This window comes from Actinoallomurus sp. NPDC050550, from assembly GCF_040655075.1.
Classification (GTDB): Bacteria; Actinomycetota; Actinomycetes; order Streptosporangiales; family Streptosporangiaceae; genus Actinoallomurus.
In genome coordinates, this window is the sequence record NZ_JBFAJC010000014.1 from 1 (window position 1) to 218,344 (window position 218,344).

Consider the following 218,344-nt stretch of genomic DNA (forward strand, 5'->3'; position numbering starts at 1 on the left):
CGCCATCGCACGCTCGATACGCCGGGTCATCAGGTACGAATACGGCGACTCACCGTAGGCGAGCCGGAACTGACGGCTGAGATGCCCGGCCGACACGTGCACGCCCCGGGCGAGCGCCTCGACGTCCAGCGGCTGCGCGTACTCCCGATCGATCCGATCACGAACACGACGCAACCGCGCGAGGTCACTGAACCGCTGCGCCGGGGCGGATGTGCTGTTCACCTGCGAAATCGTGCCACGTCGTACGGGAGTTGGCTAGCACGGCCGGTACCCCGCGGTCCCCCTCCGCGTCCGCTCTGCTCGACGCCGTGCCCACCAGCCGGCTCGCCCCGGGCAGCAATACCGGCCGCCCGCGTAGCCCACCCGACCGGTCCCACCCCTTGACGTGCGTGACCCACAGCTTCCGCTCTCGCGGGAGAGAAGACCTAGTCGCTCTTCTTCGCGATCGCTTCGCGTACGGCGGGGACGATCTCCTTGGCCCAGCGGCCGAGGGAGACGAGGTCCGGCGTTCCGCCCTCGGGTGAGAAGAGCATGAAGCCCGATGCGCCGTGTTCCAGTACGGCTCCGGTCAGTTCTTCGACCCACTGGCCGGCGGAACCGCCGATCCACCGGCCGTCGGGGTTGCGCGTTGCGGGGAGTGGCCGGTCGGTGATGCGGCCGGGGAGGTTGAAGACCGTGCGGATCTCGCGTGGATCGCGGCCGACGGCGGCCGCCGCTTCGTCGATGATCGGCCGTGAGGTCCGGTATCGGTCGCTGAGCCAGTCCGCCGCGTGACCGGGGAGCCAGCCGTCGGCGACGCGGCCGGTGGCGGCCAGGGATTTGCGGCCGACCGATCCGGTCCACACCGCGGGTGCGGCCACCGGGGCCGGCTCGATCTGGTTCACCTGATAGTGGCGGCCCTGGTAGGTGACCGGTGGACCGCCGCCCGACAGCGTCTTGACCAGGGTGATCGCTTCTTCGAAGGCGTCCACGGCGTCGGCCGGTGACAGTTGTGGCACTCCCATGTCGGCGATCCGGTCCCACAGTCCGCCCGCGCCCATGCCGAGCACGATGCGGCCGCCGGACAGCGCGGACAGCGATGTCACCGTCCGCGCCAGCATGGGCGCGGGCCGGGTCGGCAGGTTGGTGACGTTGGCGAAGCCCGCGAGGCGCTGGGTACGTCCGAGGATGAAACCGATGGAGGCGTAGGCGTCGAGGCGCCCGCCGATGTAGGGATGGTCCGACAGCGAGAAGATGTCAAGCCCGTCGCGGTCGGCCTGTTCGGCCATGCGCAGCAGTTCCGGCCCGTCGTCGATGCCGCTGTGCGCGCCGAATCCGAAGACGACGTGTTGTATGGACAATGCCCTGCCTTCCATTTGCGGGAATTACTTCAGGCGGACGCGAACTGTTCGGCGAAGCGGCCGGTGAACAGGTCGGCGCCCTTGTACTCGGCGACCGTCGCCGCGGGGAGGACGGCCGGGCCATCGGGTGTGGGCAGTTGGCCGACGCCGCCTCGCGGCCCGAGCGGGAGCAGCATCATAGGGTCGGGTGCGGGGCGATAGACCGCCGCGGGCTGTTCGCCGCGCAGCTGGGCGATGATGTTCTGCGCCACGACCTCTGCGTGCTGCATCGCGTACCCGGCTCTCTTGTCCTCGGCGACATCGGTGATGTCGCCGATCGCGTAGACGTGGTCATACCCATGGACGTTGAGGCTCTCGGTGACGGGGACCTGTCCCTGCGTCGTGAGGGTCGTGAGCCGGCCATCGGCGAGGTAGTCGCTGTTGACCTGCACGCCGTGGGCGCGGAACCAGATGTCGGCGGTGATCTCCTCGCCGCTGGTGGTGGTGACGGTGAACGCCCCGGCCCGACCGTGCCCGGTCGGCGGCGGTGTCGTCAGAGCGGTGCCCAGCCGCAGCTCGACGCCCAGCTCGTCGAGCTGGCGGTGCAGGTCCTGGCGCATCTCCGGCCGGAAGTCGGCCAGGATTCGCTCGGCCGGGTCGACGATGGTCACCTGCTTGTGCGGCCAGACCTCTTTGATCTCCCCGGCCAGTTCCAGACCGACCGGCCCGGCGCCGAGGATCAGCACGCGTTCCGCGCCGGCCAGCTCCTTGTGGGTGTCACGGAGGTCGTCCAGCGCTTCGCCGGTGGACTCGGCGCTGGGCTTGGCCGGGTAGGAATAGCTGGAGCCGGTGGCCAGGACCAGGTAGTCGGCCGCGACACGTCGGCCTGAGGCCAGAGTGACGCCATCCGGGTCCGCCGAGACGGCGCGGTCCCGGATCACCGTCCCCCGCGTGAGCAGCGTGTCGAATGCGAAGAAGATGTTCGGCGCCCAGTCGGGCTGGGTCAGCGCCCGCAGCGACCCGGCGGCGTTGACGAACGCGTCCCGTGGATCGATGAGAACGACGTCGGCCTCGGAGTCCAGCGCCTTGGCGACCGCCGATCCCCCATAACCTCCGCCGATGACCGCGACTGTACGAGTCATGAGTCCTGCTCCCAGACAAGAGTTGAGTTCGTAGTGCGAACCATATTAGTTCGTACTACGAACTGCAACCTTGGGGCAGGCGACCACCGAGGAGCTCCTGGACTCTGATCAAGCGGACGCTGCTGATCGTGGCGACGCTCGATCAGGAAGGCCCGCGCTTCGCCGACCGGCACGGCCGTGCGGTTTCTCTCACCGGCCACGGCGCCCGAGTGCTCCTCAGGAGTCGAGGACCGCCAGGAGCTGCTTGGCGAACTCCTTCGGGAATTCGACGGCTCCGACGTGCCCGCCGGGGAACTCGACGAGGTCGGTCCCGAGCGACTCGGCCAGCCGGGCGGGCGGGCCGTAGAGCGGCACCTGCGTGCGTGAGTCCCGCCCGGCCGCCGGCACGAGCTTGTGGGCGACAAGACGGAGCGCGGCCAGATCGGGCACGGACGAGGAGAAGGGGCACAGTACGTGGCCGAGGAAGACCGGCATATTGGCGTGCATCCGCGGAGCCATCTCCTGGATCTCGGGCGGTAGATCCGTGGGCTGCTCGGCCGGCCGCTCCCCCAGTCCTTCACCGAATCGGACCATCGCGGGGCCGACTCCCTCGGTGCGGAAGATCTCACGGACCTCGGCGAACAGTGCCCGGTGCGGGGCGGGATCCTCCAGGAGCTCCAGCAGCGGTGGCTCATGCGCGACCACCCGGCTCAGCCGTTCGGGATACCGGGCCAGCAGGTCGACCGCGACGATGGCGCCTGAGCTGCAACCCAGGACGAAGGCGTCCTCGTCCGGGGCGACCAGGTCCAGCAGGCGGTGGGCGTCATCGCTCCACACTTCCACCCGCTGGTCGGCGAGGGGTCCATCGAGACGGCTACGGGAAAGGCCGCGCGGATCGTAGGACACCACGGTGTACCGGGCGGCCAGGTCTGCGGCCATGCCCTCGTACAGCCCGGCGTCGGCGGCACCGCCGGGGATCAGCAGCAGGACCGGGCCACTGCCGCGCTTTTCGTAGTGAAGCGTCGCGCCGGGCACCCGGAGGGTGCCGGTCATGGGCGAGTTCATCGGTTCTTCCGATCGTGTCGGGGCCAGTTCTCCAGGAGGACGTGGAGCGCGTCGAGCGAGCGCGCCCAAGAGTCCTGGACGTCGCGGGGGTGGTTGAACCCGCCGCTGAGCTCCAGGTGGATGTAGCCGTGGAAGGTGGCGCGCAGCAGGCGTCCCGCGTCGGTCAGGTCCGGCTCGGCCAGGCCATAGGCGCGCAGCATGCCGTACGTCAACTCGACGCTGCGGCGCATCCCGGCGGAGTCGGCGTGGTCGGCGACTTCCTCCGGGGTGAACCGCATCTGGGTCGCGGCGTAGCGGCCTGGGTGGTCGAGTGCGTACTGCCGGTAGGCGTTGGCGAAGGCGACGAGCGCGTCCTTGCCGGCCCGGCCCGCCACCTCCGCGGCGATGCGGTCGGTCATCTCCTCGCCGCCGAGCAGGGCGATCCGCACGCGCAACTCCCGCAGGTTCTTGACGTGCGAGTACAGGCTGGCGTCCTTCACACCGAAGCGCCGCGCGAGCGCGGAGACGGTGACCTGGTCGAGCCCGACGTCGTCCGCCATCTCCGCGGCGGCCTCTGTCAGCTTTGCGGCACTGAGACCGGCACGCCCCATCGGCACTTCCTTTCCTAGAGCCTCTAGGAAATAGCCTAGCAGAGATAGTCGGGCGCGCGGCGGCCTGCAGGGACGCACCGGGGGCGCGTGCCGCGGTGACGCGGGTCGCGACGAGGGTGCCCGCGACCAGGCTCACGGAGAAGGGCAGGAACCCGGGCGGCTCTCCTTGGCGGGCGGTCAGGAAGGTCGGGCTGGGGCGGATCCCAGGGCCTGGATCGCGACGTCGATCGCGGTGGCCAGGTGTGCGGGGTCGTGGCCGGCGCGCTCCCGTACCCGCAGTCCGAGCACTGTGGTGAACAGCAGTTCCATGGCGGCGTCGATGTCGAGGTCGGCGGGCAGTTCGCCGCCCCGGCGGCCCTCGCGCAGCAGCGATCGCAGCGCCTGCCGGGTGACCTCGAAGGCGGCCTCGGTTCGCTGGCGGACCTGGGCGTCGGTGGTGCCGAGTTCGGTCGCGGTGTTGACCACGAAGCAGCCTCGAGCGGGCCCACCGTCGGACGGGCAGGAGACCAGCCACAGCATCCAGTCCCGTAGCACTTGGCGTACCGGACGGCCGGCGGCGTCCAGGCGCTGTTCGGCCTGAGCGGAGTCGGTGGCCCGGTAGTGGTCGAGCGCGCGAAGGAACAGCGTGTGTGCTGGTCACCGCCGAGCAACTGCCGATCGGGCTGCTGACCGCCGTGGGGTCGGCCTTGTCGGTCTCCGAAGGGACGGCAGGGCTGATGGTGACGGTGCCCAGCCTGGTCGCCGCGGTCTCCGCGCCGCTGGTTCCGGTGCTCGTCGGCGCGATGAACCGGCGGCTCCTGCTGCTCGGCTTGATGGGGCTGATGACGCTCGCCAACGCGGCCTCGGCCCTGGCACCGAGTTTCGCCGTTCTGGTGTCCTCTCGGGTGCTGGTCGGGGTGGCGATCGGCGGCTTCTGGGCCGTCGCCGGCAGCCTGGCCGTCCGGCTCGTGGCCACCGAGGACGTGCCACGGGCCACCGCGATCATCTTCGGTGGCGTCGGGGCCGCGAATGTGTTCGGCGTCCCGCTCGGCACGCTGCTCGGCGGGTTCTTCGGCTGGCGCATCGCCTTCGCGACGCTGAGCGCCCTGGCGCTCGTCGCGCTGCTCGTTCTGCTGGCCGTGCTGCCGCCGTTGGCCGCCTCCCGGCCCGTCCGCCCGCGGCTCCTGGCCGAACAGTTCGGCAATCCAGGAGTGCGCGTCGGCATCGTCGCGACATTCCTCATCGTGACCGGCCACTTCTCGGCCTACACCTTCGTGAGCCCGGCGCTTCAGAAGCTGTCGGGGATCGACGAACGATTCGTCGGTCCGTTGCTGTTCGCATTCGGCCTGGCGGGCATGGTCGGCAACTTCATCGCCGGCGCCGCGCTGGCGCGCAATCCGCACCGGACCGTGCTGGTCATCGCCGTGGACCTGGCGGCCGCACTGGCGGTATGGACCGCACGCACCAACAAGAACCTGCGATAAGCCTCCACCACCGCGTTACCCGGCGCCTGGACGAGGTCAGCGCCGACCGGATACCGCTCGGGCCGTCGTGGTCAGGCGGACAGTTCGGCGAAACGCCGGGTGTCGATGTTGCCGCCGGAGACGATCACGCCGATACGAGGCGGGACGGGGGTGATGCGGCCGGACAGGAGGGCGGCCAGCGGGGCGGCGCCGCTCGGCTCGATGACGATCTTCAGGCGTTCGAAGGCGAGCCGCATGGCTTCGCGGATCTGGTCGTCGGTGACCAGGGCGATCTCGTCCACCAGCCGTCGGTTGATGGAGAAGGTCAGCTCGCCGGGGATGTCAGCGGCCAGCCCGTCGGCGATTGTGCGGGGCACGGGAATGGAGACGCGCCGGCCGGCCTCCAGGGACCGCTTGGTGTCGTCTCCGCCCTCCGGCTCGACGCCGATCACGCGGATGCCCGAACTCAGGCCCTTCGCCGCGGTGGAGCTGCCGGCGATGAGTCCGCCGCCGCCGACCGGGGTGACGAGTGCGTCGAGGTCGCTGACCTCCTCGAGGAGTTCGAGGGCGGCGGTGCCCTGCCCGGCGATGACGTGCGGATGCTCGTACGGCGGGATCAGCGCCAGGCCACGGTCGGCGGCCAGTGCCTCACCGATGGCGACCCGGTCGCCGGTGTAGCGGTCGTAGGTGACGATCTCAGCGCTGTACCCCGCGGTCGCGTCCATCTTGGACCGGGGCGTGTCCTCCGGCATGAGGATCACCGCGGTGGTGCCGAGCTCGCGTGCGGCGAGGGCGACGGCCTGGGCGTGGTTGCCCGAGGAGTAGGCGGCGATGCCCTTGCCCACCTGCTCGGGCGCCAGGCGGGAGGCGGCGTTGTAGGCGCCACGGAACTTGAACGCGCCGATGCGCTGGAAGTTCTCGCACTTGAGGAACACCTCCGCGCCGACGAGCGCGTCGATCGTGCGTGAGCGCAGCACGGGTGTACGGTGCGCGACGCCTTTGATCCGCGCTGCCGCGTCGCGGACGTCGTCCAGTGTGACCGGCGGTGTGTTCGTCATCCTTCACCTTTTGTGGAGGGGGCGGTGCCGTCGGGTGAGGACGCGGCCCGGGCTTCGGCGAGGTAGTTGTAGGCGGAGGCGCGAGAGATGCCGAGCCGGGCCGCGACCTGCCGGGCCGCGCCGCGTACGGCGAACACGCCCCGGTCGTTCAGGTTGCGGAACAGCTCCAGGCGCTCGGCCCGGCCGAGGTCGGTCCAGGGCTTGTTCTGCCGCAGCTGGTGCTCGTCGACGATGGCGTCCAGCACGGAGCCGATGTCGTCGCCGAACGTGGTGGTCGGCACGGCGGCCGGGCCGGTGGCGCCGGCGATCTCACCGATCAGGGCGTGCGCCTGGTTGACGGCGGTGATGTCGAGGTTGACGCACAGGGCCCCGAACACCGTGCCGGTCGAGTCGCGCAGCACCATCGTGGACGACTTGATCAGCTTTCCGGTACGGGCGCGGGTGATGTAGTTCAGCTCGTCTTCGGCCTGGTCACCGCGCGCGAGGATCCCCATGCCGATCTCGCTCATCGCCCCGCCGACACCGCGCCCGGTCACCGACCCGGCGATGGCGACCACGGACTTGTCCGGGCGCCGGAAGTCATGCACGACCACCTCGCAGAACGAGCCCAGTGTGGCGGCGATGCCGTCGATCACCGGGGCGAGCGCGGCGAGGATGGCGTCCTGCTCGCGGACCTGCTCGGCCGACATCGCACCCTCCCCCGGCACCGTCGCGGCGCCCATCACCTTGCTTCGCTGACACGAAGACCATCCGCCGCCCTGGCGGCTGCTGTACGAGCGAAGCTTAGACGATTAGTCTAAGGGCTGGATATTCAGTCCAGACATAGGCCACCCTGACCCGCCGGCAGCGCGACCCGCCGCGGGCGTTCAGCGCCCCCTATACGCGTTACGGCTGACGGCCGAAGTCGTGGACGGCACGTCGCGCCGAGGCGCTGAGCAGCGGCCGCCAGTCCGCGAACCGGGCGAGCAGGGCCGGACCGTGGATCTCCCGCAGGCGGGGAGCGGAGGACAGGACGTCCAACTCGTTGGCGACCGTCAACTCGGCGAAGTCCCGGCGAAGCTCCCACGGCGGGTTGGTCACCACACCGCTGAAACGATCGACGTACGGCCCGTCCGCCGCGGTGAGGTGAGGAAGGGACCGAGCACGGTCGCAGCTCGCGTAGAAGTAGACGAGCCGTTCCGCCGCCACGCCCACGGCCTCGCCCAGCACCGCCCGGTCGGCGGGATCCCCGAGGGCGGTCGCGAATCCGTCGGTGCCGTAAAAGGCGTGGCACAGCCCTGCCAGGCGAAGGTCCGGTCGCGCGCCCCAGGCCCCGAGCATCGCCTCGACACGCTGCAGGTGCGCGAACAGCATGCCGCCCGGGTGTTCCAGCGTGTCCGCACCACGGTCGAGCAGCAATCCGATCGCCGCCGTGCGGCGGTCACCGAACCCACTGCCGGTGTGCGGTCCGGTGCCGGATGATCGCATCTCCTCCGAGCGGGCAACGGGGTCGGACATGATCTCTCCTCACGCTCGGGAGGTCGCCGGCCGCCCGCGTACGGGTCGCCGTCCGTACCGTGCGTCCCGGGGCGTCGACGGAGGACGGCACGTACGGCGGGCGGGTCGCCGCCAATGGAGAACCGGCGCCGCCGGTCCCGCCCCCAGCCTGCGACCGGCGCAGTCCTCAGTCAATCCAGGGACCTCCGGCCGGAAGCAGCGTCCGTAGCCGGCCGGGTCTTCCTTCAAGTGTGCGATCGAGAGTGGTTGAAGCTTATTCCCCTGAATCGAACGGTTGCTGCGCGATAACCTTCAACTCGTGGAGAACGTGCGCGGATCGGCGGTCCGGGAGGAGAGGGGGCTTCGCCCCGTCGACCTGGCGCGGGTGGCCGGCGTCTCGACCCAGCAGATCCGCAACTACGAGGAGGCGGGCATCCTGCCGCCCGCCGCGCGGAGCCCCGCCGGCTACCGCCGATTCGAGGAGCGGCACCGCAGCGCCCTGGTCACCTATCGGGCCCTCCTCAAGGGGTACGGCCCTCGTGCCGCGCAGGCGATCATGCACGCCGTGCATGCGGAGGACCTCCCCCGGGCGCTGACACTCGTCGACGCCGAACACGCGACGCTGCACCAGAGCCGACTGTCCCTGGAGGCGGCGAGCGAGGCCCTCGAGGCGCTCACCCGGCAGGCCCCCGACACCGAGGCCTTGCCGCGAGCCGGTTTGACCGTCGGAGAGGTGGCCGCCCGCCTGGGAGTGCGCAGCTCCGCGCTGCGGGTGTGGGAGGCCTCCGGGTTGCTCGCTCCGGGCCGCGACCCGGCCACCGGATACCGCCGCTTCGCGGCCACCGACGTACGGGACGCGCGCCTCGTCGCGGTCCTGCGCCAGAGCCACTATCCCCTGCCGCGGATCCGACCGGTCCTGGAGGGACTGCGTCGTACGGGAAGCCGCGAGGCCCTGCGCGCGGCACTCGACGAACGCCGGGACGCGCTCAACCGGCAGGCGACCGCGATGCTCGAGGGCTCCGGCCGCCTGCACGACTACATCACGACCTGAGGCCCGCGTCGGCCGGGCAGGCGACCGTCAGCGGACCAACGCCTCCTCTCCGCCGGGTCATCGCGCGCCGGACAGGAGCGGCAGCAGGACCACCAGCCAGAAGCCGGTCACGGCCGCGTACCGGAGCACGACACGGGCGGCAGCATCACGCATGCGAGCCTCGGTACGCTCACGGGCCCACGCCGCCGTCCCGGTGGGCTGCACCACGCCGGTCAGCGCTGTTCGGGCGCCGGGCCGAGGCGTTCCTCCAGCCGCTCGATGCGTGCGACGAGCGGCTGGAGTTGCTGCTGGACGGCGGTGGCCAGGACCTGGACGGGATCGGCGGCGGAGGTCTGGGCGCGCAGGTGAACGTAACCCGCCAGGGCAGCCGTCACGGCACGCCGGGTCAGCCGGGGTTCGGCTCCGTGTGCCAGCAGGACCTGGCCGGCCGTGCCGTCGGGTTCGGTCACCAGGCCCAGGAGCAGGTGCTCGCAGCCGACGTAGTTGTGCCCGAGCGCGGTCGCCTCGGTCACCGCGAGTTCGAGTGCGCCGGCGGCAGCGGTGCTGAAGTGCACCGACGAGTCGTCCTCCGCGCCGCCTTCCTCGGTGCCCGTCTGCCGTTCGAGGTCGCGCTGGATCTGGGCGGGGTCGATGTCCAGGGCTCGGAGCACGTGCAAGGCCAGATTTCCGCCTTCGGCGACCATGCCGGCGAGCAGGTGTCCGGTTCCGACGTTCGCGGAGTCACCGGCGCGAGCGCGGTCGACGGCCAGCTTGATCACGGCTCGGGTCCGAGCGGTGAAGGCGGGCAGCCGCTCGTCCAGGTCGTCGGCTGACAGCTCGCTCAGTGCGGTCTGCCGGATGGCGGTGACGCGCCGTACCGCTTGTTCCAGGGCGCGCTGGCAGACCGCCGACACCGGCACGCCGGCGTCCTTGACCGCCTCTGCCAGGTCGTCGGGCAGGTACACGTTGATCTTCGGCACGACCGGTCCTCCCTATGGGGGGATGATGGGGTTAGTTAATTTATACCCCCTTGAGGGTTATAGCAAAAGGGACAAGTCCCCCATCGGGGGTATTACGCCGCTGACGCTGCCGGTTTCGCGGGTTGAGGAACATCGGAACGAAAACCGGCCCAACACTGGAGGTTCCATGCCCAAGGGCTACTGGGTCAGCGCCTACCGCACCATTTCAGACCCTGAGAAGCTGGCTGCTTACAACAAGCTGGCCGGTCCGGCCGTCGAGGCCGGGGGCGGTCGGATCCTCGCCCGTGGCAGTCGGATCGTGGCGCATGACGCCGGAATCGCCGAGCGCACCGTCCTGATCGAGTTCGACAGCTTCGAGCAGGCCGTCGCGGCGCACGAGAGTGCGGCCTACCAGGAGGCGCTGGTCGCCCTCTCCGACGGCGTCGAGCGCGACTTCCGCATCGTCGAAGGCATCGACTGACCGAGGTCCAGTCGGATCTTCACTGAAGGACTCTGTCGGGAATCTTGAGGACGGGCAGTTAACGATCGTGACGTTGCGTCAGGCTCGTAGGATCCCGCCGCTGACCGCGCGGGTCGCCAGCGCCAGCAACCCCCACGGCACTACCGCGATGTGGATCCGAGACCGCCTCGACGGCCTGTGGAACGACGAGGACTTCACCGCCTGGTACCCGCGCGATGGCCGCCCCGGGCTCTCCCCGCCCAGCTCGCCACGGTCTGCGTGCTGCAGTACGTGCTGAACCTGTCAGACCGCCAGGCCGCCGAGGCGGTGCGCTGCCGCATCGACTTCAAGTACGCCCTCGGCCTGGAACTGGAAGACCCCGGCTTCCACCACAGCGTCCTGTCCGACTTCCGCGACCGGCTCGCCGAGGGCGACCGCGCCGACCGGCTGCTGGGCCTCGCGCTCACCCGGATCCGGCGGGACGGCTTGCTCAAGGGCGGCGGCACCCAGCGCACCGACTCCACCCACATCCTGTCCGCCGCACGGGAGCTGACCCGCCTGGAGCTGGTGACCGAGGCGGTCCGCGCCGTCTTGGAGGCCATGGCCCACCACGCGCCGCCAGGCGTGACCATCTAAGCAATCCCAACCGCAGCCCCGCCGACCAGCCCGCAGCAGGGGCTGGTCGGCGTCTCCCGATGAGCGGCGGTCACTCGCCGTCTACGGCATCCGGATCACGCAGTGGTCGCACGCCTCCGGGCAGGTCGGGGAGCTGGAAGGAGTACCGGCCGAGCATGTTGATGTGGTGCCGCACGAATGGCGAGAGGCGGGCCACGTCCTCGTCGCGGACGTCGAAGCCGTCCGCGCGCAGCTGGTTAACTGCGGCGTCCGTGTACCGCGTCGTGAACAGCACGAGGGCGTTGAGGACCAGGCCGAGCGCGCCGAGCTGGTCTTCCATGCCGTCCTGGTAGCGCTGGTAGAGCTGCCCCGAGCGGCCGTGGAAGATCTTCCGGGCGAGGGAGTGACGGCCCTCCTTGAGGTTGGCCTGCACCTTGGTCTGGCGGCGGTAGCCGGGCTCGTCGGCCAGGCGCAGGATGTGCAGGGACTTGGCGATCCGCCCGTAGTGCGCGATCGCGTCGCCGAGCGGGGTGGGGCGCCCGTCGCGCGACAGCATCCGGATCACGTCGTAAGCGCGCACCGCGCCGGTGTGGATCGAGCCGATGATCCGCAGGATGTCCTCCCGGTGCCGCTCGATGCGGGCGAGGTCGACCCGGCCGCGGGCCGTGTCCTGGAAGGCGCCGTAGTCGGCGCTGCGGTCGATGCGCCACATCTTCTGGTCGGGCAGGTCCGCGAGCTGCGGCGCGTACGCGAATCCGGCGAGGGTGAGCAGGCCGAACACGATGTCGCTGTAAGAGGCGGTGTCGGTGACGATCGTCTCGGGGCGCTTGCCGCCGTCGCGATCGTAGAGGACGTCCAGCACGTACAGGGAGTCGCGCGGGGTGCCGGCCACCACCTTCTCACCCAGCCCCGCCGCCTGGTCATTGATCATGTTGAGCCAGGTGGCGCCGCCCCGGCGGCACGGTCAGCAGGGAATCGAGCACGGCCCGCTGACCGGTGCTCAGCAGCCCGTAGAGGGTGTCCCACAGCCGCTGGTTCGCCGCCTCCCGCACCGAGGCGACCAGCCGGGCCAGCGTCGTCACACCGGGCAGCGGCACCCGCCGCTCCCGCAGCCACCCCACCGACGCATCGAACAGCGCCTTCGGGCCCTCCCCGGTCGTCCAGGCCCGCGCATCCACCCACACCCGCAGCTCCGCCTCCGCCTCGGCGAACTCCGTGTACTCCAGGACCCGCCGCAGCTCACGGACGTGATCGAGCCGAGTGTTCTCCCGATCGCCGTACGTCTTCAGCACCGACGCGTCCGCGATACCGAGCTGCTCGGCGAGATAGTCGGCCACCTCCGCCGGCACGTCGATCGGGTCGTCCAGGAACACCCCGAGATACCGCGCGGTCGTGAGCTGGGCCGCGAAGCCCAGCCGGTTGTGCGCCCGCCGCTTCGGCTCGATCAGCGCCCGGTCCGCGTCGTCCAGGAAGAAGAACCGCTCCAACTCCGTACGGGACGGTGCCCGGTCGTACGCCGCGTACGCCGCAGCCTGCGAATCCGTCAGAAACTCGACCGGCACCCCGGGCCTCCAGACAGTCAATGATCACCACGACTGCCGAAGGCCCCGCCCCCGTAGAGCCCCATGTCAAAGCGCTCTCAGGCCCGCGAAGGGCTTAGCGCCGGTTTTTGTTCCGATGTTCCTCGACCCCCGTTTCGCCACGAAGAGGTGTCCGCTCATACCGATGCGCGGACGACGGCGCCCTTGAGGAGTGCTCGTGTCGCGGTTCGCTCGCGGATGATCGGTGGTCGCGGGTGGGGCGGTGTCAGCTTTCAGGCCGTGCCTGTGCCGGCAGACCGGTCCCGGAGAGGGCGCGCAGATCGTCGAAGGCTTGGAGGAGATGCGTGTCCAAGCTCTGGGAGGAATCGTCGATCCAGGCTTGGGCCGCTTGGTGAAAGGCGGCCCAGCCGGTCTGCGCGGCCAGGCCGGCCAGCCGGTCCGCGACATCGCGCTGCCGCAGTGCCTGCGCTACCGCGTCGGTGAGCGACGCGGCCTTGGCCAGTTCGCGTTCGCGGAGCGCTGGTGTCACGGCGATGACTTCCAGCCGTGGTTCGGAGAACGGGCGGTTGTCCTCGAGGATCCGCCCGGCTTTCCGGAAGGCCCAGAGCAGTATCTCGAGCGGCTCCAGGCCATCGGGCGCCTCGGCCACCGCCTGCATCAACGCGGCGCGCAGGTCGGCTTCGCCGTCGAAGAGCACCTCGCGCTTGTCCGGGAAGTGCCGGAAGAACGTGCGCTCGTTGACGCCGGCCCGGGCGGCGATCTCAGCCGTGGTGGTCTGGTCGAACCCGCGCTCCCGGTACAGCTCCAGGGCCGCCTGTTGAAGGCGGCGGCGCGCGTCTGCTCCGCTCCGTGGCACGCCCTGAGGCTACCGGATGTGCCAGCGACCGGCGCTACCTTGCGCCAGTGACTGGCGCTACGTGTAGAGTCGGCGACTGGCGCTACTTAGCGCCAGTCGCTGGCGTTAAATCGGGAGAGTGTTCCATGCGTGTCTTCGTCACTGGTGGTTCCGGCCTGACCGGCCCCGCCGTCGTCGCCGAGCTCGTCACGGCCGGCCACACCGTCACCGGTCTGGCGCGCTCGGACGCCGCCGCCGCTCGGCTGGAGTCGCTGGGCGCCACACCACACCGCGGTTCCCTGGAAGACCTCGACAGCCTGCGGAGCGGCGCCGAAGCCGCCGACGGCGTCCTGCACATGGCCTACGGTGGCGACTTCACCGACCTCGACGACATGATGCGGCGCGACCGGACCGCGATCGAGACGCTCGGCCGACCGTTGGAACACTCGGGCAAGCCGTTCGTCAGCACCTCGGGCACGCTGGTCATGCCCGCCGGCCGGGAGAGCACCGAGAAGGACGAGCCCGACACAGCCGGCATCGCCGCCTTCCGCATCGTGGGCGAGCGAGCTTGCCTGGGCTTCGCCGCCCGGGGAGTACGCGCGAGCGTCGTCCGGCTCGCTCCTACCGTCCACGGCCCCGGGGACTACGGCTTCATCGGCATGCTCGTCGCCACCGCACGAAGGACCGGCGTGTCGGCCTACGTCGGCGACGGCGGCAACCGGTGGCCCGCAGTGCACCGGCTCGACGCGGCGACCTTGTTCCGCCTGGCCTTGGAGAAGGCTCCTGCGGGCAGCGTGCTGCACGGAGTGGCCGAAAACGGTGTCACCCTGAAGAGCATCGCGGAGACGATCGCCCAGGGCCTCGATCTGCCCACGGTCTCGCTGACCCCGGACGAGGCCGCCGCACACTTCCCGAGCCCGTTCATGGCCACCGTCTACGGCATCGACGCGCCCGTCTCCGGCTCTCACACCCAGGAGCTGCTTGGCTGGACGCCCACCCACCCGACCCTTCTCGACGACCTGGAACACGGCGATTACCTCGCCACGCCGGCCTCCTCACCACGTTAGATATGGCCCCGGACGAACTCGGACGCTCAGCCGGCGGCGCGATCGGTGAGGGAGCGGCGCCGCACGGAGATGTCGGTCAGGGCGTGCGGCTGCCAGGCGCCGTCCGAACGGTACAGGTCGGTCCCGGGAGGCGTGATCTCGTCGATCCGGTCGAGGGTCGCGTCGTCGAGGGTGAGCGAGGCGCCCTTCAGCGTCTCCTCCAGCTGCTCCATGGTCCGCGGGCCGATGATCACAGAGGTCACCGCGGGATGCGCCACCGGAAAGGCCGTCGCCAGCGCGGGCAGTGAGCAGCCGAGGTCGGCGGCCAGCTCGACGAGCGCTTCGACGGCCTCGTACTTCCTGGCGTTCTCCGGCAGCGCGGGATCGAAGCGTCCCGGCGTGAGGGAGGCGCGGCCGGTGGAAAGGTCGACGGGCCGGCCCTTGCGGTACCTGCCGGTCAGGAATCCCGACGCGAGCGGGCTCCAGGTCAGGACGCCCATGCCCAGGCGGCGGCAGGTCGGGAGCACCGAGGCCTCGATCCCCCGGGCGAGGAGCGAGTACGGCGGCTGCTCGCTGCGGAAACGCAGCAGGCCGCGGCGCTCGGCGACGTGGTGGGCCTCGACGATCTCCTCGGCGGGGAAGGTGGAACATCCGAAGGCGCGGATCTTGCCCTGGTGCACCAGGTCGCTCAGCGCGGAGAGCGTCTCCTCGATGTCGGTGGTGTGGTCGGGACGGTGGATCTGGTAGAGGTCGATCCAGTCGGTCTGGAGCCGCCGCAGGCTCTCCTCGACCTCCTTGATGATCCAGCGTCGTGAGTTGCCACCCCGGTTGCGTCCCTCCCCCATCGGGAAGTGCACCTTGGTGGCCAGCACGACGTCGTCGCGGCGGCCCTTCAGGGCCTTGCCCACGATCTCCTCCGACTCCCCTGCGGAGTACATGTCGGCGGTGTCGACGAAGTTGATCCCCTGGTCGAGGGCCGCGTGGATGATGCGGGCGCACTCGTCGTGGTCGGGGTTGCCGACGGCGCCGAACATCATGGCGCCCAGGCAGTGGACGCTCACCTCGATGCCGGTGCCGCCGAGAACGCGGTAGCGCACGATCGTTGCTCCTTGTCGGTGGTACGGGAGGGCGACCACGTCGGTGATCGCGGAGCCGTCGGCAACCCCGATCCGGCAGGCGGCCCGGCTCCGCCCGTACCTTAGGAGCTAGAGTCGGCTCTAGATCAACTCCGTGGCCCGGCATCCGGGCTGCGCGCACTGGTCGCCGGGGTGCCGGACCGTGGAGGTCAGTCCGCCGATGGCGGCGAGGAGGGGCCGCGGTAGGGCAGCGTCTGGCTGTAGACCACGTTGGTGGTGGTGCTGCCGAACTGCGCGAGCTCGTCGACGAGCCGTTCGAGGTGGGCCATCGACCCGGCGGCCACCTTGAGCGTGTAGCAGTCCTCGCCGGTGGTCCGCAGGCACTCCAGGATCTCCGAGCGCCCGGCGAGCAGCCGGCGCAGCGGCTCATGCCGGCTGCCGGGGTACTTCAGCCGCACCACCGCCAGCACGGTGAAACCGACCTTGCCCAGGTCGACGTCGGCGCGGTACCCGGCGATGACGCCCAGCGACTCCAGCCGCCGGACCCGCTCGGTCGTCGCCGAGGCGCTGAGACTGACTCTGCGCCCGAGCTCGGTGAGCGCCAGCCGGCCGTCGCGTTGCAGCTCGCTCAGGATCGCCCAGTCGGTCTCGTCGAGATCCTCGGCCATTCCCGAAATGTACCGGCAGATCAACGGCATCCCGCCCCGTACGCCGTGAACGATCTCTTCAAAGGTGGCGGAACGTCTCGCTAGCGTTGCCCTTATGCGAATCGGGGTGAACGTACCGAACTACGGGCCCGGGACCGATCCGGACGTGCTGTGCCGCTGGGCGCGGACGGTGGAGGCCCTCGGCTTCGACCTGCTGATGATCTCAGACCACGTGGCGGTGACGCCGGACGTCGCCGAGCAGTATCCGGCTCCGTTCTACGAGCCGTTCACCACGCTGTCGTGGCTGGCGGGCGTCACCGAGCGGGTCCGGCTCGGAACCTCGGTGCTCATCGCGCCGTACCGGCATCCGCTGCTCGTCGCCCGGATGGCGGCCAACCTCAACCGGATCAGCGGAGGACGGCTCGTCCTCGGAGTGGGCGTGGGCTGGGCGCGCCAGGAGTTCGCGGCGCTCGGGGTGCCCTTCGAACGGCGCGGCCGGCTGACCGACGATCACCTGCGGGCCCTGCGCGCCGCCTGGGCGGACGAGGACGACTACCGCAGCGGCTCGATCCCGATCTGGGTGGGCGGCAACAGCGAGGCGGGCATGCGCCGGGCGGTCCTGCTCGGCGACGCGTGGCACCCGCTGCGCGACCTCACCCTCCCCCGGCTGCGCGACGCGGCCGGCCGGATGAAGGACCTCGCCGACGAGCTGGACCGTCCGGCGCCCGCGCTGACGCCGCGGATCCTCCTGCGCCTCACCGACTCCCCGGTCACCGGCCCGGACCGCGTCGCCGGGGAGGGCTCCATCGAGCAGATCGTCGACGACCTCGAACAGCTGCGTCTGCTCGGCGCCGACACCGTCGTCCTCGATCCGTTCGGCGGAGACCCGGCCGAGACGCTGCACCCGCAGACGGCATGGCGGGCGCTCGCGACCGTGGCCGACCACTGGGACCTGAGCACTTCTCACGAAACGGAGAGACAGTGACATCTGACAACGAGAGATTCCTGCGCCGGGCCATCGAGCTCGCCGCCCGGTCCCGCGCGGGGGGCGACGCCCCCTACGGATCGCTGCTGGTCGGCCCGGACGGCGACGTCCTCGCCGAGGACCACAACACCGTCACGAGGGACCGCGACATCTCCGCCCACCCGGAGCTGAAGCTGGCCCGGTGGGCGGCCCGCGAACTCGACGCGGCGACTGCGGCGGCCACGACGATGTACACCAGCTGCCAGCCCTGCGGGATGTGCTACGGCGCCATCCAGCGCTCCGGCCTGGGCCGGGTGGTGTTCGCGCTGTCCACCGAGCAGCTCAATGGACTCAACCCCGGCGGCGCCTGGCCGCAGCTGCCGCAGGAGGGCCCGGCGCTGTACGACGAGGCCCGTGTGCCGATCGAGGGCTTCTACCCCTGACGGCGCCTCGACGCGGCGCATGCCGCGTCGGGGGCGTTGTTCCCGAGTCACGGCGATGCGCCATTCGGCCGAAGGGGCCTCCTAAGATCGAGTGGTGTTGAAACCCGACTACCCGATCCTCACCGAGCGTCTGCACCTGCGCCCCTACACCCTCGACGACTTCGACGCCCTCTATGACATCCACTCGCGGCCGGAGGTGGCGCGCTACCTGTACTGGGACGCCCGCGATCCCGACGAGGTCCGCGAGGCCCTGGAGAAGAAGATCCGCTCGTCGATGCTCGCCGACGAGGGCGACGCGTTGCAGCTGGCGGTGGTCCTGCCGGAGACCGGCGCGCTCCTCGGGGACGTCGTGCTGTTCTGGACCAGCCGCGAACACCGCCAGGGCGAGGTCGGCTACATCTTCCACCCCGACCACGGCGGCCGCGGCTACGCGACCGAGGCCACCGCGGTCATGCTGCGCCTGGGGTTCGAGGGCCTGGGCCTGCACCGCGTCGTGGGCCGCCTCGACGGCCGCAACGCTGCCTCGGCGCGCGTGCTCGAACGCCTCGGCCTGCGCCGCGAGGCGCACCTGGTGCAGAACGAGATGGTCAAGGGCGAGTGGACCGACGAGGTGATCTACGCGATGCTCGAAGACGAGTGGCGGGCCCGCCGGTCCGGGTAGCCCGGTCATGCGCAGGATCCCCCGGCGGCCGGGCCGCCGGGGGACGCCGGTTTCAGGCGATGCCGGGCAGGAGTGCCGCGGACCAGCTGAAGTTCGTGGAGTTCAACGGTTCCCCGGTCAGCGGGTCGTAGTTCTCCATGATCGGACGGTCGCCGAGCAGACCGTCGGCCGACCGCCACAGCCGGTCCGCGGCGGACGCGGCGTCCGTGCCGTAGCCGTACCCGCGCAGGCCCGCCAGCGCGAAGTACGCCTGGTCCAGCCACACCGGGCCGCGCCAGTACTCCTTCGCGTCGAAGTACGGTGAACTTTTGGCCACCGTCGGGAAGGGCACCTTCGTGGCGAACTCCGCGGGGTCGGTCAGCCTGGCCCGGACCCGCGCGGCCTCGGCACCGTCGGCGACCCCGGCCCACAGTGGGATCGCGCCCTCGATGCCCCGGCCCCGCTCCACCAGCCGCCGCCCGGTGGCCAGGTCGGTGTCGTAGAAGAAGCCGGTCGCCGGGTCGTACATCTTGGTCCGGATCGCCGCGGCGAGCGTCCGGGCCTGCGCGGTGTACCGGGCGGCGGCGTCCCGGTGCCCGAGCCGTGCCGCGATGGCCGCCAGGTAGCGCTTCTCGGCGACGAGGTAGGAGTTGAGGTCGACCGACTCCTGGTTCAGCGAGTAGCCGACCAGCCGACCGTCCGCGTCGCGGTTCTCCACGGCGGTGGTGCCGAGCGCGGCGTCGAAGCGCGGGGCGTTGTCCATGCCGCTCTCCCACGCCGCCGCCTGCCGCCGTTCCTCGGGGCTGTCGTTGGCCGGGTCGACCGTGGCGCCGTATTCGGCCAGGCCGTCGTGGTCATGGTCCCGGTCGCGGTACCACCAGTCGTGGTAGGCGACCAGCTTCGGATACATCTCCTTCAGGAACGCGGTGTCGCCGTTCGCCCGGTAGACCTGCCAGACCGCCCAGGCGGCCAGTGGTGGTTTGGAGTTGCGCTCGTTCCAGTTGCCGCCGCCGCGCGTCGGGTCGTTGTAGAAGAGGCAGTCGGGGATCATCCCGGCGTCCTGCGGGCGCGTGGGCGAGTCGGGGCGGACCTGGTAGTCGAACATCGACCTGATCTGCGACTCGGCCAGCGCGGGGGCGAAACGGGCGACGCCGACCGCCTGCTTCCAGGTGTCCCACGCCCAGAACCCGCCGGTGAACCACTTGTAGGAGATGGACGGGGTGATGCCGTCGTGCTTCAGCATGCCGGCCGCGCCTCGCCAGTTGGTGATCAGCGTCTCGACCGACTTGACCACCGCCCGGCGCCGTTCGGCGGGCACGCTCCGCGTCGCGGCCGTGACGTAGCCGCGCCACCGCGCGTCGTCCTGGGCGATGGCCCGCTCCGGCCGGCGCAGCAGGTCGTGGACGACCGCCGCCTCCCGGCTCCGCTCGGCGGCGGTGAAGGTGTAGGTCTCGGTCCAGGTCAGCGCGGTGGTGCCGCGTGGCGCGACGGTGCGCGGGCGGACCAGCTCGGTGACGTAGGAGTCGCCGGTGACGGTGGTGCGGACCGGCTCCGCGTGCGTGACCTCGAACCGTTCGGTGCCGTCGGTGAGGTAGTCCCACGTCTGCCGGACGCGGGCGAAGTCGACGGCGACGCCCTGACCGGTGGCGTGCAGCGACGGGGCGCTGCGCATCGGCTCGGCGTCCGGCCGCAACAGGGCGCCGGTCCAGCCGACCTCCAGCGTGCGCGCGGCGGTGCCGGTGTTCTCCAGGTACGCGCGCACGAGCGCGCTGCGGCCGCTGCCGAACCGCAGCTCCAGGGTGAGGCGCAGCCCGGGCAGGTCGTACGACTGGCGCAGCAGGCCGGGCAGGGCGGTCAGCACCGGCTTCTTGGCGGTGGCCAGGTCGATGTCCCGGCCGTTCTCCCGCAGCCGGATGCGGGAGAACGCCTTGCTCAGCCACCAGGGGTACTCCTGGGCGATGTACATCGGCCCGGAGAAGCCGCCGTAGGTGGACGGGTCCTTCGGCAGCGCGTAGGCGTGCCACGCGCCCCGGTCGGCGAACACGTTGATGGCGTTGACGTCGGCGGGCAGGGCGTTCGAGGGGACGCCGTGCAGGTCGAGCACGTCGGCGTACCCGGCCGGTGGTGGCGCGGCGTACGCGGCGGGAAGGGCGGTGACGACGAGGGCCGAGCCGAGCGAGAACCCGGCCAGGGCATGCAGCGATCGACGCATGATCACCTTTCGTGGGGAGAGGAGCGGCCGTCAGCGGGCCGTCTTGAGCACCGCCGCCCCGAGCGGGGGCAGCCGGAGCGTGCCCCGCACAGCGGTGCCGGTCAGCAGCTCGATCCCGCCGGGCACGGGCAGTTCCGTCTCCGCGCCGGCGTGGTTGAGCAGGAAGAGGTAGGAGGCGTCCGGGCCGTCGCGGCGGGTGACCTCCACGCCGTCCGGGGCCTCCAGTACGGGCCGTACGCCCGCGTCGGCGAAGGCGGCGTCGAGGACGACGCCGATGTCCTCGCCGAGATGGCAGCCGAGGTACCAGGAGCGGCCCGAGCCGTACGCGTTGCGGGTGACCGCCGGGCGACCGGCCAGCGGGCCGGAGGCGTACGCCCCGACGACCTCGGCCGTCGTCGCGGTCAGCCACTCGCTCCACAACGTCGCCGGCACGACACGGTCGCCGAGCGCGATCCCGGCCGTCTCCCCGTCGGCGATCGGCCAGAACTCCTCGACGGCCACGCCGAGCACGTCGCGCAGCGGGCCGGGGCAGCCGCCGTCGTGGATGTGGTCGTGCTCGTCGGTCACGCCGCTGAAGCAGCCGCAGACCAGCCGGCCGCCGCCCTCGACGTAGGCGGTCAGCCACCGCGCGGTCTCCTCGGTCACCAGGTAGAGGTTGGGGGCCAGGACGACGCGGTAGCCGTCCAGCGGTGCCCCCGGTGGCACGAAGCCGACGGTCACGTTGCGGGCATGGACCGGGGCGTACCACGACGCGGTCAGCTCGCGCAGCCGCAGCCGGGCCGAGGGGTGCTCGTCGAGTTCGAGCGCCCACCAGGAGTCCCAGTCCAGGACGATGGCGACGTCGGCGGTCAGCCGGGTGCCCGCGACCTCGCCGAGGCGGGACAGCTCCCGGCCGAGCCGTACGGTGCCGGCCCAGCGCGGCGACGCGACGCCCCGGTGCGGCAGCAGCGCGCTGTGGAACTTCTCCGCGCCCGCCCGCGACGCCCGCCACTGGAAGTGCAGGACGCCGTCGGCGCCGCGCGCGACCGTCTGCAGCGACCACAGGCGTTGCAGCGCCGGGGTCTTCGGGACGTTCACCGGCCGCCAGCTCACCGCCGACGGGGCCTGCTCCATCAGCAGCCACGGCCGTCCGCCCTTGAGGGAGCGCATCAGGTCGTAGTTGAGCGCCGCGCCGACGTGCGCCGCCGGGTCGGCCGGGTCCGGGTAGGCATCGTCGGACACGAGGTCCTCCTGCGCCGCCCACGCCCAGTAGTCCAGCGCCTTGAACATCGACATGAAGTTCGTGGTCACCGGTATGTCGCCGCGGACCTCGTCAAGCACCGCCTTCTCCGCCAGGTAGCAGGCGAGCAGCGCGTCGGAGCAGAACCGCCGCCAGTCCAGCACCTGGGTCGGGTTGACCGGGCCGGGCGCGGCGCGTGGCGGCTCGATCTCCTCCCACGCGCCGTACCGCTGGGACCAGAAGTCGGTGCCCCACGCGGCGTTCAGCGCCGCCAGGCCGGTGTACCGCTCCCGCAGCCAGCGACGGAAGTCGGCGGCCGAGACGGGGCAGAAGCACTCGGTCACGTGGTCGCCGTACTCGTTGTGGACGTGCCACAGCGCGAGCGCGGGATGGTCGTGGTACCGCTCGGCGATCGCCCGCGCGAGCCGTACAGCCGCCCGCCGGTAGACCGGTGAGGACGGGCAGTAGTGCTGCCGTGAGCCGAACTCCAGGCGCACGCCCTCGGCGGTGACCGGCAGCACCTCCGGGTGCGCGCGGACCAGCCAGGCGGGCGGCGACGCGGTGGCGGTGGCCAGGTCGACGCCGATGTCATGCCCGGCGAGCAGGTCGAGCAGCCGGTCGAACCAGCCGAAGTCCCAGGTGCCGAGGCCGGGCTGCAGCCGGGCCCAGGAGAACACCCCGACGGTGACGAGGTTGACCCCGGCCTCCTTCATCAGCCGGACGTCCTGCGCCCACGCCTCCTCCGGCCACTGTTCGGGGTTGTAGTCGCCGCCGTACAGCAGGCCCGGGATCCGGGTCAGGCGGTCGTTCGTCCGCGTCATCCCTTGACCGCCCCTCCGAGCAGCCCGGACACGAACTGCTTCTGGAACACGAAGAAGACGAGCATCAGCGGCAGCGTCGCCAGGAACGAGCCGAGGATCAGCCCGGAGTAGTCGACGTGGCTCTGCCCGACGAGGGTGTACAGCGCGACCGGCGCGGTGTACTTGTCCTCGGTGTTCAGCATGAGCAGCGGCCACAGGAAGGCGTTCCACTGGCTCATGAAGGTGAAGATGGCCAGGGCGCCGACCTGCGGGCGCACCACCGGCAGCACGATCCGGTAGAAGATCCGCAGGTCGCCGGCGCCGTCCATGCGGGCCGACTCGATGAGCTCGTCGGGGAAGTCCAGGAACGCCTGACGCATCAGGAAGATGCCGAAGGAGTTGGCCAGGAACGGGATGATGACGGCCTGGTAGGTGTCGATCCAGCCGAGGTTCGACATCATCTGGAACAGCGGCACGAGCAGCACCTGGAACGGGATCATCATGGTCGCCAGCACCAGGCCGAGGAGCAGCCCGCGGCCGCGGAAGCGGTACTTCGCCAGGCCGTACCCGCACATCGCGGAGATCAGCGAGCTGAGCACGGTGTAGACGACCGCGATACCCAGGCTGTTGGCCATCACGCGGGTGAAGCCGATGGAGTGCTGCAGCGACACGAGGTTGTGCAGCAGCCGTCCGCCCGGCAGGAACGGCGGCGGTGAGCGGAACAATTCGGCGTTGTCCCGGGTGGAGGCCACCACCATCCAGTAGAAGGGAATGACGCTGACCACCGCGCCGGTGGTGAGGAACAGGTAGCCGGCCACGCGGCCGAGCAGGCGCGGGCGCAGGGTTCGGGTCGGGCTGGTCATCGGCGCGACCGGTCCTTTCCGAGGAAGCGGAACTGGGCGAAGGAGATCAGCCCGATCAGCAGGACGACGACCCAGGCGATCGCGGCCGCGTAGCCGAAGTCGAGCTGCTCGAAGCCGACCTTGTACAGGTAGAGGACGGGCGTCATCGTGGCGTTGCCCGGCCCGCCCTTGGTCAGCACGTAGTTCTCGTCGAAGAGCTGCAGGGTGCCGATGCTCGAGGTGACCGAGCAGAAGAGGATCACCGGCCGCAGCTGCGGGACGATCACCCGGGTGAACGTCGTGAACGCGCCCGCGCCGTCGATGGCCGCCGCCTCGTACTGCTCGCGGCCGATGCCCTGCAGCCCCGCCAGCAGGATGATCGCGTTGTAGCCGGTCCACCGCCAGGTGATCGAGCCGATCAGCGCGACCCGGGCCCAGCCGGGGCTGTTCAGCCAGTCCGCCCCGGGCAGGCCGACGGCGTGCAGCGTCTGGTTCACCATGCCGCCGTCGGTCTTCAGCAGCACCCGGAACACCACCGAGTAGGCCACCAGCATGGTCACGGCCGGCAGGAAGTAGGCGATGCGCCACGTCGACCGGAACCGCAGCCACGACCGGTTCAGCCCGTATGCCAGCAGCAGACCCAAGCCGATCATGACGGGCACCTGCACGATGAGGATCAGCCCGGTGTTGCGCAGCGACGCCCAGAACACCGGGTCGTGCAGCATCCGCCGGTACTGGGCGAGCCCGACCCACGTCTGCACGCCGTCGCGGTCGGCGGTGAAGCTCTGGTAGACGCTCGCCAGCAGCGGATAGGCGAAGAACAGGACGAACAGCGCGGCTGCCGGCCCGGCGAAGATCCACGGAGTGATGCGTGGCAGGCCGCGCCGTCCTCGGCCCCGGCCGGGCCGTGGCCCGGCCGGGGCCGGCGCGCGCACGGCCTCTCGTGTCACGTCGACGGTCACGGCGTTACGCCACCGGGCGGCCGGTCGCGGCGGCGATCTGCCGGGCCGCCGAGTTCAGGGCCTTCTGCGGATCGTCGTGGTGCAGGACGATGCCGGAGATGGTGCCGTTGACGATGTCGGCCGCCTTCGACCCGTCCTTGGTGTACTCCACCGGCGGCACGGTCTTCTCCAGGTCGGCGAAGGTCTTGAAGACCGGCCGGCCTCCGTAGTAGTCCTGCGGGCCGCTGACGTACGGGTCGTTCAGCGCGGGCAGGAAGGCCGGGAAGAGTCCCTCGTTCTTCAGCATGGACGCCTGGTTGGCGCTGTCGGCCAGCGCGAACTCGACGAACGCCCACGCCGCCTGGGGGTTCTTGGTCTGGCCGGCGACCGCGAGGGTCGAGCCGCCGTCGTTGGACGTGCGCACGCCGCCGGGGTCGAAGGCGGGCAGCGGGACGACGCCGAACTTCCCCTTGAGCTCCTTCATCTCGTCGGTGAGGGTGCCGGACCACCACACGGCGTACGGTGTGGTGGCGACCTTGCCGGACTTGGTGGCCGCGACCAGGCCGTCCCAGCCCTTCTCGAAGTCGATCAGGCCCTTGTCGGCGAGCGTCTTCAGCAGCGTCGCGGCGCGGACGGCCTGCTGGTCGGCCACGACGACCTTGCCGTCCTTGAAGTACCGCTGGCCCTGCTGCTGGAGCATCATCGGGAACGTGCTGTCCTCGGCGGGGTCCATCACGAGCAGCTTCTTGCCGGTCTTCGCCTTGATCTGCTCGCCGGCGCGCACGTAGTCGTCCCATGTGCGGATCGAGGCCGGGTCGACGCCGGCCTGCTGGAACAGGTCCGTGCGGTAGAACAGCGCGCAGGGGCCGCTGTCCCACGGCAGCGCGAACACCCGACCTCGCTCGTCGGTGACGTTCGCCCAGGTCGCGGGGGCGAAACTCGACTTGTAGCGACCGGCCAGGGACGTCAGGTCGTACAGCCCGCGCGGGAAGTTGCCGATGTAGCTGGGCAGCTTGTCGCCCTCGACGGTGAGCACGTCCGGAAGGCCCTGCCCGGACCGCATGCCGACGGTGATCTTGTCGTAGGCGTTGTCGTAGCCGATGTCGACGACCTTGATCTTGACGCCGGGGTGACGCTGCTCGAAGGCGGGCGCGAGCCGCTTGAGCGCCTTGGCGGCGACGTCCCACGACCACACGGTGACCTCGCCCTTGAGCGCGGCGGCCGAGCCGGACGTGAGCGCGGGGCCCGGCTTGCGGGCCGTCCCTCCGGTGGCGCAACCGCTCACCGCGAGCAATGCCGACATCACGCCGGCGAACCCGGCGGTCAGCACCGACCGCCGTTTCAGGCTCGTCGCCATCTTGCCTCCCAGGGCTGGTATGAAGAATGCTGTATACAGCACACTGCATCATGTGCTTTCGTCAAGAGGGTGCGACGAGAAACTCGAAAGCGAGGGCGCCTGTGAGCGTTCATCCGTACATCCCCAACTCCGTACCGGCCATCAAAGAGCAGATGCTGGCGGCGGTCGGGGCGGCGAGCACCGAGGAGTTCTACGCGGACGTGCCGGAGAGCATCCGGCTGCGCCGCCCCCTGGACCTGCCCGCCCCGCTGCGCTCGGAGGCGGAGCTGGTTCGGCACGTCGGCGCCCTGCTCACCCGCAACACCGGCACCCACGAGGCGCTCAGCTTCCTCGGCGCCGGCTGCTACCAGCACCACGTGCCGGCGGTGGTCGACGAGGTGATCAACCGCAGTGAGTTCCTCACCGCGTACGCGGGCGAGCCGTACGAGGACCACGGCCGCTTCCAGGCGCTGTGGGAGTACCAGTCGCTGATGGGCGAGCTGCTGGAGATGGACGTCGTCAACGTGCCGGCCTACGACGGCTTCCAGGCGTCCGCGACCGCGCTGCGGATGGCCGGCCGGATCACCGGGCGCCGCCGCCTGCTGCTCGTCACCGCCATCGACCCGGACGAACTCTCCAAGATCGACGACTACGTGCGTCCCGTGCACGACGTGGTCGTCGTCCCGGTCGGCGCCGGCGGCCGGGCCGACCTGGACGCCGTGCGCGCGGAGCTGGCGGCCGGCGATGTCGCGGCGGTCTACGCCGAGGCGCCCTCTTATCTCGGCATCGTCGACCCCGCGCTGCCGGAGCTGGGCGGCCTGGCGCACGACGCCGGCGCGCTGTACGTCGTCGGATGCAACCCGATCTCCCTCGGCGTCGTCGCGCCGCCCGCCGCGTACGGCGCCGACATCGCCTGCGGTGACATCCAGCCGCTCGGGCTGCACCTGGCCTACGGCGGCCTGAACGGCGGGTTCATCGCCACGCACGACGAGGAGCGGTTCGTCGCCGAGTTCCCCTCCCGGTTGTTCGGCCTGGCGCCCACCGCCGTCGAGGGCGAGTACGGCTTCGGCGACGTGGCCTACGAGCGGACCTCCTTCGCGCTCCGCGAAGAGGGCAAGGAGTGGGTGGGCACCGCCGCCGCGCTCAACGGCATCACCGCCGGGGTGTACCTCGCGCTCATGGGCCCGCAGGGCATGCGCGAGATCGGCCAGACGATCATGGCGAACACGCGGTACGCGATCCGCCGGCTGGCCGAGGTGCCCGGCGTCGAGGTGCCGTACGCCGACGCGCCGCACTTCGCCGACTTCACCGTTCGCTTCACCGGGGCGCGGACGGCCGCCGAGGTGGGCGACGCACTGCTGGAACGCGGCATCTTCGGCGGCCGCGTCCTGTCGCCCACCGACGCCCTGTACTGCGTCACCGAGGTCCACGGCAAGGACGACATCGACCGCCTGGCCACCGCCCTGCAGGAGATCGCTAAGTGAACACCGACCGCGCCACCGTGACCCCCGCCGACGCGAAGATCGGCCCGAAGCCGCCGCTGCGTCGCTTCCACCAGGCCCGCTGGGACGAACCGCTGCTGTTCGAGCTGAGCAGCCCCGGCGAGCGGGGCGTGCTGGTCCCCGAGCCCGAGGTGCCGCTCGACGACAGCCTCCCCGAGGGGCTGCGCCGCGCGGCCCCGCCCGCCCTGCCGGAGCTGTCGCAGCTGCACGTGCTCCGGCACTATCTGCGGCTGTCGCAGGAGAACCTCGGCGTCGACCTGAACATCGACGTCGGCCAGGGCACGTGCACGATGAAGTACAGCCCGAAGGTCAACGACCGGTTCGTCCGCGACCCGAAGCTGGCCGAACTGCATCCGCTGCAGGACGAGCGGACCGTACAGGGTGTCCTGGAGATCATCTATCGGCTGGAGCGGATGCTGCGGGAGATCTCCGGCATGGACCGGGTGTCGCTGCAGCCGGGCGCCGGTTCGGCGGCGATCTACGCGAACGTGGCGATGATCCGGGCGTACTTCGCGGCACGCGGCGAGCTGGAGCAGCGGGACGAGGTGATCACCACCATCTTCTCGCATCCGTCCAACGCCGCCTGCGCCAAGACGGCCGGGTTCAAGGTGATCACGCTGTACCCGGACGCCGACGGCTACCCCGACATCGAGGCGCTGAAGGCCGCCGTCGGCCCCCGCACGGCGGCCCTCCTGATCACCAACCCGGAGGACACCGGGATCTTCAACCCGCGGATCGAGGAGTTCGTCAGGATCGTCCACGACGCGGGCGGCCTGTGCGCCTACGACCAGGCCAACGCCAACGGCATCCTCGGCATCACCCGGGCCCGCGACGCCGGCTTCGACCTGTGTCATTTCAACCTGCACAAGACGTTCTCGACGCCGCACGCCTGCGGCGGGCCGGCGGCGGGCGCCTGCGGTGTGACCGAGGCGCTGGCGCCGTTCCTGCCCACACCGACCGTGGAGTTCGACGGCACCCGCTACCACCTCGACGACGACCGGCCCGAGTCGGTCGGCAAGATCCGGCCGTTCTACGGCGTGGTCCCGAACCTGGTCCGCGCGTACGCCTGGATCATGTCGCTCGGCGCGGAGGGCCTGCGGGAGGCCGCCGAGGTCGCGGTGCTGAACAACAACTACCTGATGAAGAAGGTCCTGGAGATCCGTGGCGCGTCCGCCCCGTACGCGGCGGGCCGGCGGCGGATCGAGCAGGTTCGCTACAGCTGGGCGAAACTGGCCGAGGAGACCGGCGTGCACACCGAGGACATCGGCTACCGCGCCGCCGACTTCGGCACGCACTACTGGACCAGTCACCATCCGTTCGTGGTGCCGGAGCCGATGACACTCGAGCCCACCGAGTCGTATTCAAAGGCGGACCTGGACGAGTACGCGGCGATCCTGGCCGAGGTCGCCCGCGAGGCGTACGAGGAGCCGGAGACCGTGCGGACCGCCCCGCACAACTCGACCGTGCACCGCGTCCGGCCGGAGACGCTGGAGGACCCGGAGACCTGGGCGGTAACCTGGCGCGCCTACCAGCGGAAGATCCTGGGCGAATGAGGTTCGGGCTGGTCGTCAACCCGGTCGCCGGGCTCGGCGGCCGGGTCGGCCTCAAGGGCAGCGACGGCGTGGACGTCCAGGATCGGGCCCGCGCCCTCGGCGCGATTCCCCGGGCGGGCGAGCGCGCCGCTCTCGCGCTGGCCGAGCTGCGCTCGCGGCTCGGCGCCGGCCTGACCGTCCGGACCGCCGCGGGGGCGATGGGCGCCGACGCGGTGACCGCGGCCGGGCTTCGGCCCGAGGTCGCGTACGAGCCGGGCTCCCCCACCACGGCGGCCGACACCAATGCGGCGGCCGCCGTCCTGGCCGGCGAGGTGGACCTCCTGTTGTTCGCGGGGGGCGACGGCACGGCCCGCGACGTCCTGGACGCGGTCGGCGCGTCGGTGCCGGTCCTGGGCGTGCCGACCGGCGTGAAGATGCACTCGGCGGTGTTCGGCGTCGGCCCGCGTGCCGCCGGGGAGGCGGCCGCGCTGATGGCGGCCGGTGGCACGGCGCTTCGCGACGCCGAGGTGATGGACCTGGACGAGGACGCGGTGCGCGCGGGCCGCGTCTCGGCCCGGCTGTACGGCCACCTGCGGGTGCCGGACGTCCCGGTCCGGATCCAGCAGCGCAAGGTGGGCGGCTCGGTCACCTCGCCGGCGTCCGTCGTCGGGATCGCCGCCGAACTGCGCCGGCGGCTCGGCCCCGGCGAGCCTCTCGTCCTCGGCCCGGGCGGCACGATGCGCGCCGTCGCCGCCGCGCTGGGCGCCGACGTTCCCGTCATGGGGGTGAACGTGCTGGACCGGGACGGGCGGTTCGTCATCGCGGACGTCTCGGCGGCGAGACTGGAGGAGATCGTCCGGGCGACGCCCGCGTGGGTGGCCGTGACACCGATCGGCGGGCAGGGCTTCCTGCTCGGCCGGGGCAACCAGCAGATCTCCCCGGCCGTGCTGCGCGCCGTCGGCCCGGACCGCCTGCTGGTCGTGGCGACCGAGGCCAAGCTCGCCGCCCTGGGCGGCCGGCCCCTGCTCGTCGACACCGGCGATGAGGACCTGGATCGCGAGCTCACGGGCCACCGGCCCGTGCTGACGGGGTACGGGCGCTCCGCCATGTACCCCATCCGTTGAGGAAGGACCGAAGAATGATCTCTCTTGCGGGCAAGCGGGCCGTCGTGACCGGCGCGGCCTCGGGCATCGGCCGGGCCACGGCCGAGCTGCTGGCCGAGCTCGGCGCCGCCGTCGTGCTGGCCGACGTGGACGAGGCCGGCGGAACCGAGGCCGCGAAGGCCATCGGCGCGGCCGGCGGCCGGGCCGTGTTCGTCCGCTGCGACGTGTCCGACGCCGGCGACTGCGAGCGCGTCATCTCGACCGCCCGGGACACCTTCGGCGGCGTCGACGTGCTGTTCAACAACGCCGGGATCATCCGGCGGTCCACCGTGTGCGGGATCACCGAGGACGACTGGGACCGGGTGATGGCCGTCAACATCAAGTCGATCATGCTGCTGAGCCGGCACGCGATCCCGCTGATGGAGGCCGCCGGCGGCGGCAGCATCATCAACACGGGCTCGGGTTGGGGCATCAGGGGCGGCGCGGACGCCGTATCGTACTGCGCGTCCAAAGGCGCGGTCGTGAACATGACACGCGCGATGGCCATCGATCACGGTCCGGCGAACATCCGGGTCAACTGCGTCTGCCCGGGCGACACCGCCACCGGCATGCTCGCCGAGGAGGCGCGGCAGCTCGGCGGCTCGCTGGAGGCCTTCTATGAGGAGGCCGCCGACCGTCCGCTCGGCCGGATCGGCACGCCCGGCGACATCGCGCGGACCGTGGCGTTCCTGGCGAGCGACGCCGCGTCGTTCGTCAGCGGCGCGGTCATCGCCGTCGACGGGGCCGGAACCGCTTGACCGCTGGACCTGATCGCCGGCCGCCGGAGAAGGGATGATAACCAGATGCCGATCGAGCGCCGTCCGTTGCGCGAACAGATCAAGGACGAGATCCTCGACCGACTGGGGCGGGGTGAGTTCGACCCCGACCAGCCGATCAACGAGACCGTCCTGGCGACCGATCTGGGGGTGAGCCGCACCCCGCTGCGGGAGGCGCTGATCGGCCTGGAACGCGAGGGCATCATCGTCAGCGAACGCGGCCGCGGGTTCCGGTTCGCGCCGATGAGCGCACAGGAGTTCCGTGACCTGACCACGATCGTGGCCAGCATGGAGTCCCTGGCGCTGGAGCTGTCCGAGCCGGAGTTCCTCACCTCGATCGCGCCGCGCCTGCTGGAGGAGGCGCGGGCGTTCTCAGCGCCAGAGGCGGAGTACGCCGTGCTCGAACGCTACGACGACGCCTGGCATGATCTGATGTTGTCCGGCTGCCCCAACGAGCGCCTGATGGATCTGATCACCTCCCTCAAGCTGACCATGCGCCGGTATGAACGCGTCATCATCGGTGACCAGCAGGTGCTGGAGCGGTCGGCGGAGGAGCACGAGCGGATCGCCGAGTGCCTCCAGGCCGGCGACATCGACGGCGCGGTGGTCGCGCTGAAGGTCAACTGGCGCAGCGGCATGGAGCGCATCCTCGAACGCCTCGATCACTGATGCTCGGGGAGTCGCCCGGCCGTCCGTCCGGCCGGGCGACGGAGTCGACCGACGCGGACGGTCGGCCGCCCTGACGGTGGGCCGGTCGCTTTCCGGCCGATGAGACGTGGAAAACGAGTCGATCGGGCCGGCCCGCACACCGTACGATCACCGACCGTGAGTAGCAGATTGCGCCGGTACGCGGCGGACAACGCGCAAATCGCCGCCGATGGCCGGTACACCACAGCGGACGGCACCGTCGTGGCCGTGGGCCCGGCGCTGGAGGCGGCGATGGCGGGCACGGTGAGTCACCCCGCCGACGTGCGGATCGCGCCTCCTCCCCCGCGGGACGGTGACGGGACGTGCGTCGAGGTGACCGCCGAGGGCAGCCTGCAGGCGGCCCGGCGGCTCCACCTCACCGGCACCGGCCGGATCGCCGTGCTGAACTTCGCCTCGGCCCGCAACCCCGGCGGCGGCTACGTCGGCGGCGCCCGCGCGCAGGAGGAGGACCTCTGCCGTCACTCCCTGCTGTACCCGTGCCTGCTGCGGGCCCCGGACTACTACGACGCACACCGCGCGTCCCCCGACCTGCTCTACAGCAACCGCGTCATCTGGTCGCCCGACGTGCCGGTGCACCGCGGCGACGACGGCGAGCTGCTGGCCGAACCGTACCCGGTGTCGTTCCTGACCTGTCCCGCCCCCAACGCCGGTGAGGCGGTGCGCCGGGATCCGGCCGTACGGGACCGGCTCCCCCGGGTGCTGCACGAGCGGGCGTGGCGGGTGCTGGCCGTGGCCGCCCACCACGGCGCGCGCCGGCTGGTCCTGGGCGCGTGGGGATGCGGGGTGTTCCGCAACGATCCGCATCAGGTCGCCGCGGCGTTCCACGCGCATCTGAGCACGGGCGGGGAGTTCCACGCCGTGTTCGACCACGTCGTCTTCGCGGTCTGGGACCGTAAGCCGGACTCGGCCAACCGCGCGGCGTTCGCCGCCCGTTTCGCGGCCGAGACACCGCATCCGGGCTGAGCGCCTCGCGACGCGGTCAGCGACCGGACGGGTCGGCGATCCGCAAGGCCGGCCGCCGAGCCCGGCGCGGTCAGGGCGTCGGCCTCCCAAAGGCGTCGGGCCCTGACCCCTGGCGGCAGAGGGCGTCGGCCTGGCTCAGACCTGGGCCGGCTGCGGGTCGGCTACCCTCGCCGCGTGGAGTTGCGGCAGCTCAGATACTTCTGCGCGGTCGCCGACGAGCAGCATCTGGGGCGCGCCGCCGAGCGGCTGGGCCTGCGCTCCCCGTCGGTGAGCGAGCAGATCCGCGCGCTCGAGCGCGAGCTCGGCGCGCGCCTGTTCGACCGGACTCCGGGCGGCATGTCGCTCACTCCGGCCGGTGACGCGCTGCTGCCGGAGGCGCGCCGCACCCTCGCCGCGGCCGCGCGCGCCGCACGCGCGGTTCGCGAGGCCACGGCGCCGGTCCGCGCGTGCGTGATCGGTGTCCCGCCGGGAGTGCCGCCGGATCTGCCGCGCCGGCTCCGGGAGGCCGCTCGTGGCGCTCCGCTGCGGTTCGAGGACCTGCCCAGCGGCGACCAGCCGTCCCGCGTGCGGAACGGGGAGCTGGACTGCTGCCTGCTCACACTGCCCGCCGAGGACGCCGGCGGGCTGATCACCGCGGTGATCCACGACGAACCGCTCGGCGTGCTGATGGCCGACGCGCACCCGCTCGCCGCCCGTACGGTGGTCGACTGGGCGGATCTGGGCGGGCAGGAACTGCTGTGGTTCCGGCGGGATCTGGCGCCCGGCTATCACGACGACGTCCTGGCGGCCTGTCATCGCGCGGGATGGCGGCCGCGGCCGCGAGTCGTACGGGCCCGCCGCGCCATCGTGCTGGCCGAGCTGACCTGCGGTGACCCGGTCGTCGCGCTGCGGCCAGCCTGGGACACCGGGCCTGGGCTCGTGTGGCGGCCGCTGGCCGCCGAGCCGCCGCGGCTGCGGTACGCGCTGGCGTGGCCGGGTGACGTCCATCACTCCGGACCGGCCGGCATCGCCCGCCGCCTGGCCCGTTAGGCGCCGCCTCATCCGCGTGAGGCGGTGCCTCGTGGACGCCGCGCGACGGCGTCGGTTTACCTGGCCGCATGTTCCTGCTGATGCTCAACTACCGCGATGGGGCCCTGGACCGGCTCGACCGGGTCCTGCCCGGCCACTACGCGTACGTCGACCGGCACGTCGCGGCCGGTACCTTCCTGCTGACCGGTCGCCGGGTCCCCCGCGTCGGAGGGGTCATCCTCGCCCGCGCCGCCTCCCGTACGGAGGTCGAGCAGATCATCGCCGAGGATCCGTTCCTGGGGACCGGCGCGGTCGCCTACGAGGTGATCGAGATCGAGCCGACCCGCTGGGCGCTGCCCGGCCTCGCCCCTTCGGCGCCGCCGCGGGATGCATCGGACGGGCCGGGGCGTCACCAGGGGTAGGTGCCGCCGTTCTCGCTCAGGAACACCCCGGTCGGGCCGTCGTCGGGCAGGGTGACCTGGCGGGCGATGTGGGCTCCGCCTTCCTCGGCGCTGATGTGACCGGTGTGGTCGTTCAGGTCGGTCGCGCAGAAGCCCGGAGACAGGGCGTTGACCCTGATGCCGGTCTCGCGCAGCGTGTTGGCGTAGATCAGGGTGATCGCGTTCAGGGCGGCCTTGGAGGAGTTGTAGGCGAGCAGGTTCGCGTACTGCCACAGCGGCGAGTCCGGGTCGGTGAGGAACGCGACGGTGCCCAGCCCGCTGGAGACGTTGCCGATGACGGCGTCGGGTGACCTGCGCAGCAGCGGCAGCATCGCGTTCGTGACGGCCACGACCCCGAACACGTTGGTCTCGTAGACCTCGCGCAGCGCTGCGACGGGCATCTCGGCCGGTGGGTACGACCGGTCGCGGCTGATGCCGGCGTTGTTGATCAGGATGTCCAGCCGGTCGTGGGTGTCGGAGACGAACCGGGCCGCCGCCGCGATCGTCTCCGGGTCGGTCACGTCGAGGTGGACGAAGCGGACGTCGAGGCCCTGCCCGGCCAGTTCGTCCGCGGCCGTGGTCCCGCGCCCGTGGTCGCGGGCGCCGAGCAGGACGGTGTGCCCGGCGCGGGCGAGCTCGCGTGCGGTGGCGAAGCCGATGCCCTTGTTCGCGCCGGTGATCAGGACGATCTTCTTGGGGTTGTTCATGGCCCTCACCCTGGCCGCCGGAGAATGCGGCCGGGAGAGACTCGCTGAGGCTGGTATCGACGGTCCCATGGTCACGGCGTCGCCGGTCGGGCACCCTTGGGGGCGTGAGCGAACTCGACCGCGTGGAGCTGGCCGCGTTCCTGCGGCGCAGTCGCGCCCGGGTCCGCCCGGCCGACGTCGGGCTGGAGGGCGGGCCGCGGCGGCGCACCCCCGGCCTGCGCCGGCAGGAGGTCGCGCAGCTGGCCGGTATGTCGGTGGACTACTACATCCGCCTGGAGCAGGGCCGGGGCCCGCGGGCGTCGCGGCAGATCCTCGCCGCGATCGCCCGGGCGCTGCGCCTGTCCGACGACGAACGCGACCACCTGTACCACCTGGGCGGGGAGGTGCCCGGCCCGCCGGCGGGGCCGGCCCGCGACGTACGGCCCGGGGTGCTGCACCTGCTGGACCGGCTCGACGACACCCCGGCGCTGGTGTGCGACGCCACCTACGAGGTCCTCGCGTGGAACGCGATGGCGGTCGCCCTGCTGGGCGACTTCTCCCGCCTGCCGCCGGGCGAGCGCAACCTGATCTGGCGGTTCTTCACCGACCCGGAGGCCCGCGCCCGGCATGACGAGGAGGGCGCGCGTCGGTTCGCCCGGGAGTCGGTCGCCGATCTGCGCGCGGCGGCGGCCCGTTATCCCCACGACGCGGGCATCCGCCGCCTGGTCGGGCGGCTTCGCGCGGCCAGCCCGGATTTCGGCGAGCTGTGGGCCGAGCATGACGTCCAGGTCCGCCGCTCGGCGAGCAAGCGGCTGCGCCATCCCCTCGTCGGGTGGCTGGACCTGGACTGCGAGGGGTTGCACGACCCGCACCGCGACCAGTGGACGATCTTCTACACGGCCGCGCCGGGCACCCCGTCTCATGAGGCGTTGCGCCTGCTCAGAGTGGTCGGCACCCAGGACCTCAGCGTCCGGGAGGCTTGAGGCCCGCCGCGCCGAGGGCTGGACCACCGTCGTTCTGGAGCCGCGCGGGCGCGGATGACGGTATGGCCGGATCGAGCCGGACCCTTGCGTCGTGATCATTCTTCCTCTACAACGCGTAGTACTACTAGTTGTAGAGGACGGGTGGCATGCGTGTTCTCCACGGACGCGGCGCCGACCGGTGTGGCCACCTGGCAGGGCCTGATCCCGGCGCCCTTCGACCTCGGCTCCCGCGTCCTGCTGTTCGTCGGACGCCAGGGCGACGTCGGGCTGAACCCCGCAGGCGATGGCCTGCTGCAGTGGCTCATCGACGTCCCGTGGCGGCCCGGCAACGGCTCCGACCGCCCGGACCGCGCGCTCGCCGCACTCCGGGCGAGGTTCGGGGCGTGGGCCTCACCCGTCCCCGACCTGCTGGAGACCCTGTCGGAGAAGGACCTCGAACTCTTTCCGCACCACCGGCACCGCGTCCCGCGCCGATGGCGGCACGGCCGGTGCGCCCTGATCGGCGACGCGGTGCACACGATGCCGCCCATCCTGGCGCAGGGCGCCGGTCAAGCGCTGGAGGACGTCGGGGCGCTGCTGCGCGGCCTCGCGGACGCCGGCCGCGCGACGGGTTCTGGCGCCGGCCCGGATCCGGCCGCAGCACTGCGCTCGTACGAGAAGAGCCGCCGGCGGCAGGCCAGGCTGGCCTCGGCGGTGTCCACCCGGAGCCTCGCGACCGCCGGACCGCGGACCGCGTTCCAGAGCGAGACCGCGCTGCGCCTGACGGCCGCCATCCCCGACCGCCTGGCGACCTGGTCGTTCGGGAGGCTGATCCGAGGTGTCAGCGACCGGCTCTGAGCCGGGGGGCGGAGGGAGTCCGGTGGTCGTGGGTCAGTTGAACATGGCGACCATGCTGTTGGGTGCGTCATCGCCGAACATGACCTGGTAGATGTCGTCGTCTCCGGCTTCGGCGGCCGCGCGCGTGAACATGGCCTGTTCGTACTCGGCGAGTGCGGCCTCCATGTCGTCGGGGTGCGCGGCGATGGCCTCGCCGAGTTCGGCGCCGTCCTGCATGGCCAGGTTGGCGCCTTCCCCGTTCGGCGGCATGAGGTGGGCGGCGTCGCCGAGCAGTGTCACCCCCGGCGCACGATCCCAGCGGTGCCCGATCGGCAGTGTGAAGAGGCGGCGCAGGACCGGGGGGGTGTCGCTGTCGGTGATCAGGGCGGTGAGCTCGGGGGCCCAGCCGTCGAACTCCTCGACGACACGCGAGGTCACGGCCGCGACATCGTTGAAATCAACATCGGCGAGCCAGTCCTGTGGCTTCAGCAGTTGCGTATACGCGTGAAGGGTCCCGCCGCTCTCCCGGTGAGCCAGGATTCCCTTGCCCGGCGCGAGCGCGAAAAGCGACCCGGCGCCGACCGCCTTCGCGGCGGCGGGATGGCGGGTGTCACCGTCGAACAGGAAGGTCTCGACGACCGAGACGCCGACGTATTCGGGGGTGGCGTCGGAGAGCAACGGACGAACCCGCGACCACGCGCCGTCCGCACCGACGAGCAGGCTCGTGACGACGGAGGTGCCGTCGGCCAAGCTCACTTCATAGCGGCCCTCGTCGAGGGCCTGCGCGCCGCTGGCCTTGTGCCCCCACCGGACGATGCCGTGCGGAAGCGAATCGAGCAGTAGCCGCCGGAGCTCGCCGCGCTGCACCTCGGGACGCTCGCCGGTGCCGTCGTCGGGTCGGTCGAGCAGAACGGTCCCCTCCCGGTCGAGGATCCGGTAGGACTCGCGGCCTTCCAGGATGAGCTCGCGAAACCCCTCGGACAGGCCGGCCGCCTCGAGCGCCGGTTGGCCGTTCCAGGGGTGAATGTCGAGCATCCCGCCCTGCGTGCGCGCCGTCGGGGAGGCCTCCGCCTCGTAGACCGTGGCCGGGATTCCGTGGACGTGCAGGACTCGAGCGAGCGTGAGGCCGCCGAGTCCGGCGCCGATGATCGTGACGGGAGTGCGCATCGTGGCTCCTTCGGGATCGAGGCCGCCCGGTGAGGTCCGGCCGAGCACTCTGGTATGCCGTTCCAACATGGAACGGCGCTCCATGTTGGAACAGCGCTCCAGACATGTCAAAATGGCGGCATGGCAACGCGGACGCGCCGGTCACAGCGGCGCACAGAGGCGCTCTCCCGCGAGCGCATCGTCGAGACCGCCGTCGAGCTGCTCGACGCGGACGGCGAGGGCGGGCTGACCTTCCGGGCGCTGACCGAGCGTCTCGCGACCGGGCCCGGGGCGATCTATTGGCATGTGGCGAACAAGGGCGAGCTGCTCGGCGCCGCCACCGACGCCGTCGTCGCCGCCGCTCTGGCCATCGAGCCCGCCGAGTCTCCGGACGCGCCGCAGGAGGCGGTCCGCGCCGTCGCGCTCGGCCTGTTCGACGCGATCGACGAACACCCGTGGCTCGCCACGCAGCTCGCCGTGCAGCTCTCCCGCAGCCCCTGGGGACCGGTGACGCCGCGGATCTTCGAAAGCGTCGGCCGGCATGTCCGCGCGCTCGACGTGCCCGAGGCCGGCTGGTTCACGGCGACCTCGGCGCTGGTGCACTACATCCTCGGCGCCGCCGGCCAGAACGCCGCGAACGCCCGCCTTCCCGGGCGCGACGTGGACCGCGCCGAGTTCCTCGACGCCGTGTCTACGGCGTGGGAAGAGCTCGACCCCGACGACTACCCGTTCACCCGGGCCATCGCGGACCAGTTGCGCGAGCACGACGACCGCGAGCAGTTCCTCGCCGGGATCGATCTCGTCCTCACCGGCATCACCGCTCTCCGCCGGCCCAGTGGATAGACCTGCACCCCATCCCGGACGTTCTTCCTCCGGGCTTACGGAACCGAGTGGTGGACGCTGAACAGCGGTTCGGGGCCGTGCCGGTCGGGTTCGGAGGGCAGCGGGGCCATCGGCGCGCGGTCCTCGGCGCGCTGCTCGAACGCGAGCAGGTGCCGTTTGCGGTGCAGACCGCCGCCGTACCCGGTCAGGTCGCCGGAGGAGCCGACGACGCGGTGGCAGGGCACGATGATCCCGACGGGGTTCTTGCCGTTGGCCAGGCCGACGGCGCGAGCGGCGGTGGGCCGGCCGAGCCGCTCGGCGAGCTCGCCGTAGGAGACGGTCGCACCGAAGGGGATCTCGCACAGCGCCGCCCAGACACGCTGCTGGAACGCCGTGCCGGTCAGCGCGAGCGGCAGGTCGAAGACCGTCCGCCGGCCGTCGAAGTACTCCTCCAACTGCCGGACGGCCGCGCCGAACGGCGCGGGATCACGCTCGCCGAAGGTGTGCTCCTCGGGCCGGTACCGCTGCCGGTCCATGTACAGGCCGGTCAGGACGCCGTCGGCCGCGACCAAGGTCAGCGGGCCGACGGGACTGTCCATCACCGTGTGCGCCCGGTGCTGCATCAGTGCTCCTTCTCGAAGGTCAGGCGGGCAGCCGGTTGATCGCGTGCTGGCCGGTCGCCCACAGGTACTGCACCGCGTACGCGCGCCAGGGCCGCCAGGCCGCGGCATGCCGGGTGAGGGCCGCGGGGGTGACGGGCAGGCCCAGTTCCCGCGCCGCGGTGCGCACGCCCAGGTCGGTGGGGACGAACGCGTCCGGGTCGCCGAGCGCCCGCATCGCGATCATCTCGATGGTCCACGGTCCGAATCCCGGCAGCGCCGACAGCAGCTCCCGCGCCCGCCCCCAGTCGCTTCCCGCCCCCAGGTCGATCTCCGCGCGGGCCAGCGCGCCGATCAGCGTGGTCAGCGTCGTACGGCGGGTTCGGGGGAACGCCAGCGTCTCCGGGTCCAGCGCCGCCAGGGCGTCCATACCGGGGAACAGATGGGTCAGGCCGCCTTCGGGGTCGTCGACGGCCTCGCCGTGGGCGGTGACGAGCCGGGCGGCGTGGGTGCGGGCGGCCGCGGTCGACACCTGCTGGCCGAGCACGGCCCGCACGGCGAACTCGGCGGGGTCGACGGTGCGCGGCACGCGGCGGCCGGGGTCCTTGTCGATGTGCGGGGCCAGCAGCGGGTCGGCGCGCAGCAGGTCGTCGACGGCGATCGGGTCGGCGTCCAGGTCCAGCAGCCACCGGCAGCGGCTGATGGCGATGGACAGGTCCCGCAGGTCGGTCAGGTGCAGGCGGCAGGCGATGTGATCGGGGGCCGGCCGCAGCGAGACGACCCCGTGGCCGTGGGGCAGGCGCAGGGTGCGCCGGTACGCGCCGTCGCGCCACTCCTCGACGCCGGGCACGCCGGTCGCCGCCAGGTGCCCGAACAGGTTGTCGGGGCACAGCGGCGCACGGAACGGCAGCCGCACCGACAGGGCGCCGGAGGTCGCGGCGGGGTGCCCGCGGGCGACCCGGTCGCGCAGCTCGGTCGGCGACATCGCGAACACCTGCCGCACGGTGTCGTTGAACGCCCGGACGCTGGCGAACCCGGCGGCGAACGCGACGTCGCTCATCGGCAGGGAGCTGGTCTCGATCAGCAGCCGGGCCGTCTGGGCGCGCTGGGCGCGGGCGAGCGCGAGCGGACCGGCGCCGAGCTCGGCGCGCAGCTGGCGCTCGATCTGACGGGTGCTGTAACCGAGCCGGGCGGCCAGGCCCGGCACGCCCTCCCGGTCGATCACCCCGTCGGCGATCAGCCGCATCGCGCGGGCGACCAGGTCGGCGCGTTCGTTCCACTGCGGGGAGCCGGGGCTGGCGTCCGGGCGGCAGCGCTTGCACGCCCGGAACCCGGCCTGCTGGGCCGCCGCGGCGCTGGGGAAGAACCGCATGTTCTCCGGCTTCGGCGGCACGACCGGGCAGCTGGGGCGGCAGTAGATCCCGGTGGTGAGCACCGCGGTGAAGAACCATCCGTCGAACCGTGCGTCCTTGGACTGCACGGCGCGTACGCAGCGTTCCACGTCCTCATGCATACCGACAAGCATCGCCCGTGGCCACCGCGTTCTGCTAGCGGGAATCCGACATCACCCTGCGGGCCGCCGGGCCGGGGCCCGGCGGCACCCGGGCGGATCAGCCGGGGCGCAGGCCGTGCCCGCGGCCTTCATCCCTGGTCATCGGGGCAACACCGCCGCGTCGATCCGGGTCATCAGGGTCTTCAGCACGCGGCCGCCGCGATCGTAGGCTCGCACGGTCACCTGTCGCTCCTGCCCGGCCCCGGCCAGGGAGGCCCCGGTCCGGGCGGCCCGCCAGAGGAAGAATCCGCTCGACACTGCGGCGTCCTGGGTCCGCCCGTCGGGAAGGGTGAAGGTCACCCGGGCGACGTCGGGGGTGACACGGCCGGCGACGTGCTCCTCGATTCCCTCCGCGTCGGCCCGGCTCCGGCTCTGTTCCTTGGTGCCGAGCACGCCGCCGGCCTGATCGTCCATGACGATCGGCCCGGTGAAGGCGGGGAAACGGCCCCAGCTGTTGGCGGTCTGCCCCGGGATCCGGTCGCTCGGGCTCGGCCGTCCGGAGTTGTCGAGGCTGCATACGCGGTGCGCGACGGTGCTACCGAGGAACACCGCCTGCCCCCGGGAGTCCCGGTAGGCGACCAGGATCCGGAAGTCACGGACGTGTGTCCCCGGTCCGGTGCGCCCGGGATCGACCTCGCCGATCCTCCTCGGAAGCGATGGCGAAGGAATGTCCGGGTCACCGACCATGCACGCGCGGACCGTGGCGAGCTGCGCCGCCGTGTTGGCGGGCAACACCGCGTGCCCGTAGGTCGTCGCAGACGCGACCTCCCGTGGCCCCGCCGCGGGCCTGGACCCGCCGCCTCCGTGCCCGATCGGCACCAGCGCCACCGCGGCGACACCGCCGGCGGCCACCACGGCCCCGGCGCCGAACCGCGCGGCACGCCGCCGGGCCGCCCCGCGCAGAGCCCGGTCGGCGAGTCGCTCGGACAGCCCTTGGCCGGCCTCGGTGTGGTCGGCCATCCGCCGCAGCGTCTCCTCGAGCATCTCGTCCTGGCGTGCGGTCATCTCAGCTCCTCATCGATTCGGCCGGGGGCGCTTCGGTCAGGGCGGCGAAGTCGGGCACGAGTTCGCGCAGCCGGGCCACCGCGCGGCTGGTCTGGCTGCGGACGGTCCCGACCGAGCAGCCCATGATCCGCGCGACCTCCGCCTCGGGCAGATCCTCGAAATAGCGCAGGACGATCGCGGCCCGCCGGCGGGGCGGCAGGGCCAGCAGCGCGCGCTCGAGCGCGAGCCGCAGATCGACCTCTTCGCTCCGGTCGGCCACCGCGGGTTCGGGCAGGTCCGCGCTGACCGTCTCGCGCTTCCATCGCGGGCTGCGCCAGCGGCCCACCTGCTCGTGGTACATCGCCTTGCGCACGTACGCCTCGGGGCTGTCGCGCACGTTCCCCCAGCGGCCCGCCGTCTTGGTCAGTGCGCTCTGCAACAGGTCCTCGGCCGCGTGCCGGTCGCCGGTCAGCACGTACGCCAGCCGCAGCAGGCTCGGCGTCCGCGCGGCGACGAACTCGGTGAACTGCCTGCGCGCCTCAGCGTTCACGGGTCTCCTCTCGTCCTGTATCCCCGTAGACGCGCGTCGGGCCCGCCGCTATGCCGGGCGGCGGCCCGTCGGTGCGCCGGGGCCCGGCGCCGACGGCCTACCATCGGAGGATGTCGGTCACGGGGGGAAGCCCACAGCCCGGTCTGCCCTGGACGGGGCGGCCACGGCGCGCGGATCTGATCTGCTGGGCCGGGATCGCGCTGAGCGGCCTGTACGGCCTGGCGCTGATTCCGCTGCGCCCGCTGCTGATCGGCAAGAACCCGGTGCTGCTGGAGTTCCTGACCGGCAGCATGACCTCGATCGTCACCGCGGGCGCGTTCGCCCGGGTCGGGGAGGTGTCCCTGCCCCTGGCGGTCGCCGCCGCCGTACCCGGCATGATCATGTTCGACCCGTTCTTCTGGTGGGCGGGACGGCTGTGGGGCCGGGGGATGCTCACACTCGCGGCCGGGCGCGGCGCCCGGGGCGCGCGGCTGATCGCCCGCGCCGAGCGTCTCGGCCACCGGCTCGGCTGGGTCGGCCTCGTCCTGGCCTACTACGTGCCCGTCCCGGCGGCGCTGCTGTTCGTCATCGCCGGGTGGACGGGCATGCGCCTGGTGACGTTCGTGCTCCTGGACGCGCTCGGCGCGCTGCTGTGGATCGCCATGCTCACCGGCCTGGGCTACTACCTCGGCCAGGACGCCGTCGACGTCGCCAAGACCATCTCCCACTACGGCACCTGGATCTCGATCGGCCTGGTCGTCGCCGTCCTGGCCGTACGGAGCGTGCGCGGGCGCCGTGACGCCGGCGCCGAACCGGTCGCCGCCGAGGACACCTCGGCGCCCGCCGAGCGGTCCGAGGTCGCCGCGGACGGCTGACCTCCTCAGCCCGGCGGGGGCGGGAGGGAGTCGAGGCCGGGGGCCGGCTCGGGCCACACCAGCAGCACACGGCAGGGCGCGTGGTCGACGACGAATCGTGTCGGCGGGGCCAGGCTGCGGGGCCCCAGCCGGTCGCGGGCGCCGTCGCGTGCGCAGATGAGCAGGTCGGCGTCCTCGGCGGCCCGTACGACCTCGCGTTCGATCCGGCCGTGGCCGGCCTGCCGCGTCGCGGGACGCCCGAGCCGGGCGGCGGCGGCCTCCAGGAGGTCCGCGGCGGCGGTCTGTGACAGCGCCTCGAGCCGGGCGGCGGGGTCGCGGTCGCGGCGGCCCCGGCCGAGCAGGCCGGCGAACGCCTGGTGGGCGGCCGCGGCGATCTCGTCACCGGTCACGTGCAGCAGCGTCAGGTCGGCGTCTTCGGGGACCAGGTCGCGGGCCGCGTCGACGGCGGCCTCCCAGGTGCCCTCCGCGACCCAGATGATCACTTTTACGGCGGGTCAGCCTCCGATCGTCGCCAACACCACCCACAGTGCCACGGTCGCGGCCACCAGCGTGGCCGGTACGGTCAGCAGGCCGAGCCGGGTGAAGTCGCCCAGCCCGGGTTCGGCGTCGTGCTCGCGCAGGATCCGCCGCCACAGCAAAGTGGCCAGCGAACCGACGTAGGTCAGGTTCGGGCCGAGGTTCACTCCGATCAGCACCGCCAGCACCGGCCCGGGCCCGCCGGAGGCCACCAGCGGGAGCATCGCCAGCACGGCGGGCAGGTTGTTGATCAGGTTGGCCAGCAGCGCGGCCAGGCCTGCCACCGCCAGCAGCGCGGGCAGGCCCGACCCGTGCGGCAGCACCAGGTCCGCGCCCCGGTCCAGGCCGTTCACCACGACCGCCTTGACCACGATGCCCAGGGCGAGCACGAACAGGCAGAACAGCGGCCCGGCCGCCACCACCAGCTGCCGCGCCGTGGTCCGCCGCTGCCGCAGCGCCCGTACCGCCAGCACCAGCGCGCCGCCGAGGGCCGCCCAGGCCGGGTTCACCCCGGTGAACGACGTCACCGCGAATCCGGCGAGGGTCAGCGCCAGCACGACCACCGTGAACACCGGCACCCGCGGCCGCCCGACCGGCGGCGACCCGGCCGGCGCGACGGCCAGGTCGCCCCGGAAGTACCACCGGAACACCGCGTACTCCACGCCGATGACCGCCAGCCACGGCAGCGCCATCAGGCCGGCGAACCGCGCGAACGACAGCCCGCTGGCCGCGAACGCGAGCAGGTTCGTCAGGTTCGACACCGGCAGCAGCAGGGAGGCGGAGTTGGCCAGGTGGGTGCAGGCGTACACGTGCGGGCGGGGCCGCGCCCCGACCCGCGCGGCGGTCGCGAACACCACCGGTGTCAGCAGCACCACCGTCGCGTCCAGGCTCAGCACCGCCGTGATCAGCGATGCGACGGCGAACACCCCGGCCAGCAGCCGCACCGGCCGCCCGTGACACGCGCGCGCCACCAGGTCCCCGGCCGCGGTGAACAGTCCCTCGTCGTCGCACAGCTGCGCCAGCGCCAGCACCGCGGCCAGGAACCCGACGACCGGGAGCAGGGTGCGGGTCTGCGCCCACGCCTGTGCGGGCGACACCGCGCCGACGGCCACCAGGACACCGGCCGCCGGAACCGCCGCGACCGCCTCCGGAAGCCCGCGCGGGCGGGCGACGGCGAACACCAGCACCGCCACCAGCAGCACGACGGAGACGATCTCGGCGACGACGGTGTGCAGCGCGGCCTCCCGATAGCGAACGGTACGGCCCGCCGGCGAACCGCCTCAGTCTGGAGATATCAGCATCTCACCGCTGTTATCACCACAAGTCGCCCGCCCTGCCGTCCACTAAGGTGGCGGCCCGTGACGAGTTTCCTGGACGACCTGTTCTCCCTCGATACCCGCGTCGCGGTGGTGACCGGCGGCAGCTCCGGCATCGGCCGGGCCATCGCCACCGCCCTGGCCCGGGCCGGGGCACGGGTGGTCCTCATCGCCCGCCGCGAGGCCGAGCTGCGGGAGACGACCGCCGAACTGGAATCCCACGGCCGCCCCGCCGCGTACGTCCCGGCCGACCTGGCCGACCGCATCCAGGTGAAGCGGGCCGCCGAGGAGGCCGCCCGGCCGTTCGGCGAGCCGGACATCCTCGTCAACTGCGCCGGGATCAACCTGCGGCCCCCGATGGACGACCTGGACGAGGACGCCTGGGACCGGACGATGGCCGTCAACCTCGACGCGCCCCATCTGCTCGGCCGGCGGTTCGGCCCGGGCATGGCGCGGCGCGGCCACGGCCGCATCATCAACATCGCCTCCCAGCAGTCCTTCCGCGCCTTCAGCAACAGCGGCGCCTACGGCGCCTCCAAGGGCGGGCTGGTCGCCCTGACCCGGTCCCAGGCCGAGGCCTGGTCGCCCCACGGCGTGTGCGTCAACGCGCTCGTGCCGGGCTTCGTGGTGACGCCGCTGGCCGCGCACATCCCCGCCGACAAGCAGGGCGCGATGGCCGGGCGCACTCTGATCGGCCGCAACGGCGCGCCGGCCGACTTCGCCGGCGCGGCCGTGTTCCTCGCGAGCGCCGCGTCGGCCTACGTCACCGGTCAGGCGATCTTCGTCGACGGAGGCTTCTCCGCCCACTGACCGGGGATCGACCGAGGTCACCCGTTCACGGGGTGCGGAAGGCTCTGCGGCCGGCGTTGTCCTGACACTCGCGTTCCTGTGCGGCCGTCCACCCGAACACCGCGCGAAGCCTCTCGAACTCTCGGCCGAGGGTGGTGTTCGACACCGTGCGGGCGTCGGTGCTGACGGTGACGGGGATCCCCTGCCGCAGGAGTGTGTCGATGGGGTGGGCGGCCGGTACGCTCACCGCGCCGGTCTGCACGTTCGACGTCGGGCACATCTCCAGCACGATGTCATCCTCGCGCAGCCGGCTCAGCAGCGCCGGGTCCTCCGCGCTGCGGACGCCGTGGCCGATGCGCTGGGCGCCGAGCACGTCGAGTGCCTCCCACACGCTGTCGGCGCCGGCGGCCTCACCGGCGTGGATCGTCACGGGAAGCCCGGCGGAGTGGGCGGCGTCGAAGGCCTCCCGGTGTGGTGCTCCGGGCATCGTCTCGTCCCCTGCGAGGTCCAGTCCCGCGACGACATCGCGGCGGTCGAGGGCGAGCCGGGCGACCTCGGCGCTGATCTGGGGCGGCTGGTGCCGAAGGCAGCACAGGATCAGGCTCGTGGTCACGCCCCATCTGCGGCTCCCCTCGGCCAGGCCCTCGGCCACGGCGTCCAGGACCTCCTCGGGCCGGAGGCCGGCCCGCTGGTGCAGTTGCGGGGCGAAGCGCACCTCCCCGTGGCCGACACCGTCGCCGGCCCAGTCCTCGACCAGTTCCATCGCCACCTCGTGCAAGGCCTCTGGTCGCTGCAGCACGTCGAGGGCGACATCGATGTACCCGAGGTACTCCGGCAATGTCCTGCACGAGGGCGGGGCCACGGCGAGCGTCTCCACCGGCCCCGGCAGCGTCAGATCCTGGGCCGCGGCCAGCCGGCGGATGGTCGTCGGCCGGACCGAGCCGTCTAGGTGGCAGTGCAGTTCGATTCGCCCGGTCACCGGCCCGCCTCGCGCGCCAGGGTGTCAGCCAGGTGGGCGCCCTCCGCGCAGGCGCTGAAGAGCATCTCCTTGAACGCCGCCGAGTCGACGACGCGCACGAGGTCCACGTTGGCGGTGGGCGCGTTCGCCCGCCGGTCCACGAGAAGAGCCCCGCGTGCCTCGTCCCCGACCGCCACGGTCGCGTGCACGCGTTCGATCTGGCGCGTGATCTCCGGGCGCAGGGCGACCGCCATCGCGACGGGGTCGGGAAGGTCGTATCCCTTCAGGCCGGTCACCGTGGCCGCCCACTCCGCGACGCTCCGGTTGATCCGGTGTGCGAAGTCGGCGCGGACGGTGCCCATCGCGAGCAGCCTGGCCTGATCGTCGGCGTCCATCACGGCATACCGCCGGGACACGTCCCAGCCGACGAACGTGATGGGCCCGCCGGCGTCGAGCACGATGGCGGCGGCCTCCGGGTCCGCCCACACGTTGAACTCCGCGACCGGACTGACGTTCCCGTGAGCGTCGGCGGCCCCGGCCATGCTGTAGACATGGCGGAACCTCCGCAGGAGGTCACGGTCTCGTACCAGGGCGGCGGCGATGTTCGTCAGAGGTCCCAGCGTGACCAGTGTGAGCTCCCCAGGCCTGGAGTGGGCGAGTTCGAGGAGCCGCTCGACCGCGTGTGCGGACTGCGCCGACCGCACCGGATCGGGAAGACCCACGTCTCCCATGCCGTCGGCGCCGTGGACGTGTTGCGCGGTCTCCAGCGGACGGCGCAGGGGCCGCTCGCAGCCGGGATACACCGGCACGTCGCCTCGCCCCCCGATGTCCAGAGCGATCAGCGCGTTGCGGGTCGCCAAGTCGAGCGGCACGTTCCCGGCCACGGTCGTCACCGCTTCGATCTCCGTCATCGGCTCCGCGCACGCGAGGAGCAGGGCGACCGCGTCGTCCGACGCCGTGTCCGTGTCGATCACCAGGCGAAGAGGGCCGGCCGCCCGTCCCGGCGTCCCGTCATCAGGGTTCATCCGATCTCCTTGTCTAATCGATTAGACACGGTAGAGGAGCGAGGGGTTGAAACGGAAGGGGGCGTGGTGGCGGACGCCTGCGCGGGATGCCACGCTGGGACGTCGGAGGCCGGATGCTCGAGTGCCGAAAGTCAGGGGGAACGTTGGGTGTCACGCTGGCGGACGTCGCCCGCCGCGCGCAGACGTCGACGGCGGTGGTGAGTTACGTCATCAACAACGGCCCGCGCCCGGTGGCCGCGTCGACGCGCGAACGCGTCCTGCAGGCGATCGCGGAGCTCGGCTATCGCCCCGATCGGGTGGCGCGGGCGCTCCGGACGAAGCGCAGCGGGGTGATCGGCGTCCTCCTACCGGATACCGCCAACCCGTTCTTCGCGTCGCTGGGCCAGGCGATCGAGGCCGCCGCCTTCGACGCGGGACGGCTCGTCGTCGTGGGCAACGCCGGCTTCGACCCCGACCGCGAAGAGGCGTACGTGCACGCCTTCCTCGATTCCCGGGCGGAGGGGCTGGTGGTCGTGAGCACGCGGCACAGCCCGCGCGCCATCGACGCCCTCGCCTCGGCGCCGGTCCCGGCCGTGTACGTCCACCATGCGCCGCCAGGCACCCCCTCGGCCGCGGTCTTGGCGGACAACGACGGCGGCGGGCATCTGGCGACGACGCACCTGCTCGACCACGGTCATGAGAGCGTCGCCGTGCTCGCCGGCCCCGACGACGCCGGGCCGGTGGGCGGGCGGGTCGCCGGATGGCGGCGGGCGCTGGCCGAACACGGTGTCCCGGACGACCGGCGGATCGAATCCCGTGGCGCGTTCACCCGGGCCGGCGGCCACGCGAGCATGAGGAGACTCCTCGAGCATGAGGACAGGCCGACCGCGGTCTTCGCCGTCACGGACGAACTCGCCGTCGGTGCTCTGCACGCCGTCGCCGAAGCCGGCCTGCGCGTGCCCGCCGACATCGCGCTGGTGGGCTTCGACGGCGTACCGGAGGCCGAGTTCACCAATCCCTCGCTGACGACGATCGGCGTGCCGGCCGAGCGCATGGCGCGGTCGGCCATCGCGAGCCTCGACCGGGCATGGCAAGGTCAGGAGCGACCCGGTGGCACGGAGATCCTCCCGGTCTCGCTGATCCGGCGCGCCAGCTGCGGTTGCGCGTCGCCGATGTCGCGGTGAGGTCGCGGGCCGGAGGCGGTGGCGCGATTGGAACCTCAATCCACGATCGCCGCGACGCGGCCGGGCCGGGATCTCATCCGCGATCGCCGCGACGCTGGGCTGCCGGACGCTCGCCGAGCCAGGTCCGCAGCGCCCAGTGCCAGCGGAGCGCACCGGCCAGGGTCTCCGCCGGAGGCAGCGTCTCGCCGAACGACGTCAGCGCGGCCAGGCGGTGCAGCCGATGCTTGACGGTGTTCGGGTGGACGTGCAGTGCGGCGGCGGTCCGATCGACGCGCCCGCCGTGCTCCAGGTACGCCAGGGCCGTCTCGGCCAGGAGCCGGTGGAACTCGTCCTCGGCGTCCAGTCCCGCAAGGCGCTCCCGGGCGAGAAGCTCGCCGAGCTTGGGATGGGCGTCCAGAGCCATCGGGACCGCCAGCGCCGTCAGCTCCCACAGCCCGTCCAGCCCACGCCGCCGTGCCGACGCCAGCGCGGTACGGCACAGCCGGTACACCTCGGTCAGTTCGCCGGGTGGGACCGCCGGACCGGCCACCACGAGGATCGCGGCCTCGGCGGGCGGCCGGGTCGTCACGGCGCACAGCCGACCGTCCACCAGCCCCGCCACGCCGTCCGGCAGGCCCAGCGCCGCCTCCGTACGGTGCGCCTCCCGGGGGTCGCCGATGTCGGTGACCAGGCAGTGGTAGCGGCGCCGCACGTCCAGCCCGGCGTCGGCGGCGCCCGACACCGGGCCCCCGGCGAGCAGGTCCCGTAGCGACTGGACGCGGGCGGCGTGCGCGGAGTGCGCCAGGCTCAGCTCCGTCTCCCGGAACGCCTGGATGAGCCGGTTCTGCAGCCCGTTCGCGTACGCGTCGAGCTCCATGAGTTCCTCGATCAGCCCGTCGAGGGACACCCCGGCCGAACGCGCCTCGTTCAGCAGCCGTTTCAGGATGTACGAGCGCGCCGCCTGGAAGCCGTCCAGCAGCGCGGCGAGGGAAACCCCCTGCAGCGCCCGGTCGGTGGCCAGCCGGTCGGCGACCCGGGCGTCGTCCTCGTTCAGCCCCGACTCGTCGATGAAGGCCGCCGACACCACCGCCAGCAGCGCCGCGATGTGCCGCCGGACCTCCTGCACCGGCAGCGCCGCGATCGGCGGGGATTCGGCGCGGGCGGCCTCGACGACGGCTTCGAGGGTTCCCGGGTCGGCGCGCATCTTCTCCATGAGACGGCGGAGGACAGCGCGATCCGTCATGTACGTCTCCTGGCACTGGGCGTCACGGGAGGTCTTCCCGTGACGCCCAGTGTGGACCGGATCAGCCCGCCGGGGTCAGGGCCGCGATGGCCTCCGGGGCGGCCTGGCCGATCCGCTCCCGCTGGGGGAAGACTCCGACGGGGACGCGGGCGACCTCCGTCGCCGTCGCATAGTCGACGACCGACACGGCGTTCGCCTTGCTCAGGGACACGAAGCAGCGCTTGCCGTCGACGCTGCTGGTCCCCCAGTAGGGCAGGCTGTTCGTCGGGTAGGTGACGGTGCCCTTGGTGGACAGGTCCGCAGTGTTGACGATCGCGGTGTAGTCGTCGATCGTGCCGACGTCGCACAGTTTCGAACCGTCCCCGGACAGCGCCAGGCCGTGGTGTGCGGAGTTCTGCGGGTAGTCGTCCGGCTTGAGCGACTTGCCGTGGTCGCTGTACGGCATGGTGACCGTCGCCACGATCTTCGACTGCGCCAGGTCGTACTTGACGAAGCCGTTGAGGTAGGACTGCTGGGCGTAGAAGGTGTTGCCGTCCGGCGCGATGAGGTTCGGCCGGATCCCGTGCGGGAAGCTCCAGGTCTTGACGACCTTGAGGGTGGCGGCGTCGACCTTCGTCAGCTGGAAGGTGCCCTTGAGCCCCTCGAGCGCCTGCGGCAGCGACGTCACCCCGATGCTGGAGTTGTAGATGTACTTGCCGTCGGCGGTGTAGTCGTTCTGGTGCGGGTAGGTGCCGGTGGCGAATCTGCCGACCACCGCTCCGGTGGCGGTGTCCAGCACCTCGGCGACCTGCGCGGTCGTCGCCGAGATCACGTACCTCGTGCCGTCCGGGGACAGCGCCGCGTGGTCGGCGTGGAAGCCGTCCAGCCGGGTGTGCCACAGCTGCCGCTTCGACACCAGGTCGTAGGCCGCCGCGTCGTCGAGGTTGCCGCGCGAGACGTACAGCGTCCTGCCGTCCGGGGACAGCTGCACGTCGTCGACGAACCGGTCGCCGCCCTCGATCTGCTTGACCGTCTCGTACCCGGCCCGCTGGATCGGGTCCATCTCGTCGAGCCGCTGCTGCAGGTCGCCGATGACGTCGAACGACCCAAGATTCTGGTACGTGCGCCCGTCGATGAAGCTGACGCTGCCGGTTTGGCTGTTGCCGACCAACAACACGTCCCGCAGTCCGGCGGCGCCGGCCGGGCTCACCGGAACGGACAGCACCGCGGCCGTCGCCGCGCAGATCACCAGGGCCCTGAGTCTCCTGCCGGACATCTCGTCTCCTCACGAACCGCCGTCATCGGTACGACACCGCGTCCAGTCTGAGTACGGTGCGGGCGGCCGCACAGAGCACCGGGGCCAACGTCGCGAGGCTCCGATGTCGCCCATCGACAACGTCCGGGGATCAGGCCGGAATCGTGTCGGCGGCGTTCCTGATGTCCTCCAGACGCGTCTTGTGCTCGCAGCCCCAGTCGCCGAGCGGGCGCAGGGCCTCGATGAGGGTCGTGCCGATGGTGGTGAGGGAGTATTCGACCTTCGGCGGGACCACGTTGTGCACCTCGCGGTGCACCACCTCGTCGCGTTCGAGCTCGCGCAGGTGCTGGATCAGCATCTTCTCGCTCACTCCGTCCAGCGAGCGCTTGAGCTCACCGAACCGCTTCGGGCCGCTGCTCAGCGTCCACAGGATGAGCACCTTCCACTTGCCGCCGACCACGTCGATGGCGGCGTCCAGCCCGCCGACGAACGTCTGGCACCTGCGCCCTGACATGCTCACACACCTCCAGGTAAGTACCTGACTTAAAGGTAGGTACTTGCCGCATCGTAACCGTCGCATCGATGATCGTCACGTGCCGGACGCGCGCTTGACCGCGGCGCGGGCGGCCATCACGTGCGGCGCACTCCCCCGCCCGCCGCCTTGTCACTGATCACCTCATGCCGACAGAACGAGTTCTGCCATGCCTGTCTCCGTGTTCTCCCTCATGCTCGTGGTCTTCGGGCTCACGACCGGCGAGTTCGTGATCGCCGGGATCCTGCCCGACGTGGCCGCCGACCTGTCGGTGTCCATCCCGGCGGCCGGCCTGCTGGTCACCGCCTACGCCGCCGGCATGATCGTCGGCGGTCCGGTCGTCACCGTGCTCACGGCGCGGGCCGCCCGCAAACCGCTCATCGCCGGCCTCATCGCGGTCTCGGTGCTCGGGAACCTGGGTTCGGCGGCGGCGCCGAACCACGTCGTCCTCCTGCTGTCGCGGTTCGTCGCGGGCCTGGTCGTCGCCACGTTCTTCGCGGTCGCCATCGCCACGGTCATCTCCATGGCCCCCGCCGGCAGGCAGGCGTCCAGCGTCGCGAAGGTGGCCCTGGGGATGAACCTGGGCATCATCCTCGGCACGCCGATCGGCACGTTCATCGGACAGCACCTCGGCTGGCGGGCGACCTTCCTCGCGGTCGCGGCCTTCAGCGCGGTCGCCCTGCTGCTCGTGCTGCGGTTCGTCCCCGCGCAGCCCCCGGCCACGACCGGATCGGTCCTCGGTGAGCTCCGGGTGTTCGCGAACCGCGACCTTCAGCTCGCCATCGCGCTGACCGCGGTGGGCAACGTCGGCGTCGTGACGGTCTTCACCTACATCACGCCCCTGCTCACCGACGTCGGCGGGTTCGCCACGGACATGGTCCCGGTCCTGCTCCTCGGCTACGGCGCCGGCGCGGTCGTCGGGAACTTCGCCGGAGGCCGCCTGGCGGACCGGGCGCTGATGCCGGCACTGGCCGGGCTGCTCGCCGCGCTCGCGGCCGTCCTGACCGTGTTCTGGCTGGTCGGCGACCTCAAGGCGCCCGCCGCAGTTCTGACGTTCCTCGTCGGGGCGCTGGCCTTCGCCATCATCCCCGGGATGCAGACGCGGGTGGTGGCCGCGGCCGGCACGGCGCCGACCCTCGCGGTCGCGGTCAACGCCTCCGGCTTCCAGCTCGCCGCCGCGTTCGCCGGCTGGTTGGGCGGGCGGATCATCGACGGCGGGCCGGGGCTACGGGCGATCCCCCTCGTCGGCGCGCTCCTCACCGTGGCCGGCCTGGGCATCGCGGCGCTCCTGCTGCGCCGGGACCACCGCGCGGCCACCGCCCCGGCCGACCACGTCCCCGCCTGATTCCACCGACCTCTGATCAGGAGTTCGTCATGACCTCACGTAGCCCTTTGGAAGGCAAGGTCGCCCTCGTGACCGGCGGTTCGCGAGGGATCGGCGCCGCGACCGCCCGCGCCCTGGCGGCCGACGGCGCGGCGGTGGCGATCAGCTACGTCACCTCCGAGGAGAAGGCCGGGTCGGTGGTGGCCGATCTGGAACGCTCCGGGGTCCGCGCCGCCGCCTACCGGGCCGACCAGGCCGATCCCCGTCAGGTCGGCGACCTCGTACGGTCCGTGGCGGCCGACTTCGGACGCCTCGACGTCCTGGTGAACAACGCCGCGGCGTACGTCACCGGCCGAGTCGATGAGCCCGATCGCGACGTCGCCGCCTTCGACCGGCAGTTCGCCGTCAACGTCGGCGGCGTCATCGCGGGGATCCGGGCCGCCGCCCAGGTCATCGGGGACGGCGGGCGTATCGTCACCGTCGGGTCGCACCTCGCCGGCCGTGCCGGATTCGCGGGTGTCGCCGACTACGCCGCGACCAAGGCCGCGATCGTCGGCTACAGCAAGGCGGCGGCCCGCGACCTGGGCCCTCGGGGAATCACCGTCAACGTCGTCCAGTCCGGGTCCGTCGCCACCGACATGAACCCGGCCGACGGGCCGTTCGCGGACGTGCAGCGGGCGGCCAACGCGATGGGGCGTTTCGGGCGGCCGGAGGAGATCGCGGCGGGCATCGCGTTCCTGGCCGGTCCGGGCGCGTCCTTCGTCACCGGTGCCGTCCTCACCATCGACGGCGGCTACCTGGCCTGATCGCGCATCTGCGGGATGGAGGGCCGAGGCGGTCACGAAGGACATGTGGTTCGCCGTATCCGGCGGCTTTGGTGCGGGAGTCGGTGAAAATGATGTCGGCGCGGTCGGCCAGGGTGGACGGCACCTCGTGGCGAGAGATCGTTTTGGGTCCGAGCGTCGTGACATGGGTTCCCGCGGATATCCAGCTGACGTCCAGCACCGGCGTCGCACTGTCAGTGGCGACGATCACGACGTCCTGCTCGCGGACTGCTTCTTCGGCTGTGGCGGCCGTACGTGCCGGTATTCCCAGCTCTTGGGTGAAGCGTTCGGTGAATGTGTCAGCGTGCTCTTTCCGGCGGGAGGCGACGACCACCTGTTCCACCGGCCGTACGGCGCACAGCGCCCATAGCTGCGCCCACGCCTGCCGGCCCGATCCGATCAGGCCCACGCGCAACGGTCCGGGTCTGGCCGCGGTGTCGATGGCGACCGCGCCGATCTCTCCGGTGCGGCGGATTCCGAGTTCGTCGCCGTGGACCAGTGCCCGCAGCTCACCGGTCATGGAGTCCCAGACGGCGACCCTGCTCGGCCGAAAGACCGAGCCTTTGGTGATGCTCCTCAGGGGATCTGAAGGACCGGGAAATGCGCCGAGTGCCTATGCTGGTCAAGTGAACACATATGTCTACCTAGCGCGCGCCTTCCAAGCCGGGGGGAGTTGATGCGCGATGGTCTGGAGTTGGCCGGGCGGTATCGGCTGGAGGTGCCTCTGGGCCAGGGCGGTATGGGTGAGGTGTGGCGGGGTGTCGATCTGCGCCTGCGCCGCCCGGTCGCGGTCAAGCTCATCCGCCGTGAGCTGGCGATCGACCCCGGGTTCCGGGCCCGGTTCGCCAGCGAGATCGCCAACGCGCAGCGGGTGGCCTCGTTCTGTACGGCGAAGGTGCTGACCTATGGCGAGTCAGACGGCCGACCATACCTGGTCACCGAGTTCATCGAGGGCCCGTCACTGTCGGACTACATCGCCGAGCACGGTGCGCTGCCCGCCGAGCCGCTGCACGCGCTGGCCGTCGGGATCGCCACCGCGCTGGCCGCCATTCACATGGCCAAGCTGGTACACCGGGACCTGAAGCCGGCCAATGTGATCCTCTCGGCCAGCGGGCCCCGGGTCATCGACTTCGGTATCGCCCGCGCCCTCGACGGCGACGCCAAGCACACCCAGACCGGTTTCATCGTCGGCAGCCCCGGCTGGATCCCGCCCGAGCAGGTCTTCGAGAACCAGGTCAGTACGGCCGGGGACGTGTTCGCCTGGGGCACCCTCATCGCCTACGCCGCCACCGGCCGCCACCCGTACGGGGACGGCACCCTGATGGTGCTCGCCGTCCGGGCCCACCAGGGCGAGCACGACCTGACGGGCATACCCGACGACCTGCGCCCACTGGTCACAGCCGCGCTGGAGGCGGACCCGGCGCGGCGGCCCGGCGCCGAGCAGTTGCTCGTCGACCTCATCGGCGAGACCGACCCGGAGACCGCGGTCAGCCAGATGGTCGATGCCCAGTGGGCGTCCAAGCTGCCACCGCAGACGTTCGTCTCCCCGCTGCCACAGGGCACGCCGCGGGCCGCTGAGAGCGGGCCGCTGGGAACGGTACCGGAGTACGGGCCGGGGGCAGGCATGCCGACGCCCGGTGTTTTGACCCAGTACGCCGCGTCCGGCTACACCCCCCCGACGTTCATCCCGCCGATGGGGCCGGTGGCCCAACCGCCCGGGTTCCCCTACTCAGGCGGGTATCCGGCAGCGCCGATGGGGGCGGCCACCGCACCCGAGTATCCGGGGCAGGGCGCCGCCGGCCAGATGCCGGGACAGCCCTCGCAGGGCCGCCGCAAGGGCCGGTCGGGCCTGGTCCTCGTCTGGGTCGGCGGGCCGGTGGCGATCGTGGTCGTCGCGTTGATCGCATTGCTCGGCATGGTGTTCGCCACCAACGACGACCACCGGCACCACGCCACGCCACCGACCAGGGCGGCCTCGCCGAGCCCCGCCTCGACGGTCAGGACCGTCTCGGATCTGTCCGGGATGTGCAGCAAGATCGGTGCGGGGGTGCCGTCCGAGGCGCGCTCGATCACGATGGAGGACAAGGACTCCGTGGCCGACCATCAGCGCTGCAAGTGGGAGGACATCAACACCTCGACCGGCCGCTACCTCAGGCTGAATATCGACACCGGCAGCGGCTCCGGGGACGCTGCCGTCGCCGATGCCGGCAGCCAGTTCTCCGCCGACGAGAAGTTCCTCGAGAATCGCAAGTTCCACAGCGGCAAGGAGACCGTGTCCGGCCTCGGCGACAAGGCCCTGGCCGCACGCACCACCGACTACGTCGACATGGGCCCGGGCGAGCAGCACCGGAAAAGGTACTACATAGCGGGGGCCGAGGTCGTGGTCATGGTCCGCAACGTGGTCATCGACATCGAATGGAGTGGAGCGGACTATCCGTCCTCGGTCCGCGGCTCCGATGCCTTGCACGGCACCAACTTCACCTATGCCAAGACCAAGGCGGAAGCAATCACCATGGCCCAAGAAGTCGTCAAACAGCTCCCGGCCTGACCCGGTGACGACGGAACCAGGGACGTAGGGCGGGTGGGCGGAGACCTCCTCATCCTCGGCGGCCAGGAGCCCGGGGCGTGCCCGGCCATGAGGGGTTCGAGCCGAACCCGTGGCCGCCAGCAGGCCGGGCGCGAGGCGGGTTCACTGCACCGGGCCGGCCGACCTGTCTGCCTGAGGCTTCGGCAACCGTGCGGGCAGGGGCGGCGCGTTCGGCGGTGAAGGTGCGTTCCATCTCGGCGAACAGCGCCCTGGCCGATTTGTGTGGTGAGTTGGCCCGTGATGTCGGCCACCTCGCGAGTCGGCGGCCGGAGACGCGAAGAGGGCTGCCAGATTTCCCCCTTGGCAGCCCTCGCAGTGGCGGTCGGTCAGGTGAGCTTGAAGAAGAGCGTGTCCTGGGTGTACCAGTCGACGTTCTTCGTGGAGTACTCCCATTCTTTGTGCTCGAACTCAAGCTTCTCAATCAGCTCTTGAACGTCGTACCGGAAGTCCGGGTCCATCCGATCCAGGACGGCGCGGAGGGACCTTTTCGGGGTTACCTTGGCTGTCGCCGCTCATACACCCAGTGTTCGATCCGCGTGCGAGCACGCACCGCTCCCCCTCAGGCTGGCCGTGTCACTCGGCCGCGGTGAAGTAGCCGGCCGGATCAAGGGAGTTGAGCGCGATCCAGCGCTGCGCCGTCGCTTCGGCGGGCGCTTGGCCGCCGCCCGCCGAAGCGTGGAAGAAGCCCTGCACGTCGAGAGCGATGCGGGGATCGTCGTCGATGCGCCGCGCCATGTCGTAGTAGACGGCCAGCTCATGGGCGCACCGCAGGGTGCCGGCCGGGCAGGAGCAGTCGACGCTGTCGAGGACCGGCGCGGGCGGATGGCCCGCGTCGGCGATCGCGCGGTACAGATCGTCGGTGAGCAGGGGCTGAATGCCGCTCAGCTGACGGGAGATCTCAACCGTCGCCCCCGCGGACATCGGCGCGACCTCGATCGTGACCACCGAGGTGCCGCGGCCTCGGTGCACGACGGCCCGCACGGTCCGGCCGTCGAACGTGATCCGCACCTTCCCGTCGCGCGCCATGCGCCGCGCGCTCGGCAGCTGGGGATCGGGACGGGTCTGGCGCAACGACTCGGCGAACCGGACCCAGTCCTTGCCCCACTTCGTGTACCCGTAGTCGTGGTCGGCCATGGTCAGTTGACTCGCTTCCGGCGCAGGACCTCGATGAGACGGTCGTCGTCCAGGCGGGTCAGCTCGGCAGCGCTGGACATGTCGGCGATGTCCGACAGCGCGGACTTGCGGTTGTGCATGGCCGCGATGTGCTCCTCGACGGTGGTCCCGGTGGTCAGGGTGGTGACGGTGACCGTGCGGGTCTGACCGATCCGGTGGACCCGGTCGGACGCCTGGGCCTCCACGGCCGGGTTCCACCACCGGTCGAAGTGGATGACGTCGGCCGCGCGCGTGAGCGTGAGCCCGGTGCCCCCGGCCTTCAGGCTGAGGACGAGCACCTTCGGACCGTCGTCGGACTGGAACCGGCGGACGATGTCGGCCCGTTGCTCCTGGTTCAGGCCGCCGTGGAAGAACGGCGTACTCACCCCGAACTGTTCGGCGAAGTGCCGGACCAGCAGCTCACCGGTCTGCCGGTACTGGGTGAAGACGAGGGTCGGAGAGTCGTTCTCCAGGTTGTTGGCCACGATGTCGGTGCACAGGTCGAGCTTTCCCGACCTGCCCGACAGCTCACCGAGGTCGTCCGTGACCAGGCCCGGATGGTTGCAGACCTGCTTGAGCGAGGTCAGGACGGCGAGCACCTTGGTCTGCCGCTGGGCGCCACTGCCGAAGCCGTCGTCGATGACCTGCTCCAGCAGCCGGTCGTACAGCCTCTCCTGCTCCTCGGTGAGGTCACATATGAGATCGGCGTGGATCTTGGGCGGGAGCGACCCCGCGACCTGGGACTTCTTCCGCATCAGCACGACCGGCTCGATGGCCCCGCGCAGCCGGGCGGAAGCAGCCGGGGAGCCGTCCGCGATCTGCCGCACGAAACGACGGCGGAACTGCGTCCGGTTCCCGAACAGGTGCGGTGCGACCAGATTGAGCAGGGCCCACAGCTCGTCGAGGTGATTCTCGACGGGCGTCCCGGTCAGGGCGATCCGCGCGTCGGCCGCGATGGTCCGCGCGGCCTTCGACACCTGCGTACGGGGGTTCTTCAGGACCTGCGCCTCGTCGAAGACCGCGGTGCTCCACTGGATCCCCGCCAGGGCCGGGCTGTGCGTGCGCAGCGTGGGGTAGCCGGTGAGCACCACCGTGCCGCTGTCCACCGCGGGCAGGGGCCCGCCGCGCCAGATCGTGGTCCGCAGGTCGGGTGCGAACCGCGCGATCTCGTGTGCCCAGTTCCCCACCAACGACGTGGGACAGACCACCAGTTGCGGCCCCTTCTCGGCGCGTCCGGCGACACAGCCGATGGTCTGCAGGGTCTTGCCGAGTCCCATCTCGTCGGCCAGCACCGCGCCGCTGTGCGTGTCGATGGTCTCGCGCAGCCAGCTCACCCCGCGCACCTGATACGGGCGCAGCTTGGCGGTGAGCGCCGTGCGCATCTCGGCCCCCACCGAGGTGGTGCGGCGGAAGACGCCGCTCGCGTGTTCCGCCGTCGTGACGGCGACACCCGTGGCGTCGGGGACCGCGTGCGCAGCGATCGGCAGAGCCGGCTCGCCGCCCGCGATCCACGACCGCCAGACGTCCACCGACCAGCCGGGCGAGTCGAGGGGCACGGCCACGAGCCGGTCCGGCTCGATCAGCACGCAGTCGACGTCGGACACCTTGAGCCTGCCGAGGTCCGGCGTCGGGACGACCAGGGGGACGGTCTCGACGTCACCGACCGGCGGGGCCGCCCCCACGGCGCCGTCGGCCCAGGTCCACAGGGCGAACATATGCCGGTCGGGCAGGTACGTGGCCTGACTGCCCGACCGCGCCTCGGGGAGTTTCTGCCTGGTTCCCATGGCGTCAGCGAGTGCCCACGGCGTCGCCCGCACGGGCGGTCAGGTCCTCGGCACCGGAACACACCATGAGAACGGTAAGAATCAACTGCTCCCTGGACTTCGGCAACGTGGATGAAGTCATGAATACCTTCGAATGCGGTCTGGAAAGCTGACAAGCGGACCGTAGGCAACCATCGGGCGTGTGTCAATTCCCGGGCGGCCGGTAACGGCCGGCGATTTTTCGGCGCCTCCGAGGGCATGCCGCCAAGTGCTCTGTCAATTCTTGAAGATGTGAGCGGACCGGCGTTTTAGTGCGCTTCCATGGGCACGCCGCCAAGCGCCCTGTCAATCTCTGATCCTGTTGTTTGACCTCGCGCGAATTCCGTGCCCCACCCCGTGTTCTGCCTCTGTCCCGCCCCGCGTCTCGCGTCGTGCGCCGCACCGGCAACGGGGCACGATCGTGAGGCGCCACCGCCGTGCGGCCGCTCCTGGAGCCCGTCCTGGGGCCGCCGGGAGCGGCAGAGTACCCAGACGGTTACCCCGTGCGGGCGGTCCTTTCGGCCTGCCGGTTCAGCAGGCCGAACGTTCTTCCCGGCGTATTTTTTGAATGGCGGGATTGGAATTCACCCGGGTCAGTGGAACGGAAGTCGCCGGGGCATGCATGGGGAGGCGGTGACCCTAGGTTTTCGGTTGGTCAGGCGAAATCAGTTGGCGGGCTTGCCGAACCAGCGGGAGAGGTGGTCGTCCAGGTCCTGCTGATCGTCGCCGATCCAGGCGACGTGGCCGTCGGGGCGTAGCAGGACGCACGGAACATCCAGTACCGCAGTGGGATCCGCGAGGTAATCGACCCGGTCTGACCAGCGGCCGACGGTCAGGCGTTCGGTGCGGTCCAGCAGCAGGCCGCGGCCGCGATGCAGCAGACCATAGAGGTGGCCCTGTTTCACGTCGATGTCGCGCAGGCGGCGGCCGAGCAGGTCGGGGCCTTCGCCGAAGTCGTAGCGGATGCCGATCGCGGTGATCTTCTCGATCAGATAGCGGTTCACCTCGTTGAAGTCCATCAGTTCGGTGAGCAGCCTGCGCACGGCCTGCGGGCCCGGTTCGGTGGACAGCAGTTCCATCTGGGCGCGGGTGTTGTCCAGCACGTCCTCGGCGACCGGATGACGTTCGGCCTGATAGGTGTCCAGCAGTGTTTCCGGCGCCCAGCCACGGATCTGTGCGGCCAGTTTCCAGCCGAGGTTGAATGCGTCCTGAACGCCCAGGTTGAGGCCCTGTCCGCCGGTGGGCGGATGGACGTGTGCCGCATCGCCGGCCAGCAGCACCCGCCCGACCCGATAACGTTCGGCTAGCCGGGTGGCATCCCCGAAGCGGGACAACCAGCGCGGAGAGTGCACGCCGAAATCGGTTCCGGCGATGGTGCGCAGCTGCTGTTTGAAATCCTCGAGGGTGGGCGATTCCGCGCGCTCGCTGACTCCCGCGACGGGGACTACGACGCGATAGACCCCTTCGCCGAAAGGCCTGAGACTGAATCGCTTATCGGTCTCGTGGATTTCGGTCACCTTTGCGGCGATCTCCTCCTGCGGCACACCCACTTCCATCTCGCCCATCAGCGTCTCGTTCCGCGAGGGCTCGCCGGGGAAGCCGACGCCGAGCAGTTTGCGCACCGTACTGCGCCCGCCGTCACAGCCGACGAGATAGCGCGAACGTAGCTGTTCCCCGTCGGCCAGCTCGACGGTCACGCCCTCGTCGTCCTGCTCGAAACCGGCGACCGCGCAACCGCGCCGGACCTGCGCACCCAGCTCGATCGCATGCGCTTCAAGCAGGCGTTCGATGGCCGGCTGCGGGATGCCCAGCAGATAGGCGTGCGCGGAATCCAGGCCGTCGGGCGCGGGTTTGGCGATGGCGGCGAAGAATCCGCCGGCCGGACGCCGTCTTCCGTGTTCGAGAATGCGATCCAGCAGTCCGCGCATTGCCATCAGCTCGAGACTGCGAATATGCAGACCGACTAGGCGGACGAACGACACGGGCTCGGTTTCCTTCTCCAGAACGAGTACCCGCACATCGTGCAGCCGTAGTTCGGCGGCCAGCATCGCACCGGTCGGCCCGCACCCGGCAATGATCACGTCGAACATGAGGGGCGCGCGATCGGCGCCGGAGGCCGACGACCGGAGTCCGGGGAGGTCGCCCACGGTGAAGTCGTGCTTGACCGTATCGTTCGACGACGGCTCGGTGGCGAACTGCGAAGAGTGCATAGGTGTTGCCTTTCGGGAGTGCCTTCTTGGCGAGGCGCTCCCGGCGACACCTACGTCAACCGCCGGCCGTGACGGGAAGGGGGAGCACCCACATCGATACAGCGTTCATGGGTCTCACCTCCTCAGGCGGTGTCACGGTCAGCTGCAAGCTACAAGCCCGAGCATCACCCCGTCCAATCCTTTCCAGCCACGTGATCACGATTCCAAACGGGCCCGCGCGGTTGCAGGCCGAGCAGCTCACCGGAGAGCCGACCTGCGCAGACGACGTAGCGAGACGCATCCGAACGAAAAGGCACGCCGAGCACCGCCCGAGGCCTTGCTCAGCGCGACTTTTCGCAGCCCGTAGGCGCCAGTTCCGATGCTCGTCAACGCCCGATGTCAGCCGGCGGTGTCGATGGGCGCGCCTTCCAGCAGGTCGTTCGCCGACCGATGGATCTTGGCCAGCGCGCTCATCAGGTGGCGGCGCTCGGTCTCGGTGAGGTCCGCGGTGATCTTCTGTTCCAGGAGCCGTCGTTCGGCCTCGATCGGCTCGCGTAGCGCGTGTCCCGCCTCGGTGAGCCAGAGCCGTACGAGGCGGTTGTCCCGGTCGTCCCGGCGCCGGGTGAGCAGCCCGGCCGTGGCCATTCGGGTGGCCATCTTGACGACCGTGGGGGTGGTGACGTTGAGTGCGGCGGCGACCTCACCGGGGGTGCTGCCGTCGTGCTCCCACAGCACCGCGAGCAGGTGGTCCTGGCCGAGGTGCAGGCCGTGGCGTCGCAGGGCGGCGTCGGCCGCGGCCCGGACCAGCTTGTTCGTCCTGCCGTGCAGGTCCAGGAACTCGGGCATCGGGCCTCCAGGGGCATCGCGGAACGGGCCTGCGGACAGATCGATTGACGGCTAATCATTTCCCGGCTAACGTCTTGCGGCGTAATCGTTAGACGGCAAACGACCTTAGGGAATCCCGATGATACTGGTCACCGGCGCCACCGGAAACGTCGGCCGTGAGCTCGTCCGGGAGCTCGCCGCCATAGACGCCGAGTTCCGCATCCTCGTCCGCGACCCCGCCCGCGCCGCCGCGCTGCCCGGACGCGCCGAGCGCGTCGTCGCGGACCTGGACGACCCGGCGACCCTGACGTCCGCCTTCGCCGGAGTCGACCGGCTGTTCCTGCTCACACCCGGAATCGGGATCGAGCAGACCGCCCGCGCCGTCGCCGCCGCCCGGGCGGCCGGAGTAGGCCGCATCGTCCACCTGTCGTCCTTCAACGTCCTCGGCGATCCGATGCCGGCCATGGGCCGCTGGCACCACGAACGAGAGGAGGCGATCCGCGCCTCCGGCATCCCCGCCACCTTCCTGCGGCCCGGGGGCTTCATGACCAACGCCTTCGACTGGCTGCCCACCATCCACGAGGAGGGCTTCATCCTGGACCCGATCGGCCCCGGCCGCTACGCGCCGATCGACCCGGCCGACATCGCGGCGGTCGCGGCCCTCGCCCTCACTGCGGACGGACACCAGGGCGAGGAGTACGTCCTCACCGGGGAGGAGACCTTCACCGTCACCGAGCAGGCCCGGATCCTGGCGGAGGCGATCGGCCGTCCCCTCGAGGTCCGCGAGGTGGCCACGCCGCAGGAGGCCGTACGCGCGCGGTTCCCCCACGGCGCGCCTCCCGCACTCGCCGACGCCATCATCGAAGGGTTCACGCTCATGCGCGCCGACACCACCGGATTCCGCACCGACACCGTACGGCGGCTGCTCGGGCGCGCGCCCGGCATCTTCGCCGACTGGTGCGCCCGCAACACCGCCGCCTTCACCGCCCGATAGCGACGGAGAACTCGGCCCACACCACCGTACGGGTGCCGTCCACGCGGTAGCCCCAGCACCGGGCCAGCGCCTCGACGATCCGCATCCCCCGCCCGCTCTCGCCCCCGTTCTCCGTCTTGAGACACGGGCGGGCCCCGCCGGCGCCGTCGTCGGTGACCTCCAGCCGGTACACGCCGCCGCACGCCAGGAGAACGACCGTCACCCGCCCGCCCGCCTGTCCGGAGGCGGTGTGGGTGACGGCGTTGCAGACCGTCTCACTGCCCACGGTGACCAGGTCGTCGAGGACCGGATGGTCGTACGGCAGCAGCTCCCGCAGGAAGGCCCGGGCGTGCGCCACGGACCTGCGCACGCCCGGCAGCGTGATCTCGCCGAGGACGACGGCCTCCCCTTTCATGCCGCGACCGCCGCCGCGATCCGCCGGGCCGCCTCCGGCACCGACGCGGCGTCCAGCTCGACGCCGCGCCACAGCAGCCGCCACCGATCCGGACGCGGTACGGCCAGCACGGCCTCCTTGCGTCCGCCCCGGCCCAGCACCCACAGCACCGCCTCACCGTGACCGGGCACGACGAGCAGCGACGTCACCGGCGTCGCCCGCAACTCCCACGCCAACCGCACCAGCAGCGCGTACCGCGTCTTCGACATCTGCACCGACGGCTCCCTTCCCTTTGCCGGGAGCCACCTTCGTTACCCGCCGCGGTAGACCGCAACAGCCGCTGACCTGGGACGAATGTTCGGCGGATGAACGTTCATCCAACTTCGTTCCGCACAAGGGGCGACACGGAACGTGACATCGTGGGCGGATGCCCTCCAGGAACATCCCATCCGCGCGCCTGCGCCGAATCGGTTCGGCCCTGCGCAAGGCCCGCGAGGATCGCAGGATGACCATGGACACGGCCTGCCGGCGCTACGGCCGATCCAAGGGCTGGCTCAGTGCCCTGGAAAACGGCCTGACCTCCATCGACCGGCAGGAGCTGGCCGATCTGCTCGACTTCTACGACGTCCCGGACGGCCCCCTCCGCGAGTCCCTGCTGCACCTCGCCGCCCACGATCCCGGCAAGAACTGGGAACGCATCCGAGAGGGGCGCATTTCCGCCGCCGCCCTCGACCTGGCCGGCCTCGAGGAGGACGCGGCGCTCATCCGTAATTTCGAGCCATGCGTCGTGCCGGGTCTCCTACAGACTCCCGACTACGCCCGCGCCCTCATGGCCGTCGGACCGGTCAGGCCGGCGCGCAACACCACTGCGTTGGTGGCGTTTCGGATGGCCCGGCAGAAGGTGCTGGCACGCCCGGATCCTCCCCGCTATGTGGCCGTGATCAGCGAGTCGGTATTCCACCACCAGGTCGGAGGGCCCGGCGTCATGCAAGTCCAGCTCCGTCGTCTTCGGGATGCGGTGCAGTCGGACACTGTGGCCCTCCACGTGCTTCCCAACTCCGCCGCGGCCCATCTGTGGCTCGCGGGCCCGTTCCATCTGCTGTCCCTGCGGCCGCCCGGAGACCTCACCGTGTCGGTCGTCGAGCAGTTCACCAAGAGCCTGTTCGTCGAGGACGACAAGGAGATCGCGCTGATCGAAAAGATCTTCTCCTTACTCCTGGAGGCCTCCCTGGATCAAGAAGGTTCTCTGAAGCTCATCGAACGACTAGCGTCACGGCCATGAGCACTCCGGAGCTGACGGACGCCCTGTGGCGTAAAACCCTCCACAGCGGCGGCGACGAAGGGAACTGCGTCGAACTTGCCGCAGTCTGGCGCAAGAGCAGCCGCAGCGGCGGCGACGAAGGCGAGTGCGTAGAGGTGGCCGTCACCTCGGCTACGGACGGCGACTGAGTCGGGCCAGGTGGGGTCGGTTTGCCCCACCTGGCCCGAAGCGAAGCGGTGTCGCTATCTCACTGGCCGGGCCGGTAGTCGCCGGCGAGCTGCTGGGTGATGACGTTCAAGCGGTTCCAGCTGTTTTATCGGCCCGTTGTCCACGGCCGGAGCTTTTCGGGGTTGCGTACCGCCCAGATGTGCGTGATCCGGTCGTCTGCGATGTCGAACGCGTACACCGTGACGGTGACGCCGTCGTGCAGGGCGACCAGGCCGGGCTGACCGTTGACCGTACGCTCCAGGAACGTCATGTTGCCGGGCGCCCGGCGGGCGATTTCGACCCAGGCGTGGGCGATCTGCTCGCCGCCTTCGATGGGGTCCAGGAAGGTGGTGGCGAGGCCGCCTCCGTCGGCGGTCGCCGTGGCGTCGGGGTCGAGGAGGCCGATTAGGGCGTCGATGTCCTTGGCCTCCCACGCCTGTTTGAAGGCCCTGACGATCCCGGCGTGCTGGGCTGCCGGGGTCGGGAGAGCCTGCGCGGCGCGGATGCGGCGGCGGGCCTCGGTGGCCAGCCGGCGGCAGGCCGCCGTGGTGCGGCCGACGACGTCGGCGATTTCAGTGAAGGGGTAGCGGAAGACGTCGTGGAGGATGAACGCGACGCGCTGGGCCGGGGTCATCGACTCGAGGACGACGAGGAAGGCCATGTTGACCGACTCGTCGAGGGTTACCCGGTCGGCCGGGTCGGTGGTGGTGGCGCCCGGCCGGCCGGTGATCCATTCGGTGGGTTCGGGTATCGGCTCGGGGATCCATTCGCCGACGTAGCGCTCGCGTCGGGCCCGCGCCGATCCGAGCAGGTCCAGGCAGATGCGGCTGGTGACGGTCGTCAGCCAGGCGCCGGGTGATTCGATGGCGTCCTGTTGCTGCTGCGACATGGCGTACCAGCGGGCGTAGGCCTCTTGTACCGCGTCCTCGGCCTCGGCCAGGGAGCCGAGGAGCCGGTAGGCGAGGTTGATCAGCTGGCGCCGCTCGCTCATGATCGCGCTCAGGCCCGGGTCGGGCCGGCCGTGTCCTGGATCGGATGGCGTGGTCATGGTGTCGCCGGCTCCCTTGGTCGCAGCTGCCTTCGCCGGTTCGACGAGACAGCGCACCGGATTGTGAGGCCCCTACCCGGCCCTCACCGGCGATCACCGCCATCGAATCTCATTGGATCCGAGCCGTCATGGGACCCCGGAAAGTCCGGGTTCATTGGACGCCCGCGGCGCCTATCGTCATTCGATCTCGATTCTCAACAGTCAGCCGTTGCCGTCCTGGCTCGCTTGCCGCACGTCCCGAAGCCGTTCGGAGACCCTCTCGGTTGCCGGCAGGGCCGCGCGAGGTAGTGGAGGTACTCCTCTCCTTGTGGACCAGCCCGGATCCCGGACGTGCGATGGCCACGGCGAAGTGGATCCCCATGCGGCCGAGCGGGGCCCTGGCTCGTTCCGTTGCTTTGTTGATTTTTGCATTACGCCCAGCAGGGCACCATCACCAAACCGCACCTGACCGGCCAGACCGAGCAAGCCTGGTGCCTGACCGTACTGACCAACGCGGTGATCACCTGGTCGACCGAGTACTACTCCCTGGCGGTCGGCCAGCTGCGCGCCCAGGGCCGCGACGTCCCCGCCGAACTGCTGGCCCACATCTCCCCGGCGCACAGCGAGAACATCAACTTCTTCGGCGTCATCACCGTCGGCGTCGAAGAGGAACTCGCCAAACTCGACCCGGCCGGCGGCTGGCGCCCGCTACGCCCGCAAGACTCCGGTCTGCTGTGGACCTGAGAGTCGGCGATCTCGCAGCAGTGACCTGTCGTCCTTGTCGGGCGGAAGGCAGGTCAAGGTCATGGCGGTCCGAGCGTCCTGGCGTCGGGTGTACGTACGGGGTTCCCTTCCGTACGCAGCATCCGCTTGGCGTGGTGGTGAACCGGCACTCGGTGTGGCCTGACCGATGATTTTTCCGCGCGGTGCTGGTCTTATACGCCGAGTACCGACTCACGGGAGGCTGACGCCATGCGGAGACTGACCTTCAGCATGAACCTGAGCCTGGACGGCTACATCGCCGCGCCCGGCGACGACCTCGGCTGGAGCGTGCCGAGCGACGAGCTGTTCCAGTGGTGGTCCGACCGGGTGGGGGCGACCGGTCTGGCGCTGTACGGGCGCAAACTGTGGGAGACGATGAGCTCCCACTGGCCGATCGCCGACCAGCAACCTGGCGCCACGCCGGCGGAGATCGAGTTCGCCCGCCGCTGGCGGGACATGCCGAAGGTGGTGTTCTCCTCGACGACCAGCACCGTCGACTGGAACACCCGCCTGGTCACCGGCGACGCGGTCACCGAGATCACCCGGCTCAAGGCCGAGGACGGTGGCCCCATGGACATCGGCGGCGCCACACTCGCCGCGGTGGCCATACGGGCCGGGCTGATCGACGAGTACGTGCTGGTCACCGCACCGGTCTTGGTGGGCAGCGGCACGCCGTTCTTTACGGCCCTGGACAACTGGGTGAACCTGACCCTGGTGGAGACCCGGACGTTCCCCGACGGCGTACTCCTGACCAGGTACGAGACCAGGCGCTGAGTACCCAACCGCGCGCCTACCGCTCCACCCTGCGCGCCCTGACCGCCGAGTTCGCCCCGCCCGGGACGGCGTTCTCCGTCGCCGAGCTCGACGCCGAGGACAACGTCGAACGTCTGACGGCCTGGTTCGGTGATCGGTGGAACCACCGGGCGGCCGCGACCTTCAACCGGCACCTGGACGCCCTGCGCTCGGCCATGTCCTTCTGGATCGACCAGGGCTGGCTCAGCACCGATCCGACCCGGCGGCGACCACTTGAGCCCAAGATCGTTTGACGACAGGGCGGCCGGTCAGGAGAACCCCGGCTGGCGACGGCCTACAAGGAGACCAGCCGGAACATGCCGGAAACGTGCCGTTCGGCCTTGAGGGCGTGGCTGGGAGGTTCTGAACCTATGCCGGCTCGGGTCGTTCCGGGTTCGGGACGAAGGCGGGTAGCGCGGCGAGGCTGTGGCGCACGGCCTCGCCCCCGTACTCGAACATCTGCCGCTCGTAGCCGTCGACCGCGGAGAGAAGATCTTGACGGCCCTCGGCGGCCTCAATTAGGCAGCGGCCCAGCAGGCCGGCATCGCGAAGGGCGGTGTTCGCACCGTTGCCGCCGGTCGGGGAGGTGGCGTGGATAGCGTCACCGAGCAGCGTGACCGGACCGGGCGCCCAGCGCTCACCCGGCTCGACCACCCGGATGGACAGCAGGGTGCTGTTGTCCGAGTCGGCCTGCTCGATGAGCGCCTGCAGGTCCGGGTGCCAACCGTTCATCCTGGACAGCGCGGCCTCCTGTGCCGTCAAGGTGCCGAGAGAGCCGTTCGGCGGGAGGACCATGGCCCAGCGCACGTAGTCATGGATGTCAGGGAGCGTTACTTCGGGTGCCAGTTTCTCCGCCGCTTCCTTTGGCGGAATGGGGAACCGCATCGCCCCGAGCAGCAGACTCACTCCGCCCCCGACGATCTTCCCGCCGTAGGCCCGGGACAGGCCGGCGAACTGCTCCGTCAGCGGCGTGCGGCCGATGACGAACCGAACGCCGGTGTCGGTCGGGGTGGTCTGCGGCGTCAGCACCTGGCGAACCGCGGAGCCGACCCCGTCCGCCCCGACGAGCAGATCGGCGGTTGCCGGATCGCGTTGCGCGAACCGGGCTTCGACCCTGCCGTTGTCCAACACGTCGTAACCGGTCAGCGCGGCCCCGGTGTGCACAGTGAGTCCGGTCAGCAGCAGGTGCCGGAGTACGTGCCGGTCAACCACGATCCCGCTCCTGGCGGGGCCGAGTTCGCCGATCTTGTTCAGCTGGGCGTCCAGGGCCAGTCGCTCAACGTAGGCGTCACTGACGACCGCGTCCAGCAGCGGGTGCCAACGCTGCGGCAGACAGCTATGCAGCGCCTCGAGTCCGACCGGATCCAGTACGAGCCGGTACCCCTGAAATCGTGCGGTGATCGCTGGGTCCCGCTCGTACACGTCGACCTCGATCCCGGCGCCACGCAGGGCCTGTGCCAAGCACAGACCCCCCAGGCCGGCCCCGGCAATGGAAACTCGCATCACACGCCTCCTGAACAGACTGTCCGAACCCTGCTCAGGACCTGAGCAGGGGTACGCGAACCACGCAGATACGAACTTAGTTCTGCATGAGCGATCTAAGTTCTACTTAGCGAACTTAGTTCGTGTCAAGCTATAGTGACCGGTATGCCCTCCGATCCCCGGCAACGCCGAGCAGCTCGTCACGCCCAGCCCGCTGGGGAGCCCTCAGCGGCGTCACCACGCAAGAAGCCCATCACGGTCGACCGGATCACCGACGCCGCCCTGCAAGTCGTGGCCACCGAGGGCTACGACGCACTGACCATCCGTCGAGTCGCCGCGGTACTCGGCACCGGGCCGTCGTCGCTGTACGCGCACATCGTCAGCAAAGAGGACATCGACGATCTGCTCGTCGGCCGGCTCTGCTCCGAGGTCGTGCTGCCCGAACCGGACCCGGCCAAGTGGCGCAAGCAGATCCTCGACGTGTACGCGCAGATCCGCGACCAGTACCTGAAATACCCCGGAGTCTCCCGTGCCGCGCTGGGCGTAGTCCCGACCAACCTCTCCACGTTGCGGGTCGAGGAAGGGCTTTTGGCGATCCTGCTCGCCGGCGGAATCGAACCGCAGAAGGCCGCCTGGGTGCTCGATGCTCTGTCCCTCTACGTCAGCGCCTACGCCTTGGAGCAGTCGCTGGTCCAGCAGCGGCGCAGACACCCGGACCAGGAATGGGTCCTTGGCCGCGAGGAGCTGATCCGCCGGTTCACCGCACTGCCGGCCGACACGTTTCCGCAGACCCGACGCTATGCCGCTGAGCTGACCTCCGGCACCGGACACGACCGGTTCGAGTTCACCCTCGGACTGATAATGGACAACCTCCCCCAGCTCCCGCCGACACCGGCATCCGACACCGCCGGATGAACGCCGCAGCCCGAGGCGGGTCTGTACCGGTGTGACTCCGGATCTTGGAAGGAGCACCTGCCGGAGCCGTCCCATCTCCCGGCAACGGCCGAGCCTACGGTGGCGGCGCACCGGCAGGGGCGGCGAGACCGCGTCGATCAGCGCCTGCCAGGCGATGGCCGGAGGCGGCGTCGCTCATCGGCCACTGCCTCGCCGCGGACTCCCATGGCCTCTACACCGGCAGGCCGAGGGTCTTGGCGCGTACGCCGGCCTGGAAGCGGGATTCGGCGCCGAGCAGGGCCATCAGCTCGGCCACCCGCCGCCGGTAGGTGCGCGGTGACATGCCCGCTGCTGGCACGGTCGGCGTCCATCCTGCTGATCCCCGGCACCTCAAGTGTCGAGCATCTGGAGGAGAACATCGCGGCGGCCGGGATCAGGCTGACCGAGGAGGATCTTTCAACCCTCGAAAAGGTGGCCCGGTCGGCCTGAGCCCGACGGCGGCCGGCGCACAGCGTCGTGGCCGCCTCCTCCTGGCCGTACTGATCGGGGACATTAGTGTCGCTCGGGGGCCTCTCTCCGGGTGAGAGATCGGGCCTTGCGAAGCCTGACGGCCAGTTGGCGAAGTGCGTCGCCGAGCTCGTTGGGCTCGATGTCGTAAAGGTCGGAGTCGAAGGTGACGAACAGGCCGGCGACCGCCATCCAGGACCAGCCGCCGATGGTGAGCGTGCAACGTCGCTCGTCGATATGTTCGACCACGGAGCCGCCGGGTGCCCAGCGGGCGACGACGCCGGCGGGCAGATCGATGGTTGCGCTGCCGCGGCACGGCCACTGGGCGGTGGTGTCGCCGCGGTCGGGGTTCTGAATCACGAGCCGGGTGAGGTCCTCGCCGGTCAGGGGCAGGGGCGTGAACAGCGCGCCGGCAGGGTTGCGTGGGGCGATCCTGTCGACGCGATAGGTGCCCCATTCACGGGTCCGCCGGTCGCGGGCGATGAGGTACCAGCGGCCGGCCCACACGACGAGATGGTGGGGCTCGACCTCCCGCGGCGGTGTGAAGTCCGGTTCACCGGGGTCCGGGATCAGCCCGTCGGGTGAGCGGTAGTCGAAGCGCAGCGTGTGGCGGGTGCGGATCGCCGCCCCCACGGCCTGCAGCGTCGCGACGTCAATGGGTGGGGCGGCGAACTCCCAGTAGTTGCGTAGAGCCGTGAGCTCGAACGCCTCAGACGCGGCCCGCAGCCGGGCGGGCATCACCTGCCGCAGCGTTGTCAATGCCCGGGTGACGGCGTCGTCGATGCCGGCGACGGTCGCGGGTGCGGTCTGCAGGGCGATCGCGATGGCGATCGCCTGGTCGTCGTCGAGGACCAGAGGCGGCAGCTTCCCGCCGCTCCCGAGCCGGTAGCCACCGCCGGGACCCTTGACCGCTTCGACGGGATACCCGAGCTCGCGCAGAGTGTGGACATCCCGCCGCAGGGTGCGGGCGCTCACGCCCAGTCGCGTGGCGAGCTCGGCGCCGAGCCACTCGGTTCGCGCCTCGAGCAAGGACAGCAGTCGCAGGATCCGCGCGGACGTGTCAGCCATACCGGCAGACTGACACCGGTAGCGGCCACTCGGTGACCGCCACTGGTGTCACGGTGCGGTCATGAGCACTGAGAACTCCTCCGTGGCGCCGTTCCATGCGTCGCCGTCGAGCATGACCGGCGGGCGCGCCGCCCTGGCGCTGCTCGTGGTCCTGTTCGCCTCGTTCATGGATCTGCTGGACGTCACGATCGTCACCGTCGCGGCGCCGTCCATCGCGATGCGGGTCCTGCAGGGCCTCGCGGGCGGGTTCATGGTCCCGCAGGTGTTCGGGATCATCCGTTCCTCGTTCGACCCTGCCTCGATGGCGAAGGCCTTCGGCGCGTACGGCGCCATCCAGGGCCTTGCCTCCGTCGCGGGGCCGCTGCTGGGTGGGGCACTGGTGGTCACCGACCTGTGGGGCCTGGCCTGGCGTACGATCTTCTGGGTCAACGTGCCCGTCGCCGTCGCCGCACTGGTTCTCGGGGTGCGGATACTGCCGGAGTCCACGGCCGAACGGCGTGCCCGGCTCGACGTGGCCGGGGCCGTGCTGTCCGCCCTGGCGATCACGCTGATCCTCCTGCCGCTGGTGCAGGGCCGGGACTGGGGCTGGCCTTGGTGGGGCTGGGTCCTGCTCGCCGCCGGTGTGGGCCTGCTGGGCGTGTTCGTCGTCTATGAGCGCGGGCTCGCGTCCCGCGGCGGTCAGCCGGTGCTGGACCCCAGGCTGCTGCGCATCAAGACCTTCACCGCGGGCCTGGCCGCGTCGGTTCTCTTCTTCGGCGCTCTCGGGTCGTTCTTCCTCGTGCTGTCGCTGTATCTGCAGGCGGGCACCGGGCGGTCCGCGTGGGACACCGGGCTGGTGATCTTTCCGTACGCGATCGGGTCGATCGTCACCTCCGGGCTCGGCGTCCAGCTCGCCGCCAAGGCCGGGCGCGTCCTGCTCGTGACCGGGTCGCTGGTCCTCGCCGTCTCTCAGGCCGTGATCTGGGTTCTGGTCCGCGACGGGGGACAGCCGGGTTACTGGCCGCTGGCGGCCGCGTTGTTCCTCGGTGGGCTCGGCCTCGGGCTGGCCGCGCCGATCCTGGTGAACGTCGTCCTCGCCGGCGTCCCCGGCCGGCACGCCGGTGCCGCCGGCGGAGCCCTGTCCACGGTCAATCAGATCGGCGGCGCCGTCGGGGTCGCCGTGCTGGGCACCGTCTTCTTCACTGCGCTCGCCCCCGCTCCTTCCGCGGCGGACGTGTTCGGAAGCGCCCTCGCCACCGTCCTGCCCTGGCAGGTCGTCGCCTACCTGGCCGCGGCCCTGCTGATGCTCGCCCTGCCCAAGACCGCCGGCGTCCACCAGACCTGACCCGCGCCGATCGTCGGCATCCCCAGAAGGAACGGCCCGGCATGTCCAGAGCGGAACCGAGCGGGAGGCATCAGCCGGCCGCGCGTTCATCGGATCGCACTGGTTGCCGGGCCGTGCGACTGCGCAGGAAACGGCTCAGACGAGCATGACGCGGCGCCCGCGCGTGTGGCCGGCGTGGCTGTCGATGTGCGCCGCCGCGGCCTCGGCGAGTGTGTATGACTTCTCGACCGGGATGTGGAGCCTTCCCCGCGAGATGAGGGCGGCGGCCTCGGCGAGCGCTGCCGGCATGCTCCCGGCCACGCCGGAGAATCGGACACCGAGCTCCGGCGCGCCGAGATCGGCGATGGAGATCACCTTCTGCGGATCCCCGGTCAGCTCGACGAGCTCGCGGATCACGCCCGAGCCGGCCAGATCGAGAGCCGCGTCGACATGGCCGAGCTGCCGCACCCTCTCGACCCAGCCCTCGCCGTACGTCGTGGCGAGGGCGCCCAGGCTGCGCAGATAGTCCTGGTTCGCGGCCCCAGCCGTGCCGATCACCGTGATGCCGCGGTCGCGGGCGATCTGCAGCACCGCCGATCCGACTCCCCCGGACGCACCGCTGACCAGCAGCGTCTGCCCGGACTGCACACCGACCTGGCGGATGATGCGCAGCGCGGTCTCCACCACCGACGGGTACCCGGCCGCCTCTTCGAACGTCAGACCCTCGGGCATACGGGCCCAGGCCGACAGCACGGCGAACTCGGCGTAGGTGCTCGAGCCTTCGCCGAACACGTGGTCGCCGACCTCGACCCCTTCGACGCCTTCGCCGACCTCGTCCACCACCCCGGAGGCGTCCAGCCCGACTCCGGCGGGCAACTCGATCGGATGGGCCTTCAGGATCTGGCCTTCACGAACCCTCCAGTCGGCGGGGTTCACGCCCGCCGCCCGCACGGCGATGCGTACCTGACCGGGGCCCGCGTGGGGCTCCTCGGCGTCCACGAGTCGCAGAACGTCCGGACCGCCGAACTCGGCGAAGCTCACTTTCTTCATGCGGTGGACCGTAGCACTAACGGTTAGCGTTTAAAAACGGTTCCACCTTTGTAGCTGATAGCGTTCGGGCATGACCGTGCCGTCCGGGCGCCGTGAGCGCAAGAAGGCCGCGACCCGCCAGAAGATCGCCGATGCCGCGCTGCGGCTCTTCCTGGAACGCGGGTACGACGCGGTGGGCATCCGTGACGTGGCCGCTGAGGCCGACGTGGCCGTCACCACGCTCTTCTCCCACTTCGCCTCGAAAGAGGCCCTGGTGTTCGAGCAGGACGAGGACTTCGAGCAACGCCTCACGCAGGCGGTCACCGGCCGGGCGCCGCACGAGCCGCTCATCCCTGCGCTGCGCCGCGAGATCCAGGCCCTGGTGCGACATTGCACGGCGGACGGCGCCGACCCGATCTGGCACATGATCGACGGATCACCTGCCCTGCGGGAGTACGAGGAGTCGATGAGGCTGCGCCATGCGGAGTCGCTGGCAACGGCCATCGCCGCCGATCTCGACCTGTCACGGGCCACAACGGCCTGCCGGGCGATCGCGAGGTTCGTGATCGACGCTTTTTCGCTGGCCCGTGTGGCGGCCGATCCGGAGGCCGCCGTGGATGAGATCTTCCGGATGATCGAGGCCGCCTGGGAGGTCACCTTTCCTCCAGCCGGCCCCGCAGGACGAGGCGGATGTCGGCGGTGAGGCCGGCTGGTATGTCGTCGGCGGTCATGAGGTCACGTCGGCCGGGTTGGTGGCGAGCACACAGGCGACGGGCGGGTCGAGCTCGAGGGTTTCGACCCGGAGATGGGTGAAGCCGGCCTGGGTGAGCATGTCCTGGAGCTCCTGGGCCGCTCGGGCCGTGGTGTCCCGGGTGGCGCCGGGGCAGCGGGGCTGGCTGACGAGCGCGATGCGTCCTGTGGGGCGGAGCAGGCGGCGCAGCTCATGAAGCCGCTCCACCGGGTCGGGCCAGAACCCCACGGAGTTGACGGCGAGGATGGCATCGAGCGGATCGCCGAAGCCCGGCAACTGTTCCACGGAGGCCTGCGTGAGGTGCACGCGGTGGGCGCGGATGGCGGCGGCGTTGCGACGGGCGGCGTGCCGGACCATGGCTTGGGAGTGGTCGATGCCGAAGACGTGGCCGCGGGTGGCGCGGCCGGCGAACTCGGCGATGGCGACGCCGGGACCGAAGCCGATCTCGAGTACCCGGTCGGTGGGCTGCACGTCCAGCAACGACACTGCCCAGATGTTGCGCTGCCGGTTGGAGGGGCGAAGAGCGAACATCCAGCCGTTCGCCCACCCGACGACGCCCCGGGGGTGATGGGCCTGGCGCACCAGATATCTGATCGCGCGTTGCTTGGGAGATGTACCTGCTGCCTGCATGATCGCCAGTCAACGGCTTCAAGTGCGCTTGAAGTCAAATGATGAGCAGTTGACGATCGGTGAGCCGGCGAGCCTACCGGCGTCGCCGAACAGGTCCCGGACCGCGGTCACCGTCGCCACCGGGCCTCTCGGCTCCGCGCCGGGCGCGGAGCCGAGGGGTCGATTCAGCGTCCGTGGGCGGGGGCCGGTTCCACGTGGGCGTCCCAGTCGATCCGGTGGCGGTACACCGGGCCGGTGGTCTTCTCCGGGTTCATGACCGTCCTGGTCAGGATCGGCATGAGCAGCGGGATCATGGCCTGGGCCACCGGGCCGGGCGCCTTGGCGTGGTTGATCTTCGCGGCGCGTGCGGCGATCATCTCCACCCGGCCGCGGCGCAGGTGCTCGTAGGCGGCGAAGGCGCTCGGCGCGTCGGGCAGGTCGCGCAGGCAGCGGGCGAGTTCGACGGCGCTCTCGATGGCCAGGGACGCGCCCTGGCCGGAGCTGTTGGACGGGGCGTGCACCGCGTCGCCGACCAGGACCATCCGGCCGCGGTGCCAGTGCGGGACCTTCGGCATGATCTGCAGCGCTCCGATGACCTGCAGCCGGTCCGCGCTGGTGCGCTCGACCAGCTGCCGGCCCGGGTCGTCGTCGCCGTACGCGTCGTGGAGCCGGCGCAGCCATTCCGCCGCCGGCACCGCGCGGGCCTCGGCGATGGGCAGGGGTGTGTGCCACGGCAGGTTGGCGCCCCATTCCGCGCCGCCGCCGGGGCGGGGCCGGTAGATGTAGTACGCGCGCTTGCCGAAGGCGAAGGTGATGCTGTCGGGGCCGCCGGGCACATCGCCGTCCACGATGGACTCGAAGCCGAGCATTCCGGTGTAGTTCGGGCCGGGCGCGTCCGGGTCGATGAGCCCGCGGACGGTCGAGCGGACGCCGTCGGCGCCGATGAGGACGTCGGCGGTGGCGGTGGTGCCGTCGGCGAACCGCGCGGTCACCCCTGAGGGGACCTCCTCCGCGCCGATCAGGCGTTTGCCGTGGACGACCGGGACGCCGTGCGCGACCGCGTGGTCGTGCAGGGCCCGGTGCAGGTCGGCGCGCCACATTAGGTGCAGGGGCGCCACCATGGGCACGTCGAAGCGCCGCTTGGCGCCCATCGCCATGATCATCCGGTGTAGCGGGCGGCCGGCGGCCAGGACGGCCTCGTCGGCGCCGACGACGCGGAGCGCGGCGACACCGTTCGGCGCCAGGGCGAGTGAGCCGCCGACGCCGTCCGCGGTGCTCGGGTACGCCTCGTACACGGTGGCCTCGATGCCCGCCTTGCGCAGCGCCACCGCCGCGACCGGCCCGGCGATCCCGCCGCCGATGACCAGTGCGCTCTTGACCTTCGTCATGGTTCCTCCATGCCGGGGACCGGCCGATCCCGGCCTCCGGCTGATCGATCCGGATCTCGTGCGTCCGAACCGGCTCCCACGGAGGAACCCGACTATCCTTTCGAGTGCCACCTCGTGGCCGGGCCTTCCGTGGGTTTCGGTTCGAGGATGACGGCCCCGGCGCGGTGTTGCCGCACCTCGCCGGGGCCGTTCCTATGTCGTCGTGTCGCTCCCCTCCCCCGGCTCGAACGGCATCCCGCCGGTCTCGTGCCAGGCCCGCCACTCCGGCAGGCTCGGGAACGTTCCGGATGTCAGCTCCGCCAGCAGCGAGCGGACCCAGGCGGTCTCCGCCGCCCGTACGGCCAGCTCGTACTCCCCCTCGATCAGGAACAGCCGCGGAACCTCCCGGCCGTAACGCGCCAGGTCCTCGCGCCGCCCGGCGAGGTCCTCCTCCAGCAGCGCGAGACGGCGTTCGAGCAGACGTACGGCCTCGTCCGGCGGCAGCACCGACAGCACCGACAGGCCGGCGGTGAACCGCAGCTGCTCCGGCTCCGGGGTGGAGACCAGCTCACGCACCCAGTCGGTGAGCTCCTCCCGGCCGGCGTCGGTGATCCGGTAAACGGTGCGCTCGGGGCGGCCGCCCTGCCGTGTGCTCCCGGCGGCCTCCAGCAGACCGTGCCTGGCCAGGTTCTGGACGACCGTGTACAGCGACCCCCACTTGATCTTCATGTCCTGGTCCTTGCCCCAGGCGCGCAGAGCGGAGGCCATCTCGTACGGGTGCATCGGCCGCTGGACGACCGCCGACAGGACGGCGAGCGCCAGCAGGTTGCCGACCTTCCGTCGCTTCGCCATCGCCCTCACCTCGCATCCGAATACTCGCCTACGAGTATACAGTCCGCTGGACGGCCCTTACGTGAGTGACGGCTTGATGCTGAGGGGTGGGCGCCGGCGGGTGGTGCCGGGCTGCCCTGGTCAGGGGGCGTGGTCATATTCGGCCGGAAATTCTCGATAAGCCCTTGAGCCCGGAGATCCTCAGCGGGGTTCGTCGCGTGTGGTCCAGCCGTGTTTGGTGATGAGCTTGGCCAGGACGTGGCGGAGCTGGTTGATGCGGTCGGCGGCGTCCGGGCCGCGGATGCCGATGGTAATACTGGTTTCGGTGGCGTGGTAGGTGGTGGCTCGGCCTTCGGCGGCGGTCCGTGCGGCGGCGTGGATGCGGCCGCGTAGGCGCATCAGTTTGCGTAGGTCGGTGGGGTCGAGGTCGTCGATGGTGAGGTAGCACAGGAACGGCCCGGGCTCGGTGAGGGGACCGTCGGGAAGGCCTTCGGCGAGTGCTTGGCGGATCTTTTCGCGGTCGCTGTTGCTCATGGGCCGTCTGCCGAGCCAGTCGGGCCAGCCGTCGCCGCGGAGCGGGACGGTGTGGGCGGACGGAGGTGGCTGCTCGGCGGGTTCCGGGGGGCTGGGCTGCGCGTCGGTGTCCATGTTCGTCCTGTGCCTTGGTGGGCGGGGGTTTCAGATGGTGACGATTTCGGTGCTCTGGTTACCGGTCGATGGTGAGATGGTCGAGCGCGGTGAGTTTGTCGTCGTCGGTGGGCTGGGTGTAGATGCGCAGGGTGTCGAGGCGGGCGTGGCCGCCGATCTCGGCGGCGGTGACCAGGTCGACGCCGCCGCGGATGAGCTGGGTGAAGAAGGTGTGCCGGCCGACGTGGGCAGTGATGTCGTCCTCCAGCCCGGCGGCGGTGGCGATGGCGGTGAAGACGGTGGAGGCGGCGCGGGTGGTCAGCCTCCCGCCCCGGCGGGACAGGAACAGCGCGGGGATGGTGGCGGCGTTCTTCCATGTCGGCCGCTCGTCCAGCCAGGTGGTGAGCGGGTCACGCAGGGCCTGGTGGATGGGTACTTCGCGGACCTTGCCGCCCTTGCCCCACACCCGCAGGACTCCTTTGCGGGCCGACATCCGCACGTCGGGGACGTCGAGGGCGACGCTGTCGCCGATGCGCAGCCCGGCGTAGAAGGGAAGCTTTGCGAGGAGCCGGTCGCGGGGGTGCGGCCAGGCTTCGATCGCCCGCAGCCAGCGGATCTGGGCGTTCTTGTCCAGTGCCCGGGGTGCGGTGCGCGGCAGGTCGTCGCGGCCGACCTCGGCTTTGCCGAGGCCGAGGCGGGTGTGGAAGTCGTCCAGGGCGGCCAGGGCGTTGTTGCTGTAGCGGACCGATCGTTTGGGGATGGCGTCGCGCAGCAGGTAGAGGCGGTAGTCGCGTACGGCCCAGTCGCGGGCGCGCGGGTTGGTGAGCGGGTCGCCCTTGGACCGCCGGTTGGAGGCCGGGTCGGCCAGCCAGGCCAGGTACATCCGTACCCGGGAGATGTAGGTGCGTTTGGTGTCGTCGGCGAGCGGCACATCGTCCAGGGCGGTGGCGTAGGCGGCGAGGAACTCGGCGTATTCCGCCGGCAGCGGTGTGGGCCGGGCGCCGCGCCGCCGCGGCGGTGTCTCGGCGGTCGAAGGCTCCGTGTTCTCGGAAGTAGTTGCGGGGGTTTGTGATCTGCCTGGGATCGTGTTCTCAGAAGTAAACTCCCGGTTGCTCACACCACGGGCGTCGACGCGCGCTCAAGCGGTGTTCGTCTTGGCTGCTGAGCGTGGTCATCCCCGGAGCACGGCGCTTGCCCTGCTGGCTACTCGCCGGGACATCGTGGTTGTCACCGTGCCCAATCCTGCCAGCACCGCAGCCACGATCATGGCTCCGCGATAGCCGGAGGCGACCGCGGAGGCAGTGGCGTACCCACCGGTCGCGGTGAACGCTGCCGAGGCCACTGCGACGCCGAACGCCGCGCCCACCTGTCGGACGGTGCTGAAAAGACCCGACGCGGTGCCGATGTCGGCGGGCTTGACCGAGCCGACGACCGACTTGGTCAGTGCGGGCACGGCGAATGTGAAGCCGACGGCTACGACCGCCATGGCCACCGCCAGTATCGGGTACCACAGCCCGGGACGCGAGAACACCGCCGGGATGGTCGTGCCTGCCGTCTGCAGCGTCATGCCGGTCATGATCATCGGCCGGGTGCCCACACGGTCGGTGGATGTGCCGGACCAGGGCCCGAGGGCAAGGGGCACCAGTCCGAGCGGCAGCAGGCGGAGCCCGGCTACCAGCGGACTGTCGCCCTGAGCGTCCTGGAAGAACTGCGCGGTGAAGAACACCAGGGCTGTCAACGACGCCGACTGGAGGAAGATGCCAGCGATGCCGGACGCGAAGGCGGTCTCGGTGAACAACCGCAGCGGAATGAGCGGCTGGCTCGCTCGACGCTGCCAGGCGAGCAGGGCGACCAGGGCCACGCCGCCGAGCACGAGTGAGCCGACCACCGCCCGGTCGCCCCAGCCGTCCGCGGCGGCGCGAACCACACCCCACACCAACGTCAGCACAGACGCACCGCCGAGGACCAGCCCGAGCAGGTCTAGCGCACGCCGCCCGCCCGGCCCACCGCCCTGAACGCCGCGGATGCGCAGCAGCACGGCTACCGCGGCCGCTACACCGATGGGTACGTTGATCCAGAAGATGTACGACCAGGAGAGCATCTGGGTGATGACTCCGCCGAAGACGGGTCCGAGCACGGTGGCGAGGCCGGTGACCGCGCCGAACACACCCTGCGCCCATCCTCGTCGTTCGGTTGGGAAGGCGGCGTTGATCAGGGCGAGCGCCGTGGGCATCGTCACGGCGGCGCCGATCCCCTGCACCGCTCTGGCTCCGATGAGCACTGCGCCGTTCGGCGCGAGCGCGCAGGCGACCGACGCTACGGCGAACAGCAGCAGACCACTCGCGTACACCCGTCGCCGGCCCCAGCGGTCTCCGAGCGCCGCCGCGGTCATCAGCAGTACGGCGAAGGTGAGTGTGTAGGCGTTGATTGTCCAGTCCAGTGTGGTGATCGAGGCATGCAGCGCGACCCGTAGTGTCGGCAGGGCCGTCGTCACTGCGAACAGGTCCAGGATCACCAGGAACGAACCGACACTCGCCAGCGCGAGCGTCCACCGCTGATCGGCGGTCAGTTGATTCGAGGGCGGTGCGGTGAGTGTCGATTGGGATGACATCGGTCTCCTCGGGTTGGCCGGCAGTGACACTGCTGGGTAGACCCGCTGGACGCCGAAAACCGGGCGCGCCCGGTTTTCGGCGCGGCCGGTGTCATCACAACTGGACGATTATGCGAGTTCGGACGCAGCGAGGATGGGGTCATGGACGAGGTGTTGCTGTCGGGAGCACGCGAGGGCGACGCGGAAGCGTTCGGCAAGCTCACCGAGCCGTACCGGAGGGAGCTTCAGGTGCACTGCTATCGGCTGGTGGGTTCGGTTGCCGAGGCCGAGGATCTGGTCCAGGAGACGCTGTTCGCGGCCTGGCGCGGGATCGGCGGTTTCGCGGGGCGTTCCTCGATACGCACCTGGTTGTACCGGATCGCGACCAACCGCTGCCTGAACGCGTTGCGTGATCGCAGCCACCGGCCGTCTCCGGTCGCCGCCCCGCCTCCGGTTCCGCTGCCTGAGCCGAACCGGCTCAGCGAGGTACCGTGGCTCGAGCCCTACCCCGACACGCTGACCGGGTTCGGCGAGCCGGTCCCTGGCCCAGAAGCGCGTGTGGAGAGCCGCGAGGCCGTATCACTCGCGTTCGTCGCCGCCGTACAGACCATGCCGCCGCGCCAGCGGGCCATCCTCGTGCTGCGCGACGTGCTCGGATTCCGAGGCGCCGAAGTCGCGGAGATGCTCGACACAACCGTGGACGCCGTCGCGAGCGGCCTCAAACGGGCCCGCAGCGCATTGGCGAATCGTGAGCAGTCGGCACACCCGCCGCTACCGAACTCCCCGACCGAGCGTCGCGTCATGGACGCGTTCGTCGCCGCCTTTGAGCGGTGCGACGTGCCCGCGCTGGTTGAGCTGCTCACCGACGACGCCTGGTTCACCATGCCACCACTGCCGCAGGAATACCAAGGCCGCGACGCCATCGCTGACTTCTTCGCCGAAATCGGCTTTGTGGGCGGCACTCGGCGGTTCCGCCTCATTCCGACCAGAGCCAACGGCCAGCCCGCATTCGGCCGCTATCTGCGCGACCCCTACGCCGGCATCGCCCGCGCGCACGGACTGACCGTGCTCACTCTCGACGGCGACCGTATAAGCCAAATCACGGCCTTCCTCGACACCGGCATGCTCCCGCGATTCGGCCTGCCCCGCATCCTGGCCGACAACGGATGAGCCCGCCGGGAGCGGCTCTGGAGACCTCGCCGTCCGGCACCGGCACCGGCACGGACTACCGGTAGATCACCCGTCACGCCTCTCACTCCTCATCGGGGTCGGCGGCGGCAGGGTAACGAAGATCGCGCAGCTGTTCGCCCAACTTAGGACGGTGGAACGGGTAGAAACCGTGGAAGTTGATGTGCTCAAACACCAGGGGGCTCAGCCGAGCGCGGATGTCGTGGCCGATGCCCAGGCCGCCAGCCTCCAACTGCTTGACCGCCGCGTCGATATACAACGAGTTCCACCAGGTGATGGCATTCAACCCCAGGCCCAACGCGCCGAGCTGGTCTTCCATCCCACGCTCATATCCGCGGCGAAGCTGGCCGAGGTTGCCGAAGAACACGCGCCGGGCCAGGTTGTGGCGGGACTCGCCGATGTTGAGCTGGGCGCCGATCATCCGCCGGTACTCTCCCACATGAATCACCTGAAGTAGGTGGAGGGTCTTGAAGATTCGGCCATAGTGGGCGAATGCCGACCCCAGGCCGGTAAGGCGACCCTCGGTCATCATCATCCGGATCAGGTCGTAGGCGCGGACCTGGCCGGTAGCCAGGGATCCGGCCACCCGGACCATGTCGTCCCATTGGCCAATGATCGCCGGGAGGGAGACACGGCGCAGGCCCAGGGTGTTGAAGTCGCCCCAGGCGTTGGCGTGCTTGTGGTCGCGGGTGAGGGTGCCCTCCAGCATCGCAGTGTCGATCCACCATAGTTGGGTGTCGGTGATGTCGGCGTGGCGGGGCGCGAACTGGTACCCGCACATCGCGAACATGCCGTACACCAGGTCGGAGTAGCTGCCCTGGTCGGTGGTGATCACCTCGGGGTGTTCGATCGCGTCGAGGCGGTGGATGGCGTCCAGGATGAACAGCGAGTCCCGCAGCGTGCCGCGGATCAGTAGGCCCCCAAGACCCATCACCTTGTCCGAGACGGTGTTCAACCAGGTCGAACCCCTCGGCCGCTTCCCGATACCGAAGTACAGAGGTGACGGGCGGGCAAACAGGGAGCGGACCGGGACCACAAACCGCATCCCGTCCACCGAGGCGACCAGCCCGCCGCCCCAATCCGCGGTGATGTCGATCGGGGCCTGGGTCTCGACCAGGCGGGCCGAGGCTGCGGCGATGCCCTCGCCGTGGAAGTTGCCCTTCTCCACTCCCAGCAGCCGGTGCTCGGTGAGCGCCAGCGTCCCCGGCTTGATGACGGGGACCAGGCCGACGTTGCACGAGCGGGCCACGGTCAGCGCGGCGAGGGTGATGTCCAGGTCGTCGCGACGCAGGTGCGACCCGGAGATGTGCCCCATCTGGTCGAACATGCCGGTCCTGGCGTGCACCTCCAGCGGCAGTTCGGGGTAGTCGATACGCGGCAGCAGGTCCTGGACGGCGTCGTGGACCGCCTTGAACCCTTCCGGCAGCGGCGCGGCCTCCAGCCGCGACATGTGCAGCCTGCCGCCCTTGATGCTCACCGAGGCGTTGCCGGCCAGCCATCTTCACCGGCGCCACCATCGAGCAATCCACCACCCCGGTACCCAGCCCCAACACATACGCCGACCGGTCGAATGCCTCCACCATGCCCGTACCCGACACCTTGGTCACCGCAGTGCGCATCCACTCCAGCACCGACACTTTCTTGCCGTCCGGTACCCGCAGCGTGGCCACCAGCTCCCCACGCATGTACGGCGGAGCCGCATCCACCAGCGTCTTGTTGATCGCCGCCAGCTCGACCCGCCGTACCTCGGTCACCAGCCGCGACAGCGTGCTGATCCCCGGTAGCAACACCCGGTTCTCAATCAGCCACAGCACCGCCCGGTCGAACAGCTCCCGCTTGGAGTCACGCGTCTTGCCCACCCGGGACGCGATGAACGCGGCCACCTCGGCCTCGGCGTCACCGAACTCCCGGTACCCCAGCAGCTCCCGGATCTGCGTCGCGTGGTCGTAGGGCGTCTGCCACCGGTCGCCGTACTGCTTCACCGCCGTCCAGTCCCCGACCCCGAGCTGCTCGGCGACGTACCTGATCACCACCTCCGGTACGTCGACCGGACCGGAGTCGGTCAGGAACGTGCCGAGCATCCGCACCGTTCCCCACTGGACCGACCATCCGAGCCGGTTGTGCAGGCCACGCCGGATCCGCGCCTCCGTCAGCGCGGCCTCATCCAGGAAGAAGAACTTCTCCAACTCCTCAGGCGTCGGGTCCGCCACGAACCGGCCGTACCGGCCCACCTGCTCCACAGACAAGTACTCATGCGGCACGGAACGTCACCGTAGGAGAACAACCCGCCACTACCCGGCGGTATGCCCAAACTGAAACCGGCTCATCTCGCTACCGCCCCCAACACCCCCACCGCCTGCGGCCAGGGCTTATCGAGAATTCCCGGCCGGATATGACCACGGCCCCGGTCAGGCGCCGGCGGCGCCGTCGACCGGCAGGATCGCGCCGGTCACGTACGAGGCGCGGTCGCTGAGCAGCCAGGCGGCCGCCTCGGCGATCTCCCGGGGCTCGGCCATCCGGCCCAGCGGGATCCTTGCGGTCATCCCCTCGATGATGCCGGGAGTCGCCGCTTCCCAGTCGTCGATCATTTCGGTGGCGGTGCCGCCGGGGGTGATGCCGTTCACCCGGATGCCTGCGGGGGCCCAGTCGACCGCGGCGGTCTCGGTGAGGCTGTTGAGCGCGCGCTTCATCGCCCCATAGGCGGGCAGGGCGGGGTTGGCGCGACGGCTGCCGATGCTGGAGGTGTTGACGATGGCCCCGCCGCCGTTGCGTCGCATGAGTGCGGCCTCGGCGTTCATGGCGGTCCAGTGCGCGCGGAGGTTCACGGCGAACTGCTCGTCGATGTCCTCGTCGGTGGTCGCGTCGACCGGGCCGGGCTGCTGAATCACCGCGCCGTTGTTGAAGGCGCCGTCGAGCCGTCCGTGCAACTCCCCGACGCGGTCGACCGCCACGCGGATGCTCGCACGGTCGGCGAGGTCCAGGGTGACGGCGTCGGCGACGCCGCCGTCGGCTCGGATCTCGGTCACGATCCGCTCAAGGGCGTCGGTGCTGCGGGCGGCCAGCACGACCTTTGCGCCTTCCCGCGCAAAGAGCCGGGCCGCGGCAGCGCCGATGCCACGGCTGGCGCCGGTGATGAACACGACCTTGCCGTTCAGCAGGCCGATGGATTCCTCCGCAGCCGCCGCGAACGGCTCCGGCCCGAAGACGTCGGTCTCCCCTCAGGCCCGCGACGCCGGACACCGGGCCTGCGGCGCGAGGAGGTCGCGGTCCTCGCGCACATCTCCACGGAGTACTACGTTCGCCTCGAACAGGGCAGAGCGGCCTCAAGACCCTCGGGCGAGGTCCTCGCCGGGATCGCAGGCGCACTGCTGCTCACGGACACCGAATCCGATCACCTCCACGTCCTGGCGGGCACCGCGCCGAGCCGTTCCAGGCTGCACCGGTGCGACGTCCGCCCGAGCATCCTCGCCCTGCTCGAGCGGCTGCCCCAGACAGCCGGCTTCGTCATGTCCGCCGCGTTCGAGGTGCTCGCCTGGAACGACCTCGCCGCCGCCCTCATGGAGGACTTCGCCGCACTCGCCCCCAGGGACCGCAACCTCGCACGCAGGGTATTCCTCGGATCAGAACGCGCCGGCGCGCCGCTGTACGGGGTCGCCAACACCGCCGAGTTCCGGCACCAGGCCGTCATGGGGTTGCGTGCCGCCCTCGCCCGCTACCCCACCGACCCCGCGGTCACCGGACTCATCGACGAACTCCGCGACGCCAGCCCCGACTTCGCCCGCCTCTGGGACCGACATGACGTGCAGGCCGCACCCACCCTCACCAAAACCTTCCGCCACCCGGCCGTCGGAGAGATCACCGTCGACTGCGACTCACTCGCACTCACCGAACGCGACCAGCACCTCGTGCTCTACAGCGCCCCGCACGGATCCCCGAGCGCCGAAGCGCTGGCCCTTCTGAACGTCCTCGGAACCTCGGCTGCCGCCGAGTACCGGCAGTAGCGGGACGGTCCGCGGCGCACGTCTTTGCCGGCACATCCGCTCCTCCCCACGGGCCATACTGAGCCGGTGACGAGTGACGCCCACGAGGAGGGACCGATCCGCACCGGGGAGGCCGCCGAGCCGGCCGGATCCGGCGGCCTCACCGTCGGCCGGGCCGCCTCTCTCGTCGGGGTCAGCGTCAAGACGCTGCACCACTGGGACTCGATCGGCCTCGTACGCCCGAGCGAGCGGACCTGGGCCGGGTACCGGGTGTACTCGGGCGACGACGTCGCCCGGATCCACCGGGTCCTCGTCTACCGGGAGCTGGGTTTTCCGCTCGCCGAGATCGGCCGGATCCTCGATGCCCCGGGCACCGACGCGCGTCACCACCTGCGCCGGCAGCGGTCACAGCTGATGGAACGCATCGACCGCCTGCAGAAGATGGTCGGCGCGGTCGATCGCATGCTGGAGGCGTCGAAGACGGGGATGCGGCTGACTCCGGAGGAGCAGGTCGAGATCTTCGGCGACGACTGGCAGCCCGCCTGGGTCGAGGAGGCCGAGGACCGCTGGGGCGACAGCGCGCAGTGGGCGCAGTACGCCGAGCGGGCCGACCGGATGACACCAGAGGACTGGAAGGACATCGCGGCCACGACCGACGCGTTGAACACCGACCTCGCCGCCGCCAAGCGCGCCGGCGTCGCGCCCGGCTCCGACGAGGCGAACGCCCTCGTGGAGCGGCACCGCGCACTGCTCTCGCGGTACTTCGACTGCACGCACGCGATGCAGGCGTGCATCGGGCGGACGTTCGTCGACGATCCCGGATACGCCGAATACTTCGACACGGCCGCACCAGGCCTGGCCGTCTGGCTGCGCGACGCGATCTTCGCGAACGCCGCGGCCCACGGAGTCGACCCGGAGTCCGCGATCTGGGAGTGACCGCGCGAGGCCACCGGCTCGCCCGCACCGGCACTCCTCCGGACACGTGTGCCTACGCCCTCGAGGAACATTGGAACGAAAAACGGCGCTAAGCCCGAAAGCTGCTGTTCGGAGCGCCACGGAACGGATCGCTCGGACAGTGCCTGTGATCTGCAACATACGCGGCACCGAGTGACGTGGTCCGTACAGGCGCGGCCGGTCGGTGCGATCGTGCAGCAGAAGCGGCTGATCAGCGCGAAGTAGTGGCCACGCCGCTAGTGAGCCGGGTTGTGTGGATCCGGTAGGCCTTGCGCTGGGCCGGGGACGCCTGGTCGGTGCCCAGCGCCGCGGCGGCCGTGGAACAGGTCCCGGCCGAGGGCGTGGCGGCCTTCCTGGACGTTGCCCTGCGCTTTCATGGTGCGCCGGTAGCCGGGTTCGTCGGCCATCCGCAGCACGTGCAGGGTTTTGTGGATCCGGCCGTAGTGAGCGATCGCTTCGCCGAGCGGGGTGGGGTTTCCGTCGCGGGAGAGCATCCGGATCACCTCGTGCGCGCGGACGGTGCCGGTGTGGATGGAGGCGATCACCCGCAGGATGTCCTCCCAGTGCCGGGTGATCCGCTGCAGGTCGATCTCGGCACGCGAGAACCCCGTGCCCGGGAAACTGCCATACGCCGACGCCTGGTCATCGGACAGGAACTCAACCGGCAACGCATCTCTCCTGCTGCTGCAACCCACCCACCGCGGCGGAACCGCGAGCACCTCACCAGCACCCCAGGCCTCTGGTCAACTCACAGAAACGCAGGTCAAGCCATGATCAACGCCTAGCGCCGCTTTCCGTTCCAATGTTCCTCAAAGGCCGCCTATGGCGGGTGTCGCCGACTGCAACGGGCGTACCCCACCCTCGTGGGTTTCGTCGCGGCCTCCGGGACGGCGGCGTCGATTGAAAGAAGCTGGAAGGCAATGTTCGGTGGACCGTTGTGTCAGTGCGTTGCGGCGGTCAGTCCGGCGCGGTGGATGCGGGTGTGCTCGGCGACGCGCCGGCCGAGGTGGCGGGCGGTGTTCAGGTCTGCGTCGTGGACGGCGGGGGTGTCGTTGAAGCTTTGTGCGCCGGCGCCGAGGTAGAAGCCGAGGCGGTTGTCGTCCTGGGGGCTGGATGTGGTGGTGTTCCAGCCCGGCAGGAGGTTCAGGCTCACCCAGAGCATTCCGTGCTGGGCCGCCAGGAGCGAGAGGTACTGCAGGGTGTGCATCTTGTCGCCGCTCATGGAGCCGGAGTTGGTGAATCCCGCCGCGAGCTTGTCGCTCCAGGCGCGGGTCATCCACCGCTTGCTGCTGGCCTCGGCGAAGGCGTGGAACGCCCCGGACGCGGTGCCCATATAGGTAGGAGTGCCGAAGATGATGGCGTCCGCGGCGTCCATCAGTTCCCAGTCGGCGTCGCTGAGGGAGGCGACGTCCACGCGGTGGACGTGCGTCCCAGCGATGGAGCGCGCGCCGTCGGCCACGGCCGTGGCGATCTGCGCGGTGTGGCCGTAGCCGGAATGCGACGCGATGACGATCGAGATATCGGACACGGGTGTTCCTCTCCTGCCGCGGTGGCGGCGTGTTCGGTGGTGTGGCGGCGGACGATGAGCCGCCCGCTGCGGCGGTCGGCCGCACTGCTCCGCGCTTCGGGTGCCGGCGGCCCGGGTGGGGGCGCGGTGCATGCCCAGGTGCCGCGGGCCGACGCCGACCACCATCGGTATGGATCACTGTTCCACTTCTGAGCGTATCACCGATAAGGCAGCGATACGCAAAATGAGATATCGTTGTTCCATGAACGAGGGACGACGCGCCGCGCGACGTCAGGTGCTGCAGGTGGCCGCCAAGCTTTTGGAGGAGGGCGGCAGCGAAGCGGTCTCTACGCGCGCTGTCGCCGCAGCCGCGGGCATCACGGCCCCCGCGCTCTACCGGATGTTCGACGACAAGGACGGACTCCTGGCCGAGCTGGCCGCCTACGGATTCGAGATGTACCTGGCCGAGAAACGGGAGGCACTGGCGCTGACCCCCGACGACCCGGTGGCCGACCTCTACCGCGGCTGGGACCTACACGTCGACTTCGGAGTGCAGCACCCCGCGTTCTACATGCTCATGTACGGCACTGTGCGGCCCGGGCGGCGGCCCCCGGCCGCGGACGAGGCGCACGCCCTGCTGGTGAGACTGCTGGGCCGGGCGGCCGATGCCGGGCGCCTTCGGGTTCCGGTGGAGCAGGCGACCCGCGTCATCCACGCGGCGACGACGGGTGCCACGCTGGCGCTGATCGGCGAAGAGTCCTCGGAGCGGGACCTGACCACTTCGGCACGGCTGCGGGACACCGTCATCGCCTCGGTCACCACGGGCTCGCCCGCCTCATCCGGGTCGGACCTGGCCTCGCGCGCACTCGCTCTCGATGCCGCACTGGAAACCGCGCTCACCACCGGGCCCCCGGCTGCGGGCGCCCGGGTACCTCTGCGAGACACGGAGACGGCTCTGCTGCGCGAATGGCTGCAGCAGCTGGCAGGCTGAACCGGCCGCCTGCTCCGCGGGCGGTGGGCGCAGTCGGTTACGCCGACCGTATCTCGGCGATACCCGTATGGGTCACGGCCCGTGGGTACGGCCGGAGTCCGCATCCTCGAGGATCTCGCGGTCCGGCGCGGCGGCCATCGCCCGGGAACCGGGCGGCAGGACATGCGCGGCGAAGGCGTCGACGGCGTTGACGACGGCTTCGAAGCGTAGTGAGTGGAACAGGTCGAACGCGTGCTGCCCGCCGGGCAGTTCGGCGTAGACGACCGGCCGGGTCGACAGGCCGCAGAGGCGTTCGGCGAAGACCCGGGCGCCCTCGACGGGGACGACGGTGTCGTGGTCGCCATGGACGAGGAAGAACGGCGGCGCGTCGGGCCCGACATGGGCAAGAGGCGAGGTCTGGGCGTCCGCGTCGTCGTAGGGGCCGTAGTAGCCGCCGAGGCCGATCACCGCGGCGACCGAGGTGTCCACGTGCTCGAAACCGGGCTGGAAGGCGGGGTCGGCGGGAGTGAGCGCGGCCAAGGCCGCCATGTGCGCGCCGGCGGAACTGCCCGCCAGGATGATCCGGTCGGGATCGGCGCCGTAGGCGGGGCCGTGTTCCCGGACCCAGGCGATCACCTTCTTGGCGTCCACCACATGGTCGTGGAAGGTCGCCTGCGGACGCAGACGATAGTTCGCGCTGACGCACACCCAGCCCTGGCCCGCCAGCCGGTACAGGAGAGGCAGCGACTGGCTGTTCTTCCTGCCGCTCGTGTAACCGCCGCCGTGCAGGTGGATCAGGACCGGGACGCCCGCCGGCCGGGAGCGACGACGGTACAGGTCCAGGAGATTGCGCCGGCCGGCCGGGCCGTACGGCAGGTCGGGGATCCGTTCCACACCGCGGTGGCGGCGGAAGAAGGGTCGGAACAGGATGCGCCTGTACGGCAGACGGCGCGAGACCGGCACCGCCCCCATGGCGCGTTGCACGGCGGGCAACGCCCGGTGGCCGCGCCAGGCCACCAGTCCCAGGCCCGCCGTGGTCACGGCCGCCGCCCCGGCGAGGAGGGGCGAGGTGAGGTCGCCTTGGACGAGGGCCAGGACCGTGGCGGCCAGAAGCCACGCGAACACCACGAAGGGCAGTTCGTTGACGGCCACGCCGAGGCGGAAGGCGAGCATGGCCAGCGGCCGGGGCCGTCCCGGCGCGGCCAGCGCGATCAGGGCGCACACCGCGATCAGGACCAGAACGGTCAGGTATCCGAAGGGCAGGTTCATCGCCGCGCCAGCCCGAGGACGAGTACGGAGCCGACGACCAGGTGCAACAGGACCAGGACCAGCGCCGCGCCGGCACCGGCGGCGCCGGTGAGCGGGCCGGTGAGGGACAGGGCGAGCACGGTCACGGCGGTGATCGTCCAGATCCGGCGCGGCCGGGTGGCCGATCGCTCCAGGACGGCCAGGAGCGCCCAGCCCGCGAGCCCGGCCAGCAGGCTCGCGACCGCGACCGGCACCGGCCCGACCGTGCTGGTGCCGCCGCCCGTCCGTACGGTCAGCGTGGTTCCGGCCAACGGCACCGCCAGGGCCCACACGGCCAGGGCGGCCGCAGGAGCGCCGAACACGGTGAGGAGGAGTCTGGTGATGGAGGTGTTCATGCCGGTCAGCCTCGCCCGGCCGCCGGCGCCGCCGCATCGGGCGCGCGGTCGCGTCCCGTCCTGCTCCGGCGGGGGGCGGGTCCGACTTAAGTAGGTACCGGCTCCGTCGTACCGGCGATTAGCCTGGCCCGGTGAACGAGCTGCCCTCCCCGCATCCGATCGCGGTGGCGAGCGTGACCCTCGGGGTGGGCACGCTGACCGGCGTGGCGCTGTGGGGACACGGTTCCACGTCCTGGCTGGATGTCGCCGTCGCGGTCGTGAGCCTGCTCGCGGCGATCGCCCAGCTGTGGTGGCCGGTCGCCGGGGCGCTGACCGCCACCCTGCTGGCGGTGGCCTTTCCGGTGGCCACGACGGCGGCGACGATGGGGGCGCTGCAGGTGGCCCAGCGCAGGCGGTTCTCCGTCGCGGTGGCCGTCGGGGCGGCCGGCATCGCGGCCCACGTGGTCCAAGGACTGTGGCGGCCGAACTCCGGCATCTCCCTCGGCTGGTGGCTGGTGCTGATCTGCGCCGCGTACGGTGCGCTGGTCGGCTGGGGCGCGCTGGCCCGCTCCCGCCGCGCACTGCTCTTCTCACTGCGCGAACGCGCCCTGCGCGCCGAGGCCGAGCAGGGCAGGCGGATCGCCGAGGCCCGCATGGCCGAGCGGCGCACGCTCGCCTGGGAGATGCACGACGTGCTCGCCCACCGGCTGTCCCTGGTGGCCACCCACGCCGGAGCGCTGGAGTACCGCCCGGACTCCTCCCCCGAACAACTCGCCCAGGCCGCCGGGGTGGTCCGCACCGGAGTGCACCAGGCGCTGGAGGAGCTTCGGCAGGTGATCAGCCTGCTGCGCGAGGAGGACGACACCCCCGACGACATGGAACCCCAGCCCACGCTGGCCGACCTGCCCCGCCTGATCGCCGAGGCGCGCCAGGCGGGCCAGCCGGTACGGCTCCGCGACGAGGTCGCCGACGCCGCCGCCCTCCCGGCGGGCGCCACCCGGACCGCCTACCGCGTCGCACGGGAGGGGCTGACCAACGCGCGCAAGCACGCGCCCGGCCTGCCGGTCGAGATGCTGCTGCACGGTGCCCCGGGCACCCGCCTGGTGATCGACGTCCGCAACCCGCTGCCCGCGGCGGAAACGGCCCCGATCGCGCCGGGCAGCGGCCTCGGCCTGGTCGGCCTCACCGAGAGGGTACGGCTGGCCGGCGGGCGGCTGGACCACCAGGCCACCGACGGGCAGTTCCGTCTCCTGGCCTGGCTACCATGGCCGGCGTGATCCGCGTACTGCTGGTCGACGACGACGCCATGGTGCGCGCGGGCCTGTCCATGATGCTGGACGGCGCCGCGGGAATCACCGTGGTCGCCGAGGCGGCCGACGGCCAGGAGGCCATCACCGCCACCGACGCCCACGCCCCCCACGTCGTGCTGATGGACCTGCGCATGCCGCGGGTGGACGGCATCACCGCCACCCGTCGGCTGCGCGCCCGCGCCCGCCCGCCGGAGGTGATCGTCCTGACCACCTTCGACACCGACGAGAACATCCTGTACGCGCTGCGCGCCGGCGCCAGCGGGTTCCTGCTCAAGGACGCCTCGCCTCAGCAGATCGTCGAGGCGGTCACCCGGGTCGCCGCGGGGGACCCGATCCTGTCCCCCGGCATCACCCGGCGGCTCATGGACCGCACCGTCACGCAGGCCGGCGCCTACGAACGGGCACGCACCACGCTGGCCGCCCTCACCCCGCGCGAGCACGAGGTGGCCCTCGCGATCGCCCGGGGTCGGACGAACGCCGACATCGCCGCCGAACTGGCCATGGGCCTCACGACGGTCAAGGCCCACGTCTCCAGCATTCTCACCAAACTCGACCTGGACAACCGCACCCAGATCGCGCTCCTGGCCCACGACGCGGGCCTGGCCTGAGCGCCCTCAGTGCACGGCGACCGCAAACCGTCAGGCGGCGTGCCCGGTCCAGGCGAACGGCTCCAGCCTCTCGTCCAGGGGCGCGTCGGTCATGCGGTTGGCCAGCGTCGACATGGTGTAGACGCCGATGCCGAGGACGACCTCCAGGGCGTTCTGCCGGGTGTAGTCGTGGCCCAGGAAGTCCTCCATGGCCTCGGCCGAGACCGCGCCGGAGGTGGCCAGGACCTCCAGGACGAACCGCCGCATCGCCTCCAGCGGCGCGTCGTTCAGGGGCCGGCCCTCGCGCAGGGCGGCGATCAGGTCCGGGTCCGCGCCGAGCGCGGTCAGGCCGGCCGTGTGCATGGCCACGCAGAGGTGGCAGCCATTGCGGGTGGCCATGGTCATGACGAGCACCTCCCGGGCCAGCGGGCTCAAGGTGGTCGTCTCGAACAGCGCGTTCGCCCGCAGGAAGCCGTCCAGCATCTGCGGGGAGGTGGCGAGGCGGGCGACCGCCGCGGGCAGGTATCCCAGCTTCTTGGCGGCGGCCTCCATGGAGCGGCGGGCGGCGGGCGGCGCGGACTCGATCGTGTGCTCGGTGAACGCCATGACGGATCATCCCCTAAAATCGGCAACGTGGTTGTCGAAACAGTAAACCAGGTTGACGATGTCCGCAACGGCTGACGGCTCGCGGCACGACCGGCCGGGATACGAACTGCCCCTGCTCCTCATCGCCGGATTCCGCACGCTCATCGACGAACTCCACGCCGAACTGGCACGCCAGGGCCACCCCGACGCACGGCCCGCGTACGGGTTCGCCATGCAGGCCATCGGCCCCGGCGGCGCCACCGCCAGCGAGGTCGGCCGCCGCCTCGGAGTCTCCAAACAGGCCGCCGGAAAGACCATCGACCGGCTCGAGGAACTCGGCTACGCCGAACGCGTCGACGACCCCACCGACGGCCGCCGCAAGCTCGTGCGCCTCACCGCCCGCGGCTTCGACGCACTCACCCGATCAGCGGCGATCTTCGACCAGCTGCGCTCCCGGTGGGCGGCCACCGTCGGCGCCGAGCGCCTCGACGGCCTGGAGGACACCCTGCGCTCGGTGGTCGCCCCCGCCGCCCTCGGCGTCGACACCGTCAGCTGGTTCGCACCCTGACCGCCCGGGGGCCGCCCCGGCCGGGGCGGCCCCCGTCACTACAGCACCCGGCTGAGGAACGCCCGCGTGCGCGGGTTCGACGGATCGTCCAGCACCGAAGCGGGCGACCCGGACTCCACGACCACGCCGCCGTCCATGAAGACCACCCGGTCGGCGACCTCCCGCGCGAACCCGACCTCGTGCGTCACCACCACCATGGTCAGGCCCTCCTCCGCCAGGCCCTTCATCGTCGCCAGCACCTCACCCACCAGCTCCGGATCCAGCGCGCTGGTCGGCTCATCGAACAGCATCAGCTTCGGCCGCATCGCCAGCGCACGCGCGATCGCCACCCGCTGCTGCTGCCCACCGGACAGCTGCCGCGGATAACTCTCGGCCTTGTCCGCCAGCCCGACCTTCACCAGCAACTCCAGCGCACGCTCCCGCGCCGGCCCACGCGGCTCACGGCGCACACCCGTCGGCGCCTCCATGATGTTCCGCAGCACCGTCAGATGCGGGAACAGATTGAACTGCTGGAACACCATCCCGATCTCCCGGCGCTGCCGGGTGACCTCCCGCTTGCGCAGGTGCCGGACCCGGCCCCCGTGCGCACGGAACCCGATCAGCTCACCGTCGACATGGATCGAACCACCATCGATCGTCTCCAGATGGTTGATGCAGCGCAGGAACGTCGACTTACCCGACCCGGACGGGCCCAGCACGACGACCACCTCCCCCGCCGCCACATCCAGGTCGATGCCCTTGAGCACCTCCAGATGCCCGAACCTCTTACGGACGTTACGGGCGCACACCATCGGCGGCGCGTCGCTCAGCGGAACGGCGGTCACGACGGCACCTCCGGAGTGGTCGGCGGCAACTGCGCCCGGCGGCGCATCAGCACGAAGTCCCAGAAACCCTGCGGAGCGTTCCGCGTCGCCCCCCGCGCGTAATGACGCTCGATGAACGACTGCCCCACGTACAGCACCGACGTGATCAGCAAGTACCACAGGCACGCGACGATCAGCAGCGGGATCGTCTGGAACGTCCGGTTGTAAATCGACTGAACCGTGTACAGCAGATCCGCCAGCGCGATCACGCTCACCAGCGACGTCGCCTTCAACATGTTGATCACCTGGCTGCCCGTCGGCGGCACGATGAACCGCATCGCCTGCGGCAGCACGATCCGCCGGAACGTCCGCGCATCACTCATGCCCAGCGCGTGCGCCGCCTCCGTCTGACCCGGATCGACCGCCAGCAGCCCACCACGGATGATCTCCGCCATGTACGCCGCCTCGTTCAACCCCAGACCCAGGATCGCCGCGAACAACGGCGTGATCAGGTGATTGGTCTCCCCGCTGACGAACTCCGGGCCGAACGGCACCCCGAACGACACCCGCGGCAGCAGCGCCGACAGGTTGTACCAGAACACCAGCTGCACCAGCACCGGAATGCCCCGGAAGAACCACACGTACAGCCCGCACGACGTCCGCAGCAGCCGGTTCTCCGACAGCCGCCCGACCGCCAGCAGCACCCCGCCCACGACACCGACGGCCATCGCGATCACCGTCAGCTCCAGCGTCGTCGCGATCCCCTGCCCGATGATCGACGCGTTGAAGTACCGCCCGACGACACCCCACTCGAAGTTGTCGTTCGTCACCAGCAGGTGCACCAGCTGCGCCGCCAGCACCAGCAGGACGAGCGACGCCACCCACCGCAACGGATGCCGCGTACGCGCCGCACCGGCAACGTCCACCTCACCCGCCGCGTCCCGGGACGTCTTCTCGGTCACAGCCACGAGAGCCTCACCCCTTCCTGGGCGCCAGGTTCACGCCGGGCTTGTCCAGCACGTTCGCCGACAGACCCCACTTGTCCATGATCTTCTTGTACGTGCCGTTCGCCATCAGCTCCCGCAGCGCCTCCAACAGCACGTCCCGCAGCGGCGACCCCTTCGCGACCACCGCGCCCTGGTACAGGTCGGCGAACCCGTTGGACTGACCCGTGCCCGCCAGCTCCAGCGCCTTACCCGCCTCCTTGACGAAGTACGTCAGCGGCGCCTGCGAGGAGAAGAACGCGTCCGCGCGCCCCGACCGCACCGCCAGGATCGACGTCGGCTGATCCTTGTACGACTGCACCTGCACGGCCGGCTTCTTCTGCTGCACGCACGTCTGCGCCTGCTTCTTGATCACATCCTCCGCCGAACCGCCCGCCATCACCGCGACGCGCAGCCCGCACGTGTCCGTGATCGAGGTGATGTGCTTGGGGTTGCCCTTCGGCACGGCGAACACCACGAACTCCCGCACCCAGTCCACGAAGTCGTTCGCGGTCTCCCGCTCGGGGAAGTCACCGATCGGCCCGATCGCGAAGTCGTACCGTCCCGCCTTGATCCCGCTCAGCTCACTCGGCAGCCCGTCCACCGTCGCGTGCTCGATCTTCACGCCCAGGATCTGCGAGAGCGCCGTCGCGACATCCGCCGACGCGCCGGACAGCGTCTTCCCGTCCGAACCGGCGATCTCGTACGGCGGGAACGACCCGTTGTTCACCGAGATCAGCTTGCCCGCGGCCTTCACCTTCGCCGGCAGCTTCGCGTTCAGATCCTTGTTCAGGGTCTGCTTCAGGTCCACGGCGGGCGCACCCTGTGCCTTGCCGCCGCTGCCGCCGTCGACCTCGCTCGGGTTCGCGCCACAGCCGGCCACCGTGAGAACACTTGCCGCGGCCAGCGCGGCGACGATCCGTTTCGACACGATATCTACTCCTTAACGCATTGACGGGTCGACGAAGAATCGCCGGTTGGCGAGCACGGGCAGCTTCCGGCGGGCCGCGGCCAGGTCCTCGCGGTCCGCGGAGGCCCACAACAGCCCAGGCCCGTCGGCCAGCCGGCCACGAACGATCCCGAGCGGATCCACGACCATGCTCGCGCCGATGTTGCGACGGCCGCACTCGCCGGACGCCGCGACGTAGCAGGTGTTCTCCAGGGCCCGGGCGGTCACCATGACCTCCCAGTGCCACTCCTTGGCCGGCCCGCGCACCCAGGCCGCCGGCAGCACCAGCAGCTCGGCGCCCCGGTCGACCAGCAGCCGGGCCATTTCCGGGAATCTTACGTCGTAGCAGGTCATCAACCCGACCTGCCAGCCCGCGCACTCGAACACCACCGGTTCGCCGCCGCCCGGGCGCACCCGATCCGACTCCCGCGCGCCGAAAGCGTCGTACAGATGTACCTTCCGGTACGACGTCACCAGCGCGCCGTCGCGCAGCGCGGCGAGCGTGTTGTAGACCTTTCCGTCCCCGGCCGGCTCGTGCATGCCGACGACGACCGTCGTCGACGACCCGGCGGTGCGCTCCAGCAGCCCGCTCAGGAACGGGCCGGACAGCGACTGGGCCGCCTCGACGATCCGCGTCGGCTCGTCGATGAACAGCGCCATCGAGTCCTCCGGCAGCACCAGCAGGTCCGCTCCCCCGGCCACGGCCTCATCGACCAGCGCCTGGCAGGCCTTCAGGTTGGCCGCCCAGTCCTCGGCGACGGCGAACTGCCCGACGGCGATCCTCATGCGAACATCTCCTCGGCGTCGATCGGGTGCGGGGCGATGCCCTGCAGGTGAAGCTCGTCACAGAACGCGGCGGTCATCGCGGCGTTGGCGGCCGTCCCGTACGGCATCCAGTCCGGCCCGAAGATCTCCGCGCTCGCCTCCAGCTCCGCCAGCAGCCACGGCGTGGTGTCGGCCAGCAGCCTCCGCCGTGCCACCCAGACGCGCTTGGACTCCTCGAAGACCTCCTCCAAAGCCGCCGGCAGCCACGGGTACCGCTCGACCACCGCGCGCTTGACCGCCAGAAGGTGGATCCCCGGCACGAACCCGGCCGTACGGAAGTAGTCCAGTTCGGCGCCGCGATGATCCTCGTACAGGTGACGGAAGCGGCTGTCCGCGGTGAACAGCTCATCCGGCATGAACGGCGTGAACACGGCGTCGAACCGCCCCGCCGCCAGCCCATCGACCAGCGACTCGCCCTCCGCCGCCACCGTGACGTTCGGCGGAAGCGGCCGCGGCCCCACCCGGTCCTTGCCCGTCTCCCCCGCGACCAGCGGCCCGACCGTCCAGGCGATGCCGTCCAGGTCCACCCCGGCCGCGCGCAGCAGCGCCCGCGTCCAGGTGTTGCCCGAGTCCGGCCAGCCCGTCAGCCCGATCCGCGCCTCGGCCAGGTCCTTCGGCGACGCCAGGTCGCTGTCCCGCCGGACGAGGACGCACCGGTGCCGGAACCCGCGCATGACGAACACCGGAAGCCCGATGAGGCGGTCGTCGCCGCGGCTCCGCCCCAGCGCGTACCGGCTGAACGAGGTCTCACCGCCGTCCAGTTCAGGCTCGGCGAGCACGTCCGGAGTCACCGGCCGGGACTCCACCTCCAGCTCGAAGTCCCGTGGGCGTACCCGGCCGGTCACGAGCGGGACCAGGTGATCCCAGTCGCGCAGGGCCAGGCGAATCCGTGGAACCGACACATCGCTCCATTCACTCGACATCTCTCGATGGCGACCGACGATATGTTCACCCAGGAGCAAGTACAATACTCACTTTGTTACTGCACAAAGATTTACCACCACGAAATCGACAGAACGGCAGGTGGGGACCATGCCTGAGCCTTCGGTGGACGCCCAGTGGCTCGCCGACCACATCGGCGACCGCAGCGCCCGCGGCATCGCCTCGGCCGTGACCGACCTCATCCGCGGCGGACAGGTGCCCGCCGGGACACGCCTGCCCACTGTCCGCGGCCTCGCCACCGAACTCGGCGTCAGCCCCGCCACGGTCGCCGACGCGTGGGCGACACTCCGCCGGCACCGCGTCATCAGCGCGCAACGCCGCCGCGGCACGATCGTCGTCGGACCGCCCAGCGTCCCTCACCCCGTCCGCTACGAACGGATCGGCCACTTCGGCGGCAACCTCGCCGTCGACCTCGCGATCGCCGCCCCCGACCCCGCGCTGCTCCCCCCGCTGGAGAAGGCCCTCGCCGCCGCCGCACACGCCGAACGCCTCAACGACTACGCCCGCGAGACCATCACCCCGCGCCTGCGCCGCGCCGTCGAACCCACCTGGCCGTTCGCCGCCGGCGCCTGGCTCGTCACCGGCGGCGGCTACGAAGGCGTCCAGCTGACCTGCCAGACCGCCGCCCTGCCCGGTGACCGCATCGCCGTCGAAGACCCCACCGGCGCACGACTGCTCGACATCTTCGAGGCCCTCGGCACCGAGGTGATCCCGGTCGCCTGCGACGAGGCGGGCCCGATCCCCGACGCCCTCGCCGAAGCCCTGGCGACCAACCCGGCCGCCTTCGTCTACCAGCCCCGCGCCCACACCCCGTGCGGTCACGCCCTGACCCGGGAACGCGCCGCCGAACTCGCCGCGTTGCTCGCCCCCACCAGCACCCTCGCGGTCGAGGACGACGGACTCGGCGAGGCTTCGACCACACGGGCGGTCAGCGTCGGCGAGCACCTGCCCGGCCAGACGGTCCTGATCCGGTCATACTCCAAGTCCCACGGACCCGACCTGCGCGTCGCCGTCCTCGGCGGCGCCGAGGAGACCATCGAGCGGGTCCGCGTCCTCCGCAGCTACGGCACCGGCTGGACCAGCCGCATCCTGCAGGACGCCCTGGCCCATCTCCTCGAAGACCCCGACGCCCGCGCGTCCGTCGACCACGCCCGCACCGTCTACACCCGACGGCGCGAACGCATGGCCGAGGCACTGGCCGCCCAGGGCGTTGCGACCCGCAACAACGACGGGCTGATGCTCTGGGTGCCGGTCGCCGACGAGTCCGCGGCCCTCGTCACCCTCGCCGCGCACGGCGTGGCGGCCGCCCCCGGCAGCCGCTACCAGGTACAGCCTGCCGCCCCGCACATCCGCATCGCCACCGGTCAACTCCCCGACGACCCCGAATCCCTCCGCCGACTCGCCGACCTGGTCGTTCTCGCGGCTGGCCGTCCTTGAGGAGGATGGTCTTTTTCTTTATTTTTGATTTTTCAACAATTCGACGGCCTTTACATAGTAAATTTCAGTCGTTAAAACCGGCCGATCAACTCGAGGACGTCGGCATAACCGGGCAGGCCGGTGCCCACCGGTTCACCGGCTCGGATCGCCCGCGCCGTCTCCACCGTCGCGTGGAGCGCGGCACGGAACAGCAGCGACCCCAAGCTGATGCGGCGGACTCCCAGATCGGCCAGACCGGCGACCGTGTGCCGTCCCGGCAGGAACAGGACGTTCACCGGAGCGGCGCTGCCGGCGACGAGCGCCGAGATGTCCGTCTCCGCGGCGACCCCCGGCACGAACACCCCGTCGGCCCCTGCCTCGATGAACGCCGACGACCGGCGCAACGCCTCCCCCAGCGGGTCGGCGACTCCCAGCCAGAACGCGTCGGTACGTGCGTTGACGAACATGCCGGGAACCCGTGACCGGATCGCCCTGATCACCTCGACCTGCCGCGACAGATCCGCCAGCGTCCCGTCCGGCCTGCCGTCCTCGAGGTTGATCCCGGCGACTCCCAGATCGGCCAGCTCCCCCACGACGGCGGCGATGCCGTCCGGGTCGACCCTGAAGCCGCCCTCTATGTCCACGCTCAACAGACACGGCAATCGGGACGCCGAACGCGCCAGCCGCAGCGTCTCCCCCAGGGTGGCGCCTTCCGCGTCCGGCAGGCCCGCGGCCGCCGCCACGCCCAGACTCGTGGTTCCGACGGCCGCGAACCCGGCGTCGGCGAGCGCGGCGGCCGACGCGTGATCCCAGGCGTTCGGCAGCAGCAGCGGAGCGGCGGCATGGTGCAGCGCCCGGAACTCGGCACAGCGGTCCACGGTCATGCGATCACCTCCAGTGTCGTCATGACCTCGACGCTAGCGCCGGAACACTTCGATACGCAGCGAAGCGTTCTGGCAGGTCGCGGGTCGCTGTAATTCCGTTTAGAAGAGTTTGGAAGTTATCCAGCCGACGGCCTTTACACAGTAAATTCAGGCCGATTTCGCATCGAGGATGCGGTTCGTCTTTCGATTCAGTCGGCGTGCCGGAGAAGGAACTGCCCGGTCGATACGGTGTGTTCGCCGCGATCCGGCGGGCCGCCCAAGGTCCAGGCACCGCGCCGCACGACGAACAGCCGTACCTGATCCTCATCGCCGCCCGAGGTGCCCGAGGTCTGGATGCCCGACTCACCGTGGACATCGATGATCGCCACATCGTGCACCCGCGCGGCGCGGCCCTTGACCCGGAAGTCACCGATGGTGGCCGGACTGTAGGTCGGCCGTGGGAAGCCGTCGCCGAGCTGCGTCTCCCACTCGCGCCGTACGGCGTCGAATCCCCGCGCTGCGGCGCCCGGGACGGTGGTGTCCAGGTCGAACGCTCCGCGCGACCTGCCGGCCTCCGCTCCAGTGCTCTTCATGGCCGGCCGATCCATCCCGTACGCGTCACTCGGACGCTGTCCTGCGGCGTTTTTGTTCCGTCCGAACGTCGTTGTGGTTCAAGTGCGTTCCGGGCAAGTTTCCTAGGCTTCGGTTGTCGGGGCAAACCGGCGCCGCCAACCAAGGACATGTTCACGGCATGCGAACCATCGAAGCAGTCACTGACGTCGCAGCGAGCCCGCAGAGGGTCTGGGAGGTACTCACCGACTTCCCGCGCTATCCGATGTGGACGACGTACATTCGGGAACTCCGTGGCCGCGCCGAAGTCGACACTCGGTTGCGGCTTGTCCTTGGACCGCCCGACCGAAAACCCTACGTAGTGGACGTACCCGTCCTGGAGGCGACGCCGGGGGTCAGACTGGCGTGGGCAGCCGTGATTCCGGGCGCTGCGTGGCTGCCTCATGCGATCTATACCGGTGTGCACGAATTCCTGCTGGCAGCCCAGCCGGACGGTGGTACGAGGCTGACACACCGCGAGTACTTCAGCGGGCTGCTGGCCCGGCTGGTCAAGGAAGGACCGCGCGGAGGCGACGAGGGATTCGAAGCCTTCAACCAGGCGCTGAAACGCCGCGCAGAGGCCTGACCGCCCGTCCCGACCTCACTTCCCGCCGGACCTCCGCGGCGCGGGGCACCCATTCGGGTAGCGGAGGTTCTCTTGCGTCCGGCCGAACAGCAGCGCTGAAGGATCCGAGCCGGTTACGCCGCGGCAGAGGGATTCGACAGCGCCGAGGGCAGCGACATCATCCCCTACATCGCGCCCCATCCATTGCCAGTCGCGGAGGGGAATCATGGACATCAGGTCACTTCGTTATGCGATCACGCTTGCGGAGGAGTTGCACTTCGGCCGCGCCGCCCAACGGCACTACATCGGCGCGCAGCCGTTCGGACGGCACATCCAGGAGTTGGAGCGTGAACTGGGCGTCCGGCTCTTCGAACGCACCAGCCGGCGGGTCACCCTGACCCCGGCGGGCGCGGGGGTCCTGGCCGAGGCCCGCGCCATCGTGGACGCCGTGGACGCGCTCGCCGACGTGCCACTCACTGCTCGCGCCCGTCGATACGGATGAGTGTCTGCTGGCCGTTGGCGACGAGCGACTGCCGGCCGTCCTGGACGCCGAACACCTCCAGCCGGCACACGGTCAGTGTGCGCCCGGACTTCAGGACGGTTCCGACCGCCTCGAGGTGGTCGCCGACGGCGGGAGCGAGGAGGTTGACCTTGTACTCGACGGTGAGCACATCGGTGTTCTCGGGGAACAGCGTGAAGGCCGCGTAGCCGCCGGCGGTGTCGGCGATGGCACTGGTCGCGCCGGCGTGGAAGTAGCCGTGCTGCTGGGTGACCTCGGGCCTGCTGGGCAGCACGATGTGCACGCGGCCGAGGGCGATGTGGGAGATGCGTGCACCGAGGTGGCTCATCAGCCCCTGGCGGTCGAAGCTCGCCCGGATGCGCTTCTGCACCTCGGGGCTCGCCTGTTCCTGCGGCGTCTGGTCTTCCACGTGCTCTCCTTGACGGGCCGTGAGCGGATGGGCGGGTTCGTCAGCCGGCCAGGCGTTCCACCAGCAGGAGCCCGCCGATGACGATCATCATGACACCGGAGGCGCGGGTGACCGCCCTGGCCACCGAGGGCCGGGTCGTCAGCACGGTGCGGGCCAGGACGCCGACGGCGAGGTAGACGACCGCGCAGGCCGACATGTGGAGCGCGCCGAGCAGTCCGGTCTGCGCGGCGACCGGCCAGCCGCCCGCTGGGTTGATGAACTGCGGAAACAGCGAGAAGTACAGCAACAGCGCCTTGGGGTTCAGGCCGCTGATCCCGGCTCCCCTGAGCATGATCTGCCAGCGCGAGGAACCCGCGTCCTCCGTGGCCGCGGCCAGAGCGGCAGGCTTCCTCAGTACCCCCCAGCCCAGCCACATCAGGTAGGCGGCCCCAAGAACGGTCAACGCGGTGAGCACGCTCGCCGAGCTCGCCACGATCACCACCAGGCCGGCCACGGCGAGCAGTGTGTATCCCGCGTATCCGGCTATCAGCCCGGCGACCGCAGGGACGACCGACCGGTCCCGCAGCCCCGCGGCGATCGCGTAGGCCCAGTCCGCGCCGGGGGTGAACACCAGCAGCAGGTCCACCGCCAGGAAAGCGGCCACCGTGGTCGTGTCCATGGATCGATCCCTCTCACGTTCATGTCTCAGGAGGGAAGATTAGGCGCGATTCCCCAGAAGGTGTTGCTCTTCTTGCTCCGTGATCGCGTGATATGAGGGAGAATCTTCTTCATGGACGCCCTGGACCGGAAGATCCTTACTGAACTGCAGTTGGACGGCCGCCTGACGGTGACCGAGCTCGCCGCCCGCGTGAAGCTGAGCGTCTCGCCCTGCCACCGCCGCTTGCGTGACCTCGAGCGAGAGGGAGCGATCCGCGGCTACCGCGCGGTCGTCGACCCGGCCGCCGTCGGCCTGGAGTTCGAGGCCCTGGTCTTCGCCACTTTGCGCTGGTCGGACAGCGACACCGTCGACGCCTTCGAGGAGGCCGTGGCCGCGGTCCCGCACGTGATCCAGGCTCAGCGCCTGTTCGGCGAACCGGACTATCTCCTGCGCGTCACCACCGCCGACCTCGTGGCCTTCCAGCAGCTCTACGACGAGCAGTTGGCCAAGCTGCCGGGCGTCCAGCGCCTGACGTCCACCCTGGTCATGAAGAACGTCGTCCACGACCGGCCGCTGCCGGAGTAGCCAGTGAGGCCGCCCTTCCGGTTACGGCGCCGGCCGGGCCACCACGCGCTCGTCAGATCAGCGCGGGACGGCCACCAGCGCCATCGGCAGGGCCCAGCGCCGGAAGTCGACCAGCGACCGCAGCAACTGAAGCCGGCCGCCGTGCACGGCCAGCTCGTAACGCCCGCAGAAGTCCCGCCGGTATCCGCCGGCCGACACCTTCTGGCAGGCGACCGGCCCGCCGTCCAGGTTCAAGGCGAGGCGCAGGTCGAGCCCGGCATGGGGAAGGAACGCGGCGAGCGTGGGCAGGGAGAAGTAGGCGTCACGGGTGGTGCCGACGATGATCCGTCCGGCGCCGTCCTGCCCGAGGAAGCTGCGGTTGGCCAGCCATCGTTCGTCCGCTCCCCCGGTCCGGCCGTGCCCGTCGGCCCCCAGCAGCATCGGGTAGGACACCATCGCCTGGCTCGCACCGTCGGTGACCTGCCGCCAGTCGAGGCCCGCGAGGTCCACCAGCCGGGCTCCGTCCGGGCCGCCGGGCCCGCCGACCACGAACGCCCCGTGTGTGGCCTGGTACGACGCGGGGCCGAGCCGGCGGCCGTCGCTGACCACAGGGGTGTCCGGCGGCCCGTCGTGGGCGTAGTAACTGCCGTTGACGACCAGCGACGCTCCCGTGGCCGCCATCCAGCCGCCGACGTCCCGGTCGCCGGCCGCGCGGTTGAGCACCCGGAACCGGTAGCGGGCCGGGTCCACCCGGCTGAGCAGCAGGGCGTCCACCGGCCGCCCGCCCACCCGGACGGGCAGTTCGGCGACCTCCAGCCCGACGGCGACCTGGCGCCAGCGCACCGGTTCGGCCGCGTCGGGCGTGCGCTGCCCGGCCAGTGACAACCGGATCCCCGGAGACAGCCGACGGTCGTCCGGAGCGACATTGACCCAGATGCTGGCGCCGCGACGCAGCATCACGTTGACGCCGTACCAGCCGCCCTCCCCGTACGCCACCGTCACCGCCGACAACGCCACCAGGACCGGCGCCAGGGCCAGCGCGGCGAGCCACCGCCATCGGCGCGGCCACCGCCACGGTCGCAGGATCCCCCACCAGGGACGGCCCGGCTCCGTCTGTTCCCCCGCCATCCGGTGGATCATGCCAGACGAGCCCTACCGGAATCAGGCGAACACCACGGCGCCCCGCACAGCGCGGTCGCCCCGCTCACCGGCCCAATGCTCTCGGGGCCCCGTTTTGCTAATCGGAGGGTGCTCCGCTTACTTTTGATCGGAGGATCCTCCAGTTCGAGATGTTCGCCGGTCAAGGCGGCGTCTCGGTGCGAGGAGTAGCGATCGAGAGCCTTCAGGGGCTGTGAGTGAGGCAGGAACATGTCGAGCGTTCTCAGTGGCACGGTCGCGCTCGTGACCGGCGCGAGCAGCGGCATCGGGGCGGCCACCGCACGCGCCCTGGCAGCGGAGGGTGCCGCGGTCGCGGTCGTGGGACGGCGCCGTGACCGGCTGGACGAGGTGGCGGGGAGCATCACGGCGGACGGCGGTTCGGCCCTGACGGTCCAGGCCGACCTCACCGACGCGGCCCAGGCCGCCGGAGCGGTGCAGCGCGTGGTGACCGAACTCGGACGTCTGGACACCGTCGTCAACAACGCCGGGCTCATGCTGACCGGGCCGGTCGCGGACGCCCCCGCCGACGAGTGGGAGCGCATGCTGGCGATCAACGTCAACGCGCTGCTGGAGGTCACCCGCGCCGCCCTCCCCCACCTCCGCAAGGCCGCCCGGGACTCCCCGCGCCGCGTCGCGGACCTGGTCAACATCAGCTCGACGGCCGGTCGTGTCGCACGCCCCGGCACGGCCGTCTACAACCTCACCAAGTTCGGCGTCAACGGCTTCACCGAGGCCCTGCGCCAGGAGGTCATGCGCGAGCGCGTACGGGTCAGCGTGGTCGAACCGGGCACCGTCGACACCGAACTCGGCTCGCACGTCCGCGACGGAATCCGCGAACAGATCGCCCGGATGACCGAGGACATGGAGATGCTCCGCCCTGAGGACATCGCCGACGCCGTCACCTACATCGTCACCCGTGACCGGCGGGTGGCGGTCAACGAGATCCTCGTCCGCGCCGGCGAACAGACCTGGTGACGATGCCGGGATCGCCGGGCGATGCCGCCGAGCGTCGCCGACGGGAGCCGGACGATGGTCGCGGCCGGGTGGCCGCGACCATCGGGGGTCAGTCCTGCGGCGTGGTCTCGGCCGGCCTCCTCTGAACGCGCACGGTCGTCGGCCTGTTGGACGGGCTGAACAGGAAACAGAACAGGGACGCGGCCACGAGGACCGCGGCGCACGCCGCGAGGGCGGTGTGCATCGCGTTGACGAAGCCGGCGGCGAACGCATCGGTGGTGACACGCTCGTACAGGCTGGTCGTGGCGGGGTTCAGGCCGCCGGGTGGCGTGGGCGGACTGTAGTGTTGCGCGGCGTCGACGCTGTCGCCGATGAACCGGGCGCGCAGGTTCTCCGGTAGCCGGCCGGCGCGCTTCTCGGCCTCGCCTCGCACGGTGGAGGAGAGGCGGGCCGACAGCAGGGCGCCCAGCACGGCGGTGCCGAGGACGCCGCCGATCTGCCGGGTGGTGCTGGAGACGCCGGAGGCCGCCCCGGCCAACCGCGGGTCGACGCCGTCCATCGTGGCCTGCTGCAGTGGCGCGAACGTGGCGCCACCGGCGATCCCGATGACGGCCAGACCGGGCAGCAGGCCCCACGCACTGCTGGTGGGGCCGGCCACGGCGACCAGCACCAGCAGGCCGATGGCCAGCAGCGTCATCCCGGCCATCAGGATGTACTTGCCGCCGAACCTGTCCGACAGCCGCCCGGCGTACGCCGAGCCGACCGCGGTGAGCACGGCATTCGGCAGCACGACCAGGCCGGTCTGCAGCGCCGAGTACCCGCGCGCCATCTGCAGGTACAGCACCAGCACGAACATGATGCCGATCATGCCGAGCTGGAAGACGAACCCGACCCCGTTACCGACCGCGAAGTTGCGCGCTCCGAACAGGGCCGGCGGCATCAGGGGCTCGCCCCGCTGCCGGTGCTGCCAGAGGACGAACACCGCCAGCAGCACGACGCCCGCGACGATGACCGAGGTGATACTGATCGGCCCGGCGATGGTGCCCCAGTCATAGCGTTCTCCCTCGATGAGGCCGAACACGATGCCGCTGAGCCCGGCGATGGCCAGCGCCACGCCGACCAGGTCGAGCCGGCGGGCGCGGCCCGAGCGCATGGGCGGCGCGAGGGTCACCGCCAGCACGGCGGTGATGATCCCGATCGGGACGTTGATGAAGAAGATCCAGCGCCAGCCGAGGTGGGTGAGCAGAAGGCCACCGGCGACCGGGCCGACGATCGGAGCGAAGCCCACGATCGCGCCGAACAGACCGAACGCGCGGCCGCGCAGCTGTGGCGGGAAGATCGTCAGGATGGACGAGATGACCTGGGGGAACAGCAGTGCCCCGCCCAGTCCCTGCAGTGCCCGGGCGGTCAGCAGCCAGGCCGGTGAGTCGGCCAGCCCGCACAGCGCCGAGGCGATGGTGAAGGTGATGATGCCGATCACGTACAGCCGGCGGTATCCGAAGATGTCCCCCAGCCGCCCGGTGATGATCAGCGGCACCGAGAAGACGAGCAGGTAGCCGTCGACGACCCACAGCACCTGGTCGTACGAGGCATCGATGCCGTGGATCAGCGTGGGGATGGCGACGTTGACGATGGATCCGTCGAGCAACGACATGAAGAAGCCGATGCACATGATCCCGAGAACCAGCCACGGGCGCTGCGCGGCAGGTTGCCCGGTGGAGTTGACTTCCGGCACTCCGGAGACCTCCCTGAGGAACCGGCTGTGCTGGATGGTGACGCGGACCAGGCCGCTGATGCCAGAACACGGTCCCTGGCAGATCCCCGTGGGCCCGGAAAGAACCGGAGGGCCGAAGCACGTCGCCACCACCACAGAACACCCTTTTCCAGGTGTGGTGAGCGACTTCCACCTTCCCCGTGTCATCGGGACCCGGGTGAAGCTGGTTGGCGAGGCGGAAAGCCCAACGGTGAGAAGTCGGCTCGGAGCCTAACACAGCGCTCCGTCGACTCCCTGGCACGACGGATTCGACCCGGACAGCCCCTACCAGTTGGTCTCGCTCCGGTTCATGGGCAGCGGCCGGCCGGGCGTCCTCGCTCGGATCACCAAGGTCATCGACGAAGCGTCCGCCTGATCGACGGAATTGTCATCGGCGTCAGGCCGCGGCCTTTACATAGTAAGTTTCGACGTGGTGAATCGAGATGATCAATCGTTCACGAGGTCGCGGCCGGCGGACCAGTCCTCATGGGCGCGGTGGACACGACCCCACAGGGCCTCCCGGGCGGCGGCGTCCAGGTCGGTCAGCGCCAAGCCGAACAGGCCGGTGAGCACGGCGTACCACTCCTCTTGGGAATCCAGCACGCGCCGCTGATCCGGGCCGGAGCCGATCCGCCGCAGGACGCACCCGGTGAGCGCGTCGACGCCGTCGGCGTCTCGCCGCAGCACGGTGCACGTGCGCACATATCCCGACTCCGGCGACGTCGACAGGTGGTGATGCCGGTCGAGGAACTCCCCCACGACCGCCGTCCGCAGACCGAAGTCCATGCCGATGAACGCGCCGCGAGGGTCGTGGTCCAGCCGCCACCCGCCGGGTTCGACCTCCGACGGACGCAGCCGGAACCGGAACGGCCCCTGGACGTACTCCCCCGCGCGCAGCGGAAGCGGCTCGTGCAGCCCGTCGCCCAGCCCCGCGTCGACGAGCCACACCCCTTCCGGGCAGTCCTCGGCGGGCAGCCCGCGCACGGTGAGCGCCAGATGGTTGGCGAGCTCCACGCCCGGGGGCTCGGGGGCGTGCCGGACCTGCACACCCGCCCGATGCCAGGACACGTCGTACCCGAGCGCGCCCAGTAGGAGGGAGAACGCGCCGTTGAGGTGGTAGCAGTAACCGCCGCGGCCGGACACGATGCGCTCCGCGGAGTCGTACGGGTCGATCGACGTGAGCCGGCCGAGCTGAACGTCCAGCGCCTCATAGGCGACGCGCTCGACCTGCGCGGCGTGCAGTGCCCGCAAGCCGGCGACGCTCGGCGGTCCGGGGGCGGACAGACCGAGCCGACGAAGATATCCCGACACGTCGAAACCGGTCATGTCACGCACCCCCGCCGCGCATCATAACTCGCGGCCGATCACTCGACGGGCGAAAGCATCGGAGCGGCCGCCGTCGACGTCCCCGCGCGGTCTGCGCGAAGGGTCATCCGCGCGCGCCGGTACGCGCCGGAGCATGGTCCTGGATCGCCTGGACCAACCGCGCCTCGTGGGTGAGTTGAGGGTGGTGGCCCGCTCCGTCGATCGTCGTCACCCTCGCCCGTGCGCCGAGCCGGTCCACCAGCGCCCGGCCCTCGTCCGTCAGTGGGTCCTCGGCTCCCACGACCACGTGCACGCGCCCCGGGTAGCGCTCGAGCCCGGCGCGGAGCTCGCTGCGCCACCGCTCGCGGGCGGCATCGGCCAGCAATCGCGCGGCGTGGGCGGCGACGCGCCCTCGGTGCAGGTCCTCGACGCTGGAGGCGAGTTTCTCCGCATGGGCCGCCTCCCCGGTGAGCAGCCGCGACAGGGCCTCGGGGCCCACCCGGCCGAGATACCACCGGCTCACCGGGGAGACTCGGGCAGCGAACCCGGCGCGTACCTGCAGGAAGAAGGGCGACACCAGAGTGAGCTGCTCGACCAGATCCGGATGCGCCACGGCGGCCTGGACAGCGGCGGCGGCGCCGATGGAGTGACCGACCAGGTGTACCGGGCCGGTCTCCTCGACCAGAGCGGCCGACCAGGCGGACAGATCACGCGGACGACCCGCGCTCATTCCGAGGCCCGGAAGGTCGACCACGCGGGCGTCGCCGAGCGCGCCGCCGACCGGCGCCCAGGTGTCGGCGTTGACGGGCAGACCGGGCAGCACCAGAGTCCGTGCGCCCGGCTCACCGATGCCGAACGTTCGGACGCCCGCGTACCGGGTGAACCTCCGCGCGGGCCGCCGGGCGGACACGGCGCCGAACCGGTGGGCGGCCAGGTGGTCCGCCCACCGCAGGATCGACTCGGTCGGGTCGGGGAGTTCGAGCCCATGACGTTCGGCGAACGCGCGGGCCGGTCCGGTGGGATACCGATCGGACGACAGGAAGGTCAGCGTCTCCTTGTCCGCCTTGGTCAGCGCGGCCGGCAGGCGCCGGACCAGCGACACGGGAATCCTCAGCCGTGGGACCTTCACCTGGAAGTGCCGGCCCACGAGCGAGAGAAGGTCCGGCAGTGGCGGAGTGTCATCGTCCAGGATCCAGAACGCCTCCCCCTGAGCGGCCGGATCCTCCGGGAGCAGTGTCATGAAACGCGCGAGATGGTCGACCGGGACGACGGGGACGAACGTCCGCGCGTCGCCGGGCAGCGCGGCGACCGAACCATGCCAGATCTCCCGCAGGCTCGCGGCCAGCCCGAGCTGTTGGTCGGACTCACCGCTCGCGCTGACCCCGATCACGCTGGAGGGATTGACGATGGACCATGGCACGCCCAGCCGGTCGGCGGCGGCCTGGACGACGGCGTCGGACTCGACCTTGGACGCCTCGTACGCGCCGAGGCGCTGATACGTACGCCGCACGACCTCGTCGCTCCACGGCACCGTCGCGGGGTCCTGTCCTCCCACGCGGTAGCCCGACACGTGCACGAGGCGCCGCAGGCGAGACAGCCGCGCCGCGAACGCCACGATCGCCCGGACGCTGTCGACATTGGCGTGACGAGCCTCCGCGACCGTCATGCCGAACCGGTAGGCTCCCGCACAGTTGTAGACGTCGGTGACGTCCCCCCAATCCGACGCGTCGCCCTCGAGCAACGCGGGAGCGTCGAAGTCGACACGGACGCAGGCGGGAGCGGCCCGGCACCCGCGCTCGGCGAGCCAGGCCCGCAGGCCGGGAGCGGATCCGCTCTCGCGAGTCGCCACGGTGACGCGGACCCCGGCCTGGTCCAGGGCGAGGATCAGGTGCCGGCCGATGAAACCGGTGGCCCCGAAGACGAGAGCGTGCGGCCCGGTCATGAGTTCCCCTTCGCGACGTTGGCGGGCGGCTGGTCGACAAGATCGCCGAGCACCTGGGCGGCGCTGCGCAACGCCTCCACGTCACGCCGGGCCCGGGACACGATCATCGCGCCCTCCAGGCCGCTGACCACGGTCGTGGCCAGGCTGCGCGCCGTGGGACGCGGGTGACCGCGGCCGACGAGGTACTCGGTCACCGGCCCGATCCACGACTCGAAGGCGACTGCGCAGGCCGTGCGCAGCCGCTCGCTGTGTGCGCCCATCTCCAGGGCGACCACGGAGACCGGGCAGCCGAGCTGGAAGTCGCTGTCGGCGAGGAGCCCGATCAGAACGTCGACGACGCGCCGCAGGAGGTCTCCGGGGCTCGCGGCGTCGCCGGCGGTCTCGGCGAAGAGGGTGCGGAACTGATCGGCTGCCAGTTCGACGGCCCTCTCCCCCAACGCCTCCTTGCCCTCCGGGAAGTGGAAGTAGAGCGACCCCTTCGGGGCCCCGGAGTGCTCCACCACCGTGTTGAGACCCGTGCCGCTGTAACCGCGTGCCTGGATCAGCTCGAGCATCGACTCCACCAGCCGCGTGCTGGTCCGCTCTCCCTTGGTGATCACGAGAGAAGAATAGACTGGTCTACATATTTTTGCCAGCCGACGGCCTTTACAAAGTAAGTCCACTGCAGGCCGCGCGGTCGCCGCAGGACGTCGGGACCTGCCCGGCGCCCCGCGGCGAGCCGCCCGTCACCCGGGCAGAAGGGTCAGCAGTCCGCGTACCGCGCTGCGGCGGAAGGTCGCGAAGTCGTGTCCGCCCGGCGCCTCGTGGAAGGTCACGTCGTTGCCCTTGGCGGTCAGGACCGTCCGCAGGTGGCGATTGGCGGCGCGCTGATCGACCCCAGGCGACAGCGGGGACGCGCCGGTCTCCAGCCGGCCGACGTCGATCCAGAACCGGACCGGCTTGTACGGCGCGGCGGCGAACTGCCGGGTCAGCCACTCCGGCTCATCGTCCATGCCCCACCCGCCCGGACCCGGCCGGTAGCCCCACCAGTGGCTGCCCGACGTGGACAGCACCGCGGTGAAGACGTCGGGGCGTTCGTACGCGGCGAAGGCGGCGGCCAGCCCGCCGAGGCTGTTGCCGCCGACGATCGCCTCTTCCGTCAGCGGGTATCGCGACCGCAGCAGCGGCAGGAGTTCGTCGGTGAGCATCCGGGTCGTCGCGGAGTGGCAGGCGAGTTCGGTCATGCGGGCGGTCATGCCGTCCGGCGGATTGTCGACGAACGCGACCACCGCCGGGGCCATCGCGCCGCTCGTGATCAGCTCGTGCACGGCGGCGTGGAGGCGCGCCACCGACAGCCACGACTCTCCGTCGAGCAGGATCACCAACGGATGCGGCCCCTCCCCCGGCGGCGCGTACACCGACACGGTCCGTTCGTTGCCGAGCACCTCGGAGACGAGGCTGTGCCCGGTCAGAGGAGGCTCGGCGCCGTCGAACCAGGGAGCCGGCTCCAGACCGGGCAGCTCCAGTACCGAGTCCCACTGCTCCGGCGGCGCGGAGTCCGCCCCCGCGATCTTGGCGGCCTGCGGGAACAGCCGGCGCGGGTTGAACGGGTCGGCGAACGACCGATCCCGCGCCTCGGCCACCAGCCGTCCCAGCAGCGCCATGTCGGTCTTGTCGGCGTCCAGGAACGGATCGTCGACCAGGTACTGGTACACCGTGGTGACGCCGCGCGGGGCGAGCACGCTCAGGTACCAGACGTCCGTGTCGTCGACGCGCCGCATCGGATGCGACATCGCGTTGCGGTCCTCGAACAGCTGCGCGCCGCGTACCGAGACCTGCCGCTGTGGCCCGATCCACACGAACGTCACCAGCGCGTCATCGCCGCCGGCGTCCTCGACGAGCGGCCCGCCCGCCGCTCGCAGGTCCGCGGTCAGGCGCTCCACGTCCCGCGTCCGGCGGAACTCCTCGATCCGGTCACTCTGAACAGCACTCATCACGAGATCCTCTCTACAGGGAATGTTCGTACGGCGGGCGGTCAGGCGGCGATGCGCCCGTCGCGCAGCTCCAGCCGCGGGCCCGGGAAACGGCGCCGCAGCGCCCGGTCGTGGGAGACGACGACCAGCGCGCCCCGGAAGTCGTCGAGCGCCTGTTCCAGCTCCTCGACCAGGACCAGCGACAGGTGGTTGGTCGGTTCGTCGAGCAGGAGCAGGTCGCTCTCCGACGCCACCAGCCGGGCCAGGGCCAGGCGCCGCCGCTGGCCGACCGACAGCGCGCCGACGGGCGTGGCCAGGGCGTCGGGATGGAACAGCCCGTACGACAGCAGCCGCTCGCGGTGCTCCTCCGGATGGCCGGTCCGGCCGTCGGCGAACACCGCCAGCACGGACCGCCGTGGATCGGGGAACTCGACCTCCTGGGGCAGGTAGCCGACGCGGCCGCGCCGGCGCACCGTCCCGGAGTCGGGCCTCGCGCCGGCGAGGACCCGCAGCAGGGTGGACTTGCCCGCGCCGTTCGGCCCGTGGACCAGCAGGTGATCGCCGGCCGCCACCGTGAGGGACACCGCGCGCAGCCGATCTTCGACCGTCACCTCGTGGAGTTCGGCGAGCGTCCCGTCGTGGTCGCCCTCGCGGAACAGCCCGTCGAAGCGCAGCGGCTCGGGAGGCTTGGGCACCGGGTTCTCCCGCAGCCTGCGAAGTCGCTCCTGCGCCTGGCGGACCCGCCCGGCGATCGAGCTCTGCACCCGGCCCGCGTCCCGGTCGTAGGCGAGTTTGTTGCCGTCCTTGCGCGCCCGGCCGGGCGCGACCCGGCGCGCGGTGGTCGCGGCATGGGTCTCGACCCGCTCGATCTCCTCACACCAGGCGTCGTACGCCTGCTCCCAGCGAACGCGCGCCGCCGCCTTCTCGGCGAGGAACCCGGTGTAGCCACCCCCGAAACGGCTCACGGAGCCGTCCTCGACCTCGTAGATCACGGTGGCGACGCGGTCGAGGAACAGCCGGTCGTGGGAGACCACGACGACGGTGCCGTGGTGAGTACGGAGGCGGTCCTCCAGCCAGGTCATCGACGGTTCGTCGAGGTGGTTGGTGGGCTCGTCGAGCAGCAGGATCTCCGGTGAGGCCGCCAGCACGCAGGCGAGCGCCAGCCGTGCCTCCTCGCCGCCGGAGAGGGTGCCGAGCGCACGGTCCCGGTCCAGGTGCGCGAGTCCCAGGCCGTGGATCGCCTTGTCGACGCGGGCGTCGGCCTCGTAGCCGCCCCGCGCCTCGTACGCGGCCTGCAGCGCGGCGTACTCGTCGAACCGGTCCTCGCTGAGGTCGGCCTCGAGTTCGCGCATCCGGCGCTCCATCGCCCGCAGGTCGGCGAGGGCCGCGTCGATGGCCTGCTGGACGGTGCCGCCGGATGGCAGCTCCCGCGTCTGGCCGAGGTGGCCGACGCCGCCGTCGGCCATGACGGTCACCTCGCCGTCGTCGGGCCGCTCAGCGCCGGCGATCAGCCGGAGGAGCGTGGACTTGCCGGAGCCGTTCTCCCCGACGAGGCCGGCGCGCTCGCCGGGCCGTACGGCGAAGGAGACGTCGGTGAGGACGCGGTGGTCACCGTAGGACTTGGCGACGCCCCGCAGGGTGAGCTGAGTAGACAAAAAGGGCCTCCGATACACGGCGTGGGTTCCAGACGGACATCGCGGTGTTCGGGGCCAGGCCCATGGTTACGGCTCTCCTCCATCACGGTTAATCGCAACATTTGTTGCATTAGGAGGATGGCAGACCGGCCTCCCCGGGCGCAAGAGGATTTCCCGATGACGATCAGCGACGGCGGTGACCGCAGCGCCCGCGCGCGGCCACCCTCGTAGAGTCGTACGGGCGGCGGTGGAGCCGGGCTGTTCGTCAGCCGCGAGCCGGTGGACGCGGCGGTCGCCGACCGGGCCGCCATCCGCGCCGGCGCACCAGGTCAGGCGGGGTAGTCGCCGATGCCGGATCGCAGCAGCTCGAAGCCCCGATCGACGGCGGTCCGCACCGCCGGGAGGATCGCCGCGTGGCTCTCGCCGGCTCGGAGCCGCTGGAGGTACTCCATGGAGATCGCGTGCGTCAGCGCGACCACCAGCGCGGCGACGACGCGCGGCGTGGGGTCGTCGGGGTCGGCGTCGGTCTCCTCCGCCAGGACCTGAGCCAGGTACTCCTTCCGCAGCTCGCCCATCTCGCGCATCCGCGCCCGCAGCGACGGGCTCTCGATGACCATCTCGAAGAAGTCGTCGGCGCCGTTGACGATGCCGTAACGCCAGTCCCGCTCGTCCAGCGCCTCACAGAAGTCGCGGCGCAGCGCGTCGACGACCGACTCCCCTGCGCGCCGGGAGGCCACGACGCGGCCGAGGCTCTGAACAGCGGCGTCCTCGCGGTCGAAGAACAGGTCCTCCTTGGTCTTGAAGTAGTTGAAGACCGTGTTGACGGACACGTCGGCGGCCTCGGCGATGTCGGCGACCGTGGTCCGGTCGAAGCCGCGGAGCATGAACAGCCCCATGGCGACGTCGGCGATGCGCTGCCGCGTCTCGCGCTTCTTGCGCTCCCGTAGTCCGAGCTCCTCCGCCATGTCCGTCATCGTATCCGCGCTGGTGTCGCACAAATTTTGGTGTGGCTCCAATTTTGTGGTTACTCTATCGGGCATGGACCATGTCATCGAGGCGCACGGCCTCGCCAAGTCCTTCTCCGGCGCCGACGCCGTACGTGGCGTCGACCTCGCCGTCAGACCCGGGGAGATCGTGGGCTTCCTCGGGCCGAACGGCGCGGGCAAGACGACGACCCTGCGAATGCTCACGACGCTGCTGCGGCCCACCGCCGGCACCGCGACCGTGGCCGGGCACGACCTGATCGCCGACCCGGCCGGCGTACGGCGCCGGATCGGCTATGTCGCCCAGGGCGGCAGCACCAATCCCGCGTGCACCGCCCTGCAGGAGCTGGTGCTGCAGGCCCGGCTCTACCGCGTGCCGGACGCGACCACCCGGTCCCGCGATCTGCTCGCGGACTTCGACCTCGCCGACCGGGGAATCGGAGCGATGTCCGGAGGGCAGAAACGCCGCCTGGACATCGCGCTCGGCGTCGTCCACCGGCCCGCGGTGGTGTTCCTGGACGAGCCGACCACCGGCCTCGACCCGCAGAGCCGCAGCGCGCTGTGGGAGCACATCCGGCGGCTGCGCGACCGGCACGGCACGACGGTCTTCCTGACGACGCACTACCTCGACGAGGCCGACGCGCTGTGCGACCGGATCCTCATCATCGACCAGGGGCGCATCGTCGACGAGGGCTCACCGGACGACCTGAAGGCCCGGTTGGCCGGCGACGTCGTGACCACCGAGATCGCCGGGGACCCCGGGCGGGCCAGGCTCGCGCTCGCCGACCTGGCCTACGTCCGGGAGGTGCGCGCCACCGGGCGGACGCTGCGGCTGACCGTCGAGCCCGGCGACCGCATCCTGATCGAGCTGACGCGGGCCCTGGACGCGGCCGGCGTCGAGCCGCTGTCGATCCAGCACACGCGCCCGACCCTCGACGACGTCTTCCTGGCCCTCACCGAGCGAAAGGCGGCCGCTCGTGCCGCGTGACATCTGGCTGATCTTCCGCCACCAGCTGCGGCTCACCCTGGGCGGGTGGTTCGGGATGGTCTTCGGCGTCCTGCAGCCCGTCCTGAACCTCGCTCTGTTCGGACCGTTGCTGGGGACCTATCTCGGACACGACAGCTGGCAGATCTTCGTGCCCGGCGTGCTGATCCAGCTCTCCCTGCTCAGCGCGGGGCTGGCCGGGTTCGGGATCGTCTTCGACGCGCGGTTCGGCGTCCTCGAACGGCTCCGCGTCACGCCGGCCTCACGTCTGGCCCTGCTCCTGGGCCGGGTGCTCACCAACACGGTCGTCCTCCTCGGACAGGCCGTGATCGTGATCGCGGTCGGCGTCGCGTTCGGCTTCCGGGTGCCCATCGCCGGGCTGCTGATCGGCCTGGTGCTGCTCGTCCCGCTGGCCGCCGGCCTGGCCGCGCTCTCGTACGCGTTCGCGCTGACGCTCCGACGCCAGGAGTTGTTCGCGCCGCTGTCCAGCAGTGTCGTGGTGCCGATGCTGCTGCTGTCCGGGGCGCTGCTGCCGATGTCGGCGGCGCCGGGCTGGCTCGACGCGGTGTCGCGCGCGACGCCCTTCCGGTACGGCGTGGAGGGGCTGCGAGCGGCGTTCGCCGGGCACTACGCGTCGGTGACGCTGGCGGCCGGGCTCGGCGTCTCGGCGGCGTTCGCCGTGGCCGCGCTGGCGGTCGGCACCCGCACGTTCACGCGTCAACACTCCTGACGCCCGCGCCCTCCAGGGCGGGCACGTGCTCCACGACGGGCTCGTCGGGGGCGACCGACCGCTGGGCGACGAACGCGCCGACCAGCACGATCGCCCCTCCGGCGAGCTGCGCGGGACTCAGCCGCTCGCCGAGCGTGATCCAGGCGAACAGGCCCGCCGCCACCGCCTCGAGGTAGGCGACGCCACCCGCGACCGGGGCCGACAGGCGGTGGACGGCGGCGACCCCGGCGAGGTACGCGACGACCGTGCTGACCAGGATGATCCACGCGACCAGGAACCAGCCGGGGGCGAGCCGGTCGCCGAACGGCACGCCGGTGGTGAGCACGTGCCACGGGATCCCCGACGGCGGCGCGACCACGGCCAGCACCACCGCGCCGACGGCGGAACCGGAGGCCGTCATGACGAGGGGATCGACCTCGTCCCCGACCCGGTCGATGATCAGGAAGTAGGCGGCCTGGCAGGCCGCCGCGCCGAGCCCGGCGAACAGCCCGAGCAGGTCCATGCTCAGGCCGGACCAGACCTGCACGACGCACGCGAGGCCGACCAGGGCGATCACGACGCCGACCGCGGCGGTCCGGGGCACACGGGCCCGCCGGACGAACCGCAGCCACCCGACGACGAGGACGGGCCCGGTGAACTCCAGCAGGATGGCCACGCCGACCGGCAGCCGGGACGCCGCGACGAAGTAGAGCGACTGACAGCCCGCCACGCCCATCAGCCCGTACAACAGGAGGAGCGGCCATCGGCTCCGGACCGCGCGCCCGGCGGCACGGCCGCGCAGCAGGAGGGCGAGGGGCACAAGGATCAGCGTGGTGCCGGCGACCCGTGTCCACGACGCCTGCATCGGCGAGTAACCGGCGTTGATCAGTGCCTTGCCGAACGGCCCTGACGTGCCGAAGGCGATCGACGACACGATCGCGAAGCCCAGTCCGGACGCCTTGAGTCGCGCGGAGTTCACACGCCCACCCCCTCCCATTTCAGGAGTCAACCTACATTAGGCTCCTTACGCGCTGCAAAGGTGTCGTATGTGACGCACTACGATGCGCATCGTGACTTGGCAGGCCCCGGCCGCACCCCCGAACGACCCGTTCGCGGCCATCGAGACAGACGTGCGCGGCATGACCTCCTCCCCCTGGTGGATGGGCGCGCCGCCGCCTGCGCGTGCCGAGGCGATCACGTCGCGGATGCTCGCCGGGGCCGGCGAGTGGTGGCTGTTCGGGGCGTGGGGCCGCTGGTATCGCTGCGGACTGGACGGCAACTGGCACCTGTGCCCGCCCCCGTTCGACCCCGCAGCGCGCCAGTCGGTCATGCCCGCCCCACCGGGCGCCGGCCGGCCTCCGGTGCCGCCCTCGCTGCTGACGACAGGCCCGGACCTCACCCCGGGGCCGCTGGCCGGCGACGGCCTGTTCGGCGCGGCGCCGGCCCCCGCCGTGCTCGGCCGGCTCCAGCAGACCGTGGCCGCGGCGGCCGGCGCGAATCCCGCCCAGTTCCCGATGCAGGATCCGCTCTTCGCGCCGGGCACCCCCAGTCCCGTGGCGGCGTCGTTCTTCGCGGTGCTGTGGTGCGCGGGCGCTCCCGCCTCCGACACCGACCATCCCCTCGTCGGGCTGTACGCCCGTCACCTGTCGCCGGCCGCGCACGGCCCGCGCTGGTTCCTTGAGCCTCCGCTCGCATTGATCATCGGCGCCTACACCGAACGGCTGCGGGCCAACGACCCCATGGGCGCCTCGTACGTCGCGCGCGCCCTGTGGGAGACCGCCGAGGCCCTGCGCGGCGAGCCCGCCTTCCGGCCCCGAGCCGACGCCCTCGCGGCGATGGCCGGCACCGCCCTGCGGATGGTCCCCAGCGACCACGCCGGCGTGCGGTTCGGCGACCAGGCGATCGTGCAGGAGTGGCTGCGCCGCTGCCCGCCGGAGCTGCGGGTGACGCTGCTCCGCGACACGGCGCCGGGCGACCACTTCCGCCTCGCCTGCTACGACCTCGCCGCCGCGGCGGCCGCGCTGCCCGCCGCCGCGGCCGGGCCGGCGGAGGCCCGGCGCGTCGCCTTCGCCCTGCTGGCCGCCGACCTCGACGCCGCCCCCGGTACGGCGGCCGCGGTGCTGCCCTGGCTCGACCCCGAAGGCGTCCGCACCCTGCAGACGATCGGACAGCCGGGGCACCAGCTCCGGGAGCTGTGGCCGGTCGACGGCACGCTGCCCGGCGCGGTCTCCGGCGCCGACCCGCAGATCCTGCGGAGTCTGCTGGCCGCGTCCTACGCGGCGGCGCTGTCATCGTGCCGGCTCGCGGGCGTGGCGCCGCCCCGGCCCGGGCTCGCCGTCCCGGCGGCGCTGATGAAGACGATCGCCGCCGGGCCGGATCCGGGCCCCGGTGAGTCCCTCACGCCCTGGGAGATCATCGAGGCCGCCCGCGCCCACCTCGCCGAGCAGCGCAAGGCCGACTCTCCTCCCCCGGCGCAGCCGGCGACGACGGCCTGGCCCTCCTCGGAGCCCCTCCCCTCGGCCTCCGGTCCGTCGTCCAACCCGCCGACCTCGAATCCCGGGATGTCCGGCCCTTCCTCCGATCCCGGGACGCCCGGTTTCGGGGTCGCGCCGGCCTCTCCTCCCGTGGGCCCGGTCCCCGAGCCCACCGCGGTCGCGCCCGAGCCCACGGCTCCCTTCTCGGCCGCACCGCCCACTTCGGTCGCGCCCGACCCCGCTGCTCCCTTCTCGGCCGCGCCGCCCACTTCGGTCACACCGGATCCGGTACCCCCCACCTCCGTCTCTCCCGGTGATCAGTCGGCCGGAGGGTCGACGCCGCCGCCGTGGCCCGACACGGCGGCGTACCGGCCCGATCCCGGCCCCCGGCTGGTGGAGGCGTACGGCATCAGCTTCCTGCCCGGACTCGACGACGTCGAGCGGCTGCTGACGGAGCTGCGGCGGCGCGGCAGCTGGGCGCTCAGCCTCCGCGGGCAGGAGGTCTCCAGCGCGTCGTGGCCGTCGGTGCTGCTGGTCGGCGAGCTGTCCTGCGGCCAGCGCCGCCTCACGCGCATGATCGCCCGGGCACTGGCCGAGGCCGGCGTGGGCAGCGGCGAGGTCCACACGCTGCTCGCCGACGAGCTCGCCGAGATCGACCCTCGGCGGCTCCGCGAGCGCCTCGCCGAGTACAGCGGCCACACGCTCCTCATCGAAGGTCTGGACACGGTCGTCCTCGACGACGACCGCGGGGCGGCGTACGCCTCCGCGCTCTACCGGGCGCGGGTCGAGGGCGTCAGCGAGACCGCCCTCGCGGCCACCTGCGCACCCGGTCGGCTCCGCGAGTTGACCGACGCCATCCCCGAGCTGATCACCGATTTCCGCACCGTACGGCTGCCCGACCTGTCCGACCCCGGGCTTCGCGTGCACCTCGCGGCGCTGCTGGCCGGCGAACGCCGCCTGAAGCTCGCGCCGGAGGCCTGGCAGGTGGCCCGGCGAGACCTGGCCACGCTGCGCGGGCGCGGCCGGCTCACCAACGCCCGGCTCGTCGAGGCCTACCTCGACCGGGCCTGCAACCACCACCTCAGTCAGGCGGGTGAGGAGACCCACATGTTCAAGGGCCAGAACACCCTGACCCTGTCCATCGAGGACTTTCAGGGCGTCGCCGCCGAGCTCGAGCCCTGACGCGCGTGGCCGGGTCACCGGATCCGGCGGCGGCCGGCGAGGACGGTGAGGCCTCCGGCGGTCGCCAGGGCCGCGAGCACGGCGCCGAAGATCGTCGCGCCGGCGGTCAGCCCGACGGCGTCGCTGAGGTAGCCGGCCGCCACGGGGAGGACGCCCGCGGGGACGTAGCCGCCCACGTTGAGCGCCGCGTTCGCCTCTGCCAGCCGCTGGGGCGGGACACTCGAGTTGAGCAGTGACAGGCCGCCGAGCTGACCCGCGCCCTGGCCCATCCCGGCGAGCACGGCCGCGGCGATGAGCGGTGGGACCGATGAGGTGTGCACCGCCGCGACGAGAGCGGCCATCGCGGCGGTCGTGCTCACCGCTCCGAGGAGCAGGATCGTGGGCCTCCGCAGACTCCGCACCGCGAACTGCACCCCGGTGGCGGCCAGGAACATCCCGAAGGCCATGGCTCCGGCGAGCGCCCGGTCGGTGGTGTGCAGCAGCCCGCCGAGCAGCGACGGGCCGAGGGACAGCACGAAGGACGTCGCGGTGATGCCGGGGCCGAACACGGCGATGCCGAGTATCAGCCGGACACGGTCACCTCGCGGCACCCCGGGCACGCGTATCCAGGCGCGGGCGCCCGGCGCCGGTGCCGTTGGGCGGCGGAGCGGCATCCGCAGCACCGTGAGGAACGCCGTCGCGAGCAGGGCCGCCTCGACGACGAAGACGGTGACGGTCGGTGCCGGCAGGGTCTCGGACAGCACACCCGCCAGGAAGGGCCCGAGTCCCGCGCCGAACACCATCGCGGTCGAGGCGAGCAGTGCCGCGAGCCGCTTGCGGTGCGGTCCGGCCACGTCGGTCACCGCGGCCATCCCGGCGGAGACGACCGCGCCGACCGCGATGCCGGTGAACAGCCGGGCCACGACCAGCGCGGCCACCGTCGAGGCGGTCGCGAAGATCAGGCACGCCGCCATCGCCAGGGCGAGCGCGGGCAGCAGGACGGGCCTGCGCCCGACGCGGTCGGACAGCACGCCCGAGACCAGCAGCGATCCGAGCAGGCCGACGATGTAGAAGGCGAAGATCACCGTCAGCGTACCCTTGGAGAAGCCGATGTCGCGCTGCCACAGGACGTACAGCGGCGTCGCCGCGTTCGACAGGACGAAGACCGCCGTCACCGGCCACGCCGCCGGCCACACCCACCAGGTCGGAGGGCTCCCGGGCGCTCCCTGGGCGGGGGCCGCGTCGACGCGTGCCGGATGGGTCCTTGTCATGGAGATTCCTCTCGCCGAGCGTCAGTACGAGTTAAGTCGTACTTGTACGACCAGAGTCGAACTTAGCAGGCTGTACGATTCAACTCGTACAGGCGGTCGTGACGAAGGGGGAACCATCGATGTCCGTGACCGCGCAGGCGAGGCCGGCCGTGACGGTGATGCCGGAGCCGCCCGGCACGCCACCGCCGCTGCCCGAACCGGCCGTCGACGACCTGCGCCTGGAGACGGTGCTGGGCGCGTTGAGCGACCCGCTGCGGTTGCGCATCGTCCGCAAGCTCCTGCTCGACCGCGAGGAGTTCGACCACACCTGCGGCTGGTTCGGCCTGGACCGGCCGAAGTCCTCCCTCACCCACCACTTCAAGGCGCTGCGCGAGGCCGGCGTCATCAGGCAACGCCAGTACGGCCTCGAACGCCGCAGCCACGTCCGCGTCGAGGACCTGGACGCCCGCTTCCCCGGTCTGGTGGACCTCGTGATCGCCTGGTCCCCGGAGTCCGGCTGAACGCCTCGGGAGAAGTGAGCGTCGTCATAGTGACCGAGCGGTAACTTCGGGCTTACGCTCGGCGCGTGGACATCGTCTTCGAACGACGGGGCGACGGCCCGCCCCTGCTGCTCATGCACGGCATCGGCCACCGCTGGCAGGCCTGGGAGCCGGTGATCGACCTGCTCGCCAAGGAACGCGACGTCATCGCGGTGGACCTGCCCGGCTTCGGCGCGTCGCCGCCGCTCCCACCCGGCACCCCGTACGGTCTCGACAGCGTGGTCACCGTGCTGCGGGAGTTCATCGACCGGCTCGGCCTCGACCGCCCGCACGTCGCGGGGAACTCCCTCGGCGGGCTGTTCGCGCTGGAGGCCGCCGATCGTGGGCTCGCGCGCTCGGTGACCGCGCTGTCCCCCGCCGGGTTCTTCACGCCGCTCGAGCTCCGGTACGCGGCGCTCGTGCTGCGCGCGTGCCGCCTCGGCGCCGCGGTTCCCGCCACGACGGTGCGCCGCCTGGCGCGCTCGCCGCGGATGCGCACCCTGATGTTCGGGATGATCTACGGGCGGCCGGACCTCATCGCGATCGACACGCTGCTGGCCGACGCCGCCGCGCTGCGCGGCGCGACCGGGTTCGAACCGACCCTGCGCGCCGGCCGCCGGTCGACGTTCCGCGGCAAGGTCCCGGACGTCCCGGTGACGATCGCCTGGGGAACCCGGGACCGTCTCCTGCGAACCGGGCAGGCCGTCCGTGCCCAGCAGACGCTGCCGCACGCCCGGTTCGTCTGGCTGCAGGGGTGCGGGCACGTCCCGATGGCCGACGACCCGCGGCTGGTGGCCCGCGTGCTCCTGGAGGGCAGCTCCGGCCGGGCTGCGCAGGTCCCGTTGGAGGGCAGCGCCGGCTGAAGGGCAGCGCCGACCGACCGGCTCAGACTCCGCTGGAGAGCGGCTCCGGCCGGTCGGCTCAGGTGCCGTAGAAACCCTCGACCGGGACGTCGCGCAACGGAATCCAGTCCGGATCGGCCGCCGCCTGGAAGCGCGCACGGCAGCGCAACTCGACGGCGAGCGCGGGCGTCTCGTCGATGCGCTGGACCAGCGCGTACAGGACCGCCAGGACGTGCGCGCACGGGCCGTCGCCCGCCCCGCATCCGCAGTCGGCGACTCGTTCAACGGCGGGAGCCGCGATGTCGGCGCCCCGCTTCGTCAGCGCCGCTTCGAGTCCGTCGGGCAGGTCCCCGGGCACCGGAGCCACGGCGGCCACGAGACCGGTGACCTCGACGCTCAGTTCGTCGCTCCAGCAGGGGAACTCGATCGCGACGCGGTGGACGACGCCACGGGCGCTCACCTCCGCGTCGAGCCGGCCGGCCTCGGCCGTACGAAGGGTGACGGCGGCGTTCCGCGCGAGGCTGCGGGCCTTCGGCAGCAGCGGGTTCGGCCGGGAGACCGTCGTCGGCTCGACCGTACGCAGCCAGGCCCTTCCCCACAGGGTGGCGCCGAACTCGGCGGGCATCAGAGCACCCCCTCCTCGCCGAGCGCCAGCACGGCCCGGAGGCGCTCGTCGGGCAGCTCGGCCAGGGCCGCCGCGGCGTCCCCGGACACGGCGCCGGCGAGCGCGCGCTTCGCGTCGTGCAGGCGGGCGATGTGCTCCTCGACAGTGCCTCCGGTGACGAGCGTGTGCACGGTGAGCGGCCCGCGCCGGCCGATGCGGTGGGCCCGGTCGGTGGCCTGGTCCTCGACCGCCGGGTTCCACCATCGGTCGTAGTGGACGACGTGCCCAGCCCGGGTCAGGTTCACCCCGAAGCCGGCGGCCCGCAGGCTCAGCAGCAGGACGGGCGGCGCGTCGTCGTCGGACTGGAAGGCGTGGACGAGTGCGTCGCGCCGCCGGACGTCGAGGCCACCATGCAGGAACGGAACCGGTGTCCCGAGCACGTCGGCGAGGTGACGGGCCAGGAGTTCGCCCATCACCCGGTACTGGGTGAAGACCAGGGCACGGTCGTCGTCCTCGACGATCTCCGACAGCATCTCGGCGACCCGGTCGAGTTTGCCGGACCGGCCGGCCAGCTCGGCGTCGTCCCCGAGGAACTGCGCCGGATGGTTGCAGATCTGCTTGAGCGCGGTGAGCAGGGCCAGCACGCGACCCCGGCGTGCCGCCCCCGCTCCCAGGCCGTCCGTGAACGCCCGGTCCACGGCGTCCCGGTACAGGCGCGCCTGCTCCCCGGTCAGCGAGCAGGCGACCGTGACGAACTGTTTCGGCGGCAGATCGGCGGCGACGTCGGACTTCGTGCGCCGCAGGACGTACGGCGCCACCAGGGCGCCGAGCCTCTTGGCCGCCGTCGCCGAGCGACGCTGTTCGATCGGCACGCCGAACCGCTGCCGGAACCGCGCCCGGCCGCCCAGCAGCCCGGGGTTGGTCACGTTGAGGATCGACCACAGCTCGTCGAGGCGGTTCTCGACCGGGGTGCCGGTCATCGCCACACGGAGCCCGGCCGGGATCCGGGCGGCGGTCCTCGTCGCGAGGGCCTCGGGATTCTTGATCTGCTGCGCCTCATCGAACACCGCGACGTCCCAGGAGATCTCCGTCAGCGTCGCGGCGTCGGCGCGCAGGACGCTGTAGCTGGTGATGATCACGGTGCCCGGCGGGACCGGATCCGGCAGTCCGCGCCCGGGACCGTGGTGGCCGATGACCGGGATCGCCGGCGCGAAACGGGCCAGTTCACGCGCCCAGTTGCCGACGACCGAGGTCGGGCAGACGACCAGGTGCGGGCCGGTCGCCCGAGGTCCCTGCCGGGTCGCCAGCAGGCAGATGGCCTGCAGGGTCTTGCCGAGCCCCATCTCGTCCGCCAGGATCCCTCCCCCGCCGTTCTCGGGGAGCGTCCGGAGCCACGAGACGCCGGTGACCTGGTACGGCCGCAGGTCCGCCCGCACCGCCGCCGCACCCAGCTCGCGGTGGGTGAGGACCATCTGCCGGAACCTTCGGAGCAGGGCCGCCGCCGAGCTGATCGCGGTGCCCTCCGCGTCCAGCACGCAGTGCGCCGCCGTGGGCATGCGGGCGGCCAGCGCTCCGAGCTCATCCTCGCCCCGGTCGTCGCCGGCCAGCAGCGCCGCCTCCCGCCACGCCCATACGGACGCACCGAGAGCGGTCTCGGCCCGGTGCCGCCGATCGAGTGCGCGCAGCGCCGGAAGCGCGCCATCGAGGTCGGCGAGACGTACGGGCACCTCCCGCGGGGCGATCGCCTCGGCCGCACCGTCCGTGACCGGTACGGCGAACCGGCAGACCCCCGGCCTCCCGGGCGGCAGTCCGGTCTCCGCGAGCAGATCCGTCGGCTCGCGCACGCCCCACCACGCCATGGCGCTCTCTTCAGGGATGAAGGTCGCCTGGAGGACGCCAGGACGACCCGCCTCTCGCGTGGGCGCGTGGCGGGGGCGCCGCGCCGCCTCGCGAGCCGCTCCGCCCACCGGATCAGTCATCGGACGACGCACCTCCGCTCGGAGCCACGCCGCTCGGCCGGCGCGGCAGCAGGAAGGTGGCGGCGAACGCGATGGCCAGCAGCACCGTCGCCAGCCAGAGAGAGGCCGCCAGCGCGTCGCCGAAGCGATCGGCGAGAACGGCGCGTGGACTCACGCCGTTCAGCCCACGGACACGGGCGAAGAAGAAGGTGCCGATGATCGCCACCCCCACGGCCGCCGCCAACTGGGTCACGGTGTTGAACAGCGCGGACCCCGACCCCGCGTCGCCGACGGGCACGTCGCCCAGCGTCAGCTGGGCCAGCGGCGCGACGATCATTCCCATGCCGGCGCCACCGATCAGGACGCCCCAGATGAGATCGGTCCAACCGGTATGGGCAGTGGCCCCGCCGGCCACGACGGCGATCGCCGCGAATCCCGCCGCCAGCAGGACGAGCCCGATCTGCACCGTGGCGCGTCCGATCCTGGGCAGGAGCACCGCCGCGGAGACGCCGGCCAGGACCGCGACCGCGACCGACCACGGCAGGATGGTCAGCCCGGCCGTCATGGGCCCGGCTCCGATCCCTACCTGGAGGAACTGCATGACGACCAGGAAGAAGCCCATGGTCGGTATGAAGAAGAGCAACTGCACGAGCAGGCCGCCGCACACCGAACGGAACCGGAACAGGGAGACCTGGATCAGTGGATCTCCGCCGCGCGCGCCGACACGGCGCTGGTGTGCCCAGAAACCCGCCAGCGTGAGCACGCCCGCCGTGATCGACGGATACGTCCAGACCGGCCGCTCCCCCCGGCCGGAGGCTGCGATGAGCGGGTAGAGCACCAGCATCAGTCCGACGGTCGAGACGATGACGCCGGTGACATCGATGCGCACCGCGTGACGCGCACGGCTCTCGGGCAGCGACCTGAGGCACGCGATGACCGTGACAACTCCCACCGGCACGTTCACCCAGAACACCAGGCGCCATCCCAGCCCTGCGAGGTTCCAGGAGAGCAGCGCGGGCCCGAGTATCGGCCCCACTGTCGCGGCCAGCCCGGAGAGCGCGGAGAACGCCGCCATCGCGCCACCCCGTTCATGAGGCGCGTACATCACCTGGATCTGCGAGAGGACCTGCGGAATCATCACCGCCGCGGCAAGGCCTTGGAGCACCCGCGCCGCCACGAGGAGGTCCGGGCCGGGCGCCATGCCGCACAGGGCCGACGCCGCCGCGAATCCGCTCACACCGATGAGGAAGACCTTCTTGTGCCCGAGGATGTCGCCGAGCCGGGCACCGGTGATCATGCCGAGCGCCAGGGCCAGGCTGTAGCCGCTGAGCATCCACTGGAGCTGTGCCGGGCTCGCGCCGAGATCCTTCTCGATCGAGGGCAGCACCACGTTGAGGATCGTGACGTCGATGAGGTCCATGAACGCCGCGAGCAGAAGCGCGATCAGGGCCAGGGTCCGTCCCTGCGTGACCCGGGGCGGGACGGGGGCGGTCGTGGTCGGCATGGGCCGGCTCCTCGTGGGATGAGAGCATGGGCGTGCGCGGCACACCTGTTGCGCCGCACAATGATTGCGTCGCGCAACATAGTCTAAGAATCGAGTCGCTTTCAAATGACCAAGCGGGAACCGAACCGCGGCAGCGGGACGGACGGCGCCGATCCGGCCGAACGGATCGTCCACGCCCTGCCGGACTGGGTGGACGCGATCGTCCAGCTCAACGACCTGATCGCCGAGCGGATGGGCGTCGTGGCCAGCGACCTCCACTGCCTGCACGCCCTCAACCGGGGCGGGCCGACCACCGCCGCCGTCCTCGCCGAGCGGGTCGGCCTGACACCGGGGTCGGTCTCGCGCATGATCGACCGGCTGGACTCCGCCGGCTGCGTACGGCGGAGCCCCGACCCCCGAGACCGGCGCAAGGTGCTCATCGAGCCGACCCCGGAAGGCCTGAAACGGATCGCCGACTACTACGCCGGGCTGACCGACCGCACCCACGAGCTGCTGGCGACCTTCGACGACGCTCAACTGCACTCCCTGCTGACCTTCGTCGAGGCGGGACGCGAGAGCGCGCGAGCCGAGGTCGCCAGGTTGCGGGCGGACACCCGCCGGCCTCGAGGCGGGCCGGGGTCTTCCGTTCCGGACGCCCGCGAGTGACGATGAAGGCGTGACCCGTCCTCGCGCGGCCGCCCGGCCGTGACGAGGAGCGGGCACGGCCCGGCACCGCTGTGGGCGCGAGCGCTCACCGAACGGCTGGCGGTCGACGCGCGGACCGGCCAGCGGATTTCGCCGTAATGGCCCGCAGCGGCCTGCCGGTCCGCGTGGCTTGCCGGTCGGTGCGGGCCGCCGGTCGGTGCGGGCTGCCGGTCCGCGCGGCGCGGCGGCCGCCCTGAAGGTTTGCGCACGCCCCCGACCAGGCATGACGCCGGGATGTGGCGCTTGGACCTCTGGGACGTCTTCGCCGTCCTCATCGCGGTGGCCGGACCCCCGAAGGTCATCCTGAGCTTCGCCCGGCTCGCCGAAGGTCGCGATCGTCGCGCACTGCGCCACCTGGCCGTACGGACCACCGTCACCGCGATGCTGTGCGGCGTCGTGGTGGCCATGACCGCCGACCCGTTGCTGCACCTGTTCCACATCGGGCATGCGGACGTCGAGATCGCCGGCGGCGCGATCTTCTTCGTGTACGCCCTGCGGCTCGTCCTCGACGGTCACACCGAAACGCCCGCCGGGTCGCCGACGGACGGCTTCATGGCCCTGCTGCTCCCCTACGTCGTCAGCCCGCTCGCGATGACGTCGATCATCGTGCTCGCGGTGACCCATAAGGGATGGGTCTGGTCGGCGCTCGTCGCCTTGGCCTATGTGGCCGTCGCCGTGAGCAACCTTCTGACGATGCTGGCTCTGACGTACGTGCTGCACCGAGTGCCGCGCACCTGGATCGAGGTCGCCGGCCGTCTTCTCGGGCTGCTGCTGGCGGCCGTCGGGGTGGAGTTGCTGATCGTCGGCCTGGAGGGAATGGGCGTCATCGGGCGATCGGCTCGCCCCTGAGCGGCCGCCGAATCGGCGGCGGACGTCGTACCGGCCGCATCAGATACGGCGATATACCGCTGATCTCGGGACCGCTGCATTCGCCGGGCAGAATGGCGATAGGCTTCCGTCTTCATCGTCTGCCACGGGCGTTCGGGACCGTACCGAAATCGACGCCTCGGCACCCGTTCGCGCAGCTGAGACCTGAGCTGCAGGTTGCATGCAAGCTCACCCGCACGCTTTCATGAAATTTTCATTTGTTACTTTTGTGTTGAACGTTGTCACCCACCTAGTTCGCCCGCCCAGATCACGGGATAATAAACTCCCACGAGCGAAAGGGTCGCGCGATGTTCGGTCGGTCGATCTATGTTCCGGACAACCCGGCGCTGACCGGCGGGTCGCCCCAGGCGGTGCACGAGCAACTCTGGGCGCAGGGGAAGCGACGGCGGCTCCAGGTGCGCGGCGGGCTCGCCGCCCTCGGCCTGGTGGTCGGCACGGTCCTCGTCGACGTCTGGTTCGGGCTGGTGGCCGCCGCGGTGATCGCCCTGGCGGACACTCTCTACTACCTGCGTCAACGGATGGCGTCCAGCGTCTGGCGCAAGGGGCAGCGCGGCGAGCGCCGCACCTCCGCCATCCTGCGCATCACCCTCGACTGGCGCGGATATCGCGTCCTACAAGGCAGGAACATCCCAGGCCGCGGGCAGATCGACCATCTGGTGATCGGCCCGACCGGTGTGCTGCTGATCGACAACCAGGCCCTCTCCCCGGACACGGACATCGCCGCCTACCAGGACTCCCTGTTCGTCGACGAACGGTCCGGCACCAAGATGGCCGCCGCGCTCCGCGAACGCGCCGACGCCACCGCCGCGATGCTGGCCGACCGGCTCGGCGGCGAGGTCGTCGTCGAGGCCGTCGCCGTCATCCACGGCGGTCATCTCGTCAAGGGCCTCGTCGAGGCGGAGGGCGTCACACTCATCCGCCCGCACCGGCTGCCCGGCTGGGTCCGGCGCCAGCGCATCCGCTTCTCCCCCGAGCAGGTGGCGACCATTGCTGAAGCGGCGCATCGGCTGCCGATCAGCAGCCAGGCGATCGTCGTCCGCTGACCACCGGCCCGCGAGGCGCGCTTCGGCTTGCCTCCCGGCGGACCGGGGTCGCCTTCGCCCGGCCGGTCGTATTCAGGGCAGGATCGAGTCGACGTAGCCGCCGTCGGCGCGGACGGCTCCGCCGGTCGTGGCCGAGGCGTACTCCGAGCCGAGGTAGACGACGATGGCGCCGATCTCGGCCGGCTCGATCAGCCGCTGGATGAGGGAGTCGGGGCGGTATTCCCGCATGAACCTGCGCTGGGCCTCGTCCCAAGGCAGGTCCTCGCCGACGAGCTCACCGACGAACGTCTCGACACCCGGCGTGTGGGTGGGGCCGACGATGACCGAGTTGACCGTGACGCCGCTACCGGCCGCGGCCTTGGCGAAGCCCCGCGAGACCGCCAGCAGCGCGGTCTTGGTCATGCCGTAGTGCACCATCTCCACCGGGATGACCACCGCCGAGTCGCTCGCGATGTTCATCACCCGTCCCCAGCCGCGGTCCATCATGCCGGGAAGGTAGGTGCGCGTCAGACGGACCGCCGACAGGACGTTGACGTCGAAGTAGCGCCGCCACTCCTCGTCCTCGACCTCCAGCACCGGCTTGGCGCCGAAGATGCCGAGGTTGTTCACGAGGATGTCCACCTCGGGCACCCGCTCGTGCAACTCGGCCGTGCCGCCGGCGGTCGACAGGTCGGCGGCCACGGCGGTCACCTGCGCGTCCGGTAGCTGATCGGTGATGATGGCGGCCGCCTGCTCGGTCCTGTCCTTCCCGCGTCCGTTCACGACGACGGCGGCACCGGCGCGGGCGAGCTCGGTGGCGATGGCCAGGCCGATGCCCTGGTTGGACCCGGAGACCAGGGCCCGGCGGCCCGACAGATCGATGTTCATCGCTTCATCATTTCCCTGCCGCCCGCCCTCAACCCGGCCGGTCACGGGCGACCCGGCCCCGGCTCGGCCTCAGTCCGGCCGACCGTCCACCGCCGGCCGCCGGGCGGTGGCCGTGCGGAACAGCCAGTCCAAGCGCGGCTCCACCGCCCATCGGAAGCCCCGCCGCACCGTGCCGCCGGACAGCACGACCGCCAGCAGAGCGCACCCGACGGTCACCAACGCGACCTGCTCCCCGGAGATGCCGTAGTACCAGTCCTGGTAGGACAGGTACAGCGTGACGAAGCCGTGCAGCAGATAGGCGTACATCGTCGCCGAGCCCAGCCGGGTGAACCACATACGCCGCGCGGGCACGACCGCCAGGAACGCCACGGTCAGGGTCAGGGCCGCGGCCATCGCGACGACCCGGAACCCCACGCCCGCCGACGCACCGACGCCGAGCTGGCCGAAGCTGCGCCGCCAGTGCACCCACTCGGGGTCGACGTTGAGCGCGAGCAGGTAGGCCGTGAGGCCGCCGAGGAGGAGCACGGCCACGCCGGCGACACGGACGGCCCGGCGGTGCAGGAACGCGAAATGGTGCGGCCTCAGGGTCAGCCCGAGCACGAAGAAGGGCAGGAACGACAGGACCTGCGCCGCGTTGAGCATGCTCGGCAGGGTGACGAACCCGGCGAGCATCGAGATCGCCGCCGCCACCGCGACGGGGTACCGGATCTGCTGCCACAGCGGCGTGGACAGCCGCCACAGCAGCAGAGCGGGCAGGAACCACGTCAGGTAGTACGGCTCAAGAGGATCCCAGCCGACGTGGCCGCCGGACAGCATCCCGGCCCACAGCGGGTACGCGACGCTGAACAGCACGTAGGGCACCACGATCGCGGCGACGAGCTTGCGGGTGCGTCCGCGGGCGGCCGGGAAGCCGCGCGAGAAGTACCCGCACATGACGATGAAGGCGGGGAGGTGGAAGGCGTAGATGAACGTCTGCGCCGCCTCCAGCAGCCGACCGCCGACGTTCGCCCCACGGAGGGGCTCCCAGGCGTGGCCGATGACGACGAGCACGACGGCGAGGAACTTCGCGTTGTCGAAGTACGGGTCGCGGTCGGCGCGGGCTGGATCGTGGCGGGCGGACGCGGGGCCGGCAGGGTCGCTGCGGACAGGCTCGGTGCGGGTACGGGCGGCGTCGGTGCGGAGGCTCAAAACGAGTAACCCTGGTCGGGGACAACGGCTGACCGGATCAGTCAACCTGGTCTTCCTGAACGAAGGCTCAAAACCGGCTGAACTGCCCGCGGCCGGCGCCGCGGGCGCTCAGGACACGTCGGCTCCCGGTCGGCAGTGCCGGCAGGGCCGGTAGCCGGCGCTCTCGGCCTGTGCCAGGCTACGGAACCCGTGCCAGTGCGCCGGGGTGATCCGCCGCGCGTCGCGGCAGCTGGGGAAGCACACGATCCCGGTCGTGTCGCTGCCGACGAAGTGGATCTTCTTCGCCGCCAGCGTGCCGACCTCGTCGAGGTTGACGTCCTCCATGCGCAGCAGCCGCTCCTTGGCGGGGATGCCGAAGACGTACTGGCCGATCCGCCCGTCGGAACGGATCACCCGATGGCACGGGATCAGCAGCGGCACCGGGTTGTGGCCGAGCGCCGTGCCGACGGCCCGGACGGCCTTGGGCCGGCCGATCCGTTCGGCGATCCAGGCGTACGGCCGCATCTCCCCTCGGGGAATGTCCGCGGCGGCGCGCAGCACGGCCTCCTCGAAAGGCCGCAGCCCGCGCAGATCGAGGCGGACGCCGGTGGGACGCCCGGTCTCCAGCGCCCGTCGCAGTGCCGGAGGCGGGGTGCCGCCCGGCAGCAGCGGCCGGGCGAACCGGCCGCGGAACGAGGCGACGAAATCCTCCTCGTCCTGTCCGGTGCGCAGGTAGGCGATGCCCTGGTCGGTCATCGCGACGTACACGCCGCCGATCGCGGCGTCGACGCGCACCCAGCGCGCCGCGACCCGGTCGAGCAGTCCCGCCGGCGCGTCGGCGGCCAGTGCGGACAGGCCGGCGACCAGTGGGTCGTTTCGGTCGAGGCCCTGCGGATCGGTGGGCTCAAGAGCGCTCATCGTACCTCCCCGGGTAGAGCAGGCGGAGTCGCTTCAGACCCCGCGAGATGTGGGACTTGACCGTTCCTTCGGGAGCGCCGAGCACCGACGCGATCTCGGCGATCGGCAGGTCCGCGACGTGCCGCAGCACGACCGCGAGCCGCTGTTCCTCCGGGAGCTCGCCGAGCAGCGCGGCGAGCTCCCGGCCTGTCTCGGACCGCTCGGCGACCCGCTCGGTCGGCTCCCCGGGATCGACGGTCTCAGGCGCGTCGTCGAGCGGTGCCGGTGGCGGATGGCGGGCGGCCGAGCGCGCGGTGTTGCGCCAGAGATTCGCCAGGATCGTCATGAGCCAGGGACGCGGCTGCAGCGTCGCGATGCGCTGCGGCTCATAACCGGCCAGGGCGCGGTAGGCGCGCAGGAACGCCTCCGCCGTGAGGTCCTCCGCGTCGGCCCACCGACCGCAGAGCCGCAGCGCGGCGGAGAACACGACGTTGCGGTAGCCGTCGAACAGCGCGACGAATCCGGTGTCGAGGTCCTCCGCGAGCGCGGTGACGATCGGAAGGCGGATATCGGTTTCGGTCACGTTCGTAGAACACCGGTCAGGGTCGTCGGGTTGCGGACCATCGCTCTCATCCTGCCGCCTTTACATTGTAGATCAGTACATGACCGGGCGGGCAGGGCCAGAAGAGTGGCACGGCCGACACGACCGAACCACCGGATGAGCGGGCCGCTGGGATCGGTTAGGCTGGTGGGGCCGGTGTGGCATGTGTCCCCGGGCCGCACCTACCGCCTTCGTGGAATACCGTCCGGCCTACGGTCGGAGCAGGAGCCGCGTTGTGCCTTTCGCCGAGAGGCGACCACCACACCGGCCCAGGCGTGCGAACGCCCCCGCGGAGGACCTCCGCGGGGGCGTTCGTCGTTCCTCAGACCGGCACGGTGGCCAAGGCCGCGGCCAGCAACGAGGCGATCACGAGCACGGCGACCGCGATCGCCACGGCGGCCCGGATGCGCCGCCGCCTGCGCAGGCGCCCGAAGTTGGACAACCGGTCGACCAGGCGAGGGTCTTCCTGGCCGAGTTGAGATGCGATCTCGGTGAGGATTCGCTCCTCCTCCATTGAGAGCGCCACGCCACACCTCCAGGGGGTCACGATTTCCAGGAATCATCCCCTGTTTGTTAAGCCTGGGAAACCTCAAAAGGCTAGTGAGCCCCGCCTTTTACGGCCACATGTGGAAGCGTCGCGGCGAAATCCCAGCTCAGCCGCCTTCGGTGGTCATGTGGGCGCCCCGAGTCGGAGGGCTCTCCCGGTGGCGCCCGTCCAGGGCCGTCACGTAGTACGTGTAGACATGTCCAGATTTCGCGGTGTGGTCGGTGATCTGGGTCGTCTGCCCAGAGACGACCGTGAGGAGCTCGCGCGGGTCCGGCGGCGTACAGGCCGGGCCCTTGGCCGGCGAGCGGTAGACGGCGTACGCCGTGGCCCCGGAGCCCTTCCAGTTCAGCCGACGGTCCTTGGCCTCCAGCCGCGTGGGCGCCGACGGCGGCTCGCCCGCGGCGCGCGTGCTCGCGGGGGCGATCGCCGGGCGGGCGAAGTGGTCGCGAACCAGCCGGGAGGCGAACCCTCGCCGATCCTGCCGCAGATCGGTCGCGCTGAAGATCGCCTCACCGGTGACCTGGGGGTGATTCGCGTCGAGCGCCAGATGCCGGGACATCTCCGCCGCGGCGTTCCACGGGCCGCCGTGCCCGACCTGGTAGCCGGCCTGCCCGATGATCAGCTGCACGCGTGTGCCCGCCACCTGCCGGGACCACCAGGCGACGAGCGTCCGGTAGTCCGCGGGCGGGTACCCGATGGGCCAGTACAGCTGCGGCACCACATAGTCGATCCAGCCGCTCTTGATCCACTTACGGGTGTCGGCGTAGATGTCGTTGTAGCTCTGCAGCGCGTGGGTCGCCGAGCCGTTCGAGTCCTCCGACTTGTTCCGCCACACTCCGAACGGGCTGATGCCGAACCTCACCCACGGCTTCGCCTGGTGGATCCCGGCCGACAGGCCCTGCACGAGCGCGTCGACGTTGTGCCGGCGCCAGTCCGCGACGCTCTTGAAACCGGCGCCGTACTTCTTGAAGGTCGCCTTGTCGGGGAACTCCTCCCCCGGCAGCGGATACGGATAGAAGTAGTCGTCGAAGTGGACGCCGTCGATGTCGTACTTGCGCACCACGTCCAGGACGACCTTGCTCACCAGGTCGCGTACCTCGGGCAGCCCCGGGTCGTACCACAGCGCGTCGCCGTAGCGGTACACCCAGTCCGGATGCTGCCGTGCCGGGTTGTTGGTGGCCAGCGCCTTACGGCTCGGCCCGGTGCTGACGCGGTAGGGGTTGAACCAGGCGTGGAACTCCAGCCCACGCTTGTGCGCCTCGTCGACCAGGAACTTCAGCGGGTCGTAGCCGGGGTCACGCCCCTGCTTGCCGGTGAGATACCGGGACCACGGCTCGTACGGGGACGGGTAGAAGGCGTCGGCGGTCGGCCGGACCTGCACGTAGACGGTGTTGAGGTTCTGCCGCACGGCCATGTCCAGCAGGGCGCGGTACTGCGCCTGCTGCACCGACGCCGGCAGTCCCGGCCGGGCGGGCCAGTCGCCGTTGCCGACCGTCACGATCCACATCGCCCGGGTCTGCCGCTCCGCGTCCGTACGCGCCATCGACACCTGGCCGCATTCGGCCGCCCGCGACCGCAGGTGCCTGGACGGATCGTCGTTACCACCGCAGCCGGCCGTGACGGCCAGGACCGCGAGTGCCACGATGCTCCTCTTGGCGATGGAAGAACCCACGAGAGGGCATTCTGCCTGAGACTTCGGTGTGCTTTGGCGGGTATCCATTCTTCAGGGACGACAACAAGGCGGCGGCTATGAACGACACCCTCCGGCTCGGCCGGATCGGCGGCGTGCGCGTCGGCGTCAACTGGACCGTCCTGGTGGTCTTCGCGCTCATCACGTACGGCCTGGCCGGCGAGCAACTGCCCCACACCTACAAGGGCCTGCATCCGCTGATGTACGTGCTCGGCGGACTGCTCACCGCCACGGCGTTCCTCGTCTCGCTGCTCGCCCACGAACTCGCGCACGCGATCGTCGCACAGCGCAACGGCCTGACCGTCACGGGGATCACCCTGTGGCTGCTGGGCGGCGTCGCGCGGTACGAGGGCGAGCCCCCCACTCCGGCCGCCGAGCTGCGCATCGCCGGCTCGGGGCCGCTGGTCAGCCTGCTGCTCGCGGCGGCATTCGGCATCGTCTCCGCCGGCCTGCTGATCACCGGGGTCGACGGCCTGGTAGCCGGGTGCGTCACCTGGCTCGCGGTGATCAACGCGCTGCTGGCGGCCTTCAACGTCATCCCCGCCGCGCCGCTGGACGGCGGCCGGCTCGTCCACGCCCTGCTGTGGCGGATGTCCGGGGACCGGCTGAAGGCGACGCTGCAGACGACCCAGGTCGGACGCGCCTTCGGCTGGGTGACCATGCTGACCGGCTTCTACCTCTCCATGTGGACCGCGGACGGCCTCTGGCTCACGCTGGTCGGCTGGTTCCTGATCACGGCGGCGGGGCTGGAGGCGGCGCAGGCCCGGCTCCGGGCGCGGCTCGACGGCATTCCGATCCGCCGGATCATGACTCCCGATCCGTTCACCGTGCCGAGCGCGATGCCGGTCGCGGAGTTCCTGCGCGAGATGCTGCCCCGGCACCGGCACGCCGCCTACCCGGTGGTCGACGAGGGCGTCGTCCGCGGCGTCGTCACCGCCGAGCGGATCCGCCAGGAGCCGCCCGACACGCCCGTCGGCGCGCTCGTCGAGGACGCCGAGCGCACGACGCCCGAGACGCCGCTCACCGAACTGCTGCCCCGGCTCACCCGCGAGCGACTCCTCGTCTTCGACGGCGACCGGCTCGTCGGCATCGTGACGCCCCACGACCTCACCCGCGAACTCGAACACCTGGCGCGCGAGGTTCCGGGCTTCCCGGCGCGCTGACACCCACATCCCGACGCCGCCTCGACCGGGCCACGATCACCCCGGTCAGGATCACCAGGCCGCCGGTGACGGTGTTCCAGCCCAGCGGCTCGGACAGCAGCACCGCGCCCAGGAGCGTGGACCACAGCGGCGTCAGGTAGGTGACCGTCGCCGCGACCGTCGGCCCGGCCGCCCGGATCACGCCCAGGTTGAGGATGTACGCCAGCCCGGTGCCGACCGCTCCGAGCACCACCAGTGCCGTGGCCGCGCCCGCCCCGGGCCAGGCGGGCGGGCCGGCCCACAGCGGCGTGACCGCGGCCAGTTCCGCGGTCGCGCACAGGATCTGCACCGCCGACAGCACCGCGGCGGACTCCGTACGGCCCGAGAAGAAGCGCCGGGTGTAGGTGAAGCCGGCGCCGTAGCACACGGTCGCGCCGAGGCAGGCGAGGCTGCCGACCGTCGCGCCGCCGAGCCCCCGCCAGGCCCCCAGGACCAGGAGCACGCCGCCGAACCCGGTCAGCAGCCCAAGTGACCGCCGGAGCGTCGGCCGCTCACTGGGGATCAGGGCGACGGCGAACAGCAGCGTGGTCAACGGCGTCGCGCCGTTGACCACGCCGGCCACCACCGAGCTCACGTGGGTCTCCGCGTACGAGAACAGCGCGAACGGGACGGCGTTCAACAGCGCGGCCACCACCAGCGCGTGCGCCCAGAGCCGCCGGTCCCGGGGCGGTGCCTCCCGCCGAACGGCGCAGACCACGCCCAACGCCACCAGGCCGAACAGACACCGCCAGAACGCCACCCACATCGGCGGGACCCCGGCCTCGATCGCCACCTTGATCAGCGCGAAGCTCGCCCCCCAGATGACCGACAGGACCACGAAACCCGGCACCCATCGCGCGGTCTCCCCAGGCCGCTCCGTCATCGTCATCCACCTCACCGTTCGAAATCCGGATACCGGTCACCGGAATCCTCGGTGCAGCAGGCAAGATGAGTCCAACAAGTGACCACACCAGACCCATGAGAAGAACTCATGACCCTCAACATCAGCCAGCTGCGGGCGTTCGTCGCCGTGCTCGACCACGACGGTTTCGGGGCCGCCGCCGACCGGCTCGGGGTGAGCCAGTCGGCGGTCTCCCACTCCGTCGCGTCGCTGGAACGCGCCCTCGGCAGCGCCGTCCTGACACGCCACGGCCGCCCGCGCCCCACCGCGTTCGGAGAGCGGATCCTCGGCCACGCCCGCGCCGCCCTCGCCGCCACCACCGCGATCGCCGACCTCGCCGCCCAGCAGGACGGCCTGCCCACCGGGACCGTACGGCTCGCGGCCCCCACGACCGTCTGCCAGGGCCTGCTGCCCGACCTGATGGCCCGGTGGAAGGCCGACCTGCCCCGCGTCGACGTGGCGCTGTTCGAAGGGGAGGACGACGAGGTCGCCGACTGGCTCACCGGCGACACCGTCGACCTGGCCGTCCTCGTCGACCCGCCGCCCGGTCCCGGCGTCACTCTCGCCGACGACGCCTTCCACGCCCTGCTGCGCGACGACCACCCGCTCGCCGGGGAGAAGACCATCGGCATCGCCGACCTGGAAGACGACCCCTTCCTGCTGTCCTGCGGCGGATGCGAGGGCCACATCCGCGAGCTGTACCGCCGGGCGGGCGTGCCGTTCCGGCCGACGCACCGGATCCGTGACGTGGGCACCCTGCTGGCCATGGTCCGCGCCGGCATCGGCGTCACGATCGTGCCCGGACTGACGGTCGCGATGCTCGTCCCCCGCCTCGTGATGGTGCCGGTGGATCCGCCGATCGCCCGGCGACTGGTCCTCACCGGTCCGGCCGACCGGCCCTGGCACCCGGCCGCCACCGCCCTCGTGACCGCGGTCCCGGCATCCGCCGAGGGGATTCGCTAGAGGTTTTCGCCGGACGCGATGAATCCCGCTGATCCCGCCGGTACGTACAGGCGAGCATCGAGTGAAAGGGACACCATCGTGAGCGTCATCGTCATCGAGTTCATCACCCTGGACGGGATCGTGTCCGATCCGGACGGGTCCGGGGGCACGCCGACGGGCGGCTGGGCCTTCCGGCACGGCCCCGAGACGGTCGCCGGGGACAAGTTCCGGCTCGGGAGCACGCTGGACGAAGGGGTGATGCTGCTGGGGCGTACGACCTGGCAGCTGTTCTCCCGGCTCTGGCCGAATCGCGACGACCCGTTCTCCGCGCGGATGAACGCCGTGCCGAAGCTGGTCGCCTCCCGTACGCTGAGCGACGCGTCGGCGTGGGCGAATTCGCGCGTCATCGACGGCGGCCTCGTCGACGTCGTCAAGCACGAGCAGCGCGACGTGATCGTCATCGGCAGCCTCGGCGTCGTACGCGCGCTGATGGCCGAGGACCTGATCGACGAGTACCGGCTCCTGACCTTCCCCACGATCCTCGGCACCGGCGACCGGCTCTTTCCCGCCGGCGGCCCGCCCGCGTACCTGGAGTGCCGATCGGCCGAGCAGACCGGCGCCGCCGTCCTCACGCGATACGTGAGAGCGGCACGATGACACCACGCCGCCCGGCCCCGGCCCCGGCGCCGGGCGGCACCCCCTAGCCCTCCGGCAGATCGGCCAGACCGGGCGCGGACATGTGCAACACCTCGTATCGCTCGGTGGCGTCCTCGTCGGCGGGCACGGTGTCCTGCCACAGGACGAACCTGACCAGCCGCCAGTCTCGCGGATCGAGGCCGAGGGCGGCGGTGTGCACTGCGTCGCGGCTCGCAAGGGCGCGGAGTTCGGCGACCTCGTGCTCGATGCGGGCGGCGAGGTCGAGGCCGGTCTCATCCGCGGCGATGGCCGGCGGGACCACGGTGAGGCGGCGTGAAGCGGCCTTCGGCGCGGTGCCACGGGCCGGACCGGCGACAGTGGCGATGCCGGTCCAGTGGTCGACGGCGGGGCGGCCGAAGAAGCGGATGATGTTCTGGAACCGGCCGCTGCCGGTGACCAGGAAGTCGGCCATCGAGGCGGTGTCGTTCCACAGGTAGAAACAGGCGTACTCGTCGACCGGCGAACCACCGGCCCCGCGTTCCCGGAAGAGATAGGCCTTGAGACCCAGTCCGGCCCGGTCGTCGAGGCTGTGCATGGCAAGACCGATCCGGTCGCGGAGACCGGGCATGTCGTAGCCGGCGGGCAGGGGAAACGCGTACTGCATCGCGTACATGAGCCGTCCTTCGGATCGCCTGATCGTACAGACTAGTAGGTACAGAAGGCGTTCGTCATCCATGCACGCAGGGATTCACCAAGACCCGTGCACCCGGCGCGGAGACGGCGCGTAACCTTTGGCGAATGGCAGCCCGGGCCGATCGCCTCCCGGTCCGCGTCGTCCTGCGAGGCGGACCGGACGGCTGGCAGTACACGATCACCGACCGGTCCGGCGCCGGCGAGCACGTGGACCTCGGAGCCATGGCGGCGAGCCGATGGCCGCCCGCCACCCGCCGCGGTCACGACCCGGAATGGTGGGACGCGGCAAACGCCCAGGTCGCCGCGGACCTGCGCGAGTACCTCGGCCTCCGCGTCGCCGACCGCTGCTTCGACCTGTTCCAGATGGAGGCGTCCATCGAATGGCGGTCGGCGGGTGGCGAGAGCGGACCGTGGGAGGGCACGGTCACGCTGGTCCCACCGGATCCCGGCCGCTTCCCCGGACGCGTCCCGCCGTTCGTCGTGCGTCTCCTGCCCGGCCGGGGCGCGGACATCGGCGGCACAGACCTGCCCTTCGAGACCTCCGCGACGCATGCCTGGTCCGTGCTGACGCGAGTCGCGGACCGCCTGGGCGGTCGGCCGCACGCGTCGTTCATCTGCGGCTGGGCGGACCACCGGAGCGTACGGATCGGCCGCGGCCAGTTGTCGATCTGCACCCTTCGCCACGGCGACGGCGTGGAGCGGATCGGCCAGATATACGTGATGCGCCCGCCCGGATGGGGGGGCTCCCCCACCGTACGGGCCGAGCTCGACGGCATCGACCTGCTCGGCGAGACCGCGGGCGACGTCCTGTGGCTACTCGGCGAGCTCGGTCTGGACACCGTCCACCGCGCCGGCTCTGTCCACGTCCCCGACGCCGGGCTGTTCCTCTACCGGGAGAACCCGGCCGACGACCGGTTCGCCTCCGCCGCCATCGAACCGCCGCCCACGGACGACGCCGAGTATCCCTGAGCGCGGGGTGAGGCACGCCGTCGCCGCGGGCGCCCCTCACCCTCCGTTCGGACGAGGGCATGTGCGCGGCTCAGCCGCGATGCCCCGGCGGGCTCAATCCCCGGGGTGTCCCGGCGGCGGTGCCTGGGTCGTGCAGGTCAGCGGGACCCCCACCGGGACCAGGCGCTCGACGGAGCCCGGCCGTCCGTGCGTGACGACCAGCTGCGACGGGGTGAGATAGCCGATGAAGAGCTGTTTCCCGGCGGGCATCGCCGCGCGGTCGAAGACGAGGGTGACCTTGCCGTCGCTCCGCCGCTCCCCCGTCATGACGCGGCGGACGCCGGGCCCGTCACCGCTGGGGTCGAGGCGTCCGTCGTCCTGCGGTCCCTTGCAGAAGACGCCCTCCTTGACGATCACCGGGAAGCCCGCCTGGCGCAGGGCCCGTTCGAGGCCCTGGTGGTCCTGGAAGTACCGCGCCTTGTCCCAGGTCACGCGGACGGTGCCGTGGCCGTCGCTGTCCAGGGTGAACGCGGCGGTGCGGATGTGCACCGAGCCGGCGCCGGTGGTGAGCCTCGCCTGGGGCGGCGCGGTCGACGGGTGGCTGAGCGCCGGCACTCCGAGCGCGAGGCCGGCCACCGCCGTGGCGCCCGCCGCGACGCCGACGAGGCCGCGCCGACGGCGCCGTACGCGCCCCGCCGCCACGATCCGCTCGACCGGGGTGTGCATGCTGACCTGCTCGAACGAACCCTTCAGCGCGTCCAGCACCGCTGAGGTTTCCCTGTCCTGACTGCTCACGATCCGACCTCCCGGTCGTCGACGGTGATGAGATGGCCGCGAAGCGCCGTCACGGCCCGCGACAGGTGGGCGGTGACGGTTCCCGGGGCGATGCCGAGGATCTCGGCGGTGGCCCGGGTGTCGAGGTCGAGGAAGACCCGGAACGCGATCACCTCCCGCTGCCGTTGCGGCAGCCGGCGCAGCACGGCGAGCAGCGCGGGATCCAGGCCCGCCTCACCGGCCGAGACGTCGGCGACCTCGTGGTCGCGCTCCAGCGCGACCTCCCGCCGCCGGCGACGCCACCACGAGACCTTGGTGTTGAGCGCCGTACGCACGACCCAGGCGGTCGGCGCGGGATGCCGGCTGACGCGGTGCCACGACGCCCAGGCCCGCGTGAACGCCTCGGCGACCAGGTCCTCGGCCAGCTGCCGATCGCCCACACCGGCCAGAACCGCCCGTAGACAGACGTCCCGGCTGGCTCGATAGAACTCCTGGAACTCCAGCTGCTTCACACCCGCTACACGCTTCGAGCGCCCGATCCGCTTACCTTCGCGCCGAGAATCTTTCACCGCGTCCGCGGCATGCCCACCTGGCAGCGGCGCCGGTGTCACCGTCGAGACGATGCGTCCCGCGCTTCGCGAACTCGCGCTCTTGGCAGCGTCCGGCCCATCCTGCTGAGGGCGATATGGCCGGCGAAGGCCACGACGAGCGCGTTGAGGGCGGGGATCCCCACGTGGATGAAGTAGCCGGCGGCACCGGCGCCGGCCCAGGAGATCAGGCTCGCCGGAACCCACTCGGGAGCGTCGGCGGGAAGACGTCCTCGGCTCCGGGACGAGTCCAGTTCCGCGCGCCAGGTACGGACCACGTAGTACTCCGCGATCATGATGCCGGCCACCGGCGGGATCAGGATGCCGAGGATGGTGAGGAAGCCGATGAAGTGATGCAGGAGCCCGGTCGCCGACAGAGCCGACCCCAAGACGCCGATCAGGACCGTCAGCAGACGGCGGCTGACGCACCGGCCGGCCAGGACGTCGATGACGTTGACCAGCCCGAGCGTGGAGGAGTACAGGTTCCAGTCGTTGATCTTCAAGACGGATGCGGTCAGGACGACGGTGCCCCAGAGGCCGCTCGTCGTCGTGATGATCGCGACGACGTCGACGGTGTGCAGTGCGTGGGCCAGCAGCACACCGATGAGTCCGATGAAGAACTCCCCCACAGTGATCCCGACCAGGGTCTGCCTGACGACGTCCCCCACGGTGCGGTTGTAGCGGGTCATGTCCGGCGTCATCACGGCTCCGACGATGAACCCACCGGCGACGAGCGTGGCACCGGCCGCGAGCGAGAGTGGCCTGCCGACCGGCTGGGACCAGATGAGGTCATGCAGCGAGAACCTGACCAACTGGCGCCCGACCGCCCAGACGGCCAGGGCGACGAACGCGGGCACCGTGACGTACGCCGCCCAGGCCATACCGTTGAAGCCGAAGATCACGATCGCGGTGACGCCCAGGCCGCCGATGAGCGACCAGGCCTCCACGGACGGACCGCCCAGCAGTGAATGCAGCCCTTCGGCGAACACCGCGTTCTGCACACCGAACCAGCCGATCAAGCTGACCGCGATCGTCAGGCCGACGATCGCGGAGCCCTTGTTGCCGAATCCCGTCCAGCGCGCGAGCACGGACGTCGACAGGCCCTCCCGCGTTCCGGCGATACCGACGAAGATCGAGACGATCTCCAGCAGCACCGAGCCCAGAGCGATCGCGAGCACGGCTCGCCAGAAGGTCATCCCCAGCCCCAATGTCACCCCGAGCAGGAACTGGGAGAGCGCGGAGAGCTGGCCGAACCGCTGGGTCGCCACCGACCACCAGGAGTAACGGGCCGAGACCGGTACCCGGTGGAGCGAGTAATCCTCGGCGGCGGCCGACTCGTCGAGGTACGCCGCGGGTTTCATCACCATCCTCCCGCCGCAGGGCCGATCACTCCGGACCGGCCACGTGGCGCCCACCGCCTTATCGACGTTTCCGCAGTTCACGTACGGACTGGGCACTATCCGGCAAGCCTATGATTGCGACATGGGCCGGGCAGATTCGGGGGGCCGAGGCCATCGAAGCAACCTTCCTCAGCATCTGACGACCTTCATCGGTCGGCGGGACGAACTGGCGCACGTCAAGGGCCAGCTCGCGGCTCACCGGCTGCTGACACTGACCGGCGTCGGGGGTGTCGGGAAGACCCGTCTCGCCCTCCAGGTCGCGGAAGATCTGAGCAGACGCTTCCCTGACGGGGTCCGGATGGTCGCCCTGGACCGGATCCAGAACCCTGACCTGCTCCTCCACACGGTCACGGCCGCCCTCGGGCTACGAGACGAGGCCGGCGAGTGGGACTTGCCGGCGCTCGTGGCCCGTCTGGAGGACGAACGCCTGCTCCTCGTGCTGGACAACTGCGAGCACCTGCTCGACGCCTGCGCATCGTTCGTCACCGCCGTACTACGGCGGACTCAGGAGGTGCGGATACTCGCCACCAGCCGAGAGGCACTCGGGGTCGCCGGAGAACGGACCGTCCCGCTGCCACCGTTGTCGCTCCCGGACCGGGACGGTCCGCCGGTCTCGCCGAAGTCCCTCGCCAAGTACGACAGCGTACGGCTTCTCGTCGACCGGGCGGCGCTGGTGAGCGCGGGATTCACCGTCGACGAGAGCAACGGCGCGTTGCTGAGCGAGATCTGCCGGCAGTTGGAGGGGATCCCCCTCTCCATCGAGCTCGCGGCGGTCCGGCTCCGTGCCATGTCGCCGCAGGAACTGCTGCACAGGCTGGACCGCTTCCGGCTGCAGGCCGGATGGCCTGGCGTCCCTCCCCGCCAGCGGACCCTCTACTCGCTCGTCGACTGGAGTTTCCAGCTGTGCACTCCGCCGGAGCAGCGCGTCTGGGCACGGTGCTCCATGTTCAGGGACGGCTTCGAGCTGGAGGCCGCGGAAGCGGTCTGCTCGGACGGCGACCTGGATCCGGACACGGTGCTCGAGGCGCTGAGCGGACTGATCGACAAATCCGTGCTGTCTCGAGAGGAGAGCCGAGGCCGAAGCCGCTATCGGATGCTGGAAACGCTGCGCGAGTTCGGCCTCGGCCGCCTCGCCGAGTCCGGTGACACCGATGAGGTGCAGAGACGGCACTGGGATTGGTATCGGCGTCTGGCTCAGCAGGTGGCAGAAGGCTCGTTCGGGGCCGACCAGCTGACCCTGTTCTCCCGGCTTCGCCAGGACCACGCCAACCTCCGCATCGCGCTGGAGCACGGCCTGACCGACCCCGATCGGGTGGAGACCGCGCAGCGGATGGCCGCCGGCCTGAGCTACTACTGGCAGGTGACGGGCCTCCACGGCGAGGGGCGTCGCTGGCTGGACCAGGCGCTCTCGCTCGACACCCGCCCGACCCGCACGCGCGTGCGGGCCCTGTGGGCCGATGCCTGGCTCGCGCTCCTGCAGGGAGAGCTGAGCACCGCGCGCCTGCTGTTGAAGGAAAGCGGTGCGCTGGCCGAAAGGCTGCACGACGAGAGCGGCAGCGCCTGGGTCGCCCAGCTCACCGCCTACGCCGACATGAACGACGGCAGGCTCGCCGAGTGCGGATCCCTGTATCGGCAGGCGCTCTCGGTCCACCGCGCCCTGGACGACGAGCCCGCCGTGGTGCTCACCCTGATCCGGATGGCGATCCTGGCGGTGCTCACCATGGACATCGAGGCGGGGATCGACCACTGCCGGGAGGGACTCCAATGGTGCGAACGCAACGGTGTGCGTACCCTCACCTCGAACCTGCTCTGGGTGCTCGGCATCCTGCGCTGGCGATCCGGCGACACCACCGGAGCCGTCGCGGCGGAAAGGGAGAGCATCCGGCTCGCCCTGCCGTTCGATGACCCCATGGCCCTGGCCCGCGCCCTGGAGGTACTCGCCTGGGTCGCCGCCACCGACGGACAGACCGAGAGGGCCGCCACCCTCCTCGGCGCGCTGGACGGACTGTGGCGTTCGTTCGGCGGCGAGCCGTTCCTCTACCTGCGGGGCTTCCACGACGAGTGTGAGACACAGGTACGCTCCGCCCTCGGCCCCGCCGCCTACCGCTCTTCCTTCGCGCGAGGGACGGCGATGTCGTACGCCGACCTACTCGCGGACGCGCTGGAAGAGACGCCTCACGTGCCGGAACCACAAGCTCGCCGCCTGTCACCCCTCACGCACCGCGAAACCCAGATCGCCGAACTCATCTCCCAGGGCATGAGCAACAAGGAGATCGCCGCCAACCTGATGATCGCTCAGCGCACCGTCGAAGGCCACGTCGAGCACATCCTCACCAAGCTCGGCTTCACCTCCCGGGTCCAGATCGCGGCCTGGACCGTGGCGGAGGGGCGGTGAGCCGCCATGGCCGGTCCGGACTCGATGTCATCGGCGGGGAACCTTCCCGTGGAGCTGACCAGTTTCGTGGGGCGCAGGCGTGAGATCGGCGACATCAAGCGGCTGCTCCAGCGCAACCGGCTGGTGACCGTGACCGGCGGGCCGGGGGTCGGCAAGACACGGCTCGCTCAACGGGCGGCGGGGCAGCTGAGACGCAGGTTCACCGACGGTGTACGCCTGGTGGAGCTCGCCGCACTCGCGGACGGGCGATTCCTGGCCCGGGCGATCGGGGACGCGGTCGGGATGCCCGGCGAGTCGAGGTCCGCCGCGCCGGAGGCCCTCGCGTGGTTCCTGGCGGATAAGAATCTGCTGCTGATACTGGACAACTGCGAGCATCTGGTGGACGTCTGCGCGTGCCTGGCCACCGATCTCCTGCGGGCCGCGCCCCAGGTACGGATCCTGGCGACCAGCCGGCAGGCGCTGCGCGTGACCGGGGAGTGGCTGGTGGAGTTGGCGCCGCTGCCGGTGCCGCAGGAAGAGCAGCCGCCGGCGCGCGATGACGCAGTGCGGTTGTTCGCCGAACGCGCGGCGATCGCGCTCCCGGGCTTCGCCATCACCGACGACAACCGTACGACGGTGGCCGGGATCTGCCGGCGCCTGGACGGCATCCCACTGGCGATCGAGCTCGCCGCGGTACGGGTGCGGGCCATGCCCGTCGAGGCGATCCTGACCCGCCTGGAAGAGCACTCTCTGGAAGTCCTGGGCGCGGGCGCGCAGGTGACCATGCCACGGCTACAGACCCTGCGGTCGGCGATCGACTGGAGTTTCCACCTGTGTTCCGCGCCCGAACAGCGGTTGTGGGCGCGAGCGTCGGTCTTCAGCGGCGGCTTCGACCTCGACGACGCCGAACAGGTCTGTTCCGGTTCCGGAATCGAGAGCGTGGACATGTTCGCGCTCGTGGACGGGCTGCTGGACAAGTCCGTGCTGACCCGTACGACGTCCGAGGACGTCTCCCGCTACCGGATGCTGGAGGCGATCCGCGAGTACGGCGCCCAGCGCCTGGCTCGGTCCGGCGAGGGCACGGCGGTGCGGACGCGTCACCGCGACCACTTCGCCGAGGTGGCCCGGCAGGCGGAGCGTCAGTTCCTGAGCCCGGGAGAGGTCGAGGGGTTCGACCTGCTGCAGCGCGATTACGCCAACGTACGAGCCGCGCTGGAGTTCTGCCTGAGCGAGCCCGGCGAGGCGGACGCCGGGCTACGGATCGCCGGTTCCCTGCGGCACTACTGGACCATGTCGGTCCGCCATCGCGAGGGACGGTACTGGCTCGATCGGGCGCTGACCCTCAACCCGGAGCCGAGCCCGGCCCGCGCCAAGGCCCTCTGGATCGACGGATGGACGGCTCTCCTCCTGGCCGAATGGGACGCGGGGCTGTCGCGGATCGACCAGTGCCTCGCGCTCGCCGAACGCCTGGATGACGAGCCGGCCCGAGCCCATGTCGTCATGCTCCGCGGCATTCACGCGTTCTTCTGCGACGACCTGCACCGCGCCGTGACCTTCTTCGAGGACGCACTCGCCCGGCTGCGGGCCCTCGACGACCGCGCGGACGTATGGATGACCCTCCGTTACCTGACCTACGCCACCGCGCTTCTCGGCGACGCGGACCGTTCCCTTGCCTTCGGCGAGCAATCCCTGGAGACCGCGGAAACGGCCGGCGCTCCGTTGACCCGCGCACGTTCGCTGGGGCTGTACGGGATCGCCCAGTGGCTCATCGGCGACCGCGAACGGGCGATCGAGCTGGTCCGGGAGAGGCTGCGGGTCTCCCCCTACATCGACGGGTGGGGCATCGCCCACTGCTTGGAAGTCCTCGCCTGGGACGCCGCCGAGCGTAATCCGGAACGCGCCGCCCGATTGCTCGGCTGCGCCCACGCGATCTGGCGTTTCACCGCCGCTCCCCTGACCCAGCGGCATCTGGCCGCCGGCCACCGGCTCTGTGAGCGGCGCGCCCGCGTCGCGCTGGGAGACGAGACCTTCGGCAAGGCCTTCGAGGAGGGCACCAGGCTCTCCATCGACCAGGCCGTCGCCTACGCACTCACCGACCGCAGGTGAGCGGGTCAACGCCCGGGCCGGAGCCGCCGTCCACCCACGGCAGGCGCCACGGTGAGAAGCAGCCGCCGAGCCGATGGGCGATCATCGAACACATGTTCTAGGGTGGGGGCATGCGTTGGGATGCGTTGTCGCTGGACGGCGAGGAGCCGGGACTGTTCGGAAGCCCCGTGACGATCGACACGCCCGAATTCCGCGGGATCACCTTCCACGAGATCAGAGCCAAGTCGATCATCAACCAGGTCCCTGGCGCCTCCCGCGTGCCGTTCCGGTGGACCATCAACCCCTACCGGGGCTGCAGCCATGCATGTGTGTACTGCCTGTCCGGCGAGACCCCGATCCTGATGGCGGACGGGCGCACGAAGCCGCTTCGCGACATCCGCGCCGGCGACGAGGTGTACGGCACCGAGGTGGTCGGAAGTCACCGCCGCTATGTCGCCACCAAGGTGCTCGCACACTGGAGCACTATCAAGCCCGCATACCGGATCCGCCTCGAGGACGGGACGGAGTTGATCGCGAGCGGCGATCACAGGTTCCTGAGCGATCGCGGCTGGAAGTACGTCACGGGCACCGAGCGCGGCGCCGGTCGACGTCCGCACCTGACGCGCAACAACAAGCTGATGGGCGTCGGATCGTTCGCCGAGCCGCCTAAGAAGGACGCGGATTACCGTGCCGGTTACCTGTGCGGGATGATCCGAGGCGACGGTCAACTCGGCTCGTACTCCTATCTCAGTGCCATCCGCAACCAGAGCACGGCGGGTAACGCGGCCATCAGGCGGATCATCGCATGGCCCACGGAGGCAACGACGGAGTGGCATAAAGGTTTTCTTGCCGGAATTTTCGATGCAGAGGGAAGCTGCTCGACCGGTGTTCTCCGAATATCGAATACCGACCAGGAAATCATCAGGCACATCGCGGAAGGCCTCGAGCATCTGGGGTTCGAATACAGGGTTGAGCAGCCGAAGAATGCTGTGGGCCTGCCGAATACTGTGATCCGGCTCCTGGGCGGCATCGCTGAGCGGCTCCGCTTCTTCCATACGGTGGATCCGGCGATTACGCGGAAGCAGAACATCGAAGGTCTCGCGATCAAGACGAGCGCCCGGCTCGGTGTGACGTCCGTTGAAGCGACCGGCCTGGACCTGCCGATGTACGACATCACCACCGGGACCGGAGACTTCATCGCCAACGGCGTCGTTTCACACAACTGCTTCGCCCGCCGCACGCATGAATACCTGGATTTCGACTCGGGCCGGGATTTCGACTCGCAGATCGTCGTGAAGGTGAACGCTCCTGAGCTGGTGCGCCGGGAGCTCGCCGCACCGAAGTGGGCCGGTGAGCACATCGCGATGGGCACCAACGTCGACTGCTACCAGCGGGCGGAGGGCCGCTACCAGTTGATGCCGGGCATCATCGAGGCGCTACGGGACGCCGCGAACCCGTTCTCGATTCTGACCAAGGGCTCGCTGATCCTGCGCGACCTGCCGCTGCTGGAGGAGGCCGCCGACCGCACCGAGGTCGGTGCGGCGGTGTCCGTGGGCTTCGTCGACAGGGAGCTGTGGCGGCTGCTCGAGCCGGGCACACCCAGCCCGCTCAAACGCCTCGAGGTCTGCACGACACTCAACGAGCACGGCATCGGATGCGGCGTGCTCATGGGACCGATCGTCCCCTACCTCACCGACGGCCCACGCCAACTGGAAGCGGCCGTACGCCGGATCGCCGAAACCGGCGCCACCTCCGTCTCCGCCATTGTCCTGCACCTACGCCCCGGCGCCCGCGAATGGTTCACGGCCTGGCTCCGCGAGCACCACCCTGAGCTCGTCGCGCCCTACGCCCGCCTGTACGGCCGCGGTGCCTACGCCCCGAAGGACTACCAGCACCGCATCACCCAACGCGTCAAAGACCTCGCCGACAAGCACGGCATCGGCGGACGACGTAACGCCCGCCGCACTCCCACCCCCGCGCCCTCCCCCACCCGGCCTCCCGAACCCGAACAACTCACCCTGCTCTGAATGACCCGATACTCACTGGCGAGGGGCAGAACACGATGCCCAATATCTGCCCGCGACTCTGCCGGACCACCGCACCCGACCAGATCGCAGCCCGGCCACCTGGTCTGCGGTCAGCCCACGGACGTGGTCGGCGGTAAGGGAAAGCTCCCGCTCGCCGCCCCGGCTGATCGTCACGGTGACCTTGCCGGTACGGCGCCGAGTCCACGCCACCAGCACCCCGGCAAAGACACTGACCGCAGCAGGCAGGCCGCCTGCCCCCCTCTAGGATCTGCGGATCCGTGAGCAATTCGGATGATCATGAGCACCGGATGGGCAAAATCCGGGCTCAATGAGCAACGACTGCAGATGGCCGTTGCAGTAGACGAACCCGCTCGCCTTCGGGAGACTTGCATACGTCACGATCGTCGCGAGATTGGCCGGGTTGGGGCGATCACGTTGTAGTGCTGATGACCGGCGTACCACGCTGTGTTGGCGGCGTTCTCGACCATCTCCTGCTGGGTGGTGGAGGACTTCGCCCAGCTTTGGATCGACTTGGCGAGCTGGCCGAGGTCGATGTTGAAGTTGACGCCGACGCTGGGGCCGCCACCGCCACCGCCGACCGGGTCGTCCACTGCCATGGCCTTGACAGCGGAATCCGCTCGGCGCCCGGCAGCGGGCCGGTCGCCGGCGGTAGCAGACCAGGCATGAGACGCCGCGATGGTAGGGGCGGCTGCGGGGGCGAGGGCCCAGATGCCGAACCCCGATGCTCACGCCCGCCCATTCCTCCGACGACCTTCAGTTCGTCAATGAGCGAAGCGCCGGACTGCCGGCAGCAGCACCCGCCGACGCACGGGACACCGGGAACCCACCTGATATCTCGGTGCCAGGTCCTTCCACCGCGGTCGGTCCGGACGCCGGTCAACCGGTCAGCCGGTCTTGGCGTCCGCCGAAGCGGCCCATGATTGTCTTGCTCATCGTACTGACAGGGGCGGCCGCGACGGCAGTGATGATGGGAGCCTTGAGCTCCACGGCCGCACCTAACCGCCCTCGTGGCACGGGCCTGCGAGTGCTCACAGGACCGCGGAACCTACAGCGGCGGCGGGGCAGGACGGCATGAGCGGGTACAGAGGCCCGTTCAGCGGCGGCGCCCGGTTGTGACCACCGCGTCGACAAGGTTCGTGATTGCGTGCACGACCGCTGTGATGCCCTCGCCCGGGGCTCCTCCGGGTTCGGTCATGTAGAGGTCTCGGCGGATCTCGATCATCAGTGCCATTACCGCCTTGGCCTGCCGGTAATGCTTGAGCGGGACGTAACTACCGGCGAAGGGGGTATTCACGCCAAGGTCGTCGAAGCACGAGAACGCCTCCACCGCGGCCTCATGCAGCCAGCCGGGAGTGTGAAAGGTGTCGACACCCAGACAAATGGCAGGCCGGTCGCCTGTCACATGCAACTCATACGGCAAGGCGCGGCTGGGATAGGAATGCACGTCAAGGATCACCGCGTGGCCCGTCGCGGCCACGCGGGCATCCACCAAAGCGGCCATGGCTTCGGCGTAAGGGCGGTAGTGCCGAGCAAGCAGATCCTCGATGTGGTCCGGATCCTCGGCACGCAGCCTCGCACCGTGCGAGGTGCACAGGTACACCGCGCCCATGCCCACCGCTCGCATTTCCTCGCGCTCGTCCGGGAACCGCTCGGGGTCGATGACCAGCCGGGACAGCCGGTTACTGAACACCCACGGGGCCAGGTCGGCGCCCTTGGCGGCACGAGTGGCGATGAGCCCGGTGTGCGCGTCGGTCATGTGATCCAACTCGCTGGACAACGCGGCGTCATCGAGCAGGATCGCCTCACGAGCATGAGCGGTCAAAGCCCGGGATCCATGCGGAACATGCAGGATCACCGGGGACCCGCCGTTCCCGACCGTGACCTCGAAGCCCACCCCGGACCCGTTCGGACCCACACCGATCACCAGCCTGATCCCGCCCAAGCAGCCGACTCGCGCATATCGACACCAACCCCGCCCGGTGCCAATGATCGCGACCAGGCTCCAGCCCACCACATCCTGGCCCGGTAGCGCAGCACCCGGAATGGCGATGCCCGCCAGCTGAAGCGCTCAGTCACACGTGAGCAACGGCTGCGGCGGTGCATCCGTAGCCGTCTCGGCGATGTGGGCGCGGTGGTAATGAGAGTTCCCGACGGGCCATCGCCATGGTGCTCGCCTCCACCCGCGTGGCGATCCTCTGCACCACCGCGACTCGCTGACCTGGTTGTTTAAGGCCGTCCTGAACTGTGCTGCGGATCTCGGGCGCGGCAGGGTTTCCTATTCGGTCGGGGCATTTCGGGCGAGGAGGGACCGTGGCGACGGGGCAGGTACTGCGCACCACACGCCGAACGACCAGGTGGGCGATCCCGGGGGTGGTCGCCACGTTCGCGGCGGCGCTGTTGCCCGCGGCGCCGGTGGGCGCGCGGCCCGCATCGGCGAAACCGGCCGGCGCGGTCGGGCCGGTGCGTTACGCCCACGACGCGGCCGGGCGGCTGACCGGGGTCAGCGCCGCGCACGGGGACACGGCGCGATACGACTACGACGCCTCCGGGAACCTCACCGCGATCCACCGCTACCCGACGTCGAAGACGTCCGTGCTGAGCGTCGTGCCGGAGCGGGCCGCGCCGGGCGCGCGCGTGGTGATCACCGGCACCGGGTTCGCGGCCTCGCCGAAGCAGAACACGGTCACCTTCGCCGGCGCGCGCGCCGCCGTGACCGCCGCGTCCGCGTCGAGTCTCACCGTGACGGTGCCGAGGGGGGCACGCGAGGGCGCGGTCACCGTACGGGCGCACGGCGCCACCGCGACCGCGTACGACCGGTTCACGGTTGCCGCCGTCCAGCCGCGCCCGAGCGTCACGAAGCTGTCTCGCACCGTCGGCGACCGGGGCGACACGGTCACGATCACGGGTAGCGGGTTCGCCGATGCGGCGCACGACGTCGTCACGTTCGGCCACACTCGTGCCCGCGTCGCCTCCGCCACGTCCCGCACCCTGCGGGTCACGGTGCCTGACGCGGCCGGCGCGGGCCCGGTCTTCGTGCAAACGCCGGGCGGGACGGCAGCCAGCGCGCAGGCGTTCTTCCCGGTGCCGCGCACGATCTTCCCGAAGCCCGGCGCGTACACGGCCGCGGACGTCCAGTCCACCGGGACGATCACGGTCAACGGCGCGAGCAAGCGGGTGAGCATCGGCGTCGGCAAGATCGCGCTACTGCGGTTCCACGCCGTGCGTGGGCAGAAGCTCGACCTCGGCATTACCCATTCGACGATCAAGACGCAGCTGTGGGCGCCGGCGTACGACCCGTATGGTGCGGGCTTCGGCCGTGAGCAGTACGACCGCCCGCCCGGCTACATGTACACGCGCGAGGACGGCAAGCCGGCGTTCGTCGAGGACTTCGTACCGCCGGGCTGGTTCGTCGGCGACGCCGGGTACCCGTTCCCGCAGGCCGTTCCGGTCACTGGTGACTACCTGCTGGTGCTGGATCCCGACGGCACCGGGCACGGCTCGGCCACGGTCACGCTGTCGACCCGCGCCACCGGCACGATCGACATCGGCGGCGCCAGGACCGTGCGGGCGCTGCGCCCTGGCCAGTTCACCGAGCTGACGTTCCCGGCCACGAAGAATCAGCCGCTATCGGTCGGCTACTCCGACCCGGCGAGCGGCAAGGACTTCGGTGTCTTCACCCGGGTGACCGGGCCTTACGGGGAGAACGTGCGCGACCGCGTGCTGCTGCCGGCGGGCAGCGGCGGCATCCCGTTCATCCCGCATGCGACCGGCACGCACCGGCTGATCGTCGGCCCGTACCGTGGCGAGACCAGTTCGGTCAGGGTGCGCGTCGCCCGTATCACGCAGGTCGGCACGCTGACCGTCGGAGGCGGCACCAAGGTCACCGCGGACAAGCCGGGACAGAGCTCGCTGCTGCAGTTCACCGGCTCGCCCGGCGACACCCTGACGCTGCACGTCGCCGGTAGCACGTTCGCCCGTCACCCGGCGCTCACCGTGTACCTGCCGTGGGGCGTATCGTTCGCCGGCGGCGACGGCGACCAGCTCGTGCTGCCCGCGCTGCCGCAGCCGATCCCCGGCTACGAGAAGCTGCCGTACGAGGTGGTCGTCGACCCGCGCGGCACCACCGGCTCGGCGACCGTCACGTTGACCCGCAGCGCCGCCGGGGCGAAACCGGAGAACTCCCCGGCCACCGGTGCCCGTACAAACGTGGCGCCTCGCGCGACCGCCACCGTGGCGGGCGGCAAACCGAAAACGCAGGAGTGGCAGCCTGCCAAGGCGAGCCTGAGCGGCGGACCATGGACGACCGGCTGGGGCCGCGCACCCATGGACACGCCCGTCAGCCTGCAGACGGCGCCCGGCGTGACGGCAGTGTCCGGGCGCGCGCTCACGCTGAACGGCGACCCGCTGCCCGACGTGACCCTCAGTGTCGGCGACGCGCACACCACGACCGGCGCCGACGGCACGTTCCTGCTGCGCGGCGCCCCCGCCGGACGCCAGGTACTACACATCGACGGCAGCAGCGCGGACCGGAAGGGCCGGTCGTACGGGGTGTTCGACGAGGCGGTGAACCTCGCCCCCCGCACCACCACACCGCTGCCCCAGACGATCTGGATGCCGCTCCTCGACACCGCCCACGAACAGCGGATCACCTCGCCGGCGAGCAAAGAAACGGTGCTGCGCACGCCGCGCATCCCGGGCCTCGAGGTGCACATCCCGAAGGGCACCGTGATCCGGGACTCCTCCGGCAAGATCGTTCACAAGGTGGGGATCACCGCGATCCCGGTGGACCGCACGCCGTTCCCGCTGCCAAAGAACAGCCCGGTGCCGATCTACTACACGATCCAGCCGGGCGGGGCGTACCTGTTCCCCTCGGGCGCGCGCATCATCTACCCGAACTACTGGCATCTGTGGCCGGGCACCCGCGTGCCATTCACCCAGTACGACCCGAAGGGCCGCGGCTGGTACATCTACGGCCACGGCACGGTGACCTCGGACGGGACGCAGGTCGTGCCCGACAAGGGCGTGCGCGTTTACCAGTTCACCGGCGCGATGATCCTGCCGCCGGGCGGCACCGGCGCGCCGCCCGGCGGCCCACCGCAGTCGCCGAACCCGGCCGGCGACGGCGATCCGGTCGACCTGGCCACCGGCCTGCTCATCGACCAGCACACCGACCTGTCGCTGCCGGACACGCAGCCGATCGCGGTGCACCGCACCTACCGGCAGGACGACGCGTCCATCCACGCGTTCGGCGCGGGCGGCAACTTCGACGACGGCCTGTACCTGTGGGCCACCGGTTTCGACACGCAATACAACACCGCGTACCTGATCCGCCCCGACGGCGGCAGGGTCCGGTTCGACCTGATCACCACGCAGGCACCGCCCGACGTCGGCCTCGACCAGTTCGAGACCGTCGTGTACCGCGCCGCGCCCGGCTCCGGGGAGTTCCAGAACGCCACCATGGCCTGGAACGGCAACGGCTGGACGCTGCGCGAGACCAAAGGCACCGACCTGGTCTTCAACGACGAGGGCCCGCTGCGCGCGATCCGCGACCCGTACGGCAACACCACAACCGTCACCCGTGACCCCGCGAAGATCGACACCGACGGCAACCGCCGCGAGCGGGGCGCGACAGCGCAGGTCACCTCCCCGAACGGCAAGTGGCTCGCGTACACTCACGAGAACGTCGGCGGCGACCCCGACAAGTGGCGGATCACGACGGCGGCCGACAACACCGGCCGTATCGTCCGGTACGCCTACAACGCCGACGGCCTGCTCGCGTCGGTGACGAACCCGCGTGGCGGCGTCACCAAAAACGGCTACGACGCCAAAGGCCGGCTGACCTCGATCACCGATCCGCGCGGCACGACGTACCTGCGCAACACCTACGACAGCGCGGGCCGGGTGGCCAAGCAGGAGGCCGCCGACGGCGGCACGTACACCTTCGCCTACAGCACCAGCGACAAGGGCGACATCACCGCGACCCGCGTCACCGACCCGCGCGGCCACGTCCGCCGCGTCACGTTCAACGCCGACGGCGCCGTGACCAGCGACACCTCCGCGTACGGCACCGACCAGGCGCAGACCGTCAAGCTGACTCTGGACCCCCCGACCGACCGCCCGACCACCATCACCGACGCACTCGGTCACCGCACCGACCTGGCGTACGACGCCGACGGCGACGTCACCAAGATCACCCGCCTGGCCGGCACGGCCAACGCCCGCGCGACCACCTTCACGTACGGACCGTACGACCAGCCCACATCCATGACCGACCCGGCCGGGCACACGACGCGGTTCACGTACGGGACGCAGGGCGATCTACGCGCCATGCGGGACGCATCCGGCCGGACGACCCGCTTCACCGCGAACGCGGCCGGCCAGGTCACCTCCGTCACCGACGGACTCGGGCACACGACACGGGTGGCGTACACCATGGGTGACCCGACGGCCGTCACCGACCCACTGGGCCGCACCGCGCGGATGTTCACCGACGCGGCCGGGCGGGTGCTGTTCCAGACCGACCTCGCGGGCGCCACCACGACCAGCGCGTACGACGCGGCCGATCACCTGGTGCGGCTCACCGACCCGCTCGGCCACGCGACGTCGTTCGGCTACGACGGCAACGGCAACATCACGTTGTCGACCGACCCACGCGGCTCCGTCACCCGCTACGCGTACGACCGGACGGACCGGCTCACGGCGCAGACCGATCCGCTGAAGCGGACGACGCGGTACGCCTACGACCGCGGCGGCAATCTGACCAAGCTGACGGCCGCGAGCGGCCGAGGCACCACGTACGCCTACGATGCGCTCGACCGCCTGGTCACGACGGCCTACCGCGGCGACGGCGGCACGGTCACACGCGGCTATGACGCCGGGGACCGGCTGATCAAGGTGAACGACTCCCGCACCGGGGCGATCACCTTCGCCTACGACGGGCTTGACCGGATGACCCGGACCACGAGCGGCCAGGGCACGATCTCCTACGAGTACGACGCCGCGGACCAGCGGACCGGCATGACGGTCAGCGGCCAACCGAAGATCACCTACAGTCACGACCCCGCCGGAGACCTGACCGGAGTCGCTCAGGGTGACGACAAGGTCGGTCTGCGGTACGACGGCGCCGCCCGGCTCATCGCTGAATCACTGCCCGGCGGTGTTTCCCAGACGTACCGCTACGACAGCGCCGACCAGGTCACCGGCATCGACTACCGGCACGGCAACGGCAGCCTCGGCGCCCTGGCGTACGGATACGACGCCGGCGGCAGCGTCGCCGAGCTGAGCGGATCGTACGCGCGCACCACGGTCCCGCGCTCGGTGCAGGCAGGCTACGATGCGGCCGACCAGCTCACCCAGCAGGGCACCACCGGGTTCACCTATGACCGCGACGGCAACCTCACGCGCGCCGGCGCGACCTCGTACACGTGGGACGCGCGCGGCCTGCTCACCGTCCTGAAGGGGCAGGGGCGCACGGCATCGTTCCGCTACGACGCGTTCGGCCGCCGCATCGGCAAAACCGTTGGCGATCAGGCCACGACGTACCTGTACGACGGCGTCAACCCGGTGCAGGAGCAGACCGGCGGGCAGGCGTGGAATCTGCTGTCCGGCGGCATCGACCAGTATTACTCGCGGTCGGCCGCCGAGGAAGACTCCGGCTCGTCCGCCAAGCCCGAGGTGTACCGGCCGTCGGATACATACCTGACCGACGCGCTCGGCAGCACGGTCGCGCTCACCGACGACCAGGGCGCCGTGCAGTCGAGTTACACCTACGAACCGTTCGGCGCCACCACGGTCCGCGGCGACGACAACGGCAACCCGTTCCGCTTCACCGGCCGCGAGGACGATGAAACGGGCCTGTACTACTACCGCGCCCGCTACTACAGCCCGGCCGACGGGCGGTTCACCAGCGCCGATCCGCTGGGCATGGCGTCCGGTGACACCGACCTGTACACGTACGTGTTCGACGCCCCAACGGACCTCACCGACCCGATGGGCACCAAGCCGGACGACACCGAGCCGTGCACGCCGAACAGCCTCACCGACGGCACAAAGATCCTGATGGCCGACGGTACGCGCAAGCCGATCAAGGAGGTGCGGGCCGGCGACAAGGTCCGCACCGTCGATCCGGCGACGGGCCGCACGACGGCACGCCGTGTCGACACGGTGATCACCGGCGAGGGCACCAAGCGCCTGGTCACGATCACCGTCGCCACCAGGCACGGAACCCGTTCCCTGACCGCGACGGACAACCACCCGTTCTGGGTCACGGACCTCGGCGCCTGGGTCGATGCGGCGCGGCTGCGGCCCGGCATGTGGCTCCAGACGGCGTCGGGTGCCCGTGTCCAGGTCAGCGCAATCGACGTGCACACCGTGCGGCACGCCGAGGTCCGAAACCTCACGGTGGCCGGCACTCACACGTACTTCGCAGACGCCGGCGGCACCGACGTGCTCGTCCACAACCAGAACGAACTCCCGGAGGGCAGCCAGCCGCCCGATTACATCGGCCAGCATGAGAACGCGTACGACCTGTTCAACCGCGCGGGACGGATCCCCCGGATCGTTGAGGCGATCAGCACGGGCAGGTCGGCGTACGACAGCGCTGGGAACTTCACCTCGCAACTCCCCGACACCGCGACCCCGTTCCCGAAGATCACTGCGACGGTGAAGCAACTGGTCCGGATCGGTTGGGGCCTGCGTGCGGCAGTGAAGAAGTACAACTCACTGGCCGTCCAGGGGAAGCACGTGAACACGACGGGACGCGGCCGCCATGCGAAGGGCAATACGCCGACCGGGAACCAGCAGGAAGAGTGTGGCGAAACAGAGTAACGACGAGTGACGACATGATGTGCCGCCGATGAGAGAGCGTCCCGCCGAGCACCTCGACCAACCCTGCCGGATCAGCCGTGACTCAAGTGAACAAGTAGCCGATGAGCGAACGCCTCTGGCGCGTCGTCCAGGGATTCGTGAGATTAAGGATCGCCCGCCCGGTTCAACTCGTGCAGAGGTAGGAGGGGTGTTCCGCCAGGTTCCCCGCAGGGCCGTCCATGCTGCTGTCCGTAGTACACCGTCCGAGACGTAAGGTCGGACCCATGCTCGAGTCGCAACGCGAACGCGTGCCGCTCAACGACGGCGACGCGCTGGACACGGCACTGGCGTTTCTGTCCTTCGCCCGGTCGTGTGTGCTGAAGAAGGTCGACGGATTGGACGAGGAGCAGCTGCGGCGCCGCTTGGTCGTGTCCGACACGACGCTGCTGGGGCTGGTTCAGCACCTGACCGACGCCGAGCGGTACTGGTTCGGATACACGCTGGCCGGCGACCCGCGGTACGCCGATGTCGACTTTGACATGGTGGTCGCGCCGGACCGGTCTGCAGATCAGGTCATCGCCGACTACCGGACCGCGATCGCCGAGAGCGACGCGCACATCCGTGCGGCCGAGGGCCTCGACGTCCGCACCGCCCACCCGGTGGACGACGCGCCCCTCACGCTTCGCTGGGTGCTTGCCCACATGACGAGCGAAACCGTCAGGCACGCGGGGCACGCCGACATCCTGCGGGAACTCATCGATGGCGTGACCGGCCGCTGATCGTGAGGCGCGCCGATCAGTTGTATGCGAACCGCCCATCGCGACACTGACCGGCGTACCGAGCATCCGCTTCTGCCCCCGGGCATGCGCACCGGTTGGCATGACACGCTCAGCCGGAAGCCCCATGCTTCATTGAAGGGCGCATCAGCGGCAACGGGCGGATGGTGCGCCCTCGGGGACCGGTCGGCCTATCAACGTCCTGGCCTCCTGCGGCTCGATCTTGATTCCGTTCAGGTCGGCCCCGTCGACCTTGGCGCCGTACACGAGCGCCCCGGTCAGGTCGGCACTGATGTTCCGCCTCTGCCCAGTCTCGGTATCGCTGCTGGTCGAGCGCCAGACGCTGCAAAGTGCGCGTTACGCCCCGGTGAAGCGGGACGGCGGCTGGCCGAAGGCGCGGGTGAAGGCGGTGGTGAACGCGGCGGGTGAGGCGTAGCGGAGGCGGGCGGCGACCTCGGTGGCGGTGGCGGTGCGCAGGAGAGGGACCGCAGCGAGAAGGCGGGCGCGAGTGCGCCAAACGGCGGGGCTAAGGCCGGTTTCGCGGCGGAAACGGCGGGTGAAGGCGCGTTCGCTGGTGGACAGGTGGGCGGCCCATTCGGTGTTGGTCACCCCGGCGTCGGGGGCGGCGAGGTAGGCCCGGCAGAGGGCGGCAAGGTCGGCGGGGGCGGGAAGGGCGACGTGCAGTGGGAGAGGGGTGAGCGCGGCGATCTCGTGGAGGAGCAGGGCGGCGATGCTGCCCTCCCTGCCGGCCAGGCCGTACTCGGCGGGGAACGCGACGGCGGCGAGGAGGAGCTCGCGGAGCAGCGGAGTGACGTCCGCGACCGTACAGACGGCGGGCCACCATGGGACGGCGCCCGGCTCGATATAGAGGCTCCGGGTGATGCGGGTGGCCACGGCGACGTCGGCCCTCGTGATGGTGGTGAACGCGGGATTGGCCACGGCCGTCACCCGCCGGAACCTTTTGGCGGCGCTGCGCGGCCGCGGTGTCCTGCTCGTGCTGCTCGCGATCGGCGGGGCGGCCGGCGCGCTCCTGACGCGGTTCGTGCCATCCTGCCTGACCCGGTGGGCCTTCGTCGGGTATCTCGTGCTGACGATCGCAGACCTGCTGGTACGCCCCGGGTTCCTCCGCCCGCGCGCACCGGGCGAGGCCGTGCCGTGCGGCCCGCGGCCGATTCCCGCCGCCCTAGGCGCGCCGATCGGCGCGGTCGCGGCGTTCCTCGGGGTGGGCGGCAGCGTCATGACCGTCCCGATGCTCCGCCGCGCCGGGCACTCCATGCACGCGGCGACCGCGCTCGCCAACCCGCTCGCCCTCGTCATCGCGGTACCAGCTGCCCTCGTCTCCCTGCCTGCCGGCCCGGTCGCGGGCGCCCACCTCATCGGTTTCATCGACCCGATCGCGGCCGCATGCCTGCTCGCCGGTGCGATCCCGGTCATCGTCGCGCTGCGCCGCCGTCCCCCGCGTATACCCGACCACCTGTACGCCCGGTCCTACCTTGGCCTGCTCATCCTCGTGACGATCACGATGCTCGCGGCGGCGTGATGCTCTCGCCGGGGTCGAGACAGCCGACGGACCTCCGCTGGTCGTATGCGGCCATGTGGCCACCTCGGTCATTCGCGGGATGATGCGGCCTCCGGCTTCGTACCGTCATCGCATGGCGCCGGAGCGGATCCGCACCGTCGATCCAGCTGGGCAGTTCCGCGTTGATCGTGGCGAAGAGGTCGTACTCCCGGCCGACGAAGTCGAGCGTCATATTGCAGAACATCTCCTCGTCGTGGTCGGGCTCCTCCGCTGTTGCGGTGTTGGTGCCGACCGGCACATACACGACCCGCGCAAACTTCTGCTCGTCGGCAATGGAACAGGTGTCGTCGGCCCACTCGTGGTGCAAGAAGAAGCAGCGAGCCGTCCGCCGGCAGGGCGAGGCCGTCGACTCTGGGAAGCGCCGCACAGTCGAAGGAGGCGACGAACGGCAGCGGCCCGTACTCGGAGGACGGCCACCCCATGCCCACCGGCAGCCGGGGCAACCCGCCGCTTCGCCCGACCGGAACGCCGTTGGGGCGCCCACTTGTCCAGATCGCGAATCGCAGGAACTCGGCAAACTTACTGACCTCATCCCCCGGGATGCCCCGTTCGATCGCCGCGCGATGGAATTGCCGGTGATATTCCATGGCGGGCATGATGCCAGACCAAGGCAAATGGCGGGCCGTGGAACTCACCCCCGCCGGGAACGTCACGCGTTCCGTCCCGATCCCCATTAAGGATGGAACTCGGCCGGTGCACTCTCATGCCGCCGACCGGGCACCACGTTCCGTGACGAAGCGCGGTGGGGTCGGACGTGCGGTCGTGCCGAGCTGGCTGCGTCAGCCGGCCCGTCGGCGGTCTCGCCCAATCGACGTGGTCCTGCTCACCCACGGCGGCCGCACAATGCCATCCCCGTGCACTAACGAGAGGGCAGTTCGTCGAGGCACCCCGACGCATGGGCCGGGCTTTCGGGGAGGCTCCGGCGGACGTGCGAAACCCGTCCGCCGGGTGTCGATCGGCGGGCTGGGCGCCGCCACGGTCCGGCTCGGGCGGGTACACCTGCTGCCCGCCGTACTCCTGGCCGGTCGTGCCTGGTCGCCGCTGCACGCACCGCGCGACGGGAACCGCTCACCTAGAGTCAGGCGCATGTATTTCGTGTCCCGGTGGCGGGAGGAATCGCCGTTCAGTAAGCGGGTAGTCACCGTGCCCGACGCGACCGTGCTCGATTGGTTCCGCCGCGGCTGGGACGGCGACGACCCGGACGAATGGATCGACGGCGAGCTTGGCGGCCACGTCTACGGCCTAGACTCGATCTTCGAGGAGGCCCGGAAACGGAACCTGCCCCGGCCGGAGAGCGTTGACGAACTGCGTGAGCTGCTGAACGAGCACCTCTGGGTGGAGGGTGATGACGAGAGCACCTTCATCCGGCTCGGCGAGCACGCCCTGAGAGTGCGTACCGATGACGACGAGGTGGACCTCGCCTACTACTTCGTCGACGACGAGGCCGCCTCCGCCTCGCCCGACCGGCTCGCATTCCTGCTGCACGACACCTGGCCGCTGGCCGCCGGTGCCGTCGCACCCAACGCGGTTTTCAACCCGGGCGTACCGGTCCGTACCGTCCGGCTGGCCCCGCGCGGGCCCGGCTCCGTCTTCTCAGTCCGTCTGTGCTGGGAATCGCCCGATACCGATCGGAACCTGGACTTGGCCGGGGCCATGCGCTTCCCCGGTCTGACCCTGCCGAATCTCTGATCCAGTTGGACGCGCACATCGCGCAGGTCGCCCGGTACATCGACGGCTTCTTCGGGTTCGATCAGTGGTTCCTCTTCGACAGCCGGTGGGCGGCGGCCCACCTGGACCTAGCTCGTTCGCTGCTGCGCTACGCCGCCCACTGGGACCCATACGAGGCATAGCATCAATGGCGACATGTAGTCGGGAGGCCGCCTCGAACAAGTTGTCGGATGACGCACGGGCAAATGCGGTCGGGCTGACCGGCCGCTCCTCGATAGATGTACTCAAATGCCGCGGAGGGGTATACCTGGCTGTCGTTGGAAGATCGAGCGCCATGCGAGTTCACATACACTTCTGAGCGTGATCGAAATTGGCTCGAGGGCACGCAAACTGCCAGCGCCCCCGTCAGTAGTCTGGGAGTCGCTTGTGAAACCTCATCGGCAGGGAGCGCGGCCATGGCTAAACCTGCTCTCCGATGAAGTAGAGCCGAGCGTCTTGGATGCAGAAATGCCCAACCGGGTCGTATGGTCATCGCTTTGGCCAAGTAGACCCAACGACCAGGTGCACTTCGAGTTGACGGCCGTGGGCGGCGAGACCTCACTGAAGTTCACCCTGCTCACTCCTGATGAAGCTCCTGATCAGAGCAAGACCGGACACCTTCGGCGGCGACTCAACCACCTGCTCTTCGCCGACCTTCGGTTCTCTTACGGTCAGTGAAGTGCAGGGCCCGCACCGCGCCACACACCCCGGTGAGCGTTGCGGGCGCGTTCATGATGCGTGATGGACTTTGCTACTAATTTGTTGGGACCGAGGGGTGTCAGACGTGGCGGGAGGGCCGGTGGCGAGGCAGCAGACGAGTATCGGGCTCCGCTACTCTGCCGGTTCCGACGTCGGCCGGACTTCGACGGCCAACGTCGACTCGGCCTACGCGAGCCGCCGCCTTCTCGCCGTGGCCGACGGCACAGCCGGCTGGCGCACCGGGGAGGACTATGCCTGGCGCGGCCGCCGCGGCCCGTTCCAAGACTGCGCCCGTGTCAGCGCGACCGCCATCGACGCCCTGAGATCGTCGGACACCGACGTCCCTGACGCCGACCTGCTGTCGGCGCTCGAGAACGCCATCCAGCGTGCCGGCGAGGCGATATATCAGCTCGGGACTCCCCGGATGGGCACGACGCTGACCGCGATGCTCTGGTCGGGAAACGTTGTCGCCGTGGCGCATATCGGCGACTCCCGTGGCTACCTGTTGCGCGCCGGGAAACTCTTCCAGATCACCCATGACCACACAGTCGTGCAGTCGCTGGTCGACGAGAGGCGGGTCACCCCAGCCGAGGCGGCCGTGCACCCGAAACGCTGGCAGGTCGCCAATGCTTTGACGGGGCGTGGTGAGGTCGAACCGGACCTTTCGCTGCGCGAGGCTCTGCTCGGCGATCGCTATCTGCTGTGCTCGAAGGGCCTTTCGAGCGTGCTGCATGCCGAGACGCTCCACCATACGCTGACCACGATCACCGATCCCGACGAGGCGGTCCGCCGCCTCGTCGATCTGGCCCTGGAAGACGGCGGACCCGACAGCGTCACCTGCGTGCTGGCCGATGTCGTCGAGTTCGCGCATCCACCATTGCCCGACACGCCGATACTGGCCGGTTCGGTCCTCGACGTCGCCCGGTCGCCGCGCCCGCCGACGCCGACCCGGCGTTTGTCGCCCGAGTACTACGAGAGCCAGCCGGCCGGATGGGAGGCGGACTTCACACTCGACGGCTACGAGGTCTTCGAGTCACTCGGCAGCGGCGGCACTGCCACCGTCTACCGGGGCCGCAGGACCGCCCTCGGCCGGGATGTGGCGATCAAGGTAGTCGACCGTCGGATCGCCGACGCCCGCGACCTGAGGCGGTTCAGGCGCGAAGTCGACGCGACCGTACGGTTGTCCGAGCACCCCAACGTGGTGACGCTGTACGACGCCGACACGCTGCCCGACCACCGGCCGTACCTGGTGATGGAGCTGTGCCCCGGCGGGTCGCTGACCGACCGGCTGCGCCGGGATGGCCCGATGGACCCAGCGCAGGTCCGCGAGGTGGGCATCCAGGTCGCGGACGCGGTGGCCGCCGCGCACGACAACGGCGTGCTGCACCGTGACATAAAGCCGGCGAACCTGCTGGTGACCCGGTTCGGCCGGGTGGCGCTGGCCGACTTCGGCATCGCCGCGCTGCCGGTTCCGGGCCAGGACATGTCGGTGACCCTGGCCATGACACCCGTGTACGCCGCCCCCGAGGTCTTCGACGGCTCCGATCCCAGCCCGGCAGGTGACATCTACTCGCTCGGCGCGACGCTGTACGCGCTGCTGGCGGGCCGGGCGCCGCGTTCCCCCGACCGAGACCTGAGCTCGGCCGCGCTCATCGCCCATCTGCTGCGCATACGGAACTCGCCGATTCCCGCGATCCCCGGGGTGCCCACGGTGCTCATGGCTGTGCTCAGCACGGCGCTAGAGGACAGCCCGGCCGCGCGTCACCGCACGGTGGCCGATTTCCGCGACGCGTTGACGGCCACCCACCTGTGACCCGGCCCCGCACGAGCTGCTTCTTCGCAGGGCCGCGGGCTGATCAGGCTCAGCCAGGCGCGGAGCGCCCCGCCGGTCTCCGTGATCGGCGGTCAAGCTGATGCGCGCCCGCAAATGCCTTGAGCTTGCGGTCGAAGACGTCGGTGACGTCGATGGAGCCGTCGACGCCCAGCGTCGCCAGAGATCCAGATCTTGCAGACCGTCCATGCCTCCGGCACCCCGATGAGCCGCCGTCGTCAGGCTCGCGGCGGCCCTGCCGCAGCCCCGGCTGTGCGCCGCGGCCGTTACGTGCCACCCCGACATGCCGGCCGCCCGACGCTGCGAACGCGCCCGCATCCGCGGCGAGCGCCAACAACGCTGGGGCAGGCTCTGACGCAAGGCAGCATGATCAAACCCGGCCGACGTTCGTGCTCAGCGCACGAGCTGTCCGCTCCGAGCCTTCGGCCTCATGAGGTGAGCAGGGCCAGCTCCGCGTTCAAGAGGTCGGTCAGGTAGTCATGGCGGCCGTCGGTGCGTCGGATGCCCCGGCTCGGGCCCTCGGCGATCATCAAGACGTAGAGGTGAAGCCGGTAGAGCGACAGCCGGATCCGGGCGGCCGCGTCGAACGGCTCTGGGCGGTAACCGCGCAGGAACGGGTGCTCCGGCTCGTCCTCGATCCGCCGGAACAGCGCCGGTGACACCAGATCCAGCAGTGGATCCCCATAAAGGTAGCGCTCACCGTCGACCAGGCCGGCGAGCCCGCCCGACAGGGACACCAGCACGTTGCCATCCCACAGGTCGAAGTGCAGCAGGGCCGGACGGGTCACCGTGGCCAGCACATCGTGATGCCGCTCGACCACCCCGTCCAGCGGTGGCAGCGGCACGTTCCACTCAGCGGCGTCCGCCCGCAGCCCCGCGACGATGGCGGCGAAGGCGGTCGGCCAGTCCCGCCCGGACGGCCGGTCACCGGTGTAGCCGAAGTACGGCCCGGAGATCTCATGCACGGCGGCGACCGCCGCGCCCAACTCGATGCGGGCACGCGGCGCGTCCTCGTCGGTGAGCGGGCGGCCCGGCACCAGCGTCGTAATGATCCAGTCGTCGCAGACGGCCAGAACCGACGGCACCGGCACGCCTGGTGCGTGGTCGCGCACCAGGCGGAAGTACTCCGCCTCGGCGGGGATCAACCCTTTCTCGTACGCGAGCACGTGAGCCGTCGGCGGTGGCCCCACCTTGACCACGACCTCCCGGCCGTCCGCGAGTGCCGCCCGCCAGACGGCAGCGAAGGTGCCGCCGCTCAGCTCGGCAGCATCGACGATGCTGACTGTGCCGAGGCCGTCGGCCAGCACCGACTCGACGTCGGCTCGCGACAACGGGGTTGGGTCGGACTGCGCACCCGCCGAGACTAGATGCTTGGGTTCGAGACCCCAACCCGGTGACCGACATCCCCGAGAACTTCAACTTACGCAGCACTTTGTCCAGCGCGCCGATTCGCCGAACGACATCAAACGCCGGCTCCAGACGGCCGGCAGACCCCGCAGGGCGCATCCGCACCGGGACAAGCCTCCGGATCGCTGGAGATCATTGCCTGATGGACATGCATCCGGGAAAATGCGGACGGCTGGTCCATGCGGATGAAAGCGAGGGATGCCTCGTGAGCGTCGGTGAGGGAGCGACGACCGTGGGCATGGCAATTCGACGCGCCCGGCTCGAGCAGGGGTTGTCGCTGCGTCGGCTGGCTCAGGAACTGCACATCGGAGCGAGCACGCTGTCCGATTACGAACAGGACCGCCGTCTTCCCTCAGAAGACCTGCTCACCGCGTGCGAGAAGAGATTAGACCTCCCCGCCGGGGAACTGATCGCGCTGCGCCGGACCGCCCTCGTGGCACGAGCCGCCGATCTCATACCCCTCGTGTCCCCAGCGGACTCCGTTGACGGCCTGCCGTCAGACTCGCCCTCCGGTTCGCCGACCGACGTCGCCACCGCGCCCGAGACCGCTGCTCCCACGCCACCCGGCGCTCAGCTCGATCGCAAGGAAGTCCCCGCTCCAGGCACCGCACGCTCCTCCCGCCTGCGCCGTTGGTCGAGTTCGCTCGCCACGGCCGCCGCGGGGGCGATCATCGCGCTGGCGATCCAGGACATCCCGCCGCTGCTCCATCATTCCGGCGCGTCACCGCACAAGAGCACGGGCCGCCCGAGCCCATCCCTTGTGCCACACGCCCTGCCGACGGACGACGGCGATCCGCGTAACAGCGGTTGCGACGCCGATGCCGTCACACTGAGCGTCGCCGACCTCAACATCTACCGTCCGGGACGGATCGTCATCGGTCAGACCGTCGCCCACTACTCTCCATCGTGCAAGACGATCTGGCCCCGCTTCGAGCCCACCGCCGCGCTGAACCGTATCGCCCCGCATGCGCATGTCACGCTCATCGGGCTACGCCCGATCGACCACCGCCGCGTTACCTACGACGCCGATTACGAGGGCGTCTTCGCGTGGGGCAACATGCTCCTGACCACGACCGGATGCGTTACCGCGACCGTCACCCTCACCGGTCCCGGCCTGCACACGCCGGTCACCTCCAGCACCCCCTGCATGACCGGACCGACGCACCCCTAGATGCGGGCAGGTCGAACTCCTCAAGACCTGCCAGTGGCGGCGGGCGGGTGGCTCTCGCAACAAGGCCGTCCGGCGTAGGGCGATCAGATCCCCGGCGGGGGCTTCATCTCTTTCTCGCAAGCGGTGGGCAACTCCGGTGAGAGAAGTCGAGCCGGCCATGCCGCATCGCCGTACCAAGGGTGTTCACTCCGTCATCGTGCCCATCCGGATTCCCCTGCTCCGATCCGGATAAACGGACTGCCCGCAGCCGCCGGGATCCCTGGGCGCCGCGGCAGTGATCGACTGTGGTCTCGGCAGAGGGGCTGAAACCGTTCGGAAAGTGTCCGAGCAATGTTCGCTCGCTCCGTGAACGCCCGCTGGTCAGCGTCGTTTGTGTGCGGTGAACGATCGGGGATCGTGCATGCCTCTGTCGAACGAGCGGCGCCGGCGATGAGATCAATGCCAATGCGCCGATTCCGCCGGCGCGCCGACATCACGGGAGACCGGATGTGTATCACTCTCAAGAAGGCATGTGGCGCGGTCGCCACGTTCGCGGCCGTCGCCGCGTCCGCCGCGGCCACCGCCCCGAACGCCCAAGCGGCACCGGCGAGGCCGACCTGTGTCATCAACCCGTCCACCGGCTACTGCTCCTCCCCCTCCTGTTCGGGGACGGGCTGCGGCCACACCGATCCCTACAGCACGGGGTGCTCGGTGGGCTCCTACCGGGTCTTCCCCCGTGACGCCAACGGGCTGGAACTCTGGTGGTCACCGACGTGCAAGACGAACTGGGTGGTGGTCGTCAGTCGGCTGTCCGAGAGCTTCTACGTCGAGCGAGGATCCGATCACGCCAAGGCCTCATGGGCGGCCACGGGCGGTGGGTGGACCGACCAGCTCTACGCCCCGGGGGCGGCGCGAGGGTGCACCTCGATCTGGGATGGGCGCTCGACGTGGAGTACGCCCGAGTGCACGCCGTGGACGTCGTGACGCGGGAGCCGTCCCCCATCGGAAGGAAAAACCCATGAGAAAGTCGTCAGGCATTCGCCTCGCCCGGAACATCAAGGCGGCCCGTGTCGCCGCCGTCCTCGTACTGGCCACGGCGGCCGTGTCGGCCACAGTGTTGACGGCCTCGCCGTCCTACGCGGCGGGAGGGTGCGTCAACAAATCACAGAACGGATGGACCATCCGCCTGTGCGCCAACAAGGACTTCGTCGCCGCCACCTCCGACTTCTACGTCCTCAAGAAGGGAACGACAGGAGGCGGCTGCTCCGTCGAGGGCAACTACTACCTCAATGGCGATTTCGCTGACTACAACAGCTGGTCCTGCTCATCCATCGGCACCAACCAACAAGAGATCATCGGTACCGAGACGGCCATCGGCGGCGCCACCATAAAGACGTGCGTGGACGTAAAGGAGGACGTGGTTCCGTTCCGGACGTTCTTCAGCCAGTGCCAGACGTTCACGGACGTCTGAGAAACGTCGATCCTCGCGACACGTGGGGTCAGGGGTCGGTGAACGCAGAGATGGGAGCGCATTGACCCGGCCTCGTGGGGTGCCGGTCCCCCGGCACCCCACGAGGTCACGTGCTTACGCGCGCCTCGGCATGCATCTGCCGCGCCTCGTCGATTTACTTGTCGGTGAGCCCCCGCAGCCCGGCGAGTTCCGCCGCACGGCGCGGATGACCGACGACCGGTAGTTCCAGCGTCTTCCGGAGCTCGGCCAGTCCCCGCTCGTACTCGGACCTGGACCTGGCCGCCATGTGCCCCGGGCCACGGGGCCGCTGAGCACTCTCCACTCAGCCGGCGTTGAACGCCTCCTCGACGGTCAGCGTGTCCTCGTACAGGTGCATGCGGACGATCCGGTTGTCCTCGACCATCAGGTGCATGGCCGCCGGTGTGGTGAACTCCTTCCCACTGGCCACGACGGTGTGCGTGAAGACCGCCAGCAGCACCACGTCACCACCGTCGACGATGACGCGCTCCAGCACGACCTTGCTCCTGCCGGGCGCGAAGTGCGGCCACATCGTGGTGAAGTACGGCGCGACCTCCTCCCGGCGGGTACGGCGCCCGGTCCAGGGCAGCGCGTCACTGCCGGGGACGTGCCAGTCGATCTCCTCGGCGAACAGTTCCTGGATGCCGTCGGGGTCCTGCCTGCCGAGGCGCTCCACGAACTTCTCGGCCACGGTCCGCGAGGTCTGAGTATCTGTTGCCATCGTCCTTGTCCTTGTCCTTTGTCTTTTCGTTCGCATGAGGTGTGCCGGTCGGGCCTCAGCCCTGGAACAGCGGCGCGACGTCGGCGAAGCCGCGGTAGGGGTCGAACCGGGCGCACTGGTTGGTCATGTCGACCACCACTCGGCCCGTCCAGTCCCCGAGCCGCCGCCCGACCGCGGGGACCGCGCGACGGCTGCCGCATCGCCCGCCCGGTAGTGGACCACGCTCTTCAAGACTCACTCCTTGTTGTGTCGAAACCGTTGCCCTGACGACGGTCGCAAGTACGCGGCTCAGACGCCCTGGAGCGTCGAATGCGTCCCGCGTCGCCGATTTGGCGCCTAGAGCTGTGTGGCGCCGCCGTCGACGAACAGTTCCGCGCCGGTGGTGAAAGTGCTCTGGTCGCCGGCCAGGTAGAGGGCGGTGGTGGCGACCTCGTCGGGATGGCCGGCGCGGCCGAGCGGGGTCGGTGGGGCGGGCTCGGCCGCGGTGGGCCGATCGCCGCGCGGGAAAGCGGCGCGGAGCTCGTCCCCGCCTGGGGTCTCGACAGGGCCGGGGGTAAGGGTGTTGACGCGGATTCCTCGGCCGGCCAGTTCGGCGGCCCAGGTGCGGGCGAGGCTGCGGATCGCGGCCTTGGTGGCGGCGTAGATGCCCAGGCCCGGGACGGCCCGCAGGGCCGCGCTGGAGGAAAGCAGCATCACCGAGGCGCCGGCCGTCAGCAGCGGCAGCGCCTTTTGGACAGTGAAGACCGTGCCCTTGAGATTGATCGAGGTAGTGCGGTCGTACTCCTCCTCGGTGATCGTGCCGAGCGGGCCGTAGTCCCCGACACCGGCGTTGGCCACCACAATGTCCAGGCGGCCGCTGCGGTTCGCGATCTCGGCGAAGAGCCGGTCGAGGTCGCCGAGGTCCGAGGCATCGCCCTGGATGGCGATGCCGCGGGCGCCGACCTGCGCGACGGCGGCGTCCAGCGCGGCCTTGCGGCGCCCGGTCAGGTAGACGGTCGCGCCCTCGGCGGCGAAACGACGGGCGATCGCCAGGCCGATGCCGCTGGAGGCGCCGGTGACGAGGGCGGTCTTGTCGTCCAGCTGTCCCATGAGACTCTCCAATTCCTTGATGTAACCATTTTGGTTACATCGATGAGCGCGGGATGCGATCCCCCTCGATCAGGGGAAGTCGACGATCCGAGGTCAGGCGGCTTTCAAGATGTCCCGCAGCACGTCCTCCAGCGTGGTCTTGGCCAGCTCCCTGCGCAGGGCGGCCTCCACATCGTCGTACACGGCGGTCATTGCCGGCCCGATGCCGTGGCCCACGACGCACTCGGGGTCCGGTGTCGCGCGATGCAGGGCGAAGACCGGTCCCGGTTCGATCGCCTGGTAGACGTCGAGCAGGGTGATCGCCGCCAGGTCCCGCGCGAGCATCCAGCCCGCCCCCGCCCCCCGCCGTGAATCGGCCAGACCGGCTTTGCTCAGCTTGGCCAGCAGGCGGCGGATCACCACCGGGTTGGTGTTGACGCTCGTCGCGATCTGCTCGGAGGTGGCGACCTCGTGGCCACGCCGCTGATACAGCCCGATCCATGTCAGGGCGTGCGCCGCGATGGTCAGTCTGCTGTTGGCGCTCACGTCGGACTCCACCTCCCTCGCTCCTCGAGTCCAGTCGTAACAATAGTTGTTACAACTACATGCGGCAAATCCCGCGGGGCCGGCCGGACCGGCCTCGCCAGCCCGCCTGGCGCGTGTACCTGGCCTTCTTCACCCACGGCGGGACGGACTCCCGGCTCGCATTCCTGCCCCATGCCGTCGAGCACGCCGCTGCGGGCGCCGCCCGCAGCGGCGGCGAGATGCCGGCCGCCGCCTTCCCGGCCCCTGACGCCAGGCCGCCAGCACCTTCACCCCCACACCACAGGAGTGACGCTGGAGCCCGGCGAGTACAAGATCACGAATGTGATGACGTCGTCGGCGCCCCGAGCGGACACTCGGACGACCTCGAGGACATCCCGCGCATCTACAAACCGCCACCCGATCGCGAGATAGATGCGCCTGTGTACCTGTTGGCGACGCAGTAACTTAGGTTAGCCTAACCTTATGCACTTTGGGTGGTCGGTGGCGTTTCCGAACCTGTTGATCGGGTTGCGTGAGGGCCTGGAGGCCGGTCTTGTCGTCTCGATCCTGGTGGCGGCGGTGCGGCGGCTCGCCCCGGAACGGTCCCTCGCGGCCGTGTGGACCGGGGTGGCCGGTGCCGTCGCGGTCAGTCTCAGCTTCGGCGCGATCCTGACGTTCACTGAGGCGTCGATGTCATCCAAGGCACAGGAGGCGTTCGCGGGCGGGCTCAGCGTGGCCGCGGTCACGCTGGTCACGTTCATGGTGTTCTGGATGCGCCGGACCGCCCGTTCGCTCAGCGGGGACCTGAAGGCCAAGGTCGGCTCGGCGCTCGCGCTAAGCGGTACCGCGCTGGTGGTCACGGTGTTCGTCGCGGTGGCTCGCGAGGGCCTGGAGACTGCGCTGTTCATCTGGACGAACACCCAGACGGCCGGATCGGATCTGGCGCCGCTGGCCGGTGCGGCAGCCGGCCTGCTGATCGCGACCGTGCTGTGCGCGGGCATGTACCGCCGGGTCCTGAAGATCAATTTGAGCCGGTTCTTCACCGTCACCGGGGTGATGCTCGTCGTCATCGCGGCCGGCGTGCTCGCCTACGGTCTAAAGGACCTGCAGGACGCCGGGGTCGTGACCAGCGCGACGGCGTTCGACGTGAGCGGCCGGGCACCGTCCGGCACCTGGTGGGTGCAGATCGTTCAGGGGGTGTTGAACCTCACGCCGCAGATGACATGGCTCCAGGTGATCGCTTATGTGGCCTACCTCGCCACCGTCATGGCGTTGTTCCTGCGGCGAACTCGCCCGGCAACGCCGCCCACCACGGCCGCCGCGACGGTGACGGCCCAGGCCCCGACCCCCGCGTCAGAGACCGGCGCACGCACGTCCTCGGACCCCGCCGCAGTGGCCGCGCCCGGCACTGTCGAGGCCTCTGTTGAGGCGGGAATCGGTGCGCCGATGAGAAGACGGCCGAGGCGTCATGCGGTCGCGGTGGGCGGCGTGATCGTGCTCGTGCCCGCGTTGGTCGCCGGGGTGATCGTTGCGACCAGATACAACTCCGCAGCCAGGTCCGGGCAGAAGATCAGCTTGTCGGAGAAGAACTGCACCAGCCAATGGGACGCGCCGAAGGCCGGCCGCTCCACCTTCGTCATCTCGAATCAGAGCGGGCGTGCCGTCGACATCGAGCTGATCTCGGCCGGCACGACGGCGATCACCGCAGAGATCGAGGTGCTCGGTCCGGGCACGACACGGGATTTGTCGGCGGATCTGGCCGCCGGCCGGTACGCCTGGCGGTGCGCCTTCGACGGCATGCCCGCCCGCTTGTCACCGGCCGCTCTCGTCACCGGTCACGGTACGAGCGGGCAGGTCCGGCTTCCGGTGACGCAGGCGGACATGAAAGCCCCCCTTTCGCAGTACGCCTCGTTCGTCGCCGGCCAGCTCAGCTTGTTGAAGCGTCAGGTCGCAGCATTGCGGGCCGACCTCGCTGGTGGGGATCTGGGCGCGGCCCGCGCCGATTGGCTGACCGCGCACCTGACCTGGCACCGGATCGGCGCCGCCTACGACGCCTTCGGTGACGCCGGCAAGGCCGTCGACGGGCTGGCACAGGGCTTGGCGGGCGGCGTGCACGATCGAGGCTTCACGGGCTTCCACAAGATCGAATACGACCTGTGGCACGGAGTCCCGGCCAGCCAGATGACCGCCGAAGCGACGGCACTGTCCACAGCCATCGACGAACTCGACGCGAAACTGCCCACCTTCACCTTCGACGCCAAGAACGTCTCCACCCGCGCTCACGAGATCCTGGAGGACACGCTGCGGTTCCAGCTCACCGGCCAAGACGACTACGGCAGCGGCACCAGCATGGCCTCCGCCCTGGCCGACCTGGAGGGCGAACGCGCCCTGCTGAACATCCTCGCCCCCCTGATCAACGCCCGTTCCCCACATCTGGTCGCCTCCGCCACCGCCGACTTCGACACCCTCGAACAGACCATCAACGCCACCCGGCACGACGGCCAGTGGACCGCGATCAAAAACCTTGCCCTCACCCAACGCCAGGCCGTGAACGCCGCGATCGGCCAAACCCTGGAGACGCTGGCGCCCGTGCCGGACCTGCTGGAGATCCAGAAATGAACCCAGACCGCCGCAAATTCCTCAAAGGCGCCGGAGCCGGCGTCCTGGGCGGCGCGATCGCCGGCGCGACCACCGCCGGTGCCATCGCCACCTCGGCCGAGGCCGGCACCGGGATCGGCCAGGAGCCGGCGCCGCGCGTGCGGTTCCACGGCCCCCATCAGGCCGGCATCCTGACCCCAACGCCCTCCAGCGCGGCGTTCGCGGTCTTCGACATCGTCGGTCACAGCAAGACCGGCCTCATCGAACTGATGCGGGCCCTCACCGACCAGGCACGGTTCCTCACCACCGGCGGCACACCCCCTGACCTGGGGCCGGCCTCCCCACCCGCCGACTCCGGCATGATCGGCCCCACCATCAACCCCAACGCCCTGACCATCACCGTCGGCGTGGGCGCATCGTTGTTCGACGGCCGATTCGGCCTGACCGGCAAGAAGCCCAAACGGCTCAAGCCGATGACCACGTTCCCCAACGACAACCTCAACCCGGCCGAATGCCACGGCGACCTGCTGCTGCAGATCTGCTCGGCCAGCACCGACACCACCTTCCACGCCCTGCGCACGATCGCCAAGCACACCCGGGGTGCGATGCAGCTGCGCTACCGCATCGACGGATTCACCGCCCCGCCCCGCCCGTCGGGAACGCCCCGCAACCTGCTCGGTTTCAAAGACGGGATCGCCAACCCACCCGTCCATGAGGCCGCCACCGCACGCCGACTGCTGTGGGCAGCCCCCGACGAACCCGCCTGGGCCGCCGGTGGCACCTACCACGTCATGCGGATCATCCGCATGTTCATCGAGTTCTGGGACCGGGTCTCCCTCACCGAACAAGAGAACATGTTCGGCCGCCGCCGCGACACCGGCGCCCCACTCGACGGCAGCGCCGAAACCGACATCCCCGCGTACGCCAAAGACCCCAAAGGCGCCGTCATCCCGCTCGACTCCCATATCCGCCGCGCCAACCCAAGGACCCCACAGACCGACGACAGCCGGATCCTGCGCCGCGGCTACAACTACGACCGTGGCATCGACACCAACGGCAACCTCGACGCCGGCCTGGTCTTCAACTGCTTCCAGCAGGACCCCATGCGCCAGTTCGAGGCGAACCAGCGGCGACTCGTCGACGAGCCCCTCGTCGACTACATCAGCCCCACCGGCGGCGGCTACTTCTTCGCCCTCCCCGGCATCCACGACACCACCGACTGGTACGCACGCGCCCTGCTGACCGGAAGATGATCAGCTCCCTGGAAGGGATTGCAGCGCCGGTATGGGCCGGTCGACCGGGTGACACCGATCATCGCCGCTGCCGCCGGCGGCTGCCTCGTGGAAGGGCGGCATCGTCCGGCTGCGCTCGGCCGGGAACACGGTGCCGGATCCCGCTGAGGCGCGGCCCGCACGGCGGAGGCCATGGACCGAAGATCCATCGGTGATCAGCGCGCATCGCGCCGCCGCTCCCCTGCTCGGCCGGGTGCGGTTCGCAGCAGGCGCGCCCGGTCGAAGCGTTCGGACTCTTCGAGCGCCAGGTCGATGGCGGCGATCGCGGCGGTCAGGCGGGGTGTCCAGTGCCGTTCGAGGGCCCGGATCCGCTGACGCGTGGCGGTGATCTCACTGGCCAGAATGCGCTCGGCCTCTTGGGCCGCCGCGTGCCGGACAGCGGCCTGAAGGGCGGTGCGGCAGGCGTTCCGGGCTTCGATGAGCGCGGCCGAGCAGGGCAGCGCGTCCGGGCGCGCGGGAAGATCGCAGGCCGCCTGCTCCGGGTAGCGGCTGCCCATCGCCTGTCTCCAGGAGATCGTGACGTCCGCTGGTCCCGGTGCCGGGGAGAGGGAGCGTCTGCCGCCGGCCAGGGCCGCTCGCAGCAGCCAGGTGTCGGCCCGTCGGCACGCCACGGTCCATTCCGTCTTCGCGTACTCGGCCTGTCCCGCGATTCGCTCGTACTCTCGGAGAAGGATACGGAGCTTACGTTGGAGCAGGTCGTGCCCGCGTTCGGCGGTGGCGAGGCGCCGGCGTAGCCACAGCCGTCCGGCGCGGCCTGGAGGGACGCGGGACAGTGAGGTCACGTGGCCTCCCGGTGATGTGCGTCGAGTTCCTCCGCCGCGATCATGGTGAGTTCGCGGCGCGGCAGCACGGCCAGTGCCTGCCACACGCGGTCGAAGGTCTCGGCCAGCTCGCGTCTGTCGTCCGTGCGCTGTGCCACGACGCGTTGGAGGAACGCGCGTTCGAAGTCGAGGTACCGCGGGTCGGTGCCGCTGAGCGCGGCCTCTCCGATCAGTTCGGCGAGCTCGCGGGCCTGCCGGGCGCGGGCGAGGGCGGCGACGCACTGTGCGGCGAGGTCGAGGTGCGCCGGTGTGACGCCGGCACGCATCATCCGCGACAGCGATGACAGGGCGTCGACCGGTGGGCTCACCTCCACGTCCGGGGTGAGGACGATCTGCCCTTCGGTGATGTAGCCGGTGAGGTCGGGGACCGGGTGGGTGATGTCGCCGGCGGGCATGGTCAGGACGGGGAGCACGGTCACCGAGCCTGGCAGGTCGTGGATGCGCCCACAGCGCTCGTAGAGGGAGGCCAGGTCGCTGTAGAGATAGCCGGGGTACGCGCGCCGGGCGGGAATCTCGCCGCGCGCCACCGAGACCTCGCGCAGCGCCTCGCAGTAACTCGTCATGTCGGCCATGACGACCAGGACGTGCCGCCCGCCGGTGAAGGCCAGGTTCTCGGCGATCGTCAGGGCCAGACGCGGGGTGAGCACGCGTTCGATGACCGGATCGTCGGCCAGGTTCAGCAGCAGGGCGAGCTCTCCCGCAGCCGAGCGCTCCTCAAGGGTGTCGCGTACGGTCGCGGCGTCGGCATGGGTGAGGCCCATGGCGGCGAACACGACGCTGAACGGCTCGCCGCCGGCGTTCGCCTGCGCGCCGATCTGCGCGGCCAGCTCCAGGTGCGGGAGCCCCGCGGAGGAGAAGATGGCGATTTTCTGGCCCCGCACGAGAGTCGTCAACGCGTCGATCGCGGACACGCCCGTGAGCACGGATTCGGCCGGAGGCAGACGGCGGGTCGGATTCATCGGCGTGCCGGCGACAGGCGCGGTGACGGAACCGAACACCGGCGGACCGCCGTCGCGTGGCTCACCCCGCCCATTGCAGACCCGGCCGAGCCACCCGTCACCGACCGGGATCCGCAGCGGGCTTCCGGTGAACGCCACGCGTGTGCCCCCGGTCGTCATCGACGCGGTTCCCTCCAGCACCTGGACCACCGCGATGTCCTCATCGACCTCCAGTACCAGGCCGTGGCGTTCCTCGCCCGAGTGCAGCCGGATCCGGGCGAACTCGTCCCATCCGACGCCGGAGGTCCGGCGCACGACGATGAGCGGACCGCGCAACTCCGCGATGTCGGTGTACTCGAGTTCAAGCCGCACCGGGCACCACCTCTGCCCGGGCCCGTACGGTCTCAAGGTCGGCCGCGTCCTCCTTGGCACGCAGGATCGGGGAGAAGTCGCATTCCTCGATCCGTTCGGCCGAGGTCCCGCGGGCGACCGAGTCCTCGCAGCGGCCTATGACGTCCAGGACGGTGTCCGTGAGCGCGATGGTCCGCTCCGCGTCGCAGAAGGCATCGATGAGGCTGAGCGCGCTCTGCTGCAGGACGCCTTCTCGCAAGAGCCTCCCGGCCAGGAGCGCCACCCGCTCGCGGGCCGGCAGGGCGGCCGCGCCGACGAGCTCGGCCAGCATCGCCAGCCGATCGGCCTCCGCCAGCAGCGACGCGACCTTCGCACGCCGTTCACCCCAGCCCGGCCGCCCGTTGCGGGCGTACCAATCGGCGATCGCCCCCGCGTCACGAGCGAACGACGCGCTCCAGGAGACCGCCGGATAGTGACGGGCGTACGCCAGGTCGCGGTCCAGACTCCACAGACATCGCACGAACCGCTGTGTGTGGGCGGTGACCGGCTCGGTCATGTCACCACCCGGTGGGGACACCGCTCCGATGACCGTCACCGAGCCGGTACGGCCGGCGAGCGTGGTGACTCGTCCGGCCCGCTCATAGAAGGCGGCCAGAGCGGAGGCCAGGTCCGCGGGATACCCCTCCTCCGCGGGCATCGCCCCACTACGGGAGGCGAACTCGCGCCGTGCCTCGGCCCAGCGGGAGGTGGAATCGGCGATGACGACGGCGTCGTAGCCCATGGCGCGGAAGTGCTCGGCCACGGTCACGCCCGTGTAGATGCTCGCCTCGCGCGCCATCATCGGCATGTTGGAGGTGTTGGCGATCACCACGGTCCGGTCGGCGAGCCGTCCGCCGGTCCGCGGGTCGGCCAGTTCCGCCAGGTCCGCGATGACCTCGGCCATCTCGTTCCCGCGCTCGCCGCAGCCGACGTACACCACGACGTCGGCGTCGCACCACTTGGCGATCTGCTGGAGCAGTACGGTCTTACCGGTGCCGAACCCGCCGGGCACCGCCACCGTGCCGCCCCGGGAGACCGGCAGCAGCAGGTCGACGACCCGCTGCCCGGTGACCAGCGGCACGACCTCCTCCAGACGTTCCCGGTACGGCATGGGGCGCCGGACGGGCCACCGGTACGTCAGCGTGACATCGCACCCGTCAATGCGCGCGACGGGCTCGCGGGAGCCGACCGATCCGGCCGGGCGGATCTCGCCGATCCGGCCCGCCGAAGGCGCGAGCAGCAGATAGGACAGCGCACCGGCCGTATCCACCACCCCCAGCGGCGCCTCCGCGGTCACCTCGTCACCGGCCGCGACAAGCGGAGTGAAACGCCACTCCTGGGCATCCGGCGGCGTACGCGCACTGGTCAGCCAGACATCGGCAGCGGTCAGCGGACGCAAGAGGCCGTCGAACACCCCTCCCAGCAGGTGCGGGCCGAGGGCAGCCGACAGCGGCTCGCCGTACCCCACCGCCGGGTCACCGGGACACAGTCCGCCGGTGTACTCATACGCCTGAACGGTCGCCCGGTCCCCTTGGATCTCGACGACCTCCCCCGGTACGCGGGCGGATCCGAGCCCGACCAGCTCGAACATCGCCAGATCGGGCAAGCCGGCCACCTCGACGAGCGGGCCACTGACGCGCGTCAGGACGCCCATGGCCATTCCATCCCCGCGCCCAGTGCCTGGATCGCGTGATCAGCCAAGGCGGGCGGTGAACAGTCGACGAGAGTGCCCTCGCCGCGAGCGACGAATCCCCCGTCGGGGTGCTCGGTGATCTGCGCGCCGGGGCCGGCGAGGTCACGGGCCAGTGTTCGCAGGCGGTCGACGAGCATCGGGTCGTCCCGCAGCAGAGCGGACACCGCCGCTCGCACCTGCTCACGCAGCCGTTCGCATGCCTCCCGCCGGACGCGGAGCACGATCTCTCTGGCCTGCCGCCGCGCCTGAAGCAGATCTGCAGCGGCGAGCGTCGCGCCCTCGGCCGACCCCTCGGCCCGCGCCTGCGCCAGCAGCGCGTCCGCATCCGCACGGGCCCGGTTGATCGTGACGGCTGCGGCGGCCGCGGCCTCCGCACGGACGCGCTCCGCGTCCTGTCTCGCCTTCTCCAGCAGGTACCGGCAGACGGGAGCGATGCCGGCCACGGCGTCCTGCCCGGGCGGGCGCAGCACGCCGTGCTCGCCTGCGGCCGTCTTCTCGCTCACGGCGGCATCACCACTCTGAGCGGCCAAGACGAGGTCTCCTCTCGCAGGAACCGCGCGGCGCGCTCGGTCAGAACGACCACGGCCACGTCGTCGTCGAGTGACCGCCAGGCGGCGCGAACGGCCTCGGAACCATCGGCCGGCAGCACCAGCGCTCCGGCCAGCCCGAAACCGACCACCCGCGGCTCCTCCCCGATGACCGCCACCTTGGCCATCTCACGCCTTCCCCAGCAGAAGGATCGCGACGACCAGACCGTAGATGGCGATGCCCTCGGCCAGGCCTACGATCACGAGCGCCCGGCCGAACAGCTCCGGGCGCTCGCTCATCGCCGCGATCGCCGCCGAACCGGTGTACGCGACCGCGATCCCGGCGGCCACGCACGATGCGGCGACCGCGATCGCCGCGCCCAGCAACGCCGCCCAGTTCCCGGCCGAGGCCGCCGGCCGCGACGCGGCCGACGCCGGCTCGGCGGCGAGCGCGACCGCCATGACGGCGAGAGCGGCCACGGCCACGATGACGTCCGCGGCGACCAGCAGGCGCAACGCCCGCCTGCCCCGCCGGCGCAGAAGACAGGTGCCGACGCCTCCACCGGCGATCACCGGGAGGACGATGAGCCAGGCGGACATGAGGTGACCTCCTCGGTGGCGATCGGAATGTGCCAGGGCCGGAACGGCCGTCCCTGAAGCTGGAACACCTTGGAGAACAGCTCGTAGTACTCCAACCGGAGAGCCTGGACGGCCACCACGACGCCCTCGAGCACGAAGGCGACCAGATTCCCCACCACGAACACCGCGACGGCGGCGATCGCGCCGGCGCCCGGCAGATGCCACAGGGCGCGGGCCGCGTTCCAGACGATCAGACCGATCGCCGCGTGCGCGAGGCCGAAGGCCGCCAGCCGGGTGAAGGACGCCACGTTCGAGCCCAGCCCCAGAACGGTGTCGAACAACTCCATCAGCGCCTCGAAGACGCCGCTCTCACTGACGAAGCCGGCGAACATCAGCGCGATCCCGGCCGACGCGATCACGGCACCGAGTACGACCAGCCAGGTCACTCGCCAGTACCAGCCCGCCGCGATCAAGCCCAGGCCGGCCGGAAGTGCCGCCCCGGCGACGCCCGAGGAGGCGTACAGCCCCACCTTCCATCCGCCCTCGCGCACACGATTCACCGCACCCAAGAGGGCGGCACACATGAGCAGGACGGCACCGACGCCCACCGCCGCGACGAGCAGCGGCACCGGCCGCTCGAGCGGCCGCAGCCAGAGGGCCGGCACCAGCCCGGTCGGACCGAAGAATTCGCCGTACAGCAGGCCGAAGCCGATCCCGGACAGGCCCGCGCCCGCAGCGAACGGCCAGGCGCGCCGGAACCGGGCGAGGCGCCGCAGGCGGCGTAGAGCGATCGCCAACATCAGCAACAGCGCGCCATGGCCGACGTCGCCGAACATCATCCCGAACATCAGCAGGTACGCGGCGACCGCGGCCGGTGTCGGGTCGACGTCCCGGTACGGGACCGTGCCGTACGTCTCGACGAGCGGTGTCAGCGAACCCCGCAGGCCGCCCGTGCGCAACAGGGATGGGACGTCCACGCCCCGTGGCCGTGGCAGGACGACGACGCCGCCCTCGGGGGCGAGCCGCTCGGCCAGGCCGGGCACGGCGGCCACCGGGGCCCATCCGGTCATCGCCGCCACGGTGCCGTCGACGGCGGCATCCCGAGCGCGTTCCTTCAGCCGTGCCTCACCGAGGACGATGCCGGGGCGAGCCGAGTCGGAGGGCGGTCGCAGCGACAACGCGGCCTCCGGCTCCGGCCGGGTCACCGGGCCGTCGAACTCCACGACACCCGCGTCCGCGACACGGACGAGCACGTCGCGCAACGCTTCGCACGGCGCGACGACGGCGACGCGCGCCATGCGGATCGGTCCCGCGGCCTCACCTCGCGAGCGCATCGCATTCCTCCGCCGAACCGCCTCGTACGGCAAGTTCCAACGCGGCCCGGGCCTGGCGGGCGTCGGCCGCCAGGAGGGCGACCGCGCCAAGCACCGGCGCCGGCCCGTAGCCGCCGCCCGACAACAGGTCCACGCCGTCGCGCTCCACCCGAGCCCACCACCGCTCCTCGGCCGCCCACAGATCGTGCTCACCTCCGACGTCGCGCAGCGCCCACGCCGCGTCGGCCGGCAGCCGACGCGACAGTTCGGCCAGGTCGGTGGCCCGAGCAGAATCCTTCCCGATGAGATCCGCCGACGGGGCGGGGACCGCCCGTCCCTCCAGGAACCGCTCACGGGCGACCAGAAGCGCCAGGGCCCCTGCGGCCCACGGTCGCGCGCTCGGTGACACGGCCGCCACCCGCCGCGCCCAGGAGATCCGCATGCCCAGCTGGACGGAACGCGGGTCGTTCCCGCCGGGGTCGCCCCATCGGGAGGTCGTCAGCGCGACGCGCAGGTCTGAGGTGTTCCGAAGGGTGGGCCATGCCGTCGCCAGACCGCCCATCTCGAACACGGGTCCGCCGAACAGCAGAGCGTCGACGTTGGCGATCTCGAACCAGCCGACAAGGACCCGCAACGCCGCCATGCCGCGGGCAGGCAGCCAGCCCGCCAGAACCCGCAGGTGCCACAGCAGCGTGGCCGCGACCGCATGTTGCGCCACGAGGAGGTCCTGCCCCGGCCGCACGTCGTGGCCGTACGGCGTCCGGGCGAGCACCCGCACGGCGTCCGCCAGGTTCCGTTGAGTGGCGGCTTGGCGCGTGATGCCCCGCGCCCGCCGCTGCACCAGTGCCCTGGCCCGGATGTTTCCGGCGACCCAGGCGACGCTCATTCTCCGTCCTCAGTGATCGCCTTCTTGACCATCTCGACGGCTCTGGCGACCAGTACCGGCAGCCGTTCCTCGGCTCGTTCCCGGGTTCGAGCGGCGAGCCGCTCGGCATCGGCGATGATGGCCGCGCGCTCGGCCGAAACGTGGTCTCCCGCCGTCGCCGCAGCGCTCGTCCGCTCGGTCCGCGCTCTCGCCCTCGCGGCACCGATCAGCGCTTCGGCTTCTTGATCGGCGCGATGCCGTATGCCGGACGCCGCGCGCGCGGCCGCGTCACGGATCTCGCAGCACTCTGTCTCCACTGGTGCCATGGCCGCGAACACCACGGCCAGCTCCGCCCTCTGCTCGGCCGCCCGGTCGCCGGGCACCCCCACACGCGCGGTGGGTCTGAACCGCTCCAGGAAGCCCCGCAAGTCCCCCATGCTCACATCGTCATGGGGCTCCGGCCGCGGGCGGCAGGGCCGCATGGGACCGGCTTTCAGGACTTTCGGCCCGGTGTGCGGGCCGGCACAACCTTGTGTTCGGCGCCGGAGAGAGCCGGGCGCCTGAGCCGGCCGTCGAAAACCTCACCGTCCTCGCCTTGGTGGCCACGAATTCCCTGACCGGACGCCAGGCGAGCGTGCACGGCGGCTCCGGGCGCATCACGTCGCCCACGCACAACCCCTTGACGCTCTCCCGGAACACCTCGGCCTGCCCTTCCCTCGCCGAGGCCCAGCTGATGAACCAGCCGACGAGCGACAGCCGCAGTCCTCCCGGCCGCCGCAGGAGCACAGCCTCCGCCAGGCCGGCACCGATGAGCACCGCGCCCAGCACCTGGCCGGCGCCGGTCGCGACACGGTTGGCACGGCCACGATCGCCGCACCGCATCCAGACCAGCTCCCGCAGGATCCGACCCCCGTCCAGCGCGGTGGCCGCGACCTCCCGCGTGGGCGACGAGCCCCCGATACGGATCGGTCAGCTGCTGTCCCCTCCACCCGGCTGGAGCAGCGCGCGTATCTCGATCGGCATGAGGCCGAACGCATGGGCGACCGCTCCCGGCTCGACGTGGAAGAGCACGACTTCGGTCACGATGGCGGCCGCCTTGGGCACGTCTTCTCGCCCGATACCCGCCTCGTCCGCGAACCGGGCGGCGAATTCGTGCACGTCGTACTTGTGCGGCACGTGGCTGGGGTTCCAACCGTCGTAGTACATGCCACGGATGGGGTCGGGTAGCTGGGCCGCCAGGTGAGCGGCGGCTTCGACCGTCAGACGGTCGCGCAGGGTATGCGACCAGGCACGCAGGACGCGGTAGGCGAAGCGGCGATCCTCGGTGCCGAAACCCGTCGCGATGTCGGCGAGCCAGCGGTTGGTGGTGTGAATACCTCGATCGAGACTGTCGACTCCCGTGAACGACATCGATCCCCCTCCTCGTGAGCCGGCGGGCTCGCATGGCACCCCACTCCGGCCGGGGTGCTTCACGCCGGTGGACCGGCGGTGTGCGTCAAGATGTTTCCGGCCTCGGCCGGTGCCCGTTCGCGTGCGGGGGCAGGCTTGCCGATGGGTTCCCAGCGGTCGGCGATGCGGGCCTCGATCTGCGGCATGGTGGTGTACTCCAGGTCCTCGATCGGCAGCCGGTGCGGCTCGAACGGGCCGTGCCAACGCAGGTAGTCCATGGCGAGATTGGCCCGGTGGCGCGCCTCGTCGAAACAGGGATCAGCGAACAGGTCCTGCGGGCCGATCAGCTTTCCGTCATGGATCTGGAAGCCCAGGGCGACCACCCGCGGCGTGCCGTCGAACCGGGCCGGGTGCGCGTGGCCCGCCTGACCGGCGCCGTACAGGCCCAGTTCCCTGGCGACGTTGGTGGTCGTCTGGAAGGTGTCCCACGCGAACGAATGGATCAGCTCGTTGTCGGCGCCGTAGCCGTGCGTCATGATCAGCGATATGTCGTCACCGCAGGCGGCGACGTGTCCGTCGATCACAAGCTCGCTCTCGACGGCTCGATCGATCGCATGCCGAGCCGCTGTCATCATGTCCGGGTGAACGGCCGAATGACCGACGAACCCGCCGGTGTCGGCCTTGATGATGCTCAACGTGATCAACCGGACCACCCCCTCTCCTTCCAACCCTCAGCCAGGCCGTCCGCCCGTTTCAGAGACCGTCGCCCCGAGAGGGGCGGGACCTTCGGCACCAGTCGTAAGTCCGGGCGGCCCTGATGACCGGGACCTATGGCTCCTGCCAGGCACGGCACGGCTGTCTAGCGTCCGAAGAAAGCCTCCGGGAAGGTTCCGGTGTTCACACGAATCCCGATCCGAGAAACCTTCGGGTGATCCCGGCACCGTAGTCGGCAGCAGCGCACCACGGTCTCCCCGTCCGACAGGGCGCGAGGACGGAGCCCGTCATGAACAGCAGACCGAATGATTGGGTACTCGGCGATGACATCGTCGCGGCCGTCTTTGGAGTCGACGGTGTGATCATCGATATCGTCCGACCTTGCGCCGCCGCGTGGAAGTGGGTGCTGGATCCGTTCCTACGCTCCTACGCGCTGGTGCGGGAGGCCGAGTTCACGCCGTTCGACATCGATGACGACTACATGCGGCACATGTATGCCAAGTCACGGCTGGACGGCATTCGCGACTTTCTGACGTCTCGCGATGTCATGTTGCCCTATGACGATCTGCGTGGCCTGGCGTGTCGCGCGGAAGAGGTGTTCCTTGCCGGTGTCCGGCGCAGCGGAATCGCCGTGGTGGACTCGACGGTCACCATGATCCGCACGGCACGCCGTCGCGGAATCCGGACGGCGGCGGTCTCCGCCGACCGGCACGCCACGGAATTGCTTTCCAGCGCGGGCGTCGCGGAGCTGTTCGACGTACGGCTGGACGGCCTCGACGCACCCGGGATCAGACTGCCCGCCCACTGCGAGCCAGGCCTGCTGCTAGAGGCGGCCCGGCGGCTGGACGCGCCCCCGATACGAACCGCCGTCGTCGATGAATCACTCGCCGCCATGTCGGCCGGACGGTGCGCGGGGTTCGGCCTGGTGGTCGGCGTCGACCATATCGGCCGGGCCGCGACGCTGCGCGGGCACGGCGCGGACGTCGTCGTCACCGACCTGTCCCAGATACCGGTCCTCGAACCCGCCATGGCTTGAGCGCGAACAGTCCACCTTGGGGGTGGTGGCGCGGATGGCGTACCTGGAATGCGGGTGCAGACCGAGGTCCGAGGCGCTGTTCCCGGCGATGCGATCGATCTGGCCGTGGACAAGGTCCGCCTCGCGCTACAGACGGCCCACGAGCCGGTGCTGTTCGCCCGGGTGAAGTTGACCAAGGCCGCGGACCCCGCCGTCGAGCGCCCCGCGATCGCACAGGCCAACATCGACCTGAGCGGACGTCTGATCCGCGCCCCAGGCCACCGCCCCGACGATGAACCAGGCGATCGTCCTCATGCACGACCGGCTTCGCGTCCGGCTCGAACACGCGGCGCGAAACTGGGAGGCGATCCGCGGCCGCGAGCCGGCGGCCGTCCCGCACGAGTGGCGGCACCAGAGCCCACACGCCCACCAGCCGCCGTACTTCCCCCGCCCTCCCGAGGTGCGCACGGTGATCCGGCACAAGTCCTATGCCCTCAGACGTCAGACCCCGCAGGACGCCGTCGCCGACATGGAACTGCTCGACTACGACTTCCACCTCTTCACCGAGCAGGAGACCGGACAGGACAGCGTCGTCTACCGATCCGGGACCGGATACCGGCTCGCCCAGATCGATCCCAAGCCCCGCCGCCTCGGCCCCCTCGATGCCTCGATCACGGTCAGCGAACTGCCCGCCCCGATGCTCACGCTCAACCAGGCCGCAGCGCACCTGGAAGCGCTCAGCCGATCGTTCCTGTTCTTCGTCGACGAGGCCACCGGCCGCGGCACCCTGATCTACCACCGCTACGACGGCCACTACGGACTCATCACGCCCGCAGACGCCTGACACCGACCCGGGGCAGCCGCAGCAGCCTGAGACCTCGTCAGTGTGACGTGCTGGAAATGGCCTCCACCAGTTCACCGACCTTGTCCTGGGGCAGCTTCCGTGCGAGATCGGCCTGACTGATGATTCCGACCAGCTCTTCCCTTTCCATCACCGGCAGGCGACGGATGTGATGCTCGACCATCTGGTGCAAGACATCCTCGATATCCGAGTTGGCGTCGACGGACCAGACCTCGCCGTGGATGAGGTCTCCCGCCCGGACATCGGACGGATTCCTGCCCTGCGCAACGGCCTTCACCACGATGTCACGATCGGTGATGATCCCTTTCAACCGGCCGTCCTCGCCGCATACCGGCATCGCGCCCACGTCCAGCTCGGCCATCCGCCGGGCCGCCGCAGTCAGATTCTCGTTCATGCCCAGGCACTCGCACCCGTGGTGCATGACTTCACGCGCGGTCGTCATGATCGACCTCCCCCTTGGTCCCCTTGCTCGAATCCTGCTCTCCCTCGGTCAGGGCGAAACGTTCCGAATGTCGTCTTGAACGCGTGCTTATCCCGACGTGCGGTCCAGAGCCGAACGGGCCGACGCGGTCCCAGGTGGCCACTCTTCCGTGTGAGAGGCGAAGGTCCCTGGCGGCATACCGGCCGGTGGGCCGACGATGAGGCTGGGGAGATGAGTCATGGCCGATGCCGCGCCAGTGCGTCCGTGCGGCTTCGGCCGGTCACAGCGGGGAGGGATTCGCGGTGCCGCGGCACTCGATCGTGGTGGGAATCGACGGCTCGGCGCCCAGCGAGGCGGCACTCGGGTGGGCAGCCCACGAGGCGTTTCTGCGCGGCGTCGGCCTGTACTTGATCCATGCGTTCCCTTGGGCGCCCCCGGTGTTCTCTCCGATCCCGGTCGTGCCGAGGACTGGGAGGACGCTCAGCGGCTAGCCGACCAGGCGTGCCGGAAGGCCGAGAAGGTCGCACCCGGCCTGCATGTACGCAGCGAGGTCATCACGGACGGTGCGGCCGCCACGCTGATCGAGAGATCCGCCGAGGCCGGACTCGTCGTCCTCGGCAAGCGGGGGCGCGGTGGTTTCCGCGGATTGCTGGCCGGATCGGTCGCGCTGCAGGTCGCCGGACACGCCGCCTGCCCCGTCGTGATCGTCCACGCCGGATGGCGACCACCGATCAATGACCGGGCGATCGTTGTCGGCGTCGGCAGCGACACCGTGCTGCGGGAGGCGTTCGCCGAAGCCGAACTCCGTGGTGTCAGACTCCGCGCCGTACGGGCCTGGCAGCCACTGGTCGCCGCCGGCCCGACCGGGATGGTACCGATGGGAACCACCATCGCGGAAATCGAGCGCAACGAACAGAGCCGGCTCTCCCAGGCTCTGGAGCCCTGGAGGGAGGAATATCCGCACGTCCGGGTGCTCGAGTCGATCGTCTGCGATCGTGCACGCCACGCGCTCATCGAAGAGTCGAGGAACGCGGAGCTGCTCGTGATCGGAGCGCGTGAGCACTGGGGTACGCATGCGCTGGCGCTGGGAACGACCGCCCACGCGATCGTCCACCACGTCGACTGCCCGATACTGATCGCCCGCGACCGTCCACAGCCATCGGCGTGACGTCGGCTCTTGCGACTGCCGGGGTCCACGATGTGTCCGGTCCGGGTTTCACCGGCGCGGCTGGTGGGCGGCGGGCAGATGGGCGGTGAACCACTCACACGCCAGATCCGCGACCGTCTGGAACGTCCCCGGCTCGTCGAGCAGATGGGTCGCATCGGGGATGACGGCCAGCTGGTTCTCGCATCACAGCCGGTGCTGCGCTTGGCGATTGAAGCCGAGCACGTCCATGTCCCGGCCGCCGACGATCAGCAGGGTCGCCGCCTGCACCGACGGCGGGAAGGGCCGGCCAAGTGCGGCAGACCACCCGTCGAGACCACCGCCATGACGTCGCCGGCCACCTCGGTGGCGGCCGACAGCGCCGCGGCGGCACCAGCGCCCGCCCCCAGATAGCCGATCGGCAGATCCTCGACCACGCGCCGGCGGTGCAGCCAGTCGTTGACCGCGCCCAGCCGCCGTGCCAACAGCGGGACATCGATGACGCCGACGCGGAAGAAGTCCTCGGCCGGAGTGCGCAGGTCGACGCACTTTTACGGTGTCGATCAGACATCGATCGTGACGCTACAGCGCCAATTCTCATCATTTCGATCCAGGCGCAGCCGGTGGAGTGAGACGGCTTTCGGGACCGCGCCGACAACAGTGGCCTGTGTGACGTCGATCATTGTCATGGCGAGCCGAAGATCTCGTCCCTCGCGGCGGACGTCCACTGCCTGGGGGATCTCATTGTCGGTGTCCATGCGGTAGATCACCTCGTCGAGCACGGTGATCAGCTGCGCTTCCGGGTCTGCGGCGTGCACCACGAACTCCCGACATACGGTAGACGTCCCCGACGGCAGGTCGACAAAGCTTCGCACCATCGCGCGGACCGCCTCGGCGACACACCCCTCGACGGTAGGAGCCCACGCCTCGATGCGCAGATCGGCCGTGTGCGGGACCAGCCGGTAGCCGACAGAGCCTTTCCGCGCCATGGTCTCCTCCGGTCATCGGAGAACGGTCCGGTCCATTGTGCGACAGACGGCATTACCCCTCGGCGGGTACGCCTGTGCCTGGCGAGAACCAACAACATCCAGGGATGATCGGTTGATCTGCTCCGCGCGGGTCGTCCCGATAGGCGAAGTCTCTGGTCGTGGCCGGCTTCGGCCAGTGATCCCATCGGTGTGGCAGGGATACGCCTGGAGGGTCTCGTCGTACTTGATCTAGACGTTCCCGTCGCCGTCCCCAGGCCGTCTCTTGGAACTCGGCCGTGGCGAGGACCGGGATGAGACGCCTGGCGGTTTGCCGGGGACCGTGACCACCGGGCATGGTGCGTAGGACAGGCAGTAGTGGCCGACCGAGTCGGCGGTGAGGCGTCGCCTGCCGGGGTGATCGTGCGTTGCCAGGACGAGCAGCGACGCGTTGCGGGCGAGTTCGACGAGGATGGGACCTGGCGGCCCTTCGAGGATCTCGATGTCGGCGCTGACGTCCGGGGCGGCCTCGCGGAGCGCCTGTTCGATCGAGGTCCGGCACGCGGCGACCGCGGCTTGACGTTTCTGCTCACGTTCGTCATAGCTGAGCGAGGCAGCCTCGCCGGGCGCCAGTTCCCAGGCGTGGATGATGCGCAGTCGGCTGCCTTGTCGGCGTGCTTGGTCGGCGGCCCAGCGCAGCGCCGCGGTTTTGGCCGGCGATTCGTCGATGCCGACGAGGATCGGTGCGGGCTCGATGCCGAAGGCAGCGGTATCGGTCATGGTCGTGATCACCTCTGTGCAGAGCTTTTACGCTCTCAACGGAGCGAGATGGGCGATGAACCACTCACGCGCGAGTTCGGCGACCGACGTCGCAGCGCCGGGCTCGTCGAGCAGATGGGTGGCGCCAGGGACGACGATCAGCCGGTTTTCGCAGCAAAGCCGCGTTCGTGCTCGCTGGTTGAGATTGAGCAGCGCACCATGGTGGCCGCCGACGATGAGCAGAGTCGGGGCGCGTACGGCCGGCAGCCGGGTGCTCGCGAGATCCGGCCGACCGGCTCGGCAGACCACCGCCCTGACGATGGCACCGGGCTCCGCAGCGGCCCACAGCGCGGCCGCGGCTGCGGTGCCCGCCCCGAGGTAGCCGATCCCGGCCGCTTCCACCGTCGGTTCCCGGCGCAGGCGACGGGTCAGCTCGCTCAGCCGGCCCGCCAGCATCGCGATGGCGAAGAGCTTGGCACGGTCGAGTTCCTCGTCCGAGGTGAGCAGGTCGAACAGCACGGTGCCCAACCCCGCGTCGTTGAGGACGGCCGCGAGGAAGCGGTTACACGGACTGAACCGGCTGTTGCTGCCGGCATGGGCGAACACGACGACCCCCGTGGCCCGTTCGGGCACCATCACACGCCCCGCCAAAAGCGCGCCGCCCACATCGACGACGACCCGTTCATCCAAGGCCAGCCGATCACCGCCGGAGACACGAAGCGGTCGCTCGTCCGCGTCTTTCGGCGCGGCGGACCATAGCAGGTCGCCGATGCGACGCACTCGCCCCGCTGGCCGCATCATCGCCGGGCTTCGCGCTGACCCTCATCCCGGCGTGGGTCGGTGACGAGCACCAGTTCGTGAGCGCGGCGAGCGGCCTCGGTGACCGTCTTTTCACCGGGCTCGGCCAGCGGGCCTTCCTCGAGCCCATGTGCCAGCAACCGGATCGCCTCCGCGACCGCCTCCGTACGCGTCTCCAGCCGAGATACACGTTTCTCAAGGTCGGTCAGGGCCGACTCCCGATCCCTCTGATCGCCATATCGGACCATCAGTGCCCCCTAACCCCTCATTCGTCTCGCCTCGGCCCGTACCTGTTTCCAGGCTCCCGCTCAGGGTGGAGAGGGCCCCAGGGTCTTTCGTCACCAAGCCTCTCGCCGGCCGGCTCCATGCGCCTCATGGTTCGCCTCGGGAAGATCAGATTTCCGCCGCGCTTCGATCCCGTACGACTCGGCGACGCCGCTAAGGTGCCGACGAATTCCGTCGCCTGCTCATGCGGTGACGACGCTGATCGGCGCCCCGGTCCTGAGCGCCGGCGGTGTTGTCAGGAGGTCGCGGGGGCGCTGACGGATGCGACGGCGCGATCGCGTTCTTCCTCGTTCAGGACTCCCCGGACTGCGTGGCCGTCGACCGTCTCGTGTTCGACGAGCAGTCCCGCAAGCCGGTCGAGAGCGGGCCGATGGGCCCGGAGCATGCCCAGGGCGCGGTCCTGGGCGTGCCGGAGCAGGCGCATGATCTCTTCGTCGATGTTCCGCTGCGTCTGCTCGGAGTAGGGCCGCCGCAGCGCGTCCTCGGGGGCGCCGCTGAGATACCTCGGTTCCCCGGAGGCGTAGCCCACGGGCCCGAGAGCCGGTGACAGGCCGAACTCGCGCACCATACGGGTGGCGATCTGCGTGGCGCCGGCCAGGTCGTCGGCGGCACCTGTGGACCCTTCACCGAAGACGATCAGTTCGGCCGCCCGGCCGCCGAGCCGTACGGTGAGCAGGTCGGTGAGATAGCCCTCGCTGTAGAGACGGCGCTCGGCTTCGGGGAGCTGCTCGGTGACACCGAGGGTCATGCCCGCCGGCAGGATGGTGACCTTGGCGACCGGGTCGGCGTGCTCGCACAGCGCCGCCAAAAGCGCGTGCCCGGACTCGTGGACGGCCACCGCGTGCCGTTCCTCGGGCAGCAACGCGTTCGAGGTCTCCCGGCGGCCCAGCAGGACGCGGTCGCGTGCGGTGTCCATATCCCGGGCCTCGATGATCGTCCGGCCCGCACGGACCGCGTTGATCGCAGCCTCGTTGACGAGATTGGCCAGATCCGCCCCGGAGAATCCCGGCGTGCCGCGGGCGACGGCGTCCAGGTCGACGTCTGCGGCCAGATGCTTGGTACGGGCGTGCACCGCTAGGATCGCGGCCCGTTCGGCCTGGTTGGGCAGCGGGACGACGACCTGCCGGTCGAACCGGCCAGGGCGCAGCAGCGCCGGATCCAGCGTGTCGGGCCGGTTGGTGGCCGCCAGCACCACGATGCCGCTCGACTGATCGAAGCCGTCCATTTCCCCGAGCAGTTGGTTCAGCGTCTGCTCACGCTCATCATGACCACCACTGATCGCGCCCACGCCGCGGCGTCCGCCGATGGCGTCGATCTCATCGATGAAGACGATCGAAGGCGCCCGCTTCCGCGCCTCGTCGAACAGGTCGCGGACCCGCGAGGCGCCGACGCCGACGAACATCTCCACGAACGCCGATCCGGTGACGGACAGGAACGGCACTTCGGCCTCACCGGCGACCGCCCGGGCGATCAATGTCTTGCCCGTGCCGGGCGGCCCCACCATGATCACACCGCGCGGCGGTTTGGCACCGGCCGCGGCATACCGGTCTGGATCACGCAGGAAATCGACGATCTCGCTGATCTCCTGCTTGACGCCCTCGTAACCGGCGACGTCGTCGAACCGCGTCACCGGACGTTCGGCCTCAATGATCTTCGCTTTCGAGCGGCCGAACCCGCCGACACCTCCCGACAGGGAACGCTGCGCCGCCCGTCCACTCCACATGAAGAGACTGACGATGAACAGCAGGGGCAAGAAGCTGAGCAGAAGGGCGGCCAGGGACCCGCTGCTTCGCGTCGCCGTGATCTTCACGCCCTTGGCCCGCAGCTCGCTCGCGAGCTGGGTGGTGTTCAGCGCGGTCGGGATCCGGCTGGTGAAGCTCTTGCCGCCCTTCAGCGTCCCGCTCACCGCGCCGGTGTCATCGACCCGGATATCCGACACCTGGCCGGCGTTCACATCGGCCGCGAACTCGGTGTAGGACAACGTCGCCGGCCGGGGCTCGGTGGAGATTCCTCGTCCGATCAGCAGGATCAGGGTGATGACGATGCCGATCGGCAGCAGCCAGAAGCGCCAGGACGGAGGCGGCTGCGGTGCCGGCTTCGGCGGCTCGTTCGGCGGGCCGGGCTTCGCCGACCTCGTCGCGTGCCGGCCACGGTTCCGAAGACGTGTCCCGGCGATCATGGCTTCCGTGCCCTGACGGTGGTCATCGCCGGTGTACACCGATCACGCGCCGACCTTCATCGACGACCGGAGCCCCGCTGACCCCTCGCGCCGCCAACGCTCGGACGATCACCTTGAACCCGTCATCCGGCCGCAGGCACACGATGTCCGTCGTCATGTAGTCCTGTACCGTCGCGTGGTTCATCTTCACCCCCTGTTTCACGATGTCTCGATCAGCGAAGACGTCGATAGGGCCGTGCGGTCGCGCGCGTCTGGGACCAAAGTCCTCCCAGGCGGCCGCCGTGCTCTGGGCATCCAGGGCTTCCGACTGTCGGCGTGCGAGCTTCCCCGGACCGGGCATCGCGGAGAGCGATCGATCGGAGATCGTCTCAAGGTTCGGCGGGAATCTCGTTCACCGTCCGGTCGGCCGTGGGTAAGCGAGGAGGATGACCGCAGGCGCTTCGCCGGAAGATCTCGTCCAGACCGTCCGGGCTACGGGTATCCGCGATGAGCGTGTGCTCGAAGCCATTCGTGCGACGCCACGAGCGGAGTTCGTTCCCGCCGAGCATGCCACCGCAGCCTACATCGACATACCCATCGAGATCGGCCACGGTCAAGTGACCACGCAACCCTCTCTAACGGCGCGGATGATCGAGGGCCTCGGCCTGAGAGGCAAGGAGCACGTACTGGAAATCGGCACGGGCCTCGGCTTCCAGACCGCACTCCTCGCATACCTGGCAGCGGACGTCGTCAGCGTCGAGCGGTGGCCGGACCTGGCGCGCCAAGCCCGGCAGAACCTCGCCCGCCAGGCGATCCACAATGTCAAGGTGATCACCGGGGACGGCAGTGGCGGCGTCCCGGAACACGCTCCGTACGACGCCATCATCGTGTCGGCCGCCTTCCCACAGGTCCCCGAGCCGCTCACCCGGCAACTCCGGCTCGGCGGCAGGCTCGTACAGCCCATCGGCCCCGGCGGTCAAGAAGACGTGGTGCTGTTCCACCGCACCCCCGCAGGGCTGAAGCACCAGAAGATCCTCACCCCGGCAAGCTTCGTCCGGCTGCACGGGCGATTCGGCTTTCCGGGATGAGCGGCGACGCGGCGACGCGGTCACCGCGGGATCCTTCCGGCAGCGTCTGGCATGTCCGAAGGCGCGGCGCTGGTCGCGGTCGTACGAGGCGAAGGTCCCCACACCACGGGACCCATGGCCACCAGGCCCTCCCCAGCGTGCGGGACCGCGTTCGCCACCGTCTGCCAGGACCTTCGTCTGGCCTACCGAGACGAACCGTCGGCGTTTCACCGTCAGCGTGGGCGCGTCGCGCTTGGTCGTGCGTTCGAAGGACGGTCCTCGCGACGGTCGGCGGGACCATCGCCCCTATCGGGCCTGTCACCGAGAAACGCACGATGCCAGAAAGGCCATCCGGCGAAGGCGATTACGGGCGTTCGATGGCCCGGGGCAGAAAGGCGGGCGTCATGCGGAAACCCATCGTGGTCGGCGTCGACGGATCACACCACGCCATGAACGCCGTGGACTGGGCCGCGGCCGAGGCCGGGCGCAGACGCCTACCACTTCGCATCGTGCACATCACCACCGGCTGGGAACGCGGCGACATCCCGGCATACCGCGGTCACGGATCGATGGCCCCACCACCGGAGACCCCTGGGCTGAAAGTCCTGGACGTGGCCGAGGAACGCGCCCGGACGTTCGCCCTCGTCGAGATCGAACGACGGCTCGGCGTCGGTCCCGTTCCCGGCACGCTGCTTCAGGAGTCGGCCGACGGCGCGCTGCTCGTTCTGGGACAGCGCGGAACCGGTACCTTCACCCGGCTGCTACTCGGCTCGGTGAGCCGCCAGGCGGCCGAACACGCTCGTTGCCCGGTCGTCATCGTGCCCACCGACACCGACCGCAGGCCCCGGCTGCCGGAGATCGTCGTCGGGATCGATGGCTCCGAAGCCTCCATCGACGCCGTCGCCTTCGCGCTGGAGGAGGCGGCCATGCGCGCGATCGGGGTGCGCGCGATCCACGCGTGGAACCACCCCGACTATCCGGCGGAGATGCGTCCGGCCTACTACAACACCTTCACGATCGAGGAAGAGGGCGCCAGAGTCCTGTCCGAATCCCTGGCCGGATGGACCGCCAAGTACCCCGACGTATCGGTGATCCAACAGGTGATCGAGGGCAACCCGGCCGCCGTCCTCACCGAGGCCTCACGCACCGCCGAACTCCTCGTGGTCGGTGCCAGAGGACGCGGCGGATTCCCCGGCCTGCGCCTCGGCTCGGTCAGCAACGCAGCCCTCCACCACGCCGAGGGCCCACTGGCCATCGTACGGCGGTCCGGCGGCAACGCCGGAAGCAACGGATGATGACCGGCTGCGTGTTTCCGCGACCGAAGCCGATCGTAGGGGCACCCCGAGCGGCACGGCCCGTCAGCATCCGCCTGGGGCTGCCGTCACCCCGGCCTGAACGGCCCGACGGCGCGGGACCATCGCCCCTGGACCGCGTCGGCCCACAATGCCGAGCCTGAATGTGAGGGGGCAGAGCCGTGATGTTCATCGATCGAATCGACGCGGGCCGACGCCTGGCGGCGCGGCTTCGCCATCTGAGAGGCCGGGATCTCGTGGTCGTCGGGCTTCCGCGAGGAGGCGTTCCCGTCGCCGGGGAGGTGGCCCGCGCGCTGGACGCGCCATTGGATGTCATCGTGGTCCGGAAGCTGGGAGTGCCGTTCCAGCCGGAGCTGGGCATGGGGGCGATCGGTCAGGACGGCGTGCGGATCATCAACGACGACATCGTCCGCATGGCACAAGTGTCTCCCAATGAACTGGCCGCGGTGGAGGCACGTGAACGCGCCGAGTTGGAACGGCGCGGGCGTCGGTACCGCGGGGGTCGGGCCCGGGTGCCACTGGAGGGGCGGACGGTGATCGTGGTCGATGACGGCATCGCCACCGGTTCGACGGCGCGGGCCGCCTGCGAGGTGGCGCGCGCACAGGGGGCGGCACACGTCGTACTCGCCGTCCCGGTCGCGCCTCCTGGCTGGACCACCGTGCTGGAGGGCGAGGCCGACGAACTGATCTGCCTGGAGACTCCCGCGAAATTCGCGGCGATCGGGCAGTGGTACGCCGACTTCTCCCAGACCAGCGACGAGCAGGTCGCGGCCTGCCTTCGGCAGGCGGGCGGTCACGGGCCCGCGCCGGGCGTCCACTCATCGCCGAACACCGACCTGCCGCGGGATGAGGAGGTCGAGGTACAGGCCGGGCCGGTACGGCTGGCCGGCCGCCTGACCGTGCCCGAGGATCCCCGCGGGTTCGTCATGTTCGCCCATGGCAGCGGCAGCAGCCGCCACAGTCCGCGCAACCGCTACGTGGCCACCGCGCTGAACCAGATCGGGCTCGGCACCCTGCTGTTCGACCTGCTCACCGCCAAGGAGGAGGTCGACCGGGCCAACGTGTTCGACATCGAACTGCTGGCCCGCCGACTGGCCGACACCACCGCCTGGCTACGCGGCCTCCCCGAGGCCGACGGGCTCGGGGTCGGCTACTTCGGTGCCGGCACCGGGGCCGCCGCGGCGCTGTGTGCCGCCGCCGAACCCGATGCTGACGTCACCGCCGTCGTCTCCCGTGGCGGCCGACCCGACCTGGCGGGCCCCAGGCTGGCTCATGTGACCGCCCCCACCCTGCTCATCGTTGGTGGACGGGACGAGATCGTTCTCGAGCTCAACCAACAGGCCCAGGCTCTGTTGCGCTGCGAGAACCGGCTCGCCGTTGTCCCTGACGCGACGCACCTGTTCGAAGAACCCGGAGCCCTCGAAACGATCGCGGGGCTCGGGCGAGAGTGGTTCATCGATCATCTCGCGCCGCTCCCCCAACCGTCCCCCGGGACATGAACCGCGCACGCGGAGACGGGAGGAGAACGCCATGGAGACCAAGCAGTGGAGCGTTCGGATCGACATCAGTGAGAGCGGCAAGGACACCCACGTGCACGCCGTCCTGGTGACGATGAACGGCACAGTCCTGAAGGGCCAGGGCCACGCCCGGCGCCACCCGCGCGACCGGGCCGTCCCGGAGATCGGCGACGAACTCGCGGCGGGCCGGGCCCTCATCGACCTGGGCAGCCGACTCGTGCAACTCGCCACCGCCGACATGGCCGAATCCGCCCCACTGTGACCAACCGTGCGGATCGCCCAAGAGGGTCCCTACCGGTTCCGGGTCGAGCAGGAAGGATCAATGCGGGTCCCGGGTGTGGTGTTCGCCTCACCCGCTCTCCTGCCCGATCCGGCCGCCGATGAGGCGCTGCAGCAGGTGGCCGACGTGGCCGCGCTGCCGGGAATCGTTGTCGCCTCGTACGCGATGCCGGACGTGCACTGGGGCTACGGGTTCCCCATCGGCGGCGTGGCCGCCACCGACATCCAGGCCGATGGCGTGGTCTCCCCCGGCGGTGTCGGCTTCGACATCTCCTGCGGAGTCCGTTTGCTGGCCGCCGACCTCGATCGCGGAGCGATCGGCTCCCGGCTGGGCGCGCTCATGGATCGCCTGGACCACACGATTCCGCGTGGCCCCGGGCGCGGCGCGGTCTGGTCCCTCACCGGCCGCGCACAACTCGAGGAGATCCTGACCGACGGAGCACGCTACGCCGTCCGAGCCGGCCACGGCACCACCCGCGACCTGGAACGCTGCGAAGACGCCGGAGCGGTCATCGACGCGACACCGAAGGCCGTCAGCGGCCGGGCCGAACAACGCGGCCTCGGCCAGCTCGGCAGCCTGGGATCCGGCAACCACTTCCTGGAGATCCAGACGGTTGACCAAATCTACGACGACACCGTCGCCAAGGCATTCGGACTGCATCCCGGCCAGATCTGCGTCATGATCCACTGCGGCTCGCGTGGCCTCGGCCATCAGATCTGCACCGACCACGTACGGGCCATGCAAACCGCGATGCCCCAGTACGGGATCGCCGTCCCGGACCGGCAGCTGGCCTGCGTCCCCGCCGACTCTCCCGAGGGCCGCGCCTACCTGGGCGCGATGGCCGCCGCGGCCAACTACGGACGCGCCAACCGCCAACTCCTCGCCGAAGCCACCCGGCGGGCCTTCGCCACCCTCTACGGCGCCACCCTCGACCTGGTCTACGACGTCTCCCACAACCTCGCCAAGATCGAAACACACCAGCTCGACGGCCGGCGACGGCGGCTGTGCGTCCACCGCAAAGGCGCCACCCGCGCCCTGCCGCCCGGCCACCCCGACCTGCCCGCGGACCTGTCCGACGCGGGCCAGCCGGTGCTCATCCCCGGCACCATGGGCACCGCCTCGTACGTGCTCACCGGCGTCCCCGGCAACCCGGCCTTCAACTCCACCTGCCACGGCGCCGGCCGCCGACAAAGCCGTCACCAAGCCGCCCGCACCGTACGCGGCAAAGACCTCCGCGAGCGCCTCGAAGCGGCCGGCATCGCCGTACGCGGTGCCTCCTGGCGCGGCCTCGCCGAAGAGGCCCCAACCGCCTACAAGGACATCGATGCGGTCATCGTCACCGCCGAAGGTGCCGGACTGTGCCGCAAGATCGCCCGCCTCGTCCCCTTGGGAGTCATCAAAGGGTGACACCATCTGCATTCGTCCCACGCGGCCCTCTCGGCACGCTGGGATAATGCGCACCGGCATCGTCGTCTTGGACCGCTCCCCGCTCGTACGGTCCTGACGCACCCGATTTCCTGCGGCCTCGCCGACGGTCTGGCGGAACGCCCGCGGGTGCGAGGACCATCGGCCCTGTCGCGCCCGCTTTCACCCACGGAGCCTGGAATCGAAGGACCGATGCCGTGTCGAAAGGGGCGGATCAGGCCGCCGACGGCTTTGGAGCCACATGCCCGACGCGGGCGAGGAAGGTGAACCGTCGTGCGCAACGTGGACCGGGTGGTTTGGTTTCCCGAGCTCAGTCGCGACGACATCGGCGTCGTCGGTGGAAAGAACGCGTCGCTCGGCGAGCTGATCCGGAATCTCGCGCCGGTGGGCGTCCGGGTTCCGGAAGGCTTCGCCACGACCGCGGGCGCCTACTGGGAGTATCTCGCGGTGGGCCGTCTGCGCGAGCGGGTGGCCGAGCAGATCGACCGGTTGCACCAGGGGGCGGAGCTGGCGACGGTCGGCCGGGCGATCCGGCGGGCGTTCGAGGAGACCGACCTTCCGACTGCTCTCGCCGAGGCGATCATCGATGCCTATCGTCGTCTGGGGAAGAGCGTCGGGCGCGTCGACCCCGATGTCGCCGTCCGCAGCAGCGCGACCGCGGAGGACCTTCCCGAGGCCAGCTTCGCCGGGCAGCAGGAGAGCTTTCTCAACGTCACCGGTGAGCAGGCCCTGCTGACCGCGTGCCGGCGGTGCTATGCGTCCCTGTTCACGGACCGGGCCATCGACTATCGCGAGAAACTCGGCTACGACCATCTCAAGGTCGCACTGTCGGTCGGTGTGCAGCGGATGGTCCGTTCCGATCTGGCCGGCGCGGGTGTGATGTTCTCCATCGACACCGAGACCGGATTCCCGCACTCGGTGCTGATCAACGCCGCGTGGGGGCTGGGTGACACGGTCGTCGGCGGACTGGTCGACCCGGACGAGTACCTGGTGTTCAAACCCCTGCTCGACCGGCCTGACCTTCGTCCGGTTCTGTCCACGGCGCAGGGACGCAAACAGCGCAAGACCGTCTACGCGGAGGACTCTGAGCGGGCCACCACGCGGATGGTGGACACGGACGAGGACGAGCGGCACCGCCATGTCCTCGACCAGACGGAGATCCTCGCCCTCGCCCGGTGGGCGGCGGCGATCGAGAAGCACTACGGCGTCGCCATGGACATCGAGTGGGCCAAGGACGGCCTCAGTGGCGACGTGTTCGTCGTCCAGGCCCGGCCCGAGACCGTCCAGACCCGTCGCGAGGCCGCGCTGCTGCGCTCGTACCGGCTGCGTGCCGGGGGGCAGCGGCTCGTCAGCGGACTGGCGATCGGCGACGCCATCGCCACGGGCCGGGTCTGCGTGCTGCGCAGCCCCGCGGAGATCGATCGCTTCTCTCCCGGCGCGGTGCTGGTCACCGAGATCACCGATCCGGACTGGGAGCCCATCATGAAGCGGGCCGCCGCCATCGTCACCGACCATGGCGGCCGCACGTCACACGCCGCCATCGTGAGCCGGGAACTCGGCGTGCCCGCGATCGTCGGCACCGGGCATGCCACGACCGACCTGGCGGACGGGCAGCCGGTCACCGTCTCCTGTGCCGAAGGCGATCAGGGTTTCGTGTACTCCGGCATCCTCGACTTCGAAGAACAAGACCTGGACCTGGCCGACATCCCCCGTACGAACACGAGGGTGATGCTCAACCTGGCCAACCCTGCGGCGGCGTTCCGCTGGTGGCGGCTTCCCGCCGACGGCGTCGGCCTGGCCCGCATCGAGTTCATCGTCAACAACCACGTCAAGATCCATCCGATGGCACTGATCCACTTCGACTCCGTCGACGACGATGACCGGAAGCGGATCATCGAGCTGACTCGCGGCTACGACGACAGGTCCGAATACTTCGTCGAACGGCTCGCCTACGGCGTCGCCCGCATCGCCGCATCCCGCTGGCCCGACCCCGTCATCGTCAGGATGAGCGATTTCAAGACCAACGAGTACTCCAGGCTCATCGGCGGCCGGCGCTTCGAGCCGAGCGAGGAGAATCCGATGCTCGGCTGGCGCGGAGCCAGCCGCTACTACAGCGACGGTTACCGGGACGGCTTCGCGCTGGAATGCCGCGCCATCCGGCGTGTCCGGGACGACATCGGCCTCACCAACGTCATCGTCATGATCCCCTTCTGCCGGACCGTTGAGGAGGCCGACGAGGTGCTGAAGGTCATGGGAGAGAACGACCTGATCCGAGGTCAGGCAGACCTGCAGGTCTACGTCATGGCAGAGATCCCCTCCAACATCATCCTGGCCGAGCTGTTCGCCGAGCGGTTCGACGGCTTCTCCATCGGCAGCAACGATCTGACCCAGCTCACCCTCGGTGTCGACCGCGATTCGGCGGCGCTGGCCCACCTGTTCGACGAACGCAATCCCGCGGTCACCCGCAGCATCCAGCGGCTCATCACCACCGCCCACATCCAGCACCGCAAGGTCGGGTTGTGCGGGCAGCGCCCGAGTGACGACCCCGACTTCGCCCGGATCCTGGTGCATGCGGGCATCGACTCGATCTCCGTGACCCCCGACAGCTTCCTCACCGTCAAGCAGAACGTGGCCGCCGCCGAGCAAGACCTCCCCCGGCGGCACCAGTGAGATGTCGTCCTATCGGGCCAGCTCAGGAACGGACGCCACAGGCGGGGTCGGTTACACGCTACGTTCGAATCATCTCGCTTGGCGATTCCCGAGGATTGATAAACAATAGGCGTGATTCCCTCGTTGACCGGCGGTGCCACGCTGCCCGGACCCCAGCCATGACAGAAGGGAAGGCCGTGGCGGGGAGACACTGGCGCGACCAGAGCATTCGATGCGCTGAGAACGAGCCCGATGACCATGACACGAACTCAAATGAGCCACGCCGGGAAACGCACGAGGAGTTTCATGAACGGGCCGACGCGGTGGTACGCCGGCTTTTCATGGTCGGGTCCGACCTGCATGCCGCACTGGATCACATCGACGAGACCACGACCGCACGACCTTCAGCCGCCAAGATCAACGCTGCCATCAGGAAGCTGGACACGGCCATCAAGGACATGCACCGCATGATCTTCGACTTTGAGAAAGCCGGCGGAGAACGGTAAAACCTCTGGTCCGGTGGGTTCGGCGGAGAGGCCGTTCGCCGTAGGACCGAGGACGTATGCCCCTGCGCGAACGCGCGTCGTGTGACTCAACGTGAAATAGAGGCTGTGGATGAAGCAGCCCCATGCCGATATCGATCGCTGGGCGACGGCCGGTAAACCGAATCGGCTTCGGCATGATCCCGATGGAGGTCGGTGGCATGTCATTCGCCGATGTCGCTGCCGCACTGGCGCAAGAGCGCGCGGTGCCGCTGCTGGTGTCCGGCGGCACGTTCGCGGGCAGTGGGCCGATGGAGGCGCCGCCCGCCACGCGATCGCGAGTGACCGCCGACGACGGTGTGGAACTCTACGTCGAGGTCCAGGACGCACCCGGGGCGACCGCGACAGTGGTGTTCTGCCACGGGTTCCTGCTCGACTCCACGAGCTGGCATGTTCAGCGAGCCACGCTGGCCGGCAAGGTTCGCGTGGTGCTCTGGGATCATCGCGGCCATGGAAGGTCCGGATGGGGGATCCCGCCGAACGCGACCATCGACCAGCTGGGGCGTGACCTGTACGCGGTGCTGGAGGCGACCACGCCCCGCGGTCCGGTGGTGCTGGTCGGCCACTCCATGGGCGGAATGGCGATCCTCGGGCTGGCCGAATCACATCCCGAATTGTTCGGCGACCGGGTGAAGGGGGTCGTCCTGGCCTCCACCTCGGCCGGAAGCCTGGCATCGGTCACCGTCGGTCTTCCGGTGCCGGCCGCGCGGATCCTGCATCGCGTCGTGCCAGTGACCCTCGGCACCCTGCGACGGCAGGCACGTCTGGTCGACGCGGCCCGCCGGCCTCTCGGCGGGATGTCGTTCCTGCTGACCTCGCCGTACCTGTTCGGCTCCCGGGTGCCCAAACCAGTGGCCAGGCTGACCACCCAGTTGATGGCCTCCGTCCCCATCCAAGTGATCGCGGAGTTCTTCACCGAGTTCCTCACCCACGACAAACGCGCCGCACTCCCGGTGCTCGGGCGGGTGCCGGTGCTGGTGATGGTCGGCGATCGGGACCTGATCACCCCGGTCGAGCACTCCCAGGTTCTCGCCTCGGCGATCCCCGGAGCGGAACTGATCGTGATCCCCCACACCGGCCACCTGCTGATACTCGAGCGCCCTGCCGAGGTCAACCAGCATTTGCGGGATCTCATCACGCGGGTCACCGAGACGGCGAAGACGAGAAACGCACCCGGCGCAGGCCGATCCACGGCCAGCGTGGCGAGACGGCATCGCCTCCATGGCGCACGCTTCCGCCGATGAACCAGCGGAACCCGGGCTCCTCCTCGTTCCCGACGGCACGCCTGAAGCGAGCCGGTCGTCCAGCTCACGCGACCGGACGCTCATGCCCTGCCCGGCGACCGGTCGATGCCAGGCCGTTCAAAGCAGCGGAGTATCGCCGTTCGAGCCGCGTGCTGGAGGTGGACCGCCGCCTTCCAGCCAGAGCCGATCGGGTGGATCGGTGCGTCGACGACAATGTGGACGTGGCCGTGGCGGGGGAAGCATCGGCCAGGGCGGAGTATGGATCGGGTGCCGTGGATGGCGATCGGCACGACGGGCACGCCGGCATGGGCCGCAACGACGAAGGCGCCCATATGAAACGGACGAAGCCCAGGAACCGCGTCCAGGCGGCCTTCGGGGAACATGACCAACTGCTGCCCGCGTGCCGTCGAGCGGCTGAGCCGGGCGGTGTCACGAACGCCCTGTTCGCGGTCGGTCCGCTCGACGAACTCGGCACCGAGGCGCCGCAGGACGAACCCGCTGAGCGGCCGTCGAGCGTACATCTCCGCGGCGACGAAACCGCAGGTTTCCGGAAGAACGGCGGTCAGTGCCGCGCCATCGAGCCAGCTCGCGTGGTTGGCCACCGCGACCCACGGTCCTGCCGGGAGCCCGTCCAGGCCCTCCGTGGTGATCGGGGTTCCGGTGAGCCGGGCCAGCAATCGGATGCCGGCGCGCAGCGACCTGCGTCGCCACCGTTGCACGGGCGCCAGGACCAGTAGCGCCAGCAGCGGGCCGGCCATCATGATGAGCAGCAGCCAGCCGTACGCGGCGAACATGATCGCGCCACTGGCACGGCGTGCCCGACGCAGCCGGGACACCATCGGGTCCCGGACGAGCAGCCGGAATCGTGTCCCCACGACCGGCTCAGGCCATCGGCCGATCGCCCCGCGCCGGTAAATGTCACGAGCGCCGGTGCGGCGGATCTTGCCGCTGGAGGTCTTGGGCACCGTGTGCGGCGCCGCGAGCACGACGTCGTCGGGCGCTGCGTCCAGGAGATCGACCACAGCACGCACGATCCGCGTTCGCAGCGCCGCGCGCGCAGCCTCATCGGTCTGTGTGGTCTCGGCCAGCACCACCAGGCGTTCGGTACCGGTCTGCGGATCCGGCGCGGCGAACACCGCCACACATCCCCGACGTACGCCCGCGACCTTCCCCACCGCCTCCTCGACCTCTTCCGGGTGGAGGTTACGGCCGGCTCGGATGATGATGTCCTTCACCCGGCCAGTGACGTACACCTCCCCGCCCACCAGGTAGCCGAGATCGCCCGTGTCGAGCCATTCCCCGTGGAACAGGGAGCGGGTGGCGGCCGGATTTCGGTAATAGCCGCAGGTCGCCGATGGACCCTGGAACTCGATGTGCCCTTCCCGGCGCTCTCCCAGTTCCTCGCCGGTGTCGCCGACCACGTGCAGCCGGTACCCGGGCAGCGGTCGGCCGCATGCGACGAACCGCAGAGTCGAACGGTCCGCTTCGGCCGGAACGGCCCGTCCCGACCGCAGGAACGGCTCCCGCTCGATCCGGTCGAGCAGCGGGCCGCGTCCGAGCGGCGGGAAGGTCAGCCCGACCGCCGCCTCTGCAAGGCCGTACACCGGCGTGATCGCCTCCCGGCGCAACCCGTACGGCCCGAAACGGGCGGCGAACCCCTCGATCGTGTCCGCCCTGACGGGCTCCGCTCCGTTGAACGCCAGCCGCCAGGAGCTCAGGTCGAGCCCCCGGATCTCCTCGTCGGTGACCTTTTGCAGGCACAGCTCGTAGCCGAAGTTCGGGCTCGCCGAAATCGTCCCCTGATGCTCGCAGATGGCCCACAGCCATCGAGACGGGCGGCTCAGGAACAGCTGCGGCGGCATGACGAGCAGCGGAACGCCGAAGTACAGGCTGCTCAGCCAGGCTCCGATCAACCCCATGTCGTGATAGAGAGGCAGCCAGCTGACGAGAATGTCGGACATCGACGCCGCCTCTGCCTGCCCCATCGCGCGGATGTCGGCGAGCAGCTCACCGTGCGTCAGCACCACCCCCTTGGGGTGCCCGGTACTGCCCGAGGTGTACTGCAGGAGCGCGACGTCCCCGCCCGCCACCTCCGGCAACGCACCGCCGGAGGCGGTCAGATCTCCAGGGGCGACGACCTCCCGCAAGGTCGCGACCCGCGACCGCAGGAAACGCGCCGATCGTACGGCGTCGGCCCCCGTCACCATCGAGGTCACCCTGGCGTTGTTGAAGATACGGTCGTAGCGGGCCAGGTGCTCGGCTCGCCGGGAGGCGCGGTCCGGTGGGTAGACGGGCACGGGGACACCCCCGGCAAGGAGCACTCCCATAAAGGTCACGAAGTACGACCGGTCGGTCGGCAACATGATCGCGACCTTGTCGCCCCGTTCGAGTCCACGGTCGAGCAGGCCCGCCGCAGCGTTCACAGCTTCATGACGCAACGCACCGTAGCTCAACTCTTCCTGGACGCCCCCTTCTCCCAGCACCCGGATGTGGATGCGATCAGGTACCGTCTCGCCGTACCAACGCAGGACACCCGTCAGCGTCGACTCCGTCTCCGGCGGCTCCACGGCCACTGACCGCCCCATGGACGGCTCGCCGGTGGCCGCGCGACCGGGCCTGCGGCCTGGGCCGTGCCGGGTGGTCCCCCGTACCGCGCGTAGCAGATCCCGTGGCGTCTCGGCCACGGTCAACGTCTCAGTGGGCAGAGTCACGCCGAACGCGTCCTGAACGCGTACGACCAGTTCGGCGAGTTCTAGACTGCTCAGCCCCAGCTCACGTTCCAGTTCGCTGTCAAGGGTCACTCTCGCGTGCGGCGCCTGTGGCCGCATCTCGGTCACGAGCGCGCACACCAAATCCACAATGACCGCCGCGTCCCGGTCGCCGTTCGGCTCCCGCCCGGGATCAGGGGCACTGGAATTCAAGCTCCTCCTAACCCGGCCACCGCACCGACCCGCCGCCGACCGTCGTGCGCTGGGAACGCACAGCGACCGCCTTGGCCCTCAGCAACCTGCCGACCAAAGGGATCACGCCCTCCCTCCACGTACCTGCCTGCAGCATCGCACTGGCCGGTGGCCCCGCAGCAGGGCCCAACCTCCCCGACAGAACGGGTCAAAGGTCCAGATCCTCATCCTCAAGCGGAACATCGCCGCCGCCGGGCAGGACCCGAGATCATCTCGCAATGCGCGAAGATCAACGGCCGAGCCGACCGCCGTCGCCCATTGGCACCTGACCGTCACGGGACGGACCGCCCCGGAGCCGAAGGGACCGAAGTCCTGGCGTGCGAGGGAAATCCGCCTCTAGGGTCCGGCCGACAATTCGCCTGGACTGAAGTGGACACCAGCCCGTCGGCAGGGTCCGACCGGCTGGCGTGGCAGTGATCAACGACTCGTCCGAGACACTGCTTCTCGCAGTCTCATGACGACGCTCCGTGCCTCCTGACTCGCACCGCCAGGTCTGCCATCGCCGCCGGATGACCCTGCGAGCCAGGAGGAACAGTTAGGCAGACGCCATGGACCGGGAAGAGGCGACGACGCAGGCACGGCCAACGATGCGTCTGCGCTTGGGCGCCGAACTCGAGCAGATCGCCGACGAACTCAAACGGCTCGCACGTGCTCAAGACCAATTGCACGATCTGTACGAGGCGGTCTTGAGCCGGAACGTAGAGCTGTCGACGATCCTGCGACTGATCGTCACGACCGCGATCGAACTCGTCGGGGCTCGATATGGCGCCCTCGGCGTCCTCGATGAAGAGGGCGAATACCTCGCACGCTTCATCCCGGAGGGTCTATCGGACCAGCAAAGAGCCGACCTGACCGGCGTGGAGTTCCCACATGGCCGCGGACTGCTCGGACACCTGATCCACAATCCTGGACGGCTACGGGTCGATGACATCTCCAGACACCCGGAGTCGGCGGGCTTCCCGCCCGGTCACCCACCAATGCACACCCTTCTGGGAGCTGCGATCAGCATCCGCGGCCATATCTACGGAGACCTGTATGTCTCCGAGCGACGGGATGATCGGCCCTTCGACGCCCACGACGAAGCACTCATCACCGCCTTGGCCGGTGCTGCCGCGCTGGCCATCGACGACGCTCATCTATATGAGCGGATGCGCTCCGACGCTGAGGAGTTCCAACGGCTGCTGCTGCCACGATTGCCCGACCTCTGGCCATTCGAAGCCGCCGCCGGCTACCGCCCAGCCGCCACGCCCAGCCACATCGGCGGGGACTGGTACGACGCGCTCTTGGTCCCCGACCGGGCCTGCGCCACGGTCATCGGCGACGTCGTCGGCCATGATCTCCAAGCCGCCGCGGCCATGGCGCAGATCCGGAACATGCTTCGGGCCCTGCTGTTCGACCGACGCACTCCGCCCGCCGCCGTCCTCGCCGAACTCGACAGGGCTCTCCGTGCGATCATCGACAATCCTGTGGCGACCGCATGTCTGACCCGCATCGAGCTCGACGGCCATGCCTGGATCCTCCGCTGGAGCAGCGCAGGCCACCCTCCCCCACTACTACTCACGCCCGGCTGCCCAGCCCACTACCTGCACGCCGAACCGGACCTGCCGCTCGGCGTCGATACCAGCCTGCCACGCCACGACCACACCTACCGCCTCCCACCAGCCTCCACACTGATCTTCTTCACCGACGGCCTCATCGAACACCGCAACCACGCCCTCGACAGAGGCCTGACACGCCTCGCCGCCATCGCCACGGCCCAAACCGGCCGACCGCTGGACGATCTGTGCAAGACCCTCCTCAACCGCCATCCCAGTGACGGCCATGACGACATGGCAGTACTCGCCGTCCGCATCCCGGCCGGCAGGCCAGCGGCTGCATTTCATCCGGCTCTCCCGACGTGGAAGGTGATCTGACGTCCCTGAGACCCAGCAGATGTCCATTGTCAGGAGCGGTCAAACGTCATCCGAGCTGACCAGAGGGCGAGTGTGCAACTGGATCCGGAAGCCATCGGGTGCGGCCAGATCCAGCACCCAGCCGAGGTGGGCGGGACGCACGCCGGAGTGCTCGACCTGGTGAAGCGTGAGGCGGTGTTCCCACTGCTTCAGCGCATCGTGATCCGGCACCTCCAGTGCGAAGGCCGCGAAGTCTTCCCAGGCCTGGAATCCTTCGTCGACCTGGTGCAGGAACAGCACGATCCGGCTGGGGTGTTCCAGCGCGACGGAACTGACGCGATCCTCTTCCTCTTCCACCAGCAGACGGGAGAATCCGAGTACCCGCTCGTACCACTCACCGCTGTTCAGTGCATCGGCCGCCGGCAGCGCGATGTGATGGATCCCTGTGATCTCCGGCACGACTTCCACGCTACGACCACGCCCTCCAAGACTCGGACCCATGAAGCACCACCGAACACCTGGTGCAAGCCGTCAGTCAGGGGACCGAGTGACAGCACGGGCAGGTGGGTGAGGCCGACGGCCTAAAGGGTCACAGGCTGGCCGGGGTCGGCGTTCGCATCGCCACTGATCAGCAAGTCTCACGCCGCCGTCGACGGTCCCGGCGCCGCACCGGCGAGGGCCTCGGCCCACCGTGCGACGACTGTCCGCTCAGGACCGCGTGCATCTGATCGCTGATCAGCCGCGCATCCCTGGCCAGCGTCCCCAGAAGATCCGGCCGCCTATCCGGCCCACCCATCCGGCTTACCGCCTCCTCCACCGTCAACTGCTCCGCATCTCTCCCGAACGGGTATTTCCGCAGACGGCTCGGTTGGAACGAGTTTTCAGCACCCGAGTAAACGCGGCGCTCATCGCCCCAGCCCTGGCGGCGGCACCGCCAACCACCCCCGCAGTACATGTCCCGAACCCGCAGACCCGCACCGACCTGTCCCAGTCCATGCGGGGTGAGGCCTTCGCCAACGCCTCCTACCGGCTGTACGCCGACCAGGCTCGGCAGGCTCAATCCGCTTCGGTAAGGAAGGTCACGCCGTCCTCGATCGTCGCCAAACGCGGGTAGTCGTCCTCCTCGATACGGCGGCCGCACCTGTCGCTGAGAGCCTCGACGAAGGAGAGGAAGTCCAGAGAGTCCAGTTCGAGAGACTCGCGCAGGTCGCTGTCGGTGCCCAGCTCCGCGAGGTCGGTACCCGGCACGATCTCCGCCAGGACCTCTTCGATCATTTGCTGCGCCTCGTCGGGCGTCATGACAGCTCCTCCGGTCGTTGCAGAAGCCGCGCGACCGCCTGCAGGTAGCGTCCGCCCGTGTATCCGTCGGTGGCCCGGTGGTCGGCCGCGAGGGTCGCGGACACCACCGGCCGTACGGCGATGGCTCCATCGATCGCCCACGGGCGTTCGAGGATCGCGCCGAAGCCGACGAGCGCCACTTGGGGCGAGTAGATCACCCCATGAACCGACTCGACGCCCTGGTCGCCGAGATTGGTGACGGTGATGGTGGCGTCCGTGAGTTCCGAACCACGCAGCCGTCCGGCGCGTGCCCTGGCTACGAGGTCACGAAGGTTTGACATGAGCTCAGGGAGGGGGAGATCGTCGGCGTCGTGCAGGGCCGGTGCGATGAGGCCGCCGCCGCCCAAGGAGATCGCCACGCCGAGGTGCACTCCGCCGGCTGGGACGAATGCGTCGTCGATCCAGAATCCGTTGAGGCTCGGAACCTCCCGTAGTGCGAGGGCCGCGGCCTTGAGCAACAGCGCGGAGGGGATCAGGCGGTCCTTGACCGGCACCTTGCGGTTTCGCTGCCGCGTCCATTCGAGGGCGCGGGTCAGGTCGACGGTGTCGGCCAGGTAGTAGTGCGGGATCTCCCGGTTGGACCTGGACATGGCGCGGGCGATCGCCTGGCGCATGGACGCTGTGCGATCGGGGGGGACCGCCTCGGTGGGCCGTGACTCGCGGACGGCCTGCCGAGCGGCCTCGGCCGCGGTCCGCACGTCCTCGGCGCGGACGACCACGCCGTAACCGCTGCCGGTCACGGTGGCCAGGTCGACGCCGAGTTCGGCGGCGAGCCTGCGCGCCAGCGGCGATGCCTTGACGCGTGCCGGGGTGGCGCGTTCGACGTCCTCTCGGGTGATCTCGCCGGCCGGCCCGGTCCCTCGGATCGTCTCCAGTTCCACTCCACGCTGATGGGCGAGATGCCGGATCAGCGGTGAGGAGACCTTCGGCCGTGCCGTCGGCGCTCGCTTCCCGGTCTGCGGAGCGGGCGCCCCTCGGGGTGCTCGGCGTGGGCGGCGCTCGGCGGACGGCCGTGCGGGGCCGGTCACGGGCTCCGGCGCCGCTGCGGGCGGGACGACCCGTGGCGCCGCGGCCCGTTCCGGCGCGAGCGCGGGACCGGCCTCGGTGATCGTGGCGAGCGTGGTGCCGACCGGGACGCGTGTACCCGGTTCCACGAGGAGTTCCCCGACGGTTCCGGTGTCGAAGCACTCGACCTCGACGGTGGACTTGTCGGTCTCGACGACGGCGACGATGTCGCCTTTCCGGACCTGGTCGCCGGGACGGACCAGCCATTCGGTGAGCGTGCCGACCTCCATGTCGGCGCCGAGTGAGGGCATCCGAAACTCAGGCATCGCCGTCCACCACCCGGTGGACCGCGGCGACGATGTCCGTGGTCTGCGGGACTGCGGCCTCCTCCAGATGCCTCGCGTACGGAATGGGGACCTCGGCGGTGCAGACCCGCTCCACCGGCGCGTCGAGGTCGTAGAAGGCCTGCTCGACGATTCGGGTCGTGATCTCGGCGGACAGGCTTCCCGAACGCCAGCCCTCGTCGACCACGACGGCGCGGTGCGTGCGCCGGACCGAGCCGATGACGGTCGCGTCGTCGAGCGGGCGGAGGGTGCGCAGGTCGATCACCTCCGCCTCGATTCCGTCGGCGGACAGTTCATCGGCGGCGGTCAGGGTCTTGCCGAGAGTGCCGCCGTAGGTGATCACGCTGACGTCCCGGCCGGGCCTGCGCACGGCCGCGCTGTCGATGTCGACGGCGGTCGCGTCGGTGGGCAGTTCCCCGGCCATGGTGTACAGCGACCCGTGTTCGAAGACGAGAACGGGATCGGGGTCCTGGAGTGCGGTCCAGAGCATCCCGCGGGCGTCTTCGAGCGTCGCCGGGGCCACGATGCGCAGGCCGGGGATGTGGGCGTACCAGCCTTCGAGGCTGTGGGAGTGCTGGGCGGCGAGTTGCCGGCCCGCGCCCGTGGTCATGCGGATCACCAGCGGGACGCTGAGCTGCCCGCCGGACATGTGCAGCAGCGTTGCGGCGTTGTTGAGGATCTGGTCGAGGGCGAGCAGGCTGAAGTTGACCGTCATGATCTCGACGATCGGCCGCATCCCGGCGAGGGCGGCGCCGATCCCGGCGCCGACGAACGCCGACTCCGACAGCGGCGTATCGCGGATGCGTTCGGGTCCGAACTCCTCCAGCAGGCCGAGGCTGACCGCGAAGCAGCCGCCGTACCGGCCGACGTCCTCGCCCATGAGGAAGACGCGTTCGTCGCGAAGCAGGGCGTCGCGCAGCGCGGCGCGCATCGCCTCCCGATAGGTGATCTTGAGCGGTTCGCTCATGACGGCCCGCCCGGCCGGCTGTAGACGAAACGGGTGAGGTCCTCGACCGGCTCCAGCGGGGCCGCTTCGGCGAACTCCACGGCTTCGGAGATCTCGGCTGCCACCTCCTTGTCGATCAGTTCCAGGTCGGTGTGGGAGATCTTCTCGCGCCGTACCAGGGCGTCGATCGGGTCGCGGCGCTTCCACTCCTCGATCTCGGCCTTGTCCCGGTACCGGTCAGGGTCGTACATGGAATGGGCGCGGAACCGGTAGGTGCGCAGCTCTAGGAAGTGCGGGCCGCCCCCTTCACGTACGGCCTCGGCGGCGTGGCGTGCCGCGTCCTCGACGGCGACGACGTCCATGCCGTCGACCGGCCAGGCCGGGATCTCGTACGTCGCGGCGCGCACCGCCAGGTCGGTCTCCTTGTGTTCGACCGCCAGCGCGGTGCCCATGGCGTAGAGGTTGTTCTCGCAGCAGAACAGAACGGGCAGCTCCCACAGCGCGGCGAGGTTGAGGCACTCGTGGAACTCCCCCTCGGCGACGGCGCCGTCACCGAAGAAGCAGGCGGTGACCCGTCGGTCGCCGCGCAGCCTGTCGGCCAGGGCGAGGCCGATCGCGAGCGGCAGGCCGCCGCCGACGATGGCGTTGCCGCCGTAGAAGCGCCGGTCGACGTCGAACAGATGCATGGATCCGCCTCGGCCGTGGCTGCAGCCAGAGGTGCGGCCGTACATCTCCGCCATGATCGAGTTCGCGGGGACCCCGCGGGCCAGCGCGTGGCCATGCTCACGGTAGGTGGAGACGACGTTGTCCTCGTCGGTGAGCGCCTGCAGTGCGCCGACGGCGACGGCCTCCTCCCCGATGTAGAGGTGGAGGAAGCCGCGGATCTTGGCGGCGCTGTACAGCTCGACGCACTTCTCCTCGAACCGGCGGATGAGCAGCATCTGCCGCAACAGGTCCTTGCGGTGCTCCGCGACCGCCCCCTTGGCACGCGTCATGAGGCACTCTCCAATGTCGAGACGTCCCCTTCGGGCAGACCGAGCTCGCGGGCCTTCAGCAGGCGTCGCATCACCTTGCCGCTTCGCGTGTGCGGCAGGTCCTGGTCGAAGGCGATCTCCTTCGGGGCCATCGCCCCGAGCCGGCGGCGGGCGAAGGCGATCAGTTCACGCCGCAGACTGTCGCTCGGTTCGTGTCCGGTCCGGAGCGCGACGAAGGCCTTGACGATCTCACCCGCGATCGGGTCCGGCTTGCCGATGACGCCCGATTCGGCGACCGCGGGGTGTTCCATCAGCACACTCTCGACCTCGAACGGACCGATGAGGTGCCCGGCCGACTTGATGACGTCGTCGGCACGGGCGACGAACCAGAAATAGCCGTCCGCGTCACGGCGGGCGACGTCGCCGGTCAAGTACCAGCCGCCGGCGAACGCCTTGGCGTACCGCTCCTCGTCGTGCAGGTAGCCACGGAACATCGACGGCCACCCAGGGCGGAGGGCGAGTTCGCCCGCCCCGTCCTCGACCACCCGGACCCGGCCGTCCTCGACCCGGGCGCGCCCGTCCGGACCGCGTTCGAGCACGGCGGCCTCCACGCCCGGCAGCGGCCGTCCCATCGAACCCGGTCGGATGTCCATCGCCGCGAAGTTGGCGATCATGATCGCGCCCGTCTCGGTCTGCCACCAGTTGTCGTGGATCGGCAGCCTGAGCGCCTCCTGGCCCCACACGACCGCCTCGGGATTGAGCGGCTCGCCGACGCTGGCGACGAACCGCAGCGCCGACAGGTCATACTCGCCGACGATCCCGGCTCCATGCCTCATGAGCATCCTGATCGCGGTAGGCGCGGTGTACCAGACGGTCACCCGCTGCTCCGACAGCACCCGGTACCAGCGCCGGGCGTCGAACTCCCCGGCGTCGGTGACCATCGTCAGCCCGCACGTCAGTGGAGCGATGACCCCGTAGGACATCCCGGTCACCCACCCCGGGTCCGCGGTGCACCAGAAGACGTCCTCGGAATGCAGGTCGAGAGCGAACCGCGCGGTGGCGTAATGGGCGACCACAGCGTCATGAACGTGGATCGCTCCTTTCGGCCGCCCAGTCGTTCCGCTGGTGAAGTGCAGCAGTGCCATGTCCTCCGGATCGGTGTCCGGGATGTCGAAGACGTCGCTCGCGGCGGCCAGCGCCTCGTCGAAGGACAGGGTGCCCTCAGGCGCGGTGTCGCCGACGACGAGGACGTGTTTGAGACCGGGCAGCCGGTCCCGGATCCCGGCGATCTTTCGGCGGTACAGCTCGTCGCTCGTCACCAGGACCCGGGCGTCACCGAGCCGGAGCCGCTCACAAATCGGCTCGGGGCCGAACGCCGAGAACAGCGGCGCCAGCACACCGGTGGTCTTCAACGTGCCCAGAACCGTCACGTACAGCTCAGGGACCCGGCCCAGGAGCGTGAACACTCGATCACCCCGGCCGATACCCAAAGCGCACAGCAGGTTGGCGAACCGACTGGTCTCCCGCCGCAGGTCCTCGTAGGTCAGCTCGGTGAGCTCATCATGGCGCCCGACGCATCGCAGCGCGACCGCGTCAGAGCGAGGACCGGACGCATGCCGGTCGACCGCTTCATGGGCGATATTGAGGCCACGACCGCCCGGGAGGCCCGACAGGTCCGCCCGAGCCCTCTCCCAGGTGAACGCCCGTCTGGCCTCGTCGTAGTCGACCAGGTTGGGACGCATCACCGGAACGCCTCGCTTACGGATCGGCTCCCACGCCATGGCCACGCCTCCGTTTCGCGGCGACAACACTCACACTTCTCAAGGGAGTACCCACCTGACCAGGGCCGTTCGTCGGCCATGCCGACGACCGAAGGTCCTTGTTCCGCGTCACGGACGGTAGGTGCGCCCCTCTACTCCCCATTCGCCGTAAGGCGGTCGTTGTCCCGCGTCGATGGCGCGGATCGAGGGACGGCCTATGTGCGCGAAGACGAGCCTGCGCACGCCGTGGCGACGGGCCCGCTCGGCCGTTTCGATGACCGGCGCATGGCCGCCGACGCCGCCGCCGAATCGGATCGGCCGCCGCCATCCGGCAGCGTCGGCGAACATGATGTCGGCGCCGTCCGCCCACGCCGGGAACTCCCAGAACTCCGGTGCCCACACCGCGCGCCGTCCGGCGCCCTGAATCAGGTAGCCGAATGTGAGATGGGACGTGTGGGCCACGCGAAGAGGAATGATGCTCAGGCGCCCGCAGGTGAATTCCGCGACGGCGGGCTCCAGTCCGCCGAGGGCCCGGCAACGCCGCCTGATACCGGGCATCAACTCCGCCCGCTCATCGCATACGAGCCAGGCGTCCAACGGCGGCTGCGGCGTGCTCGCCCCTCCCCCGTCCAGCATGACGCGGCACCGACCGCGCCTGACCAGCAACCCGGCAGGCCGATAACGCGGTGAGTTCATCGCCCCGAGCCCGACGAGCGTCAGATACATGGCCGCCGTATGGCAGACATCTGCTACGAGGTCTCTCTTCAAACCGGCCTACGGCCGATCACTGGTGGTGGACGACACGTACGACGCCGGGCACGGTCCGCGCGATCACGTCGGCGATCCGCGCCGTCCTGTCGTCGCCGTCGCCGCCCAGTTCGACGATGCCATCGTGGACCGCCACCCGCGTGGCCGCCGTCTCGGCGGACAGTTCCTTAAGAGCCCTCAGCACATCGTCACGGATCCGCTCGTCCCCGTGGGTCAGGATTCCCATCAGGTCGCGTCGGCTGACGATGCCGGCCACGCCGTCGCCACGCATGACGGGAACGCTCTTCACCCCGGTCGTCATCATCAGGTCGACAAGCCGCAGGACGTCGTCGGTCGCCCGGACGGTCCGCACATTCGGAGTCATGACCTCCTCCACTACCGTCGGCGGCTGCGACTCCGCCTCCGCCGCCGGTCGAAGATAGGCCCGCGGGTCCGCCTCGAACTCCCCGCGCAGTAGGTCCATCTCGCTGACGATCCCGACCATCCGCCCCGCTTCGTCGACCACCGGAGCGGCCGTAATGTCCCGCTCGTACAGCAGACGAACCGCCTGCTTCACCGTCCATTCCCGTGGCACCGTCACCACAGGCGTCGTCATCACCTCGCAGACCAGCATCATTACCACCTCCCGCCTTCATCGCACCCGTCGGCGCCGCCGGGCGCCAGAGGCCGAAGGTCCCCGAGGCGCGGCCATGCGTACTCGCGGTCCTTCGCGCGGCCGAAGCGGAATTCCTCCGCTCCCGGCCACCGAGCGACACCGCCTGTCATTCGAGGTCGAATGTGGAACCGGGTTTCAAGGGCGCGGCCCTCGGATGTCCTTCCGCAACCGGCCACCGAAGGTGCCGTGGTCGCGGGCGCCGAGCCGCTCGGCGATCCTTCGCATCCCCCAGCTGGGCATCGATGATGCGGTGACCCGCCTTCGCGAGCGATTCCCCAACGTTCGCCGACCACCACCGGCGTCGTCGCCGACCCTGCATCCACCTCAACCTCTTCTGTTCACTTCTACCCCACCAGCGGCGACGCCGTTCGGGCAGGGATCAACGGCCCGATCCGGCTGCCATCGGCCCTGCGGCACCTGACCGCCACGGCAACGCGCCAGAGCCGACGCGCCAGTTGGCGCCGCGCGGTTCGGTGCCCACCGACGAGCGGCGAACGGGCAGGTCACCAGGGACCGAAGTCCTCCGACGCGAGGGAAGTCCGCCTCTAGGGCCCGGCCCGCAATTCGGCTGGAATAAAGGTGCAGTCGAGTTGAGGAGGATTCCGTGGGAACACCAGCCCGCAGAGAAACCAGACTTCCTGATCTCTTTGACCTGTTCGAGACGCCGTTCACCACGCTGCGGCCCTTCACCGCCCAGGCCATCCGGATCGAGGACTACGTCGACGAGGACAAGTACGTCATCCGAGCCGAGCTTCCCGGCGTCGACCCGGACCATGACGTGGAGATCAGCATCTCGCGGGGCATCCTGATGATCCGGGCCGAGCGGAAGGAAGAACACGAGGGACCCCGTCATTCGGAATTCCGGTACGGCTCCTACGAACGCCATATCCGGCTGCCGGAGAACGCGCGCGAAGACGAGATCAAGGCGACGTGCGACAAGGGTGTCCTGACGATCATCGTGCCGCTCCAGGAGGCCAAAGAGGCCACCCGACGGATCAACATCGAGGGCTGAGCCACGCCTGGCCGGGGCGTAGCGGATGTAGGAGGAATCATGCGAGCTGTTGCCGGGGACGCACTGGTGGTCAAGAGTCGACACGTCGGTGACGAGGTCCGCAAGGGCGTCATTATTGAAGTGCATGGAAAGAACGGCGCACCGCCTTATCTGGTCCGATGGAAGGACGGCCACGAGAGCATCTTCTTCCCTTCCGGCGATACGCTGGTCGAGCACCTTCCCGTCCAGCAGAAGGCGCGATAGCCGGCGTGGAACGCCCCGCGAAGGCCGGTGATCCGCAGCACGCCGCTCGGCACAGCCGCGAAGGGGACTCCATCGGAACCCCGGGATAAAGGGCGAACGGTGGGGAGGTGAGCGGCGTGCCGGGCGGCTCTGTCATGGATCGGCCGCCGCGCTCCACGCGCACGGAGCGGACGTAGTGATCACGGATCTGTCCGAGATGGGACCACACCAAGAGCCGGCCATGGTGGGACGGTCACGGCCGTACGAGTTGATCACTCAGCGGGCTGATCACATGGAGGGCACGGCGCCCACGAACATGTCGTCCACGTCGTAGGCGAGGCGCGGGTTCGTCGAACACGACGCCTTCCTCGAGCCGCTTGCGGAATCGGATCTCCTGTTCGGCGTCGCTGACCGAGAACCAGTACTTGCAGAGCACGATGCCGTCCTCGACGAGCAGCCG

At 70.5% G+C, this 218,344-nt stretch carries 217 protein-coding genes and 4 pseudogenes; 88 read left to right on the forward strand and 133 right to left on the reverse strand.

The window, feature by feature from the left end:
• The 6 genes from AB0I04_RS20455 to AB0I04_RS20480 form a co-directional block, all read right to left on the reverse strand.
• Window positions 1-231, reverse strand: a 231-nt coding sequence (locus tag AB0I04_RS20455; RefSeq protein ID WP_360886960.1) for an AraC family transcriptional regulator, incomplete at its 3' end; no start/stop codon positions are given.
• A 194-nt stretch (window positions 232-425) separates the two neighbouring features.
• Window positions 426-1,340, reverse strand: a complete 915-nt coding sequence (locus tag AB0I04_RS20460; protein WP_360886560.1) for an LLM class flavin-dependent oxidoreductase — start codon at window positions 1,338-1,340, stop codon at window positions 426-428.
• A 29-nt stretch (window positions 1,341-1,369) separates the two neighbouring features.
• Window positions 1,370-2,461 (reverse strand): FAD-dependent oxidoreductase, encoded by a 1,092-nt coding sequence (locus AB0I04_RS20465; RefSeq protein ID WP_360886562.1) that lies wholly within the window; start codon window positions 2,459-2,461, stop codon window positions 1,370-1,372.
• A gap of 216 nt (window positions 2,462-2,677) precedes the next feature.
• Window positions 2,678-3,493, reverse strand: coding sequence for an alpha/beta hydrolase family protein (locus AB0I04_RS20470; RefSeq protein WP_360886564.1), 816 nt, complete (start codon window positions 3,491-3,493; stop codon window positions 2,678-2,680).
• An 8-nt stretch (window positions 3,494-3,501) separates the two neighbouring features.
• Window positions 3,502-4,095: a WHG domain-containing protein gene (locus AB0I04_RS20475; RefSeq protein ID WP_360886566.1), complete on the reverse strand. Its 594-nt coding sequence runs from the start codon at window positions 4,093-4,095 to the stop codon at window positions 3,502-3,504.
• 177 nt (window positions 4,096-4,272) lie between these two features.
• A complete protein-coding gene (locus AB0I04_RS20480) occupies window positions 4,273-4,629 on the reverse strand; it encodes a TetR family transcriptional regulator C-terminal domain-containing protein (protein WP_360886568.1) in 357 nt (118 codons plus the stop codon).
• A 95-nt stretch (window positions 4,630-4,724) separates the two neighbouring features.
• Between AB0I04_RS20480 and AB0I04_RS20485 the strand changes: the two genes are divergently transcribed.
• On the forward strand, window positions 4,725-5,558 hold the full coding sequence (locus AB0I04_RS20485) for an MFS transporter (RefSeq protein ID WP_360886570.1): 834 nt from the start codon (window positions 4,725-4,727) through the stop codon (window positions 5,556-5,558).
• A gap of 71 nt (window positions 5,559-5,629) precedes the next feature.
• Here AB0I04_RS20485 and AB0I04_RS20490 read toward each other — a convergent pair whose 3' ends face one another.
• The 3 genes from AB0I04_RS20490 to AB0I04_RS20500 all read right to left on the reverse strand — a co-directional run bounded on the left by AB0I04_RS20490 (window position 5,630) and on the right by AB0I04_RS20500 (window position 8,092).
• Window positions 5,630-6,595 carry a pyridoxal-phosphate dependent enzyme gene (locus tag AB0I04_RS20490; protein ID WP_360886572.1) on the reverse strand — a complete coding sequence of 322 codons (966 nt, stop codon included), beginning with the start codon at window positions 6,593-6,595 and terminating at the stop codon, window positions 5,630-5,632.
• Entirely contained in the window at window positions 6,592-7,317 is a 726-nt protein-coding gene (locus AB0I04_RS20495; protein WP_360886574.1) for a PAS domain-containing protein, read from the reverse strand. Before AB0I04_RS20495 ends, AB0I04_RS20490 begins: the two co-directional genes overlap by 4 nt.
• A 163-nt stretch (window positions 7,318-7,480) precedes the next feature.
• Window positions 7,481-8,092, reverse strand: coding sequence for a DUF6817 domain-containing protein (locus AB0I04_RS20500; protein WP_360886576.1), 612 nt, complete (start codon window positions 8,090-8,092; stop codon window positions 7,481-7,483).
• Between the two features lie 298 nt (window positions 8,093-8,390).
• On the opposite strand from AB0I04_RS20500, the gene AB0I04_RS20505 reads away from it, so the two are divergent.
• A complete protein-coding gene (locus AB0I04_RS20505) occupies window positions 8,391-9,122 on the forward strand; it encodes a MerR family transcriptional regulator (RefSeq protein ID WP_360886578.1) in 732 nt (243 codons plus the stop codon).
• Between the two features lie 212 nt (window positions 9,123-9,334).
• On the opposite strand, the gene AB0I04_RS20510 is transcribed toward AB0I04_RS20505, so the two are convergent.
• Window positions 9,335-10,081, reverse strand: a complete 747-nt coding sequence (locus tag AB0I04_RS20510) for a Clp protease N-terminal domain-containing protein (protein ID WP_360886580.1) — start codon at window positions 10,079-10,081, stop codon at window positions 9,335-9,337.
• A 166-nt stretch (window positions 10,082-10,247) separates the two neighbouring features.
• On the opposite strand from AB0I04_RS20510, the gene AB0I04_RS20515 reads away from it, so the two are divergent.
• Entirely contained in the window at window positions 10,248-10,541 is a 294-nt protein-coding gene (locus AB0I04_RS20515) for a DUF1330 domain-containing protein (RefSeq protein WP_360886582.1), read from the forward strand.
• A gap of 258 nt (window positions 10,542-10,799) precedes the next feature.
• Window positions 10,800-11,156 (forward strand): transposase, encoded by a 357-nt coding sequence (locus AB0I04_RS20520; protein ID WP_360886584.1) that lies wholly within the window; start codon window positions 10,800-10,802, stop codon window positions 11,154-11,156.
• A 70-nt stretch (window positions 11,157-11,226) separates the two neighbouring features.
• Here the strand turns inward: AB0I04_RS20520 and AB0I04_RS20525 are convergent, their stop codons facing one another.
• From AB0I04_RS20525 to AB0I04_RS20535, 3 genes are all read right to left on the reverse strand, one after another.
• On the reverse strand, window positions 11,227-12,066 hold the full coding sequence (locus AB0I04_RS20525; RefSeq protein WP_360886586.1) for a Tn3 family transposase: 840 nt from the start codon (window positions 12,064-12,066) through the stop codon (window positions 11,227-11,229).
• A complete protein-coding gene (locus AB0I04_RS20530; RefSeq protein WP_360886588.1) occupies window positions 12,056-12,697 on the reverse strand; it encodes a DUF4158 domain-containing protein in 642 nt (213 codons plus the stop codon). The genes AB0I04_RS20525 and AB0I04_RS20530 overlap by 11 nt, the downstream gene beginning before the upstream one ends.
• Before the next feature lie 244 nt (window positions 12,698-12,941).
• A complete protein-coding gene (locus AB0I04_RS20535; protein ID WP_360886589.1) occupies window positions 12,942-13,532 on the reverse strand; it encodes a TetR family transcriptional regulator in 591 nt (196 codons plus the stop codon).
• A gap of 125 nt (window positions 13,533-13,657) precedes the next feature.
• Between AB0I04_RS20535 and AB0I04_RS20540 the strand changes: the two genes are divergently transcribed.
• A complete protein-coding gene (locus AB0I04_RS20540) occupies window positions 13,658-14,578 on the forward strand; it encodes an SDR family oxidoreductase (protein ID WP_360886591.1) in 921 nt (306 codons plus the stop codon).
• 26 nt (window positions 14,579-14,604) lie between these two features.
• On the opposite strand, the gene AB0I04_RS20545 is transcribed toward AB0I04_RS20540, so the two are convergent.
• Window positions 14,605-15,654, reverse strand: a complete 1,050-nt coding sequence (locus AB0I04_RS20545) for an aldo/keto reductase (protein ID WP_360886593.1) — start codon at window positions 15,652-15,654, stop codon at window positions 14,605-14,607.
• 188 nt (window positions 15,655-15,842) lie between these two features.
• Window positions 15,843-16,301: an Lrp/AsnC family transcriptional regulator gene (locus AB0I04_RS20550; protein WP_360886595.1), complete on the reverse strand. Its 459-nt coding sequence runs from the start codon at window positions 16,299-16,301 to the stop codon at window positions 15,843-15,845.
• A gap of 94 nt (window positions 16,302-16,395) precedes the next feature.
• Here AB0I04_RS20550 and AB0I04_RS20555 point away from each other — a divergent pair, with 94 nt between their 5' ends.
• From AB0I04_RS20555 to AB0I04_RS20565, 3 genes are all read left to right on the forward strand, one after another.
• Window positions 16,396-17,265, forward strand: coding sequence for an LLM class flavin-dependent oxidoreductase (locus AB0I04_RS20555; RefSeq protein WP_360886597.1), 870 nt, complete (start codon window positions 16,396-16,398; stop codon window positions 17,263-17,265).
• Window positions 17,262-17,687, forward strand: coding sequence for a nucleoside deaminase (locus tag AB0I04_RS20560; protein WP_360886599.1), 426 nt, complete (start codon window positions 17,262-17,264; stop codon window positions 17,685-17,687). The genes AB0I04_RS20555 and AB0I04_RS20560 overlap by 4 nt, the downstream gene beginning before the upstream one ends.
• 94 nt (window positions 17,688-17,781) lie before the next feature.
• Window positions 17,782-18,348 carry a GNAT family N-acetyltransferase gene (locus AB0I04_RS20565; protein WP_360886601.1) on the forward strand — a complete coding sequence of 189 codons (567 nt, stop codon included), beginning with the start codon at window positions 17,782-17,784 and terminating at the stop codon, window positions 18,346-18,348.
• Between the two features lie 52 nt (window positions 18,349-18,400).
• Here AB0I04_RS20565 and AB0I04_RS20570 read toward each other — a convergent pair whose 3' ends face one another.
• Genes AB0I04_RS20570 through AB0I04_RS20590 form a run of 5 tightly spaced genes read right to left on the reverse strand, consistent with a single transcriptional unit; the run spans window position 18,401 to window position 25,698 of the window.
• Window positions 18,401-20,539 carry a trehalase family glycosidase gene (locus AB0I04_RS20570; protein ID WP_360886603.1) on the reverse strand — a complete coding sequence of 713 codons (2,139 nt, stop codon included), beginning with the start codon at window positions 20,537-20,539 and terminating at the stop codon, window positions 18,401-18,403.
• A 30-nt stretch (window positions 20,540-20,569) separates the two neighbouring features.
• The gene (locus AB0I04_RS20575; RefSeq protein ID WP_360886604.1) at window positions 20,570-22,579 is read right to left on the reverse strand and encodes a beta-galactosidase; all 2,010 of its coding nucleotides are present in this window, start codon (window positions 22,577-22,579) and stop codon (window positions 20,570-20,572) included.
• Window positions 22,576-23,421: a carbohydrate ABC transporter permease gene (locus AB0I04_RS20580; RefSeq protein WP_360886606.1), complete on the reverse strand. Its 846-nt coding sequence runs from the start codon at window positions 23,419-23,421 to the stop codon at window positions 22,576-22,578. The genes AB0I04_RS20575 and AB0I04_RS20580 overlap by 4 nt, the downstream gene beginning before the upstream one ends.
• Window positions 23,418-24,362: a sugar ABC transporter permease gene (locus AB0I04_RS20585; RefSeq protein ID WP_360886608.1), complete on the reverse strand. Its 945-nt coding sequence runs from the start codon at window positions 24,360-24,362 to the stop codon at window positions 23,418-23,420. Before AB0I04_RS20585 ends, AB0I04_RS20580 begins: the two co-directional genes overlap by 4 nt.
• A 4-nt stretch (window positions 24,363-24,366) precedes the next feature.
• On the reverse strand, window positions 24,367-25,698 hold the full coding sequence (locus tag AB0I04_RS20590) for a sugar ABC transporter substrate-binding protein (RefSeq protein ID WP_360886610.1): 1,332 nt from the start codon (window positions 25,696-25,698) through the stop codon (window positions 24,367-24,369).
• Window positions 25,699-25,799: 101 nt separating this feature from the next.
• Here AB0I04_RS20590 and gcvPA point away from each other — a divergent pair, with 101 nt between their 5' ends.
• The 8 genes from gcvPA to AB0I04_RS20630 all read left to right on the forward strand — a co-directional run bounded on the left by gcvPA (window position 25,800) and on the right by AB0I04_RS20630 (window position 33,730).
• Window positions 25,800-27,161 carry an aminomethyl-transferring glycine dehydrogenase subunit GcvPA gene (gene gcvPA, locus AB0I04_RS20595; RefSeq protein WP_360886612.1) on the forward strand — a complete coding sequence of 454 codons (1,362 nt, stop codon included), beginning with the start codon at window positions 25,800-25,802 and terminating at the stop codon, window positions 27,159-27,161.
• Complete coding sequence (gcvPB, locus tag AB0I04_RS20600; RefSeq protein ID WP_360886614.1) at window positions 27,158-28,732, forward strand: aminomethyl-transferring glycine dehydrogenase subunit GcvPB; 1,575 nt, start codon at window positions 27,158-27,160, stop codon at window positions 28,730-28,732. The genes gcvPA and gcvPB overlap by 4 nt, the downstream gene beginning before the upstream one ends.
• Entirely contained in the window at window positions 28,729-29,835 is a 1,107-nt protein-coding gene (locus AB0I04_RS20605) for an NAD(+)/NADH kinase (RefSeq protein ID WP_360886616.1), read from the forward strand. The genes gcvPB and AB0I04_RS20605 overlap by 4 nt, the downstream gene beginning before the upstream one ends.
• Before the next feature lie 14 nt (window positions 29,836-29,849).
• Window positions 29,850-30,611 carry an SDR family NAD(P)-dependent oxidoreductase gene (locus AB0I04_RS20610; RefSeq protein ID WP_360886618.1) on the forward strand — a complete coding sequence of 254 codons (762 nt, stop codon included), beginning with the start codon at window positions 29,850-29,852 and terminating at the stop codon, window positions 30,609-30,611.
• 45 nt (window positions 30,612-30,656) lie between these two features.
• On the forward strand, window positions 30,657-31,298 hold the full coding sequence (locus AB0I04_RS20615) for a GntR family transcriptional regulator (protein WP_360886620.1): 642 nt from the start codon (window positions 30,657-30,659) through the stop codon (window positions 31,296-31,298).
• Window positions 31,299-31,454: 156 nt separating this feature from the next.
• Window positions 31,455-32,300 carry a TIGR02452 family protein gene (locus AB0I04_RS20620; protein WP_360886622.1) on the forward strand — a complete coding sequence of 282 codons (846 nt, stop codon included), beginning with the start codon at window positions 31,455-31,457 and terminating at the stop codon, window positions 32,298-32,300.
• Between the two features lie 174 nt (window positions 32,301-32,474).
• Window positions 32,475-33,329, forward strand: a complete 855-nt coding sequence (locus AB0I04_RS20625) for a LysR family transcriptional regulator (RefSeq protein WP_360886624.1) — start codon at window positions 32,475-32,477, stop codon at window positions 33,327-33,329.
• Between the two features lie 68 nt (window positions 33,330-33,397).
• Window positions 33,398-33,730, forward strand: a complete 333-nt coding sequence (locus tag AB0I04_RS20630; RefSeq protein ID WP_360886626.1) for a YciI family protein — start codon at window positions 33,398-33,400, stop codon at window positions 33,728-33,730.
• Here the strand turns inward: AB0I04_RS20630 and AB0I04_RS20635 are convergent.
• A complete protein-coding gene (locus AB0I04_RS20635) occupies window positions 33,718-34,455 on the reverse strand; it encodes an SDR family oxidoreductase (protein ID WP_360886628.1) in 738 nt (245 codons plus the stop codon). The genes AB0I04_RS20630 and AB0I04_RS20635 overlap by 13 nt on opposite strands.
• Window positions 34,456-34,559: 104 nt before the next feature.
• On the opposite strand from AB0I04_RS20635, the gene AB0I04_RS20640 reads away from it, so the two are divergent.
• Together AB0I04_RS20640 and AB0I04_RS20645 are read left to right on the forward strand one after the other, a co-directional pair.
• Window positions 34,560-35,417 (forward strand): helix-turn-helix transcriptional regulator, encoded by an 858-nt coding sequence (locus AB0I04_RS20640; RefSeq protein WP_360886631.1) that lies wholly within the window; start codon window positions 34,560-34,562, stop codon window positions 35,415-35,417.
• Between the two features lie 150 nt (window positions 35,418-35,567).
• Window positions 35,568-36,254, forward strand: coding sequence for an FAD-dependent monooxygenase (locus AB0I04_RS20645; protein WP_360886633.1), 687 nt, complete (start codon window positions 35,568-35,570; stop codon window positions 36,252-36,254).
• 33 nt (window positions 36,255-36,287) lie between these two features.
• Here AB0I04_RS20645 and AB0I04_RS20650 read toward each other — a convergent pair whose 3' ends face one another.
• On the reverse strand, window positions 36,288-37,400 hold the full coding sequence (locus AB0I04_RS20650) for an NAD(P)/FAD-dependent oxidoreductase (protein ID WP_360886635.1): 1,113 nt from the start codon (window positions 37,398-37,400) through the stop codon (window positions 36,288-36,290).
• A gap of 120 nt (window positions 37,401-37,520) precedes the next feature.
• Here AB0I04_RS20650 and AB0I04_RS20655 point away from each other — a divergent pair, with 120 nt between their 5' ends.
• On the forward strand, window positions 37,521-38,222 hold the full coding sequence (locus AB0I04_RS20655) for a TetR/AcrR family transcriptional regulator C-terminal domain-containing protein (protein ID WP_360886637.1): 702 nt from the start codon (window positions 37,521-37,523) through the stop codon (window positions 38,220-38,222).
• Between the two features lie 35 nt (window positions 38,223-38,257).
• Here AB0I04_RS20655 and AB0I04_RS20660 read toward each other — a convergent pair whose 3' ends face one another.
• The 4 genes from AB0I04_RS20660 to AB0I04_RS20675 all read right to left on the reverse strand — a co-directional run bounded on the left by AB0I04_RS20660 (window position 38,258) and on the right by AB0I04_RS20675 (window position 41,886).
• Window positions 38,258-38,824, reverse strand: a complete 567-nt coding sequence (locus tag AB0I04_RS20660; protein ID WP_360886639.1) for a methylated-DNA--[protein]-cysteine S-methyltransferase — start codon at window positions 38,822-38,824, stop codon at window positions 38,258-38,260.
• Window positions 38,825-38,843: 19 nt separating this feature from the next.
• Window positions 38,844-40,313 carry an AlkA N-terminal domain-containing protein gene (locus AB0I04_RS20665; RefSeq protein WP_360886641.1) on the reverse strand — a complete coding sequence of 490 codons (1,470 nt, stop codon included), beginning with the start codon at window positions 40,311-40,313 and terminating at the stop codon, window positions 38,844-38,846.
• Window positions 40,314-40,451: 138 nt separating this feature from the next.
• Entirely contained in the window at window positions 40,452-41,357 is a 906-nt protein-coding gene (locus AB0I04_RS20670; RefSeq protein ID WP_360886643.1) for a hypothetical protein, read from the reverse strand.
• Window position 41,358: 1 nt separating this feature from the next.
• Window positions 41,359-41,886: a SigE family RNA polymerase sigma factor gene (locus tag AB0I04_RS20675; RefSeq protein ID WP_360886645.1), complete on the reverse strand. Its 528-nt coding sequence runs from the start codon at window positions 41,884-41,886 to the stop codon at window positions 41,359-41,361.
• A 110-nt stretch (window positions 41,887-41,996) separates the two neighbouring features.
• Here AB0I04_RS20675 and AB0I04_RS20680 point away from each other — a divergent pair, with 110 nt between their 5' ends.
• On the forward strand, window positions 41,997-42,740 hold the full coding sequence (locus AB0I04_RS20680) for a DedA family protein (RefSeq protein ID WP_360886647.1): 744 nt from the start codon (window positions 41,997-41,999) through the stop codon (window positions 42,738-42,740).
• Between the two features lie 5 nt (window positions 42,741-42,745).
• Here AB0I04_RS20680 and AB0I04_RS20685 read toward each other — a convergent pair whose 3' ends face one another.
• A complete protein-coding gene (locus tag AB0I04_RS20685; protein ID WP_360886648.1) occupies window positions 42,746-43,222 on the reverse strand; it encodes a universal stress protein in 477 nt (158 codons plus the stop codon).
• A 12-nt stretch (window positions 43,223-43,234) separates the two neighbouring features.
• Complete coding sequence (locus AB0I04_RS20690; protein ID WP_360886650.1) at window positions 43,235-44,458, reverse strand: SLC13 family permease; 1,224 nt, start codon at window positions 44,456-44,458, stop codon at window positions 43,235-43,237.
• Between the two features lie 156 nt (window positions 44,459-44,614).
• Between AB0I04_RS20690 and AB0I04_RS20695 the strand changes: the two genes are divergently transcribed.
• A complete protein-coding gene (locus tag AB0I04_RS20695) occupies window positions 44,615-45,382 on the forward strand; it encodes a glucose 1-dehydrogenase (protein ID WP_360886652.1) in 768 nt (255 codons plus the stop codon).
• A 25-nt stretch (window positions 45,383-45,407) separates the two neighbouring features.
• Here the strand turns inward: AB0I04_RS20695 and add are convergent, their stop codons facing one another.
• Window positions 45,408-46,340: an adenosine deaminase gene (gene add, locus AB0I04_RS20700; protein WP_360886655.1), complete on the reverse strand. Its 933-nt coding sequence runs from the start codon at window positions 46,338-46,340 to the stop codon at window positions 45,408-45,410.
• The gene (locus tag AB0I04_RS20705) at window positions 46,337-47,344 is read right to left on the reverse strand and encodes a nucleoside hydrolase (RefSeq protein WP_360886657.1); all 1,008 of its coding nucleotides are present in this window, start codon (window positions 47,342-47,344) and stop codon (window positions 46,337-46,339) included. The genes add and AB0I04_RS20705 overlap by 4 nt, the downstream gene beginning before the upstream one ends.
• 143 nt (window positions 47,345-47,487) lie before the next feature.
• Here AB0I04_RS20705 and AB0I04_RS20710 point away from each other — a divergent pair, with 143 nt between their 5' ends.
• On the forward strand, window positions 47,488-48,507 hold the full coding sequence (locus tag AB0I04_RS20710; protein ID WP_360886659.1) for a LacI family DNA-binding transcriptional regulator: 1,020 nt from the start codon (window positions 47,488-47,490) through the stop codon (window positions 48,505-48,507).
• A gap of 73 nt (window positions 48,508-48,580) precedes the next feature.
• Here AB0I04_RS20710 and AB0I04_RS20715 read toward each other — a convergent pair whose 3' ends face one another.
• The 3 genes from AB0I04_RS20715 to AB0I04_RS20725 form a co-directional block, all read right to left on the reverse strand.
• Window positions 48,581-49,729 (reverse strand): helix-turn-helix domain-containing protein, encoded by a 1,149-nt coding sequence (locus tag AB0I04_RS20715; RefSeq protein WP_360886661.1) that lies wholly within the window; start codon window positions 49,727-49,729, stop codon window positions 48,581-48,583.
• A gap of 61 nt (window positions 49,730-49,790) precedes the next feature.
• Window positions 49,791-50,984, reverse strand: a complete 1,194-nt coding sequence (locus AB0I04_RS20720; RefSeq protein ID WP_360886663.1) for a YncE family protein — start codon at window positions 50,982-50,984, stop codon at window positions 49,791-49,793.
• A 130-nt stretch (window positions 50,985-51,114) separates the two neighbouring features.
• A complete protein-coding gene (locus AB0I04_RS20725; protein ID WP_360886665.1) occupies window positions 51,115-51,477 on the reverse strand; it encodes a helix-turn-helix domain-containing protein in 363 nt (120 codons plus the stop codon).
• 187 nt (window positions 51,478-51,664) lie between these two features.
• On the opposite strand from AB0I04_RS20725, the gene AB0I04_RS20730 reads away from it, so the two are divergent.
• A complete protein-coding gene (locus AB0I04_RS20730) occupies window positions 51,665-52,840 on the forward strand; it encodes an MFS transporter (protein ID WP_360886667.1) in 1,176 nt (391 codons plus the stop codon).
• 29 nt (window positions 52,841-52,869) lie between these two features.
• Window positions 52,870-53,625, forward strand: coding sequence for an SDR family oxidoreductase (locus AB0I04_RS20735; protein ID WP_360886669.1), 756 nt, complete (start codon window positions 52,870-52,872; stop codon window positions 53,623-53,625).
• On the opposite strand, the gene AB0I04_RS20740 is transcribed toward AB0I04_RS20735, so the two are convergent.
• Window positions 53,597-54,163 carry an NAD(P)-binding domain-containing protein gene (locus AB0I04_RS20740; RefSeq protein ID WP_360886671.1) on the reverse strand — a complete coding sequence of 189 codons (567 nt, stop codon included), beginning with the start codon at window positions 54,161-54,163 and terminating at the stop codon, window positions 53,597-53,599. The two genes, AB0I04_RS20735 and AB0I04_RS20740, sit on opposite strands and share 29 nt — an antisense overlap.
• Before the next feature lie 156 nt (window positions 54,164-54,319).
• Here AB0I04_RS20740 and AB0I04_RS20745 point away from each other — a divergent pair, with 156 nt between their 5' ends.
• Complete coding sequence (locus AB0I04_RS20745) at window positions 54,320-56,191, forward strand: protein kinase (protein WP_360886673.1); 1,872 nt, start codon at window positions 54,320-54,322, stop codon at window positions 56,189-56,191.
• Between the two features lie 365 nt (window positions 56,192-56,556).
• Here the strand turns inward: AB0I04_RS20745 and AB0I04_RS20750 are convergent, their stop codons facing one another.
• From AB0I04_RS20750 to AB0I04_RS20770, 5 genes are all read right to left on the reverse strand, one after another.
• Window positions 56,557-56,688 carry a hypothetical protein gene (locus AB0I04_RS20750; RefSeq protein ID WP_360886675.1) on the reverse strand — a complete coding sequence of 44 codons (132 nt, stop codon included), beginning with the start codon at window positions 56,686-56,688 and terminating at the stop codon, window positions 56,557-56,559.
• Between the two features lie 115 nt (window positions 56,689-56,803).
• Window positions 56,804-57,364 (reverse strand): hypothetical protein, encoded by a 561-nt coding sequence (locus AB0I04_RS20755; RefSeq protein ID WP_360886677.1) that lies wholly within the window; start codon window positions 57,362-57,364, stop codon window positions 56,804-56,806.
• Between the two features lie 2 nt (window positions 57,365-57,366).
• Window positions 57,367-59,166, reverse strand: coding sequence for a DEAD/DEAH box helicase (locus tag AB0I04_RS20760; RefSeq protein WP_360886679.1), 1,800 nt, complete (start codon window positions 59,164-59,166; stop codon window positions 57,367-57,369).
• 683 nt (window positions 59,167-59,849) lie between these two features.
• Window positions 59,850-61,274 (reverse strand): rifampin monooxygenase, encoded by a 1,425-nt coding sequence (gene rox, locus AB0I04_RS20765; RefSeq protein ID WP_360886962.1) that lies wholly within the window; start codon window positions 61,272-61,274, stop codon window positions 59,850-59,852.
• Window positions 61,275-61,772: 498 nt separating this feature from the next.
• Window positions 61,773-62,219: a MarR family winged helix-turn-helix transcriptional regulator gene (locus AB0I04_RS20770; protein WP_360886681.1), complete on the reverse strand. Its 447-nt coding sequence runs from the start codon at window positions 62,217-62,219 to the stop codon at window positions 61,773-61,775.
• Window positions 62,220-62,337: 118 nt separating this feature from the next.
• Here AB0I04_RS20770 and AB0I04_RS20775 point away from each other — a divergent pair, with 118 nt between their 5' ends.
• Window positions 62,338-63,192 carry an NAD(P)H-binding protein gene (locus AB0I04_RS20775; protein WP_360886683.1) on the forward strand — a complete coding sequence of 285 codons (855 nt, stop codon included), beginning with the start codon at window positions 62,338-62,340 and terminating at the stop codon, window positions 63,190-63,192.
• Here the strand turns inward: AB0I04_RS20775 and AB0I04_RS20780 are convergent.
• Both AB0I04_RS20780 and AB0I04_RS20785 read right to left on the reverse strand, forming a co-directional pair.
• Window positions 63,179-63,586: an ATP-binding protein gene (locus AB0I04_RS20780; RefSeq protein WP_360886685.1), complete on the reverse strand. Its 408-nt coding sequence runs from the start codon at window positions 63,584-63,586 to the stop codon at window positions 63,179-63,181. The genes AB0I04_RS20775 and AB0I04_RS20780 overlap by 14 nt on opposite strands.
• On the reverse strand, window positions 63,583-63,840 hold the full coding sequence (locus AB0I04_RS20785) for a hypothetical protein (protein WP_360886687.1): 258 nt from the start codon (window positions 63,838-63,840) through the stop codon (window positions 63,583-63,585). Before AB0I04_RS20785 ends, AB0I04_RS20780 begins: the two co-directional genes overlap by 4 nt.
• 152 nt (window positions 63,841-63,992) lie before the next feature.
• Between AB0I04_RS20785 and AB0I04_RS20790 the strand changes: the two genes are divergently transcribed.
• Together AB0I04_RS20790 and AB0I04_RS20795 are read left to right on the forward strand one after the other, a co-directional pair.
• Entirely contained in the window at window positions 63,993-64,847 is an 855-nt protein-coding gene (locus AB0I04_RS20790) for a Scr1 family TA system antitoxin-like transcriptional regulator (protein ID WP_360886689.1), read from the forward strand.
• Window positions 64,844-65,014: a DUF397 domain-containing protein gene (locus AB0I04_RS20795; protein ID WP_360886691.1), complete on the forward strand. Its 171-nt coding sequence runs from the start codon at window positions 64,844-64,846 to the stop codon at window positions 65,012-65,014. Before AB0I04_RS20790 ends, AB0I04_RS20795 begins: the two co-directional genes overlap by 4 nt.
• 125 nt (window positions 65,015-65,139) lie before the next feature.
• Here the strand turns inward: AB0I04_RS20795 and sigJ are convergent, their stop codons facing one another.
• A complete protein-coding gene (gene sigJ / locus AB0I04_RS20800) occupies window positions 65,140-66,081 on the reverse strand; it encodes an RNA polymerase sigma factor SigJ (RefSeq protein WP_360886692.1) in 942 nt (313 codons plus the stop codon).
• Window positions 66,082-66,486: 405 nt separating this feature from the next.
• Between sigJ and AB0I04_RS20805 the strand changes: the two genes are divergently transcribed.
• Together AB0I04_RS20805 and AB0I04_RS20810 are read left to right on the forward strand one after the other, a co-directional pair.
• Window positions 66,487-66,804 carry a Tn3 family transposase gene (locus AB0I04_RS20805; RefSeq protein ID WP_360886694.1) on the forward strand — a complete coding sequence of 106 codons (318 nt, stop codon included), beginning with the start codon at window positions 66,487-66,489 and terminating at the stop codon, window positions 66,802-66,804.
• Window positions 66,805-67,032: 228 nt separating this feature from the next.
• On the forward strand, window positions 67,033-67,596 hold the full coding sequence (locus AB0I04_RS20810) for a dihydrofolate reductase family protein (RefSeq protein WP_360886696.1): 564 nt from the start codon (window positions 67,033-67,035) through the stop codon (window positions 67,594-67,596).
• 387 nt (window positions 67,597-67,983) lie between these two features.
• On the opposite strand, the gene AB0I04_RS20815 is transcribed toward AB0I04_RS20810, so the two are convergent.
• Window positions 67,984-69,117, reverse strand: a complete 1,134-nt coding sequence (locus AB0I04_RS20815; RefSeq protein WP_360886698.1) for an NAD(P)/FAD-dependent oxidoreductase — start codon at window positions 69,115-69,117, stop codon at window positions 67,984-67,986.
• Window positions 69,118-69,261: 144 nt separating this feature from the next.
• Between AB0I04_RS20815 and AB0I04_RS20820 the strand changes: the two genes are divergently transcribed.
• Entirely contained in the window at window positions 69,262-70,011 is a 750-nt protein-coding gene (locus AB0I04_RS20820) for a TetR/AcrR family transcriptional regulator (protein ID WP_360886700.1), read from the forward strand.
• A gap of 315 nt (window positions 70,012-70,326) precedes the next feature.
• Window positions 70,327-70,479 (forward strand): aldo/keto reductase, encoded by a 153-nt coding sequence (locus tag AB0I04_RS20825; RefSeq protein ID WP_360886702.1) that lies wholly within the window; start codon window positions 70,327-70,329, stop codon window positions 70,477-70,479.
• 63 nt (window positions 70,480-70,542) lie between these two features.
• Here AB0I04_RS20825 and AB0I04_RS20830 read toward each other — a convergent pair whose 3' ends face one another.
• The gene (locus AB0I04_RS20830) at window positions 70,543-71,565 is read right to left on the reverse strand and encodes a WYL domain-containing protein (protein ID WP_360886704.1); all 1,023 of its coding nucleotides are present in this window, start codon (window positions 71,563-71,565) and stop codon (window positions 70,543-70,545) included.
• Between the two features lie 61 nt (window positions 71,566-71,626).
• Between AB0I04_RS20830 and AB0I04_RS20835 the strand changes: the two genes are divergently transcribed.
• Window positions 71,627-72,889: an MFS transporter gene (locus AB0I04_RS20835; RefSeq protein WP_360886706.1), complete on the forward strand. Its 1,263-nt coding sequence runs from the start codon at window positions 71,627-71,629 to the stop codon at window positions 72,887-72,889.
• Between the two features lie 135 nt (window positions 72,890-73,024).
• Here the strand turns inward: AB0I04_RS20835 and AB0I04_RS20840 are convergent, their stop codons facing one another.
• Window positions 73,025-73,918 (reverse strand): NADP-dependent oxidoreductase, encoded by an 894-nt coding sequence (locus tag AB0I04_RS20840; RefSeq protein WP_360886708.1) that lies wholly within the window; start codon window positions 73,916-73,918, stop codon window positions 73,025-73,027.
• 70 nt (window positions 73,919-73,988) lie between these two features.
• On the opposite strand from AB0I04_RS20840, the gene AB0I04_RS20845 reads away from it, so the two are divergent.
• Window positions 73,989-74,600, forward strand: a complete 612-nt coding sequence (locus tag AB0I04_RS20845; RefSeq protein WP_360886710.1) for a helix-turn-helix domain-containing protein — start codon at window positions 73,989-73,991, stop codon at window positions 74,598-74,600.
• A 24-nt stretch (window positions 74,601-74,624) separates the two neighbouring features.
• On the opposite strand, the gene AB0I04_RS20850 is transcribed toward AB0I04_RS20845, so the two are convergent.
• The 6 genes from AB0I04_RS20850 to AB0I04_RS20875 form a co-directional block, all read right to left on the reverse strand.
• Window positions 74,625-75,278, reverse strand: coding sequence for a class I SAM-dependent methyltransferase (locus AB0I04_RS20850; RefSeq protein ID WP_360886712.1), 654 nt, complete (start codon window positions 75,276-75,278; stop codon window positions 74,625-74,627).
• Window positions 75,279-75,442: 164 nt separating this feature from the next.
• On the reverse strand, window positions 75,443-76,645 hold the full coding sequence (locus AB0I04_RS20855; RefSeq protein ID WP_360886714.1) for an NAD(P)/FAD-dependent oxidoreductase: 1,203 nt from the start codon (window positions 76,643-76,645) through the stop codon (window positions 75,443-75,445).
• Between the two features lie 192 nt (window positions 76,646-76,837).
• On the reverse strand, window positions 76,838-77,476 hold the full coding sequence (locus tag AB0I04_RS20860; protein WP_360886715.1) for a PadR family transcriptional regulator: 639 nt from the start codon (window positions 77,474-77,476) through the stop codon (window positions 76,838-76,840).
• A gap of 180 nt (window positions 77,477-77,656) precedes the next feature.
• Window positions 77,657-78,103: a hypothetical protein gene (locus AB0I04_RS20865; RefSeq protein ID WP_360886717.1), complete on the reverse strand. Its 447-nt coding sequence runs from the start codon at window positions 78,101-78,103 to the stop codon at window positions 77,657-77,659.
• Between the two features lie 58 nt (window positions 78,104-78,161).
• A complete protein-coding gene (locus AB0I04_RS20870) occupies window positions 78,162-79,199 on the reverse strand; it encodes a tyrosine-type recombinase/integrase (protein WP_360886719.1) in 1,038 nt (345 codons plus the stop codon).
• A 54-nt stretch (window positions 79,200-79,253) separates the two neighbouring features.
• The gene (locus AB0I04_RS20875) at window positions 79,254-80,693 is read right to left on the reverse strand and encodes an MFS transporter (RefSeq protein WP_360886720.1); all 1,440 of its coding nucleotides are present in this window, start codon (window positions 80,691-80,693) and stop codon (window positions 79,254-79,256) included.
• 141 nt (window positions 80,694-80,834) lie between these two features.
• Between AB0I04_RS20875 and AB0I04_RS20880 the strand changes: the two genes are divergently transcribed.
• Window positions 80,835-81,842 (forward strand): sigma-70 family RNA polymerase sigma factor, encoded by a 1,008-nt coding sequence (locus AB0I04_RS20880; protein WP_360886722.1) that lies wholly within the window; start codon window positions 80,835-80,837, stop codon window positions 81,840-81,842.
• A gap of 82 nt (window positions 81,843-81,924) precedes the next feature.
• Here AB0I04_RS20880 and AB0I04_RS20885 read toward each other — a convergent pair whose 3' ends face one another.
• The 3 genes and pseudogenes from AB0I04_RS20885 to AB0I04_RS20895 form a co-directional block, all read right to left on the reverse strand.
• On the reverse strand, window positions 81,925-83,337 hold the full coding sequence (locus AB0I04_RS20885) for a Tn3 family transposase (protein ID WP_360886724.1): 1,413 nt from the start codon (window positions 83,335-83,337) through the stop codon (window positions 81,925-81,927).
• Window positions 83,338-83,662: 325 nt separating this feature from the next.
• Window positions 83,663-84,121, reverse strand: a pseudogene (locus AB0I04_RS20890) (DUF4158 domain-containing protein); the annotation flags it as partial.
• A 147-nt stretch (window positions 84,122-84,268) separates the two neighbouring features.
• Window positions 84,269-85,000 carry an SDR family oxidoreductase gene (locus tag AB0I04_RS20895; RefSeq protein WP_360886726.1) on the reverse strand — a complete coding sequence of 244 codons (732 nt, stop codon included), beginning with the start codon at window positions 84,998-85,000 and terminating at the stop codon, window positions 84,269-84,271.
• Between the two features lie 87 nt (window positions 85,001-85,087).
• Between AB0I04_RS20895 and AB0I04_RS20900 the strand changes: the two are divergent.
• The 3 genes and pseudogenes from AB0I04_RS20900 to AB0I04_RS20910 form a co-directional block, all read left to right on the forward strand.
• A pseudogene (locus tag AB0I04_RS20900) lies at window positions 85,088-85,198 on the forward strand (helix-turn-helix domain-containing protein); the annotation flags it as partial.
• Window positions 85,199-85,321: 123 nt separating this feature from the next.
• Entirely contained in the window at window positions 85,322-85,861 is a 540-nt protein-coding gene (locus tag AB0I04_RS20905) for a hypothetical protein (RefSeq protein WP_360886964.1), read from the forward strand.
• Between the two features lie 66 nt (window positions 85,862-85,927).
• Window positions 85,928-86,776: a MerR family transcriptional regulator gene (locus tag AB0I04_RS20910; RefSeq protein ID WP_360886728.1), complete on the forward strand. Its 849-nt coding sequence runs from the start codon at window positions 85,928-85,930 to the stop codon at window positions 86,774-86,776.
• Window positions 86,777-87,030: 254 nt separating this feature from the next.
• Here the strand turns inward: AB0I04_RS20910 and AB0I04_RS20915 are convergent, their stop codons facing one another.
• Both AB0I04_RS20915 and AB0I04_RS20920 read right to left on the reverse strand, forming a co-directional pair.
• The gene (locus AB0I04_RS20915) at window positions 87,031-87,462 is read right to left on the reverse strand and encodes a Tn3 family transposase (RefSeq protein WP_360886730.1); all 432 of its coding nucleotides are present in this window, start codon (window positions 87,460-87,462) and stop codon (window positions 87,031-87,033) included.
• A 272-nt stretch (window positions 87,463-87,734) separates the two neighbouring features.
• Complete coding sequence (locus AB0I04_RS20920) at window positions 87,735-88,322, reverse strand: flavodoxin family protein (protein ID WP_360886732.1); 588 nt, start codon at window positions 88,320-88,322, stop codon at window positions 87,735-87,737.
• Window positions 88,323-88,563: 241 nt separating this feature from the next.
• On the opposite strand from AB0I04_RS20920, the gene AB0I04_RS20925 reads away from it, so the two are divergent.
• Window positions 88,564-89,292, forward strand: a complete 729-nt coding sequence (locus AB0I04_RS20925) for a TetR/AcrR family transcriptional regulator (protein WP_360886734.1) — start codon at window positions 88,564-88,566, stop codon at window positions 89,290-89,292.
• 72 nt (window positions 89,293-89,364) lie between these two features.
• Here AB0I04_RS20925 and AB0I04_RS20930 read toward each other — a convergent pair whose 3' ends face one another.
• Together AB0I04_RS20930 and AB0I04_RS20935 are read right to left on the reverse strand one after the other, a co-directional pair.
• Complete coding sequence (locus tag AB0I04_RS20930; protein WP_360886735.1) at window positions 89,365-90,540, reverse strand: alpha/beta hydrolase; 1,176 nt, start codon at window positions 90,538-90,540, stop codon at window positions 89,365-89,367.
• Window positions 90,537-90,914, reverse strand: coding sequence for a DUF6069 family protein (locus AB0I04_RS20935; RefSeq protein WP_360886737.1), 378 nt, complete (start codon window positions 90,912-90,914; stop codon window positions 90,537-90,539). The genes AB0I04_RS20930 and AB0I04_RS20935 overlap by 4 nt, the downstream gene beginning before the upstream one ends.
• Window positions 90,915-91,045: 131 nt before the next feature.
• Between AB0I04_RS20935 and AB0I04_RS20940 the strand changes: the two genes are divergently transcribed.
• Together AB0I04_RS20940 and AB0I04_RS20945 are read left to right on the forward strand one after the other, a co-directional pair.
• Window positions 91,046-92,170: a histidine kinase gene (locus AB0I04_RS20940; RefSeq protein WP_360886739.1), complete on the forward strand. Its 1,125-nt coding sequence runs from the start codon at window positions 91,046-91,048 to the stop codon at window positions 92,168-92,170.
• Complete coding sequence (locus AB0I04_RS20945; RefSeq protein WP_360886741.1) at window positions 92,158-92,811, forward strand: response regulator transcription factor; 654 nt, start codon at window positions 92,158-92,160, stop codon at window positions 92,809-92,811. Before AB0I04_RS20940 ends, AB0I04_RS20945 begins: the two co-directional genes overlap by 13 nt.
• A gap of 30 nt (window positions 92,812-92,841) precedes the next feature.
• Here AB0I04_RS20945 and AB0I04_RS20950 read toward each other — a convergent pair whose 3' ends face one another.
• Window positions 92,842-93,396: a carboxymuconolactone decarboxylase family protein gene (locus AB0I04_RS20950; RefSeq protein WP_360886742.1), complete on the reverse strand. Its 555-nt coding sequence runs from the start codon at window positions 93,394-93,396 to the stop codon at window positions 92,842-92,844.
• A 58-nt stretch (window positions 93,397-93,454) separates the two neighbouring features.
• Here AB0I04_RS20950 and AB0I04_RS20955 point away from each other — a divergent pair, with 58 nt between their 5' ends.
• Entirely contained in the window at window positions 93,455-93,943 is a 489-nt protein-coding gene (locus tag AB0I04_RS20955; RefSeq protein WP_360886744.1) for a MarR family transcriptional regulator, read from the forward strand.
• A gap of 38 nt (window positions 93,944-93,981) precedes the next feature.
• On the opposite strand, the gene AB0I04_RS20960 is transcribed toward AB0I04_RS20955, so the two are convergent.
• The 5 genes from AB0I04_RS20960 to AB0I04_RS20980 are packed head-to-tail and all read right to left on the reverse strand — an operon-like array spanning window position 93,982 to window position 98,405.
• Window positions 93,982-94,734, reverse strand: coding sequence for an amino acid ABC transporter ATP-binding protein (locus tag AB0I04_RS20960; protein WP_360886966.1), 753 nt, complete (start codon window positions 94,732-94,734; stop codon window positions 93,982-93,984).
• Between the two features lie 29 nt (window positions 94,735-94,763).
• Window positions 94,764-95,714, reverse strand: coding sequence for an amino acid ABC transporter permease (locus AB0I04_RS20965; protein WP_360886746.1), 951 nt, complete (start codon window positions 95,712-95,714; stop codon window positions 94,764-94,766).
• Between the two features lie 7 nt (window positions 95,715-95,721).
• Window positions 95,722-96,660 carry an ABC transporter substrate-binding protein gene (locus tag AB0I04_RS20970; protein ID WP_360886748.1) on the reverse strand — a complete coding sequence of 313 codons (939 nt, stop codon included), beginning with the start codon at window positions 96,658-96,660 and terminating at the stop codon, window positions 95,722-95,724.
• Window positions 96,661-96,672: 12 nt separating this feature from the next.
• The gene (locus AB0I04_RS20975; RefSeq protein ID WP_360886750.1) at window positions 96,673-97,464 is read right to left on the reverse strand and encodes a nitrilase-related carbon-nitrogen hydrolase; all 792 of its coding nucleotides are present in this window, start codon (window positions 97,462-97,464) and stop codon (window positions 96,673-96,675) included.
• Entirely contained in the window at window positions 97,461-98,405 is a 945-nt protein-coding gene (locus tag AB0I04_RS20980) for a hypothetical protein (protein ID WP_360886752.1), read from the reverse strand. The genes AB0I04_RS20975 and AB0I04_RS20980 overlap by 4 nt, the downstream gene beginning before the upstream one ends.
• A 130-nt stretch (window positions 98,406-98,535) precedes the next feature.
• On the opposite strand from AB0I04_RS20980, the gene AB0I04_RS20985 reads away from it, so the two are divergent.
• Window positions 98,536-99,882, forward strand: coding sequence for an aminotransferase class I/II-fold pyridoxal phosphate-dependent enzyme (locus AB0I04_RS20985; protein ID WP_360886754.1), 1,347 nt, complete (start codon window positions 98,536-98,538; stop codon window positions 99,880-99,882).
• A gap of 71 nt (window positions 99,883-99,953) precedes the next feature.
• On the opposite strand, the gene AB0I04_RS20990 is transcribed toward AB0I04_RS20985, so the two are convergent.
• Together AB0I04_RS20990 and AB0I04_RS20995 are read right to left on the reverse strand one after the other, a co-directional pair.
• Entirely contained in the window at window positions 99,954-100,745 is a 792-nt protein-coding gene (locus tag AB0I04_RS20990) for an isocitrate lyase/phosphoenolpyruvate mutase family protein (RefSeq protein WP_360886756.1), read from the reverse strand.
• A gap of 188 nt (window positions 100,746-100,933) precedes the next feature.
• Window positions 100,934-101,317 carry a hypothetical protein gene (locus tag AB0I04_RS20995; protein WP_360886758.1) on the reverse strand — a complete coding sequence of 128 codons (384 nt, stop codon included), beginning with the start codon at window positions 101,315-101,317 and terminating at the stop codon, window positions 100,934-100,936.
• Between the two features lie 158 nt (window positions 101,318-101,475).
• Between AB0I04_RS20995 and AB0I04_RS21000 the strand changes: the two genes are divergently transcribed.
• Window positions 101,476-101,919 (forward strand): SRPBCC domain-containing protein, encoded by a 444-nt coding sequence (locus AB0I04_RS21000; RefSeq protein WP_360886760.1) that lies wholly within the window; start codon window positions 101,476-101,478, stop codon window positions 101,917-101,919.
• A gap of 205 nt (window positions 101,920-102,124) precedes the next feature.
• Window positions 102,125-102,400: a LysR family transcriptional regulator gene (locus AB0I04_RS21005; protein WP_360886762.1), complete on the forward strand. Its 276-nt coding sequence runs from the start codon at window positions 102,125-102,127 to the stop codon at window positions 102,398-102,400.
• On the opposite strand, the gene AB0I04_RS21010 is transcribed toward AB0I04_RS21005, so the two are convergent.
• Window positions 102,372-102,827 carry a PaaI family thioesterase gene (locus AB0I04_RS21010; RefSeq protein ID WP_360886764.1) on the reverse strand — a complete coding sequence of 152 codons (456 nt, stop codon included), beginning with the start codon at window positions 102,825-102,827 and terminating at the stop codon, window positions 102,372-102,374. The genes AB0I04_RS21005 and AB0I04_RS21010 overlap by 29 nt on opposite strands.
• Window positions 102,828-102,867: 40 nt before the next feature.
• Entirely contained in the window at window positions 102,868-103,485 is a 618-nt protein-coding gene (locus AB0I04_RS21015) for a LysE family translocator (protein ID WP_360886766.1), read from the reverse strand.
• Between the two features lie 111 nt (window positions 103,486-103,596).
• Here AB0I04_RS21015 and AB0I04_RS21020 point away from each other — a divergent pair, with 111 nt between their 5' ends.
• Complete coding sequence (locus AB0I04_RS21020) at window positions 103,597-104,049, forward strand: Lrp/AsnC family transcriptional regulator (protein ID WP_360886768.1); 453 nt, start codon at window positions 103,597-103,599, stop codon at window positions 104,047-104,049.
• A 57-nt stretch (window positions 104,050-104,106) separates the two neighbouring features.
• Here AB0I04_RS21020 and AB0I04_RS21025 read toward each other — a convergent pair whose 3' ends face one another.
• Window positions 104,107-105,156, reverse strand: coding sequence for a phosphodiester glycosidase family protein (locus AB0I04_RS21025; protein WP_360886769.1), 1,050 nt, complete (start codon window positions 105,154-105,156; stop codon window positions 104,107-104,109).
• 240 nt (window positions 105,157-105,396) lie between these two features.
• Here AB0I04_RS21025 and AB0I04_RS21030 point away from each other — a divergent pair, with 240 nt between their 5' ends.
• A complete protein-coding gene (locus AB0I04_RS21030; RefSeq protein WP_360886771.1) occupies window positions 105,397-106,161 on the forward strand; it encodes an SDR family NAD(P)-dependent oxidoreductase in 765 nt (254 codons plus the stop codon).
• A gap of 88 nt (window positions 106,162-106,249) precedes the next feature.
• On the opposite strand, the gene AB0I04_RS21035 is transcribed toward AB0I04_RS21030, so the two are convergent.
• From AB0I04_RS21035 to AB0I04_RS21065, 7 genes are all read right to left on the reverse strand, one after another.
• Complete coding sequence (locus AB0I04_RS21035; protein ID WP_360886773.1) at window positions 106,250-107,875, reverse strand: DHA2 family efflux MFS transporter permease subunit; 1,626 nt, start codon at window positions 107,873-107,875, stop codon at window positions 106,250-106,252.
• A gap of 465 nt (window positions 107,876-108,340) precedes the next feature.
• Window positions 108,341-109,219 carry an arylamine N-acetyltransferase gene (locus AB0I04_RS21040; protein ID WP_360886775.1) on the reverse strand — a complete coding sequence of 293 codons (879 nt, stop codon included), beginning with the start codon at window positions 109,217-109,219 and terminating at the stop codon, window positions 108,341-108,343.
• 103 nt (window positions 109,220-109,322) lie between these two features.
• Window positions 109,323-111,140, reverse strand: coding sequence for an alpha/beta fold hydrolase (locus tag AB0I04_RS21045; protein ID WP_360886776.1), 1,818 nt, complete (start codon window positions 111,138-111,140; stop codon window positions 109,323-109,325).
• On the reverse strand, window positions 111,137-111,739 hold the full coding sequence (locus AB0I04_RS21050; RefSeq protein WP_360886778.1) for a TetR/AcrR family transcriptional regulator: 603 nt from the start codon (window positions 111,737-111,739) through the stop codon (window positions 111,137-111,139). The genes AB0I04_RS21045 and AB0I04_RS21050 overlap by 4 nt, the downstream gene beginning before the upstream one ends.
• A 126-nt stretch (window positions 111,740-111,865) precedes the next feature.
• A complete protein-coding gene (locus tag AB0I04_RS21055; protein ID WP_360886779.1) occupies window positions 111,866-113,113 on the reverse strand; it encodes an alpha/beta hydrolase-fold protein in 1,248 nt (415 codons plus the stop codon).
• A 41-nt stretch (window positions 113,114-113,154) separates the two neighbouring features.
• The gene (gene abc-f, locus AB0I04_RS21060; RefSeq protein ID WP_360886781.1) at window positions 113,155-114,747 is read right to left on the reverse strand and encodes a ribosomal protection-like ABC-F family protein; all 1,593 of its coding nucleotides are present in this window, start codon (window positions 114,745-114,747) and stop codon (window positions 113,155-113,157) included.
• 308 nt (window positions 114,748-115,055) lie between these two features.
• A complete protein-coding gene (locus AB0I04_RS21065; protein WP_360886783.1) occupies window positions 115,056-115,691 on the reverse strand; it encodes a TetR/AcrR family transcriptional regulator in 636 nt (211 codons plus the stop codon).
• 73 nt (window positions 115,692-115,764) lie between these two features.
• On the opposite strand from AB0I04_RS21065, the gene AB0I04_RS21070 reads away from it, so the two are divergent.
• Together AB0I04_RS21070 and AB0I04_RS21075 are read left to right on the forward strand one after the other, a co-directional pair.
• Window positions 115,765-116,697 carry an ATP-binding cassette domain-containing protein gene (locus tag AB0I04_RS21070; RefSeq protein ID WP_360886785.1) on the forward strand — a complete coding sequence of 311 codons (933 nt, stop codon included), beginning with the start codon at window positions 115,765-115,767 and terminating at the stop codon, window positions 116,695-116,697.
• Entirely contained in the window at window positions 116,687-117,424 is a 738-nt protein-coding gene (locus AB0I04_RS21075; RefSeq protein WP_360886788.1) for an ABC transporter permease, read from the forward strand. The genes AB0I04_RS21070 and AB0I04_RS21075 overlap by 11 nt, the downstream gene beginning before the upstream one ends.
• Here the strand turns inward: AB0I04_RS21075 and AB0I04_RS21080 are convergent.
• Complete coding sequence (locus AB0I04_RS21080) at window positions 117,405-118,382, reverse strand: DMT family transporter (protein WP_360886790.1); 978 nt, start codon at window positions 118,380-118,382, stop codon at window positions 117,405-117,407. The two genes, AB0I04_RS21075 and AB0I04_RS21080, sit on opposite strands and share 20 nt — an antisense overlap.
• Window positions 118,383-118,473: 91 nt before the next feature.
• Between AB0I04_RS21080 and AB0I04_RS21085 the strand changes: the two genes are divergently transcribed.
• Window positions 118,474-121,059: a hypothetical protein gene (locus tag AB0I04_RS21085; protein ID WP_360886792.1), complete on the forward strand. Its 2,586-nt coding sequence runs from the start codon at window positions 118,474-118,476 to the stop codon at window positions 121,057-121,059.
• Between the two features lie 14 nt (window positions 121,060-121,073).
• Here the strand turns inward: AB0I04_RS21085 and AB0I04_RS21090 are convergent, their stop codons facing one another.
• The gene (locus tag AB0I04_RS21090) at window positions 121,074-122,309 is read right to left on the reverse strand and encodes an MFS transporter (RefSeq protein WP_360886795.1); all 1,236 of its coding nucleotides are present in this window, start codon (window positions 122,307-122,309) and stop codon (window positions 121,074-121,076) included.
• 158 nt (window positions 122,310-122,467) lie between these two features.
• Here AB0I04_RS21090 and AB0I04_RS21095 point away from each other — a divergent pair, with 158 nt between their 5' ends.
• Entirely contained in the window at window positions 122,468-122,809 is a 342-nt protein-coding gene (locus AB0I04_RS21095; protein WP_360886969.1) for a helix-turn-helix domain-containing protein, read from the forward strand.
• A gap of 65 nt (window positions 122,810-122,874) precedes the next feature.
• The gene (locus AB0I04_RS21100; protein WP_360886797.1) at window positions 122,875-123,690 is read left to right on the forward strand and encodes an alpha/beta hydrolase; all 816 of its coding nucleotides are present in this window, start codon (window positions 122,875-122,877) and stop codon (window positions 123,688-123,690) included.
• 58 nt (window positions 123,691-123,748) lie between these two features.
• Here the strand turns inward: AB0I04_RS21100 and AB0I04_RS21105 are convergent, their stop codons facing one another.
• Genes AB0I04_RS21105 through AB0I04_RS21115 form a run of 3 tightly spaced genes read right to left on the reverse strand, consistent with a single transcriptional unit; the run spans window position 123,749 to window position 127,735 of the window.
• Window positions 123,749-124,294: an SWIM zinc finger family protein gene (locus AB0I04_RS21105; RefSeq protein ID WP_360886799.1), complete on the reverse strand. Its 546-nt coding sequence runs from the start codon at window positions 124,292-124,294 to the stop codon at window positions 123,749-123,751.
• Entirely contained in the window at window positions 124,294-126,252 is a 1,959-nt protein-coding gene (locus AB0I04_RS21110; RefSeq protein ID WP_360886801.1) for a DEAD/DEAH box helicase, read from the reverse strand. Before AB0I04_RS21110 ends, AB0I04_RS21105 begins: the two co-directional genes overlap by 1 nt.
• Window positions 126,245-127,735 (reverse strand): MFS transporter, encoded by a 1,491-nt coding sequence (locus tag AB0I04_RS21115; RefSeq protein WP_360886803.1) that lies wholly within the window; start codon window positions 127,733-127,735, stop codon window positions 126,245-126,247. The genes AB0I04_RS21110 and AB0I04_RS21115 overlap by 8 nt, the downstream gene beginning before the upstream one ends.
• Before the next feature lie 105 nt (window positions 127,736-127,840).
• Here AB0I04_RS21115 and AB0I04_RS21120 point away from each other — a divergent pair, with 105 nt between their 5' ends.
• The 3 genes from AB0I04_RS21120 (at window position 127,841) to AB0I04_RS21130 (ending at window position 130,350) form a co-directional block, all read left to right on the forward strand.
• On the forward strand, window positions 127,841-128,380 hold the full coding sequence (locus AB0I04_RS21120; protein ID WP_360886805.1) for a MarR family transcriptional regulator: 540 nt from the start codon (window positions 127,841-127,843) through the stop codon (window positions 128,378-128,380).
• Between the two features lie 273 nt (window positions 128,381-128,653).
• On the forward strand, window positions 128,654-129,268 hold the full coding sequence (locus AB0I04_RS21125) for a MarC family protein (RefSeq protein ID WP_360886807.1): 615 nt from the start codon (window positions 128,654-128,656) through the stop codon (window positions 129,266-129,268).
• Between the two features lie 326 nt (window positions 129,269-129,594).
• Window positions 129,595-130,350 carry a nuclease-related domain-containing protein gene (locus tag AB0I04_RS21130; protein ID WP_360886809.1) on the forward strand — a complete coding sequence of 252 codons (756 nt, stop codon included), beginning with the start codon at window positions 129,595-129,597 and terminating at the stop codon, window positions 130,348-130,350.
• Window positions 130,351-130,422: 72 nt separating this feature from the next.
• Here AB0I04_RS21130 and AB0I04_RS21135 read toward each other — a convergent pair whose 3' ends face one another.
• The 6 genes from AB0I04_RS21135 to AB0I04_RS21160 all read right to left on the reverse strand — a co-directional run bounded on the left by AB0I04_RS21135 (window position 130,423) and on the right by AB0I04_RS21160 (window position 136,101).
• On the reverse strand, window positions 130,423-131,217 hold the full coding sequence (locus AB0I04_RS21135; RefSeq protein WP_360886811.1) for an SDR family oxidoreductase: 795 nt from the start codon (window positions 131,215-131,217) through the stop codon (window positions 130,423-130,425).
• Window positions 131,218-131,286: 69 nt separating this feature from the next.
• Entirely contained in the window at window positions 131,287-132,405 is a 1,119-nt protein-coding gene (locus tag AB0I04_RS21140; RefSeq protein ID WP_360886814.1) for an acyltransferase family protein, read from the reverse strand.
• Window positions 132,406-132,513: 108 nt separating this feature from the next.
• Complete coding sequence (locus tag AB0I04_RS21145) at window positions 132,514-133,302, reverse strand: methylated-DNA--[protein]-cysteine S-methyltransferase (RefSeq protein WP_360886816.1); 789 nt, start codon at window positions 133,300-133,302, stop codon at window positions 132,514-132,516.
• Complete coding sequence (locus tag AB0I04_RS21150; protein ID WP_360886818.1) at window positions 133,289-133,864, reverse strand: RNA polymerase sigma factor; 576 nt, start codon at window positions 133,862-133,864, stop codon at window positions 133,289-133,291. The genes AB0I04_RS21145 and AB0I04_RS21150 overlap by 14 nt, the downstream gene beginning before the upstream one ends.
• Before the next feature lie 340 nt (window positions 133,865-134,204).
• Window positions 134,205-134,408, reverse strand: a complete 204-nt coding sequence (locus tag AB0I04_RS21155) for a DUF3040 domain-containing protein (RefSeq protein WP_360886820.1) — start codon at window positions 134,406-134,408, stop codon at window positions 134,205-134,207.
• A 127-nt stretch (window positions 134,409-134,535) separates the two neighbouring features.
• A complete protein-coding gene (locus AB0I04_RS21160) occupies window positions 134,536-136,101 on the reverse strand; it encodes a family 10 glycosylhydrolase (protein ID WP_360886822.1) in 1,566 nt (521 codons plus the stop codon).
• Between the two features lie 77 nt (window positions 136,102-136,178).
• On the opposite strand from AB0I04_RS21160, the gene AB0I04_RS21165 reads away from it, so the two are divergent.
• Window positions 136,179-137,282: a site-2 protease family protein gene (locus AB0I04_RS21165; protein WP_360886823.1), complete on the forward strand. Its 1,104-nt coding sequence runs from the start codon at window positions 136,179-136,181 to the stop codon at window positions 137,280-137,282.
• On the opposite strand, the gene AB0I04_RS21170 is transcribed toward AB0I04_RS21165, so the two are convergent.
• Window positions 137,227-138,183, reverse strand: a complete 957-nt coding sequence (locus tag AB0I04_RS21170) for a DMT family transporter (RefSeq protein WP_360886825.1) — start codon at window positions 138,181-138,183, stop codon at window positions 137,227-137,229. The genes AB0I04_RS21165 and AB0I04_RS21170 overlap by 56 nt on opposite strands.
• 108 nt (window positions 138,184-138,291) lie before the next feature.
• Here AB0I04_RS21170 and AB0I04_RS21175 point away from each other — a divergent pair, with 108 nt between their 5' ends.
• Both AB0I04_RS21175 and AB0I04_RS21180 read left to right on the forward strand, forming a co-directional pair.
• A complete protein-coding gene (locus AB0I04_RS21175; protein ID WP_360886827.1) occupies window positions 138,292-139,164 on the forward strand; it encodes a LysR family transcriptional regulator in 873 nt (290 codons plus the stop codon).
• A 78-nt stretch (window positions 139,165-139,242) separates the two neighbouring features.
• Window positions 139,243-139,800, forward strand: a complete 558-nt coding sequence (locus AB0I04_RS21180) for a dihydrofolate reductase family protein (protein ID WP_360886829.1) — start codon at window positions 139,243-139,245, stop codon at window positions 139,798-139,800.
• 43 nt (window positions 139,801-139,843) lie between these two features.
• On the opposite strand, the gene AB0I04_RS21185 is transcribed toward AB0I04_RS21180, so the two are convergent.
• Window positions 139,844-140,452, reverse strand: a complete 609-nt coding sequence (locus AB0I04_RS21185) for a DUF4865 family protein (RefSeq protein ID WP_360886831.1) — start codon at window positions 140,450-140,452, stop codon at window positions 139,844-139,846.
• Between the two features lie 125 nt (window positions 140,453-140,577).
• Between AB0I04_RS21185 and AB0I04_RS21190 the strand changes: the two genes are divergently transcribed.
• Window positions 140,578-141,441, forward strand: coding sequence for a hypothetical protein (locus AB0I04_RS21190; RefSeq protein ID WP_360886833.1), 864 nt, complete (start codon window positions 140,578-140,580; stop codon window positions 141,439-141,441).
• 93 nt (window positions 141,442-141,534) lie between these two features.
• Here the strand turns inward: AB0I04_RS21190 and AB0I04_RS21195 are convergent, their stop codons facing one another.
• The 3 genes from AB0I04_RS21195 to AB0I04_RS21205 all read right to left on the reverse strand — a co-directional run bounded on the left by AB0I04_RS21195 (window position 141,535) and on the right by AB0I04_RS21205 (window position 144,142).
• Window positions 141,535-142,215 (reverse strand): hypothetical protein, encoded by a 681-nt coding sequence (locus AB0I04_RS21195; RefSeq protein ID WP_360886835.1) that lies wholly within the window; start codon window positions 142,213-142,215, stop codon window positions 141,535-141,537.
• Entirely contained in the window at window positions 142,212-142,706 is a 495-nt protein-coding gene (locus AB0I04_RS21200) for a sigma-70 family RNA polymerase sigma factor (protein WP_360886837.1), read from the reverse strand. Before AB0I04_RS21200 ends, AB0I04_RS21195 begins: the two co-directional genes overlap by 4 nt.
• 95 nt (window positions 142,707-142,801) lie before the next feature.
• A complete protein-coding gene (locus tag AB0I04_RS21205) occupies window positions 142,802-144,142 on the reverse strand; it encodes a cytosine permease (RefSeq protein ID WP_360886838.1) in 1,341 nt (446 codons plus the stop codon).
• A 121-nt stretch (window positions 144,143-144,263) separates the two neighbouring features.
• Between AB0I04_RS21205 and AB0I04_RS21210 the strand changes: the two genes are divergently transcribed.
• The 3 genes from AB0I04_RS21210 to AB0I04_RS21220 all read left to right on the forward strand — a co-directional run bounded on the left by AB0I04_RS21210 (window position 144,264) and on the right by AB0I04_RS21220 (window position 150,667).
• Window positions 144,264-146,576 (forward strand): LuxR C-terminal-related transcriptional regulator, encoded by a 2,313-nt coding sequence (locus AB0I04_RS21210; protein ID WP_360886840.1) that lies wholly within the window; start codon window positions 144,264-144,266, stop codon window positions 146,574-146,576.
• Window positions 146,577-146,624: 48 nt separating this feature from the next.
• Window positions 146,625-148,661: an AAA family ATPase gene (locus AB0I04_RS21215; RefSeq protein WP_360886842.1), complete on the forward strand. Its 2,037-nt coding sequence runs from the start codon at window positions 146,625-146,627 to the stop codon at window positions 148,659-148,661.
• A 110-nt stretch (window positions 148,662-148,771) separates the two neighbouring features.
• Window positions 148,772-150,667 (forward strand): intein-containing Rv2578c family radical SAM protein, encoded by a 1,896-nt coding sequence (locus tag AB0I04_RS21220; RefSeq protein WP_360886844.1) that lies wholly within the window; start codon window positions 148,772-148,774, stop codon window positions 150,665-150,667.
• Window positions 150,668-150,679: 12 nt separating this feature from the next.
• Here the strand turns inward: AB0I04_RS21220 and AB0I04_RS21225 are convergent, their stop codons facing one another.
• The 3 genes from AB0I04_RS21225 to AB0I04_RS21235 form a co-directional block, all read right to left on the reverse strand.
• A complete protein-coding gene (locus AB0I04_RS21225) occupies window positions 150,680-150,913 on the reverse strand; it encodes a hypothetical protein (protein ID WP_360886971.1) in 234 nt (77 codons plus the stop codon).
• Window positions 150,914-151,062: 149 nt separating this feature from the next.
• On the reverse strand, window positions 151,063-151,284 hold the full coding sequence (locus tag AB0I04_RS21230; RefSeq protein ID WP_360886846.1) for a hypothetical protein: 222 nt from the start codon (window positions 151,282-151,284) through the stop codon (window positions 151,063-151,065).
• Between the two features lie 497 nt (window positions 151,285-151,781).
• On the reverse strand, window positions 151,782-152,612 hold the full coding sequence (locus tag AB0I04_RS21235; protein ID WP_360886848.1) for an N-formylglutamate amidohydrolase: 831 nt from the start codon (window positions 152,610-152,612) through the stop codon (window positions 151,782-151,784).
• A 386-nt stretch (window positions 152,613-152,998) separates the two neighbouring features.
• Between AB0I04_RS21235 and AB0I04_RS21240 the strand changes: the two genes are divergently transcribed.
• Window positions 152,999-159,514, forward strand: a complete 6,516-nt coding sequence (locus AB0I04_RS21240) for an RHS repeat-associated core domain-containing protein (protein ID WP_360886850.1) — start codon at window positions 152,999-153,001, stop codon at window positions 159,512-159,514.
• 263 nt (window positions 159,515-159,777) lie between these two features.
• Window positions 159,778-160,272 carry a DinB family protein gene (locus AB0I04_RS21245; protein ID WP_360886852.1) on the forward strand — a complete coding sequence of 165 codons (495 nt, stop codon included), beginning with the start codon at window positions 159,778-159,780 and terminating at the stop codon, window positions 160,270-160,272.
• A 354-nt stretch (window positions 160,273-160,626) separates the two neighbouring features.
• Here the strand turns inward: AB0I04_RS21245 and AB0I04_RS21250 are convergent, their stop codons facing one another.
• Window positions 160,627-161,208, reverse strand: a complete 582-nt coding sequence (locus AB0I04_RS21250; protein ID WP_360886854.1) for an AraC family transcriptional regulator — start codon at window positions 161,206-161,208, stop codon at window positions 160,627-160,629.
• On the opposite strand from AB0I04_RS21250, the gene AB0I04_RS21255 reads away from it, so the two are divergent.
• Complete coding sequence (locus AB0I04_RS21255) at window positions 161,189-161,809, forward strand: sulfite exporter TauE/SafE family protein (protein WP_360886855.1); 621 nt, start codon at window positions 161,189-161,191, stop codon at window positions 161,807-161,809. The genes AB0I04_RS21250 and AB0I04_RS21255 overlap by 20 nt on opposite strands.
• Here AB0I04_RS21255 and AB0I04_RS21260 read toward each other — a convergent pair.
• Both AB0I04_RS21260 and AB0I04_RS21265 read right to left on the reverse strand, forming a co-directional pair.
• The gene (locus tag AB0I04_RS21260; protein ID WP_360886976.1) at window positions 161,787-162,155 is read right to left on the reverse strand and encodes a hypothetical protein; all 369 of its coding nucleotides are present in this window, start codon (window positions 162,153-162,155) and stop codon (window positions 161,787-161,789) included. The two genes, AB0I04_RS21255 and AB0I04_RS21260, sit on opposite strands and share 23 nt — an antisense overlap.
• Window positions 162,156-162,219: 64 nt before the next feature.
• Window positions 162,220-162,522, reverse strand: a pseudogene (locus AB0I04_RS21265) (hypothetical protein); the annotation flags it as partial.
• Window positions 162,523-162,796: 274 nt separating this feature from the next.
• Between AB0I04_RS21265 and AB0I04_RS21270 the strand changes: the two are divergent.
• The 3 genes from AB0I04_RS21270 (at window position 162,797) to AB0I04_RS21280 (ending at window position 166,067) form a co-directional block, all read left to right on the forward strand.
• On the forward strand, window positions 162,797-163,537 hold the full coding sequence (locus AB0I04_RS21270; protein WP_360886857.1) for a hypothetical protein: 741 nt from the start codon (window positions 162,797-162,799) through the stop codon (window positions 163,535-163,537).
• A 5-nt stretch (window positions 163,538-163,542) separates the two neighbouring features.
• Window positions 163,543-163,698, forward strand: a complete 156-nt coding sequence (locus AB0I04_RS21275) for a hypothetical protein (RefSeq protein WP_360886858.1) — start codon at window positions 163,543-163,545, stop codon at window positions 163,696-163,698.
• A gap of 656 nt (window positions 163,699-164,354) precedes the next feature.
• Window positions 164,355-166,067, forward strand: coding sequence for a protein kinase (locus AB0I04_RS21280; protein ID WP_360886860.1), 1,713 nt, complete (start codon window positions 164,355-164,357; stop codon window positions 166,065-166,067).
• A gap of 446 nt (window positions 166,068-166,513) precedes the next feature.
• On the opposite strand, the gene AB0I04_RS21285 is transcribed toward AB0I04_RS21280, so the two are convergent.
• Complete coding sequence (locus tag AB0I04_RS21285; protein ID WP_360886862.1) at window positions 166,514-167,416, reverse strand: phosphotransferase; 903 nt, start codon at window positions 167,414-167,416, stop codon at window positions 166,514-166,516.
• A 218-nt stretch (window positions 167,417-167,634) separates the two neighbouring features.
• On the opposite strand from AB0I04_RS21285, the gene AB0I04_RS21290 reads away from it, so the two are divergent.
• From AB0I04_RS21290 to AB0I04_RS21300, 3 genes are all read left to right on the forward strand, one after another.
• Entirely contained in the window at window positions 167,635-168,663 is a 1,029-nt protein-coding gene (locus tag AB0I04_RS21290) for a helix-turn-helix transcriptional regulator (protein ID WP_360886864.1), read from the forward strand.
• 486 nt (window positions 168,664-169,149) lie between these two features.
• Complete coding sequence (locus AB0I04_RS21295; protein ID WP_360886866.1) at window positions 169,150-169,626, forward strand: hypothetical protein; 477 nt, start codon at window positions 169,150-169,152, stop codon at window positions 169,624-169,626.
• 34 nt (window positions 169,627-169,660) lie between these two features.
• Window positions 169,661-170,113: a hypothetical protein gene (locus AB0I04_RS21300; RefSeq protein WP_360886868.1), complete on the forward strand. Its 453-nt coding sequence runs from the start codon at window positions 169,661-169,663 to the stop codon at window positions 170,111-170,113.
• Window positions 170,114-170,267: 154 nt separating this feature from the next.
• Here the strand turns inward: AB0I04_RS21300 and AB0I04_RS21305 are convergent, their stop codons facing one another.
• From AB0I04_RS21305 to AB0I04_RS21325, 5 genes are all read right to left on the reverse strand, one after another.
• Window positions 170,268-170,399: a hypothetical protein gene (locus AB0I04_RS21305; protein WP_360886870.1), complete on the reverse strand. Its 132-nt coding sequence runs from the start codon at window positions 170,397-170,399 to the stop codon at window positions 170,268-170,270.
• A 36-nt stretch (window positions 170,400-170,435) separates the two neighbouring features.
• Window positions 170,436-170,852, reverse strand: a complete 417-nt coding sequence (locus AB0I04_RS21310) for a nuclear transport factor 2 family protein (protein WP_360886872.1) — start codon at window positions 170,850-170,852, stop codon at window positions 170,436-170,438.
• Between the two features lie 55 nt (window positions 170,853-170,907).
• Window positions 170,908-171,090, reverse strand: coding sequence for a hypothetical protein (locus tag AB0I04_RS21315; RefSeq protein WP_360886874.1), 183 nt, complete (start codon window positions 171,088-171,090; stop codon window positions 170,908-170,910).
• Between the two features lie 98 nt (window positions 171,091-171,188).
• Complete coding sequence (locus tag AB0I04_RS21320; RefSeq protein ID WP_360886875.1) at window positions 171,189-171,941, reverse strand: SDR family oxidoreductase; 753 nt, start codon at window positions 171,939-171,941, stop codon at window positions 171,189-171,191.
• 93 nt (window positions 171,942-172,034) lie between these two features.
• A complete protein-coding gene (locus tag AB0I04_RS21325; protein ID WP_360886973.1) occupies window positions 172,035-172,466 on the reverse strand; it encodes an Rrf2 family transcriptional regulator in 432 nt (143 codons plus the stop codon).
• Window positions 172,467-172,928: 462 nt separating this feature from the next.
• On the opposite strand from AB0I04_RS21325, the gene efeU reads away from it, so the two are divergent.
• Both efeU and efeB read left to right on the forward strand, forming a co-directional pair.
• Window positions 172,929-175,064 (forward strand): iron uptake transporter permease EfeU, encoded by a 2,136-nt coding sequence (gene efeU / locus AB0I04_RS21330; protein WP_360886877.1) that lies wholly within the window; start codon window positions 172,929-172,931, stop codon window positions 175,062-175,064.
• Complete coding sequence (efeB, locus tag AB0I04_RS21335; RefSeq protein WP_360886879.1) at window positions 175,061-176,296, forward strand: iron uptake transporter deferrochelatase/peroxidase subunit; 1,236 nt, start codon at window positions 175,061-175,063, stop codon at window positions 176,294-176,296. Before efeU ends, efeB begins: the two co-directional genes overlap by 4 nt.
• Window positions 176,297-176,490: 194 nt before the next feature.
• On the opposite strand, the gene AB0I04_RS21340 is transcribed toward efeB, so the two are convergent.
• From AB0I04_RS21340 to AB0I04_RS21395, 12 genes are all read right to left on the reverse strand, one after another.
• Window positions 176,491-177,117, reverse strand: a complete 627-nt coding sequence (locus tag AB0I04_RS21340; RefSeq protein ID WP_360886881.1) for a V-type ATP synthase subunit D — start codon at window positions 177,115-177,117, stop codon at window positions 176,491-176,493.
• A complete protein-coding gene (locus tag AB0I04_RS21345; RefSeq protein ID WP_360886883.1) occupies window positions 177,114-178,466 on the reverse strand; it encodes a V-type ATP synthase subunit B in 1,353 nt (450 codons plus the stop codon). The genes AB0I04_RS21340 and AB0I04_RS21345 overlap by 4 nt, the downstream gene beginning before the upstream one ends.
• The gene (locus AB0I04_RS21350; protein ID WP_360886885.1) at window positions 178,456-180,138 is read right to left on the reverse strand and encodes a V-type ATP synthase subunit A; all 1,683 of its coding nucleotides are present in this window, start codon (window positions 180,136-180,138) and stop codon (window positions 178,456-178,458) included. The genes AB0I04_RS21345 and AB0I04_RS21350 overlap by 11 nt, the downstream gene beginning before the upstream one ends.
• Entirely contained in the window at window positions 180,126-180,680 is a 555-nt protein-coding gene (locus AB0I04_RS21355; protein WP_360886887.1) for a hypothetical protein, read from the reverse strand. Before AB0I04_RS21355 ends, AB0I04_RS21350 begins: the two co-directional genes overlap by 13 nt.
• The gene (locus AB0I04_RS21360) at window positions 180,677-180,892 is read right to left on the reverse strand and encodes a V-type ATP synthase subunit F (protein ID WP_360886889.1); all 216 of its coding nucleotides are present in this window, start codon (window positions 180,890-180,892) and stop codon (window positions 180,677-180,679) included. Before AB0I04_RS21360 ends, AB0I04_RS21355 begins: the two co-directional genes overlap by 4 nt.
• 1 nt (window position 180,893) lies before the next feature.
• Window positions 180,894-181,304, reverse strand: coding sequence for an ATP synthase subunit C (locus tag AB0I04_RS21365; protein WP_360886891.1), 411 nt, complete (start codon window positions 181,302-181,304; stop codon window positions 180,894-180,896).
• Window positions 181,274-182,617 carry a V-type ATPase 116kDa subunit family protein gene (locus tag AB0I04_RS21370; RefSeq protein ID WP_360886893.1) on the reverse strand — a complete coding sequence of 448 codons (1,344 nt, stop codon included), beginning with the start codon at window positions 182,615-182,617 and terminating at the stop codon, window positions 181,274-181,276. Before AB0I04_RS21370 ends, AB0I04_RS21365 begins: the two co-directional genes overlap by 31 nt.
• Window positions 182,601-183,482, reverse strand: coding sequence for a hypothetical protein (locus AB0I04_RS21375; protein WP_360886895.1), 882 nt, complete (start codon window positions 183,480-183,482; stop codon window positions 182,601-182,603). The genes AB0I04_RS21370 and AB0I04_RS21375 overlap by 17 nt, the downstream gene beginning before the upstream one ends.
• Window positions 183,479-183,898, reverse strand: coding sequence for a hypothetical protein (locus AB0I04_RS21380; RefSeq protein ID WP_360886897.1), 420 nt, complete (start codon window positions 183,896-183,898; stop codon window positions 183,479-183,481). Before AB0I04_RS21380 ends, AB0I04_RS21375 begins: the two co-directional genes overlap by 4 nt.
• A gap of 10 nt (window positions 183,899-183,908) precedes the next feature.
• Window positions 183,909-184,343, reverse strand: a complete 435-nt coding sequence (locus AB0I04_RS21385) for a hypothetical protein (protein WP_360886899.1) — start codon at window positions 184,341-184,343, stop codon at window positions 183,909-183,911.
• Between the two features lie 87 nt (window positions 184,344-184,430).
• The gene (locus AB0I04_RS21390; protein WP_360886901.1) at window positions 184,431-184,871 is read right to left on the reverse strand and encodes a DUF2267 domain-containing protein; all 441 of its coding nucleotides are present in this window, start codon (window positions 184,869-184,871) and stop codon (window positions 184,431-184,433) included.
• Window positions 184,872-184,930: 59 nt separating this feature from the next.
• The gene (locus tag AB0I04_RS21395) at window positions 184,931-185,563 is read right to left on the reverse strand and encodes a fructose 1,6-bisphosphatase (RefSeq protein ID WP_360886903.1); all 633 of its coding nucleotides are present in this window, start codon (window positions 185,561-185,563) and stop codon (window positions 184,931-184,933) included.
• Window positions 185,564-185,853: 290 nt separating this feature from the next.
• Between AB0I04_RS21395 and AB0I04_RS21400 the strand changes: the two genes are divergently transcribed.
• Window positions 185,854-186,600: an HAD family hydrolase gene (locus AB0I04_RS21400; RefSeq protein ID WP_360886905.1), complete on the forward strand. Its 747-nt coding sequence runs from the start codon at window positions 185,854-185,856 to the stop codon at window positions 186,598-186,600.
• A gap of 271 nt (window positions 186,601-186,871) precedes the next feature.
• Complete coding sequence (locus tag AB0I04_RS21405; RefSeq protein WP_360886906.1) at window positions 186,872-187,423, forward strand: sigma 54 modulation/S30EA ribosomal C-terminal domain-containing protein; 552 nt, start codon at window positions 186,872-186,874, stop codon at window positions 187,421-187,423.
• 37 nt (window positions 187,424-187,460) lie between these two features.
• On the opposite strand, the gene AB0I04_RS21410 is transcribed toward AB0I04_RS21405, so the two are convergent.
• Entirely contained in the window at window positions 187,461-187,883 is a 423-nt protein-coding gene (locus tag AB0I04_RS21410) for a CBS domain-containing protein (RefSeq protein ID WP_360886908.1), read from the reverse strand.
• Window positions 187,884-188,107: 224 nt separating this feature from the next.
• On the opposite strand from AB0I04_RS21410, the gene AB0I04_RS21415 reads away from it, so the two are divergent.
• A complete protein-coding gene (locus tag AB0I04_RS21415) occupies window positions 188,108-188,353 on the forward strand; it encodes a universal stress protein (RefSeq protein WP_360886910.1) in 246 nt (81 codons plus the stop codon).
• Window positions 188,287-189,030, forward strand: coding sequence for a universal stress protein (locus AB0I04_RS21420; protein ID WP_360886912.1), 744 nt, complete (start codon window positions 188,287-188,289; stop codon window positions 189,028-189,030). The genes AB0I04_RS21415 and AB0I04_RS21420 overlap by 67 nt, the downstream gene beginning before the upstream one ends.
• A gap of 245 nt (window positions 189,031-189,275) precedes the next feature.
• Here the strand turns inward: AB0I04_RS21420 and AB0I04_RS21425 are convergent, their stop codons facing one another.
• From AB0I04_RS21425 to AB0I04_RS21450, 6 genes are all read right to left on the reverse strand, one after another.
• Complete coding sequence (locus AB0I04_RS21425) at window positions 189,276-189,491, reverse strand: hypothetical protein (RefSeq protein WP_360886914.1); 216 nt, start codon at window positions 189,489-189,491, stop codon at window positions 189,276-189,278.
• Between the two features lie 78 nt (window positions 189,492-189,569).
• Complete coding sequence (locus tag AB0I04_RS21430; RefSeq protein WP_360886916.1) at window positions 189,570-189,995, reverse strand: archease; 426 nt, start codon at window positions 189,993-189,995, stop codon at window positions 189,570-189,572.
• A 228-nt stretch (window positions 189,996-190,223) separates the two neighbouring features.
• Window positions 190,224-190,751: a universal stress protein gene (locus AB0I04_RS21435; protein WP_360886918.1), complete on the reverse strand. Its 528-nt coding sequence runs from the start codon at window positions 190,749-190,751 to the stop codon at window positions 190,224-190,226.
• A 27-nt stretch (window positions 190,752-190,778) separates the two neighbouring features.
• The gene (locus AB0I04_RS21440) at window positions 190,779-191,531 is read right to left on the reverse strand and encodes a hypothetical protein (RefSeq protein ID WP_360886919.1); all 753 of its coding nucleotides are present in this window, start codon (window positions 191,529-191,531) and stop codon (window positions 190,779-190,781) included.
• A 517-nt stretch (window positions 191,532-192,048) separates the two neighbouring features.
• The gene (gene ftsH / locus AB0I04_RS21445) at window positions 192,049-194,031 is read right to left on the reverse strand and encodes an ATP-dependent zinc metalloprotease FtsH (RefSeq protein WP_360886921.1); all 1,983 of its coding nucleotides are present in this window, start codon (window positions 194,029-194,031) and stop codon (window positions 192,049-192,051) included.
• Window positions 194,015-194,332 carry a CBS domain-containing protein gene (locus tag AB0I04_RS21450; protein WP_360886923.1) on the reverse strand — a complete coding sequence of 106 codons (318 nt, stop codon included), beginning with the start codon at window positions 194,330-194,332 and terminating at the stop codon, window positions 194,015-194,017. Before AB0I04_RS21450 ends, ftsH begins: the two co-directional genes overlap by 17 nt.
• 85 nt (window positions 194,333-194,417) lie before the next feature.
• Between AB0I04_RS21450 and AB0I04_RS21455 the strand changes: the two genes are divergently transcribed.
• The 8 genes from AB0I04_RS21455 (at window position 194,418) to AB0I04_RS21490 (ending at window position 204,008) form a co-directional block, all read left to right on the forward strand.
• The gene (locus AB0I04_RS21455; protein ID WP_360886925.1) at window positions 194,418-195,059 is read left to right on the forward strand and encodes a protein-L-isoaspartate(D-aspartate) O-methyltransferase; all 642 of its coding nucleotides are present in this window, start codon (window positions 194,418-194,420) and stop codon (window positions 195,057-195,059) included.
• Between the two features lie 383 nt (window positions 195,060-195,442).
• Entirely contained in the window at window positions 195,443-196,333 is an 891-nt protein-coding gene (locus tag AB0I04_RS21460; protein WP_360886927.1) for a universal stress protein, read from the forward strand.
• 182 nt (window positions 196,334-196,515) lie between these two features.
• The gene (locus AB0I04_RS21465; protein WP_360886929.1) at window positions 196,516-197,850 is read left to right on the forward strand and encodes a phosphoribosyltransferase; all 1,335 of its coding nucleotides are present in this window, start codon (window positions 196,516-196,518) and stop codon (window positions 197,848-197,850) included.
• 31 nt (window positions 197,851-197,881) lie between these two features.
• On the forward strand, window positions 197,882-198,130 hold the full coding sequence (locus AB0I04_RS21470) for a DUF1876 domain-containing protein (RefSeq protein WP_360886930.1): 249 nt from the start codon (window positions 197,882-197,884) through the stop codon (window positions 198,128-198,130).
• Window positions 198,131-198,136: 6 nt separating this feature from the next.
• Window positions 198,137-199,555, forward strand: a complete 1,419-nt coding sequence (locus AB0I04_RS21475) for an RtcB family protein (protein ID WP_360886932.1) — start codon at window positions 198,137-198,139, stop codon at window positions 199,553-199,555.
• Between the two features lie 291 nt (window positions 199,556-199,846).
• On the forward strand, window positions 199,847-202,243 hold the full coding sequence (ppsA, locus tag AB0I04_RS21480) for a phosphoenolpyruvate synthase (protein WP_360886933.1): 2,397 nt from the start codon (window positions 199,847-199,849) through the stop codon (window positions 202,241-202,243).
• Window positions 202,244-202,401: 158 nt separating this feature from the next.
• The gene (locus AB0I04_RS21485; RefSeq protein ID WP_360886935.1) at window positions 202,402-202,728 is read left to right on the forward strand and encodes a hypothetical protein; all 327 of its coding nucleotides are present in this window, start codon (window positions 202,402-202,404) and stop codon (window positions 202,726-202,728) included.
• Between the two features lie 197 nt (window positions 202,729-202,925).
• Complete coding sequence (locus AB0I04_RS21490; RefSeq protein WP_360886937.1) at window positions 202,926-204,008, forward strand: alpha/beta hydrolase; 1,083 nt, start codon at window positions 202,926-202,928, stop codon at window positions 204,006-204,008.
• Window positions 204,009-204,088: 80 nt separating this feature from the next.
• On the opposite strand, the gene AB0I04_RS21495 is transcribed toward AB0I04_RS21490, so the two are convergent.
• On the reverse strand, window positions 204,089-206,809 hold the full coding sequence (locus AB0I04_RS21495; protein WP_360886939.1) for an AMP-binding protein: 2,721 nt from the start codon (window positions 206,807-206,809) through the stop codon (window positions 204,089-204,091).
• Window positions 206,810-207,516: 707 nt separating this feature from the next.
• Here AB0I04_RS21495 and AB0I04_RS21500 point away from each other — a divergent pair.
• A complete protein-coding gene (locus AB0I04_RS21500) occupies window positions 207,517-208,881 on the forward strand; it encodes a GAF domain-containing SpoIIE family protein phosphatase (protein WP_360886941.1) in 1,365 nt (454 codons plus the stop codon).
• 39 nt (window positions 208,882-208,920) lie between these two features.
• On the opposite strand, the gene AB0I04_RS21505 is transcribed toward AB0I04_RS21500, so the two are convergent.
• From AB0I04_RS21505 to AB0I04_RS21540, 8 genes are all read right to left on the reverse strand, one after another.
• Window positions 208,921-209,319: a VOC family protein gene (locus tag AB0I04_RS21505; protein WP_360886943.1), complete on the reverse strand. Its 399-nt coding sequence runs from the start codon at window positions 209,317-209,319 to the stop codon at window positions 208,921-208,923.
• Window positions 209,320-209,916: 597 nt separating this feature from the next.
• Window positions 209,917-210,159 carry an acyl carrier protein gene (locus AB0I04_RS21510; protein WP_360886945.1) on the reverse strand — a complete coding sequence of 81 codons (243 nt, stop codon included), beginning with the start codon at window positions 210,157-210,159 and terminating at the stop codon, window positions 209,917-209,919.
• The gene (locus AB0I04_RS21515; RefSeq protein WP_360886947.1) at window positions 210,156-211,529 is read right to left on the reverse strand and encodes a dihydrolipoamide acetyltransferase family protein; all 1,374 of its coding nucleotides are present in this window, start codon (window positions 211,527-211,529) and stop codon (window positions 210,156-210,158) included. Before AB0I04_RS21515 ends, AB0I04_RS21510 begins: the two co-directional genes overlap by 4 nt.
• A complete protein-coding gene (locus tag AB0I04_RS21520; protein ID WP_360886949.1) occupies window positions 211,522-212,514 on the reverse strand; it encodes an alpha-ketoacid dehydrogenase subunit beta in 993 nt (330 codons plus the stop codon). Before AB0I04_RS21520 ends, AB0I04_RS21515 begins: the two co-directional genes overlap by 8 nt.
• Window positions 212,511-213,488: a pyruvate dehydrogenase (acetyl-transferring) E1 component subunit alpha gene (pdhA, locus tag AB0I04_RS21525; protein ID WP_360886950.1), complete on the reverse strand. Its 978-nt coding sequence runs from the start codon at window positions 213,486-213,488 to the stop codon at window positions 212,511-212,513. The genes AB0I04_RS21520 and pdhA overlap by 4 nt, the downstream gene beginning before the upstream one ends.
• A complete protein-coding gene (acsA, locus tag AB0I04_RS21530) occupies window positions 213,485-215,209 on the reverse strand; it encodes an acetate--CoA ligase (RefSeq protein ID WP_360886975.1) in 1,725 nt (574 codons plus the stop codon). Before acsA ends, pdhA begins: the two co-directional genes overlap by 4 nt.
• A gap of 147 nt (window positions 215,210-215,356) precedes the next feature.
• Window positions 215,357-215,863, reverse strand: a complete 507-nt coding sequence (locus tag AB0I04_RS21535; protein ID WP_360886952.1) for an MBL fold metallo-hydrolase — start codon at window positions 215,861-215,863, stop codon at window positions 215,357-215,359.
• A 148-nt stretch (window positions 215,864-216,011) separates the two neighbouring features.
• Complete coding sequence (locus AB0I04_RS21540; protein WP_360886954.1) at window positions 216,012-216,611, reverse strand: CBS domain-containing protein; 600 nt, start codon at window positions 216,609-216,611, stop codon at window positions 216,012-216,014.
• Between the two features lie 643 nt (window positions 216,612-217,254).
• Between AB0I04_RS21540 and AB0I04_RS21545 the strand changes: the two genes are divergently transcribed.
• Together AB0I04_RS21545 and AB0I04_RS21550 are read left to right on the forward strand one after the other, a co-directional pair.
• Entirely contained in the window at window positions 217,255-217,662 is a 408-nt protein-coding gene (locus AB0I04_RS21545; protein ID WP_360886956.1) for an Hsp20/alpha crystallin family protein, read from the forward strand.
• Window positions 217,663-217,701: 39 nt separating this feature from the next.
• On the forward strand, window positions 217,702-217,905 hold the full coding sequence (locus tag AB0I04_RS21550) for a DUF1918 domain-containing protein (RefSeq protein ID WP_360886958.1): 204 nt from the start codon (window positions 217,702-217,704) through the stop codon (window positions 217,903-217,905).
• 232 nt (window positions 217,906-218,137) lie between these two features.
• Here the strand turns inward: AB0I04_RS21550 and AB0I04_RS21555 are convergent.
• Window positions 218,138-218,344, reverse strand: a pseudogene (locus AB0I04_RS21555) (hypothetical protein); the annotation flags it as partial.

What these genes read in the sequence shown, in the direction of transcription:
- AB0I04_RS20465 (WP_360886562.1), bottom strand. Translation starts at nt 2,461, where the DNA reads ATGACTCGTACAGTCGCGGTCATCGGCGGAGGTTATGGGGGATCGGCG.
- AB0I04_RS20470 (WP_360886564.1), bottom strand. Translation starts at nt 3,493, where the DNA reads ATGACCGGCACCCTCCGGGTGCCCGGCGCGACGCTTCACTACGAAAAG.
- AB0I04_RS20475 (WP_360886566.1), bottom strand. Translation starts at nt 4,095, where the DNA reads ATGGGGCGTGCCGGTCTCAGTGCCGCAAAGCTGACAGAGGCCGCCGCG.
- AB0I04_RS20490 (WP_360886572.1), bottom strand. Translation starts at nt 6,595, where the DNA reads ATGACGAACACACCGCCGGTCACACTGGACGACGTCCGCGACGCGGCA.
- AB0I04_RS20495 (WP_360886574.1), bottom strand. Translation starts at nt 7,317, where the DNA reads ATGGGCGCCGCGACGGTGCCGGGGGAGGGTGCGATGTCGGCCGAGCAG.
- AB0I04_RS20500 (WP_360886576.1), bottom strand. Translation starts at nt 8,092, where the DNA reads ATGTCCGACCCCGTTGCCCGCTCGGAGGAGATGCGATCATCCGGCACC.
- AB0I04_RS20515 (WP_360886582.1), top strand. Translation starts at nt 10,248, where the DNA reads ATGCCCAAGGGCTACTGGGTCAGCGCCTACCGCACCATTTCAGACCCT.
- AB0I04_RS20525 (WP_360886586.1), bottom strand. Translation starts at nt 12,066, where the DNA reads ATGATCAATGACCAGGCGGCGGGGCTGGGTGAGAAGGTGGTGGCCGGC.
- AB0I04_RS20540 (WP_360886591.1), top strand. Translation starts at nt 13,658, where the DNA reads ATGCGTGTCTTCGTCACTGGTGGTTCCGGCCTGACCGGCCCCGCCGTC.
- AB0I04_RS20550 (WP_360886595.1), bottom strand. Translation starts at nt 16,301, where the DNA reads ATGGCCGAGGATCTCGACGAGACCGACTGGGCGATCCTGAGCGAGCTG.
- AB0I04_RS20555 (WP_360886597.1), top strand. Translation starts at nt 16,396, where the DNA reads ATGCGAATCGGGGTGAACGTACCGAACTACGGGCCCGGGACCGATCCG.
- AB0I04_RS20570 (WP_360886603.1), bottom strand. Translation starts at nt 20,539, where the DNA reads ATGCGTCGATCGCTGCATGCCCTGGCCGGGTTCTCGCTCGGCTCGGCC.
- AB0I04_RS20575 (WP_360886604.1), bottom strand. Translation starts at nt 22,579, where the DNA reads ATGACGCGGACGAACGACCGCCTGACCCGGATCCCGGGCCTGCTGTAC.
- AB0I04_RS20580 (WP_360886606.1), bottom strand. Translation starts at nt 23,421, where the DNA reads ATGACCAGCCCGACCCGAACCCTGCGCCCGCGCCTGCTCGGCCGCGTG.
- AB0I04_RS20590 (WP_360886610.1), bottom strand. Translation starts at nt 25,698, where the DNA reads ATGGCGACGAGCCTGAAACGGCGGTCGGTGCTGACCGCCGGGTTCGCC.
- AB0I04_RS20605 (WP_360886616.1), top strand. Translation starts at nt 28,729, where the DNA reads ATGAGGTTCGGGCTGGTCGTCAACCCGGTCGCCGGGCTCGGCGGCCGG.
- AB0I04_RS20610 (WP_360886618.1), top strand. Translation starts at nt 29,850, where the DNA reads ATGATCTCTCTTGCGGGCAAGCGGGCCGTCGTGACCGGCGCGGCCTCG.
- AB0I04_RS20615 (WP_360886620.1), top strand. Translation starts at nt 30,657, where the DNA reads ATGCCGATCGAGCGCCGTCCGTTGCGCGAACAGATCAAGGACGAGATC.
- AB0I04_RS20630 (WP_360886626.1), top strand. Translation starts at nt 33,398, where the DNA reads ATGTTCCTGCTGATGCTCAACTACCGCGATGGGGCCCTGGACCGGCTC.
- AB0I04_RS20635 (WP_360886628.1), bottom strand. Translation starts at nt 34,455, where the DNA reads ATGAACAACCCCAAGAAGATCGTCCTGATCACCGGCGCGAACAAGGGC.
- AB0I04_RS20650 (WP_360886635.1), bottom strand. Translation starts at nt 37,400, where the DNA reads ATGCGCACTCCCGTCACGATCATCGGCGCCGGACTCGGCGGCCTCACG.
- AB0I04_RS20655 (WP_360886637.1), top strand. Translation starts at nt 37,521, where the DNA reads ATGGCAACGCGGACGCGCCGGTCACAGCGGCGCACAGAGGCGCTCTCC.
- AB0I04_RS20660 (WP_360886639.1), bottom strand. Translation starts at nt 38,824, where the DNA reads ATGCAGCACCGGGCGCACACGGTGATGGACAGTCCCGTCGGCCCGCTG.
- AB0I04_RS20665 (WP_360886641.1), bottom strand. Translation starts at nt 40,313, where the DNA reads ATGCATGAGGACGTGGAACGCTGCGTACGCGCCGTGCAGTCCAAGGAC.
- AB0I04_RS20670 (WP_360886643.1), bottom strand. Translation starts at nt 41,357, where the DNA reads ATGACCGCACGCCAGGACGAGATGCTCGAGGAGACGCTGCGGCGGATG.
- AB0I04_RS20680 (WP_360886647.1), top strand. Translation starts at nt 41,997, where the DNA reads ATGTCGGTCACGGGGGGAAGCCCACAGCCCGGTCTGCCCTGGACGGGG.
- AB0I04_RS20705 (WP_360886657.1), bottom strand. Translation starts at nt 47,344, where the DNA reads ATGAACCCTGATGACGGGACGCCGGGACGGGCGGCCGGCCCTCTTCGC.
- AB0I04_RS20715 (WP_360886661.1), bottom strand. Translation starts at nt 49,729, where the DNA reads ATGACGGATCGCGCTGTCCTCCGCCGTCTCATGGAGAAGATGCGCGCC.
- AB0I04_RS20720 (WP_360886663.1), bottom strand. Translation starts at nt 50,984, where the DNA reads ATGTCCGGCAGGAGACTCAGGGCCCTGGTGATCTGCGCGGCGACGGCC.
- AB0I04_RS20725 (WP_360886665.1), bottom strand. Translation starts at nt 51,477, where the DNA reads ATGTCAGGGCGCAGGTGCCAGACGTTCGTCGGCGGGCTGGACGCCGCC.
- AB0I04_RS20730 (WP_360886667.1), top strand. Translation starts at nt 51,665, where the DNA reads ATGCCTGTCTCCGTGTTCTCCCTCATGCTCGTGGTCTTCGGGCTCACG.
- AB0I04_RS20735 (WP_360886669.1), top strand. Translation starts at nt 52,870, where the DNA reads ATGACCTCACGTAGCCCTTTGGAAGGCAAGGTCGCCCTCGTGACCGGC.
- AB0I04_RS20740 (WP_360886671.1), bottom strand. Translation starts at nt 54,163, where the DNA reads ATGACCGGTGAGCTGCGGGCACTGGTCCACGGCGACGAACTCGGAATC.
- AB0I04_RS20745 (WP_360886673.1), top strand. Translation starts at nt 54,320, where the DNA reads ATGCGCGATGGTCTGGAGTTGGCCGGGCGGTATCGGCTGGAGGTGCCT.
- AB0I04_RS20750 (WP_360886675.1), bottom strand. Translation starts at nt 56,688, where the DNA reads ATGGACCCGGACTTCCGGTACGACGTTCAAGAGCTGATTGAGAAGCTT.
- AB0I04_RS20755 (WP_360886677.1), bottom strand. Translation starts at nt 57,364, where the DNA reads ATGGCCGACCACGACTACGGGTACACGAAGTGGGGCAAGGACTGGGTC.
- AB0I04_RS20760 (WP_360886679.1), bottom strand. Translation starts at nt 59,166, where the DNA reads ATGGGAACCAGGCAGAAACTCCCCGAGGCGCGGTCGGGCAGTCAGGCC.
- rox (WP_360886962.1), bottom strand. Translation starts at nt 61,274, where the DNA reads ATGTTCGACGTGATCATTGCCGGGTGCGGGCCGACCGGTGCGATGCTG.
- AB0I04_RS20770 (WP_360886681.1), bottom strand. Translation starts at nt 62,219, where the DNA reads ATGCCCGAGTTCCTGGACCTGCACGGCAGGACGAACAAGCTGGTCCGG.
- AB0I04_RS20775 (WP_360886683.1), top strand. Translation starts at nt 62,338, where the DNA reads ATGATACTGGTCACCGGCGCCACCGGAAACGTCGGCCGTGAGCTCGTC.
- AB0I04_RS20780 (WP_360886685.1), bottom strand. Translation starts at nt 63,586, where the DNA reads ATGAAAGGGGAGGCCGTCGTCCTCGGCGAGATCACGCTGCCGGGCGTG.
- AB0I04_RS20790 (WP_360886689.1), top strand. Translation starts at nt 63,993, where the DNA reads ATGCCCTCCAGGAACATCCCATCCGCGCGCCTGCGCCGAATCGGTTCG.
- AB0I04_RS20795 (WP_360886691.1), top strand. Translation starts at nt 64,844, where the DNA reads ATGAGCACTCCGGAGCTGACGGACGCCCTGTGGCGTAAAACCCTCCAC.
- sigJ (WP_360886692.1), bottom strand. Translation starts at nt 66,081, where the DNA reads ATGACCACGCCATCCGATCCAGGACACGGCCGGCCCGACCCGGGCCTG.
- AB0I04_RS20810 (WP_360886696.1), top strand. Translation starts at nt 67,033, where the DNA reads ATGCGGAGACTGACCTTCAGCATGAACCTGAGCCTGGACGGCTACATC.
- AB0I04_RS20815 (WP_360886698.1), bottom strand. Translation starts at nt 69,117, where the DNA reads ATGCGAGTTTCCATTGCCGGGGCCGGCCTGGGGGGTCTGTGCTTGGCA.
- AB0I04_RS20820 (WP_360886700.1), top strand. Translation starts at nt 69,262, where the DNA reads ATGCCCTCCGATCCCCGGCAACGCCGAGCAGCTCGTCACGCCCAGCCC.
- AB0I04_RS20830 (WP_360886704.1), bottom strand. Translation starts at nt 71,565, where the DNA reads ATGGCTGACACGTCCGCGCGGATCCTGCGACTGCTGTCCTTGCTCGAG.
- AB0I04_RS20835 (WP_360886706.1), top strand. Translation starts at nt 71,627, where the DNA reads ATGAGCACTGAGAACTCCTCCGTGGCGCCGTTCCATGCGTCGCCGTCG.
- AB0I04_RS20840 (WP_360886708.1), bottom strand. Translation starts at nt 73,918, where the DNA reads ATGAAGAAAGTGAGCTTCGCCGAGTTCGGCGGTCCGGACGTTCTGCGA.
- AB0I04_RS20845 (WP_360886710.1), top strand. Translation starts at nt 73,989, where the DNA reads ATGACCGTGCCGTCCGGGCGCCGTGAGCGCAAGAAGGCCGCGACCCGC.
- AB0I04_RS20850 (WP_360886712.1), bottom strand. Translation starts at nt 75,278, where the DNA reads ATGCAGGCAGCAGGTACATCTCCCAAGCAACGCGCGATCAGATATCTG.
- AB0I04_RS20855 (WP_360886714.1), bottom strand. Translation starts at nt 76,645, where the DNA reads ATGACGAAGGTCAAGAGCGCACTGGTCATCGGCGGCGGGATCGCCGGG.
- AB0I04_RS20860 (WP_360886715.1), bottom strand. Translation starts at nt 77,476, where the DNA reads ATGGCGAAGCGACGGAAGGTCGGCAACCTGCTGGCGCTCGCCGTCCTG.
- AB0I04_RS20865 (WP_360886717.1), bottom strand. Translation starts at nt 78,103, where the DNA reads ATGGACACCGACGCGCAGCCCAGCCCCCCGGAACCCGCCGAGCAGCCA.
- AB0I04_RS20875 (WP_360886720.1), bottom strand. Translation starts at nt 80,693, where the DNA reads ATGTCATCCCAATCGACACTCACCGCACCGCCCTCGAATCAACTGACC.
- AB0I04_RS20880 (WP_360886722.1), top strand. Translation starts at nt 80,835, where the DNA reads ATGGACGAGGTGTTGCTGTCGGGAGCACGCGAGGGCGACGCGGAAGCG.
- AB0I04_RS20925 (WP_360886734.1), top strand. Translation starts at nt 88,564, where the DNA reads ATGAACGAGGGACGACGCGCCGCGCGACGTCAGGTGCTGCAGGTGGCC.
- AB0I04_RS20930 (WP_360886735.1), bottom strand. Translation starts at nt 90,540, where the DNA reads ATGAACCTGCCCTTCGGATACCTGACCGTTCTGGTCCTGATCGCGGTG.
- AB0I04_RS20935 (WP_360886737.1), bottom strand. Translation starts at nt 90,914, where the DNA reads ATGAACACCTCCATCACCAGACTCCTCCTCACCGTGTTCGGCGCTCCT.
- AB0I04_RS20945 (WP_360886741.1), top strand. Translation starts at nt 92,158, where the DNA reads ATGGCCGGCGTGATCCGCGTACTGCTGGTCGACGACGACGCCATGGTG.
- AB0I04_RS20950 (WP_360886742.1), bottom strand. Translation starts at nt 93,396, where the DNA reads ATGGCGTTCACCGAGCACACGATCGAGTCCGCGCCGCCCGCCGCCCGC.
- AB0I04_RS20955 (WP_360886744.1), top strand. Translation starts at nt 93,455, where the DNA reads ATGTCCGCAACGGCTGACGGCTCGCGGCACGACCGGCCGGGATACGAA.
- AB0I04_RS20960 (WP_360886966.1), bottom strand. Translation starts at nt 94,734, where the DNA reads ATGGTGTGCGCCCGTAACGTCCGTAAGAGGTTCGGGCATCTGGAGGTG.
- AB0I04_RS20975 (WP_360886750.1), bottom strand. Translation starts at nt 97,464, where the DNA reads ATGAGGATCGCCGTCGGGCAGTTCGCCGTCGCCGAGGACTGGGCGGCC.
- AB0I04_RS20985 (WP_360886754.1), top strand. Translation starts at nt 98,536, where the DNA reads ATGCCTGAGCCTTCGGTGGACGCCCAGTGGCTCGCCGACCACATCGGC.
- AB0I04_RS20990 (WP_360886756.1), bottom strand. Translation starts at nt 100,745, where the DNA reads ATGACCGTGGACCGCTGTGCCGAGTTCCGGGCGCTGCACCATGCCGCC.
- AB0I04_RS20995 (WP_360886758.1), bottom strand. Translation starts at nt 101,317, where the DNA reads ATGAAGAGCACTGGAGCGGAGGCCGGCAGGTCGCGCGGAGCGTTCGAC.
- AB0I04_RS21000 (WP_360886760.1), top strand. Translation starts at nt 101,476, where the DNA reads ATGCGAACCATCGAAGCAGTCACTGACGTCGCAGCGAGCCCGCAGAGG.
- AB0I04_RS21005 (WP_360886762.1), top strand. Translation starts at nt 102,125, where the DNA reads ATGGACATCAGGTCACTTCGTTATGCGATCACGCTTGCGGAGGAGTTG.
- AB0I04_RS21015 (WP_360886766.1), bottom strand. Translation starts at nt 103,485, where the DNA reads ATGGACACGACCACGGTGGCCGCTTTCCTGGCGGTGGACCTGCTGCTG.
- AB0I04_RS21020 (WP_360886768.1), top strand. Translation starts at nt 103,597, where the DNA reads ATGGACGCCCTGGACCGGAAGATCCTTACTGAACTGCAGTTGGACGGC.
- AB0I04_RS21025 (WP_360886769.1), bottom strand. Translation starts at nt 105,156, where the DNA reads ATGGCGGGGGAACAGACGGAGCCGGGCCGTCCCTGGTGGGGGATCCTG.
- AB0I04_RS21030 (WP_360886771.1), top strand. Translation starts at nt 105,397, where the DNA reads ATGTCGAGCGTTCTCAGTGGCACGGTCGCGCTCGTGACCGGCGCGAGC.
- AB0I04_RS21040 (WP_360886775.1), bottom strand. Translation starts at nt 109,219, where the DNA reads ATGACCGGTTTCGACGTGTCGGGATATCTTCGTCGGCTCGGTCTGTCC.
- AB0I04_RS21045 (WP_360886776.1), bottom strand. Translation starts at nt 111,140, where the DNA reads ATGACCGGGCCGCACGCTCTCGTCTTCGGGGCCACCGGTTTCATCGGC.
- AB0I04_RS21055 (WP_360886779.1), bottom strand. Translation starts at nt 113,113, where the DNA reads ATGAGTGCTGTTCAGAGTGACCGGATCGAGGAGTTCCGCCGGACGCGG.
- AB0I04_RS21065 (WP_360886783.1), bottom strand. Translation starts at nt 115,691, where the DNA reads ATGGCGGAGGAGCTCGGACTACGGGAGCGCAAGAAGCGCGAGACGCGG.
- AB0I04_RS21070 (WP_360886785.1), top strand. Translation starts at nt 115,765, where the DNA reads ATGGACCATGTCATCGAGGCGCACGGCCTCGCCAAGTCCTTCTCCGGC.
- AB0I04_RS21090 (WP_360886795.1), bottom strand. Translation starts at nt 122,309, where the DNA reads ATGACAAGGACCCATCCGGCACGCGTCGACGCGGCCCCCGCCCAGGGA.
- AB0I04_RS21095 (WP_360886969.1), top strand. Translation starts at nt 122,468, where the DNA reads ATGCCGGAGCCGCCCGGCACGCCACCGCCGCTGCCCGAACCGGCCGTC.
- AB0I04_RS21105 (WP_360886799.1), bottom strand. Translation starts at nt 124,294, where the DNA reads ATGCCCGCCGAGTTCGGCGCCACCCTGTGGGGAAGGGCCTGGCTGCGT.
- AB0I04_RS21110 (WP_360886801.1), bottom strand. Translation starts at nt 126,252, where the DNA reads ATGACTGATCCGGTGGGCGGAGCGGCTCGCGAGGCGGCGCGGCGCCCC.
- AB0I04_RS21115 (WP_360886803.1), bottom strand. Translation starts at nt 127,735, where the DNA reads ATGCCGACCACGACCGCCCCCGTCCCGCCCCGGGTCACGCAGGGACGG.
- AB0I04_RS21120 (WP_360886805.1), top strand. Translation starts at nt 127,841, where the DNA reads ATGACCAAGCGGGAACCGAACCGCGGCAGCGGGACGGACGGCGCCGAT.
- AB0I04_RS21125 (WP_360886807.1), top strand. Translation starts at nt 128,654, where the DNA reads ATGTGGCGCTTGGACCTCTGGGACGTCTTCGCCGTCCTCATCGCGGTG.
- AB0I04_RS21130 (WP_360886809.1), top strand. Translation starts at nt 129,595, where the DNA reads ATGTTCGGTCGGTCGATCTATGTTCCGGACAACCCGGCGCTGACCGGC.
- AB0I04_RS21135 (WP_360886811.1), bottom strand. Translation starts at nt 131,217, where the DNA reads ATGAACATCGATCTGTCGGGCCGCCGGGCCCTGGTCTCCGGGTCCAAC.
- AB0I04_RS21145 (WP_360886816.1), bottom strand. Translation starts at nt 133,302, where the DNA reads ATGAGCGCTCTTGAGCCCACCGATCCGCAGGGCCTCGACCGAAACGAC.
- AB0I04_RS21165 (WP_360886823.1), top strand. Translation starts at nt 136,179, where the DNA reads ATGAACGACACCCTCCGGCTCGGCCGGATCGGCGGCGTGCGCGTCGGC.
- AB0I04_RS21170 (WP_360886825.1), bottom strand. Translation starts at nt 138,183, where the DNA reads ATGACGGAGCGGCCTGGGGAGACCGCGCGATGGGTGCCGGGTTTCGTG.
- AB0I04_RS21175 (WP_360886827.1), top strand. Translation starts at nt 138,292, where the DNA reads ATGACCCTCAACATCAGCCAGCTGCGGGCGTTCGTCGCCGTGCTCGAC.
- AB0I04_RS21185 (WP_360886831.1), bottom strand. Translation starts at nt 140,452, where the DNA reads ATGTACGCGATGCAGTACGCGTTTCCCCTGCCCGCCGGCTACGACATG.
- AB0I04_RS21190 (WP_360886833.1), top strand. Translation starts at nt 140,578, where the DNA reads ATGGCAGCCCGGGCCGATCGCCTCCCGGTCCGCGTCGTCCTGCGAGGC.
- AB0I04_RS21205 (WP_360886838.1), bottom strand. Translation starts at nt 144,142, where the DNA reads ATGAAACCCGCGGCGTACCTCGACGAGTCGGCCGCCGCCGAGGATTAC.
- AB0I04_RS21210 (WP_360886840.1), top strand. Translation starts at nt 144,264, where the DNA reads ATGGGCCGGGCAGATTCGGGGGGCCGAGGCCATCGAAGCAACCTTCCT.
- AB0I04_RS21220 (WP_360886844.1), top strand. Translation starts at nt 148,772, where the DNA reads ATGCGTTGGGATGCGTTGTCGCTGGACGGCGAGGAGCCGGGACTGTTC.
- AB0I04_RS21230 (WP_360886846.1), bottom strand. Translation starts at nt 151,284, where the DNA reads ATGGCAGTGGACGACCCGGTCGGCGGTGGCGGTGGCGGCCCCAGCGTC.
- AB0I04_RS21245 (WP_360886852.1), top strand. Translation starts at nt 159,778, where the DNA reads ATGCTCGAGTCGCAACGCGAACGCGTGCCGCTCAACGACGGCGACGCG.
- AB0I04_RS21290 (WP_360886864.1), top strand. Translation starts at nt 167,635, where the DNA reads ATGGACATGCATCCGGGAAAATGCGGACGGCTGGTCCATGCGGATGAA.
- AB0I04_RS21295 (WP_360886866.1), top strand. Translation starts at nt 169,150, where the DNA reads ATGTGTATCACTCTCAAGAAGGCATGTGGCGCGGTCGCCACGTTCGCG.
- AB0I04_RS21300 (WP_360886868.1), top strand. Translation starts at nt 169,661, where the DNA reads ATGAGAAAGTCGTCAGGCATTCGCCTCGCCCGGAACATCAAGGCGGCC.
- AB0I04_RS21305 (WP_360886870.1), bottom strand. Translation starts at nt 170,399, where the DNA reads ATGGCGGCCAGGTCCAGGTCCGAGTACGAGCGGGGACTGGCCGAGCTC.
- AB0I04_RS21310 (WP_360886872.1), bottom strand. Translation starts at nt 170,852, where the DNA reads ATGGCAACAGATACTCAGACCTCGCGGACCGTGGCCGAGAAGTTCGTG.
- AB0I04_RS21320 (WP_360886875.1), bottom strand. Translation starts at nt 171,941, where the DNA reads ATGGGACAGCTGGACGACAAGACCGCCCTCGTCACCGGCGCCTCCAGC.
- efeU (WP_360886877.1), top strand. Translation starts at nt 172,929, where the DNA reads ATGCACTTTGGGTGGTCGGTGGCGTTTCCGAACCTGTTGATCGGGTTG.
- efeB (WP_360886879.1), top strand. Translation starts at nt 175,061, where the DNA reads ATGAACCCAGACCGCCGCAAATTCCTCAAAGGCGCCGGAGCCGGCGTC.
- AB0I04_RS21350 (WP_360886885.1), bottom strand. Translation starts at nt 180,138, where the DNA reads ATGGGCGTCCTGACGCGCGTCAGTGGCCCGCTCGTCGAGGTGGCCGGC.
- AB0I04_RS21360 (WP_360886889.1), bottom strand. Translation starts at nt 180,892, where the DNA reads ATGGCCAAGGTGGCGGTCATCGGGGAGGAGCCGCGGGTGGTCGGTTTC.
- AB0I04_RS21365 (WP_360886891.1), bottom strand. Translation starts at nt 181,304, where the DNA reads ATGTCCGCCTGGCTCATCGTCCTCCCGGTGATCGCCGGTGGAGGCGTC.
- AB0I04_RS21370 (WP_360886893.1), bottom strand. Translation starts at nt 182,617, where the DNA reads ATGCGCTCGCGAGGTGAGGCCGCGGGACCGATCCGCATGGCGCGCGTC.
- AB0I04_RS21375 (WP_360886895.1), bottom strand. Translation starts at nt 183,482, where the DNA reads ATGAGCGTCGCCTGGGTCGCCGGAAACATCCGGGCCAGGGCACTGGTG.
- AB0I04_RS21380 (WP_360886897.1), bottom strand. Translation starts at nt 183,898, where the DNA reads ATGGGGGACTTGCGGGGCTTCCTGGAGCGGTTCAGACCCACCGCGCGT.
- AB0I04_RS21385 (WP_360886899.1), bottom strand. Translation starts at nt 184,343, where the DNA reads ATGCGGTGCGGCGATCGTGGCCGTGCCAACCGTGTCGCGACCGGCGCC.
- AB0I04_RS21390 (WP_360886901.1), bottom strand. Translation starts at nt 184,871, where the DNA reads ATGTCGTTCACGGGAGTCGACAGTCTCGATCGAGGTATTCACACCACC.
- AB0I04_RS21400 (WP_360886905.1), top strand. Translation starts at nt 185,854, where the DNA reads ATGAACAGCAGACCGAATGATTGGGTACTCGGCGATGACATCGTCGCG.
- AB0I04_RS21405 (WP_360886906.1), top strand. Translation starts at nt 186,872, where the DNA reads ATGAACCAGGCGATCGTCCTCATGCACGACCGGCTTCGCGTCCGGCTC.
- AB0I04_RS21410 (WP_360886908.1), bottom strand. Translation starts at nt 187,883, where the DNA reads ATGACGACCGCGCGTGAAGTCATGCACCACGGGTGCGAGTGCCTGGGC.
- AB0I04_RS21415 (WP_360886910.1), top strand. Translation starts at nt 188,108, where the DNA reads ATGCCGCGCCAGTGCGTCCGTGCGGCTTCGGCCGGTCACAGCGGGGAG.
- AB0I04_RS21430 (WP_360886916.1), bottom strand. Translation starts at nt 189,995, where the DNA reads ATGGCGCGGAAAGGCTCTGTCGGCTACCGGCTGGTCCCGCACACGGCC.
- AB0I04_RS21435 (WP_360886918.1), bottom strand. Translation starts at nt 190,751, where the DNA reads ATGACCGATACCGCTGCCTTCGGCATCGAGCCCGCACCGATCCTCGTC.
- AB0I04_RS21440 (WP_360886919.1), bottom strand. Translation starts at nt 191,531, where the DNA reads ATGATGCGGCCAGCGGGGCGAGTGCGTCGCATCGGCGACCTGCTATGG.
- AB0I04_RS21450 (WP_360886923.1), bottom strand. Translation starts at nt 194,332, where the DNA reads ATGCCCGGTCCGGGGAAGCTCGCACGCCGACAGTCGGAAGCCCTGGAT.
- AB0I04_RS21455 (WP_360886925.1), top strand. Translation starts at nt 194,418, where the DNA reads ATGACCGCAGGCGCTTCGCCGGAAGATCTCGTCCAGACCGTCCGGGCT.
- AB0I04_RS21460 (WP_360886927.1), top strand. Translation starts at nt 195,443, where the DNA reads ATGCGGAAACCCATCGTGGTCGGCGTCGACGGATCACACCACGCCATG.
- AB0I04_RS21465 (WP_360886929.1), top strand. Translation starts at nt 196,516, where the DNA reads ATGTTCATCGATCGAATCGACGCGGGCCGACGCCTGGCGGCGCGGCTT.
- AB0I04_RS21470 (WP_360886930.1), top strand. Translation starts at nt 197,882, where the DNA reads ATGGAGACCAAGCAGTGGAGCGTTCGGATCGACATCAGTGAGAGCGGC.
- AB0I04_RS21485 (WP_360886935.1), top strand. Translation starts at nt 202,402, where the DNA reads ATGACAGAAGGGAAGGCCGTGGCGGGGAGACACTGGCGCGACCAGAGC.
- AB0I04_RS21490 (WP_360886937.1), top strand. Translation starts at nt 202,926, where the DNA reads ATGTCATTCGCCGATGTCGCTGCCGCACTGGCGCAAGAGCGCGCGGTG.
- AB0I04_RS21500 (WP_360886941.1), top strand. Translation starts at nt 207,517, where the DNA reads ATGGACCGGGAAGAGGCGACGACGCAGGCACGGCCAACGATGCGTCTG.
- AB0I04_RS21510 (WP_360886945.1), bottom strand. Translation starts at nt 210,159, where the DNA reads ATGACGCCCGACGAGGCGCAGCAAATGATCGAAGAGGTCCTGGCGGAG.
- AB0I04_RS21515 (WP_360886947.1), bottom strand. Translation starts at nt 211,529, where the DNA reads ATGCCTGAGTTTCGGATGCCCTCACTCGGCGCCGACATGGAGGTCGGC.
- AB0I04_RS21520 (WP_360886949.1), bottom strand. Translation starts at nt 212,514, where the DNA reads ATGAGCGAACCGCTCAAGATCACCTATCGGGAGGCGATGCGCGCCGCG.
- pdhA (WP_360886950.1), bottom strand. Translation starts at nt 213,488, where the DNA reads ATGACGCGTGCCAAGGGGGCGGTCGCGGAGCACCGCAAGGACCTGTTG.
- acsA (WP_360886975.1), bottom strand. Translation starts at nt 215,209, where the DNA reads ATGCGTCCCAACCTGGTCGACTACGACGAGGCCAGACGGGCGTTCACC.
- AB0I04_RS21535 (WP_360886952.1), bottom strand. Translation starts at nt 215,863, where the DNA reads ATGCTGGACGGGGGAGGGGCGAGCACGCCGCAGCCGCCGTTGGACGCC.
- AB0I04_RS21540 (WP_360886954.1), bottom strand. Translation starts at nt 216,611, where the DNA reads ATGATGCTGGTCTGCGAGGTGATGACGACGCCTGTGGTGACGGTGCCA.
- AB0I04_RS21550 (WP_360886958.1), top strand. Translation starts at nt 217,702, where the DNA reads ATGCGAGCTGTTGCCGGGGACGCACTGGTGGTCAAGAGTCGACACGTC.